Below are 230,686 nucleotides of genomic sequence, written 5' to 3' on the forward strand. Positions count from 1 at the left end.
TGCTATACGATCCTGCGTGAGTGAATAAAAGAAACACAGTTTTATTCTCTATCTTTTCTGGCTTCTTTGCCCAAAAATGCCTTCCCTTTAGTCGTCAGACGGTATTTCTGCTTACTGCTTTTGGGTTTTTCAGGAATCGTCATTTCAATGTAATCAAGTTCAAGAAGCCTTTTGATCTGTTTATTAAGCTCTTCTGATTCTGTTTTATGACCTAATCCAGATGCAAGTTCGGCTTTTCCAGCATCATTTTTCAGCAGAAGAATTATCACTTTAGTCGCAATCTGTGACTCTAGCCATGACTCTAGCCATGACTCAACTCTACCTGTAGTTAAGCCGTTTGTTCCAATTTTTATGGATTCCAGCAGATAGACAATAACTCTCACCCTCATACCCACTTCAATTATTTTAGGTTCAGGAAGACCAAGAGACTCTGCTTCTTTGAATATACGGGGGACTCCGCTGCCCCATTGCTCTACAAAGTCAAGTTCTCGGAAAACGCGGGCTATAATGCGGTTCCGCAATTTGGACACACCTTGGAGCATATCCTCCACAGTTAGGCCTGGAAGCAGGATCCCAGGATTCTCTATTTCGATACGGTCATCGAAAAAAGCGACCCTAATGGGAGCACCTTTCTGAGAGTAGTCAGCGTGGACAACAGCATTGATCACCGCCTCTCACAGTATCGTTAGAGGGATGCTCCAGATATCTTTACGTCTAAGTTCTGAAAAATCCGCTTCGCGCATGGCATGCTTTTTGAGGAACTCCATTGCCCTCTCAACTGCTACCGGCAGATGTTCATGGATCTCGATATGATCGAAAAGTAACATGCCACCAACTGTAGGAACTAGATGCCCCTGATGTCTGGCAACAAGACGCAGGGACTCGAGGTCTTTTTCTACAAGTTTCCGGTGACGTTCAAAACAGGACACTGCGGCTTCAGATATTCATTAGATTTTTGTGCGGCTTTGGTGCGGCTTTGATGCTGCTTATGCGGCTTTAGAGTGAGATTTTTGTTCCCTTAATAAATAGATGTAACTTTCTAAAAGTAGTCTCAGACTTCTTGCTTTTCGGCCCTGCTGATTATAGCAAATGTAGCTCTAAAACGATGTAGAGCATGAGATAAAATATTTTCATACAGATTATCAAAAAAAGAGAGTGTTTTAGGTATAAGTTAATTAGCTTTTTAAGAAGTCCATTACTTCCTTCTCGAATTTTCTATATCGAGAGACAGGAGGTTTGGACTTTTCATTTTTTTCAAATAAGGAATGTAACTTATTAATGGCAACAGAGTCTGATATATGTAAAGAGTTCTGTTCCAGATATCTTGAAGCCATATTAATCAATCCATTTAATTTTGTATTTATTATTTTTGAGTGTATAAATTATACTCGCTTCAAATAATGTTTTTAGTACTGCCCTGTCTATTTTCTTCTCACTACACTATAGTATAGTTATAATCCATATTAATTTATCTCATCCAATCACTCAGTGTTTAAATATTTAACTAACTGAATCCTTTCTACTTTGTCCTCTTGAATTTCGGACTGTAATTCTATGAAACCATTATTTTTGTGAAAACGCACGATGTAGTCAGCTCCTTTATTTGCTTCGAGCCAGACTATGTTTCCTCCCAGCATTTCCACACATTCGTAAACAATATTGACAGCTTCATCGAGCAGGTATTTCCCCTTAATATTATATTTAAACATATCATTTTTACCTAATTGGGCAATAAAATAAGAGGGAATTCCATCCTGATCCCTTAACAGATTCATATCCTTTTTTTGCTTTCGGGTTAATTTGTCCTGATCTACAGTCAATATTTTCAAAGCCAGCGCAAAAAATCCAAGAATATAGAAGTTTTCATTATCACTGTTCTTTCTATCAAGTATGAGATAAGACTTGCAAATTGACCTGACGGAAATTAACCCTTCAGGATCTAATTGAATGAACTGAATCAATTTCGGATACTTATAAACCCAGTATATTTCATTTTTAAACTCAAGGACTTTTCCCTCTAAATCCTCTTGTTGAAGATCATTTCCTATCTTGAAGTCATCAATCAATATCTTCTCAAGGTCAGAATAAGTATATTTTTCGTATCTGTAGAAGTACTTGACTGCCTGACTAAGAACGTTTTCGAAACCAAGGCAGATTTGTTTTCTCACCCAAAAACATCAGATCCTGAAAAATAATGACTTCAGACATACTGTACTAATTCTTATTATATTTTCCCTGCAAGTTTCTCAATGGTTGATAGTAATTCCACCAGATATGTCATTATTTTTGTATTTCCGGCACGTACTGATCCCCTTTCTCCCCACCTACCGTTTATTTACAGCGTTAAACAGAGAATAAAAACGTAGAACGAGAAAATTTTCAGAGGCAGAGTAATTAAATATCAAAATTACTATTTATTCTTTATGCGGTTTACAATCAAACTTGAAGAATCTGAGGAAGGAGGCTATACCGCTCAGTGCCTTGAAATTCCTGCAGCTATTAGCGAAGGAGATACTAAAGAAGAGGCACTTGAAAACATTAAGGAAGCTATCCAGCTTGTTCTGGAAGTAACAAGAGAGCAGGCTCAGGTACTGGGAGAAATCGCTACAGTGGAGGTTTCAGTTGGCTAAATTGCCTTCAGCTTCTGGAAAAAAAGTTATAAAAGCTCTAGGAAAACTGGGTTTTGTTATTGTAAGGCAGAGAGGAAGCCACGTAATTTTGCAAAGAGAATCAAATCTGGTCACTGTCCCACTTCACGATCCTATTAAAAAATCTACATTGAATGCAATCCTGAAACAGGCTGACGTTTCACTTGAGGAATTGCTTGAGCACCTTTAATTTTAGGTGACCTTTTTTGAACAACTTCGTTTTATGCAAGATTTAATTGACTTATATGGGAATCTTAGATTATCTTTAGACAAGCCAATGCAGAATATATTCTAAATAGACTGCTTAATTATTACTGTAAAAATATATTTCCGGCGCGTACCGCTCCCCTTTCTCCCCACCTACCTCTTATCAGTTTCTGATCCTGCATCAAATCAATTCGCGACTAAATCCTCAAAATCATAAAAATTCAAGCAGGACCCCGGAATGGAAAATTCTTGACAGGGCCGGGGACACCTGAGAGCCTGTCTTAAATAAATCTGGTCACATAATCAGGATAGTAACTTAACCATTAGAGTTAACATTCCTCATTATCCAGTTGTAGATGGTTTGAGTTTGAAGACGTCTCCAGGAGGTAGAAGATTTTGGAAGATTGGAAGATAGAAGTTTCAGTGCTCTGGCTATTTGCATCAATTGCCTTTTTGGCTCATCAGATACTGGTGCTTATGGAGCCGGGTATTATAGCACAGTTAATGGCGGGAGTAGCAGAAGGTCAGATAATAGGACCTGAACTGATACTGTTCTTTGCAATCTTAATACTGGTCCCATTGTTGATGGCTTTCCTGTCCCTGACCCTGAAAGATTCGATTGACCGCCGGGCAAACATCATTGTGGGTGCAATCTTTGCTGTCCTCTGGTCAGTTAGCATAGTTGATGCGGCACAGTCTGCATACTGGGGTGGGGCACTGATGACGCTTTCATCAGCCTAGCTTCGGCACTGATTGTCCGGTATGCATGGAAGTCCAGAGAGATAGCCTGAACCTTACTAGCCAGATCCGGATAGCCGTATACAGGCATGTAATTAAGCCCGGAACAGAAATTCTGAACTGACAATATAGCTAAAATTCGAAAACTGTAATTCTAAGACAACTTCTCAGATTCTTCTCCATGGCAAGTTCATCCTTTAAGCAAAAAGTATCATTGATTCCATAAAAGTGGTTGAAAAACCCAGCCTGACAGCTGACCGAAAAAAGCTACTGAAAGGAATTAATAGGAGTGCCCTTATACAAAGGTCTAACGAATTGGGGAGAAAAATAATGCCTATAAAAGAAGAGATAGACAGCCAGATTATGGACCTCTGGGATGAGATCTTTGATCTTGACGACAAAAGTAAGGAAGAATTAGAGGCTAAGTATGCAGAATGGCGGGAAGTAGAACCGCGACTGGGCGAAGGGGTAGATGAATTTGTAATGCATATAGAGTCAATGAAAGGGATCAGTGACGAAAGTATGCTTATCTACAAAGAGGTTAAAGAAATCAAAGTCAGGTACAAGCAGCAGAAGGATGAGATACAGGCAAAAATAGATGCGCTGAATAAAGAAAAAGAAAGGATATAAAGATATTATTGGTTGGCTTTTGAGGGGAAAGGCCGGGAGTTAAGAGAACTGACAATAGTTTTTCCAGGCATGTTTTTATCAAAAATAAAGAAGTTGCCTTCTCTGGCTCTGATTAAAAAGTAATTTTTTTCCTTTTAGCTCTTTAGCTGCCTGGGATAGGAATCAATTGGAAGAATATACAAGTTTACTTATAAAAGATTTATATTAGCAAACACTTGACTATGACTTCTTTTTCTTTCAGGGCTTTTAAGGTATTGCGTAAGGAATCACCTTTGTTTCGTAAGGACCCTCAATTGCTTAAAATATCGTCAGCTTCCTTTTTATCGAGAAAAGCTTCCAGTTCGGAGAGGGAGTTTATTGAAGTCTTGTGGTCCCACTCAGCTTCTCTCATATATTTTCTTCCGCTCACTGATAGGTAGGGGACAAGGGAGACTGAATTACTTTCTTCAGCTTCTTTTCTGCAGTACTGGTAGAAATCACATAGCTCGCAACGGTTATGGACATGCCAGGGGACACTCTCAAGGGGAGACTGGAGGATTTCAGGCAATCGATAATGTAAAAACTCTTCAATTATCTTCATATTAAAGTTCAAATTAAATAACTCATCCTTCCCATTAAGCCAGATCCCAGCCTGGTTTAAGTCAACCTGCATATCAATATTGCTTTTTTCCAGCACGTCCTTCATCATTAGGGCATACAGCGTGGCCTGTGTCCTGTGGCTTGAACTTAGTTCCTCGCTGGCTTTTACATCTATTACCTGTAAACAGATCTCTCCTCGTTCTTTTTCTACAACCCGGATCAGATCAGGTCTGCAGGCGGAAAACCGACATATTTCAGGTGATAAATGATATTTTTGATAGAACCGGGCCGAAACTAAAATAGTAGGCTGGTAAACCGCATCTCCTGTCTTTAGTTTGCTGAATATTTCCAGACTTGTTTCTATCGGATGCGACCTTTCGTGAAGAGCTCCTTCGCCTGCCGGAATTATGACATTGTTTATAGCATTGTTTTTTAGTTTATTGAGAATTACGGATTCTTCCCATTTGTTTCCTGCCTCTAAGAGGGCTTTTGTAACCGGACTCTGGTCCTGGTTTACAACCGGGATACCTGCTTTACTGTGCATTTGCAAAGGAGTGGCATGGAACCGAAGATAGCGTTCGCAGTTGTGATAAAAGAATCTGGCTATTAACGAAGGGCTTAAATTGTGCTTTATCATCCGATCACAGGGGAGCGATAATAATTACTTGTCAAATATACTTGAAGGCTAGAGTATGAATTATGGTTATAATTTATAATTTTTGGCATTATTTTTGGACTGAATCTAATCGAGGGCTATTAGACAAGCACTATACTATAAAAAATTTGAATGCTTCTAACTATTTTCAATCAGTCTATCTCATGAAAAATAAAACTAAAATCTTAAAAACCCGCCTGGGAAAAGTTTGGCTTTAAGTTTGGCTTTGTTTCTTCTCTTACGGTTGTGCGGGAAGATGGGATAGAGGGCAGCTAAATATAAAAATAGATTTTCAAAAGTAGGTGCGGAAATAAGTAGTAGAATTTACGGATGCGACAGGTAATGTCATGCAACAATCTCATCAAAACTTAATTCTCCTGCAGCCACGGGATGAAGGAGCAGTTTGAACTCATGGAACTTTTTCATAACTATATCGATTTTTCTTGAAATCTCTGGAGCATAATACGCTTCCCCGCAGTTTTCGCAGACATAGGCGGAAACGTCTTTAATGGCGATAATCTGCTCCCCAACTTTTGCAACGAACTCAGTTTTACCTTCAACGAGTTTGCCCTTACAGAAACTGCACCTATCAGGTTTCATTTTTGATCTCTTCTGAGTATGTGGTTTATCCATTAATTATTTTCTTGGCTGCCGATCATGTAAGGTTATTAAAGAGGAAATGTCTATAAAAATGGAGTTTCAATCTGTCCTCAGATTGGCAAAAATGCTCTATCAAAGTACCATTATTCTTCAAGAGTGACATCCTCTATATAGATGGAAGAATTTAGATTTCGGATGACTTCTTTGCTTTTTTCAATATTTAGTCTTGCAAGGGGTTTTATTATAAGATTTTTGTTAAGTGTAAAGACCTTTGTAGGTTTAATCCGACTTTGGTAGTTGAGTTGACCTTTATCAAGGTCTGCACTGGTTATTGGTACATAGCCTGCACAGTTTCTTGGGTTGCTGGTTATGGCACAGCAGATGACATCGTCATTACGCGTATTGTAATAACTGTTAGAAATTATGATAGCAGGCCTTCTTTTGCTTGTGGAAAGGTCAGAAAACGGGAAGGGAATGAGAATAATATCTCTCTGTTTAACATTCGTTCCAGGCTTCATCATATTCGTTGTCCCAGAATGATAATAAAGAATCTTCTGTAATGGTTCTCCTGCTTTCAAGTGCCTGAATTTTCAGCTTCAACTCCTGGATTTCTGAGAGCAGGTACTCAATGATATCTCCTCTGGAGTAACTTATTTTTGTGCTTACCTGCAGACCTTCAGATGTTTCAAAAACCAGATCTTTGTCCAGTCTGCTCTTGTAAACGTAGTTTTCAGGACTCACTTTTCGAACCTGTGACATTTTGTTCCCTCTCAATTATTTTCAAAAAGAGTTCAAGTAATTCTGGATCTTCAGATTCTACATGCAGGATTTTGTTTTTAACTTCATCATTATTCTGGTGGCTAAAAGTAATCAAGCTAGCGTGTGATTTTCCTTCTTTTTCGAACTCTCTTACAAAGGCGACGCTTATAGGGAATATGTTCTCACCTGTGTCGGCAATCCTGCGAAGGAAATTTTCTTTAAAAATGTCTCCTAAAGTTCTTCCCTCAAGCCTTACTTTCTCAATTGCAGCCATCAGGATAGACTATAAGCTCAATGTTATATAAGGGATGACTTCGAGAGCAAGCGACAATCTTATCCAAATTTAGAGAGATTTTTTGTCTATTGGCTCATAAAGAAATTATAACACATGTAACGTTTTCTTCTTAAGGAAAAGATAAAACAGTAAAATCTCATACCGGCACAAGTTCCCTTTACCGGCACAAGTTCCCTTAATACATCGTCTTTCATCATCGGATGAAGAGCCCTTTCCGAAACAACATCGACAGAGACTCCAAATAGGTCTTCAAGATAAAATCCAAGCCCTGTAAGGTGTAATAGTGTTGCTCTTTCTCCAAATCTTACTAAGACATCGATATCATTTCCCTCTTTTTCCTCCCCACGTGCGTATGAGCCGAAAATTCCTACGACTTCAGCTTTGAATTTTTCTTTAATTTTGTCCTTTCTTTCCTGGATAAGAAGCCGGATCTGATTAACATCGATGTGTGTTTCTTTATTTTCCATAGTGTCCGTCTCCTATGTTTTCAGATTTTTGTATTTTAACTCAGATATACATAACCATAAATTAGTCTGCTTGAGAGACCATTGAGACCGGAACGCACTGCACATCGTCAAGCGGTAATTCGACTGAGGCCACTTCATCAAGGATATGTTTTCCAATCCTGGGTTTGAGTCCTGTTCTTGTCACCAGATCTACTTTCACTTCCAGGAGGTCTCTCAGGTAGTATTTAAGCTCGATATATTTCAAGAGACCAGGCGCTTCGTCGAATTCCACAAGGATATCAAAGTCACTTTCACCTGTTTGTTCCCCACGGACGTATGAACCGAAAACTCCTGGATAGCTCACGCTGTACTTTTCTTTTATCTCCGGCAGGTGTTGTCTGAGTATTCTTATGTAATAGTCAGCATCCTTGAGTTGTTGGGAAGGCATTTTCCTTTCTTTCCTTTTTTGTTCTTTGTTACTCAATTACTACTGAATTATAATAGCTATTTTCTCTATAATAGTTATCCGATCCCAAAAATGAGTTTCAGATTACAAAATCTAAATATTTATTTAGTTGTCAATTTCTTATCTAAGTAAAAAGATCATAACAGTTTGGGTATCTATATCTAATCTTAAACCGAATTATAGCAACTGCAGATCACTTCTCTCCAGAATAGGCACTTAATATCTGCTGACATCCTTCCCAGACTCACAGCCAGTTTATCAAATATAACTGAAAGAGGCTCAAACCTTGGAACTGAAATTCAAACTCAGAGCGTATTTTAAAACAAGTGCAGATCCCACTCCCACAAAGGAGACCGTAGCTGCGCTTTTTGAAGAGGCAAACAGTACTCTTCTTACGAAAGGAGCTCCCGAAGGGCAGGGAGCGAAAATTACGGAATGGAAGCTCGGGGAAGACAGGATCGAGCTTACCCTGGAGTCAGGAAGGTATGTCAGGGTGCATGATGCCGTCCTGCGGCTGAAGAAAGTGCTTTCAGAGCAGCTGGGGAAAAAGTACAGGATCGGAATCAGGGGAATTGAAGTTGAGTCCTTTACCATCCAGGTGCCGGCTGAGCACGAGCTCAGGATGCTGAAGGTGCCTTACATAAAGGGTATGGAAAATATCGAAGGCGGAATCTTACTCGAGCTTGAAGTAGGGGAAGCTGAGATGAAGAACAGGGTCCCTGACCGCGTCCTTACCCTGCTTGAAGAAAAAATTGAGGCTGCCCGGTACGGGGCAAAGGCTGAGCACTGGAACCTGATCTGGCAGAGGGAGCCCATGAAGCACCCCTTTAACGAAGACCCGACCCAGGCGATGCTGAAAGAGGGCTGGCTCAAAAGAGGGGCAAGCCGCGGGCAGTGGATCCATGGGCCCCAGTCTACGAGAGTATTCCGGACTTTCGAAAAAATCGTCTTTGACGAACTCCTTGAGCCCCTCGGGTACAGGGAGATGATTTTCCCGAAACTGGTCACCTGGGAGGTCTGGATGAAATCCGGGCATGCCAAGGGTGTGTATCCCGAGATCTATTATGTATGCCCTCCGCAGACAAGGGACCCTGATTACTGGGAAGAGGTTGCAGATTATTATAAGGTCACACACGAGGTGCCGACAAAGCTCATAAAAGAAAAAATAGGAGAGCCCATAGGCGGCATGTGCTATGCCCAGTGCCCGCCTTTCTGGATGTACGTAACTGGTGAGACACTTCCGAATGACGAGATTCCCGTGAAGGTCTTTGACAGATCCGGAACCTCTCACAGATATGAAAGTGGTGGAATCCACGGGATTGAAAGGGTTGATGAGTTCCACAGGATTGAAATCGTCTGGATAGGGACAAAAGAACAGGTAGTAAAGTGTGCAGAAGAGCTTCACGAGCGTTATATGCACATATTCAACGACATCCTGGACATTGAATGGAGGAAAGCAAGGGTTACTCCCTGGTTCATGGCACAGGAAGGGCTGCTCGGGCTTGCCGAAGAGAACAGTGTCGGGACTACTGATTACGAAGCCTGTCTGCCTTACCGCGGGAAAAACGGCGAATGGCTCGAGTTCCAGAACGTAAGCATCAACGGGGACAAGTATCCGAAAGGCTTCAATGTAAAGCTTCAGTCCGGAGAAGAACTGTGGTCCGGGTGTTCTGGGGTAGGACTTGAGAGGTGGGCTGCAGTCTTCCTTGCGCAGAAGGGGCTTAATCCTGAGAACTGGCCGGAAGAGTTCAGGAAAAGAGCAGGTAAAATGCCGGAAGGAATTCGCTTCCTCTAACTTTTACCCTAACTATTACCCTAACTTTTACCCTAACTTTTTACTCTTACCTTTACCTTTAAATTTTTCAATGATGTTCAACCCATTTTTTCCTTTTTCTCTTTGCGAGACGTGAGAACAGGAGGACAGAACGTGTTTCTGACCGATTTCTTTATATATGGAAATGATGTGTATAGTGAGCCATTAACTAGTTAGTATCCGCTAATTTCTGAGAATATCTGGCCGATTTCCGGTCACATTTTTGACTATCAGGAGCCTGTGGCTGTCGGCAGATGGGATGGGGCCCCAGTCCGGAAATGCTAAGAGGCTCAGAGATTTTTGTATTGCATGGAGAAGGTTACAAAAGAGCGAATCCTGAGGCAGTTCAGAACTGTGCAGAACGCCTGAAAACCTTTCACGCTCATTGATTATGGAAAGGCTCATCCGAGCATCCGGAAGACAAAAACCTGAGACTGCCTGAGGGCATCAGGACAAAGCAAGATAAAACTACATATACGAGTTACTTCGGAGGAATTACTTGGCAAGAAAGAAAGTACAGAGAAAGCTTGACGGATGGAAATCCAAGGAATGGTACAATATTGAAGCCCCTGCTTACTTAAACAGGGTTATTGTCGGAAGCACAATGGCAGGAGACGCTGCACTGCTCGTAGGCCGCAATGTTGAAACCACAGTTGGGGAACTTACCAACGACATGACCAAGAACAACACAAAGGTCATCCTCAGGATCAACAACGTTGTCGGAGACATAGCTACTACTGACCTCATGGGTCATGAACTCACAACCGACTATGTTCGCTCAATCGTAAAAAGGCAGACTTCCAGGATCGATGCCAATATCGAAGTCCAGACTAAAGACGGCTTTGTTATCCGCGTAAAACCTACCTGCTTCACTATCAAGAGGGCACGTTCAAGCCAGATGCAGGCCATCAGGGAAATGATGGTTGAGATCGTCAAGAAGCGCGCATCCGAAACCGATTTTGAAACCTTCATGCAGGAAGCAATCCTTGGCAGACTCTCAGCAGCCATTTACAGGCAGGCCAAGTTCATTTACCCGCTCCGCAGAGTCGAGATCAGGAAAACCGAAGTCGAAGCAATGCCCACAGCTGCACCTGCACCTGCAGCAGCATAATTCTTTTTGACTAAATATTAGAAGCAGGAGAAAATCCGAAAGGATTTTCTTATCTCTCTTTTGAAATTTTGTTTAGAATTTTGTTATTTTTCAGGATTATCTCTTTTAGAATCTCATCTCACATAGTTTCATTATTTTACAGGTCAGAAGGAAGACAGAAAATGCCTTCTCTTTATGGTTATGCTATGACTCTTTATGGTTATGCTATGAGATACTTTGGAGAATGAATCTACTTCGTCCAAAACGTAATCTTTTGGCCTCAAAAACCATTTGCCCAAAAAGTAGAAAGAGTTTGAAGGGAGGAAGAAGTAGAAGAAATAGGAAGTAGAAGAATTTTGTCTATTTTCTTCTTTTTCTTCCCTTGATGCCTTCACTTACTCTCTTTCCTGCTGCCTGCAACAGATACTGCTTTTGAAACTCTGCCTGCTGCCGGTTTTTCCGTACCTCTTCCCGCACTTTTCGTCCCCGACCCTGTTGCAGGATCTGCAGAAACCTTTCTCTGTGCCCTCGATTCATTTCTGGGGCTCACTTTTTTCCAGTATTTTATACCTTCCGTGCAGCGCCGGTTTAAGCAGAAATCATCTTCCGGGATTTCGCTTCCTTCTCCATCTTCTTTTAGCCTGAATAGCTTCCAGCCGCAGATCTCACAGGTTTTATCGAGAAGGGTTAATTTTCCGGTCTTTGGGACCGAATGCGTATATCCGCAGCGTTTTGTGCAGCCCAGAAAGCGGTTGTCTTTGAAAGATATCAGGAACATTCTCCCGTCACATTCAGGGCACGGTCCCACGGTTTCAGGAGGATAACATTCCTTTTCAAGCTCACATTTAAAGCAGGGTCCTACACCTACAGCCCAGTTATACTTATTTCCTACCTTCAGGACAGCTGCTCCTTCTTTTTTACATTCTTTGCTCCTGAGTACGGTCAGAGCTCCGGTTTTCGGCAGGGGGAACGAGTTTCTGCAATCAGGGTAACCTGTGCAGCCCACAAAGCGCCCGGAATCCGTCTGCACGATTCTGAGCACGTGCCCGCATGCCTTGCAGGTCCCGATGTAGTTTTTCTTGTCTTCAAGGGCAGCTTCATCCTTGATCGTACCTGCAATGTTTGAGGTCAGCTCTTTTTTGTTTGCTTCAAGCTGGGCATACATCTCTTTTATCAGGACTGTACCTTCATCAAGGGCAGCTTCGAACTCTTTTTTCCCGTCTTCTACTTCCTGTATAAGGGCTTCAATCTTTGAGCGGATATCAGGCCTGACAAGGATCGGGACGGATAAAGAAAGCCCTTCCATCAGGGTAAAGCCTGTATCAAGGATAGAAATCGTTTTTCCTTTGTTCTCGAAATAACCCCGCTTTTTGTTTGTCTCGATATGGGTAGGAGCCGTTGCTTTTGTCCCTATCCCGTGCTTATCCATAAGGGTCAGGAGTTCGGCTTCTGTCAGCTTCTTCGGAGGACTGGTTTTGGACTTTGTATTGCTCAGCTTTTTTACGTCCACTTTCTCTTTTTCCTCTACAAACGGGAGGAGCTTATCTTTTTTATTTTCAAAAGGATAGACTTCGAGCCAGCCTGCATCTTTAAGCACGGTCCCTGAGGAGTCAAAAGGCTCTTCCTGAACCTGCAGGTGAAGGTGTGTTTTTTCGAAAACCGCTGCAGGCATCAGGTTTGCCAGGAAATGTCTTGCAATAAGGTCATAGACTTCTGCCGCTTGCGGGATATTTATTGCGGAGCTGATCTCTCCCCTGGCAGCCGCCCGGATAGGGTGAATAGGGGGATGGTCATGCGCGTCTTTTTCTCCATTCTTCGGCACTATCGGGGCGGAGAGAATGGACTCGGCAAAGGGCTTGTACTCTTTCTGCCTCGCAAAATCAAAAACAAGGGACTTAAAGTCGAAGTCGTCTGCATATTTGTTAGTCTCTGTCCTCGGATAGCTAGTAAACCCTGCAAGGTAGAGCTGTTCCGCGGTTTCGAGTGCAACCTCCGGACTGATTCCCAGGAACTTTGAAGCCCGCTTCAGGAACTCTGTAGTATTCAAAGGGTTCGGAGGGCTGGTTTTCGCTTCTTTTACCGTTTTCTTTACGACAAGCCCTTCCTTTGCCCCTTTTAGCCGCTTGAAAATTTCAGCTGCTTTTTCTTTGTCGTGGATGTTTCCTGCTCTGTGAGTGCCTTCGAATTCTCCACCTTTTGCGGCAAAAATTGCAGTAATCTTCCAGAAGTCCTTTGCCTCAAAAGCCCGGATTGCTTTTTCCCTTTCGTAAACAAACCCGCAGGTAGGAGTCTGGCAGGGTCCTATTGAAAGGACATCTTTCGTCCTTGCCTTTTCCCTGACCGAAAGCGTGACAAAGCGCGTAAACGCAGCCCCCATTTTCAGGTCAAGGATCTGCCTGGCTTCCGCAGCCATGGCAAGGTTATGGTCAGGGTCCACAGGACTTTCAAAAGCTTTTCTGACCTCTTTTGGGGAAAGGGCTGAAAAACGTGCCCTTGCGACAGGTACGTTTGTAACCTCTTCGGCAAGGGTTTTTGCTTCAAACCCTATGTTTTCCCCTTCCCTGTCATAGTCGCATGCAAGGATAATTTTGTCTGCCCGTTTTGCCAGGTTTTTTATCGCAGCTTCGTACTCTTTCCTGGTCACGAACTTCTCAGGGTCAACCCCAAGCAGTGTGCTCGGGTCAACTTCACTCCATTTGTTGTACTTTTCGGGAAAGTCGTAGCTCATAATGTGCCCGGACAGTCCCATGACGAGCCATTCTTCCCCTTTCCACTTAAACTCGTAAGCAGGCAGCCCTTCTACCGAAATTTTATCCACTTCCCCATCGCCAAGGATACTGGCTATCTGGGCGGCTGCTTTGTTTTTTTCTGCAAATGCGACAACTGTCATATAAAGTACCTTAATCTCTGTTATTGGGATATAGAATTTAATGAGGAAACGTTATGGAAAATGCTCAGAAATTTTAAGAAACACTGTATGAAATATTGTAAGAAATATTAAAGGTAGCATAGTCAGGAAGTATGTGGAAATATGTACTATTAAGTAATGAAACGTTTCCCGATTAAACTTTTGACTCAAACTGATCAACTTCGGTTATCTGTTCACGCTGTCTATAAAACCCCTGCCCTCTGTAAAAAACCCTTCGCTTTATAAACAACAGGTCTGGATTTCCTGCATATGTATGCCCTACTTAATAGGCTTACATTATTTATATATTTGTCTGTTTATACATTATTGGGGAACTTTTCCGAATGTAAAAAGCTATATATCAGTTTACTCTCTGTTCTAATCTACAAACTGGAATTTCCGAATTAATCGTTATAGTCATTTTAACAGGGAAGTTTATTCGATTAGAAAATTGATCCGGTTATATTAAACCTGATCCAATTATATTACTTCACTATCATTATTATTGGTACATTACCGGTAGTCCTTGTTTTCTTTACTGGTGTGTCCTTACTACTACGTCCTTATTCAGGACTGAAACATTTTAGGGCTGGAACACTCTAGGACCGGAATACTATCTCATCCACCTCACATACGGAGTAAAAAATGACGCTGATGGAAGACGCAAAGCGGGGAATCATTACCCCTGCAATTGAAGCCGTAGCAAAAGCTGAAGGAATAGACGCTGAAACTGTCCGTTCCTGCGTGGCAAAAGGGCTGATTGCCATTCCGAAGAATATCAGGCGAGAAACCCTCCCTGTAGGAATTGGCAAATATATGAGCACAAAAATAAATGCCAATGTAGGTACATCAAGGGACTGCATCGATATCGATGCCGAAGTTGAGAAAGCAAAAGCCGCAGAAGCCTTTGGAGCTCATGCAGTAATGGACCTCTCAACAGGCGGAAACCTGAACGAGATCCGCACCCGCATTCTTGAAGCCATAAACATCCCGGTAGGAACCGTCCCCATTTATCAGGCTGCAGCTTCCCAGAAAGTTGTGGTGGAAATGACTTCTGACGACATGTTCAATGCTGTCAGGAAACATGCCGAACAGGGTGTGGACTTTGTAACCGTGCATGCCGGAGTCAACTTAAACTCTCTTGAGCGTCTACGCCAGAGTGACCGGATTATGAATGTTGTCAGCCGCGGAGGCTCTTTTACCCTTGCCTGGATGCTGCACAACGGGGAAGATAACCCCTTCTATGCCGAATTCGATTATCTCCTTGAAATCGCAAAAGAGTACGACATGACCCTTAGCCTTGGAGACGGTATGCGTCCGGGCTGTATTGCCGATGCTTCCGACCGCCCGAAGTTCATGGAATTTATCACCCTCGGGGAGCTTGTAAAACGTTCAAGGGCTGCCGATGTCCAGACTTTTGTGGAAGGGCCGGGGCATGTCCCCTTAAACGAAATCGAACTCAGTGTCCGGGGCATGAAAGAGCTCTGCGACGGAGCCCCTCTCTACCTTCTGGGTCCTCTTGTTACCGATATCGCCCCTGGCTTTGACCACATAACCGGCGCAATCGGAGGAGCCGTAGCGGGAATGCACGGCACTGACTTCCTCTGTATGGTAACACCCTCCGAACACCTTGCTCTTCCGTCTCTCGAGGACATCAAAGAAGGTCTGCTTGTAACAAAACTTGCAGCCCACACTATTGATCTCATAAAAGAAGGTCCAAGAGAACGCGCCTGGAAGCAGGACACAGCTATGGCTTATGCCCGCAGGGACCTTGACTGGGAAAAGCAGTTCGAGCTTGCAATCGACGGCGACCGAGCCCGCAAAATACGGGATGCCAGGAAGACGGAAAGCGATGCCTGCTCTATGTGTGGGGAACTGTGCGCAGTTAAGATCGTAAAGGAAGCTTTCGGGGAAAAGAAAAAAGAAGTATAAAAGGCAGAAAAAACAATTTCTTCTATTTCCTTTTTCTTTCAATTCTCTGATTTTTTCTTCTTTCCTGTCTCTTCTTCCCTTTTTTGGAAAAACCGCTCTCCTGCGTCGAGCGGGACAATCATTTTGGGTGAAGATCCTATTCTGACCAATCAATTAGTCCTCTTGAGCGCAGCGAAAAGGACTGCGTACTGTTGCGATTACATCGCAACTCCCATGAAATCTCCGATTTCATGTGATCCCGAGGCGCAATTCGGGCGAGGCGCAATTCGGGCGTTTAAGCGAATATACTTCAACCATGTGGTGCGGGTGATACCTCAGTTTTGCTTCTCTGAGGCCGCCGACCCCGAGATCGCTCTCACGGTTAATGTATTCCACTTCGCCTGCAAGAGCTGCTGCCGTTTTCGCATTGATAGCCTTATAGATCCCTTCGCAGTCCGGCAGTCCCTTCTCGAAGTGGATAAGTGCTGTATCGGCATTAAGACGCTCAAAAAGGGAGATGGCACCGACTTCCGAATCAACCCGGAGCAAAAAGCCTTTCAGGGGAAGTTCAGTGAAGTGCTCAACTGCATAGAAAGCTGCTTCGACCTCGTGGGCAAGGACCGGATTTTTGTCGCACCCTTTCCAATCGTGCCATTTTCTCAGGAGTTCCATAACCTCTTCCAGGTTTCCGGGTATAATTGGTTCAACCGTATGCGTGCAATTCTTTCGGAACCTGTTGAGCTGGCTACGGATTTTTTGATATTTTTTTCCCGGAAGTTCAGCAAGGTCGGAAACTCTGTAAATATACTCGAAGTTATTTCTATCCGGCACCAGTAAGAGGCCTGGCTCAAGCTCCTGTATCCACTGTGCAGTATCAGGATCGATGAGTACAAGAGGGGTCTCGTCACTTACGTCCATTGCCAGCCGCAAAAGAGCACGCATAAGTTCAGGATCGTGGGGACCTATTGGAGGGTGAAACCGGGTAACTCCTTCAGTGGTACATGAAATAATTACGTTTCCATTCACGTATGCATATTGGTATGGTGTAAAATGGTTCCAGCAGACCATATTTGTGAATGTATTGCTGCTGTGGGATTGCGGGTAAAGTGCGTAATGTCGCTCGAAAAAATTCCTGTCAGCAAGCGTGACAGGTTTGAAATCTTCCTGGCAGAGCATCAGGGATCCCTTAAGGTTCGTAAATTGAACATTCTGAAAGTGCAATATACAGGTTTATTGTTTTTCATCTGCCCACCATTTCCTTAATTGATTCCTTCAATATATCTTTTTAGCGATTATTCCAGACAATTATCATCAGAGCTTTCATAAGTATAGCTAACTTCTATAAATTACATTAAAATACTATCTTCAATTTAATAGGCTTACGCATTTAATTTTTGGAATTATTTATATACAATCTCTCAAAGCCCTGCTGGAACTTCTAGAGTTATATTAACCAATCAACTAAAAAGGAAAAAGGAATAAAAATGTCGGAGACTGAGAAAAAATCTGGTTTGAATATCCGCATTGCAGGTGAAAAAGATATCCCTCTTATCCTTGAATTTGTCAAAGGGATTGCCGAGTTTGAAAACCTTACTCACCTTGTTACAGCCACGGAAGAAACCCTAAAGGAGTCAATGTTCGGCAAAAAGTCTTATGCTGAGGTTTTCTTTGCCGAACTTGACGGAGTGCCTGCAGGTTTTACGGTCTTTTTCCACAACTTCTCCACTTTTGTAGGAAAGCAAGGGCTCTATATCGAAGACATTTTTGTGAAACCCGAATTTCGGGGCAGAGGGATCGGAAAAGCGATGTTTCTGCACTGCGTTAAGCTCGCAAAAGAAAGGAACTGCGGGAGAATGGAGTGGGCAGTACTTGACTGGAACCCTGCAAGAGAATTCTACGAATACTTCGGAGGAAGCCCTGTAGATGGGTGGCACATATACAGGATGGGCGCGGATAAATTCCAGAGTGCGCTCGAAAAATAAATTCGGAAAAAATTCGGAGAAATTTACCTGGAGTTCTCCTCTTTAAAGTTTCAGGTCGTATCTTCTTGCTGGATGAAAGAGTGATGTTCAAGGCGTTCGATTCTTTTTTCAAGTATTTTTATCTGCTCATAAATTTCTTCTGATTCTTCCTTACCCTGAGCAGCCCCTATCCCTTTCTCTCCGGTTTTTTGGGCACGTTCCTGAGCCGCCTGCATATATTTGTCTGCTTTCATAACCGGAATTGTTTCGAACCTGCAGACACCAATAAAAGGAATGACTGAAGGTGTATACGTTTTCTCGTCTTCAGTTTCGTAAATTACAAACATGCGGTAGCCAGTAAGGTCAATCCATTCGTCAATTACTTTCATGCCTTTCGGGTATTCATAGTTCTTATAAAGGCCCTCAACCTTTGCTGAGTCTTTAGGTTCCCATGTTATTATATCCATCAATAGCATTTGCCTGATACCCCCAGTATTAAAAATAGATTCAAATTATGTTCAATCGAATCTGAGTCGGATTCAAAGTACATTTAGCAAAGTTAAGTGTTGTTTGTTGTTTCTCATCAAATGGGCATATAGTTTCAGGAAGAATTGTTTAGAAAAAAAAGTTCGGAAAAATGTCCTAGTTACTATTCTCTCTGGAGTTTATTTTGTTCTTAATCAATAAAAGAAGAAAAAGACCTTTTTCTTCTGCGTAATACTCTTTAGCATCTTTAATTAATAACTCTCGTTGCTTACTATTAATCTACTCATTGATATACTATTATCGGATACCATTTGTGGTTTCTAAAGGAACGACTTCTTTCTCTGGATCAGGTACAGGTACTAGAGGCAGGTAATCTGTAACATTGGTTTCATTGTAGGCTAGATCTGCAATGCCATCTTTATTCTTATCCGGTGCAGTTTCAGAAAAACCTGTTCCTCCCGGGTTTGCCCAGAAATTTCCTGCTATATAAGGTCCGCCAACAATATTCTTGCCTGCAGTTCTTTTTATATTCCAGTGGTTTTTACTATTTCCTATATCTGTGTTATAGACATTGTTAAAATAATTATTAAAGGCAGTATTGTTATCGCAGGCTCGACACATGGAAAGGCCTGAGTCAGAGTTTGAAGCAATTATATTTTCAAAAAGTTTATTACTGTCAGAGGAATCCAGATGAATCCCGCAGCCCGTTTTGTCAACTGTGTTTCCGGAGATTATGCTGTAGCTTGAATGTGACAACCAGACTCCATAATTAATATTTTCAGAAACATTATTACCCGAAATAATACTCATGTTTGAACTTACCGAATAAATGCCCATATTGTTTTCAATTGCCGTGTTGTTACTAAAGGTATTATTGCTTGAACTTATGAGATAAAAACCGTAACCTGTATTGGAATTTGCAAGATTGCTTGTCAGGTTATTATCCATGCTATTACTCTCGAGGACAATTCCATGAGCATTTGAATTTGCAGTGTTGTTAAAGAGTACATTGTTTTCCGAGCGAACAAGATGGATTCCATAATTTTCATTCAAGTTCATGCTGTTGTTCGAGATTGTATTGTTTTTTGAGCTGCTGAGAGATAATCCAAGATAGTTTTCAGAAAGATTATTGTTGGAAATGATACAGTTACTACATGCAGCCATATGGATTCCTGTCACATCCGGGTATTCGGCTCCTCCAATCTTAAAGCCGCTAATTGTCACATTATCTGCCCGTACATATAATAGACTCACACTTGAATTACTTGCTCCTATTATTGTATCCTCTGGATTGCCGGTTTCTGATCTTATTTCAAGATCATCCTTTGTTATTATAATATTCTCTGTATAGTTTCCTGAACCTATGACTATTTCGTCTCCTGAACTTGCATTATTTATTGCAGCCTGTATTGATTCACCTGGCTGAACAAAAATCTCAACTGCAATTCCGGTGCTTGAGTTTAAAGTAAAAATTAAAAAGGCTAAGGCTAAAGCAATAAACCTATTTATTTGAATTCCCCACATTCCTAATTATTATTGTATCTTTACTAAAGAGCGAGAATTTAAACATCAAATATTATAGAAATAACAAATTAGAATAATATCAAAATGGAAACATAAAAGTTTAAAGTAAATAGTAGTCAGCAGTTAATCTACTGAAACAAACTATAGCTCTCTTTTCCAATCTTTTTTCCAATCTTTTTTCCAATCTCTTTGCTTATTGCACTAAATAAACATAAAAATAAAGAGGAGATAAAATAAGGAAGAGATTGAAATAAATAAAAACCTAGTAGAAGATACCTTATTTTAAAAACTTTCTTCTGTCTGAAGAGTATAAGAAATATGAATGTTCTAACTATTCTTCATAACTTATTAAGCAATGCTAAGAGCGTGCCTTAAAATTCAAATTAATTCTACAATTGGATAATTGGAAATGCTCAATTTAAATAAGATCGTAAATTCTTCCGAAATCGGGTAAACACTGACTGATATTATATATTTTCGATGAACTTCACCTAATTCTTTACATGAGATGCATGAATTCTATCCCAATTGTGCGTTTAAGTTTAATTTTAAGACATGCTCTTACAAAAGGGAAATATAAAAGTTGATGTCAGCATTTGACTATACCGAAGACAAATGTATGAATTTATCCTGAAACTCAATTACTTTATAAATCTTCTACTTCAAATAATCAGTCAAATTCGTGATCATTTTTACATATTATTATGTATTTTTTTAAATGATATTAAGGGGTTTATTTTTCCATCATGGTTCCTTTCTCCTGTTTTTTATCATTTCGACAGCTTTCTCTATCTGCTGTATCCTAGTTTTTTCCTTTTTTGCCGACATGATCCACTGTACATACTCTTTCTTGTGAGTGTAGGAGAGCTTTTCAAATAATTCCATTGCTGTGCCATCGGCTGATAATCGTTCAAGAAGCTCCGCCGGGATTTCGATAGTTCTTTCCTCCAGATCTTCTTCTATTATTACATGAACTATATCCCCTGAATTCTTGCCAATTTTCTTGCAGATTTCTTTAGTCAGCCCGATAATATGGCAGTCATGCCCCATTTTTACAAGAGAACCCCTGTAAAGTAACCCGTCAAAAAAGGCTTTAACTTTTACCTGTCCCTTTTTCCCGAATTCTTTTTCGACAACATATGGAAATTCGATGTATCCCGCATCCAATCCTTCGTGTTTTATTATCCTTGCATCAAACTCATACTTGCTCATATCCCATTCGTCCAGTAATATGTCAGTCCGATTTTTTACAGTTCAAATTTTGTTAGTCCCATCCCAAATGTAGAATCAAATCCAATTTTAAGACAGGCTCTTAGATATTCTGAAGTTATACCGAGTCGTCTAAAGTACTCTTCTAATAGTTGTTGCTGGATTAGCTAATTATGATCCATACTTGATACAACAATGGAACTCTCGCTGATAGCTGAAATGATTTTACTCACGGAAAAAACAGAATTAACCTTTGCAGGTTAATTTACTCAGCGGAATCATTTGCCGCCAAATGCCCTGACGACATCGTTAGAGCAGGTGTATTCCCTGTCTGGAATACTCTTAAGATCTTCCATTATGGTATTATCAGCTCCGTGTTTCAAGGCTTGCTGAATAAGTTCCTTCTTTGTTAAAGGAAAGTGCAAATTTTTTAGTATATTCCGAACTTCAACATAACTGGCTTGCATTGGTTTTCTCCCCCTGTTTGGTTATATTATACTTAGGAATCATCGTCCTGATAACGGTTTACTCCTTGATATGCCTAAAAAACTCACATAACTCTATCCAATTTACTTATAATTAAAGATTTATAAAAATAATACGATAAGTATTTACCTATAGGAACTCAAGACTGCACAGTCCTTTTTTCAGTTCCAATGAAGAACATCCTATCATCGGATATAGGAGGCTCTGTAGAGCCTTCAAAAAAGAGCGGATCAGAAGAAAAGCAAAACACATAATGTCTCATTTTTTATATGTTACTAAACCGGATCGTGAACTCAGTACCTTTGTCCCTCTTAATCTCAATTTCACCGTCTAACTGATCGACAAGGATGTCCACAAGCTGCATACCAAGAGTATCTGAATTTTCTAAATCAATATTTTCTGGAATACCAACTCCGTTGTCGGAGACTATAAGAGTATATCCAGTATCTTTTCTTTTATGTTTTCTGTTATCGTCAATTAGCTCATCTGTAACCTTTTCACCGGTAAGTTTAATTTGGATCTCTCCAGCCTTTTGACCTGGAAATGCATGTTTTAAGGAGTTTGAAACAAGTTCGTTAACAATCATCCCTAATGGAACTGCAATATCCATATCAAAGAATGCATTTTTCTCCAAATTCATGAACAAGCAGATATTTTTACTTTTAATCATGTAAGTGTGAAACAGGTTTTTAACTAAATTTTGAAGGTATGCTGAAAAGTCCAGAGTATCTGCTTCTCCTTCCCTGTAAAGCTCTTCATGAATAAGGGACATTGAAATTACACGGCTCTGGCTTTCTCTGAAAGCTTCAAGTACCTCTTTGTCCCTGAACTTCTCTGACTGGAGATCCAGCAGGGAAAAGATAACCTGCAAGTTATTCTTTATTCTATGATGAATCTCTTTTCTTCTGATTCCCTTTCTTTTACTACGGCCTGTTCCGCCTTTTTCCTCTGCAACGCCTGCACTATCGCTGATGCAATTGCTTCCAGGTCTTCCTGCTGCTCGGAGCTATAGCCACTTAAACGGTTTGCTACTGCAATTATGCCAATCGTTTTTTCTCCTGAAATTAGAGGAACTCCAAGAAACGAAGTGAGCTGCGGATGTCCACCTGGAATACCGATGCTATCGGGATGTGACGGTGGATAATTGATAAAACAAGACCTGTAACATTTCCGCCTGAATCCTTTACAGGCATTAAGCTCCAGTCCCAATAGGTGACTCCACGTTCGGGTTGGTCGGGATAGACAAACGGCTTGTCCTTGTAGAATACACCTTCGCCAGTGTCCCGAACACTCCGGAAAATGGCCTCATTTTCTGCATGAGGATATAATGCGAAATGGTTCTTGCCAATCATTTCCTCTGGCTTCATCTTGCACGCTTCGGCATAGGCGGGATTGACCCACACGAAGTTGAACTGAGGATCGAAAAAGACCAGCATAAAATCAGTAGTTCTCACGACGCTTTCAAGTAAGCCTCTCTTACGGCTGAGTATCTCTTCAGCTAGCTTGCATTCGATGAGATCCGCAGCTTGTCGAGCTAAGATGTCGATCAATATTAGTTCATGTTCAGATGGTATGTGGATCCGATTAAAGTGAGTAGAGATGATACCTATAAGCTGACTCGATCGACTAATTAGAGGTGTGGATTGAACGTCTCTAACTCCTTCATTCAACAGCACATTGAGAGCATCGCTCCCAAGAAAAACAGGATTTCGAGTGATATCCTCAACAACTAAACGTTCCATTTTTTTCATTGCAGTTCCGCATACTGCTGCATCCTCTATATCCACAAACTCAAAAAATTTTAAAAAAGAAAGATCAAAACCTATTTGTGCCGCAATTTTCAGTTTTCCTGTTGAATGGAGAGTCTCAAGGAGACTGTAAAAAAGTAGCGAAAAAAGCAGCAAAAAAAGTAATGTAAGAAGAAGCCCAGAGGTGCTATATCTACTGTATCCCCCAATACAGCCTTCGAATATTATGCTCCCCCAAGCAAGTAATTCGAAGAAGGATCAGCGACCACCAGGTAATTCTTTTGGTGCTAGATGATACCCCAGTTCGGTTCCCCAACTCCAGCACATAGCAATAACATAAATTATATTAAATAAACTGTGCCAAAAATTGTTTTCAAGCAAAAATTAATTTGACGTAAAAAATTTCAACTAAAGTGCTCTTCATTTTCAAGTGATTTCAATACCTCAAGTTTCTCCTTCGCATCAGTCATGTCCGGGTAAATGTGCAGGATTTCGTCAAAAGCCTTTATCGCTTCCCCGAATCTTTCCAGCTTTCCGAGGATGACTCCTCTGTAATTCATGGACTGGACATCCTGAGGGTTTATTCTGAGCAGTTTTTCGAAGGCTTTCAGGGATTCTTCATATTCTCCAATTTTTGCAAGAGAGATGCCGAGGTATCTAAGGGACTGCTCGTGCCAGGGGTTAATGGCAAGTGCTTCTTTAAAGGCCCTGGATGCAGTTTCATAGAGTTTCTGTTTGAAGCAGACAACCCCCACGTTATAGATTGCTTTTATGTTATCAGGATCTTTTTCAAGCACTCCGTCAAAGGCACGCAGAGCTTCCCTGTACTGCTCGAGCATGCAGAAGACAACTCCTTTATAATTCATGACATCGAGATTTTCAGGAGCAATCTCAAGGATGCGGTCAAAGTATCCGAGGGACTCCTGAGCCCTGTTTAGCTTTATGAGGGTTGTGGCTGCATTATAAAGTGCTTCTTCATTTTTCGGGTTAAAGAGGGATGCTTTTTCAAAAGCTTTCAGTGCTTCTTTCAGGTTGTCAAGTTCCAGGTGGCAGAGACCCAGATAATTAAGGCTTTCAGGGTCTTCAGGAGATGTTTCGAGAAGCTGTTCAAAGGCCCTGGCAGCTTCTTCATATTCTTCCAGGTTGAAGAGCACAAGAGCCATGTTATAAAGTGCTTCTTCATGTGCAGGCTCGCGTTCAAGGACAAGGTCAAGTGCCTGCAGGGCTTTTTCATAATCCTGAAGCTCTATACTGGCAATCCCCAGCATATAGCAGACTTCTGTATAATCCGGAAAATCAGGGGCAAAAAGAAGCACTTTTTCGAGATCTTTTGCAGCGTCTTCAAAGTTGAGGATCCTGAAACTGGCTATTGCACGACTGTAAAGGATATCTGTATTTTCAGGGTTCTCGGCAAGGGCTGAACTGAAGGCATCCCTGGCTTCTTCATATCTGCAAAGTGAAAGAAGGGCAAGCCCTTTCTGCTCCTGGGCAACTTTAAGGGAAGGGTTGAGTTCCAGAGCCCTTTCAAAAGCTTCAACTGCTTCCTGATTCTGGTCAAGTCCTCTCATTACAAGGCCACTTAAATACCATACATCAGCAACCATCGGTTTTTTCTCAAGGACTTTTTCAAAAGTGTCACAGGCGTCTTCATACTTCTCGATTTTGAGCTGGGCAAGCCCTATCTTGGTCCAGGCATCTTCTAACTCAGGAGCATTTATCTTCGACTCCTCTCCCGACTCTTCTCCCTGGTTCGGGACAGCCTGTTTAAAGGCTTCAAGGGCTTCTTCATAATGCTCCTGTGAAAATAGCACAAGCCCTTTTCCATACCATGCTTTTTTAAAGTCTGGATAAGTTTCAAGTAGCTCTGAAAAAACTTCAAGGGCTTCTTCCTGCCTTCCAAGCTCCAGAAGTGCTATTCCTCTGTCGTAAAGAGTCTCTTTTGAAGCCGATCCTTCTCTTGCAAGCTTCTCAAGCGGAAGTAGAGCTTCTTCAGGTTTTCCGAGCTCTATAAGGATGGACGCAAACTTTTCAAGGAGTTCCCGAGAGATCAGGGAATTTTCTTCCTGAGTTTTTTCGATCTTATCTCCTTTGTCTTCTTCGGTTAAGTTTTCCGCAGAAAGTTCAAGAAGGGAATTTACCGCAGATACGGCTTCTTCCGATCTGCCAAGTTCGAAAAGGGCAAGAGCTCTTTTTTGCAGGATTTCGGGATTCTGTACTTCTGTTTCGAGGAATCTGTCAAAGGCTTTTACAGCCTCTGCATAGTTTCCTGTTTCGAAGCAGGAAAGTCCTGTATAATAGGGAATATCAGGCTTCTGGCATCCAAGTTCAAGAGCTTTTTCGAACCCCTGCAGGGCTTCCGTGAAGTTGCCAAGCCTGAAAAGTGCGAGACTTTTCAGATACTGCAAGTCTGCCTTTTTCGGGCAGTACTCCTGCGCTGCTTTAAAGGCTTCAACTGCTTCTTCATACCTGCCCAGTTCAAAGAGAGTGTACCCTCTCTGTTCAAGAGCATAAGTACAGTCAGGCTTGAGTTTAAGGACAAGGTCAAAGGCATCCAGAGCGTCCTGGATTTTTCCAAGGACTTTTAAAGCAACCCCTTTCCTGAAAAGAACAGTTTTCCTCGCCGGAGCCTGACTTAGAACCTTCTCAAAGATCCCAAGGGCTTCTTCATAATATCCCTGTTTGAAACAGGCAGTACTCAGGTGTGCAAGGGCTTCAGAATTTGTTGCATCTCTGGCAATAACTTCTCTAAAACCTGATGCCGCTTCTTCGTATTTTCCAAGTCTGAGAAGAGCTAGACTCTTTTTATAGATAAGATCAGTATAGACAGTTTCCGGGATTTTTTCCTGGTCAGGAGTTTTACTGAGAGCTATCTCAAAAGCTCGGAGAGCGTCCTCAAAGTTTCCAAGTTCAAAACTGGAAATGCCTAGTTGATAGCATATATCATATGTGTCCCGGAATGCGGGATCGATTTCAAGAGCCTTTTTGAAAGCGCCGGAAGCTTCTTCATGTTTCCCGAGTTTTGAACAGGACAGTCCTATATAGTACCAGCCCTCTGCAAACTGCGGGTCCTGTTCAGTAAGCCTTGAAAATTCTTCAAGTGCCTTCTCATAAGCTTCTTGGTAGATGAATACAAGCCCCTTCCAGTAAAGTACAGAATAGGGTTGTTGAGAACAGGATCTTTGAGAGTTCACGCCTGTTCCTTCATTCTCTTTTGCTTCATTTTCGCTTATTCTTTCATCCCCATTCCTTTCTTTTTCACTTATTTCTTCAAAAAGGGTAAGAGCCTCAGTGTACTGTCCAAGTTCAAAGTACTCAATTCCTAGCCTGAACTTTGCCTCTTCGAGCCTGGATTTTACCTCTTCCCTACCCGGGTCAAGTTCAAGCAGATGTGAGAGAGTTTCGGTTGCTTCCTTATTCTTTCTCAGTTCAAAGAGGCAAATCGCTCTGCTGTTAAGGGCTGAGAGGTTTTTCGGGTCTTTTTCCAGCACAGCTTCAAAGGCTTCGAGAGCTGGTTCATGCTGGCCGGCTTCTAAAAGACAGTTTGCCCTGTATTCAAAGGCTGCATGCAGTTCCGGATTAAGGTTGACAGCTGATTCAAAAGCCCTTGCTGCCTCTTCCTGCCTGTGCAGGCTGTAGAGGATCAGACCTTTGTAGTACCAGGCCGTGCCGGAGTCGGGTTTTTTCTTAAGTACGCTTTCAAAAGTTTCCAGAGCAGAGGTGCATTTTCCAAGCTTCATCTGGGCAAAACCCTTGAGGATTCCGGCATCTTCGTACTCGGCATCTTTTGTAATTACTTCATCAAAGGCTTTTACAGCGTCCTCAAAGTTTTCCAGCTTCAGGAGAGCAAGCCCTCTCCTGTACCAGGCTTCTCTTGATTCGGGTCTTTCAATCAATACTTTTTCGAATGCCTGCAGGGCAGTTTCATACTTCCCGAGTTCCATTGCAAGCTTCCCTCTCCTGCACTGGATTTCCGTATCACCCGGGTTCTTTGCAGCAAGTTTTTCAAAGGTTTCCAGAGCCTTTTCATATTCTCCAAGTTCCATTAATGCTACTCCCAGGCTGTAGGAAAGGTCAGGATAATCAGGACTTAGGGAAACGACTTTTTCAAGGTATTCGAGGGCATCTTCTTTTCTTCCAAGTTTGAGCAGGGATATGCCCAGGTTGTAGAGAGAATCAATATCTTCCGGGTTTACTTTAAGGACTTCGGCAAAGGCTTCTTCAGCTTTTTCGTATTCTTCCGAGGCAAAAAGCAAAAGTCCTCTGTTCTTCCAGGCATCTTCAAAGTCAGGTCTGAGTCTTATTGCCTCTTCGAAGGCTTCAAGGGCTTCTTCGTTTTTTCCAAGCTTTCCGAGTACTATTCCTTTCTTGTTCCAGCCCTTCTCAAGGTAGGGATTCAGCTGCAAGCCTTCCTCAAAAGCTTGAAGGGCTTCTTCGTAACGTTCAAGAGAATAGAGGGCAAAACCTTTGTTCATCCAGCAGATTTCGTCATCAGGCTTCAGATCTGCTGCTTTCTCAAAAGCATCAAGGGCAGGCTCAAGTTTCCCGATATCCAGGAGAATAAGTCCTTTCTGAAGCCAGAGGTTGTGGTTTTCAGGTTCCTTTTCCAGGCTTTTCGTAAGTGGTTCGAGCGCTTCTTCAAAACGTCCGAGCCCTGCAAGTACAGTACCCCTGAACTTCTGGGCTTCGGTAAAATCAGGGTTATGTTCAAGTAGCCTTTCAAGAGCCTCAAGGGCTTCTTCATACTTCCCTGTTCTGGCAAGCAGGCGCCCCTGCTGGAACCACGCATCCGTGTTTGTAGGGTCAAGTTCGGTGACACGGGCAAAGGATCGGGCAGCTTCGGCAAAGTTCTGCAGTTTCAAAAGAGCAAGTGCCCTGTTATACCAGATTTCTTTCATATCAGGATAAATTGTAAGCATGGAATCGAAAGCTTCAAGGGCTTCTTCATAGACCTCAAGTTTCATGAGTGCAAAGCACTTATAGTTCCAGGCTTCAAAATAGATAGGGTCGAGTCGGATTGCTTCTTCAAAAACTTCTATGGCTTCGTTAAGCCTGAGGAGCTGTGTAAGAGCAAAACCTTTCCCGAACCAGGCTTCTCTGCGCTCTGGATTAAGTTTCAATACTTTTGAAAAGGTTTTTTCCGCATCCTCATATCTTGAGAGTTCGCTTAAGAGAATACCTTTATGGTAGAGTGCAGCTTCATTTGCAGGATATTTTTTTAAGAAATCTTCGAGAGCTTCGAGAGCTTCTTCTTTTTTCCCCAGCTTTGCAAGAACAAGACATTTCTGTTCAAGTGCATTCGTATTCTTCGGGTTTTCCCGAATAAGAAAATCAAAGCATTCGAGAGCCTCTTCATATCTTTCAAGTTTTGCAAGGATAAGACCTTTTGCGTAGCAGGCTTCCGAATCTTTAGGGTTAATTTCAAGGGCACGTCCGAAGTTTTCCAGGGCTTCTTCATACCTTTCCGCCTTTCCGGCTACTGTCCCCATTGCACACCAGGCGGCTGTATATTCAGGCTTAAGTTCAAGAGCTTTTTCAAAACAAAGAATGGAAGCTTCAGTTCTATCTATTTCGGCAAATGCAAGTCCTCTCATATACCAGATTTCCGGGTTATCCGGGGAAATTTCAAGGGCACTTTCGTAGGCTTCAAGAGCCTCTTCAAATTTCTCCAGAGTTGCAAGACAGGTTCCTTTTCTATAAAGGGCATCGGAGTTCCCAGGCTCGAGCTGCAGGATTTCGTTAAATGAATTGAGGGCTTCCTGGGGTTTTTCAGTTTCAAGGAGAGAAAGTCCCCTGTTAAAAAGGGCTCCTTTATGACTTGGGTTTTTATCCAGAATTTTATTGAATGTGTTAACGGCTTTTTCGTACCTTTTGTGTTTAACCAGGTCAAGGCCTCTCTGAAAGGCTTCATCGTAAACGATAATAATTCCTCCGATTCCCTTTTTTGTAATAGATCCTGCAGACTCATTCGAGTGTTATATCAATGCTTTCCTTTTAGTATGTGATTAATGCTTCCTTTTAGTTCGTATACTTCTTTTTCAAGAAAATATCAATAAAATGCACCAGTGAGTATACATCGATAAATCTGTATTGATAGGCGTTACTCATAGTGTTACTTATATGTGCTACCGATAAGCGTTCTCGATAAGTGTTTACTGATAAATGTTTACTAATAAATGTTTGCTGATAAACTTGCATCACATTATATTTTCATACTTTACCTGTCTTTTTAAATCCGGCTTCCGTTGTTCGGGCGGGATATCATTGGATATCTGGAATTTGCTATCGTATTCGCTATCGTATTCGCTATCGTATTTGCTATCATTATAATTTTTATTTAGAACCTATTTTTCTAACATACTATATAAAGAATTTCCCATAAGTGTGATTGGGAGAAAACTTTCCAAATTCCTTTTTGTACATTGTTTACCAGACATTTAAACCGTGTCTTTAAAGACAGTTTAAATTATATAATTATATATAAAAAGATATTCTAAATCTAAATTACCTTTTAAAGACTCTCATCAAGAGCGTTTTTGATGTTTTTGCAGCTGTCTTTATTATAGCAGACAAGGAAAGCAGTTTCAGGTAGCTCGTTTTTCCGAAGAAACTCTTTTATCTGAGAAACTGCAATCCCGGCTGCCCTTTCGGAAGGAAAGCCGTATGCTCCCGTGCTTATGGCTGGAAAGGCAATTGTTTTTATACTGTGTTCTCTGACAAGCTCAAGGCTCTTTCTGTAGCAGGAAGCCAGAAGTTCATCTTCTCCCTCTTTGCCTCCCTTCCATACCGGACCGACTGTATGTATAATATATTTTGCAGGCAAAAGATATCCTGAAGTAATTCTTGCTTCTCCCGTCGGGCAACCATTAAGGCTTTTACATTCTTCCAGGAGTTCAGGACCTGCAGCCCTGTGGATTGCCCCGTCTACTCCTCCCCCTCCAAGAAGTGAATTATTTGCAGCATTGACAATTGCATCCACTTCCATTTTCACGATGTCTCCTTCGAATATTTTTATCCTACCAGGATCCAGTTTCATACTTATCTCCTGCAATCAGCTCTCTTATTTTTATGGATTTTTTCTTTTTATTTCTCTTTTACACCGCTTATCGGGGTTTTTCCTGATCTTCAGGATCTTTTCTGGTGAAGATTATTTTGCTCTCCTTTTTCCGCAGTTATGTTTATATCTGAACATACTAATTTTATGTGGTTTTTTAATCTATACTTAGGATAGTTTTTTTGTCACATCATAAGTTATTTCGCATACTTTATAACAGCATACAATTCCAAATGGTTAATACAGCAATTATTGCCGGTAATGCTATTACTTAATGAGCTAATTCCAAAACTAGAACTACGTCTCTATCTCCCGAATTTGAAATAATCGATCAATTTTCTGATCAGGAAAAGAGTTATGAAACTTTTAATTGATGTGTCACTAAAACTGGTTTTGGGACAAGTTCAATATATAGTTATTAACGATCCTACAAATGTTGCAAAACCTAGAAGCAAAGCTAGTATTGAGAAAAGTGGATCGAATTTGAAAAATCTGATGTTGTTGCGTTTAATAGTTCTGTGAAGTTCATTTGCATAGGTTATTAAGAAATGAATTTAAGCTTTTTGAAGTTCTTTTATTCTAACCTGGCAAACTAAAGGCATTCCTAAATTTTAATATTTTGGACTCGAGGAGTAATTAAGGGAAGGGCCCTATATCTCCCCAGGCAAGGAAAGTGGGCAAAGGAGGTCTTTCTCTGGAGGAGCTACAAAAAAGAAACCTTTTAATCTTTAGTCTCAAAATTCATTTCAGCGACTACAGGTTGTATGTTAAGATACATTGGAACAAATTCTCTATTTTTATATTTCTCTACAAGTTTGAATTCGTTTTTTTGATAGAAGCCGATTGAGTTCTGTTTTGAATCAACAAGAATGTATCTGCATCCTATACTTTCACAAATAGATAACGTTTTACCTATGGCTGCCAGCAATAGATATGTACCTATTCCTTTTCTTTCAAATCTGGAATCTACTGCCAGCCGTGCAATTTTAACCCCAGGGTATTTGCGGTACTCGTAATGTTCAAGTCCATCTATTACGGCTTTAGCTTCAATTGTATCTGCTATCAGAGTATAAAATCCGACCAACTCACTATTCCAAAAGCATAAACTGGTTCTGCTGATCAAGTTATTTTGATCGTTAAGAGCATCGTTTTTCAGAAAATCATTCAATTCCCTGCTTAAACAGCTAAAAGAAGAAAGATTATGAGTTTTATTAAGAGGTATTGTGTGAAGTTCAGAGTCTGGAATTATGGAGTTCAAGCTTAAAACCTGTTTTTCTCATGTATTTTCTTTGCGCGCTTGAACATTTCTACCATTTTCTTTGAAACTACGGGATTTTTTTCGTTCCTGAAGAATTCCTTTGCATCTTCTCCTTCAAGAACAAGACCAAGTTCAATAGGCTTTGCCATTGTCAATTCCTTCCTTTTGTATTATCGAATAATCTATGTTAGTCTTATTTATATATTCTTGTTGTAGACCCTTGTCCTGACTTCCTGCAGGATAAGTCTATCTTTAGACCTTCTCTTAATATTATTTTAATATTATAAAGAAAAACCCCACGCTATTAATTGTTTTTTAACTTTAAGGCGGGAAGTCCCCTTCCTCGGAGCGAAGCGACAGGTGGGGGATGAAAGCCGTCAACTTCCTCACGTTCTCTTGTTATTGATTCTGCTAACTTACTTGTATTATTAAGGCCATTATATAGTGCTGTATTGTCACCACAAGCTGAAGCGAGAACCAAGCAAGGCGGTTGGAAACAGGATATGGCAACTCCTGAAGGGATCGGGAGATAACGCCACTGAAAGGTGGAAGCTGTAAAGCATCTCAAGTATATCACGCTCATAGATTCCAATTCAAATTCCATCACCTGCGGAACGCGGGGAAGAGCCTGTATGACTTGTCGCCATTAGGCGGAGGGGTGACTCAGGAAGCTCCTCCCTCAAAACTCTGAGCTTCGCGAAGAGTTTAGGGAGGGGTAGTTCACGATTACTCTGATCCCCAGAATATAAATACCAATCACTTTCCCGTGTTGTAATCAATAACCTGTAATTGCTGCCAACGTGCATTTGCAATATTTGGGCTAAACGGTTCCATTCTTTTAACTGCGCATCTAAATTATCTAGTACTATTAAGGGGAGCTCACCAACCTTAATTCGCGAACGTATATACTCAACAATGGAATCAAGTTCTTTGGAGTCCATGCACCAAGAAAGAAGATAGACTGAATAGTTATTGCTTAGTTCATATGCAACACGCCAAGCAAGGGTTGTTTTTCCTTGTCCGCTAGATGACTTTATAATGATTATGGTGCTGTCATTTATTGTGCTTTTTATCTTATTTTCTAAATCTGGTCTAGGTACAGGGAGCCCTGCTACAATGTCAGCTGGATCGGCCTTTTTCCCTTCGTAGTACATCCCATCGTTTGAAGCAGATATCTTCCTAAAATCGATTGGCTTTATCCAATGCACGGCAGGATTCACCGCACCTCGGTTAATATCTTCCCTAACTTCAAGGATGTATTTGTCCAACTCACTTTTGTCGATGCTTTCTCTATTCTTCATTTTAGAGAAGCACAGGTAGAATAATGAACGTGCATACAATATTTCATTGCCGGTTGAAATGTCATATCGTTCAATCAGCATTGGCTCAATTGACGCTTTAATCGAGCCTCGATTCACTCGTTCAAATTTGAGGCACCTTATAAAATCTCCAAAGCGGTATCTTTCCCAGTTCCAATAAGGTGTACTTTCTTGAATCTGTTTGATGATATTTGTCCAATACTCTATGGCATTGTTATCCAATTTCTCATCATCTCTACGGTTAACAAGTTTTTTGAAATTACCATCAGCAATGTTAAAATCATATATCAAAACAAAAGCGCGAGAATTATTTGAAATGTCATGTAAATATACTTCAAGAAAATTTTTCAGAATGCTTTTTAAATAACTTGCATCCTGTCGGTTTTCAGAATATTTCACCTGAATATGTTCAATATGTTTAGTTTTTTCAAGAACATAAGTATCAATATCTTCTAAGCCCTCAAGACGAATCAATGCAGTTTCATCCCTTAGAAACTTAAGCAATGTGTAACAGGAATAAAGACATTGATAATCGAATCCAGTCAGCGCAACTGCCCCACCATCTCTTGAATTTTCAACTTTGGTAAGGTCGTAACTGTTTTTTGATGTCACTTTCCCTTTTTTCCTTTTACTTTTTGACATAAAACAAGCTCTCCTTTGCGCTTTAGGTAATTTCCATAATCATAACAATAATTAAAAAAGTATTGATTAACACTGCTTCAATCGTTTCTCTAAATATTAGGTAATGTACTTATTCTTCTATAAATTTGCTTTTAAGTTTCTATAGGTTACATGGTAAAACTTATAAATATCTAAAAGTTTCTGATTCCAGAAAAATTACAGAACACTTCTAGTATGCAAAACTGACATAACTTTACTAAAAACCGTAATACAAAAAATGTTACTTCTGTTTTATTGTCTGATTATTATAAATGGAAATTGCCTTTTTGGTCTTATTTTTCTACAATTGCCTATGTGTTTGTTTTCTCGATCATTACATGCCATATAGGAATATGCTTGTTTCCTTCGATAATTCCAAACTTTAGAGCAAAATTATCTCGAAAAATACATAGCAGTTTGAAAATAAGCCTTTTGATAGCTGTTTTACTGCTTTTAATTTTGCTTCAACTTACCCCTGCATGAATAACTCAGAAGCTCGTCTAAAGCCAATAGAGGCCTTTTCTTTTTCCTTCGGCTTATCTTTCGGCTTAGAGTCCGATTTCTCGCGAGTCCGCAGGAAAGCACCTGAGAAAAAGGCTTTTGCTTTATCATTGCCTTTCTGGAAAATCCTTTTACCTTCTTTTCCTACTACACTCACACGAGCCCAGAACCCTTTTGTTTCATGCTTTTCAGGACTCTGTTTTATGTCTCTGCTTGCAGACCAGAACTGAATATTGAAGGCCCAATATAGAGCTCCGGAACGAGGAGACATTGACTTTTCAAGATAATCAGATAGAAAGCCGGCAGGAGTTTGGCCACCTGCTTCTTTTGGAGGTTTACGCGCCCAGGTCCAGCCTTCTTTAGTTTGTAAAAGAGTTATGAAACTTTTATTGATGTGTCAATAAAACTGGTTTTGGGACAGACTCCTTATATATATCAGAATAGTTGATTTTGCATCCACCTGTTTCAATCCCTCTAAGGTCTGATTTTAGCAAGTGAGTTACAGATCAATGTTATATGGATTAAAAAGTTAGGGAGGGACATACCTTTAATATGAGATTAGTCGTATGGTCTCCTCATTTGGGATGTAGATATACCCACCTACTCTCAACTGTTCCAATGCTTTTTCAAAGAAGAGACCGGGAACTCGGGTATTTTGTCTTACAGTCTCAAGAGTTAGCGGAACACCTGCATCATTCCTGAGAGTCAGTTCTTTTAATAGTGTTTCTGCATGTGAATTCAGTCTATAGATTTGGTCTACATTCAGAGGCTCTATGTTCTGTCCTACCATTATCTCTGAAACCATAGAGTACCATGCCTGGAAACTTTGAGCAAGTTCAGCAGGGGTAACAATAGACTTGAAGGTAATTCTCGCAAAAGCCGCTACAAGCTGGGGAATAGCTCCTCCGATGTCCTGAAAAAAGGGAACCTCTTTCTGGTCAGTGATTCGGTCCAGCATATCATAAATCATAACCTCCACTCTTTTGTAATGCCTTGGAAGAAGCACAGGATTGAAAAGAAGAGTATCCAGCAGGTAATTTCTGATTAATGCCTCATTGTGCTCCACATTCTCTTTGATCTCACTGTACGGCTTAAACTCTGCATCAAAGGCTATGGGAATATGTACAGGGACATTATTTGCATTATAGTAAGCAACACTGACCTCCTGGCTCTCGGGCAGGTTAATACGTTCATTCTTTGTAGTAGTTTTATAAAAGTTGGGAGAGTCTATCTGCCTGAATTCGTTAGGAATTAGAGACATTATCCGGTTAAACTCTGCAAGCTTCTTGTTTTTTTGAGAGTTTGTGAAAACTATGGTATTGACTCCCCCTTTTAAGATCTCGGCTACCTGGGGAGAGGAAACTGTATGCACTCCTATACAGTCTGCTATCTCATGGATGTTATACCTATCTTTGATAGGGTAGGTTATCAAATGCAAGTATTCCTCCCTATCTATCAGTCCCTTAGTCCTTAGTCTGTTTGGATCTACCGTTTCCCAGCCTGTGATATATCTGATCTCAAAAGTCTGTAGCACTCCACCTATAACTTCATACTCTATGGAAGTCTCGGCAACAGTTACTCTTATGAGGGTCCTTTTTGGGGGGATTTCTCCTATCTTAACTACATAAATTATATTTAAAGGATTCCTCAAAAATGGGGAAGGGTCTAAATAGAAAATTCCTAGCTTCTGGTTCCTGAATCGGACATATCCCATATTCTCTTTTTCAAAAAGAAGTTTATATTCAGCACCAGAAAACTCATACCCACGTGTTCTTTCCTGCAATGGTAAGGACATAAGTCTCAGATTCCTTTTACTTTCAACTCTATAAAACCCTTATTTTACTTTAGCCAGAAGTGTTTGTGATATTTCAGATTCTCATTTCAATCCTCTTAGGTCTGATTTTATCTGGTTTCTTTATTTAGTATTCACTTCCAATATATTTATAACACCCAAATCCCATAGAATTTTTTTCTCTAATAGCCGAGAGATAGACTCATAGACCTGTATTGCTCTGATATGAAGAGACTTTATTTTGTAGAATCAGATTGTTGTTAAAAAAAGCTAAGTAATGCAGTTCTTTTTTTCTTTTTTGAAGTCTCCATTTCGTGGGGGAATTGACATAAGCCGTTAAGTACTTATCCGAAAAGTCATAAGGCATTAGAAAATTACAATGGTTACAGTACTTTTGAATTACTCAAATCACCTTACCTGCTTCCCGTTATTTTATTCCTTAACTTATCCCATACTTCAGAGCCCGGTGAATCGCTAGTTAGGTAAATAATAATATGATAGACTATCAGGACTACGGCAAGAATGACATAACCAATTGCTGTTTTTTCGAGATAAGATATGCTAGCAAAAATCGCAGCTAAAAATACTATAGTTACCAACCAACCCTCTAAGCTGATGGGACGATAACCCCATCCAAGAATTCTCTTGCCAAACCATGCTTCTTTAGTAATTCTTGTCATATTTCACATATCCTTATTGAGATTATTCTAAAAATATGAACTAACTGCTTATTAAATGGCTCTATGTATAACTGTACTGCTCTTGACTCTGATGTTTTTTTACATAACTTACCCGGAGTTTTATTCTGTACTTTAGAGTTTTTTCTGGTAGTGAGTTTCATATAATTTGTTTGTCTGGTTTATTCTTCTCGTCTTTTTTTTCCGTGATTATATTTATATCTGGATTTGCCGTTTTTGCATGGCTTTTATGTGTAGATAAGAAGGTTTTTTTCTTAAAGGTCATATTTTTTGATTTGCATGCTCCCAAACAATGATATAGCATAAAATCAAGATAATAGTAGTCAGTCCGAAAACGGGGATTTCGGTGACCTGCAGGCGCAATTGCCCGCTTAAAAAGCTCTAAAAGCTTTCACGTGCCTCAAGGGGTTATCGAGGTAGTCCTGCTAAAAATTTTGTCTTAGACATTAAAAACTCTGATAGGTCAAAAGTAGATTCATTAAAGTAAACCAGCGGCTGAAATAAACCGATCTAACTGATCTGGAAGATTTCTTCAATATGTTTTTTGACCCTGGCTATATAAAGCCAGGAGTAAATCTCTGAATTATTTCGAGGGGGAGACTAACCATGAGCGATATGACACTTAAGGAGAGACTTTTAAACGCATTGGAAGGAAAGCAAGTTGACAAAGTACCTGTTTGTTCCGTAACCCAGACCGGGATCGTGGAACTGATGGAGGAAGTGGGAGCTCCCTGGCCGGAGGCTCATTCTGATCCCGAACAGATGGCAAAGCTGGCAATAGCAAACTATGAGCTTAGCGGGCTTGAAGCTGTAAGAATTCCTTTTTGCTTGACCGTGCTTGCTGAAGCCATGGGCTGTGAAATCAATATGGGCACGATTAACAGGCAACCGTCTGTTATTGCTCATCCTTACACCAAGGATCTGGAGGGTATGGAAATGCCTGAAAATCTGCTTGACATGGGCAGGATCCAGGCTGTCCTTGATGCAATTAAAATCATAAGAGAAAGAGTAGGGCCGGATGTACCTATTATAGGAGGAATGGAGGGTCCTGTTACTCTTGCCTCGGACCTTTCGAGTGTAAAGTCTTTTATGAAATGGTCGCTGAAAAAACCCGAGCTTCTTGAACAGGTGCTGGACTTTGCAACCGAAGCCACGATAGCGTACGCAAACTCGATGGTTCTTGCTGGGGCAGATATTGTTTCTATTGCAGACCCCGTAGCATCTCCTGACCTTATGAGTCCTGATTCATTCAAAAATGTACTTCAATCCAGGCTGCAGAAGTTCTCCTCAAACGTGAACTCAGTTACAGTTCTGCATGTCTGCGGTAATGTAAACCCGATCCTTGACTACATGGCAGACTGCGGTTTCGAAGGCCTGAGCGTGGAAGAAAAAGTTGGCAGCATAAAAAAGGCTAAGGAAGTGCTTGGGGACAGGGCGAGGCTTGTAGGGAACATTTCGAGTCCATTCACACTGCTTCCAGGTCCGATTGATAAGATCAAAGAAGAATCCAAAAAAGCTATCGCAGAGGGAGTGGATGTACTTGCTCCTGGCTGTGGAATCGCGCCTATGACTCCGTTAACTCACATTAAAGCTATGGTCGAAGCAAGGGATGAGTACTACACTTGAACGCGAATATTGCGTTTGAATAAACGAATTAAAAACAACTTTACTAGTTTTTTAATTTAATTTTAATTCAATTTTTAATTTAATTCTTAATTTAATTTTTAGTTTGTTTTTGGTTTAACATTTTTGGTTTGACGTCTTTGTTTACTCCTGATTTTATATGTTCTAAATTATCCTTTAGCTTTCTGAATTTGATTTATATTATATTGTCTCATTATTTTGTCTCTAGGCTTTCTTAACAATAGCATACATATCTTCTGCTATTCTCAACTATTGCAGGCTGGTCACAGTCCAGTTAAGTGCAAAGTAGGAAAAAATTTTTTAGTCCAAAAAATAGTCAGTGGCATGGCCTTTTTAAAAGTTTCAGGCTGCAGGATAATTAACTGAAACATGAATTCCGGTTCGAAACAGAAAATCCAGGAGTTATCTATAAATTTATTTAACTCGTTTTTTAAAAAAAGAAAAAAAGGAAGAACAACCCCATTTAGAGGCCGTAGTTCCCTGGCCGGAAGACTTTGACTTCCTTCTTATACTTGTCCAGGCAGTCGCTCATGAACTTGTCTTTGTCATCGGTAAGACCTTCAAAAGCAGCTTTTGCGTCTGCAAGAGCCTTGGTTTCGAACCTGGAAAGTTCAAGTTTACCTTTTGCCCCTTCTTCAACGATTTTAATACTCTCCAATGCTGCGTTCTTTGCACGGAGATAAATGTCGTTTCCGTTCTTTGCGATCGCCTCTCCAACTCTATAGGCGTTCTGATACGCAAGTACATAGCCCTGGGCATCTCTGTACATGTCAGAAGCTGCGAATAGATCTCTCAGAACCTTTTCATTGCCTGAGTTAAGAGCCACATTCATCAGAGCACAGTCGTATGCAAGGGATTCGGACCAGCACTGAACGGTGGTACCACCGAATTCACCGTGGTATTCAACGGACTCGTTGGACCAGAGGTCACAGCACTGCATTGTCAGGTTACCCATCAGGTCAGAGTGTGCACACGTTGAGGTCTTACCTTCCTGAGCAATCGGCACACCTGCAACGGATTTGACAATAGTGTTTTCGTATCCGCAGTCTTTTCCAGGACCAGTTGCACCGGATTCATATGCAACAAGAGTTCTTGCTGCAGAGATTGCTCTTGCAATAATTGCAATGGTGTGGGCAAGGTTCTTGTCGAGCAGACCGCCTGCGATGAACATTGCAGTGTTTGCCTGGGCACAGTCTGTGTCACCGGCTGCAACTACATTGTTCTTCTTTGCAATATCTGCAATGTCGGACCAGATCATCTCCATGTCCATGCTGCCAAGCACACCGATGCCGAAAAGTACACCTGGCATATCGTTCCTGAGAATTGCGTAGTCAAATACTTCTTTCCCACCCATGCTCTCAACGGAAAGCATATCAGCACCATTCTGAGCGCACTGTTCAAAGGCCTCCATAAAGGTATTGTATTTATCGCCTCTGAGCTCGAGGTAGTCTCTGCTCTCACGGATATCACCGATTGTGTGGCGGAGGGCGCACTTTATGCCGTGTTCGTCATGGTAGTCTTCCATGATGGTCTTCTGGGCGTGTGCGACTTCTGCTCCCCAGGAGGGGTTGTTGGACATCTGCTGGACGTGTTCGGTTTCAAGAACAACTGAAGGAGCTCCGATCTGGACCATCCTTGCCATAATGTCGGTGGTGATCCTCTCGTATTCCTTTACGAGTTTTTCTTTGGATGCACCGGCTTCAGGTCTTGGAGCATAGTTGACTTCAGGAGTTGTGTAGCCGGCACCAATCTCGAGCCCGAGTCCTGCTTTGACCGGTTTTGTAGCCTTTCCGAAGACCATCTCATCTGCTGAAGAATAAGCCATTTTAGTGAATCTGTTTACTGCCATCTACTCCACCTCCTCAGTGTTTATGGAATTTCTCCCTAAGTTTTACGATGTTATCACCGTGTGCCTTGACAAAGTCAGCCATTTTCGGGGCATCTGATGCTTCTTCACCATATACTCCGAGTTCGTACTGAGAAACGAAGTCCTGGTTAACTGCTCCGCCTCCGCATGCAAAAGGAATCCTGTAGCCTTTCTCAAGAAGTTTGTCATTAATCTCCTTAAAGGCATACATGGTTGTAGTCATTAGAGCTGTACCCGTAAGCATGAGTGGGCTTTCTTTTTCTACGGCAGATATAACTTCATCGACAGGAACATCTCTTCCCAGGTCCACTACGTCATATCCGTTTGCCCTGAGCAGTGCGGCTACAATGTTCTTTCCGATGTCATGGACGTCCCCTTCTGCGACGTGGCAGACGATCTTTCCTTTGACTTCAGGCGCTTTCCCGGCTTTTTTCTTGAGGAATTCGATACCTTCCAGCATGGCATCAGCAGACATCATGACATTTGGGAGGAAAATTACTCCATCGTCGTAAAGCTTGGAAACAACACCCATCCCTACCATCAAAGAATCATTGATAAGAGAAATCGGGTCTTTTCCGGAGTCGATAGCTTTCTGCAGACCTTCTACAACGTCATCTTCTTCCCCCTCGAAGATGGCTTTTGCAACCGGGTATATTGTCGAGTCTTTTGGATAAAGCTCTTCTGCGGCCTCTTCCGGTGTCATTTCCTTTTCCATTTTAACGTTGTAACGAACCAGAATACCACTGGGATCTATGTCTATCAAATATCTAACCTCCATTTAAACACTTGAGGAGCAATCCCTGGTTTACAGGGGCAAAGCCGGGTTAAAATAAAAGCTCCTAGAAAGATCGTAAAAAGGTTTAAGATGTACTCTAATTCCCCATTTTTAGATAATAACACCTAACCGTGATCTAAATAGGCATTAATTCCCAAAGTCTTCCCAATTTCTTAAAGGGACTTGTAACTCCCCTTAATTTAGTTGTGATTCGATATATATAAAACTCACTGAGCTAGTTTAAGGTTCTAAGACTGAAAATAAGTAGTTCTAATTCCTCCAGGTATTCTGTTTTTCTGGCTCATGCGATTGGATTTTCTTTCTTAACAAAGTATAGATCTGTGTACTGTTAGTGTGAAACTCGTAGTACTCATATAAGATGAATATTAGAAGAGATAGTCTAGAAGTTAAAAGGTATTATTCAGGAGAAACCCATTATACTACACACTGCTCTGTACATTGTCCTCGTGTCATTTCTGTTCTTTTTTTTATATTCAGAATCCATTTGAATCCTTTTGAACTGAATACCTGATAATTACAATAGAAAAGTATTTATTCAAGTACTGCGTTTAGAAGTTTCCTGGTCATGAGAGATCAGGCGGCATGCGCTTTTGAATTTATTGCAAAAGTAATTTTACAATAAAACCTATATGCAACTGAGCTGCCGGATAAAAAGCTATATATATAAGAGATGTCTTGTATGTATCCCTCGTACAGTGAATGTGCGAGCCTCATCTGCTTCCGATTTTAGTAATTGGGGCTGCAGAGTCTTTGTAGATTCAAGCAAAATTCTTTTGTGTGAAGTCTGCTTTGAAATTCTGCGAGGTGGGATAAGCTTTATATATAAGAAACGTTTTGTATGTGTTCCTCACACAATCAAACGTGTGTACGGTCCATAAAAAAGCTTTATATCTAATAAATCTCTGTATGTGTTCTCCACACAATAAATGTTGTGAAAAGGACAATACAAAGCTTTATATACAAGAAATGCCTTGTATGAATCCCTCACACAAAGCAAATGTGTGGGTTGAAATTCAAAATCTCTGTTATCTTTTAATGGAGTCAGGAGTTGTTTCCTGACTGACGAGGATTTGTCGGTTCGGTTAATTCTGGGTGATAGATGTTTCAAACATTTTATCGCGAAATGAACTAACTGAATTGATAGTTGTTAGTGCAAGTTTCTGCGACCAAGACCTTTAATTTTGAAGTGTGCGATACATTAACAATTCTGGTTGATCCTGCCAGAGGTTACTGCTATCGGTGTTCGCCTAAGCCATGCGAGTCATATGTAGCAATACATGGCGTACTGCTCAGTAACACGTGGATAACCTGCCCTTGGGTCCGGCATAACCCCGGGAAACTGGGGATAATACCGGATAACGCACATATGCTGGAATGCTTTATGCGTAAAACGGATTCGTCTGCCCAAGGATGGGTCTGCGGCCTATCAGGTAGTAGTGGGTGTAATGTACCTACTAGCCGACAACGGGTACGGGTTGTGAGAGCAAGAGCCCGGAGATGGATTCTGAGACATGAATCCAGGCCCTACGGGGCGCAGCAGGCGCGAAAACTTTACAATGCGGGAAACCGTGATAAGGGGACACCGAGTGCCAGCATCATATGCTGGCTGTCCGGGTGTGTAAAATACACCTGTTAGCAAGGGCCGGGCAAGACCGGTGCCAGCCGCCGCGGTAACACCGGCGGCCCGAGTGGTGATCGTGATTATTGGGTCTAAAGGGTCCGTAGCCGGTTTGGTCAGTCCTCCGGGAAATCTGATAGCTCAACTATTAGGCTTTCGGGGGATACTGCCAGACTTGGAACCGGGAGAGGTAAGAGGTACTACAGGGGTAGGAGTGAAATCTTGTAATCCCTGTGGGACCACCTGTGGCGAAGGCGTCTTACCAGAACGGGTTCGACGGTGAGGGACGAAAGCTGGGGGCACGAACCGGATTAGATACCCGGGTAGTCCCAGCCGTAAACGATGCTCGCTAGGTGTCAGGCATGGCGCGACCGTGTCTGGTGCCGCAGGGAAGCCGTGAAGCGAGCCACCTGGGAAGTACGGCCGCAAGGCTGAAACTTAAAGGAATTGGCGGGGGAGCACAACAACGGGTGGAGCCTGCGGTTTAATTGGACTCAACGCCGGACAACTCACCGGGGACGACAGCAATATGTAGGCCAGGCTGAAGACCTTGCCTGAATCGCTGAGAGGAGGTGCATGGCCGTCGCCAGTTCGTACTGTGAAGCATCCTGTTAAGTCAGGCAACGAGCGAGACCCGTGCCCACTGTTACCAGCATGTCCTCCGGGATGATGGGTACTCTGTGGGGACCGCCGATGTTAAATCGGAGGAAGGTGCGGGCCACGGTAGGTCAGTATGCCCCGAATTTCCCGGGCTACACGCGGGCTACAATGGATGGGACAATGGGTCCCTACCCTGAAAAGGGCTGGTAATCTCACAAACCCATTCGTAGTTCGGATCGAGGGCTGTAACTCGCCCTCGTGAAGCTGGAATCCGTAGTAATCGCGTTTCAATATAGCGCGGTGAATACGTCCCTGCTCCTTGCACACACCGCCCGTCAAACCACCCGAGTGAGGTATGGGTGAGGGCACGGACTCTGTGCCGTGTTCGAACCTGTGCTTTGCAAGGGGGGTTAAGTCGTAACAAGGTAGCCGTAGGGGAATCTGCGGCTGGATCACCTCCTAAGCATAAAACACTGTCACCCGGATGCCGATAAACCTACAAATCCTCAAACCTGAGATCCATTTGGATCTCTTGTCTCTCTCGGGCTTGTAGATCAGCTGGAAGATCGCTGCCTTTGCAAGGCAGAGGCCCTGGGTTCGAGTCCCAGCAAGTCCATTTTTGTGCACCCGGAAAGTAAATTTTCGGGGAAGGATGGATAGCCTGCGCGGAACCGCAGGCAGATGAAGTCGTGTATAGGTGCTGTATACTGGACGCTTACTGGACCTGGTTAGGTAATTAGGAATTATGCTATCAGGTGGATGGCTCGGCTCAAGAGCTGATGAAGGACGTGCCAAGCTGCGATAAGCCCGGGGTAGGTGCATGGAGCCAATGAACCCGGGATCTCCGAATGGGACCTCTCCATAGTGATCAGTAATGATCGGGAACGCTCCGAATTGAAACATCTCAGTAGGAGCGGGAAAAGAAATCAAATGAGATGCCGTAAGTAACGGCGAGTGAAACCGGCACAGTTCAAACCGAATCCCGTCAGGGAAATGTGGTGTTGTAGGGCTGTTCGTAACGTCTCGCGGCTAAATCAAACTTGCCTGGAACGGCAGACCATAGAGTGTGACAGTCACGTAGGTGTAAACCAAAAGACCGGAACATGTCCCTGAGTACCGTGCGTCGGATATCGTGCGGGAATCCGGGGGGCACCAACCTCCAAAACTAAATACTCCTTGAGACCGATAGCGAAATAGTAGGGTGACCGAACGCTGAAAAGTACCCCGAGAAGGGAGGTGCAAAGTGCCTGAAACCTGATAGTGATGGAACGATACGGCATGAAAGGATCTTTGATACGAAGGAAGCACTCGCGAGAGTGTTGTACGAGTATCACTGCCAGTGTCGTATCTTACGTTTTGAAGAACGGGCCAGGGAGTGTATCTTGATGGCAATGGCTAACCTTGTAATTGGGCAGCCGAAGCGAAAGCAACATGTGCGCAACCCTCGGGTGAGGCACGACGTATACAAGTGCGTGGAGTCATCGGGGTACGACCCGAAGCCGGGTGATCTAGGCGTGGGCAGGTTGAAGCGTGGCGAAAGCTACGTGGAGGACCGCAAGCGGTGTTGATCTGCAAATCATTCGTGTGACCTGCGTCTCGTAGTGAAATGCTAATCTAACCCGGCATCCGCTGGTTCCTTCCGAAACATGTCGCAGCATGACCTGACTGGAGATCGTCGGTGGAGTAGAGCACTGATTGGCGGTTCCGGGGGGGAAACCCCTCGCCCGCTTGTCAAACTCCAAACCCACCGTCATCAAAGAAAGTCGGAGTCCGGACTGCTGGGGTAAGCTTGTAGTCCGTAAGGGAGACAACCCAGCCCGTGGTTAAGGTCCCCAAGTGTCGACTAAGTGTAAACGCTAAAGGGCGTCCCAAGCCCAAGACAGCTGGAAGGTTAGCTTAGAAGCAGCTACCCTTCAAAGAGTGCGTAACAGCTCACCAGTCGAGGTTTGGGGCCCCGAAAATTGACGGGGCTCAAGTCGACCACCGATACCACGGAGTACCGCAAGGTAATCTCGTAGGAAGGCGTTGTGTTCGGACTGAAGCAGGGCTGTGAAGTCCTGTGGACCGTTCACAAACGAAAATCCTGGTAATAGTAGCAGCAAAGCAGGGTGAGAATCCCTGCCGCCGAAGGGGCCAGGTTTCCTCGGCAATGATCGTCAGCCGAGGGTTAGTCGGTCCTAAGACGTACCGTAATTCGAGTACGCCAAAAGGGAAACAGGTTAATATTCCTGTACCATTTAGCACTGAGTCTGACGTCTCAGGGCAGGCCGAGCGGCGTCGTCGCGCCGTCTAAGCAGCGAACCCCGTGGAGAGCCGTAATGGCGAGAAGCGGGCGAATCTGTAATGGCTAAAGTCGGCTGCACCCAGGGACCCGTGAAAAGGCAGCTAAATGTCCGTACCGAGAACTGACACAGGTGCCCCTAGCTGAAAAGGCTAAGGCGTGTCGGAGTAATTCAGTTAAGGGAATTCGGCAAATTAGCTCCGTAACTTCGGGATAAGGAGTGCCTGCTGTGAAGACAGCAGGTCGCAGTGACCAGGGGGCTCTAACTGTCTAATACCAACATAGGAGATTGCAAATCCGTAAGGACTAGTACAATCTCTGAATCCTGCTCAGTGCAGGTACCTGAAACCCCGGTTCAACGGGAAGAAGGGCCTGTAAACAGCGGGGGTAACTATGACCCTCTTAAGGTAGCGTAGTACCTTGTCGCTTAATTGGCGACTTGCATGAATGGATCAATGAGAGCCCTACTGTCCCTAACTGGAGTCCGGTGAAGCTTACATTCTAGTGCACAGTCTAGAGACCTCTAGGGGGAAGTGAAGACCCCGTGGAGCTTTACTGCAGCCTGTCGTTGGGTTGTGGTTCTGGATGTACAGTGTAGGTAGGAGGCGTCGAAGCGGGTGCGCCAGCATCCGTGGAGCCGCAATTGGGACACTACCCTTCCGGGACTACGACCCTAACTCTGCGAAGAGGACCCCGATAGGTGGGCAGTTTGCCTGGGGCGGGACGCCCTTGAAAAGATATCAAGGGCGCGCAATGGTTGACTCAAGCGGGTCGGAAACTCGCTGAAGAGTGCAAGAGCATAAGTCAGCCTGACGTTATTCAGCACAGCAGTGGATGACGAGACGAAAGTCGGTTCTAGCGAACTTTTGAGCCTCCTTGGTGGGGGCCAAAAATGACAGAAAAGTTACCCCGGGGATAATTGAGTCGTTGCCGGCAAGAGTACATATCGACCCGGCAGCTTGCTACCTCGATGTCGGTTCTTTCCATCCTGGCCGTGCAGCAGCGGCCAAGGGTGAGGTTGTTCGCCTATTAAAGGAGATCGTGAGCTGGGTTTAGACCGTCGTGAGACAGGTCGGTTACTATCTACTAGAGGTGCCAGAGGTCTGCGGGTAAGCTGCTTTTAGTACGAGAGGAACCAAGCAGCGGCGCCACTGGTGTACCGGTTGTCCGACAGGGCATCGCCGGGCAGCTACGCGCTAAGGAATAAGAGCTGAATGCATCTAAGCTCGAAATCTGACCTAAAAAGAGACCTCTTTAAGGATTCCGGTAAAAGACCGGTTTGATAGAAACGGGATGTAAGCACCAAGGCAACGAGGTGTTCAGTCCGCGTTCACTAACTATTCGTTCCTTTCACCTAATTCAGGTCCAGGCGAAATCCGGTATGCAGCACCATACATGACTTCTTATTCCACAAAATATCCATTTTATAGGTTGAGTTTGGCGGCCATAGCGGCAGGGCAACTCCTGTACCCATCCCGAACACAGCAGATAAGCCTGCCCGCGTTCCTTACTGTACTGAAGTGTGCGAGCCTTCGGGAACTCTGGATCGCTGCCAAGCTCACCTTATAATACTTTAATACTTCTAATTTTAAAACTGATTTTTTGAATTGCTTTTTCTCAATGATTTCTGATTTGTTTTCAAGAATTCCTTAGTTTCTTATTCTATGATCATTAATAATATCCTTTCAGAAACTTCTCTTTATGAAATTCTATAGCTTCAGACTTTTAAACTCTGGCCTGTCTATAAATTGAGCCATGTGTCTTAAACTTCTTACATTTTTCTAGAATTTGGTAGTTTCTTTTGATTGAAACCATTTTTTTATTTTAATCAAAGGTATTTAGAAGATTTATAGCATTAATTAACGTTATACCGAGCTAGATGCTCTTAATAAGAAGATAATAATCCCTGTTATTGTAAGTATGAGAGTTTGAAAGCTAAATTTCCGAAAATCAAGGTTTATTTTTCAGAATATATGTTTCAAAATCATTTTATTATCTCAAATTATTATTTTACTATTCATTATAAACCTAATATTTCTTTTTTCGGACTTTGGCTAATTAAGGGGGATCACTTGCTCATGAAAGGAAAATTGATTCTGAATATTTGCATATTTTTATCTTATGTACTAATGGCGACAGTAGCCCAAGCAGATGATGCAGTTATTACCGCTAATATTAATGGGGGGGAAAATTATAGTTCGATTCAGGAAACTATCGACAATGCACATAACGGGAATACGAATTCCCAGGAAGAAGCCGCTGTTATTGAAGTAACCGAAATTGGGCAGATAAACACGTCTCTTCAGGAAGGTCCGGTTTTTTTGAGACTCGGAGCTGAGTGGTGCTCTTCTTGCCAGTCTCTGAAACCGATCATGAGTGAGCTGGCAGCGGAATATGGAGGAAAAGCAACTATCATGTCTGCGGACATAGACCAGAATCCCGAACTTAAAACCTATTTCGGAGTAAAATACATTCCTGATTCCTCAGTAATAGTAGGTATTGAAGAAGGAGAATATGTTTACATGCAGGAGAATGGGAGTGTTAGCAAGGACAGGTCTCAGGCTAGAATAGTCAGGTTAAAGAATAAGCAAGCATTTGAAAGACTTCTGAATCTTTCTCTTCTCAACGAAAAAGAGATAGATCAGGTTAAAGATTAGCCTTACTGAAAGGCTTATTTTCAAAATCACAATATATTTGAGGGTTCAGATCCTCAATAAAACCGGAATTTTGGAAAAAAACATGATGAACATCAAAATGTAAAAACAATCCAAAAGAAAAAGAAAGATGAAGAAAGTAAATAGTAAAGTGAGATAGTCTGCTATCTCACGTGTTTTTCGTTTTCGTCTCATAAAAGTATTTTTTGTACTGCAGTTAATTACTCCACCTTATTCTCCTCTCAGCTCAAGCCCTGCCTTAATTCCTTTTATAACTGCTTCAGTGATCTTTTTTCCAAACTCCGTACTCGAACCTGCATATGGAATTCCCTGATTTTTTTCACTTTCAGAGTCAGGTTCTGAGTCTATCTCATAGGCAACAACAACTGCATCCGTATTGGTGCCCAGAAAAGTATATCCTTTCTCAAGAAGCGCAAGCCCTTTAGCTTCGGTGGCTGTAATTATTGCGCCGAGGAGAGCTGTCTCTGATAGTCTTGCTTTTGAGACCAGAATTATATTTATGGTTCCTACCTTTGCCCTGAATTTCGAGCCATTGCTTACGCCAGCAGTTATAAAAGCTGTAAGATAGTCGTCTTCGATGACCTGGAGATATTCCATATTTACTGCTGTCAGGAGGCCGAAGGTATTGGCTACCTCAAGGCCCATTTTCAGAGCTTCTTCTTTTATGAACTCTCTTGGATCAGGTGGGTTGAAAGTTCTTGGCACCTGCCTGTTGAAAATGTACTTTACCCGTGCACGTCCCCCATTTAAACCCGTGCTCACGGCTTCGAAATTACCTTCAATGACAAGAGTACTGTCTTTTGCATAGTATCTCATATAATGATCACGTTTTTTCCAGATGATAATATGCCAGTGGTATCTATTGAGATTTGTGCTCATTGAAATAATACTTTTCAATTATAGTTTGAATGGAAGGTCTGGAAAACACAGTAGGCAATTCACAAGTTTAGCCGGGAAGAATGTCACATTTTCTCAATTGCTTTCAGACAGCTCTTTGCTTCTTTCAGGAGATAATTTCTGTATTTTGAGTTACATTTTAAGATGGCAATTCTCAGCAGACCATAAGCCATATAAAACGGAATAATTTCAGTTATTTTTCGAAATTCTTCCTCGTCTTTGCTGTAATGTCTTAGAAAGTGATGAATATAAGGCTCTGCCCTTTGATCAGACCCTTTCCGCGCAAAGTAGTGCTTTAACTCGGCGCAAAGTATCCCAAGGTCACATGCAAAATGTCCATGCCTGGATGCCAGTTCGAAATCAAGAAGAAACGGTCTTCCCTTGTGAAATATATAGTTTACAGGTGTAGAGTCATTGTGGACCATGCAGCCCTTTTCTCTGTCCAGAAAGGAGCTGTACCACCATTTTCCAAGGAGATGTTCATACTTTTCTTTTTCGTGAAGATTGATCTTGAGATGCTTCAAAACATAATGAAATTTTGAAAACTCATTTTCTTTGTCATAGTGTGCCTGCGTATTTTCATGAAGTTTTCTGAGCATATCTGCCAAATATTCTAATTTTTTCTTCGGTTCCTTCCTGTGGTCAAAGTACCAGAATAGGGGCTTTCCGGGCACGTATTCGCTGACAAGGACACAGTGAAAACCTTTATTTATTGCAATCGGCTCAGGGACATCAATTATTCTCCTGGCTTTTTTAAGATATTTATATTCTTTTTTCATCAAGTCGTAGCTATCGTATTTTTTGATCATTCCGGTGGGTATCCCGAAAAATTTAGCTATAACGCTAAATCCTTCCCCTTTAAACTCATACCTGCAGACCCTGTGCGATGCATGGCTGAGTTTGAAAACGCGAACTTCGCAATCTTTGTTCCGTAACCTATCCCCGAGCACCTCTATAAGCCAGTCCCCGAAAGTGTTTCCTGGCTTTATAGTCCTGATGTATTCAAAAGATGCCATGAAATGTCCCAACATTTATGGTTTACTATACCCTGAAATTATTTTGCATATAAAAAATAATTATATTGTTCATTTGATGATATAAACGCAGATGATTTAACTTTAAGGCGGGAAGTCTCCCCTTCCTCGGAGCGAAGCGACAGGTGGGGGATGAAAGCCGTCAACTTCACTATATTAAGTTTAACAGAACCTATATATCTTTTTAAAACGCATAATGTATAGTATGTTAAAAGCCTACAAATATCGAATCTACCCTAGCAAAAAACAAAAGGAAATGATACAAGTTCATTTTGGTGCATGTAGATTTGTCTATAACTGGGCTTTAGAACAAAAGATAAAAACTTATGAACAAACTGGGAAATCAATATCGAGGTTTGATTTACAGCACATTTTAGTCCATGAAGTAAAACCTTCTAACGAATGGTTAAAAGAAGCTAATTCACAGGCTCTACTTGCCTCTTTAGTAAATGTAGAATCAGCATTTACTAAATTCTTTAGAGAGAAATCCGGATTTCCTAAGTTCAAGTCTAAGAAAAATCCGGTTCAATCATATCAAATGGCTCAACATTATGCGGTAGATTTTGAGAAGCAGATAATTAAGCTTCCTAAAATAGGTGAAGTTAAAACCATACTTCATAGAAGGTTTGAAGGCAAACTTAAAACCGCAACAATTTCAAGATCAAGTACAGGAAAATATTATATCAGTATCCTTGTAGATAATGAAAAAGATATTCTGAAAAGCAGAACTTTTCAGAATCAACTACAATAGGTATTGATGCAGGCATCAAAGATTTTGCAGTTCTATCAAATGGAGAAAAGGTTGAAAATCCAAAATACCTTAAAAATTCTCTAAAAAGAATGAAAGTTCTCCAAAAAAGAGTATCGAGAAAAGTTAAAGGCTCTAAGAATAGGAATAAGGCTAGACAGCATCTTTCAAAAATCCATGAAACTATTAGCAATCAGAGAAATAATTTCCAGCATCAACTCTCTTTTAGACTGATTAGCGAGAACCAAGCTATTGCGCTGGAAACTCTGAATGTTAAAGGTATGGTAAAAAATCATTGTCTGGCTCAATCTATTTCAGATGCTTCGTTCAGTGGTTTTGTAACAAAATTAGAGTATAAAGCTGAATGGTTGGGAAAAACCATTTTACGAATAGGAAGATTTGAGCCATCTTCTAAATTATGCAATGTTTGTGGGCATCACAATTCTAATCTAACTCTTGATGTTAGAGAGTGGACGTGTCCTGATTGCAAAACAAAGCATGACAGAGACGTAAATGCTGCAATCAATATCAAAAAGTTCTCTCTTCAAGATCAAAATCTTATAGTTATCTGACACCTACGGAACGTAGGGGATGAGCTTGTGGACTTGCGAACGGTAGTTCGAGGGATGAAGCAAGAAGCCACTTCCTCGCTTTCATCAGAAAGCAGGGAGGGGTAGTTCACAATAAAGCTTCAAAACTTCAAAATTGCAACTTTACTACAACTTTAGGAGGCTGTAAAGGCTTTTCTCTTTAGATCTCCTAATTTTATTCTTGTCTATATTGAAATATGATGATTATGTATAGATATTTGGGTTATCTACGAAATCCCATTTTTCCTAAATCATAAGAGTTTTCTGGATATCTCATTATCAAAGTCCCTGTGTGTTTAAATGTCTGAAAATTCGGTATTGATTTCATGGAATAAATTAATCGATAAAATCAAAAAGAAGAGCAAATTTTCAGCAGATTTTCAGCAAAATTTCATTGCACTGGAAACTCAATCATGAAAATATCAACCATATAACGAAGGACATCGCTGAAGTCAAACACAGCTAAAAGTGAAACCGTCATAAGACAATCTGTGAAAAAGAATGAAGTAAAATAAAGGGGAGGTAAAATAATGGCCGGATATCTTAAAATCGCTGAGATTTTACACTAGATGACCTCACGTAAATATAGTAGCGGCAGGATCAGCTATTGAGAATACTAAACATGGGATTTACTTTTCGAGCTTCCGTAACATAGCTAATTTGACTGTTTTTTTACTTGATCAACAACTCACTGACATGACATGGATTTGATTTTAAAATATGCATTTTTTACTCTATCTGTGTTACTCCTCTCCTATCTCTTTTCTGAATTCTATATAATCTCTCTCAACCTCTTCGAGTTCGTATTCCATTTTATTACTCCGTTTTATGGTTATAGCAGTTGAAATTCTTTCCATGGGCTTACAAAATTAAAGAGAATTTTCACTTCATCAAAGGCTGAAACTATGCTATTGCCGAAAATTACCATGTAAAACTATTTTTAGAATCTTTTTCTCCAGTATTTTTCATATTCAAAATCATTATCCTGCTACTATATGGCTCACATTTCATGCTTGTATATTCTATCATATATACTTTTTGTGGGCAATCTATATAATAATAGTGTATTCTATATAACTATAAAGATATATGTGCTATTTTTCAACATTAGCAAAAACGCAAGGATGCTAGCCTGATTAATCATCTTTTAACAAACATTTGATTTGAACTCTTTTTTTATATTATATTACATAAATAGTAAATGGAGGTTGGGCAACTGGATTTGGGAAGGCAATAGATATCTGAATCTAGAAGATAAGCTTATCAAGAGAAGTTCGAGATATTGAGAGTTTATAAAATATGAGGTCGTGGAAGGTCAAGGACCTTTTTCGGACAGGGACCAAACTCATACCTGATGTCAGCGAGGAACTCCAGGACAAATAAACTAAAAGATGGGGGAGGAAATTGAATGCAAGCAAGTGCTACTGAAGTTCAAAATGCTTTAGGAAACTTGAATTATCCTATAAAGAAGAGACAACTTGTCGAGGAAGCTAAAAGGCAAAATGTCAGTAACGATGTAATGCAGATTCTTGAGAATATTCCAAATAGGGAATACGATAGTTCTTCCAATGTCATGCAAGAATTCGAAGGTTTTCAGAAGGCTGTACAGGTTTTTCATAACAGGCAGTATCCTGCAAGAAAGCAGGAACTTGTTGAGGAAGCTAAAAATCTGCACGTTCGCGATGTGATAGTAAGAGCTCTTGAGGCCTGTCCGGACAAGGAATACAGCAGTCCTGCCGATGTTTTCAACGAATGCAGAGCTAGGCTACAGGGTGAAAACTCAATTTAGAGCAAGTCAGTTCAAACGAGAAGAGAGAAAAGATATGACTGTTGGTTAATCCCTACTTTTTTCCATTTCCCAACATCCACTTTTTTACAATTCTAAGCACCCAAAAATCAGAGTAGCCTTTTTTTGAGTATCTCGGTTTTCAGAGCAACAGGACTTTTATGATAGGCTCTTCTTTGGACACAAGAATAAAACTTCAAAATCCGAGCAAAAGCAGAATGCTTATTGAGATTGCACCGGCAGCAAGACAGGCTTTCAGAGATATGTTGTTTCCGGCGCCAAAGGAGGCTCTCATAAATAAAGCTAGTGAATCTGACATCCGAAGCGATGTCATTCAAGCACTCTCGTACATTCCTAACAGACAATACCTGAATATCGGCGACGCCATCGGCGAAATAGATGTTGTTCAGAATATTGTACAGCCTTTCATATGTTTAGATTATCCTGTGACGAAAGAACAACTTATTGAGGCAGCCAGGGACTATAATTCTCCGGGTTATGTAATGGGTGGACTCACTAATTGTCCAGATAGAACTTATGACAGCTTCAGTGATGTAGTCAATTGTTGTGGCGGCATGTTTAATTGGTGAGGCTGTAAACATCTCAATTTAAGAAGGATTTGGTTTTTTCTTTCTTTTCAGGGATTTTTCGCGCCTTTAAAGTCAACTTCTTTTTTCATATATGTTCGGTACTGAACCTCTCTTATGCTCTTTTTTCTTCGTATATCAAGATTTAAAAATCACAGGGACCGGCCATTTCGGCATAATAAAAAATTGGAATAATATTTTGAGTCTGAAATGATTATTAAATATAAGTTATATTTTTCGATTACGGAAATTTTGATTATAGAAATATCTATGGGGGGTAAAATTGCTTAAAATAGGATATAAAATTGCACCTGAACAGTTTCCTCCTTCCGAGTTGCTGCAGCAGGTAATAGCTGCTGAACAGGCAGGTTTTGAGAGTATTGATGCAAGTGACCATTTTCATCCCTGGAGTGAAGAAGGACAGGCCTGCTTTGTCTGGAGCTGGCTCGGAGCTGCAGCTGCAAGGACAAATACTATTGAACTTGGAACAGGCCTGACCTGTCCTATCCTTCGCTATAATCCCGCTATCATTGCTCAGGCTGCTGCGACAGTATCTTCACTTGCCGGAGGAAGAACGTATCTCGGAGTTGGAACAGGGGAAGCCTTAAGTGAGTATTCAATAACCTTAAAATGGCCGACGTATGATAAGCGTCAGGCTCGCATGATAGAGGCAATAGAACTTATCCGTAAACTCTGGACAGGGGAAAAAATCAGTTTTGATGGGTCCTACTATCGAACAAAAAAAGCCAAATTATACACTCTACCAAAAAATGAGATACCGATTTATATTTCCTCTCTTGTGCCTGAAAGTGCATATGTTGCAGGCTATTATGGAGACGGTCTTTTAACTGTAGGAGGGAAAGAAAGCCTGGATAAGTGTAAACAGATTCTCTCCCAGTTTGAAAAAGGAGCCATGGATGCTGGAAGATATATAGAGAAGATGCCAAAGGCAATAGAAATCAATGTTGAATATGGAGTAGACATTGAAGAGGCTGTTGAGAACCGCAAGAAGTTCTGGGCTGGAGCTAAAGTTCATGCGCTTTACTTAAATAAGATTTACACTCCAGAAATGTCTGCTCAAAACGGAAAAGTTGTGAGTACCGAACATATACGGAAAAGTGGCTGCTTCTCCGAAAACCCTGACAAACAAATTGAGTTCGTAAAGAAATTTATCGATATCGGTTTCACCCATGTTTATGTCCATTCGGCAGCTTCGGACCAGATAGCTTTCATCAAAGCTTACGGAAGAGACGTTTTGCCAGCATTAAAAGAGAAGTGATTGGTATCCTGAAAAAAATATCAAAAATTAGACTCATATAGGATAAAAAGTAGTTACTCGCATTCCCTCTTATCGAAACCGTACTTGAAGTTTACGATATCTGAAACTGTCAATAATATCAAGTATGACTTCAGTATTGTTCCTGTTGCCTTCTGGTATTTAACGCGGAGGCAAAGTGGAAAGGCGCCCCTTCCTAGACAGACATCAGTCTGCCCTGGGGGGGGCACTTGGAATATTTACTTCGGATTAACCTACGAAAAGGAAATTTTCGAATTGCCATGGATCGGGATTGTGTTTCACGGCTGGATTTTCTTTGAAAAATATTTTGCGATTTTTAAGCGGTGTCCAGTCCGACGGTGTGGAAATTAACTTTCCAAGGTACGGTTTAGCAATATCCAGGACAAAATCATGAGGCAGGTCCTCAGGTGTTTTTATACCTTCTCTCGGGTTTTCAAGCATCCAGAGTATAGCAGCAACAATGCCTGCAGCTACCTGAACAGTAGTAGCATTCTGACCGGGAGCAAGGGATCTGGCCTCTTCAATGCTCAACGAACTCCCAGTCCACCAGGAATTATAAGAATGGCCCATCAAGAGTGCTCCCATCACATCCTCCCCAGATATAATTTCATTTGTCATAATCCTGAGTCTGGGTTGAAGCTCATAATTCCGGCCTCGCAATTCACAAAGAGAGGAAAGTGTATCATGACATGGCATATAAGCATAATGAACAGTAGGCCGATAGATCGCCTCATCATTTTCCCAAACAGTTAACAGTTTTGAAAGGCCATATGATTCGCCATGACGAATCGCCATACCTACAATTTCTTCATCCGGTATCCACGATCTGACCCAGGTATTAATGCCCATCCGGGGCAAGAAAATCGTATTTTTCAGTCCGTAAGGAGGTATATGCGCCAGGGGCGGCAATTTGCTCTCATGCGTTCCCCAGGCTATTTCAACCGGAGCCGTCCCTTCTTCCCTCAATCCTTCAATGCTCCATGTTCCTACAAATTCATTAACTTCCTTTGGCCGGTTGGTAATTTGAGTATCCCGCTCGCTACAATGGATCACTTTGATTCCCAATTTCTCAGCCAGGCGGGCAAAATCCCTGTTTTTTGCAAGAAGAGTAATTTCGTTTTCATCTTCGGGAGAGACTTTCTTATCCGCACAGGTGCGGGCGGCAATATCCAGCAAACCTTGCTTTACGAAGTGAGTTATCAGGCCAGGATTTGCTCCATGGTCAACAACAGCAGTCGGTGCATCTTTCCAGTCACGGGAAAGTTCAAGCAATCTCATTTGCCGTAAATAAAGCGATTTTTCCAGTAGACTTTGAGTCAAAAATTTCTCAGCAGGATCCCATACTTCAACTGAAGTGTTAACGTACAATACATTGTGATCATGGCACCACTTAATAATGTCATTGGCATCAATATTCCATGAAAGATCAATGATCAAGCCTTCATTTTCCATATATTGTGACAGAACCTGATCCAAATTTTTCGGGGTAATCTTTTCACAGACAAATCTCAGTCCCTGATTAGTATACTTTTTCAGGGCTTTTGATTTGTCTTCAAAATCAATTAAGGTAATGTTTTCTAGCGGAACATCGAGTTTGTCCAGTAAAAGGGGTAGGGTGCATTGTGAGACGGATCCATAGCCAATAATGAGGACTTTATTGGAAAACCTTTTTTTCATGGTTTCGTAAAACGTAAGGCACAGATATAACTTTTCTCATATTAACTTTTCTCAATAATGTGACCTGATTCCTCCAAACATGAGCGGATATCCATGATTGAAAAAGACAGTCATCCCGCATATTTTCTAAAAATCTGAACAATCTTCGTCCTAGATTAACAAAACAGATCGGGTGCAAATATGAAAAGTCAAGTTCTAAATTAAAAAATACATAATATCAGAGTGCGAGGAGTGCAATTCGAACGCAAGAACTCCTACGAGACTAGACTCTGAATCTGGCGCCTTTGACTTGGCTGGGCAATCCTCGCATTTTGGTTTGTTTAATGTTAAATAAAATTTAGTCATCTATATTAATCTCTGAAAGAAATATAATAGCCTCGGACTCGTAAGGTAAAAAATAGAAGGAAGTAATAATCATTCTTTATAATTAAGTTTCACCTTTGTTGCTTCCAGTACTTGACAAACTACAATAGTTCGAGTAAGGATTATTTTATTACAATCAGTAATACCTCTTCTGTAATTACAAAGCTACGAAAAGGCTCTGAATAAGGCTAGTTACCGCTTTATATAATTGTTCCACTGTGGCTGTCTTAAGGCTTTCTCCGCCAGTGTGTGGGTTCATTATAGTAGGTCCTATAGAGATGCAGTCCATCTCATCACCATATTTTTCTAAAACATAGCTGCATTCGAGACCAGCATGAATTACAGTTGCTTTGAACGCGTCACCATGAATTTCTTTGTACACATTTTTCGCTTTGTCAAGTAAGGCAGAATTATCATTTGGTTTCCACGATGGAAAAGGATTACCTGTTTCTACGGTGTATCTGTAGAGTCTCCCTATTGTCTTTTGTATTTGAATGAGGTTTTTCATAGAATCAAAATCAGAGCTGCGATTTGAAACATTTATTTCCACAATACCTTCTATTGAACTACCTTCTTTTGGCCTAATGGCAATATTAGCCAGATTGCATGAAGTCTCAACCAGGTTAGGTAATGTCGGAATCGTGCGGATAACGCCATATGGTATCTGCCGAAGCAAGCAAAGAAGCGTATCCGTTGATGCTTCATCAAGGGAATTCTGGATATAATCAGCTTTTTGGACATCACAAACAAATTCACTCTTCTCGAGTTGAGACTGCACCCTTAAAGCTTCACAATAGGCCTTAAAATCACTTCCAAATTCTGCCTCATTGTTACCTGAAAGAGTAATTATGGCACTTGCGCAGCTTGGAATTTTGTATAGATTAGGATCTTCGTCCCTTTCCATTGAAATGAGACGCAGATCATAGCTTTTAATACTTTTACCCAAAGAATCAAGGTTTGTGAGTCGGTTATTGAGTCGGATGAGAGCTTCAGTGAGAACTTTGATAGAATTAAGTCTTCCAGCGTTGATGTTAACTCCTGAATGTCCACCAAGTAGCCCTGAGATCGATAATTTCAGTGTAATAAAATCAGAAGGTATAGGCAATAAAGTAACATTTCCTTCATACTGAGTACGACACCCTCCAGCACTGCCGTAAATAATAATTTTTGCATTTTCTGCATCAAGATTTATGTACATTCTTCCTTCCAAGAGATTCTTGTTAAAACTCGCAGCCCCAATCATTTCGGTTTCTTCTTGGGCAGTAAATAAACACTCAATTGGGTAATCTTTGAGTTTCTTATCTTCTAAGAGGGCAAGTATGGTAGCTAAACCAATTCCATCATCTGCTCCCAATGTAGTGCCTTTTTCTGGATAAAAGACACTTTCCTTATCTCCGGCTTTTATCCACTTTACTCCCTCTTCATCAGTATAACCAAAGACATTTAAGGGGAAAATATTCTTATTAGGGGAACATACCATATCCATGTGAGCCTGCAAAGTGACATAAGGAGCACCAGAATACTTCCCTGAACCCTTTCTTCGAAGAACAATAACTCTTTCTCCAGGATATTTGGCATCTGGCTCGTAATAAGTGACTTCTACACCTTCCATTTCTTTAGCACACTGTATAATGTATTCCCGAACACTGTCCTCCTCGCCGGAGGGATGATATAGTTTTGTTAGTTCTATAAAATGATCATGAACGGCCTTTGGCTCAAAATAATCGTCCAATATTTTTGACATGAATTACCCGCTCCTGAAGATCTCTCGTAATTCCATAACAGTTTATGGTTCCATTATCAGCGCTAGGGAAAGTAGATTCAAGAGATGTTTCTTGCTAAATCCTAATAGGGCAATATACTTCGAATTATCTACATGATGAAGATAATGCGTAATAATGCGAACTAAGTAACCATTCACAACAGGATTATTAGGGAAGGAAGGCAAGTACTTACTTTTCTTATTATAATATCTGTGCAGCGTTGCCACTCCAAATTCTTTTCCATTTATCCCTTTAAGAAATGTACTTTATCAATATCAAATTCGATAATTTTTATGAAATCTTACTGCCTAATATATAATACTTCTCTGGCGAAAAGGAATGTCTGATTAAATAATATAGAAGGAGAAGATAATTCTACTTTAGTTTGAGGAAGTCAAAGTGAAGAATAATACAATTTTTCTCCTTAGTTTCTCTCAATAAACTTGTCAGTTAGAAATTAAATATTAATAAGCGTAACTAAAAAATTTGGCCATGTTAGGCTTTTTAGGTATACATTAACCCATTCCTGAACTAATCTATATTAAAAAATTAGATATTTAAACTACTCAAATTTAGTTTCTAATAAGTTCAAGGATCTGAGATAATTAAGTCTTGAAGATTAATTACAGGATGTAAAAAAAGAGCTACAAATTACTACTGATTACAGGAGAAAAGTTTGATGCGAGGAGTGCGATTCGAACGCACGAACTCCTACGAAACTGAACTCTGAATAAGTCATAATTCCTCCAGCTACTCCAGATAGGAACCCAACAGAATATTGTTGGAAAATGACAAGAGAAGAACTAATGTCAATAAAATCGTTCAAAAATATTAAAGTATTAAAAGAAGAATTGGAAGAATTTTGGGAAAGACATACCTTTTCATATAAAATGTCACACTATTTAAAGTGGTGACTTATGTGTGATTCCAATCCAGCAGCGCAGGTAGCGACCCTTTATTTGTTAGCTTTCGCGTCTTCTTCAATAAGCTTGCGGTAATTTTCTGTGATCTTTGCAAGGAATATGCGGTGAATTCCCGGCGTGTACCGGTACAGTCGCCATACGATATGTGCGCTGGCTGTCAGCGGTATAATAGCCTTGTTGCGCGCAACACCACGCAAGATATGTTTTGCGGCGGTGTCGGCCGACATTAAGTGCGATTTCGCTATTCTCTTTTGGACAATAGCACTGGAGGCGCCCACGACCTTGATCGTGTTAAATATATTGGTTTTAACATTTCCTGGGCACACCACGCTTACCTTGATGCCATAGCCTTCGGCTTCGGCACGCAGTGAGGTAGATAGTCCGACGACACCGTGCTTGGCGGTGGTATATGGTATACGCATAGAGGACGGTACTAATCCAGCAGCGGAAGAGATGTTGACGATATGACCACTCCCTTGTGCGATCATTTTTTTATAGGCAACATCGGTAACGTAAATCGCACCCCAGAGATTCACGTTGATTATGGATTTCCAGTTTTCTATGGGGATGTCTTTCATTTCACCGAAGATAGCGATACCGGCGCTGTTGATAACGAGGTTGAGTTGATCATGCTGCGCTATTATATTATCTATGGTCGCATTGATGGCAGCATAATCGGTGACATCGAGCAGCATGGCGAAACACTTACCACCTTCATCGATTAATGATTTCGCGGCAGTATCCACCTGTTCTTTGTTGCAATCAGTGAGAATAACCGTCCAGTTATCTCGAGCCAAGAGACGTGCTAATGCAAACCCAATACCTGAGGCTGCCCCTGTGATGAGTGCTACTTTTTCCATTGCTTCTCCTCCTCAATAAATTGTTTATGCTTTTGTCAAAACATCTCTATTTCTTAATCCAAGCAATCCAATACCTGTCAGTATAGCTGAAAGGCAAAGCAGCCAAAACAGCGGAAGCAGCGGCAGATTTGTAATACTAATGGTATAGTGAGCATAAGAAAAAGGAGAAATACCCATCAGCGACCAATCGATTATCTGCGCTTCCCAAGCAAACTCCAACATACTAAACAATAACCAAACCACCCATCCCAGCGCTGTTATTCGGGGCCATAAGCCATACAATAAAGCTGTTACGCCTAACAGTATCCATACAGGTGGAATTTTTGAAACGCTCATGCCAAAAATGTGCCAAAATTCATTGCTTAAATCGCCGGTTGCAAGCCCATAAACCAGTCCCCCGACAATGCCCATAACCAGCAGCAATGCAGCAGAACATAAAGATGCTACGATTAAATGGCTGCTCATCCATCGAATCCTACTAACTTTCTTATCCATCAGTATTTCTGCTCTGCCTTCGTTTTCTTCTTTTTTCAGATGCAATACAGCGGTCATGGCATAGACAGCCACAAAAAGAGATATCAGATAAAAGCTGATACTAATAAAGACATGGCCCAAACCCACCTCATCAGACCAACCTGTGCCACCCAGGTTCGACAGCCAATCACTCATTCCGCCGGTATTGGATAAACCGGGAGAAATGGCCGCAAACACAGCAATATACAATACTGTCCCCACTAACCAACCGATAAAACTTCTCTTATGCAGCCTCCAAGCTAACGCTAAAGGACTGGAAAAATGGAGAGTTGCTTCTGGGGGCCCGTTCCGGGCCAAAAGAACACCTGCCCCCAGGTCTCTGCGAGCAGAAAGCACATAAGCAATAACGATGGGTACAATCGCAAAAGCAACACAATATAACAGGTTCCAGCCATGATTGCCGGCAAATGGTTGGGTCAGCCGTTGCCATGCCATGGGTGTAATCCATCTTAATAAGGTATCGCCGCCTCCGAAGTTATTTAAAATCGCCATTGCGATTCCCAATCCCAAAGTTGCGACACCAATGCCTCGCGCAGTTCCGCTGTTTTCCCGGAGCTGAACACCTAAAGTGCCTATTCCAGCAAAAAAGAACCCAACGGCCGACATGGTCGCTCCAAACAGAAAGGAACCATCTGCAGCACCCCCAAGGGAAATGATACTCAAGGCTATCAGCACTCCTGCTGCCAAGTTTCCAACACAAGTCAAAATTAGCGCAGCAGTCAGGTTGGCATAACGGCCTACCACACAGGCACGAACCAACTCGCTGCGGCCCGTTTCTTCATCTGCGCGGGTGTGTCGGATTACGGTAAGTATGCTGCCGATCCCCAATGTCAATGCGATTTGTGAAACACCTCGCCATACAATAGCTCCTGGAAGATCAAAGGACATGACCGGGCCAAGAAGTGCAGAAATCAATGGATCTTTATCAAATTCAGTTAGAACACTCTGCAGTCCTTGGCTGGCCATTGCGATGAAAGTAGCTGCCGTTACCAAACTCAGAATCGCAGGAAGGAATATCCAGAGGGGCAGCAAGAACCTATCCCGGCGCAGAAATAGCCTGAAAAGTGTTCCGGTGCCTGCAAAATCACTGGTTTTCATCTCTAAACTCCTCCTCTTTCACGAATATCGTCACCATAATGGCGCATGAACAACTCCTCCAAGCTGGGAGGTTCAGCCGCCAAAGATTTGATCCCCAAAGGCAGCAATACCTCCATCACCTCGGTCATGGCATTGGAGTCTACAGAAAAACGGTACTTCAATCCATCTTGTAAAATATCATGAACTCCAGACAATTTTTCCAGCCCGATGGCAACGCTACCGGTCTCCACATTAACGGTGGTACGGGTAAGATGCCGAAGTTGGGATAAAGTTCCAGATTCTACAATCTGCCCTTGCCGGATAATGCTTACCTGGTCGCAAAGGGTCTCCACCTCAGACAGGATATGGCTTGACAGGAGCACGGTCTTGCCGGCTTTTTTTATTTCCGCCATGCACTCCTGAAAGATCACTTCCATCAGAGGGTCAAGTCCCGAGGTGGGCTCATCCAAAAGATATAGTTCCGCTTCACAGGAAAAGGCTGCCACCAAAGCTACTTTCTGCCGATTTCCTTTGGAATAGGTTCTGCTCTTTTTGGTTGGATCAAGCTGAAAGCGTTCCAGCAGTTGTTTTTTTCGAGAAACGTTAAGTCCTCCATGCAGCCGCCCAAGAAGGTCGATGATTTCACCTCCTGATAGATCTGGCCATAGAGTAACATCACCGGGGACATAAACAAGTCGGCGATGCAATTTCACTGCATCCTGCCAGGGATCTCCACCAAACAATGTAATTTCTCCCGACGTTTTTTGCAAAATTCCCAGCAGGATGCGAATAGTCGTAGACTTCCCAGCGCCGTTGGGACCAATAAACCCGTGTACTTCCCCTTGCTTCACTGTGAGATCAATTCCCTTTAATGCCTGGGTAGTGCCAAAGGACTTGGTCAGCTTCTGAATATGAATCACATTCATGTACATTCCTTTTGAATTTATATGTTTTATAATGATTTACTCTAATATCTCTATAACGTCTAACAATAAAAATTTTGCCAAATTTTATATATTTTATATTAACTCATTGTAAAACATTTAGTATTATTAAAATAAGGTGAAAATATGAACGGATTTAAACGTAGAACAGAGTTAAAAAAGGATAAAATACGCACCGCCGCTTTAGAGCTTTTTTGTACGTACGGTACAGATAAAACCAGTATAAATGAAATTGCTCAAAAGGCAGGGGTTGCGCCGGCCAGCATTTATAATTATTTTGGGAGCAAGGAGGGCCTGATGAAGGATACATTCATAAACCTCCTTGAAAGCGGTTGGAAAGCAAAAAAAGAACTATGGGAAACCGACCTTCCTTTTCCTGAATTAATGAAACGTGCCGTATCAATGAAGGATGATTTCATTGATCAAATCAATTTGGAGCTTCTTACCGATCCGGAGATAAAGAAGCTGATAGACGATTTTTATGAACGCAGATATCCTTATATCGTAAGCCAATTTATTGAGAAAGGGCGCAGGGAAGGGTATATACGCAGAGAGCTTTCTATTGAAGCGGCTATGCTTTATCTAAATATGTATCAAAATGCGGTTCAGCACCCTGAAATGCTGAAGAATAGAAACAAGAATTTGTTGAAAGAATTATATGATTTAATGCTATATGGGCTGGCGGGACAGCCTATCGCCGATAAGACGGAATAAGGCGGATTCTTTTCTGCTGCGTACTTCATTTCATTTACCATGCCTACTCATTCCATCTGCATAGCCGCCTTATCCGGCAGCCTTAGCCTTCAATACGCCTGTAATTAATTTAGAATCTATCATAAAAGTGTTCTGACCCACTTAAAATCACAATTAGCACTAGAAATTGTATGGAAGAGATGCTTGGTTTTACAGATCTATTGCAGCTTATCAACATGATACTATTGATTTTTTTTGCTTTCTCTCCTGTTCACTCAGCAGTAGTTTCAACCAGTACAGCCTCTTGTCATCTTCTTTTACCTGTACTTCAAGGAGTAGACTCCAACACCAGGGGCATATTACTTGTTTTCCTCCGAGTTACTAATTTCCCACTACAGAAGGAATTTACATTCAATTAAATAGAAGACTATGAAGTAAGAGTATTTTTAGGAAACTGGAGATTAAAAATGGCAGTAAGTGAAGAAACTAAACTGGCTAACCTGAACAGGTTAAAGGCTGCAATTGAAGAGTTTGAAAAAAACCCGAGTTTAGATTTAGTAGTTGAGCTGAAGGAGTTGGCAAAGAAACGATATCCTGTGACTGATGAGTGGATACTATGGCACTTTGAGAAAGGTTCCCCTAGCTTCCTGAGTGACAGCATACGAAAAGAACAGACACGGCTTACTATCCGTTTGTTGAACGATGTTATAAATGAGATACACTATAAGAAACTCAATAATTTTTCTTACAAATATTTGGTTAATCACATAAAATGGATGATTACTGAAAATAGCTTACGTGCTCCTAGATGTGGAGCACGTGGTTTAATGTGGGATGAAATTAAGGAGTAATGATAAAATAATTGATTTTGAAAGTTTCTACGTAACTATTCAACCCGGATAAAACAACATCAACAGTCACTTTTATAAAAATCAAATTAACTACCTCTATAAATTGACTTTTTTTGATCGTTGGCTATTGATTGCGTTTATATATTGTCCAGCAGTTAGTTATCAAATTCCTCTTATATTTGATCTCTTTTAAAATTTCCTGAGATATTCGGAGAGCTTGTCTAAGGATTCGTTCCAACCGGCTTTAGCCAAATCCCTATTTTCACCCGCGGGAATGCCTTCATGTCGCAGAGTGATCTTAGTTTTACCGTCGTTTTCTTCGAATATTACCGTCACAAGTAACTCTAAGGGCCAGTCTCCGCTCATTCCATAATGAGAAGCTGGTACAACGTTACCTTGAGCGTCTGAAAATGAATCGGTAGTGACAAGCTTCTCCTGCTCGACAATTTCCCGATAAACGCCTGTACTCCAGTAATCCTCACCTTCAGGTGATCGCATGCACCAAAGATACTTCCCTCCCACGCGGAAATCCATCTTGATAACAGGCGCAGTGAAATCTTTCGGTCCCCACCATTGCATTAAGTGCTCTGGCTTAGTCCATGCCTTCCAAACGAGCTCCCGCGGTGCATCAAAAAATCGTGTAATGACAAGCTCTTGATCCACAGTTTTCTGATTCAATTCTACCATTTATGCTTACCCCCTTTACGCCAGATAATTGTGAGTAGAATAATTCCTGATCTCAGCTTTTTGTTTTCATAAATTTCAGTTTAAATGTCCACTTCTTTTTTAAATGCAGGTCTTCTACTCCCCAAAATAAAAGGATTTTTATGTATATGACTTAGGCGGTTGAACTGAAAAATAAATTACGTTAAGCCTTCAACTGTCTAAAACCCATGTTTGACAGTAATACCTATTGATCTTAATTTGAACCTCAACCGCGTAAGTCTAATAGTATTACCTTTTTAGTTCTCAAACTCATATTAGTGCGAAAACAAAATTGGTTTTGGGATAGCTCAAAGTGAGAGTTTTATGGATAAAGGCAAAAAGTATGTCAGTAAATTCTGAATCAAAGTCCTCTTGCTATCGGTTAACTAGTAAAAGATAGGAGTATATCCCTACTCAAACTATGAAACTAAAGCAAAACAGCTTTCTACAAAAAAACTAATCTGCCGCTATGACCACATTTTATCAGATTATCTATCTAATTCTAATAGTTGATACCATAGTAATTCTGGTTGCAGGAATTGAATTTAGCTATAGGAAGCTTCGCCAAAAACAAATAACGAATATGAATAACCCAATTTCTTTTCCTCATTTCTTATCCTGAAATTTCTTTGCTTTTGTGCCCGTTCCAGAGTGAGAAGGTACAACAAACTCTCCACCATAGGACTTAGATCTGAGAACAGAACTCCACAGGAAAAATTTAAGATTGACGGCAAAATAGAAGGATAAATCATGAGCTTTGGAATTACAAAAAAAATTTTGATGCGAGAGGTGCGATTTGAACGCACGAATTCCTACGAAACTGGACTCTGAAAAACTTATAGATCGATTAGGCTCATCTAGACCTTTTGCTTAAAATTGAAAATCTGCAAAAATTGTTATACATTATTATAAAAACAGAAAATAGTATATTTTACCTTTTGCAGATTAGCTATCCAAAAGTGATTTTTGTTTCATTTTCGAAATTTCTTTGAAGAAAGTTATTAGATATACAAAATATAATATGCATTTTTTCCGATAAATCAAATAGACAAAATATTTATTATATTGTTTATATTAATAACTCTTTATATAAATATCAAATTGTAATATTTACTTCTGTAAATAAATTAAAACTGGTAAAGTTTGAAAGCTTAGACAAAGTAGAAATATTGTGACATATTTTGACTCTTCATCATGACCAGAGAAAAATATGAGATTGTTAGTATAGATCAGGAGCAACAGGACGGTGAAAAACTTTACCACATGCTATCCGATCGTAATATATGGTATTATCCTGACTAGCCCAAGAGATGGTTGAAAAATTCTCTCGGCTAACTTATCCGCTTGCCGGATTCTCTGATGGACGGAAGAAGGAATTGGCAAAGGATATGGTGTAGCGTTTAATCTGGAAAATCCAGCTCTATCCATATTATTGGATGAACGTTCACAATTAAGGACTTATAAAATAATCGGCTTTTGGAAGGGTAAAATATGAGTTTAAAAGGGGCAAAAGACCAAGAGCCCATACCATATCAGGTACTATTAGATGAAAACCGTGCTTTAAAAGATGAGATACAGAACCTTAGAGTGTGCCTGGAAGAAGCTGATGAACTCCGGCGAGCCATAAGTGAAAGGGAGCTTGAGAGTAAGAGGGCTGAGGAGACATTGGCTTTCGAAAGATCGCAGCTCCTGTCAATTTTCGATGGAATGGACGATGTGGTGTACGTGACCGATCCGTACACCTACGAGGTGCTGTATGCGAATAGAGCGATGAAGGAGAAGTTCGGCGGTGAACTCATGGAAGGGATTTGCTACCGGGAGTTCCAGCGGAGGGTTTCTCCCTGCGATTTCTGCACCAATCCGATTATTTTAAAGGAGAGGGATAAGCCCTACCACTGGGAGTATTACAACCCAACTGTGGACCGATATTTCATGATTATGGACCGGATCATCAAGTGGCCGGATGGTAGAGATGTGCGGTTAGAGATTGCGAAGGACATTACTGAACGCAAAAGAGCTGAAGAAGCCTTGCGGATTTCTGAAGAGAGATATCGTTCGCTGTTCAATTCAATCGACGAAGGCTTCAATATTATCGAGATGATCTTCGACGACAATGGAAAAGCAGTGGACCATCGGATCCTTGAGGCCAATCCGTCGCAAGAGAAGATGACAGGACTTAAGGATGTCGTAGGCAAGCGAGCTCGTGAGCTTCTCCCTAATTTCGAAGATTATTGGATCGAGAGCTTCGGCCAGGTAGCAATAACTGGCGAGCCAGTCCGGTTAGAAAACCGGATTGAAGAACTTGATCGCTGGTTTGACGTCTACGCTTCGCGTTTCGGGGGTGAAGGCAGCAGAAAAGTAGCTGTTGTTTTCAATGACATTACCCAGCGAAAATTGGCTGAAGAGGCACTGCACCAGAGTGAAAAGCGGTTGAACTTCGCACTCGAAACCATACACACCGGCGCGTGGGATCTCGACCTAGTGAATTATGATTTTTCCCATCGATCACTCGAGCACGACCGCATCTTCGGCTACGAGCAACTTCTCCCGAAGTGGACCTACGAAATGTTCCTCAACCACGTGTTGCCTGAGGACCGAGCGATGGTGGACAAAGAATTCCAGAAGGCTATAACCTCGGGTGGCGATTGGAGTTTCGAGTGTCGTATCAGGCGCGTGGATGGTGTAATCCGGTGGATCTGGGCAGCAGGACGGCACCAAGTAGATTATACCGGAAATGTTCGTTGGATGGCGGGGATAGTCCAAGACATTACAGAGCGCAAGCGGGCGGAGGAGACGCTGCGCGAGACTGAATTGAGTTGTAAGGTTGCCGAAGCTGTCGAGTCTGAACGGCAGCGGCTCTTTGATGTGCTGGAGACATTGCCGGTAATGATAGCTCTGCTAACACCTGACCATCGAATTGCCTTTGCCAACCGCAGTTTCCGTGAAAAGTTCGGTGAGTCAGAAGGTCTGCACTGTTATGAGTGTTGCTTTGGGAGCACCCAGCCCTGTGAGTTCTGTGAATCATATAAAGTGCTTGAAACCGGTCAACCTCACCATTGGGAAGTTACTACCCCAGAAGGAAGTGTGATTGATGTCTACAATTTCCCCTTTACTGATGTAGACGACTCTCCCATGATCCTCAAGATGGACATTGACATTACCGAGCGCAGGAAAGCAGAAGAAAAACTTCGGGATAGTGAGGAAAAGTACCGAAACATTGTAGAGACAGCAAATGAAGGCATACTCATAACCGACGATAAAGCCACAATCACGTATGTTAACCAGAAGCTAGTAGACATGCTAGGATATACCCTGGAAAATTTTATTGGTAAACCAATATGGGGTTTCATCAGTGAAGAATATAGACCTATTGTCAAACAAAATCTTAAAAAGAGGATGAAGGGTGCAAGTGGGAGTTATGAATTGAAATTGATACGTAAAGACGGCTCATCCCTCTGGACATTTCTAAATGCCAAACCTCTTCTTTCTAAGGACGGTAATTATTTGGGCGCTATGAGCATGCTAACTGATATTACTGAGCGCAAAAAAGCTGAAGAATCTCTGGCAAATATTGAGACTGCCCGTAAGAAGGAAATTCACCACAGAATAAAGAATAACCTTCAGGTAATTTCCTCCCTGCTGGACCTTCAGGCTGAGCAGTTCAAAAATCGGGTGAATATTAAGGATTCGGAGGTTCTTGAAGCCTTTAGGGAAAGCCAGGATAGAGTGATATCTATGGCTCTTATTCATGAAGAGCTTTACAAAGGTGGAGGGTTCGAAACACTAAACTTTTCTTCTTATATTCAGGAACTCGCAGAGAATCTTTTCGAGACATATAGCCTTGGAAGCTCCAATATTAGCTTAAAGCTGGATCTTAAAGAGAATATTTTATTTGACATGGATACTGCAGTCCCATTAGGAATAATTGTCAATGAACTTGTTTCCAACTCCCTCAAACATGCATTTATAGGCAGAGATAAAGGAGAGATTCTGATCAAACTCAGTCGAGAAGAAAATGAAGGATGTATAAAAAGTGTAACCGAAGATTGTAAGAGTACCAGCTTCATTCTCACTGTTTCAGATGATGGTGCAGGTATTCCAGAAAATCTTGATATTGAAGAGCTTGATAGTCTTGGGTTTCAACTTATAACTTCCCTTGTAGACCAATTAGGTGGGAAGTTTGAATTGAAAGGGAACACTGGCACAGAGTTCACTATGAGATTCACAGTGATAGAGAAAGATGATCTTACTCAAGTTGACTTAAAACCACAGGAAAATGAGTAAAAAGTTTAGTGCGAGAGATGCGATTCGAACATACGAACTCCTGCGAGACCAGGCTCTAATTCCATTAACATCTCCATAATACAAGTATAAAAAATGGATATAAGTATAAAAGATGGTATTTATAGTTTTAAGATGAGCTCAATGTTAAACCTTCTTCTTTCATAAAGCAAGTCAATGGATTCAAATGCTCATAATCTGAGTAGTTACCGTCAACTGTACAGAATACATAATCACCACTCTTCCTACCATAATTTATCTTCTCCCAAAGGCCAAAGGTACTGTTTTCAGCATCATTCAAAATTGCAGAGTATCTCACTCCGACAATAATCATCCTAGGCTACAGCACTCTGCCACCGAGTTCATTATGTGATCTAGAGTTAGCAATAACTTAATCCTGATTCTTTTTTAGATAATTAATTTGATAGTATATATAGTGGATCAATTCTTCAAACTTATTAATTTCAGATAGATAATTTTCATACGTATGGAGTTTAGTTTTTTGTTCCTGAGTAGTGGCATTTTTTCTATATTCTTCTATAAGGGGAGTTATTCTCGTTTTTGCAATGTCCAATTCGGTTTCAAATCCATTCCTGATTTGGATAGCAAAAGCATCTAACAGGTTTTTTTCCATATACAGATATGTCCTGCGAGATCCTGGCTTGTATATCCTTTTTATGCTCCAAAATTGTTCAATATTTTTAATCTTAAGGCTGATAGAAGCAAGACTATATCCGGTTCTCTGTGCTAATTCCTCCATACTTATTTCATTTGATTCAAAGTTAAGTATCGATAGGATTTGTGCAGTGATATCATCAACCCCATAGCCTTTAAAAATCTCATGACCGATGTCAATTATCTTTTCTTCAATATCCTTCATTTTTCTCACTCATGAATCGGAGTATTTCTTATCAAATATTAGGAGATAGATAATCAGGCTGATACCAGTTTTAATCCGCCAATACCAATGACAATTAATCCAATAAAGAAGATTCGTGTTATATTCATTGACTCATTGAAAAGGAGTATTCCCAATACTGTTGTCCCAATAATACCAATACCTGTCCAAACTGCATAAGCTGTTCCAACAGGCAATGTTCTCAAAGCTCTTTCCAATAAATACATGCTTAAAATCAAAGTAATGACCGTAAATACCACTGGATAGAATCTGGTTAATCCGTTACTGTATTTTAATCCGATTGCCCATCCGGTTTCAAATAATCCTGCAATTATTAAAATTATCCATTCCATGATTATTCCTTTCACAGCTTTTAATAATTATTAAAAGCTGTTGATGTTAAATTTGTATTTATACATTTTGGAAAAGAATTCGTTTAGCTCACAGTAAGAAATCAAAATAAACTTGAGCAAAAAGTCAAAACACGGTTATGCAATAAAAACTACACAAGCTCGTACCTTTTCCGGCTTCGTATATGCCAGTAGATCAGTTCGAGGGGTGGGACTCGAGCTCACGGGATCCTTCGATACCAGATCTTAATTCTACCGCCTTAGAAAAGCATCTTGCCACAACTTAAAAGAAACGTAAAAAACCAAAATAGTTATAGGATTAATTAAAAAAAGTTAAATGCAAGAGGTGCGATTCGAACGCACGAACTCCTACAAGACTGGACTCTGAATCCTATATGAAATACGATACTGGATTTAGACATATTTTTATATAATGCCGTTATATTACTTTTATGAAAAACCCTCCCGAGTTTACGGAAAAGAATAGAGAAATTATTGACGATTATATACGTTATGCTGTCTTAGCTGGGAAGAAAGAAAAGTCGATTCTTGGGGAACAGTGGAGATTAAAAGCATTTGTCGAGTTCATGAAAAATGAACCTCTTAATACAGTTGAAAAGAAAGATTTAGAGAATTTCATAATTCACCGCAAAAAGACATGCAGTAAGACAACTGTGCACAATAACTTTTTGACCCTAAGAACTTTCTTTCAATGGCTAAAGCCTGGCAATGATTTTTTTACGGGAATCAAAAGCAAGCAACCCAAAAATAACTTACCTGTAGATGAAGTCCTTTTATCTAGAGATGTCCTTACTCTACGGGATGCTGCAAACAATCAGAGGGATAGGGCTTTAGTTATGGTACTCTGGGACTCCGCAACAAGAAAAGGTGAACTATTGAACATAAATATAGGACATATCCAGCCTGATAAATACGGAGCTACAGTTATTGTTGACGGAAAGACGGGGAAAAGAAGAATAAGGCTTATCGATAGCGTCCCAGACCTGCAGCTTTATCTAAATATTCATCCCCTCAGGGACGATCCTAGCGCGCCTCTGTTCATTACAGATAGGAAATATAATGGAAATTACAGAAGGCTCAATGAACAAACAGTAAACAATATGCTAAATAGCCTCGCAGATAAGGCTGGAATAAAAAAGAATGTTTATCCTCATGCATTTCGACATGGTCGGTTAACAGATCTTGCTAAAAGAGGATTTAATGAGATGGAATTAAGAATATTTGCAGGTTGGACTAAGGAGAGCAACATGCCTGCAACATATTTACATCTTTCAGGTGCAGATATTGAAAAGAAATTGCTTGCTAAGAATGGAATTATTGAAGACGATAGTAAGGAAAGAGAGGAAGAACTTAAACCTGCAGAATGCCCTCGATGCAAAACCAAGAACCCTGTAGGTGCAAAGTATTGTTATATATGTTCAATGATCCTAGATCACAAACTTGCTGTAGATGTCCAAGACATAAAGACCGTAACTGTTGGACAGGCAGACAATACTATGATGTTAGAACTTTTAAACCTCGTGAAGAAATTCAACGAAACACAATAAATGCGTTCAATCTAGTGAGGATGTAAATTTGTTAATTTAAACATTTATAAAATAACAGTTCAAAAGGGTTTTCAAGCTGAGTGAGACGTTTAATGCATTCCAATGGCACTCAGCTAAGCGATTTTTCAATTTTTTCGATAATATGCTGATAACCATAGAAATTCAATAAATCATATAATACAACTTTAGAGTCATCAGAAATGTTCTCTAAAACCGAGGGTATTTTAATTTTATCCTTAGCCATTACCTCGCTTATGTTTCTTAGCTCGCTTAAAATTAATTCATCTATTATGTCTACGTCGTCTTCTGATTTCTTCTTAGAATATTCTTCAATAATCTTTTTTGAGTTTTGTGCAAATGTTATTTCTGTGGTGGAAGCAGTGCCATCAAATATGTCTTGATAATAAAAATGCTCGAATAGTAAATCTAGATATAATCTATTAAATGTCTTATTTTGATCTCTCATCAAAGAAAGTATTTCTTCCATTTCCAGACACATATTTTGATACTCATCGGGCGTTTTCAAGATTGCTTCTATTTCTATTTTTGATAATTCCGGAATATTTTCTCTGAACTTCATATAAAAACTCTTTATCCAAGGTATTGGTTCGAGAGGGAATAAGCTCGGGTTTTGAGATCTATTTCTTTTTATTGCTTGGATAGCGTTGTCTCCAGTGGGTTTACTTCTCTTTCTTTCTCTCGCCTCTTCGCTGTAGCAACCACATACTCGCCAAGCATATTCTTCAAGGATTTCGTCATTTTTCTGAGCTAACTCTTCCATTATTTCCCGGAACCTCTTTTTAGGCAGTTCAACATTAAGCTTGCCCTTAATATGTTTAGCATTACACTCATTTAGAAGTTCTTCGATGCGTTGTTCTTTTTTAAAACCCTTATCGTGGTTGAAGATTTCTCGAGCACGGGAATGTAACGTTTTAATATCAGTATTCATGCATGCATTAAAAAACGAGGTTGATAACCTCAATAGAACAAAGAAGTAAACATAACGCAAAGACTTTTTATCAATACCAAATTTGCGGAGGAGAATAGCTAAGGATTTTTCATATTCATTTAATTGTATATCATGGAGCTGAGAGCGAATACTTTCCAAATTTAGGACGCTTGTTATATCCCATAAGTTATACTTACGCCGACCTTTTTTAGTTTTCGTCGGTACGATACACTCATGGTCTTCTAACTCGTGTAAGTGTCGATTAATGTTTCCCTGATTTGCTTTTTCATCTTTTTTGTTTAATTTCTCTCTAATTTTTGACTCTTCAAGTGGTCCATTATTTTCAAGAATATATATTATGATTTTTTGTTTTACGCCGCTTTGCGATATTTCTCCTTTTTTTCTTGCCATATTGTATGATATGTATTGAGGGTATTTAAAATATATGTTATCACAATGGTCTTTGATTAGCAGAGATATTTTGTATGTAGCTATTGAATATTTAGTACATATATGTAATTTATTTCTAAAAAATCCTAGAAATAGCTTTTATAGAAAATCCGCGTACAATTAGACGTGATTAAAATGAATATATCACTTGGACAACGGAAAATTCAAAAAACGGGTTACAGTTTTCTTTGCCCTTTGCCCACAATATGGATAAGAAATGTCAATCTCAACCAGAGTAGCTCAGTGAACATTGAACTAATGGATGACAATTCGTTAAGAATTACACCCAGCTCGACAGGCCCTGCAAGATCTGAGAGAGCCGAGTGTACTACACCCAACAAAAAGTAAAGGTGCAGATAATGAATTCAATTACTACAAATTATTTATCATTTTCCTCTTATGCGAAACAAATCTATACAACAAAAAAGGAAGCCGTAGACTTTCTGGAAAACTCTTTAGACCCCTATGAACATGCTATAGGAGTTCTGATTAAAAAGTATGCGGGGGTGTCAAACTCTGAGTAAAACAACAACTTTTGATTTCAATACTATACGAAATTATGAGTTTTCCTTTGCTTTAATTTTAGAGGGAGGAGAAAGTTTATGAACTCTTTCTTTGAGGAAGATGATGATATACTTCCTCCAGAGCCTGACCTTTCTCAGTACATCGATGCTAGCATTTTTGAACAGCATTGTAAAGCCTGCAGACATAGAATAATAGAAAGACAACAGGCAAGAAAACACAAACCTCAGACATTCAAGAGGGGAAAATAAATGTCCCTTTCTTCAGGAAATACTGATCCAGAGGAGTTTAAAAAGTTCCATCAGTTATTAACAAAAGGCAAACATGATTATCAGCCTTTTTATTTTCCTTTGGTCAAAAAAGGAAAAGACCCATTACCTGGAATAAGCTGGAAGAATAACAGAAAAACGTTTTCTGAAGCTTACAGCCTAATGGAAAAGGGATTTAATATCGGTATTGCAAGCACGGATAAAGATAACCTCTGCATAGTTGATATAGACAATCTGGAGGCAGTAGGAGAAGCTAAAACAACCTTAACAGTAAAATCCAGAAAACAAATTGGAAGGCACTGTTTTTATTTTACTGATGACGAACCAGCACAGGGGGAAGGTGCAATATTTAAAAACAGTGCTAAACAGAACATAGCAACAGAGAAAGCAGGAGAAGTTCGTGCAAACTGGCAGTATGTTGTATGTTCGGGGTCATTCGTTCCTTGTTCAGAAGAGGAAATTAACAGGATTCCAGAGGAAGACCGCATACATGCTGGAAAGTACAGGCTCTGTTTAAAGTCTGATGTCTCGAATATAACTTATGAAGAGTTACCGGAAATATACAAGGCAACGCTAGAAGAAAGAAGAGCAACTGAAGTAGTTGCTAATATAAGGAAAATAGAACAAAGGCAGTCTAAAAGCTGGGAGCAGGGGCAAAAAAATAAAAGTGCTCTGTTTGGTCTGGATATACATGATGTTACCGGAAGGAGCAACCAACCTGGGAAACGTTTTGAAATGTTTGCTGAGTTGCATGGTTCTGAAACGGGTAAAAATGCCAGCATTTCCGGGGATGTTTTGCACTGTTGGCGGCATAATGTCAGCCATAATGCTATAACTTATCTGGCGGTAGCCTCTGGGGTTTCTACATGTTCTAGGGCTGGCTTTCCACATGGTGGGGGAAGTTCAGGAGTAGACATAGAAGACCCATATACTCAGTTTACTATCTGGAAATATGCTAAAGATCATGGATATATTCCAAAAAGCGATCCTATACCCTCTAAAGCATTAATTTACTGCGCACTGAATCAGAAGCTATGTACAAAGGAAGAAATAACCGATGGCTGGAAGCTCCCGGTATCTATCTATAACAAGGTTCTGGAAGACTGCAAGAAGGAGGGAATAGAGACTGGAAGACAGCCAACAAAAGAAAAGAAAGGAAAACAGAAAATCAGTGAAGTTAGACCCGAAAAAATAAGCGTTCCTTTTGACGTAGTTGCAGAGCATATATTGAAGAATAATCATATTTTTTCAATGAGGGACAATAGGCAAATATACCTTTACAAAGACGGAGTTTACAAAAGCGAAGGCACTGAAGCAGTTTTAGATACTAAAATCAGGAACGTACACAATGAATATTATGTAAAATATTGGAATGAAGCTAACCCTGGATTTCCTTTAACTCATGTTTCAAAAGCTACGGCAAAATATGTAAGTGAGGTGCTGGCCTATATAAGATCTTATACTCACATTACACGTGACAGTATCGAAGAAAACCAGGACAAATATATTAACCTGAAAAACGGGCTTTTCAATCTTGAAACGTGGGAACTTAAACCCCACACACCGGATATAAAATTGATTAGACAAATTCCGGTTTTCTATGACAAAGATGCAGAATGTCCTCAAATAAGCAAGTTTTTACATGATATAGTTTCAGAGCCGGATATAGATTTGTTGTGTGAGATTGCAGGCTATTGTTTAACTACGGATTGCTCTCATCAAAAGGCGTTCATGCTCTATGGTGTCGGCTCAAACGGTAAAAGCGTGTTTCTTGCACTGTTAGAGGCGCTTGTTGGCGGAGAAAATACCTCCGCGGAGAGTCTGCAAAAACTTGAGTTCGATAAGTACAGGACCGCAAAACTATATGGAAAGCTGGTTAATATTTGTGGAGATATTCCTGACAGCAAAATGCATAAATCGGAAGTCTTCAAGAAGTTGACCAGCGGACTAGATCTGATAGACGGAGAGAATAAATATCAGGACTCTTTTCAGTTTCGCAATACAGCTAAGCTCGTTTTCTCAGCAAATGTGCTGCCAGAAGGGAAGAAAGATAAGGCATATTACCGCAGATGGGTTTTAGTTCGGTTCCCTAATAATTTTGAAGGTGGGAAGGAGGATAAAACGCTAATTACGAGGCTAAAAGATCCTGAAGAACTTTCGGGTTTTCTTAATCTTGCCCTTCAAGGACTTAAAAGACTTAAAGAAAATGGGAAATTCTCAAACGATAAATCTGTAGAAGATACTCAAAGGGAATATGAGTTTAATAGTAATCCAATAGCTGCTTTTATGGACGAGTGTACGAAAGGTAGCCAAGAAGATATAGATGCTATAATCCTTTACAGCACTTACGTGCTATGGGCTGAAGTCAACGATAAAAGGGTAACGCCTTTTAATCAATTTGGGAAAGAACTTAAAAAGTTAGGTTATGAAAATTACAGAGACAACGAGCCGGGGAAAAACTGTAGGAAAAAAATTACCCATTGGTGCAATATAGAAATCATTAAAGAGGCACAGGACAGGCTTAATTGGAAAAAAGACATAGAAGCCTGTCCTAAATATTTATTGGCGACTGATGCTGAAAAAATGCAATTAGGACAGGATGGACAGGCTTTACCCCTTCCTCAAACTTGTCTGGTAAATAAACCCTACTGTCATTCTTGTGTTTATTACACTGAAGATGCGAACATAAAAGGTAAAAATGAGAAAAAAATAGAAAACTCACTAACAAATAACCTTTATGCTTGTCCTAAAATGCATTTTTTCGATAACAAGAGAGTTAGGACAGGCTCACAGGATATACACATAGACGAGCCTGTCCTGACGCAAAAAAAGCTAATTTCTGAGCAACAAAATGAAGAATACAGTATGAAAAACCTAGAATATATCACGTCTTTCAGAGCTGATTTAAAAAAATTGGTGAGTAGTAGTCATAATCATTCAGTTGATAATATACCGAGTTTATTGGATGAGTTCAATAGAAGATATCCGGGATATAAACAGGTGTTAGGAAATCAGACTTTACTAGATGAAGCCGAAAGGCTCAGTAAATGGGGGTGGGAGTAATTACTTTCCTCTTCCTTTATAGTACAATTTCTTCTCTATGTGTTAACGCCGTGAACCTTATCAACTTATAAATAAAATGTTATGTCATATAAGAACCACTTGTATATAAAGAGAAAATATGAAAACCGATAACAATAGCCCACTAGTTCCTCTAAATTTCTCCTCTAGGGATTCACTGTTAAATGCTAATTCTGAATTAATCGGACAGCTGCAGGATAGACTAAAAGCTAAACGTTTCAGGCCTCAGGAAGGAGATGGTACAAAACTTGCGTATATTAGGGTATACCTCCAAGCTCTTCAGGTCCAAAATACAATTCTAAAGGATACTGAACTAGACGAAATCAAAAACGAAATCGAAGAGCTCAAAGAAGCTTTGAAATGTCAATCTAAAAGTAAAGCATGAATTAAAAGAGCTCGCTTTAGGGGCTTAAAATATGAGATTGCAACAGATGAGAAGGGAAGTACAAGAGCTCAGGAAAGCCATAATACCACCAAATAGATCAAGCGAAAATTTATTGCCCACTCCTGAGTTCTTGCGATGCTCTAAAGAGCTTGAGATGGCACAGGCAAGATCTAGGCAGCGGTTAATAGATAATGGAATATCTGAATCCGAACTACTTGAACGCGAACGCAGGGGCTTAATCTGTGATGCTGAAGTCATGAAAGTACGTCATAATTTGTTAAGGGCTGCATGGAACGCAAAAAATTTGGATGATCCACAAATAAAAATTAATTATCTTTTCGATTGCCCGGTAGAGGTTGAGAATTACAAAAAAGCATTTGATAAAATGAATGCGTTATTAAACAAAGATAGAACTCCTGAAGTTGTTAACGCAGAGAAAGAATTATTTCAAATAATGCAAGACGCAGGTAGATGAGGTTTTATTATTGTCAGTCTACTCTGTAAAAACCATTTTTTAATAAATCTTTAGCATAGTTTTTGTATTTTCGGTTGTATACTGCTACGCAGTTGACGATTTCAGAATAAAATCTCTATACTTTTATGTCAGAAGAATTTAAGTATTGATGTCAATGCTAACCTAGCAAAGAGAAATATGATCGGTACAAATACATAAGAAGAATTTGATGCTGAAATTTAAAGACTGGTGAATAAATGACCCCTGAACTTGTTAAATGTCCTCGCTGCGGGTACAAGTACCGCACAGATGTAAAAAAAGTTATTGAAGACGGGGAAACTGTTGCAGTACGCCTCGGATTTTCTGATATTAAAAAGCTATTAAGCCGAAAAACTACCAAAAGCCTGAATTTAGACCTTATCTGCCCCAATTGTAAGAAAGAATTTGAATGGAAAGTGAAAACGTGACTGAGGAAGAGGTTGAGAGCACAGGTGATGAGGAAGATATTCCTTTTATTCCTACCGAGCCCAATTCTTTCTGGAAGAAGAATGCTGAAAAGATAGTAGGGGAATCTATTTCGGTTGTGGAAGATACGGCAAAACAGTTTGTTGTCGTCACAGGGCTACTTCAGGGGATCTATTTTCACGCAATCACATTTTCTGATATCAAAGGTACAGGGGGATACTCGACCTTAATATACATGGCTCCTCTTATTCTATGGTTTTTGAGCCTTATTTTTGCAGTGATGGTTCTTCTCAGGAATAGATACATGATTAACATAAATTCTACCAGTGACTCAAAGGAAAAATTCGAGGAAATGGTAAACACTAAGTACACGTATATCCAGATTTCAGGTGGGTTCTTGGTTCTCAGTTTTTTGGCACTAGCTATTGCTGTTTTGCATTACTTGGATATTGTCCCTATTGGGACATCGTGAGTTGATATCCTTTAATTTTGTATTTTAAGTTCCAAGCTTTATCTTTATTAAACAAACTTAGCCTTTTATAGATATTATCGGATTTATAGCAGCCTCTATTAATTTTTCAGATATGTTTTATTATACTTAATTTATAATATCTGCTTTAAATTTATTATGTTCAAATAGTGGTTGGTGGTTTTTTGGAGTATTCTCCTCTCTATTTTCAGATTACCCGATCCCTGAATTTCCTTCTTATCCTATCATGCCTCAATTCTGGAGGATGGGGATGTTGTAGCAAGCAGTGATTTCGAACTCAGACAAGATTTGAGACTTCATCAGGTGCTTAAAAGTATAGAAAGGGCAGTTACTGAAAGTCCAGAGGAATCAAAGAGACAGAACGAGAAAATATAATCATGGGAAGTAAGGGAGAGAAGAGCCAAACATTGAATTTGAGAAAATGTTCTACAACAGAGTGCTTTCTAAAGGACTCAGCGATTATTTCAACAAATCAATAAGGAAGTTCAAGGTAAAGCATATTGAGGAGTCGTCTTTTACCCTTGATTTAAAAAATTTCTAAATATTTTCCACCATTTTCTATTTTTCTCCTCCCTCATTTCCGCTGTTTTCCTCTCAGCCCTCAGCCCAATTTTTTCTTCCCTTTTTTCCTCCATTTTTCCTTCTAATCTTTCAATATCTTTTCTTGCCATCTCTATATATGGAGATCCTAACTTCTCAAATATTTCAAACGCAGTGGAAGAAGCTTGAATGGCAAGTTTATATTCTTCTCTCTTTTCGTATATTCTCCCTATCTGCCCTAATGTTGATGCAATTCCGCTTTTGTTCCCCAATTCTTCAAACATTACCAGTGCTTGGTTAAACTTTTTCATCGCTTCTTCATAGTTGCTCTGATTCTGATGAATCATTCCAATCGCGTGCAGAATTGCTGCAATTTCCCCTTTATCTCCCAACTCCTCTTGAATTTTCAGTGCTTGGTTAAACTTTTTCACTGCTTCTTCATAGTTGCGTTGATCCTGATCAATCATTCCAAGCACGTGTAATGTTTTCGCAGCTCCATTTTTATCCCCAAGATCTTCAAAATATTTCAGGGCTTCATTTAAATTTTTCGCTGCTTCTCCATAGTTTTCCTTCTCTTCATGAATAATTCCAAGTATGAAAAATATCTGTTCGATTTCACTTTTGTCTCCTAGTTCTTCTTTAATTTCCAGAGATTGGTTACATAATTTCACTGCATATTCATAGTTTCCCTGGAGATAATGAATTTTTCCAAGCGCGTACAGTATTTGTGAAATCTTACTTTTGTCCCCTAATTCTTTAAATATTTGTAGAGAATGTTTTAACTTTTCAAATGCTTCTTTATAGTTTCCACAATGCTGATCAATCAATCCAAGCTGGCACATTGCTACTGCAATTCCGTGTCTGTTCCCCACTTCTTCTGCAATTTCCAGAGACTCGTTATACTTTTTGATTGCTTTTGCATATTCATTCTGAAGATAGTAGATATTCGCAAGCTTGTAAAATGCTGACCCAATTAAGTATTTATTCCCCAGTTCCTCTGCACTTTTTAGAAATTGGCTATAGTTTTTAATCGCTCCTTCATAATCTCCCTGGTCCTGATGAATAGATCCAAGCTGGTCTGATGTTACTGCAATTCCACTTTTGTCCTCTAGTTCTTCAAACATTTTTAGGGCTTGGTTATAATTTTTTACTGATTCCTGCAAATCACCTAGAATGTAGTGAATATTTCCAAGTTGGTGTAATGTATCAGCGATTTCTTTTTTGTTTCCCAGCTCTTCAAATTTATCCAGACACTGGATATAAATTCTCCCTGCTTCTTCATAATTTCCATGTAGAAAATGAATATTTCCAAGCCTATCAAGCGTCGTTGCAATATCACTTATGTTTTTTAGTTCCTTTTTAATTTCTAAGGATTTACTATAACTGTCTATAGCCCCTTCATAGTTATTTTGTTTAAAATTCGCTTCACCGAGACGATCTAATAATTCCATGATTTCTATTTTGTTTTCAACTTCCGGATATATTTTTAGAGAATCTTCATACATACTTACTGCTTCTCTGTAGTTACCTTCTTTGTAGTGGATCCTTCCAAGCTGGTATAATATTTTTGAAATTCCTCTTCTGTCTCCTATTTCTTTTTTTAATTTCAGGGATTGTTTATACATTTTTGCTGCTTCTTCATATTTCCCCTGTGAATAATTTAAATTTCCAATTTGGAGCATTGTTATTGAAATTCCGTATTTATTTCTCATCATTTCTGAAATTTCGAGAGATTGGTAATAGTACTTTTCTGCTTCTTCATAATTTCCTTGATCCTGATAAATCATCCCAAATGAATGAAATACTTCTGAAATTCCACCCTTATCTCCAAGTTCCTCAAATATTTCCAGAGCTTGGTTATACTTTTTCATGGCTTCTTCGTAATTTCCCTGATGATAATGAACGCTTCCAAGCTGGTAAAGTGCTCCTACAATTATATCCTTGCTTCCTATATCTTTTTGAATTTCAAGAACTTGGTTATATATATTCATCGCTTCTTCATATTCTCCTCTATGCTCATGGACTATTCCGATATGATTCAATAATAGCGAAACTCCTCCTTTGTTTCCTGACTCTTCACATGTATTTTTTGCTTGGTTATATATTTTATATGCTGTTTTCACATCTCCGAGACGATCAAAAATCATAGCAAGGGAAACTTCAGCGACCATTTTTTCTTCATCAGAAACTGTTTTAATGGATTCATTCAAGAGACTCATTGATAGTTCAATGTAACCCCAACGGATTAGAGCATCTACAATTGTTAATACAATATGAGAGGCACATTCCCATTCCTCTGCTTGAAAATAGTAATCTCGCGCTCTCAGAATATCCCATATGTTTTTATTTTGATCTGCAAGATTTTCGTAATATTTGGCGGCTCTAAGAAGTAACTTCTTTTTATCCAATGTTTCTTCTTTCAGCTTATTCTGAGCGAAATCTCTAACAATTGTATGTTCAGTATAAACTTTTCGATTATACACTTCTTCCTTTGAAAATAAACCCCGTTGGATTAGTTTCTGCAGTAGTTCTCCAACAAAAGGACTTTCATCAATTTCATCTCCTATAATCCACGATAAAGCTTCAACAGTGACTGCTTCTTCATAAACTGAAGCGTAAAGAAAAAGTTTTTTAGTATCTGAATCCAGTTTCGAAAAAGATTTCTCCAGTAGAGTAAACTCAATTAATTCCTTTTTCAGAGATTGTAGGTCCAGTAGTAAGTCATCTACACCTTGAACAGAAGCAAGCCTTGCAAACTGTCCAACTGCCCAGGGGTTTCCACCTATTACATCATAGAGCTGCTTCTTTTTCTGGAGATCAAGAGTTGCAAGTTCATTATAATTATTCATCAGCCAGTTAGTCTGAGGGAAATGGAGTTCGGAAAGAGAAATATGTTCAATGCTTTCAGACAGCTTGCTTTCCATAGGATCGAAATCATAACGAGATGTTATGATGACTTTTGTATTGCTGATGGTGTTGTTCAGGAGGTACAGAATGAATGCTTTAAGTTCAGGGTTTTGAATTTCATTCCTGTCCTCGCTCAAGCAGTCTTCAAAACTGTCGAATATTATTAAGAAACGAAAATGGTTAAGTATACCTACTAGTACAGAGCTTTTAACCTCAAAAGATACCTGCTGATTGATAATCTGGCTAAGCTCATACCTTCCGTTCATTATAAGAAAGTCGTTTACCTTAGTAAGAATATCTTCGGGTCTGGTACTCGAAGTACATTTCATTCCAAAAGTTCCGTCAAAGTACTCACCCATCTTTTGCTCAAATCTGGTTGCAAAAGCAGTTTTCCCTATACCGCCAAAGCCATGAATAATTGCAGCTCTTTTTAAATCGGACTTAAAACATTTTTCAAGAATATGAAGCTCTTTTCTTCTGGCAACAAAACCCTTGTTCATCCTAGGTATATCTAACAATAACTTAGGTTTTATTGCAAATTCTGTGGGCTCTGGTTTAGAGTCTTTCACTTGTATACAATTATAATCTGATAGGTACAGCACCGGCGTTCCAAAATCAAAGCCATTACTCTTTTCCGAGATATTTATTTCAATCCGGGCTTCTTTTAAAGCAAGGTCTACAGTTTTTCCGCTTGCAATTGTCTTATAAAAAACAGATGCAAATTTTATTGCTATATCATCAAGTACTGAATATTGCATTGCCACGACAGCAGGAATTCCCTTTTTGGAAAGCATACTGGCTACATCATCAAAAGCTTCTTTATTTGAGCCTTTGGCCGATTCACAAGAACTAAGAACTACAAGCCTTATACCCATGTCTGAAAAGAGCTCAGCAAGAGTAATATTGTCTTCAAGCTTTGCTTTCCTGTCTTCGGTCTCGAGTATAAGATATCCTTTTCCATCAATGTTAGTCCCGTGTCCAGTGAAATGCACTATGTGATAGTTTCGCTCATTCAAGTAATTCTGGATGGTTTCAACAGTCGCGTCTTCTGTAAAATCCACTCTTATCTTATGGTCTCTTTGGAGCTTGTCCACAGCTTCTAGAATGATTTTCTGTTCTTTTTCAATGTTCAGGGGAGTAATCTTGGTATCATCTGGACTTGAGATTACTACAAGCATTCGGAGAATGGAATCCAGAGGCTTAGATTCTGTCTTCTTTATCCCAACCGGAAGCCTTGAGAGCAAAAACCTTCTCTTTGTGATTAAAAAGTCATCTTCGTCGTGGAGATATTCCCATGGTAATGCTGCAATATCAGGAACATCTTCACCGAATCTCATGGAAATCCTGAGCCCACAATTTTCATCCTGTGATTCTCTGGAACGTTTGTCGAAATAATCTCCCAGTTCTCCCGAAAATACAGTATTGTACAACATTTTTCCAAATTCTATATGAGTTATCTCCTCAGGCTGAGGTCTTGGAACTATAGCTTTCTTCTCAAGTTGATCCAGCATTTGAATAAGTTTAAGATCATGTCTGAGTTCAAAACTCTGAGTAACTTTAGTATCTCCGTTTTCCAAAATTGAAGCCCTATATAGATTATGTGAACCTTCAGGTTCTTTTGTAATCTGCAGATCAAGAGAATAATAGTCCAGAATAATCACCTTTTCAGAAAAAAACGTCTGAAATTATCAAATTTATAGTTATTGTTTCTTGCCCGAATTAAAATATAAAAGGAAATTGTTTTCTATGAAAAACAAGGTATAGATAAAAATTTTAAGCTGACAATCTGGTCACAGGGGAAAGAAGAAAAAAATGAAAACTGAATAACCCTCTGCCCTTCTTATCTCGGAAAATGCAATAGAGTGAAAATAAATCTCTTGAAGCAGCCCCGTAGCAACAACAAATTGTTTTGCCGTATCCTTTACAGCCGAAATAGATTCTCCAACAAGCTTTTCAGCGTTCCTCTCCCAGAAAGGATCGGGTTCGGCGGGAACAAAAGGAATTTCTTCCTCACCACCCTCGCCTTCAATTTTCCTTTCAGTCACACCTTTACTTCCCACTCGAATTATTTCTTACAATTGGGGAAGGCAATGTCTATATACTGACTTTTAGGAGCTCTTTGCCTGAAATCTTATTAATACTAGGAAAATCTAAGCGCACTACAACCGTTTCACCGTCTTCAACAATTTTTTTCTGTATCTGAGTAATATTTGTACCAACAAAAAGGGCATTTGATGAATTCAGAAATCATCTTTCAGCAGCCTCAAATACACATAAAATTCTTCTTTTCCTATTTTATCTCGTAACTTGGAAAGGTATCCTACAACAATTTCCTTCTTTGGTGAATTCAGTTGCTTGAAGATTGAATAAGAATTGAGATAATTCTTGAGAGCACTATAATATTCTTCCTTTTCTACATCTATTATTCCTATACTAAGCAGTGCAATTGCAATCCCACTTTTGTTCCCTAGCTCATTAAATTTTTCCAGAGACAGATTATACTTTCTTACTGCTTCGTCATAGTTTCCCTGACGATAATGAATCATTCCAAGCTGGTGCAGCGTACCTGCGATTTCTTTTTTTTGCCCTAACTCTTCTGCGATTTTTAGAGACTGGTTATACTTTTTCATCGCTTCTTTGTAGTTTCCCTGGTACTCATGAGTCATTCCTATCTGATGGAGTATTTGTGCAGTTTCGCTTTTGTCTCCTAACTCTTCATTAATTTTTAGGGCTAGGTTATATTTTTCCGCTGCTTCTTCATAGTTGCCTTGAAGAAAATGAATATTTCCAAGCCCGTGCAGTGTTTGTGTAGTTCCCCTTTTGTCCCCTAGCTCCTCTTTAATTTTTAGGGCCAGGTTATATTTTTCCACTGCTTCTTCGTAGTTGCCCTGATTCTGATAAATCACACCAAGCTCATGCAATGTATATGCAATTCCGCTTTTGTCTCCTAACTCTTCATTAATTTTTAGGGTTTGGTTATACATTTTAACTGCTTCTTCGTAGTTCCCCTGATCCTGATAAATCACACCAAGCTGGTGCAATGTACTTGCAATTCCGCTTTTGTCTCCCAGCTCCTCGTCAATTTTTAGGGCTTGATTATACATTTTAACTGCTTCTTCGTAGTTCCCCTGATCCTGATAAATCATACCAAGCTGGCGCAATGTACATGCAATTCCGCTTTTGTCTCCCAGCTCCTCGTCAATTTTCAGGGACTGTTTGTATAATTTAAATGCCTCTTCGTAGTTTCCCTGATCCTGATAAATCACGCCAAGCGCATGAAGAACTGCAGCAACCCCTTTGTTATTCTCCCTTTTCTTAAATTTATATTTGAGGTTATTATATAATTCCAATGCTGTACTTAAATCTCCAATGCGATGATAAATTGTCGCAAGGGTATACTCGACATTTAATTTTGTATCACCTGATGTCGTATCGATAGAATCGTTTAACAGGCTCATTGCAAGTACGATATATCCCCCGCGGATCAGATAATTTACTGTATTTTCTACAATTGCATTTGCACTTTCCCACTCTTCTGCCAGGAAGTAGTAATCTCGCGCCTTCAGGTAATCCCAGATGTTTCGAATTTGAAAAAACAGATTCTCATAGTATCTGGCAGCTCTGATGAGAAGTTCTTTTTTGTCCAGTCCATCTTCTTCGAGTTTCTTCCGTGCAAAATCTTTTACAATGGTGTGCTCAAAGTAAACATTCTTGCCGTTATCCAGTTCTTTTGAGATGAGACCCCATTGAAGGAGTTTCTTAAGAGGTTCTCCTACAGAAGAACTTTCATCTTTTTCATCTCCTATAATCCAGGATAATGCCTCGATTGGAATGGATTCTTCGTAGATTGAGGCGCACTGGAGCAGTTTTCTTGCTCTTTGATCCAGTTTGGAATATGACTTGTCCAGCAGGGTGAACTCGATAAGCTCTTTTTTTAGGAGTTGAAGGTCCAGCAGTAAATCGTCCACTCCCTGACTGGAGGCAAGCACTGCGAATTGGCCTATTGTCCAGGGATGCCCTCCTATGGCATCGTATATTTCCTTTTTCTTTCTTATTCCCAGATATGTCAGTTCCGTAAAATTATTCATTAGCCACATTGTCTGAGGAAAATAGAGTTCAGGAAGGGAAATATGTTCGATTCCTGAGGCTAGCCTGCCTTCAAGGGGATCAAAGTCATAGCGGGTTGTAATAATAAATTTTGAGTTTCTGGTTGTGTTGTTAAGGAGATACTGGATGAATGTTTTAAGTTCGTGGTTTTCAATATCGTTCCTGTCTTCATTCAGACAATCTTCAAAGTTGTCGAAGATAACAAGGAACCTTATCTGATTCAATATCGTAACCAGTAAAGCAGTTTTAACTTCAAGTGGGATTTGCTGGTTCGTGATCTGGTTCAGCTCAGGTCTTCCCTTCATCAGCAAAAAGCTGTTGAATTTATTCAGGACATCTTCGGGTCTTGTTGTAGAGGTGCATTTTATCCCTAAGGTACCCTCGAAGTAATAACCCATTTTCAACGCAAGTCGAGTTGCGAGTACGGTTTTTCCAATACCACCGAAGCCGTGGATGATTGCTGCCCGTTTTATTTCGGATTTGAAGCCTTTTTCAAGAAGCCTGAGTTCTTTTCTTCTGGCAACAAAGCCTTTTTCCATAACCTGCAAATCCAGCATCATATTCGGCTTGAAAACAAATTCAGAAGGATCCGGTTTTAAGTCCCCTACATGAACGCAATTGTGGTCTGATAAATATAGTACCGGAGTTGCAAAGTCAAATCCGTTGCTCTTATCCAAGTTCCTCATCGCGATCCTTGCTTCTCTTAAAGCAAGATCAACAGGTTTCCCACTTACAATTGTTTTGTAAAAATTGTACGCAAACTTTGTGGCGACATCATCAAGTACGGAATATTGCATAGCTACTACAGCTGGTATTCTATTTTTTGATAGCATACTGGCTAAGTCACCGAAAGCTTCTTTGTTCGAACCTTTAGCTGATTCACAGGAACTGAGCACAACAAGCCTTATGCCTATGTCTGAAAAAAGATCTGCAAGGGTTTTGTTGTCTATAAGCTTGGCTTTTCGGTCTTCGGTTTCAAATACAAGGTGTCCTTTGTCGTTTATACTTATTCCATGTCCTGTGAAATGTACTATGTGATAATCTTGCTCGTTGAGATAGCCTTGGATGTTTTCAAAAGTGGCGTCTTCTGTAAAATCGACCTTGATTTTCTGGTCTTTCTGAAGTTTGTCTAGGGCTTCAAGAATAATTTCCTGCTCTTTTTCGGTGTTTAAGGGTGAAATTCCGGGATCATCCGGGCTTGAAATTACTACCAGCATTCGGAGAATGGAATCCAGAGGCTTAGATTCGGTTTTCTTTACCCCTGCCGGAAGCCTTGAGAGCAAAATACTTCTTCTGGTAACTAAAAAGTCTTCTCCATCGTGTAAAAATTCCCATGGTAGAGCTGCAATTTCAGGAACATCATCATTTAATTGTATAGAAACCCTAAGTCCATAATTTTTCTCTTGTGCTTCATTAAAATGTTTATTGAAATAATTTCTCAGTTCTCCCGAAAATACAGTATTGTACAACATTTTTCCAAATTCTATATGAGTTATCTCTTGAGGCTGAGGTCTTGGAACTATAGCTTTCTTCTCAAGTTGATCCAGCATTTGAATAAGTTTAAGATCACGTTTGAGTTCAAAACTCTGAGTAACTTTAGTATCTCCATTTTCCAAAATTGAAGCCCTATATAGATTATGTGAACCTTCAGGTTCTTTTGTTATCTGCAGATCAAGAGAATAATAGTCCAGAACAATCACCTTTTTAGAAAAAAAGTCTGAAATTATCAAATTTATAGTTATTGTTTCTTGCCTGAATTAAAATATAAAAGGAAATTAATTTTTACGAAAAATTAGGGATGAAAATAAGACTCGAAGCCTATAGCCTGGTCTATATTGAAAAAAAAGAAAATGCGACAAAGTAAAGTTACATTCTAAGCGTAAAAAACGTAAAATTTATTAATCTATGCTTAATTCACTCTCTATATAAGTCCATAGATTCCAGAGATTAATCATTAATTCACTTCAATAAAGCCTTGTAGCTGATTAATGAGGGTAAACATAAGAAAGCCTCAACAATGAATAAGCCACAGATGCTACATTGGAGGTACTTAACCTATGTTAAATAGTATGTTTCTTGATAGAGAAGAGTACATTGAGTCTTTTAAATCTAATCTCAAAAATATAGACAAAAACAGCTGTAAGGTTTTATTTTATTATGGTATTTCTGGAGTGGGAAAGACTGCTCTAATGAAGAAATTATCAACAGTAATAGAGGAGTACAATTCTCTCCAGCATTCTATAGAAATTCTATGGGAAGAGATGAATTTAGCAACAACCCCTATGGAAATAGACACTTTCTTATTTGCTTTAAGAGACAAACTTAGTAGAAAATATAAAATTGGTTTTCCTTTTTTTGATATTGTTCATGCCATTTATTTTAAGAAAGCTTATCCTGATAAGCGGTTGAAGAATGAAAATTATTTTTTTTACGATGAAAATAGTATTATGGGCGGAATTAAGGCTATAAATCTCATAGAGACACTAGATACAATTTCACAAAGAAAATTCCAAAGAGAACTTACAAACTATTTTGCAAATTTCTCTCTCCAATTTAATCACTTACAGAATAAACATATAGAAGAATTGTCTAAGTTACCTTATAAAGAGGTTGATGAAATAAAAAAATCTTTGCCATTTTATTGGGCTTTAGATTTCTGTGAGCATCTTTTACGAAACTCAAAGCCTGCTGTTATTTTTTTAGATACATATGAAGCTCTCAGAATAAATTCCATAAAAAATCTAGATTTTTATATAAGTGAGGACTGGTTAAGAGAATTTATATCCAGTACCCCTTATACAATATGGGTCATTTGTGGGAGAGATGAGCTTAATTGGAAAGAGTTCGATGCTAGGTTTAAATGTATAATTGAAAAATATAAGCTTACTGGGCTTTCAGAAATATATTCTCGCAAATTGTTAAGTCACTATCAAATTGAAAGCAAAGAAATTCAAGACAAGATTTTAGACATTAGTGATGGTATTCCAGGTTATTTATCGATCTCTATTGATTCCTATGATGAGATTATAAGAACTGAAAATCGCTTACCCACAATACGTGATATATCTAAAGCATCTCCTTTAAATATAGAAAATATTTTGCAATATTTGACACCATCTGAAATTGAGCTTATTGAGATTCTTTCTATACCTAGATATTGGGATTATGATCTAGCTAAAAGTTTAACTGATGAGTTTAATATCAGTTATAGATTAGAGGATTTTCCTACGTTATGTAATTTTTCCTTTGTAATCGAAAAGACGAAAGATAAATGGTTTATTCAGCAAACAATTAGAGACAGCTTATTGGATTATATAGGGGTAAATGTCAAAAGAGAAGTAAATGCTTTTTTACTTAAATATTATAGCCGCAAACTAGAAAACCTCGACATCAAAAAAATTACCTTCGAACACGAAACTGCTCTAACAGAGTCTTTTTACTATGCAAAAGAGATTCTAGATGCTGAAAACTTATTAAACTGGTTTATCAAATATTCAGATACGTTTTACAGAGCTTCTTTCTGGCAATTGATTTCTCCAATGTATGAAGAAATATTATCAATTCTTGAAACTAATCTTGGTTCAGAGCATCCATACGTTGTAAATACTTTGGATATTTTCGGAGGCATTCTTCAGAGACAGGGAAGACTTAACGAAGCAGAAAAAATGTTCAGAAAATACCTAAAAACCATGGAAAGCATGGACGAAGAAAAATCTCAACCAATTGGTCTAAGAAGTCTGGAAAGTGAACTTTACGAAGACGGAATATTAGAAAAAACAGTAGAGATATTTAATGAAAACTTAAAAATCAATGAAAAAGTTCATGATTCAAAACCTCAGTTAGCTATTCTGAATAAGTTAGGAACAATTCTCAAAGATCAAGGCAAGTTGTTGGAAGCAGAAGAAACACTTCTAAAAAGCTTGAGTATAGCGGAAAAATATGACGACTCCAAATCCAAGTCAATTATTCTCAACAGTTTGGGAAGCATTCTTCAAAAACAGGGTAAATTGAGGGAAGCAGAAGAGATATTTAAACAAAGTCTACGTATTGCAGAAAAGCTCGATGATTTTAACTCCCAGTTAATTATATTTTTCAATTTGGGAAGTACTCTTGAGAAACAAGGTAGATTGAGGGAGGCAGAAACTACTTTTCAAGAGAGCTTGCATATAGCGAAAAAACTCGATGATTCAAAATTTCTGTCAATTATCCTGAACAGTTTGGGAAGCATTCTTCAGAGACAGGGTAGATTGAGGGAAGCAGAAACTACTTTTCAAGAGAGCTTGCATATAGCGAAAAAACTCGATGATTCAAAATTTCTGTCAATTATCCTGAACAGTTTGGGAAGCATTCTTCAAAAACAGGGTAAATTGAGGGAAGCAGAAGATATATTTAGAGAAAGTCTACGTATTGCAGAAAAGCTCGATGATTTTAACTCCCAGTTAATTATATTTTTCAATTTGGGAAGTACTCTTGAGAAACAAGGTAGATTGAGGGAAGCAGAAACTACTTTTCAAGAGAGCTTGCATATAGCGAAAAAACTCGATGATTCCAAATTTCAGTCAATTATCCTGAACAGTTTGGGAAGCATTCTTCAAAAACAGGGTAAATTGAGGGAAGCAGAAACTACTTTTCAAGAGAGCTTGCATATAGCGAAAAAACTCGATGATTCCAAATTTCAGTCAATTATCCTGAACAGTTTGGGAAGCATTCTTCAAAAACAGGGTAAATTGAGGGAAGCAGAAGAGATATTTAGAGAAAGTCTACGTATTGCAGAAAGGCTCGATGATTTTAACTCTCAATCTATTGCTCTTATCAGTTTGGGTAGCACTCTTGAGGAACAGGATAGATTGAGGGAATCTGAAGAGATATTTAGGGAAAGCTTGCGTATTGCGGAAAGACTCGATGATTCTAAATCCAAGTTAGTTGCTCTTAATAGTTTAGGAAGTATCTATCAGAAACAAAGAAGGTTTAAGGAAGCAGAAAAAATATTGAGGAAATCATTGAGTCTCGCACAGGAAATTGACGATATAACTTCTCAATATCTAGCATTGAACAATCTTGGAAGGATGTTTAAAGAGCAGGGAAAACTCAGAAAAGCCCTTCTATATTATCAGCGGGTACTTGAATCTCGTGAAGAATTGTTTGGATCCGAACATCCAGACGTCGCTACTACACTTGACGATATTGCTGATCTTTATGGAAGTATGGGAGAATACAAAAAAGCCCTCCAGTTTTATCAGCGCTCACTTAAAATTAATGAAAAGGCGCTAGGTCCACAACACCCAGATTTTGCAACTACATTAGATAATCTTGCTGGTCTTTACGGAAAAATTGGGGAATACGAAAAATCACTCAATTTTTATCAGCGGGCTCTTGAAATCCGTGAAAAGATATTTGGACCTGAACATCCAGAAGTTGCTACAACACTTGACAATTTTGCGGGTCTTTATGAACATATGAGAGAATATGAAAAAGCCCTCCTATTTTACCAGCGAGTTCTTGAAATCCGTGAAAAGATATTTGGGCCAGAACATTTAAAAGTGGCTACTACGCTAAACAATTTAGCTAGGATATATCACCAAATTAGAGTCAGATCTAAAAGAGATTCGAAATCTCTTTATGCTGATTGTGAAACTATACCTCCCATCAAGGAAATTATTCTAGAGAGATATAGAGATTATCCAATAAACAAAAATTTCTGTTTCGGAAAGGTAAACCTCTTTTGCGGAGAAAATGGAAGTGGTAAAACATCTTTACTTGAGGCAATTGAATTATTAGTTTGTGGAAATAATTTGAGAAATCCAGCAAAACCTGATAGATTAACTTCTATAAAAGTGCGTTATGATGGTAGATCTTATTTTGAATCTTTAGATTTAGATAACAATGAAATATTCAAACTAAGAGACTCTTATTGGTATAACAACCGTGATCAGGAAAATAATAATCTTTGTCTGAGTTTCAACAGGTACAATTTCTATAATACAGATACGTCATTTAGACTATTTTATGAAGAATCATCAGGGGGGCTCAGAGAAATATTTGAGACTGTAGCTTTAGGCAAAGATATAAACAAAATTGAAAAAAAAATTGATGCGTATAAATCTATAATTAAGGCAGAATTGGACAGACAAAAGAATACTCTTCTTGAGTTTTCGAATATAATAAACAGAGAAAAAGATAACATACAAAAATTAATTAATATAAATAGAGAGTATAATAATGATGTCAATTATTCTCTTCAAGACGATATTCTGGAACTTGAGTCAGAGTTTCAAGCTTTTTGTCAAGTTTATAACGAGTTTAAAAGTCAGAGTGTCGATCTCTACTCTATTGATGATCAATTCCAAAATATTAAATCACAATTTTATGACTTCAATAAAATCTATTTAGAACTAAGAGACAAAGACCATTATAGTAATTTTTTATCAACAATTAAAGAAAATGTATCCATCATCAAACAACATATAGAAAAGATAGAAAAAATTAAGGAAAATAATGAAAAGCTACTGCAAGGACACCTTACAATTGAAAATATCCAAAAGAATTACAGTAAAGAAACATATTTCCTCGATTTTTTAAATGAGAATAAAAAAGAGATATTTAAAATATTTAGTGTTATTCATTCGCCTGAAGAATTTGATGATATTGATTTCGATAGCGACTCAAATATAATTTTAAAACGCAAAGATTCTTCTGAATTCGCAAATTTGTCTACAATAAGTACTGGACAAAGATCTGCATTGGCACTATCTATATTTTTGTCGTTAAATAAAAAATTAACGAGGGGTCCTCCTTATCTAATTTTTGACGATCCGGTCTCCTTTATAGATGATATAAACACTTTATCTTTTATTGACTATTTGAGGGAGATCGCATTACAGACTGATAAGCAAATATTTTTTGCCACCGCAAACGAGAACTTAGCATTTTTATTTTCTCAAAAATTTAAATTTTTAGGTGACTCTTTCAAGGCTTACAAACTAACCCGAAAAAGAGATGTATTGGATTTGAGATCATATGACATTGATAAAGAATCTAAATTAAAAACGAGTGAAATCAGAAAGAAAACTTTAGAAGTTAATGATTTTTCGCCACTTGAACTGAACTCAAATATTATCTCTATTAAATGGAATAATTCTGATACACTGCCTTTCTAAATATTTTTCATTTTGGTGGGTACAATGGCAACTTTAGAATTTATAGATGATTTTTTAAAAAATAAGTTTGAGAATCCTCGTTTAAATATGCTAAACGCTGAGAACGAATCATATAGTATGCTACTTTTTCAACCAATTGGGGAAATATATACTACAAGTGTGATTCGTAGTGTAGGAAGTTCAGAGAAACGAAATTACTTCGTAAAAAATAATGATCCCCAGTCTTATGAAAAATTTAAAGGGTTTTTTAAATTAGCAATTGATAATAAAGCAGATCTTGCTGTCACTCCTGAGTACTCATGCCCTTGGAAAGCAGTTATCGAATTGATAAAGAATCGTAAATTTCCAGAATACGGGAAGTTATGGGTTATTGGGTGTGAATCGATTAAGCCTGAGTGCTTAGGAAATATCATTAAATATTATCGTAATGAGAAACATGGATATAATGACAAGATAACATGGATTTGTGAGGAAGATAAGCTAAAATCTAAGAAAAGTGGGCAGTTTTTAGACGCCATGTGCTATATATTTAAAGTGAAAAAATTAGACGGCATTGAAGAACATACTATTATTTTAGTGCAGTTCAAAACAGATCCTATGGGCTCTATACCTCATGAAATTGAACACATGTTAAAAGGGAATATAATATATGTGATTCGAAACCAGGAAAGTGGAATTAATTTATTTACATTGATTTGCTCTGATAGCTTGAATTTTAGAATTGAAGATATCATAAAAAATAAAAATATTAACTTTGAACAGTTAGCGTATGTTATAATTCATCTCCAATTAAACACAAGTCCAAGAAATAGTCAATTCTCTAAGTATAGAAAAGATTGCTATTTTAAAAAATCTTCCAATAAAAATATTATATGTTTAAATTGGGCAAGAGACACTAAGATTTGTGAAGAAACATTAAAATTTGGAGGTTCTGCTCTATATTTTAAACGATCAGAGAATCCCGCATCAAAATATAGAACTTTGGAAGAAAATGACTTAATAATGAATGATAACCATAAAAAAGGTCTTTACTATAATTTTTGCGAACCTTATCGTGGAGATATTTACTTCTTTAATTACAGTGAGCATGTATTTTTTTTAAGTAGTCCAACTGCTTCTCAATTCATGTTACAACCTCAACAACAAATCTCATTAGAACCACAGATGATTTCTGTTTATCATTGGAATAGAGATTTTTTAGATGATTCTAATGCAAATGATGGATTTAATGAGCAAGTAAAAAAATTAAGACAAAATAAGATTTACTCGAATTTAATAGACTCAACTCTCGATCCAATTAATAAGGAAAGGCTAATTGCATTATCCACTGGTCAAGCGAGATTTAATGACTGGTATGATTTAAGAAAATCCAAATTATTTTTTGCCAACGATAATGAATCAAATAACAGAATTTCTTGTTGGCATGATCCAGATTCTGATTCTGTTCGAAAAAAATATATATTGAATCTTTTTGGGGAGTTAAATAAGTATGTAAAGGATGAAAATAATTTTCCGGATGGTATCCAAAATCTTCAAAATAAATGTTTTGTGTCATACGAAATAGATCCAAAGAATAAAGAATCTTATAATTATAATTTGTACCCTAAAAAGAATTATAAAAATAAAATTCCTCCTGCAACAGTATCTTATCTCGGTACTGAGGATAAAAACACAGCTATGAATGTTTGGAAAGATATGTGTAAACTGTTTCGCGGAAGTCAGGCAGTTAAAAGGGTTGTAGTTTGGTATGTTGACGGAAGTCGTATAATACCTATAGTCAAAAAAGGCCCTCCAAAAATCAATGATAATACTAGTATTTCCTGCACTTCCTATAAGAAGGCGAGATAAATGGACACTAATAAGCTGATAAACATACTGAAAGATTATAATTATACAAAAATAGAAAAAATCAAGAGAGAAAAGGTAATTAGATGTGAAAAACATCATAATGAATTACCGTATGAGATCTATTATTATGACTATTCAGAGAAATGTTGGACTGAAAGCAATTTTAGTTTGGATGAATATTTAACTAAAGTTATAGCAAACAATTATTATTTAAATTCTGGTCCTTTACAATGGAACTATTATATTGTATTTTTGTATAGTGATATGCAAAAAATAATCGAAGCAATAAAACAAAATAAAAAAGTTAATAGTACGAAAAAGGCTGTTGAAATATTCGAAAGTACAAAAGAGGCTATTAAGAGAAATGACGATTTTGCTAAAAAAAATATTGTTTGTTTTAATGCTTTATCAGATTGGTTAGATAAAAAGTACAAAATTAACTTTGATAGCCCGATATCAGTGGATCGAAGTTTAAGCACATTGTGGATTAATGAGCTTAAAGTAAACAATCTAGATTTCGTTTATTCTAATGATATTGGTTTAAATGAAAGTTTTGATTCATTTATAAAAAATAACATATTTAAAGATTACTTTGATGAATCTCACGCCCTTTATCAACGTGCATTAGAAATTCGTGCCCGTATTTTAGGCGAAAATCATCCAGATTACATAAACACTTTGAGCAGTATAGCTGAGTTATACAAAGATATGGAAAAGTATGATGAAGCCTTGGTTGTGTATCAGAATATTTTAGAAATTCGTGCCCGTACTTTAGGCGAAAATCATCCAGATTACATAAACACTTTGAGCAGTATAGCTGAGTTATACAAAGATATGGAAAAGTATGACGAAGCCTTGGTTGTGTATCAGAATATTTTAGAAATTCGTGCCCGTTTCTTAGATGAGAATTATCCAGATAATATAAACACTTTAAACAGTATAGCTGAATTATATAAAAATATTGGAGAGTATAAGGATGCAATGGGATGCTATAAGCGTATATTAAATATGTACGAAAAAGCTTCCGGTATTACAGATGTTGACGTAGCAGTTACTACTAATAATTTAGCTAATTGTTATCAATATCTAGCAATGTATGATGAAGCTTTACCGCTTTATAAGAGAGTTATTGATATTTTAAATTCGTCTCCAAATTCCAAAGATCTTGCACTAGGAAGTGCTTTAAATAATCTTTCTGAACTTCACAAAAACCTAGGTCAGTTTCAAGAAGCTTTACATTTTTGTAAACAAGCTCTCAATGTTAGCGAGAATCTCTTAGGTCCAAATCATCCTAAAGTAGCTACAATCTTAAATAATCTTGCAGGTATTCATACAAAAATGGGAAGATATGAAGAAGCTATGCGTCTCTATTATCGTGCCTTAGAGATCCGTGAAAGATCATTTGGAGAGAAAAATCCGTATGTTGCCATAACTCTGAACAATCTTGCAGGACTTTACACGAGTATAGGAAGACATGAGGAAGCTTTGCTTTTTTATAACCGTTCTTTAGAGATCAATGAAAAATTGTTTGGAGAAGAGCACCCCTTTATTGCAACGGCACTAAACAATCTTGCAGGACTTTACCAAAATAAGGGAGAGTATGAAAAAGCTGAATCTCTTTACAACCGTGCTCTTGAAATCATAAGAAATTCTCTTGGAGAGGAACATCCCAATGTTGCTATTACTCTGAACAATCTTGCAGGACTTTACGTGAGCGTAGGAAGATTCGAGGAAGCTTTACTTTTTTATAATCATTCTTTAGAGATCAATAAAAAATTGTTTGGAGAAGAGCACCCCTTTATTGCAACGACACTAAACAATCTTGCAGGACTTTACCAAAATAAGGGAGAGTATGAAAAAGCTGAATCTCTTTACAATCGTGCTCTTGAAATCATAAGAAATTCTCTTGGAGAGGAACATCCCCATATTGCTGTTACTCTAAACAATCTTGCAGGACTCTACAAGAATTTAAAAAGGTATGACGAAGCACTACTTTACTATACTGAAGTCTTCAATATTAATAAACGCATCTTAAAACCAAAAGATCCAGAATTAGGATTAATACTTAACAATCTTGGTCTTTTGCTTTTAGATATGGATCTTTTCGAAGAAGCTAAGCAAATGTTCGAAAAAGCACTCGAGATCTACACCGAACCTACGAAGCAACAGATTATAGGTAAGAAAGCAGAATCAATAATACGGCTTATCACACTGAACTCAAAACAAGCGGAAAGAGAAACTAATCCCTTTAATCAGATGAAATATCTGAGAGAAGCATTTAACCTATGCAAAAAAAATAGGGATTTTTTTCTCAAATATGAACTAAAGCAAGAAAGAAAATTAGTTACAGAAATGGGTTTGAGCGCATACATCGACTTTTTAATGATAAATATAAGATTTGAAGTTAATTCCAATAAAAGAGCGAGAGAATATGAACAGGCTTTACAAACTGTCGAAAAACTAGGTGAAAATGAAAGTGATGAACAGATTTTAAAAGTTTATTCCTCTGCTGTTTGTTATCTCAGAGGAAGAAAACTTGTAAATGAGGCTCTCTCTTCTAAACAACCTGAACTGGAGCTTCTTAGACAAGCTGTGGAACAGTTCTGGAGTGCAAAGGAAGCTTATGAAAAAGCGAATGTGTGCTTCTGCACCTATCAGGGATTACTTAAAATACTTGAGGCAGTTGATAACTTTGAAGAAGTAGACATTTCTGAATTGAATAAATTGATTCAAGAAATTGTCGAAGTACTCCCTGATGATATTAGCCCCAGTATTAGGGTTTATTTTGAGAGTATTCAACAGTTATTTGAAGAGAAAAGTAAAATTTCACGTAAAGAACTCATGAAGCAACTTGATCAAAGAATTGATCAAATAGAATACAAAGCGCTAGAAAAACTCTTTGGGCATGTTCACGAGAAGATTAAGAATTATTTCGATGAGCCTTTTAATCCAAATTTGATATATGAAAATTGGAAACTGATAGTCATATTTGATGATTCAGAGAAAGTAAAAGGAAAACTGACTATCAAAGCAGGTAATAAAACTCTGCTAAACAGACCTTTGACCCCTGAAGAAATCAAAAATAATCTACTCGAAATTGACTATCTCACAATATGTTATTTCCCACAAGGACAGGACGAAATATCTTTCATAACACCCGGACAGAAGAAACCGATTATAAGGTCCATTGACTATTTTGAAAACGTCGGAAGAGACAATAGAATCAAAATACTGCAGTATGATTGTAGTACGTATATCTCTATTAACAATTATTTACGAGTCGCGGCTGTTCAATTGAAATATCATATTTACGAGGAAAACTCAGTAGTGAGGATCAAAGCTGATCATAATTACCTTAATAAGATAATGAAAACACTAGACGTTTTGAAGGATGAGGCAGATATTGTTGTTTTCCCTGAGTTTTCTATACCTTTTGATGCTCTCAGAAGAATGCATGAATTCGCAACCGAAAGTGGAATTATTATAATTGCGGGCAGTCATTATGTGAAAGAAGTACACATTAGAGAGTATGGTGAATTATTTAGTCGAGATTTTGACGAGAGGGATCTGAGGAAAAATATATTACCCGTTCTTATTCCCTTTTCAAAAATAGTGCACAATGAAAAGCTGCTTGATGCACGTGAAGGACGCAACCTCTATTTTGACGAGGGGATAAAAGCTGGAAATGTAAATCATATCCTCAAACTTCGAGATGGCATCAGTATTGGGATAATGATCGGCAACGAATACTTGAATAGTGATTTAAGGAATCGTCTGATTTCTGCCTGTGATATAATTCTCGTGCCTCAGACGAACCAAAATCTCGGAAGGTTCTATCAGATAGCAAAAGCTGACATAAATAACCCTTTATGCTTCGGCAATAAAACATACATAATGGCAAATGGAATCTTCACTTTTGAAGAAAACAATAAGATACATGGTGGCTTCACAGGGATTATTTCCACAGTTGATAAATACTTATATAGAAGGCATGAAGAAGGAATCTTAAGTCCTGTTGATGGAGTTATGGAACAATTCATACTACTAACATCTATAAATATGGATGTCAATCCTGTAAGAGGCAACTATATAGGGCAGGTTCCATTAAAAACTAAAATTATCCATGTCTTCGAAGAAGACGAAATTCTTAGAAATTCAGAATCTGAAGGAAGAAAATTTATTCAACTCCTTGATACAATAGGGTGTTGTGTAAGCAAAGAAGAACTAAAGGAATTACTCACTAGCGAAAAAAATAAAGCATTAATAAATACATTCTCGCCGCTTATGTATAAAAATATTCAGGATTTGAACAACCTTTATTTCGAAGAAATGAAGAATAAATGTCGTTACATTATGACGAGGTCAGTTAAATAAAGTTAAAAGATAAAATATTTTATGCGAGAGGGTATGATTAGAACTTATGGGTTCCTATAAAATCTTTGATATCCAAATACATTTTAGAGTACAACAATTAAAAAGCGACTTTACTTTTGCATAAAAGAATAGCTCTCTAACTTGGTCATTTTTTAATAGTAACTTTATAACTCTGGAAGATTTTGTTCATATTCTTGAATTTCCTTTGCAGCCTCCTGATTCATTGTCGTTCCACAATGTGAATAGAATTGAGGTATTACTGTTTATTTTTGCGGTGTGGACGCTCTTTGCTTGTAAGTTCAGAAACCTTGAATTCGATTTTTTTAATTCATTGAAAATCAAAATTTCACTTTCTAAAATCTATGAACTACGTTCAAATTAACTCCCATTTTACCTTAATGATACTACAAATCCCAGTTTTTATAAGGTTATTATCGCGATGATAATAACAAAACTATCAACGTTACTTATAGCCATCAAAAAGAAAAGAGTCAAATTAATACGTTTTTGTTTCCGTAGTTTCTGGGACAGAAAGGATTCTCATTTCATAAGAGTATTAGACAGCGATAGGCCATGTGAGAAAGTTCTCATCAAAGCAATCAATGAACTGAAACAAAACATGAATCTTGTTGAGAGAGTCTACTATCCTGCCTACAGCGCATTTTATACTGGAGTTCATCCCAAAACCGAATTTGTTCGAAATCAGCAGGTTTTCAGCACTATTTTCTGTGATCTAAAACTCAATTGATTATTCGGAGTATAGGGTTTAGATAAGCACTTTTGAGTTTTGGGATCAGCTCCTGAAGATACTTAGAAAAAGGTAAAAACTAAAGCTTTTTTTACATTGAGAATACTTGGAATTATCAGTAAAGCAAAGAAGTTTTTGATGGCAGACTTAGTGATGGAAGTAGCTAGATGAACGTAATTATTACTATGTTGTAAAGTACTGTTATGATGAAGTAGAATAGTTATGGGTTGTAATTACTACCCGTTCTTTATCTGATAAATCACTAGGATAAGACATCTTCTGGATCTTTATGACATTAGAGAAAAAGCAGGATATAAAGATTATTTAATTTTAAGACAGCTTTTTAGAGATGTATTTTGCCGCAACTCACAAGAAACTTAAAGAACTAGTAAAAAAGCATAGAATAATTAAAAAAAGGATAAATGCGAGAGGTGCGATTCGAACGCACGAACTCCTACAAGACCAGACTCTGAATCTGGCGCCTTTGACCTGGCTGGGCAACTCTCGCACGATGTGACTTATGTTCAGCAGCACATAGTAGTGCTCTTTGTTTTTATACTTTTTCCTTGAATGCCCTTTCAGAGGATGAAAAAAGCAATTTCGTCTCAAAAATATATTTATTTTTCTGGCGTTGTTTTCCAATAAATAAGGGAAATTGATGAAATCTTTATCTCATCAATTTCAGGATAAGGGCTTTCTGGGCGTGCAGGCGGTTTTCTGCCTCTTCGAAGATTACGGAATTCGGACCGTCCATGACTTCATCCGTAATCTCAAGGCCTCTTCTGGCTGGGAGGCAGTGCATTACTATTACATCCGGCTTTGCGACTCCGAGGAGTTCGGTGTTGACCTGGAAGGAACCAAAGTCTTTAAGGCGCTTTTCCTGTTCGGCTTCGTCGCCCATGGAGACCCAGACATCAGTATAGATAACATCTGCATCTTTTGCGGCAGCTTCGGGGTCATCCGTGATGGTAAACTTGCCTCCGAGGGCTTTTGCCTGTTCAAGGAATTCGGCTTTCGGTTCGTAGCCTTTCGGGCAGGCTATTGCACATTCCATTCCCATAATAGCAGAGCCGAGCAGGGCGGAATTGCAGACATTGTTTCCGTCACCTATCCAGGCAAATTTCAGGCCTTCGAACCTGTTTTTGCATTCCATGATGGTCATGAAATCGCCAAGGATCTGGCAGGGGTGTTCCCGGTCTGAAAGGGCATTGATCACGGGTATGGTTGAGTATTCGGCAAGCTTTTTCACTGTCTCGTGGCTCATGACCCTTGCCATGATTCCATGCAGGTAACCGGAAAGGGTCCTGGCTGTGTCTTCAATCGTTTCGCCTCTGCCGACCTGGATATCCCTGGAGTTCAGGTAAAGGGCATGCCCTCCGAAGTCTGTCATTGCGACTTCGAAAGATACCCTTGTCCTTGTAGAGGATTTCTCGAAAATCATTCCAAGACTTTTGTGCTTCAGGTACTCGGTAGGTTCTCCTGCCTTACGTTTTTTCTTCAGATCAGCGGCCGATTCAAGGAGTTCGTATATCTCCTCCCTGGACAGGTCAGTTATAGAAAGTACATCTCTCTTCATCGTCTCAAACCCCGTCTTCTTTCTGGCTGAATTTAAACTTCTGGCTCAATTTAAGCTTTATACTACTGCATAATACTTATTTACCCGTGTTTACACAGAATACTACTGCATAGCTATTAAATAATCAGCCTCTAAGTTCTTTCATATGATCTATTCTTTTCTGGATAAGACTGGTTGTGCCTATATCTCTCCGGAAGAAGAGTTTCCCCTGAATATTTTCAAGAGCGTTCTGTGAAATTTTTTCTGCAGCTTCTATTGTTTCTGCACATCCCACAACAGCAACGGCGCGAGAAGTGGTAGTGTAAATTTTTCCCTCTTTTTCATACACACTTGCATAGTAAACCGAAGCTTTCCCTATGTCTCCTACAACTACCTCGCTATCCTTTTCAGGATTATCCGGGTAGCCTGCCGGAACTGCATACTTGCAGACAGTTGCTTTCCTGCTGAACTTCACAGGCAGGTCTCTAAGGGTTCCTTTTACTACAGCAGACATGATATCTACAAAATCAGTCTCTATAAGCGGGATTACATTCATAGCTTCAGGGTCTCCGAACCTGGCATTGAACTCCACGACTTTCGGGCCTCCGGCTGTAAGGATAAACTGGCCGTAGAGAATACCCTTATACCCTGTTCCTGTTTCCTCATGCAGGGCTGTCACGGTATTCTGCATAATCTTTTTTGCCTTCTCGATGTCTTCGGGAAGCATGAAAGGAAGGATCTCTCCTGCATCTGTGTATGAGCCCATGCCGCCTGTATTTGGCCCGAGATCTCCTTCATAAGCTCTTTTATGGTCCTGCACTGCAGGGAAAAAAGCAAGGTTCTTTCCATCCACAAAGGCCTGGAGGGTGAATTCTTCTCCTATGAAGCGCTCCTCAATAACCACAGGGCCCTTTTCCAGAAGCTCGCTTGTGTATTCCCTGGCAGCTTTGAGGTCAGGGAGCTGGTCACCCATAACTTTTACACCTTTGCCGCCTGTAAGGCCTGAGGGCTTAACTGCAACGTCACCCAGCTTTTCAATAAAAGCATGTGCTGAAGCTTCATCTGTAAAAACTTCATAGGCAGGACAGCCTTCGATCCCGTATTTCTTCATGAAATTTCTTGCCCAAGCCTTGTCAAACTCAATAACAGCACAGGCTTTTTTAGGGCCTACAACAGGGATACCTGCATTCCAGAGGGCATCTGCAACTCCTGCTGCAAGCGGAGCTTCGGGTCCAACAAAAGCCATTTCAATGTTCCTGGCTTTTGCATATTCGACAACTTTTGCAACCTCTGTTTCCTTTTCAAGCAGGAAATCCTCACAGAGGGCGGCAATTCCCGGATTTTTCTTAGCCATTAATGCATAAAGGATGGGGTTATGCTTGCTTTTCTTAATTCCTTCGGCAATTGCGTGTTCCCTTCCGCCGCCGCCGATAAGCAAAATTCTCATTTTCATTCTCCTTGTTCAAAAAATTTGTTTTTTAACCTGAAACTTTTTCTTAATAATTGACGAGGAAATCTTATAAGAATGAAATAAAGAAAAGGTGATGGATTCTGAGGTCCGTAAAACCTTTCTTTCTATTTTAAAAGTATTTCTATCTTTAAGGTCAATATTTCTCAATCAACAACACAATAAAGGATTTCCTAATTCTCTATTTCTTCTGATAAATATCTTCTCATTGTTACTTCGAATTTATATAAAAATCCAGTTAGTCTTAACTCTTTTTTGAAGTTTCGCTTTTTATCTTCTCACAAAACTTAATTTTAACAATTTTCTTCAAATATTTTGTCACATAAGATTCGAATAGTCACACTTTAAATGCATTTAGCTATAAGTAAAAGTAAAAATTTCTTTATCCATAAATCTAATCTTGCTATGTGAAAAAACGAGTAAGGCTCTTTTAAGAGATGAAAATTATGAATCAAAATCCATATGAAATATTCCAGAACGAATGCCCGGAAGTTGCAGCACGTTTTGGTGACCTTATTGAAGCCCAAAAGGCTTTAAAAGGTCTGGACGCTAAATTGAAACAGTTAATCAATATCGCTATCCAGACTGCGAATCGAAATCCAAGAGGTGTGCAGATGCATGCAATGATGGCAAAGAACGAAGGAGCGACTCGTGAAGAAATTGTCGGCGCCGTAGTATTAAATCTCCACCACTCTGGCTTTGCGTCAGTTCTCGACTGTCTTCCTGCCGCGATTAAAGGATTCGAAGGTGAAATATAATAATTATTTTCATAATAACTATGAAAATAGAGATTCAGGAAAGTGCTTCTGCACTTCCTTTATTTTAACAATTACTTATTTTAACAGGTCGCTAGCGCTTACCAGAGGCACAAGTTCAACATCTGCTTCTTTTAGTTTTTCCTCTGCCCCTTCTTCTCTGTCCACCACTGTGATTACGTATTTGACAGTGGCTCCGGTTTCCCTGACCACTTCGATTGCATCTTTAACCGAACCCCCGCTGGTTGTCACGTCTTCGAGCATTACAAGCCTGTTTTCGGGTTTCAGATCTCCCACAAATCTGCTTTTTGTGCCGTAGTCCTTGACAGATTTCCTTACTATTAGAAGAGGGAGTTCAGTTTCCAGAGAAACCGCGGTTGCCAGAGGGACACCTCCGAGTTCTACACCTGCAACCGTGTCCACATCCATTTCTTTTATCCTGAGGGCTGCCTGCCTGGCAATTATTTTCAGGGTTCTGGGGTCGGTGCTGGCTTTCTTAATATCTATATAGTACTTGCTCTTCTTTCCCGAAGCAAGCGTGAAGTCCCCGTAGCGGACAGCTCCGCAGGCTTTCAGGGCTGCTATAAGTTCTTGTTTTTGCGTCTCAAACTCATTTCCCGTTTCTGTTTCTTGTTTGCTCATTTTCTCACCGATGTTTGCAGCCTTATTAGTGCTATAAATTTTTCTGTTTTTCTTTCTGTGAAGGAATTTATGGATTTTCCCTGGGAGTTCTCACCAGGGTTCTTTCTTTACACCTATAAAGTATCCTATTATGTTTGTCGTTAGATGGAGCAGAGGTGTCATTATAAGGACGGTGAGCATGATCCCGCGAGTAAAATTGCTTACGAACCACTCTGGGGCTGTAAGGTATGCAAATACCCAGGCTCCCACCACAAAATCAAGCTGGTCTACAAGAGGCAGTGACGCTCCCCTTTTCAGGCCCATCCTGCGCTTGAAAAAGCTCTTGAACATATCCCCGAACAGGGCGCCGGAGGCAAGGGCGAGCACAACTATCAGAGCGCTTGAGTAATCCGGACCAAAGGCGGGCATTTCGATCCCCAGAATCTCAAACCCCTTCGAACTTAACCAGATCTCAATACATCCTGCAAGAAACCCGCAAAAGATGCCTGAAAAGAGCCCTCTCCAGGTCTTCCCGTCTCCTATTATCCTTCTCCCGTCCTTTAAGGTCCTGCCTCCGTCAATTGGTTTTCCCCCTCCGAAGACAGCTGCGAAAGGATTGGACAGGTATGCAGGCATCATCAGCCAGAATGCTTTGATTATCAGCTCGATCGTGGTATCATCTCTCCAATTTTGTATTCATTTTTCCGGGGCAGAAATTAATTCCTTCCCACATCCTTATCCTTTTTATTTTTTCTCCATTTGTGCCAGCAAAAGATAGAACAATTAAGCTCTCGCTGCCCTCTTTGAGAATTCTTCAACTTTTTCAGGTACGTTTAAATAATGGGCTTAAGTAAATATTATCCCTATTTAATTGTATTTATTTTATTAAGTTATATCTTTTATTCACATTCTCAAGGTTTTTTATGAAAAAATTAAGCAACGTTCTCACAGTTCGCAGCACCATGTTTGCTACAGTCTCAGTGCTGGTGATACTTGCCGCCCTGATAGCTATGGGACTTTTAACCCCCTTTATAGTCAGAGTCAGTACAGGAGAGGAAATCCTGCTTGATGCTGCCTATTTTAATCTGCGTGCAGCTCTGCCTACCCTTGCCCTTGTTATATTGCTTACCCTGTGCCTTCTGATCGGAAGTGCAGGAAAAAAAGAAAGCCTTATAGTTCTCGGGCTCGGGACTGCAGGTTCCGTACTTTCGGTTGCTTTTTCCCCGTTTTCAAGTTTGCCTGTCAATATCTCATTTCCGCTTCTGGCAGCAGCCTTTTTTGCGGTTATTTACAGGCTGCTTTCTTCTAAGGAGAAGACCCTGAAAGGAACTCTCCGGAAGACAGGTTCTCATATTGTTCATCTCGGAGTAGTCCTGCTTCTTATTGGAATCATTTTCAGTACCAGTATGAAACTTGAGGATTCTGCAGTGGTTCCTCTTGGCGAAGCAGGTACTTTCAAGTCCATGGGTTACAGCATCCAGGTTACTGATATAACATCCGGGATTGAGGGAGAACCCTATGGAGGCTATTCGGGCTCTGCTTATGTGAGCACAATAAATTTTGATGTATATAAATGGGGCCAGCCTTTTGACAGCGGGCAGATCCGATATATAAGTGATTTCAAGTGGCAGCAGTCCTATACTGAGACATATATTCATAGAGGACTTCTGGAAGAACTTTTTGTCGCCCCAAAATCCGTAGATACAGAAGCCCAGACCGTGGAACTTTATGTCCGGAAGGTACCTTTCATGACTTCACTCTGGGGTGGGTTTTATTTGATGGTACTGGGTGTACTGGTTCTTTTCCTCTCGGATTACCTTGCAGGGAAAGAAAGTTCCAGGGAAGACAGTCTTTCTGGAACTCATTCTTCCGAAAGAGGTTCTCAGGTAAATGAATACAAAAATGAAAACAAAAATAAAAGTGAAAGTAAAAAGAAGCGCGCTAGCAAAAAAAACGTATGAGACGGTGTGCAGATGGTGATAGTATGAATACTGGAATGGGACTCATCTGGATAGCTGGAGCTTCAGGGTTGCTTGCCTTTCTGACCTCCCTTCTTTATTTTTTAAGGCAGGACAGAAAATTCATGGTCCTTTCCGAAAAGCTGGAACTTGCAGGAGGACTGGGAATAGTACTCGCGATAATCCTGCTTGTCTACCACCTGCTTGGAGTGGACACACAATTCAGTTATGTTTTTCAACACTCCAGCACAGATCTTGCCTTGAAATTCAGATTTTCGGCACTCTGGGCAGGTCAGGAAGGGTCATTTTTGATCTGGACAGGCTTTATCTTCTTAATGCTCACAGTCACGCGCTTCACAGGTGCAGGGAAAACGCTCAGGGAAACAGATCTCTTTGCCCTTATGAGGTCGGTTTCACTTTTTGTAGCCTCTATATTCCTGCTGCTTCTGGCACTGAAAAACCCTTTCTCAATGTATTATTTTACAGGGGCAGGAATGCCTGAAGTTACGAACTGGAATCTTTTTGCAGAGCCCTTCGTTGTTTCTTACGGACAGGGCATGAATCCTCTGCTCAGGAACTTCTGGATGGCTATCCATCCTCCTCTCCTGTTCCTTGGCTATGCAGCCTTTACCCTTCCTTTTGCTGCTGCAATTTCAGGACTTGTCCTCAAGGACAGCAGGTGGTCAGAACTTGCAACAGGCTGGATGCGTGTCTCCTGGCTCTTCCTTACTCTTGGAATCGGATTTGGAGCTTTCTGGGCATACGAAGTGCTTGGCTGGGGTGCCTGGTACTGGACCTGGGACCCTGTGGAGACATCTTCTTTGATTCCCTGGCTTACGGCAACAGCTTATCTGCATGCAAAATTCAGATTCCGCCATGAAGAATACGGTTTCATGCTTCCCATGCTTGCTCTTGTGTCTTTTATCCTGGTTGTTTTCTCTACCTTCGTTACAAGAAGCGGGCTGTGGGTATCTGTGCATTCCTGGCAGGACTTTACAACAGAAGGAATGGTTATTGCTCTCTTCCTGCTTATTCTTGCAGGTTCAAGCACGTTTCTTCTGGTCAGGAAATATTTTAGTGAGGATTAATTTCGCGAAATCAGTGAAAAATGAATTTTCTAAAGGCGACTTGATATAGAACAGGTTCAGTGGGTTATACATAAAAGATTAGCAAGAAAATTAGCAAAGAAAATTAGAAAGGAAATTAGCAAGAAAATTAGCTGGAAAAGTCGAGTCCTGAAATTTTTAGCTTTCTTCAGCTATTTACTAGTTTTATTTTTTTCCGAGTCTTTTTATTTTTTCTCAACTTTGCCCCAATTAGTCTCTTTCAGGAGAAAATCTCTTATGGATCGGGAAAGATGCTGCATATTTACCCGGTTTCTCAGGATAATTATCTGATCTGACTGGGATGAGAATATAAACATTTCTAAATTACTCTTGACGTTTTATTGTCCGGATTCTTTCCTTTAATTTTCTTGATCAGTACAATTATAATATCTTTGTTGTGATCCCTTCAGGTTTTTATCCGACTGAAAGGATTATTATGCCTCTTCTGACTGATTATTTTTTTAAACGTGCTAATGTCGAGTGTGGGTGAAAGTTTTTCAATTCCTTTTTAATATATACAACTTTAAATAGTATGAGTACATTATTAATTGTTGGAGATGAATAACCTTCTAATTATATACGTATATAGGTTTAATTACTGAACCTATACGTCTCTTCCCATCAATCTCATAAAACGGTTCTCTAGTAGTCGGTTATGAAAATTCACTTCGTTTGTTTTTAATAACCGGTTGTTGGACTTAAAACGCAAACAATCCGCTAGATTGCGAAAAAACGTTTTTTATTTAATTCAAAGTTTTAAAACGAGATAGGTTACCCTATAAATATATATATGGTGTAATACTTTGAAAGTTGTTGTTAGCTTTAACAGGTGATTGTGAAAGCTGCCTTTCAGGTTTGAGTAATAATTACCGTTGATATTCTTTAGCTGACAGATTAAATTATAAAAATTGGAATATGAAGGGGTTATCATGAAAGACTATGAAGTAAAAGTGCTGGACGAAAACGACCACATTTTTATTGAAACGTTACGGAATCTCGGAATGTCAAGAAACGTCGCCACAACTATGGCATATCTTATGAATGTCGACGAAGCTTCATCCCGTGAAATTGAAATTAGTACCGGATTGAGGCAGCCCGAAGTTAGTCTTGCAATGAGGCTCATGCGCAATCAGTCCTGGGTAAACGTACGTTCTGAAAAGAAACCCGGTAAAGGGCGCCCAATAAAGATCTATTCCCTCGCAGCCCCTGTTGATGAGATCATAAGCTATTATGAAGACAAAATCTACAAGGAATCTCAGGCAACGATCTCAGCAATTAAAAAACTGAAGGTTATGAGCAAAAAGGTGCCTCTTACTCCCAAGTAAAAGTCTTAAAAGGGTTAGTCCATAATGGCTGACAGTTCTTCCTGGAACTAACCATTATGGAAATCAAATCCTTCCGTGATTACTAATGGAGCGCAGAGGGTCACGAATACCCCGTCCTTCAGGTCGGGGATGAAGTGAACCCTCGCCTCTTCGTTTTTTCACTTTAATTATCTAAATCCTCACTTTTTTTGTAAAATAAGGTTTTTTTGGCACCATAACCAGAGGTGGTGCCAGCCACCTTTGGCTAGGATGTGATATAAGTTGGAATTACGCAGTTTTAGCCATGGCTATGGTCAGATTACTTACCACATCGTGTTGGTGCCTAAGTATCGATACAATATATTCTACAATAAGAGAATTAAAAAGGATTGCGAGTTGATTCTCAGTATAATTTGTGCTAAAAATGGCTACAAAATACATGCAATGGAAGTAGTAGATGATCATGTTCATTTGTTTCTTGAATTTCATCCAAGTAATTCTCTGTCAGAGGTAATTCAGTATTTGAAAGGAGGTAGTTCTTACAGCTTATTCAAGCTTCATCCTGATCTTAAAAAACGATATTGGGGTGGAAATCTATGGTCAAGTGGAAAGTTCTATCGATCCGTTGGAAACGTAACTGCTGATACAATTAAGCATTACATTAAAGAATCGCAAGGAAAACCGAGTGAAGAGTCTCGATTGCATAGGTTCATGAGATCCAAGCAAAGAAGACTTGATGATTTCTAATTACCAGAACAACCGGGCGGGCGGCCCGAAGCATACCCCATCCTTTAGGGTGGGGTGGCCGCCCGCAATTTGATTTACTCGTCCCTTCCATCTGTATAGTCTTTTTCTTTTGTTCTTTGATTTTCTTTGATTAGTTTCTCCTTCTCTCAGAGTCTCCTTCCTGATTTTTCAGATATTTCTCATAGTTTTCTTTCGACTCCTCAGATCCTTCTTTATATTCTCTTCAGCATCCTACTTTCCAATCGTTAAGAAATGGAGAAATAGTCTGCATTCAGGTTGTGTAAGTAAAAGATGAGAAAAGTTAAAAGGAAATCTAAGGGAAAAGCTGAGAAGTCTCTATATGAAAACTCTGCCTTAATAGAGTCCATATTACAGAACTAATATTTAGAAAAGCAATCTTTAAATCTATTCAAAAAGGGGGAAAAGAAGTTGTAATAAAGAAGGGACCCTGCCCTTAAGGGCAGGTCAGCCACCTGTCACAACTTTAAGAATGGTTAGTTTATCAGAACTTATCGCCCCGTCAAGGGGAACAGCATTCCCTCCGTTTAATACAAGTACTGTTTCCTGATTTATGTCCAGCGTATCAAGCAATTCTTCGTAGGTAACGGTTTCAGCTACTTCTACGGTCTGCTCGGAAATCTCTCCAGCTTGAATTGTTATGTGTATCTTTTTACTCAATCTAATGATCCACCGCCGCTTACCTGAATTTCGTTTACAATTTCCTTTATTAACTTCTGCTCCAGTTCATATTCTTTTCTGATTCCTTTTCTTTCTGCGTTTCTTTTCTGGAACTTTCCTGTCATGTTCAAATCTCCCTACGATCTTTCAGGTTTGCAACATAGTGGGTATAATCTCTTCAAAGAGACTCTTTTGTCTTTTCGAGATGTATATCCAATAATTATAATGATTTTCTGTTTTAATTAACTTTTTGGTTGACAATTGTTTGGTTAACGTTTTCTTTATTTTCCGACGCTATAGCATCAATATATTTTTATTTATAATGAAATCTCGTTGTTAACATTGTGGCTAGTGTCATTTGGAACATTGACATAATAACTTCAAAACTTACTATCCGAAATAGGCATTAAGAATATTGATTGGAAATTGATATTTTTATAAAAAATCAGCATTTATTCATATTAAGTTTTACTGCATATAACCTTTGATGATAGTTATGATTAAAAAGATAAATCGGAAAAAAATATGCAAGTTCGCGGAAAAAGTTAAATATTAAATAGAAAACAGCGGAAAAACGATTTAGTTCAATAGTAGGCAACTCAACGAATATGAGTGACTTGATTCAATGAATATATACATCAGCCGGGATTCGAACCCGGGTTCGAGCGTTGGCAACGCCCGGTGATGACCGCTACACTACTGATGTGCTCTGTATTTATTTATGGTGCCCAGACCCGGATTCGAACCGGGGACAACTGCCTCTTCAGGGCAGCGCTCTCCCACTGAGCTACCTGGGCAGGTAGATTTGGAGTGTAATGGCAGGTAGTTTTGGAGGGTAATAACTGACTTAAATTAACTACCAGATTATGTTTAAAGTGGGCCCGCTGAGATTCGAACTCAGGACCTCCGCCATGTCAAGGCGACGTCATAACCGTCTAGACCACGAGCCCTATATGTTTGTGTTTTATTCCTTATGACAAAAGAAGTGCTTGAAATAAGGACAACTAAAAAAGTTATACATCAGCCGGGATTCGAACCCGGGTTCGAGCGTTGGCAACGCCCGGTGATGACCGCTACACTACTGATGTGCTCTGTATTTATGGTGCCCAGACCCGGATTCGAACCGGGGACAACTGCCTCTTCAGGGCAGCGCTCTCCCACTGAGCTACCTGGGCAGGTAGACATAATACCACCAGATGACTCTTCAAGAATAAATCTTTAAAAGAAATGGCAGCATTTTCGTTTTTATTTTTCCAGAAAAAGCTCTGGAAAGATTTTAATTGATTTTTTGGCACATTTTTTAAGTTACTAAGTGGGCCCGCTGAGATTCGAACTCAGGACCTCCGCCATGTCAAGGCGACGTCATAACCGTCTAGACCACGAGCCCTCTACAATGTGTATTGCTTCCGTTTATCCCACGGAAGTGCAACACCATAGTACGCATCATCATTTATATAAGTTTTGGGTGGTTCGGGCTTTTTCTACTCGAATCAGTCCTCAGAAAATTAAAAATTTTACGGATGATTTAAAAAATTTTGATTCTGGCTTCGGTTTACCGGTTAATAATTGTAGATAATTGTAGTATGCCTACTCTGTGTCTGATCACTTCAAGTATCTCACGTGTTTCTTCTTACTTCCGTTTCTTTTCTCAGTATATTACTTTCTGTAGTTTGCGCAGGTTTATTATGCTATTAGCCCGGAGAACCTGTCTTCTAAAATAGAATGAATACAATATTTTCGCTGAGGGTAACATGAACGGAGCATCTGATAATATAGAAGAACACAGGACAATTCCGGAAATTCAGGCAAAAATAGATGCTGGAGATGCAGTGGTCCTTACGGCTGAGGAAATCGCTGCAAGGATTAGTGCAGGGGATGAAATAGGGCTTGAAGATATCGATGTCGTAACTACCGCAACTCGCGGGATTATGAGCGGAACTTATGCCGTTCTCTCTTTCAAAGTCTCCGAACCTGACTCTTTTATAAAGGCTTCCGAAGTCCTGTTGAACGGGGTGCCGGCAGTTGTTGGTCCCTGCCCCAATGAAAGACTTGGAGTTCTGGACCTTATTGTACTCGGGACGGCTCACAGCATATCAGATCACCACTATGGAGGCGGGCATCTTTTCAGAGACCTGGTGGAAGGAAAGAATATTAAGGTTGATGTAACCACAAGCGAGGGTGACCGCTTCTCAGTGGAGACCAATCTTTCCAAAATCCCATTTGCCAGGCTTCACGCAACCAGGCATGCCTTCAAAAATTATCGGGCCTTCGTAAACCCAGGAAAAGAACCTGTTGAAACGATTTTCCACGCTCTCCCATTTGAAGGAGAGTTCAAAGAGATGACCTTCTGTGGCTGTGGGGAGTTGAATCCCATTGAAAACGATCCCAAGCTCGAGACAATCGGAATCGGGACAAGGGTACTTATCAATGGAGCCGAAGGGTTTGTTACTGGCCAGGGCACCCGCAGCGCTCCGGATAATCCCAATCTGACAGGTTTTGCAGATCTTCACGATATGGTTCCCGAGTATATGGGTGGCTTTATAACTTCAGCAGGACCTGAAATCATCAATACCTGGGCAGTCCCTATCCCGGTTCTTAACAAGGGCATGCTTGAAAACATCTTCAAGCTGGACAGTCAGATCCCTCTCAAACTGGTGGACATTTCAGGCAGGATTCCTCTTTGCGAGATCACTTACGGGGATGTCTGGAATAACGCAGATCTGAATGTCAAGTACGAGCCAGAGAACTGCATTAACTGCGAGGTATGCTGCGTAGCTGAAGCCTGTCCTATGGGTGCCATAAGCAAAGGAGAAAACGGGGCTGAACACAAGCCTGAACTTTGCTTTAACTGCGGGCTCTGCATTTCAAGATGCAGAGGGGAAGCTTTTAGCGCAAACCTCGGAACTGTTAGCTGTGGGGTCGGAGGCTGCCTCAGAGATGTCAAAGTAACCCTGCGTCAGTCTGACCGTGCCAGGGCAGTAAAAGCCGCGCAGGAACTCAAAGAACAGATTCTGACAGGGAAATTCAGGCTCACGGAACAGGTGGAAAAAATAATCTGGAGAGAGTAAGACCTGAGAATAAACCAAAATTAGCGATTAAACGGCGATTAGGGGTAGGACGAAAAAAAGTTTATCGGGATTTCTCTTTCCTAACCTTTCTTTCAAATTTGCCTTTCTTTTTTGAAGAACCGTCAGCCAATATCGCGAAGACACTTATATTCTCTGTGAGTTGAAAAGCACTTTTCTGGGTAAGTGAAAGTGTTCTCTTAGTCCCGGGATATTCTTTCAATGTCTATTTCTCTCAGTTGAATTGGCGGATTTTGAGTCACTTTCCATCTGTTTGACGGTCGGCTCAGGCTCCACGCGGTGCAGGGAGGAAACAACTGCAGATTTCCTCCCGGACTCTGGGACAAATTAACCCATTATGAGTGAGCACTAAAACTTTTCTTTTCAAAATAACTTACTTTTTAATTCTCGTCTGTTTTCAGCGCTTTTTTGAAGCGTTTTGTAGCTTCTTCCGGACTCATGGGGATATTCGGAGCGTTTGTATTTCCAGGTTTCAGGATTACGTGGATCAGAGAAAGCTCCTTCATAGCTCTGAACTTCCTGAAGGCTTCTATCAAATTTTCCCTGGTATTTACTTTGGTCGTATTCTGGATTCCACAGGCGTTTGCAAAGATTTCAAGGTCAATGTACCTGAGGGCGCATGTTTCCTGGGAACCTGTAGATCCGTAGGCCCCGTTGTCAAGAGCAATAATTATCAGGTTTTTCGGAGCTTCTTTTGCAATCTCAAGAAGGGCGTTCGGGTTCATAAGAAGACTTCCGTCCCCGTCAAAAACAACAACTGTTTTCTCTGAGCGGAGAGCAATGCCCATACCTATGGAAGAGACAAGCCCCATTGAGCCGAACATATAGAAGTTAAGCTCTCTGTCCCTGCAGGAATAAAGTTCCTTACAGGGTACTCCGAGATTTGTTACGGTAATTTCGTCATCAAGTTCGGAAGCTACGGCGCAGATCGCATCATTTCTGAGCATGATTGGCTTGAGAACCTCTCCTGTAAGGGAAAACCTGCAAGTCCTTTCCATAACCTCCGGTTTTTCAGGCATACCTGCATCCTGCCAGGCACAGCAGTCCGAAGCTTCCCAGACTTTAGGGGAAATCAGAGCAACGTAGGGCCTCGAATTTTCAAAGGCATCGAGGATTACATTTTCAAGCTGGGGAAGCTTTTCAGCCTCATCAATTATTGTATATGCAAGCCCTGCCCCTTCTAGAATAGAAGGGAGATGAACTCCCAGGGGAACCTGAGCTTCAATCCCTTCTTTGTAAACGCCTCGCCAGCTTGCCAGGATAGGCAGGGGTATTTTACAGGTTACGTTCAGGGATTCAAGGGCATTGATCATGTTCCCGAGCCCTGTGCTCTGAATCAGCATCATGGGCTTTCCGCCAGCAAGATAGAATCCTGCGCAGATTCCCACTCCGTTTTCTTCCCTTGTCAACTTGATTTCAGGAAAATTTTTAGAGACTAGAGGAAGCAGATTTTTGATCCTATCACAGGGAAGGGTTGCTGCAAGGTCAATACCTGCGTTTTTCATGATTCTTATTACTTCTTCTTCCGGGTTTACCATGCATATACCTCAGTCCAAGCGTATACTTATCATGCACATATCGAGCTTGTTTCTCTTTCTCTTACAATTTCTTTGTGTACGGATTTACTAGAACTTAGGCCCTGATCAAGATAAGAGTTCAAATGTTCAATTCTTCGAGTGGAACATCAGGGTCGTTGACAGTAACCGCAGGTTCAACCTGGAAAAGCGTAAGGTCTTCTTTCAGCCTCTTAAAACCCCCTCCTGCAATGTTCAGAAGAATGATATCATCTTTTCCTACATTTCCTGCCTCCACGGCTTTTAACAGGGAAGCAGCCGCAACTGCTGAAGGCGGAAGGATATCTATTCCTTCAAGGGACTCGAAACGGGCCTTTGCTTTAAGGGCTTCCTCTCTGGTAATGGCATACATTATCCCGTTCGTATCGACAAGCGCATCATAGAGCCCACCAGTCACGGAGTAGGGTGGGGCCCTGTTAGTAAGCACGGTGGCATAAGTGTCTTCGATCTGCTTCTTTGCGTCTTTCATGTCGATCTCTGGAATGATCTCCCTTCTTCCTGCCTTCCATGCGTTATACATAGGAACAAAGGGAAGGTTCTGGGCAAGCTGGAGTTTTGGGAGCTTTGAGCCGAAACGGCCATCAGCCCTGAGCCGCAGTGAAGCTTCCCAGGCTGAAATTCCTCCTGTACCGCTTCCAACTGCCTGGAAATAGTGGTCAGGCATTCTTCCTATGGTCACGGCTGCATCCAGCATCACAGTGCCCATTCCTTCTCTTCTGGCAACATTTCTGGCTCCTCCTTCAGGGACCATGCCAGGGAGTTTTGCAATCTTGCCTGCAAGGTTGATAGCATCGGTATAATCGTTTCCCGGAGTCATACTAATAAGATGAATGGAATCAGTCGGTTCTTCAGGGAGCCAGAGTTTGGGAATGCCCGAATCGGGAACCACTATATAAGCATCCGTGCCTGTAAGAGCCGAAACATGGGCAAAAGCCCTTCCCGTGTTTCCTGCAGAGGCAAGGACAATGGCTTTTCCTCCGGATTCTTTGAGAAGCTGCATGGTAGGATAGGCTTCGAGTTCTTTGAAGCTGCAGGTTTTGATAAAAGCCCCTCTCTCGGGCCAGTATCCGCTGAACCCTATGTACAGGTTTGAAAGCCCTAGTTCCCTTGCCAGAGCTTCGCTTTTGTACGTAATGGGCCCTGCTTCGGTGGTGAGTTCTTCCTGAATCGGAAGCCAGGAATGAAACCTTCCTATTCCAGGCTGGGTTCGGAGCTCAAGCCTTTTTTCTAAATATTCTGCCCGCAAAAGTGAATCATCGTTTTCACAGGTTAGCCTGTATTCCTGGCCGTATTCTCTGCCGCATTTCAGACATTTTAGTATGAATCTTCCCATTGCTATCAAAGAAAACTGGGTTTCTTTTGCTAAATATATGTTCCTGAAAACTCAACTGAATATCCTTTATGTGATGTTATTTTTAGCAAATATCCTGATATGGATAATAGATTGCAGTGAATGGAAGCCCCGAGAAGGAAGTAAACGAAAAATAAGCCGACGAGACCGATTTACGGGAAATGAGAAAAGAATTGGTAGATAAAGTGATGAGATACAAAAGGTGCGGAAGAAAGTTCAGGTAAGTGTTTAAGAAAGTCACCTGGTGTCTGAACTGAAACCCGTTAAATGTAGAATATATCCTGAGTAGCTTTAGCGTGCTCAATAGTCTGCCTTTTACCGTTGGGGTAAACAAGGGTAAGTACATCTGGCTGCATTCCTAACTCTCTCGAGTCATGGAGGTAATTTTCGTCTCTTTGTCTGGAAATATCCTTTACATGAATTAAAGCATTGTTTATCCCTATTCTCTGGATCTCTATGTTCTCAAAATCAAAAAAGATCTCCTCTATTTTGGGCTCAAGATGCTTGCTCCCGAACATAAACATATAAACTTGGGCGAAGGGACTGAGCCGGTATTTTATCTGGACATCCGCATCCGTCTTATTAAATTCGATCACCATACTGTCTATATGAATATATTTCCCTTCCCTGAACTGCTCAGTATTGACTCCGGGCGAGACTCTTGCAGCCATTAATGCAGCCGAGATGATCAGGGCGATAGTAATTATAGCTTTTATTTTCATTGTCTAACGCTGTATTGGTCTTCTTTTCTAATATATTTATTTCCTACAGGGCTCTGCTCTTTATTAAGGGATTTCTCCTGCACCTATTAAGTTCTGCAATAATATTAAATAGCGTAAAGATAAAGCTATTCTATCCTTTAGACTATCTAAAAAACCAGAGTGAGGCTAAAAAGTGAGCAAAAACATTAATTTCGTCTGCCCCAAGTGCGGGAATAACTCCTTCGATACCGGCGAAATCCGCACAACCGGCGGTTTCATCAGTAAAGTCCTCGACATCCAGAACAAAAAGTTCACCCACGTCACCTGCAAGCGCTGCAAATATACCGAGTTCTACCAGGTTGACAGCAGCATGCTCGGAAACATTTTCGACCTGTTCACATAAAGCTGAGTCAAGGAAGATTTTTTTCGGAGAAAACTATCTCTTTCTTCTTTTCAAGTTTTTATTATTTCAATTATTTATTGACCTGGAGTGAGAAATGATGTTTCTAACGGAAATTTCCACGCTTGAGAAAGGGGAACCCTGTTTGAATAAATGGTCCTGAAAAGAGGGATTTGTTTTTTGGAGTTCTTGTTTCAGTTGCAATAGCTAAATCTCAAACTTTTTCAAACATTTCCCGCCTGAGATTTATTTCTTCCTTTAGCTTTTTATCTCTGGGGTCTTTTTTGCTCAGAATTTTCAGGATCTCAAGAGCTTGTTTGAAGTTCTCTTTTGCCTCTTCTTTTTGCCCCTTTTCAGAAAACAGGATTCCGAGATTATTGAGTGTCATTTCTTTATCTGATAGATATTCCGTATCTTCAGGATAGTTTTGAAGAAGCTTTTCATATATTTTCAGGGCTTTTTCATACTTTTCTTTTGCTTCTTCAAGCTGCCCCATTGCGAAAAGCAGTTCTCCGAGGTTGTTGAAGGTGTTTCCGGCATAAATTTGATAAAATTCGTTTTTCGGGTGGGAATCAAGAAGCTTCTGGCAGATTTCAAGTCCAGTCTCATAGCACTGTCTTGAGAGAACAAAGTTGCCCGTTCTCTGGTAAATATTGCCAAGATTTCCAATATTGTTTAGGTTCAGGCGGAGGGTGTCTGTGTAGAGTTCGTTTTCCGGGTCTTCTGAGAAGAGTCTCTCGCTAGTTTTTAAGGAAAAAGTGTAAGTTTCCATAGCTTCTTCAAGCCTGCCCAGGGACTGCAGGATCTGTCCTCTTGCTTTTAAGGTGTGGAATAGAATGGCTCCGTTTTTTGCTTCCTGTGCGGCTTTTTCAGCTTTCTGAAGAGACTCAAGGGATTCCTCAGGCTTTCCTTCCTGCATCAGGTCAACGGTTTTGTTAAAATGTTTTACTGCTTCTTCTCTCAGCTTCTCAGGTTTCTCGGGCATATTAAAAAAAAGGCTTTTATTGTCTTATACATTGTGTTATTGCTTGTGTTTTTTTACCTGTTTTCTCCCTTTTTTCCCAACTCCTTTATATATTACTAAAAGCTTAATTTATAGATGTCCAAAATTTCATGTCTTTCTTAATCTACTTTTTCTGGATATCTTGCTGTTTATCGACGTTAGAAAGGGGTATGTACAGGCAGGGGCAGTATGAACCGGGATACCGAGAAAGAAGAGAAGAATAAAAGTCCCGAAAGGATTTGTAGTCGAACTGCTGGAAAAAGCAAGTATGAGAGGCTTTTCATAATACTAGTTGGAATCTTGCTCGCAACTGTCTTTTTCTATACCTTTTACATAGGGCAGCTTCTCTGGGGTATAGTTATTGATATTCTTATCCTCAGGCTATACTTTCTCGTGCAACAGGAAAGGCGTTACTTCAGGGAGTGTAACCTGAATGAAAATGAAGCAGGAACTCCGCACGACCCCAGAACAAAGAAAAGGATAAGGCTGGCAAATATCCTGATCACCATATTTGTTCTCGGGCTTGTTGTCTACTCATATTTTACTTTGCAGTTTATATGGGGGGTTGTTGTAGGATTGATGATCCTGCTCTACCTTCACATGCTGCTGTTTTCTGACAAAAATCTGTGAGAAAACCTGTAAGAGCAGGCTTATAACATACCTGTAATTACCTCTCAAAGCCCTTCCAGCCTTTCTCTTGTCAGAGTAATAGCTTCTTTAATCTTTTCATTTTCAGACTGCTGGGAAAGTAGATTTTCCTGCATTTCCAGAGCTCTATCAAGGCTCTTTTTTGCGGTTTCGATTTCTTTTGGTCCCTGCTGTTTAAGGCAACCTCCTAACTGACTGAGCGCGACTGAGAGTTCTGCCTGGTATCCAAGATTGTCAGGTTTATCATTGTAAAGTTTCTGATAAATATCGACTGCTTCCCGGAGGATCTCACAGGCTTTATCAAGAGAGCCGGATTCTGTGAGAAGTGCACCGTAATTGTTCAGGTTTTCACCGGCATAAGACTGGAAAACGACATTTTCAGGATTCTTTGCGGTCAGCTCGGAATAGATTTGACGGGCTTGAGAATAGGATTCTACGGCTCTGTCCTTTTGACCTTTTTTTTTAAGGAGGTTTCCTGTATTGCTCAGGGTTGTACCCATGTAGTGCTGGTAGTCTGAGTTTTCCGGGTCGGTTTTCAGGAGTTCTGAACCTACTTCAAGGGCCTTTTCATATGTCTCAAGGGCCTGATCATACTCTTTTGCTGAGTAAAGGATACCTCCTCGAGTAAAAAGGATATAATAAAGAGCATCTGTTGATTTAGCCTGCTTTGCAGACTTTTCGGCTTTATCAAGGGTTTCGAGGGCTTTATTCAGTTTGCCTTTCTTGATTTGGCTTACTGCACTGTGAATCTGCTTTAGAAGGAGAAGATTTTTTACCTTGCTTCTGGACATGAGAGAAAAATCCCTTTTACTTTTTTAAATAGCTGTCGATGTCTATTCGCAAGCATCGGATAAAATCTGAATATAAAGATTCTGGTGATGATAATGTTAAGAGTAATAGTTAAGGATGATGTTCAGGTAAGGGTGATGTTTAACTATATATAGAGGATCTAGCATAGGTATGTAAAAAAATATCTTAAAATTCTCTGTGAATTAATTTGGCAATTAATTTTCTGATCCAGTTTTAGAATCGAATATTCAGCCAGCAAATTGTATATAATAAGAGGTTTCTATATACTGTATATACAGTGGCAGGTTAATTTTATATACCGTAAGTCTATATAATTAACCAAAGTATGGATGGGGTTACAGTAACTTCAGGAGCCTGTTATTGTAACAGCCGCTTTTGCCCGTTATTCTACCATCAAGTCTATTATTTTTTCAAAAAAGCGTCAAGTATTTAATCTCGATCAGATAACGTCTATCAAATAACGTTCGAATATGTGAGCTAACCATGGTATATAATAATAATCAGAACATAGACGGATCTTCGGAGAATATGGACATGCAAGCCCATGAAGTGGGAGAGGCTGTTCCAAAAGTAGACCCGTCTGCGGCCGACCAGACGAAGGATAAGTCAACTCAGGTCATGGCCGAGTCTGAGTTAAGTGAAGACATAGATGAAGATGTTGAAATCGGCTTCCAGTTTGAAGATACTTCAAACATAGAGGTTCCCAAGCTTCTTATTGACCAGGTACTGGGGCAGGAACATGCAGTGGAAGTCGTAAGAAAGGCAGCCAGCCAGAGACGTCATATTATGATGATAGGGACTCCAGGTACAGGAAAGTCCCTGCTTGCAAAGGCAATGGCAGAACTTCTTCCTAAAGAAGAGCTTAAGGATATCCTTGTATATCCCAACCTCGAAGACCTTAATAATCCCAAGATAAGAGAAGTTCCAGCCGGAAAGGGCAGAGAAATTGTCATGGCTCACAAGATGGAGGCAAGAAAGAAAGCCCAGGCACGGAACATGCTTATGATGCTCTTTGTTGTGGGTATTATCATCTATTCTTACTTCGTCTCCCAGCTGCTCTGGGGTATCATTGCAGGCATAATGATTCTCATGTTAACCCGCCAGTTCCTTCCCAAAGAGGAAATGATGATTCCGAAAATGGCGGTTTCAAATTATGATAAGGAGCACGCACCCTATATCGATGCAACCGGAGCTCATGCAGGAGCCCTACTCGGAGATGTCAGGCATGACCCCTTCCAGTCCGGAGGGCTTGAAACCCCTGCTCACGACAGGGTGGAAGCCGGAGACATCCACAAAGCCCACAAGGGTGTGCTTTTCATTGACGAAATCAATACTCTCAGGCTTGAGTCCCAGCAGAGTCTCCTGACTGCGCTTCAGGAAAAGGAATACCCGATTACCGGGCAGTCCGAAAGAAGCTCGGGAGCTCTTGTCAAGACCGAACCTGTACCCTGCGACTTTATCATGGTCTCTGCAGGGAACCTGGATGCAGTACAGAAAATGCACCCTGCGCTCAGGTCAAGGATAAAAGGTTACGGGTACGAAGTCTACATGCAGGATTCCATGGAAGACACTCCAGAAAACCGGAAGAAGCTTGTCCGTTTCGTTGCACAGGAAGTCGTCAGGGACGGTCACATCCCTCACTTTGACGAGGGTGCAGTAGAAGAAGTAATCAGGGAAGCCAGGAGGCGTGCAGGTAGGAAAGGCCACCTTACTCTCAAGCTCCGTGATCTTGGCGGGCTTGTGCGTGTTGCAGGCGATATTGCTCATTCTGAAGGGGCTCCGCTTACAACTGCCGAGCATGTGCTTTCAGCAAAAAGAATTGCAAGGTCCATAGAGCAGCAGCTTGCCGACAGCTACCTCGAACACCGCAAGGAATACGAGTCCTTCCTCAGGAGAGGTTCTGCTGTGGGAAGAGTCAACGGGCTTGCAGTTATGGGCGGAGATTCGGGAATCGTACTTCCTATCGTATCCGAAGTTACACCCTCACTCTCAGGTGCCGAAGGGCGAATTATTGCAACCGGCAAACTCAAGACCATTGCAAAAGAGGCAGTGCAGAACGTATCCGCAGTAATCAAGAACATGACAGGCACGGATATTTCCCGCCACGATATCCATATCCAGTTTGTCGGGACATATGAAGGTGTAGAAGGAGACAGTGCATCGGTTTCCATTGCTACAGCCGTTATTTCGGCAATCGAAAGGATCCCTGTGGATCAAACTGTAGCAATGACGGGTTCTCTTTCTGTCAGGGGCGATGTTCTGCCTGTTGGTGGGGTCACCTACAAGATCGAGGCTGCAGCCCAGGCAGGCATGAAGAAAGTCATCATACCTAAAGCCAATGAGGCAGATGTTCTTGTCGAAAAGGCATATCGGGAAAAGATTCAGATTGTTCCTGTTTCCTCGATTGCGGAAGTGCTGGAGCACAGCCTTGTGGGCCCCAGAAAAAACACGATTATAGAAAAACTCAAAAATATTACAAAACTAAGTTTCGATATTCCGGAAGTATCACCCGCTTCCGTACAGGCTATTAATCTCTTCGGGTGCAGGAACTGACCATGACAGGCATTATGCAGGACATAAAGTTTTATGACTGCAGGGTGATAGAAGGCAGTTCCACTTCTATCATCCTGGATAACGGAAAGATCGAAGAAATATCCAGAAACTTCACAAAGGGGGCCGGAGTAAGGGCCCTCTGCGGGGGTTCCTGGGGTTATACGGCTGTTGAAGGGAATATTGATCTAAAACGTGGGGTTGAAGCTGCCTCAAAACTTGCTTTTTCTATGAATGCTAGCACCCCTAAGGAAAAAGTAGATCTTGCAGCCGTTTCCTCTCCTGAAGTAAATAACCTTCCTGAAATCAAAATCGACCCGAGAGACATTGCAGTTGAAGAAAAAGTAAGTCTTTTAAAAAGTATTGAAGAACATGCGAAGCTCGCAGGCGTTCACAGTACAAAGGTAACATATCTCGAGTCTGAATTCAAAGTCCAGTACCGGAGTTCCGAAGGTCTGGAATGTGAATATGAACTTTTGAATGTCGGTTTTGCAGTTTCTGCTGTGGCTTCGGAGAACGGCGTCTACCAGGCAGGTAGAGAAAGTCGTTTCGGATACGGCTATGAGCTTTTTGAGAAAGAAAACGCTCTTGAGCTCGCCGGAAAAGCAGGAAAGACCGCACTTGAGCTCTTGAAAGCTAAAACCCCTAAAGGCGGAGAAATGCCTGTGGTGCTTGACCAGGAGCTTGCAGGCGTATTTGCTCATGAAGCCGTAGGGCACGCATCGGAAGCCGACCTTGTGCTTGAAGGGGATTCTATTCTTGAAAACAGGATAGGAGAACAGATCGCATCCCCGCTTGTTACTATCATTGATGATCCTACACTGCACGAGTTCGGATATTATCCTTTCGATGCCGAAGGTTCCGAATCAAAAAGGACCGAAATAATAAAGGACGGAATTTTTAATTCCTATCTGCACTCCCGGGAAACCGCAGCCAAACTCGGGGGAACTCCAGGAAACTGCAGGGCTCAGGGCTATTCCATGCCTGTTGTCAGGATGAGCAACACCTTCATTGACAATGGGGACTCCAGATTTGAGGAGATGCTTGAGGAAGTCAAAGACGGCATGTACCTTGTAGGGTCAAGAGGCGGACAGGTGAATACCGGAGAAGGTATATTCCAGTTCAATGCCGAAAAAGGATATCTTATAAAGAACGGGGAACTTACAGGGCTCGTTAGGGATGTCTCTCTTTCAGGGAAGACCCTTGAGATTCTGAACCGTGTAACCCTTGTTGGCAATGACCTTAAAATGACTGCCGGAAGATGCGGAAAAGCCGGGCAGCTCGTACCTGTATCCGATGGTTCTCCGCATATTGCTATCTCAAAAGCCCTTGTAGGAGGTGCCTGAAAGTGTATGAGCTTGCAAGAAAAGCCCTGAAACTGGCAGAACAGGCAGGTGCCGAAGAAGCTGAAATCTATTATGCTGCAAACCACTCTACAGGCGTCAATTTCAAAAAGGATGCTCTTGAGAATGCCAGGGATCGTTTTCTGGAAGGGCTGGGAATCCGCGCCATTGTAAACGGTGCAGTGGGTTTTGCCAGTACCAATTCCGCAGCAGAACTCGAGAACGCCGTAAAAATTGCAGTTGCAGAAGCCCGTGTCAGGGAAAGTGACCCGGACTGGGTATCCCTTCCTTCTAATGGCAAATACCCTCAGGTTTCAGGCATTTTTGATAAAAAGGTTGAGGCTCTTGAACTCGAAGAATGCATCGGCTATGCCGTAGAGCTCGTTGAAGGCACAAAAGAGGCTCTAGGTACGCTTCCTACCTCAGGAGGTTTTACCCGTTCAAAGAGTAAGCGGCTTATCCTTAACACAAACGGGATCGAAATCGAAGAAGAATCCACAGCAGTCTCCGGTTTTGTCGATGTGATCACCGTAAACGGAGACACCTCAACAGCCTACGACTTTGCTGTTTCACGATCTCTTGATATTGACTTTTTTGCTCTCGGGAAAAACGCTTCCGACCTTGCCCTGAAATCCAGGGGCGGAATAAAAATCGAGCCGCAAAAGACCGACGTTATCTTTCACCCGTTTGCCTTTTCTGATATCCTTGAAGATGCTCTCGCTCCTTCGATTGATGCGGACAACGTGCAAAAAGGAAGGTCGGGTCTGATAGGAAAGCTCGGGGAAGAAATTTCTGTCCCAGAACTGTGTATCTATGACGATGGGCTGGTTGAAGCAGGCATAGAGACTTCGGCTTCGGACGATGAAGGCGTTCCTTCAAAGAATACCACAGTTATTGAAAACGGTGTGCTTAAGACCTATCTTTATGACAGCTATACTGCAGGGAAAGCCGGTGTGAAAAGCACAGGAAACGGCTCAAGATCCTCCTATACAAGCCCTCCTTCAGTAGGGCTCAGGAACTTTGTTATCGATTACCCTCAGGAAGATGTTATTGCAAACACTACCTCAGGGGTTTTCGTAAACACAATTATCGGTGCCCATACCGCAAATTCGATTTCCGGAGATTTTTCCGTAGAAGCCAGAAATGCTTTCACAATTAAAGACGGAGCCCTGGATAAGCCCGTAAAATCTCTCATGATTTCAGGCAATGCCTTTGAACTCCTGAAGAGCATAACAGGTGCAGGCTTTGATGTCAGGAAAGTAGGAGGCATAATCACGCCTTCAATCCGGGTTTCCGGTATGAGTGTAATAGGATAAAATTGGATTATAACTAAAAATAGGATTATTAATACCTTAGCCACCTTAGCCAGGTTTTCTGGCTCAAAGGCTCAGATGCCAATAACCTAACCTCGGAGCAAACTCTGAGGTCTCAAATCTTTTTTTGAAAATCTGGAGCTCTTTAGCTTTATTCCGTTACTTCCCCTCTGACCACAAGTACAGGCGTCTTTGAGTGTCTCACCACATTTTCAGCTACGCTTCCGAGCAGGAACCTATCAAGTCCGGTTTTTCCGAGTGTTCCCATCACGATCATTTCAATCTCGTTCTGTTCTGCAAATTCTACAATTTTGTCTGCGGGGTGCCCTTCAAGCAGCACGGATTCCACTTCTACTCCGGCAGGTTTTGCGGCGTCTTCCACAAAACGAGTAGCTGATTCTCCTTCCCTCCTGAAGTGCTCCATGGCAGTCTTTTCCCAGCCAAAGTCCCTGGCGGAATGGGTTGTCGGGACTACTACATATACAGCATAAAGTTTAGCTCCGCTGAGCCTGGAAATCTCAATTGCTTTATCAACTGCTTTTTTGACAAGCTGTGAACCATCAGTTGCAACCATTATTTTTTTATAAGTGCCTTCTCTCATACCAAACCCCTCTATTTTATGCTTCATAATATGATAATTATTGTTTAAATTTCTTTTTCGCATAATCCCAAAAGATTGAAATCTTCTACTGCTATCAGAATAAAAAAGTAAACGATTTCTGGCATAGTGTAACATTTAGTATAACATCTTAAAATATGTTGGATTCAGTTGTTTTTTGTTCTGATCTTTTTGTTCCCAGGCAGGCAATGGGATTCCTTCTCTTATACGTTAACTTTTTGTTTAACTGGACATCTAAGGAAAGAAACTCTCAAAATCCATTACTTTTTCTCTCTTTCTGATACAAAAAGGCATTAGACTTTTTATGCGGCAAAATGTTTATATATTGCTTCATCATCTGTTGAGCTTGGTGAACGGGTAAAGCTCAAAATCAAATATTATTGATCACAACTGAATCCAACATATTTTAACCTCCTCCAAAAACCCCGTTCACTAATTTGCTCTTAATATTTTTGTTAAGTATATACAACTAAACTTTAGTTCCATTTTGTCTATTTCTCTTTCCTTCTGATCTGTCTTCTGTTATTTTCTTAAACACTTCTCTATAAAGAAGCTTTTCTCAAGAAGTGCTGATTTGATGCGGGTAGCACATACTGCCTAGAAAAACTATACTTGTTTTGGATCCCAGTACCACTCTATACTGGCTAAAAAGCCTGAGTATTGGAAATCTAATAGGAGTAGAACTTGAAAAAAGTTCCATGAGACTGAAAAATACCTTTTTATTCTTTTCTCTTCTTTCTGACAGGATTTCCTTATTTTTCTTTAGAACCTGCTGGTACTTCAAGAAACCATGTTGAGCAGTATTAGCAGGATTATAAGCCTTACAAGTATGCTTATTGCCGTAGAATACGCAACAATTTGGAATCCAATGCGAGTCCCGAAAATAGCTACTTTTCTTGGGAGCTGGCTGCGTATGGCAAAAATCGGGAGCATAAACATACTACCCAGCATGAGCACGATCATTGCCTGTAAATTTGTCAATTCTCCTGAATGAATCATCGGGCCCAGGAGAGAAATCCCAAGAATCGGACTTGCAACATAACTTGTCAGCGGGACAATTGTCTCTGGAGGTATTTTAAACAGTTCTGCAAGGGGAAGCACGCTGAATATTTCAAAAGCTCCCTGTTCTTGAAGAACGAAGATGATCGTGGTTGCTACAAGGTAAACTCCTGCAATCCTCAAAAAAAGCCTGAATTCCTTTCTGAACGCATGTTCAAATGCGGTCTTTAGAGATACTTTCTCTCTACTCCGGGTCTCAGGACCTTTGCAGGAGTTGCCATCAAGAAAAAGCTTGCTTGCAATTGCAATTACCAGTATTTTAATCACTGCTGTGACTACAAATACAAGAGAATAAAACCCTCCTACTATGAATCCGAGTGCAGGCAGGACAATAGGAATCTGATAGGTGAAAAGCTCACGAAAATAAGCAGGGGTTGCATTCATCATTGAACAGAGCAGGACTTCCCTGTCATCAAGGCAATTTTCTTTTTTTGCCTGAAGAAGCATACTATTTGCAGCATCAGCAGACCCTACTGCTACAACGAAAGATGAAGCACATGTTTCTGGCAGATTCGTATAGGCAAAAATAGGGCTTACAAGTTTTGAGAATTTCTGCATCAAGCCGAGTTCCACAAGCACGCTGGTGCCCACAAGTCCTACAAAAATCATTATAAGTACCGGAAGTGCAAAATCCAGTACATCAAGGAAAAGCTCTATCATTGAAAGGTATTTGAGCCGGGCAGGTAAATCAATCTTTCCCGAAAAATCCGGGTCTCCTGCCCTGGGAAAATTTCAAGTTTATATCTAACGTTTTAATATTCAGAGTTTAAATGCTTGAACCTTACATTGAGCATTTTTCGCTTAACATTTTTTTCATACTTGGTTACATCTTGTGTCTTTTTTATGTTTGGTCTTTCATCTGTATTACTCGGTTTCGAATCCTTTTACAACCAGCACAGCTTTTCTGGAATGTCTTACTACATTCTGAGCCACACTTCCAAGTAAAAATCTCTGAATTCCTGTCCTTCCAAGTGTTCCCATTACGATAAGGTCGATATCATTTTTTTCTGCAAAATCGACAATCTCGTGCGCAGGGCTTCCTTCAAGGAGAACGGATTCCACTTCGATATTCGCGGCTTTTCCAACGGTTTCTACATAAGCCGTTGCTTCCTTTCCTTCAATACTCAGGTGCTCTTTCATTGCTTTTTCCCATCCTATATCTCTGGGATGACCAACCGTATACCCTCCAGAGGCAACAACATATGCCGCATAGAGTTTTGCTCCGCTCAATCTTGCAACTTCAACAGCAGTATCAACCGCTTTCTTGACAGGTTCCGAACCATCGGTAGCAACCATTATCTTCCTGTAAACATTACTGTTCATACCTGACTCCCTTTTTTCTTTTTCAGTTCTTAATGTTAATAGCGCGATAATCCTTTATATACTATCATCCAGGAAGATTAAACTGGCTAAATAAAGTCTGTTCCTGTTAGAATTCTGGAAGATAACGCGGTTGTTTGAGAGTTCCAGCAGCCAGCAGATCCCTTACAAGTTCGAAGTTCTGGAGCCCTATCTTCCCGCAAAGGATTTTTAAAGTCTCCAGTTCAGAAGGTTGCTTTTGTAAAAAGTCGCTTATTTTTCGGAAGCCGCTCAGGTATGCATGGTCCTTTGTGTAACCTCCGGGTAAAGATGTATCATTAAGCCCTCTTTTGACTCTCGGAGCAAAGTTAAAAGCTTCTTCTGGAGGGAAATACCCTGCCAGTTCCTCCAAGATCTCTGAAAAAGGAGCTTCACTACATATCGCAGCAGCTACAATTCTTGCACTGTATTTTTTAAGATTTTCAGGCACCAGAACTCCGTTTCTGGCCTCATTATAGACTGCAAGTCCCTCTTCGGTTTCCATGTACCCGGGAAAACCTGCGCGGAAAAGCATTAGAGGCTGAAATTTTCCGTTTTCTGCCCGAAAGACATGTGTTCCTATTTAAGACGATCTGTGAAGTAAAAGTTCATGAAAGCGAAGGAGATAATTGATCTTTTTAACATAATTAGATTCATGTCTTACATAAATGTTAGCGTACTCCTAATGTACGGATGCTTCTAATAATATTCCTGAGAACTGATTTTTATCTATGTATACAGTAAAAATTGCAAAAATATCATGTTCATCATATCTTATTTAATTTCTTTTGAACTTATATCCAAAATATTAATATGTCAATAATCTTATCATACATGTGACTACCGAACAGGATTTCATAAAAACGAATTCGGAAAATATGGAGCTCTGAAAAGGAAATCCAAAACCTGGGAGACAAGCTGAGAATAAAAAGAGCAGACAGGGCTGGGGTGGTAATATAAGAATTACTGAAAGAAAGAGCGAAGCAGAAGAAAACTGGATAGAAGAATTTCTTTTAAACAGCCCCAGCCCGGTCCTGAGGATAGATAGAGAAGGAATAATTATCTATTCTAATGAAGCAGGACAACTCTTACTTGAAGCATGGAAAAGCAGGGTCGGAGAAAAGGTTCCCGTAAATATCCAGAAAGCTGCGCGAAAAGCAGCCTTCAGAAAAAAGTCAGAACATACGGAACTTGAGGCAAACGAAAAAACATATTCGGCAACTTTCATACCTTCTGCTGACGGTAAATATGCCGTCCTCCACGGATCGGACATAACTTTATCCAAGCAGGCTGAAAGGAAACTATCTTTAGTAGATAAACACCACAGAGTTCTTTCCCAGATTTCCGAACTGGCTCTCAAAACCCAGGACATCCGAAACCTGCTGAATGAATCCTTAACTTTGATTGCTTCTACGCTTGGCGTAGAGTATTGCAAAATTCTGAGACTTTTACCTGATGGAAACTTTTTGTTTGAGGCAGGGACCGGATGGGATCCGAAAGATACAGGTAAGATTATTAAAAGAGAGGCAGCTTCGGTTGCCGGATACACCGTTCTTTCAAAAAAACCTCTCCAGATAGAGGAGTTAAACAAAAAAAGTTCTATTGAAGGAATGGGACTTAAAGAATATAAGGAAATAACGAGAGGAATAAGCGTTCTTATAGGAAGTGTTGAAAAACCTTACGGGGTGCTTGTAGTTCACAGTACGAAGGAAGAGAAGTTTACAAAAGAAGACGCTTATTTTTTGTACGACGTCGCGTCCCTGATTTCACTAGCTTTTGAAAGAAACAAGGTAGAGAGTAACCTCCGGGAGAAGGTACTCTTTCTTGAAACCCTGATAGATACGATTCCTGCTCCTGTATTTTATAAAGACAAAGAAGGGATCTACCGCGGATGCAACGAACTCTTTGCGAAAATAATTATCGGGAGATCAAAGGAAAAGGTAACAGGATGTTCTGTAGATGAGCTTTCCGAAGAGATTCCGCAAGAGCTGGGAAATGTTTATAAAAGAACGGACCGACAGCTGCTCCAGAGAGGGGGAAGCCAGGTTTATGAATCCAAAGTCATGTGCTCAGACGGGATAATCAGGCAGTTCCTTTTTAATAAAGCCGTGTATAGGAACCTTAATGGGACTGTGGAAGGGCTTGTAGGGGTCATGCTTGATATTACCGGCCGCAAACGTACCGAAGAGAACTTATTAAAGAGTGAAGAAAGGTATCGGCTGGCTGCAGAACAGACCGGACAGCTAGTGTATGAATTTGACCTGCAAAATGGCCACGTTGAATGGGCAGGGGCGGTCACGGAGCTTACGGGATACAGCTACAATGAGATGCAGAATTTTAATTATTATGACTGGCTCGAACATATTCACCCCGATGAGCGCAGAAGGGTTCAACAGGCATTTAAGAAGTGCTGGAACACGGGAGAGAAATTTGACGAAGAATTCAGGTTCCGGAGGAAAGATGGAAGCTATTTTTGCGTGGAAAACAAAGGTATCTATCTTAGAGACGAAGATGGCTGTGTATGCAAAGCTCTTGGGGTAATGAAAGACATTACTGAAATCAAACTTTCCTCGGAAAAACTGAAGGAAAGTGAAGAGCTCTACCGGTCGTTTTTACAGAACTTTAAAGGAATAGCATTTAAGCTTGACAGGGATTTTACCCCTCTCTTTCTGGAAGGTGCTGTCGAGGAAATCACCGGGTACACAGAAGAAGACTTTACCTCAGGCAGGATAAATTTGCCTGATCTCGTTGATCCTGAAGACAGGAAAATGCTCGATATAAGCCGGAAAAAAATGAGTTTTTCCCCAAACTCCATGATAGAGTATGAGTACAGGCTCAGGCGGAAAGATGGAACTGTAAAGTGGGTTCATGAGTTAATCCACAAAACCTGTGATGCCTCGGGAGAAGCAGAATTTATCCAGGGCTATGCTTATGATATTACTCAGAAGAAAAAAGCCGAGGAAAACCTTGCAAAAGCCGAAGCTATCGGTTTGAGGGAAATTCATCACAGGATCAAGAATAATCTTCAGATAGTTTCGTCCCTGCTCAGCCTTCAGGCTGATAAGTTCAAGGATAAGGATGTCATTGAAGCATTCAGAGAAAGCGAAAACCGCGTTGTCTCCATGTCCATCATCCATGAAGAGCTTCATAAATCCGAGGATACTACAAGCATAGATTTTGCAGCCTACCTAAAAAAACTGACTTCCGAACTCCTTTATTCATACAGGGTCGGAAATGAGAAAGTCCATCTTTTCCTGGATGTAGGCCACACATTCCTGGAAATCGACATGGCAATTCCTCTCGGAATTATAATCAACGAACTCTTCTCAAATTCCCTGAAATATGCGTTTCCCAGAGGTGCCGATGGAGAGATCAGAATATCTCTCTTCAGACAGCCTGAATCCTCAGCTGGCAGTATTCCAGACAGTAATATTGACACAACAGGACCAGACATGCGTTCCGGGTTTACACTGATTTATTCGGATAACGGGGGACGCTTCCCCGAAAATATTGATTTTAAAAATCCCGATACCCTTGGTTTGCAGCTTGTAAATGCTCTGGTTGAGCAACTCGATGGGACAATTGAGCTTGAGAAAGGAAAAGAGACAAAATTTATTATGAGGTTCGAGGATAAGGGCCTTCGGGAAAATGTTAAGTAAGCTTCATTAAGAGGACCGAAGAACCAAGTTATAATGTTTTTGATTCCATTAATAACCTTATTCGCTATACCTGATCGTTTTTATCCCGTTAGACGTATGAGAGCGGTTTTTCCCGTAAAAAAGACGAAAGTGAAAAGAATAGGAAAATAAGGACTTTCACTTTCTTTTACTACTTTTTCCTGCTTCTCCAAACTTATACTTTTTACTTTCTTCCTTCCCTCTTTCTATTTCTTTTTTGAAGGGCCACCAGACGGCTGCAGTTCCTTGCAGCGCAAAAAGAACTGTAGAAATCACAATTTTTGGGTTACCGCAAATAAAAAAGAGATATCAATTCAAAGAAGATCTCTGTTCTGAATATTAAGCATGTGATCAGGGCATCAGATTGCGTGGTAAAGACTGCACAGGCAAGGGAGCACTCAGGAGAGGATATTGTATATCTCTTATAGACCTGTGCATATCAAACTAAGTACACACTTATTTCTATATCAAAATCAATTGAAACTGGCTACAAATTAAGTCCATTTTTAAGTTGAGAAAACATGAAAGAATTGAAGATAATTCATTCAGGTGAGGATAGGCGAATTGTGAATGCTCATAGGAATTGATGTAGGGGGCACCACCACGGACGCGGTGCTTATTCGGAACGGAGAGGTATACAGTACAGCCAAGGTTCCCACAGAGCCAGCGAATCTTCTTAAGTCTTTGCTCAGTGCCCTTGATGAGGTCAGCAGAGGGTTTCCACCGGAACAGTTCGAAAGGGTGGTGTTCAGTACAACCGTAATAACAAATCTTATTGCTGAGGGCAAAACAGAGCGTGTAGCTTTACTGCTCATTCCGGGTCCTGGCGTTAATCCTGCAAGCTATGTTTTTCCTGACAGTTTTTACCTTAAAGGAGCTATGGATTACAGGGGAAGGGAAATTCAGCCTCTTGATGAAGCTGAGATTCGGGAGGCTGTGAATCGAATAAGAGAGCAGGGCTTTTCCAGGGCTGCCGTGGTAAGCAAATTCGGACAAAGGAATCCTTCCCATGAACTCAGAACAGAAGAAATTCTCAGGGAGATGCACCCGGGCTGCAAGGTAGAACTCGGGCACAAAATTTCAGGAAAACTGAACTTTCCGAGAAGGGTTGCCACTTCTATGCTGGCCTCTGCAACAGGAGAACATTACCGGGAGTTTGTTTCGGAGATAAAAAAAGCTCTTGAGGAAAGAAAGATCAGGGCTCCTGTTTATATCCTTAAAGCCGATGGAGGAACTCTGCCAATTGAAAAGTCGGTAGAATTCCCTGTGGAAACTATTTTTTCGGGCCCGGCAGCAAGCACGATAGGAGCTCTTGCCCTTATCCCCGAAGGGCAGACATCTGTTGTGGTGGATATAGGCGGGACAACTACCGACCTGGCTCTTATCCTTTCCGGAAAACCGCTTATCGCCTCAAAAGGCGCAAAACTCGGAAACTTCCTGACCCATGTCCGGGCTTTTGCAGTCCGCTCGATAGCTGTGGGAGGAGACAGCATTGTAAAGGTCAGAGAAACAGAGAACGGACTCAGGATGATAACTATAGGGCCTGAAAGGGCAGGTCCGGCATACTGCATGGGAGGAGAAGAGCCAACCCCAACGGATGCTCTGAGAATGCTCGGGCTTATAGAGGTAGGGAACCCTGAACGTGCAAACGAAGCAATTACCGTTGTAGCTTCAAGCCTTAGAAAATCCGAAACTGAAACCGCTTCTCTTATAGTGGAAACAACTGCAGAAATGATTGCACAGGCAGTAAGAGAGATGTTTCTTGAATGGGAACAGGAGCCTGCTTACAGGATATGGGAAGTTCTGCAGAAGAAAAAAGAAAGGCCTGAAAATGTGGTCGGAATAGGCGGCGGGGCAAAGGGCCTGATTTCAGTAGTTGCGGAAAAACTGAATGCAAAACCGATCATTCCCGACCATTCGGAAGTGGGAAATGCCATAGGGGCAGCTGTTGCAAGGCCAACCCTTACTCTTAACCTGCGCATTGATACCGAGCAGAAGGTCTATTCGGTAGCTGAAGAAGGAGAGATTGCAAGCCTTAAATCTACGGATATCGGGAATTTCAACAGGATGCGTTCGGAAGAAGCTGAAGCCCTTGCAACAAAACTCCTCAGAGACCGCGCAAAAAGGTTTGGGATTTCCGAGTACGCGGACGAAGCCGAGATTGTCAGCAGTGAAGTCTTTAACATAGTGGAGGGCTGGTTTACGGCAGGGCGGCTTTTTGATGTAAGCATGCAGATTTCGGCAGGTCTGATTCCGGAATGGAACAGGGGGGAAAAGGCATGAAACTCGGGCTTGAAAAAATTAAGGACGCATTTAAAGGTGGAGCCGGAAAGTGTACCGGAGCAGATAACGAAAAGAGGGAAGAAGAAAGAGAGAAAAGAAATCAGAGAAATGAAAAAAATGAAAAAGAAAGTGACGGTATAGAGAATCCCGGAGATAATCCTGAAAACCCTGTTCAGAATCTCGCTGTAACGGATATTGAAAATAATCAGGATGAAAGTGATACCGAAAACAATCAGGAAACTGAGTTTGAGAGGATGAAAGGAGTTAAGATGAAAACAAAAACTTCAGGACAGGAACCGAAAAATGTGCCGGAAAACGAATCGGAAAAAAAACCTGTAATTCCGAAAACCCGGAGCGGAGCCAGAAGGACAGGTCTTATTTTCTTCCCTGCTTTTGACTGGGCAATTTCTCCAACCCATCCGGAAAGAGAGGAACGTCTCCTCTATACTCGAGACCAGATTTTTGAAGAAGGGCTGATGGATCTCCCGCAAATAGCCGAGTACAAGCCCAGACTTGCAGATTATAAGGACATTGCAAGGGTCCATTTCTGTGTACCTGATATAAAAGCCCAGGCAACAACCCCGCACCTGATTGCAGCCGGCAGCTGTCTTGTTCTTGCTGATGCTCTCATGCGAGGAGAGGTTAAAAACGCCTTTGCCCTTGTCCGCCCTCCGGGCCACCATGCGATGACAGTAGCCCACGGAAACCGCGGTTTTTGCAATATCAATAATGAAGCAATCCTTGTTGAGTATCTGAGAAAAAAGTACGGCATCCGCAGGATCGCAATCGTGGACACTGATGTCCATCACGGGGACGGGACACAGGAGATTTTTTACAACGACCCTGATGTGCTTTTTATTTCCTTCCACCAGGACGGAAGGACGCTATATCCGGGGTCAGGCTTCATGAACGAACTCGGAGGTCCAAAAGCCCTTGGAAGGACAATCAACATTCCTCTTCCTCCCGGGACTCCGGATGAGGGTATTCTCTACGTGCTCGATTCCCTGGTGATGCCGATCCTCGAGGACTTCAAGCCCGAACTTATTCTCAATTCTGCCGGACAGGACAACCATTATACCGATCCTCTTGCAAACATGCGTTTTTCCGCTCAGGGCTATGCAAAATTAAACGAGAAACTTGCCCCTGATATGGCAGTACTTGAAGGAGGTTATGCGATTCAAAGTGCTCTGCCTTATGTGAACACAGGGATAATCCTTGCAATGGCAGGGCTTGATTATTCCTGCGTCAGTGAACCGGATTTCAAACCCGGAATGTTTGTACAGGCTGCAAGGGACAGGCAGATCCTGGAGGGGGTTGTTGCAACTCAACTCGAAAACTGGAAAAACCGGGACAGGCTTGTAGAAGTAGAAGTAGCAAAACACGGAGACTTTTACCGCCGGAAAAAGCAGATCTTCTATGATACCGATATGATTCAGGAATTCCAGGAGGAAACAGTCCGCATGTGTCCTCACTGCCAGGGTTATATAACTATAGACTCACATGCCCATAGAAGCGTAAATGATATCAGGATATTTGGGATTTCGGTTCCTATTTATGCCTGTAACAGTTGCCAGGCTGAAGCAGCAGAAGAGTACAGGAAGAGGCTTAATTCTCCAGAATACGAGTATGTTTATCTTCAGGATAAGAAAGCTGATGAGTATAGGACCTATAATATGAGGACGAAAAAGGAAACCGTCTACTGAAAAGCTTTTTTGCGAGATCTGTGAAAAATTTTGAGATTTAACTCATTTATCGAGAGAAAATCGTTATCAAGACAAGTTAAAACCAGCTATTGAGAGTGCAGGAAACCATTCATCCCCATAAGCAGGATACCCCTTCCTCGGAGGACGCAGCCCTACAGGTGGGGGAGGAATGCGTCAACTCTAAACCTGCTACCATTTGAATTAATGTACTTGTCCTAGCCTTCAGTCGTTTACAATTTCGCTTTACGTTGACACTATCATGGATCTTATTTCCAAAAATATCTGTTATCACAAAGTATCCTGTAGATCGTTTTCCTTTTACAATACCAACTCCTTTCTCTGTTCTAATTAAGTCAAACTTCCGCAACCCGAACAATTTTCCTGTAGGGATTTTCTTTTCTGATCTTTTACCAGTTGTTTGTTGATAATCACCCTTTGAAACATGTTTTTTGAAATAGATTGTTGGATTTGTTGTTACTTTTTGATCAAAATCACAACAAATTGCCACTCCATCATTATAATGAGTTTTCGGAAGCTCTAAGATTTGTTCTCTTTTGTATTTAGTTTCGTATCCGAAAGTTTCTTTAAAATTCCATTCGGATTTCTTAATCTGAGATTTGATAATTCCAACATCGGTTGCATGTTTTGTTTTTGATACATTTCCAAAAAGTTTAATTTTCCCTTCGTGTAATTTCTGATGACAGGTACTACAAAGCGTTATCAAATTTTCGGGAGTGTCTGTACCGTTCTGTGATCTAAAAATAATATGATGACAATGTAACTTTGGGTCTTTTGACTTGCTTTTGCAATGTTGACAAGTGTGATTGTCTCTGCTGAGAACATAAGCTTTCAAATTGTAGAACCCTTTTTGATCTCCATTTTGATATCCTATTCCTGAAACATCTGGATTAGTTATCTTATGGGTATCAAAAGAAGCAAGTTCTACTTTCCATTCTGTTACAGGCAGAATCGATTCGACAAACTTCTTTTCTCTGAAATGAGATTCAAGTTTACTTCGAATAGAAGGCGGTATTCGTCCTTCTCTTTGCGAATTTCTTCTATTATCAAATCTTGCAGGTCTATATCTGGTATTTCTGCTTCTTCGAGTTCTCCTGTACATAGCCCTTTGTTGCATTTTACCAGATACATCTTGTCTGATCTCAGTTTCAGACTGGTACAGTATTTTTCCGTTTCCAACTGCAGCACAACCTATTTTTTTAGAGCCAGAATCCATTCCTGCAACAACAGGTTGAGTATAACCCTTACTGTTATAATTTAACTTAATAGTAAATGGAATTCTACTGACCATTTTTGCTTTACCTGCTTTAAGCAAAATTCTTGCTTTTGCTGGATTTGTTGGCATCAACGGTTTTTGATTTTTGTTAAGTACAAACACAAATATTTGTAATTCCTCCTATTGCTAGGGTTTTGCGTATCAGATTTTGTGGAGTCAAAATCTGAATCCGGCTTCCTCTCGATCGGATGTTAGAAGGTTTAATGATACAAGCACTGTCCCTACCCTTCAGAACTTTTAACTTGCATCCTTAGAGCTTCAAACTGAGGCGACATTTGAAGGTAACTATAGATTCTTCCACATCGTTTACCAATTTTCTTTACTCCTATTGGTGATCTGGTCAACCAGGGCTATCTTTCAAGCCCATTCCTCGACTCCGAAGGAGGCAGGGAGGGGTAGTTGACTGGAGGACTATGGTTTCCTGTCTTTCATCTGGTAGAATCTGATGAGTTCTGAAACTGATATTTCTCCATCATTTTTGGAGTTTACATGATTTACATGTATTTATTATTTCTCAGATCTCATATTGTCAATGTACAGTTTTTCCTTTGAATTAATTTAATCTTTGATTTTTCTTCAATGTTCCGCATGTTATATATTTAAATTTGTTAAAGACTATTTTGATTTTTAGCGGTATAAATCCTAAATATATTAATTTTTCTCTTTGAAATTAAAGTTGCTCTGTTCACAGTGAATATTATCCTCTAGCTTAAAGCCCTGTGTCTTCTGGCCGGATAAATTTACAGTAACTAAAATCATGACGTATGAACTCATATTATAAACATAACCGTATCAAAAGTCATACAAATTGATTCAAATAAATAGCTTTATTTTTGCTTAATCTTTTAATATTTGTTTATTTAAAAATGTTCATTTATACCAATATCTTTATATTGTACTTACAGTTAATTCCTAATTAATTATAGGAAGTATTATCGAAAATTTCTTCTATTTTTAGGGAGGAATTGGAATAAACAGACTAAGTATTTTACTATTTGCCACTCTCATAATAACACTAAGTTCCTGCGTTGGAGCAGCGGCTGAACATTCAGTCGCATCCGGAGATTCGATACAGGCTGCGGTGTATAATGCATCTCCGGGAGATACAATAATCGTAGGACCCGGAACCTATACAGAAAATCTCAATATAAATAAAAGTCTAATAATAAGGTCTTCGGGGAGTTCTGCAGACACGATAATTGTTGCGAACAACACAAACGCGCATGTAATCACTATACAGGACCAGAACAGCGTAACAATGAAAGGGTTCAACATTACAGGAGCAGGAACCAACTACTCAGGAATCTATGTGCTCAGAAGTCCTAACTGTGTCATTGAAGACAACATATTGCACAATGACGGCCTTGGAGTATACCTTAAAACTTCTAATAATAACATTATCCGCAATAACACAGCCAGCAAGAATCTTCTTATAGGCACGGGTACAGGATTCAACATTGAACAGTCCAATTACACTACTGTTTCGAACAATACGGTTTCAAACCATGGTTATGGGATTTATGTTCGTGGTTCCCAGGGTGAAATACTCTCAGGAAATACTATAAGTCAGAATGCTATCGACAGTATAGTCGTGGAGAACTCGATCAGTAACATCCTTGAAAACAATACCGTAAAATCAAATGCAAGATATGGAGTCTATTTGTCAGGTTCGGGTAATAACAGCCTGAGGTACAATCTGGTGTCCAACGGTACTAACGGAATTTACTTGGTGGGTTCCCCTGAAAACACAATCTCGGGTAACACAGTAGATTTCGGCAGTTCACATGATATTATGCTGGACAATTCAAGCGATAACAGCGTGACCAACAATACAATTTCAAGCAGTGAATACGGAATAGCTGTAAGGTATTCCAATAATAATATCCTGACCGGCAATAATGCATATAATAATACTCAGGGCCTATACATAACGCTAACATCCAGCAATAATACACTTTCAGGCAATACGGCAAATTCAAACAGCGGTACTGGTATCAGCCTTTATAGAGTCAGCGATAATATTCTGGAAAGTAATGAAGCAAATTCAAACGCAAATCAGGGCATTCTTCTGGATAATTCAAGCAATAATGAAGTGTTCAACAACAGTATATCTCAAAACTCCAGAGGTATTTACTTAAGTTCATCATCCAGTGGGAACGAAGTTTCAGGCAATATAGTGAATTCGAATACTGGTCGTGGTATTGAACTTTATTTTGCCGGCAGTAACAATCTTACCAGTAATGTTGTAAGTTCGAATAGTAATTACGGAATTTACCTGACAAATTCCAGTAATAGTTTCCTGATCAGTAATACAGCTTCGAGCAACTCTAAAGGCATCTATGTTGTGAATTCAAGCGAGTGTATGATCTCTAACAATACTGTCTCTAATAATAGAGTAGATCTTAATAACTCAAACGGGATAATGCTCTCGAACTCCAGTAACAATACTCTTTACATGAATAAGGCTGTCAACAATCCCTATGGAATTTCTCTGGATTCTTCTCAAAACAATAATATTTCAAGTAACAATGTGACTTTAAGCACTAAACACGGTCTATTTTTGTGTGCTCGGAGCACTAATAATCTTATTTTTAATAACTATCTGAATAACACATTTAATACAAATAATAATAACACCCAAGGTATCTGGAATATAACAATAACTCCGGGTAGGAGCATTGTGAATGGACCAAATACCGGAGGGAATTATTGGGCAAACCCTCTCGGGACAGGCTTCTCCCAGACTGCAACCGATGCAGATGGGGATGGCATTGCTGATTCAGTATATAATGGAGATAACTTAGTAGACTACCACCCGCTTGTAGCTGTCAATCTCGCGCTTCCTGTTGCAAATTTCAGCAGCAATGTAACAAGTGGTCTTGCTCCTCTGTCAGTTCAGTTTACTGACAGTTCTCAGAATGCAACTGGCTGGAAATGGGACTTCGACAACAACGGTGTAGTAGATTCAATTATCCAGAATCCTGTCAATGTGTATACAGTTCCAGGAAATTATACTGTTAATCTTACAGTAAACAACGAAAACGGTACTAATTCAAAGTTCGGTAACATAACCGTTTCAGCTGGTTCTGTACTTCCTGTTGCAAACTTCACCACTAACATTACAAGTGGAAATACTCCTCTTACAGTCCTGTTTACAGATACTTCTCAAAATGCAACCGGATGGAACTGGAACTTTGGGGACGGAGCTACTTCAACAGAGCAGAACCCGACCCATACTTACTTTGCTACAGGAACCTATACTGTTAACCTGACAGTAAGTAACGGAAACAGTTTTGCCTCCAAAATTGCTACGATAACTGTATTGGAGAGCAACTCTGATGACGACAATGACGACTCAAGTGGAGGAAGTAGCCACAGCAGTGGCGGCGGTGGCGGTGGCGGTTCTCCTGAGCCTGCAAGGAATGTTGAAGTAAAGGAGCTTTCTCAGGTCGTCATTACAAACGGCAAAGCTGCTCAGTTTGATTTCACAAAGAACGCAACATGTGTCGTGTATGTGGGCTTTGATGCCAAGAAGACTGTTGGAAAGACCACAACCATTGTTGAGCAGTTAAAAAATAAATCTACACTTGTCTCCAACCTTTCTGAAGGAGAGGTCTACAGGTACTTCAATGTCTGGGTAGGAAACAGCGGGTTTGCAAGCTCAGAAAACATAGAAAATCCGAACATATGTTTCAAGGTTGAAAAGTCCTGGATCAAGGATAAAAACATAGACAAGGATTCAATCACTCTCAACAGGTACAGCAATAAAACCTGGGAACAACTGCCAGTCAGCCTTTCAGGGGAAGATGACAAGTATCTGTATTTCAAATCCAGCGTCCCGGGTTATTCATTCTTTGCAATAACAGGGAAGTCAAATGCTTCTTCGGAAGAAACTGTAACTGAAATACAGCCCGAAGGCAAACCTGACAATTCTGAGGAAAATATAGAAGATACAGGATCAGAAGTTGACCATGAGTCTGACGGGGACGAAGAAAGCACAGGCATGCCAGGCTTTGATATGGTTTACGGAATAGCCGGTCTGCTTGCAGTGTTCCTGTACAAACGGAAGTAAAAGAGCTAAAAACCAGGAAATTAATATGGAAAACATGGATGAGGGTATCAGATCTTCATCCTGTCTTTCTTTTTTATTTCACTTTTTCATGCATTCTAAATTTCTCTTCTTGTCTTCCATTTAATTTACCCATTTTTGTCTTACTTTCATTCTTTTGTCTTTTCTCTAGACTGTTTCTGTCACTCTCTTGTTTTTTCCCTCGACTGTTTCTTATTTACTTTTTAATTTATATTCCTGACTTGCTTGACTCTAAAATTGCCTTTTCAAATTATAGAGTAGAAAAAAAATCCTTAACCTGAAAGTAAAGAAATCTTAATAGGATCAGGTTTTATTGAGTGAAACACCTGCATCTGATACACAGCAGATAATGCTAATTTTGAAGAATCAACTGTAGCTTGTTATTGTGAAAGCTAATCTGAAACCTCGAAAAAGAGAGTATACGGAACTTATTTTAATAGACTGGAATTGGTTTTCTTTTCTTTATGTACTTTTATAGCTATTATTCTGATATTATTTTCTAATAGATTTATATTATTTCATGTTTATTTCAGCTTGGGGAAGATAAATCTTAATATAAATAATATCGGACGTGGGGGATTCAAATACACAGAGTAATTGCTCTATTTTTAGCCTTACTGGTTTTGACATTAGGCTCGGGTATAGGAACTGCAACTGAAATTGTTGTCCAGTCAGGACAGTCAATTCAGGATGCAGTGAATAGTTCGGTTTCAGGCGATGAGATTATCGTAAGCCCGGGAAACTATACTGAAAATCTCAGAATAACAACAAGTGATCTGATTGTCAGGTCAGCTTCCGGGAACCCTGAAGATACAATCGTGACTGCGAACAATCCGGCTGAGGATGCGATTTATGTCGAAGCAAATAACGTAACGATTAGAGATCTCAGCATTAATGGTGCAGGAAATGACCGCGCAGGAATTTATTTGATAAGGTCCAGCAACTGTACTATCGAAAATAATGAGCTTTTAAATGACGCTCTCGGAATCTACCTTAAAAACTCGGCTTATAACCTGATTCTCAACAATAAAGCAGCAGAAGGTAAGAGAGCAGTTAATGTTGACAGATCAAACTATAACACAGTATCAGGTAATACTGTTTCAAATCAGAGGTATGGAATATATCTTCTTGTCTCTGAGGGGAATCTGGTTTCAAATAACATGGTAAGTATGAGTGCTGATCACGGTATTGTTCTGGAAAGCTGCAGTAATACCAGCCTTGAAAACAACACTGCAAGCTCAAACGAGGACAATGGAATTCACCTTGTTGGGTCAAGTGGCAATAACCTGACAGGCAATACCGTAGATTCAAACCTGGTCTATGGTATATATCTGACGGATTCCAGTAGGAACAATCTGACAAATAATACGGCATTGAACAGCAGTAGAGGCATTTTCCTCTTCAGATCAGGCGAAAGTGTGCTCTCAGGGAACACGGTTTCAAACAGCGGAGACGGTATCCTGATCGCATCCACAGAAAACAGCAATATCTCAGAGAATACAGTCCTGGATAACAGCGTCTCTGGAATATCTTTGCAGAATTCTAGTACCTGTGTCATAAGCGACAATATACTCTCTAATAGCACACTTGGAATAAATCTGGCTTTCTCCGGCAACAGTACTGTGATTAATAACAGTGTTCTGGGTGGGGGAAGAGGGCTTAACCTGCAGGACTCAAACTACAATACGCTCTTTAACAATACAGCTTTGAACAACAGGTACGGCGCTTACCTGCTGCGCTCAGGCTGGAACGTACTCTCAAATAACACGGTAAACGAAAGTGATGATCATGGTATTGTTCTTGAGAACTCAAGCAACTATAATGACATTACCAGTAACATAGCAAGCTCTAACCGTGCTTATGGTATATACCTTGCAGGTTCAAATAACAATAACTTAAGCAGTAACGAAGCATCCGGCAACAGTAGAGGAGTTTACCTTATTACTTCGAACGGTAACACTCTTTTGAAAAATACTGTCCTGAATAATGGCGAGTACGCAATTCTGCTATCGTATTCCTCAGGTAACAATATCTCGGAAAACGAGGCTTCTAATAGCAACAGGGGCATTCACCTGAGCACCTCTAGCGATAATACGCTTTCAGGCAATACTATTGTCTCAAATAGCATTTCCGGCGTATACATGGCTTCAACAAGCAATAACAACATCTTCTTTAATAACTATCTGAATAACAATGTTAATGCAGATGTCAAACAGGGAAGCGCCGGAAATATCTTGAACACAACTAAAACCGCAGGTACAAGCATAACGGGTGGCCCGTATATAGGAGGAAATTATTGGGCAAAACCTGATGGCACAGGTTTCTCCCAGACTGCAGCCGATGCAGACGGAGATTTCATTGCCGATGGAGTGTTCAACGTTTCAAATAGTGGCTACACGGACTATTTCCCGCTTGTAGTTGCTTCTGAAACACAACAACCCGTAATTCCAGCAAATATAACGGACAGTCAAACTGAAACTTTAACAAACGAGTCGGAAATGCCTGCAAACGAATCGGAGCTGGATATTATTGCAACAGAATCAATTACTAACGAAACAGAAACAACTACTCACGAAAACGAAAGTGAGTATGAGTACGAAAGTGAGTATGAGTACGAAAGTGAGTATGAGTACTAAAATGAGGAATGAGGAATGATATAAAGAAGCTTGGTTTCAAAAGGACTGTACTAAGTAACTCAATTAATAATAAGAAAGGCTGGATGAAGGTATGGCTCCTTCATCTTAATTTTTTCTTTTTTCTTACTTTCTCCCCTTATTCTTTTTCATGAGATCTTAATCTGCTGACCAATTCTCAATTTTCTGATTTATAATCTATTCCTGAGGTCTTGGTATTAGAATGGATTTTCCGCACGGTTAATAGATGCTTATTCATACTATTAAAATAAAAAAATCTAAACAGACAAATAAAATTAATAAATAAGTTCAAAAAATCTGTACTCGAATTAACAAATCCAGATATTAATATATTTATGTATCCGTTTTCTGTTAATAATTATTTTATATTTATATTGATCGATTATTGACTTAAACTAGTTTAAGTTAAACCAGTATATTTATATCGTTGCAGGATTTTTCATCTAACTTGCTAGAATATCTGTTAGAATATCTATTAGAATATCTATTAGAATATGTGGTTAGAATATATGGTTGAATTTCTAGTTGGAACACTTCCATAAATGTCTTTAAAGGAGAAGTTATAATAAACAAACTGATTATTTTACTTGCAGCTTTTCTTATTTTTACATCAATCCAGGGTATCGGAACTGCGGCCGAGATCTTTGTCCAGCCAGGAGATTCGATACAGGAAACAGTAAGCAGTGCGCGTTCAGGTGATGAAATTATTGTAAAGCCAGGGACCTATTCAGAGCATATTATTATAACAAGGAATAATCTGGTAGTAAGGTCAGAATCCGACAACCCTGAAGATACAGTAATTGAAGCTTATGATCCGAATGCTGACATACTCACGATACAGGCAGATAACCTAACATTTAAAGGGTTCACGATTACCGGAGCCGGAACCAATTGTTCAGGTATCTCCCTGTATGAATGCAATAACTGCCTTATCGACAATAACAAGCTTTTCAACGACTCCATGGGAATATACATTGCATACTCCGAGAAAAACAGGATTTTAAACAATAAAATTGTCAAAGGCAGCAGGGGAATCAGCATTGAACAGTCCAATCACAACTCAATTGTAAGCAATAAAGTTTCTAAATGCAGGTATGGAATCTATCTTCTGAATTCTAAAGAAAACAGGGTCTCTAAAAACACAGTTCTGGAAAACAGAGAGTACGGTCTTCTGCTTTCGGCCTCGAACGGCAACACTCTTTCCGGAAATATCGTTTCTGACAACAGCAGAGGCATTCACATTGGAAACTCTGACGGCAACACGCTCTCTAATAACGCGATCTCTTTAAATGAAGTCAACGGACTTTTTGTCTGTCCGAGAAGTGATAAAAATCTTGTTTTCAATAACTACTTCAATAATACCCTCAATGTAGAGGCCAATAACGGAACCTCAAATGCTTATAACAATCCAAAGACCGAAGGCAAAAATATTGCAGGCGGACCATATATCGGAGGGAATTACTGGGCAGCACCTAACGGGACAGGTTTTTCGGAAAATGCAACTGATGCAGATGGAGATGGAATTGCTGATGAAAGATACAGGTTTGAAACCAGTTACTATATTGATTACCTGCCTCTTGTAGCTTACAAACCTCCGGAACCGGTCCTTCCTGTAGCAAACCTGAGCACCAGTGTCCCGGAGGGTTATGCCCTTTTCTCTGTGCAGTTTACTGATCTTTCGAAAAACTCAACATCAAGGAGTTGGGACTTTGAAAATGACGGAACCATTGACTCATCAGAGGAGATTCATGTTTATACATACTCGGTTTCCGGAATCTATACTGTTAATCTGACCATAGCAAACGAAAACGGCACGGATTCAAAACTTGTTACGATAAATGTTGAGGAAGAGAACGTAACCGAGGTACTCCCGGGATCAGAGCCTGGCACTCCCGAAGGAGATTTTAGCAGCCCGGGGAACACTGACACTACAGAGTCACAGGCTGAACAGGGCTCAGGACTGAAAGAGATCAGCAGTATACCTGGCTTTGAAATGATTTATGGAATCTTTGGTTTGCTTGCGATATTTCTGTATAAAGGAACCAGTAAATAATAGCAGAAAATAGGTAATAATAAGGAAAAAAGATAGCAGCAAGTAAAAAACTAAAAACTTCAAATTAAATTCTTCATAAGGAGAAAAACCTGATACGAAGAACAAACGCCATAAATTGAATATTCATTTGGAGGAATTCTCATTAAGCTATGGGAAGCCTTTGAAAGACATGCAGAGGAATACGATGCATGGTATGACAAATACAACCCTGCATATAAATCCGAGCTTCTTGCCCTGAAAACCTTTTTTCCGGACAATCCTGGAAAGCTTAAAGCTCTTGAGGTTGGGGCTGGAACAGGCAGGTTTGCACTTCCTCTCAGGGTCGGGTATGGACTTGAACCTGCAAGGGCAATGGCAGAGATTGCAGAAAAACGAGGCGTTCAAATGGTGTTAGGGGTTGCCGAGTTCCTTCCCTTTAAAAGACAGAGTTTTGATCTTGTTTTGATCGTAGCTGCACTTTCCCTTTTTAAAGACCCGGTACAGGCACTGTATGAGGCCTCAGGTACCCTGAAGCCTGGTGGGCAAATCGTTATAGGGATACTTGACAGGGACAGCTTGCATGGATATTTTTATGAGTCAGGGAAAAAGGAAGGTAGGTTTTCCTCAGGGGCTAAATTCCTCTCAACTTCCGAGGTGTTAGGCTGGCTTACAGATCTCGGATTTGAAGAAATTAAAGTCTGCCAGACACTTTATATGCAGCCTGAAAAAATAGAAAATATAGAACTTCCACAAAAGGGGTTCGGGATAGGAAGCTTTGCTGTGATCTCAGCCAGAAAACCAGGCTTTTCACTTTCTGTTAGTCCAGTACTAAATGATTGATATTTTCATAATGTAATATTAAGTCAATAATAAAAGAGTTTTATCTAAATAATAATATATCAAATGTTTTCTAAATATTCATTTCAATTGTACATATATAAATGATATATATTAAAAAAATTGTAAATTCATGCGTTTTCAGCTAAGTAAGGAATAATGGTAAACTGCTTTATTTCGGCAACATTTCTCAAAAACGCATATTGATCTAAAGTTGGAACAGGAAATCGATTTTATCATTGATGCTTAAAACCTGGAACTAATTTTTGCTCTAAAGTGGATAGCACATAGATAAGAAAATTCCTTAATTTGAGAGGTTCCATGACAAGCATACTGGTAGTAGAAGATAATCCTCTTAATATGGAACTTGTGACATGTCTTCTGGAATTAAATGGAATTGAAGTCACACAGGCTGTGGATGGGTTAGAAGCACTCGATAAGATCAAGAACTCTCTCTTTGACCTCGTACTACTGGATATTCAGTTGCCTGGAATGGGAGGGCTGGATGTCTTAAAACATATTAAGGAGGATCCAGCTTCGCAGTACATAGGGGTTGTGGCTTTAACTGCACAGGTGCTGGTAGGTGATAAACAGCGTTTCATTGATGCAGGTTTCATCGGTTATATTTCCAAACCTATCGACGTGTTTCAGTTCATGGATGAGCTAAATACTTTTTTGGGTCATGGGGGGAAGGCGTAATCCATGAAGATACACGAGAAGACACTGGTAATTCTTGTAATAACCTTCCTTTTTCTATCTATATTTCTGGCAGTGGCTACCAAGCAGATAATGGGAGATAGCTTTGAACAACTGGAAAAGGAAGAAGTGTCCAGGAATATGGGAAGGGCAAAAGCAGCAATGGATGCCAGGTTAGAGACGTTGAAGGTATCTGTTGATGATTACGCTGTATGGGATGACACATATCTTTTTGTCCAGGGGCAGTTTGACGACTACGTTGAAAGTAGCTTTGGCCCTGAGGTAGTAACCACTTTTGATGCGAATTTAGTATTATTTTATGACTCAACAAACGAGCTCTACTTTGCTGCGGCAGTAGAGAAGGGTACTACTAAGCACGAAAACATCTCGACCATGGTGCTTGATTGCATCGCTTCAAATGAACTTCTTTTCTCTCATCCTGCACCTGACAGCCAGGTAGCTGGAATTATCAATTCTCCTGAAGGACCATTATTGATTTCTTCCCATCCTATTATAAAGAGTTCCGGAGAGGGGCCCATAGCAGGCACCCTCATATTTGCAAAGGTTATAGATGATGAATTTATAAAAGAGCTTGCAGAAACCACAAGTCTATCCCTTAATGCAGAAGCTTTGGATCAAGAGAATGCAGTATCATCTACCGGTGTAAAATCATCTTCCACTGCAGAAGCAGCTACTCCAGAAGACGATAATAGCTTTGATATAAGTTATGTGAGTGAATCTTCGGTTGTAGGAACATCTGTACTGAATGATATAAATGGAAAACCTGTATTGTCCCTGGACGTTGAGATGCCGAGGGATGTCTATCAACACGGTCAGTCTGCAATAGAATACTTGCTTGGGTCAATTCTGATCGTGGGACTGGCATTTACATTTGTCCTTTCGTTTTCACTTGAAAAGTCGGTGTTATCGCGCATATCCTTACTGAGCACCAACCTTACAGAGATTACTAAAAAAGGATCACTTTCCTCCCGCATAAGCATGGAAGGTAAAGACGAAGTTTCCGATCTTGCAGGGAACATAAACAGCATGCTCAAAGCCCTTGAAGATAAAGAGGAAGTCCTTAAAAACCTCGACATAATTGAATCCAGTCTTGAATCTATGAATGCAGGCATAATGATAGATTGTAAGAATTCCAGGGTCATAATGAATAATAAATTTATTGAAATGTGGAAAATAAGCGCAGATCTGATTTCACAGAACAGTGCTGCAAAAGTGATTGAGCATATAATTTCACAGGCAGGTGATGGCAGTGGAGGCACAGTGAAGATTAAGAAACTGCAACGCGTTTCGGATAGAGACCAGGTAACACTGTACCTCAAAAATAATGAAGCTGTTTATGACTGGGACGCAGGACCATTACTCCAGAACGGAAAGATGATAGGCACCGTATATTGCACAACTGATATTACGAGTGTAAAACTCCGAGAGCTTGAAGAGGAAAACAAAAAGAGGCTGGAGACTGTACTTGCAAGCATCATTAGCGGTGTTGTTCTTATAGATGCTGAAACATCCACCATAGTTGATGCAAACCCCATTGCTGAGGAGATGATTGGTCTCCCCAAAGAGAAAATCATTGGTAAGCTCTGCCATCATTTCATCTGTCCTGCAGATAAAGGGAAATGCCCAATCCGTGATTTAGGAGCGAAAGTTGACCGGTCTGAACGTGTGTTGATCAATAAGGATGGAAACAGGATTCCCATCCTTAAATCCGTGGTGCCTATAACAATTTCAGATAAAATATACTTTGTAGAGAGTTTTGTAGATCTTACCAGAATAAAGCAGGCAGAGGAGAGCCTTATCCAGTCTAAGATTACAGCAGAGACTGCAAATCGTGCCAAGAGCGAATTCCTTGCAACTATGAGTCATGAACTGCGGACTCCACTGAATTCCGTCATAGGCTTTGCTGATCTGATGATAGCAGGCAATGCTGGAGAGATTTCTGAAAAACAGAAGAGGTTCCTGGGTAATATATCCATAAGTGGGAAACATTTGCTTGCTCTCATAAACAATATACTCGATATATCCAAGATTGAAGCGGGTAAGATGGAATTGAGTTTTGAGACCTTTGCCGTTACAGAAACGTTTAATGAGGTAAAACAGTTAATCTCTCCTCTTGTTGAGAAAAAAGGACTTAAAATTGAGTTCTGCATAGACGAAAAACTTGTAAACATATGTGCTGATAAAGTAAGGTTCAAACAGATTCTTTTTAATCTTGCAAGTAATGCCATTAAGTTTACTCCTGCGGATGGTAAGATAACTATCTCCTCAAAAATGTATGGAAAAATGGCACAGTTTACTGTAAGAGATACCGGTATAGGGATAGCTGAAAAGGACCAGCACAAACTATTCAAACCTTTCACACAGCTCGATTCTGCTGCAAACCGCCAGTATGAAGGCACAGGGCTTGGACTTTCTCTTGTTAAAAGTTTTGTAGAATTGCATAAGGGAAAGATATGGTTTGAAAGTGAAGCTGGGAAAGGTACAGCTTTTACTTTTGAGATACCTTTAGTAACCGACTTTAATAAAGAGGACACTGCAGAAGCGGTAAATAAGGATTCGGAAACGATAAAAAAGGATGCAGAAGTGATATCCGAGAATGCTGAGAATGTCCCTGCACAAAATATCCCAATCCCGCAGATTATCGAACCAGCGAATAGCAAAAGTGATGAGCCACTGATACTTGTGGTAGAAGACGATGATGCTTCAAGGGAGCTTCTTGAGGTCACCCTGACGCAGGAAGGTTATCGTGTGGCATCTGTTCCCAGTGGAAAAGAAGCCCTTGAACTTGCTAATGAGATGAAACCACTTGCAATTACTCTGGATATTATGATGCCAGGAATGAACGGCTGGGACGTCCTGAAATATTTGAAACTGGAAAAGCAAACCCATGACATTCCGGTAATAATCATTTCCATGCTGGATGAAAAAGATCTGGGTATCGTATGGGGAGCTGTGGAACACTTCATCAAACCTATTCAAAAGGATAAATTACTCTCTACACTGGAGAAGATCAAAGAAAAGGAAGCAAAATCGTCTTTCAGTGTGCTGATGGTTGATGATGAAAAAAGTGCAGTGGAACTTGTAACTTCAATGCTAAACGAAAAGGAGTTCAATGTATTGAAGGCTTATGGAGGACAGGAGGCCATAGATATTGCATTCAAAGAATTACCTAATTTGATTATTCTTGACCTCATGATGCCTGACATAAGTGGTTATGATGTAATAAAAGCGCTTAAGAGCAGACCTGATACTATCGATATTCCAATAATTATCTGTACTGCAAAGGACCTGGACCCATATGAAATTAAAGAACTGGATAAGAATGTGTCCAGCATCATGCATAAAGGTATGTTCACGAAGGATGACCTGCTCAAATGCATTAAGCAGCTTCAAAAAGCGAATCCTAAAGAGGTGCGAGACACACCCGGAATCTGAATCAGAAAACTGCAATAGGTAAAAATAAACTTGTTACAGTCTTTGGATAAAATGCCTGACCAGGTTGCATGCAGGATTTAGAGCGCATATTATGAGTAATCGGTTAAGTATAGACACAGATTATTATTTCAAGCATTCTATTTCCTTTTGGCACTTTTTGATGAAATGTTATGTATCCTTTTAGCCTGTATTTCGCTCAGCTTTTTTTTCCCTAGCTCAATAAGTTTCATCAGTTTTATGTACTCATTTTCTGTGATAACACTGCCTGGAGGCAAAGTTTTCACAGCACTCCCGTCAGAATACAGTAAAACCCCGTTCCAGGTTGCAAAATGAGAACCTGACAGGTACTCGCAGGGCAGTTCCCATCTGGATTTTACGTTTTCAAAACCTTCAAAAAGGTAAAAAGTAGCTTCATTTTTTAAGACCCTGGTAAATTTCAGGAGTACGTCAGCCATACTATCATCCAGGTTATTATTAGAGAAAAAAAACTAAAAGAAAGGAAATAAACATAGAAAAAATTAATTACCTGTTTTTTAGGCTTTTTATAAGCCGGTCAAAAGGATTTAAAGCCCGAGTTCAGTTACTTTCTGCCCTTTAGCGCTGGTAACGGTCACGGAGATGTCTTTGAATTTAGGGACTCCTGTACCGCCTGTTTCATCCGAGACGAGAATATTGGACCACGGGCTGTTGGGCATATAAGCAATGCCTTTGTGAGAGGTTTCGTATTCGGATTCCTCAGCTTTCACCACAATCGTTCCGAAAGAGTTTTTCAGGATAACAGTGTCGCCTTTTTTTACGTTCAACTGCTTGAGATCGGCAGGATCCAGTTTTATGATGGCAGAACGATCCCTGTACTCTTCCCCGAATCGATTTTCAATCACCGCTTTGTCCTGAAAGATATCACTGTAGGTTATGATCCTGACCTTTATTTCAGGGGCTTTAAGAAAAGATCCGAAATCCATCAGAGAGCCTCCATTATCTTTTTGAGAACAGCCTCATCCGAGAGCCGGTTCGTCTCAACAACAGGTTTAAAGTCCACCTTTACTCCGTCCATACGGGTTGCACTTCCTCCTGATTCCACTCCATTGATTGCAGTATTGATATAGACCTTTGCATTTCTGGAAGTCAGGGTTTCGCAGGGGTTTAGCGAGATAACGGGAATTTCAAGCAGGTTCTTTGCAACAGACCTTGGAAGGCTTGAAAACGGGTCGGAGCCGATTATAAGGGCTGCATCCACGGTTTTTGCTTTAAGAGATTCAACGATCGAATACTCGGGCCCGTGCTTAACATTACCGTCTTCAAACTTTACACTGTTCACATAACCTGTTTCTTCAAAGAGGTTTTCATTAAAGCCCCGCGTGTTGGAGTATCCTACCATGGGTATCAGGTGGAAATTTGCTTTTTCGTTCAGGGCATCCATGAGCCTGAAAAGAGGTTCGAGGTTCTCCAGGGAGTAAATCAGGCCAAGCCCTACTAAAATCACTCCGAACTTTGCCCCTTTAAGGATATTTGCCAGCTCAAGAATTCTTTTTGGGGGGAAGTTGTAGGAGGTCTTCGGAAGCTTTCCTGAAAGTGCTGCAATAAGGGCATCAATGAACTCGGCATCTCCTCCCGGTGGGATCTGGAAGAAATAGTTCCCGCAGATCTTTGCAGTATGGGACTTCCGGACATCTATTGCGATTGCAGTCCTCTCTTCTTCCCAGCCCCGCTGCTTTTCCGTACCCCTGGGGAAATAGGAATGTTTCGAAAGGTGACGGGGGTGAGAGTCCGAAGGGTTCGTCCCCCAGAAAATAGTAACATCAGCTTTATTCCTCACATCATCAAGAGTACAGGTCTTGAACCTGTTTTGAAGGAGGGCTTCAACCACACTCCCCAGGCGGAATGAAGACGGATCGTCAAGAGTTGCACTGGTTTTTTTTGCAAGCTCGATTGCAAGTTTCTGCGCTTCATTGGTAGAAGTCCCAAGCCCGAAAATCAGGGGATTTTTTGCATCCTTAAGGATAGCTGCAGCCTCATTGATTGCGGTTTCTTCATTTACTGGCCTGTTGTCGACAAGAAAAGCTGCGCTTTCCTTGCCTTCTTTCATGTGGGCTACCCCTACCCTGCAGGCGGTATAGACCTTGTTCACTATGTTTTTTTCAGACTCGACTTCAATATCGTCGCAGAGCATTCCGCAGCCTGTACATACATAATAATTTTTTTCCATCCTCTTGCCTCACACAAATTCGATTGCCTCTACAGGGCAGGTCACTATACAGCCGTTACAGAGGATCTTGTTCTTCCCGAATCTGCGGCACTCCCCCAGGTTCTGGGCTTTGACAATTCCATCTTCGACAACTAGGACCAGCTTATTTGCATTCCTGGGGGCATTTCCCGAGCCTACTCCATAGGGATCGTTTGCTACATTAGGTGGGCAGGCAACGACGCAGTTTCCGCAGCCAAAACAGAGGTCTTCATGCACTATAAGTCCGGTTTCGGTTGCTCCTTCCGACGGCTTGAAGAGGCCGCTGATTTTTTCGTAACTTTCTTTGTATTTAGGTTCCTCTTTCAGGGGCGGGCAGTCCTCAGGTGTCAGCTCGCGGGCCATAAGGGCAACTGCAAACGCCATACAGGAGGTTTTTCCACATTTTTTGCAGTTAGTTTTTGGAAGCATCTGATAGATTTCCATTGCATTTGTCATTCAGGTCACCCTTGAGTCAAATTTATGATAAAGTTAGTTAAAGAGAGGGCAGTTAATGCCTATCAGGCAAGTAGTATTTGTACAGATCAGATAGGGTTAACCGGAGATTTCTTATTAAGAATGTCCGATTTGAAGGGAACGCCATCTAAGAATATTAGATGTCTAAGCGCACTGAAGCGCAATGTAGATAGATTTAGTTAAAGATGAATGTGATCTACCTTAAACTATTGCTTTTTAATTCTCAACGTTAATTCAATTTTCAGCATTAATAGTCTCCAGAAACCCGGAATTGCACTCAGATTAGGTTTTTGCCTTCTTCAGGCTGAAAGGTAATATCTTGAAGTGGGCAAAAAGATTAAAATGGCTGGAAGAGGGCAAAAATATTTATACACACTCCTCTTCCGCCTTCACTGATTGTTTGAAAATTGCTTTCAGAGCAGGTCTGATAGAACAGATTAGATCAGGAAGGTTTAAAGAAAAGTTCGCAGTGGCAGTTTCCGTCTTTTTCTATCTCGTCTTTATGATAGATACAGGGACACACTATTTTTTTATCTTCATTCTCATCCCCTGTTACTATCCTGCATGGACAATAGCGCCTCCCGAACTTTTCTACCCTTGAAGCAAGCCCGTCAAGAACATAGTCTAGTGCCTCTTTATCCGGGTTGAGCCTGTAACCTGCTTTGTTTGCGTATTTTTCCGTCCAATCATACATCTTATCTTTTAACTCATCATGTCCACTCATCTAGAGCTCCCTCCTGTTTTTTGTAAGAGCGATACTGATTGTTCGTGAGAAAATATACATGGGACTAATATTAAAGAGCCTTCGGATACTTTTATTTTTTATGCAACTGCTGTTATTTATTAGAATTTTTTCGTTTCCTCAAAAGTTGCCTTAAATCCGCTGCTCATAAGGGAATGCCCACATTCATAGTAATTTTCTATAAATATCAATCCTAACTGACTGGTCGATTACGAATTAAGTTCTCAAACTATAAATTAATTGGTGAGCACCAAGATAGGCATTCAGTAATACTCCACATTCCGGTTAAGACCGCAGAAAAGTTATAATCTTATAAAAACAACCCATTTACTGTAGTGTTGAGAAGAGTATTGGACAGGAGACTTTATTGGGAACTTAACACGGCTTTTAAGAGGAATCAGAAAGTTAATATAGATATAACTGTAATAGTTATAATATAAATAGATTTTATAATATATAAAATATGTGTTAAATATGCCCCCTAATTTATCCATAAGCTCCCTAATTATCCAGTAACAGACAGGAATTGCTATAAGGATAGGGGAGTTTCCATATAATAGACCATAGTTCTGCCGGAACACCTTTGTTTCTGCCTCTGGATAAAGATAAGAAAGATAGCTCCGAAAACCTTAGAAAAGTACTAAAAAACCTGCTGCTTCTTAATTCTCTGTTATAGGGCAACCGGTCAGAAGTTCAGAAAACTTTTACAAAATAAAGGTTTTGATTTTGTATAAAACGGCTACATTTTTATCCTGTTTGAGAGAAAATTTATATTGAGATTTATAAAACACAAAACCTGCAGCTGTTCAGAAGTCTGGAGAAAAGCCTTTTGAGGCCGTCCAAACAATTCTCCGGACCAGAGCTGTGCACTATCTTACTTCTTCTGCACGGGCATGAATTATACGCAGAAGATTACAAAATCATAAGCTATGAAATCATAATTTTGAAAATTTAGCCTGTAAATTGTATAATAAAAAGATCTCAAAGTACATCAGAACTCAAACTCTAAGAAGATTCATAGATATAAAGGAGTCAACAAGCATGCGAATCGGAGTCTACATTTGCCATTGCGGACTGAATATTGCGGGAGTAATTGATGTTTCAGCCCTTGAAGATATGACAAATGAACTGGAAGATGTGGTGCTTGCCCGGGAAGTACAGTTTCTATGTTCCGATTCCGGACAGGAAGGCATCATAAAGGACATAAAGGATAACAAAATCGACAGGGTTGTGGTAGCCGCCTGCTCTCCCAGGCTGCACGAAAAGACCTTCAGGCACGTTATGGAAAAAGCCGGACTTAACCCTTACCTTATGGAAATGGTAAACATAAGGGAGCAGTGCTCCTGGGTGCATGCCGATGATCCCCAGATGGCGACCCAGAAGGCCTTTGACCTTATAAGGATGGGAGTTGCAAAATCCCGTTTCCTCAGGGAATTGAGTGCAACAAGCTCAAAAGCGAGCAGAAATGTCCTTATCATAGGCGGAGGAGTTGCAGGAATCGAAGCTGCCTTAAACCTTGCAGAAGCTGGATTTCCCGTGACAATGGTCGAGAGGGAATCTACTATCGGAGGCAAAATGGCCCTGATGAATGAAGTATTCCCGACAAACGACTGCTCTATCTGCGTGCTTGCTCCCAAAATGACCGAGGTCCAGAACCACCCGAACATTACCCTTTATACATACTCCGAGGTTACCGATATCTCCGGATCGGTCGGAAAATTCCATGTTAAAGTCAAACGCAAACCAAGATTCGTGCTTGAAGACAAATGCAAGGGCTGCGTTGACCTCTGCTCCGGGGTCTGCCCCGTTGAAATCGAAAACCCCATGAACTACGGGATTGGGAAGAGCCGGGCTATCTATATGCCAATCCCCCAGTCCGTTCCGCAGGTTGTGCTTATAGACCCTGACCACTGTGTGGGCTGCGGGCTCTGCCAGCAGGCCTGTCCTGCCGACGCTGTGGACTACGAACAGAAGCCGGAGGAAATCGAATTCGAAGCCGGAGCCGTAATAGTTTCTACAGGCTACCAGCTCTTTGACGCCTCAAGGAAAAAAGAATACGGATTTGGGAAATATCCCGATGTTATAACGAATATGCAGCTTGAACGGATGCTGAACTCTGCAGGACCGACAGGAGGGAGAGTCCTTGTGCCTTCCACCGGCAAGCCCCCAAAAAGCGTTGCATTTATCCAGTGTGTAGGGTCAAGGGACAAAACCGTAGGCAACGAATACTGTTCAAGAGTCTGCTGCATGGCAGCCCTTAAAAATTCCCAGATGATAAAGGAACGCTACCCTGATACTGACATTACGATCCACTATATCGATATCCGGGCTGCAGGCGAGATGTACGAAGAATATTACGCAAGGACGCAGGAAATGGGCGTTGACTTCATCCGCGGAAAGGTTGCCGAAGTCTATGCCGGAGAAGACGGGAGACCGGTTGTCCGTTACGAAAATACCCTGGAATCCAGCGTTGAAGAAGAAGCCCATGACCTTGTTGTGCTCTCCACTGGATACGAACCCAGTAAAGCCGCAGAAAGAATAGGCAGGATGCTTAACCTTGCCCGGCGCCCGGATCGTTTCTTTGCAAGCGCCCACCCTAAAATGCGTCCTGTGGATGCCCCGGTAAGCGGCGTCTTCCTTGCAGGCTGCGCCTCGGGTCCCAAAGAAATTCAGGTCTCCATAGCTCAGGGAAGTGCCTGTGCCTCCAAAGTTATGCAGCTTCTCGGTACCGGAGAACTTGAAGCCGATCCTATGGGTGCCCATGTTGACACGGATAAATGTATAGGCTGCAGGACATGTGTGGAAGTCTGCAAGTTCGGAAAGATCAGCATTGAGGACAAAAAGGCTGTTGTGGATGAAGTTTCCTGTTACGGCTGCGGGGACTGCAGTGCCGCGTGCCCTGTGGGGGCAATTCAGATGCGGAACTTTGAAAACGAGCAGATCCTTGCCCAGGTAAGAGAGGCAACCGCACATAAGTCCCAGAGCCCTTTTATTGTGGCTTTCCTGTGCAACTGGTGCAGTTATGCCTGCGCAGACCTGACAGGGATGTCCAGAATCCATTATCCTACGAATATCAGGGTCATCCGTACCATGTGTTCTGCAAGGGTAAACCCGGAATTCGTGCTTGAAGCCTTGAAAGGTGGGGCTGACGGAGTGCTTGTTGCAGGCTGCAGGATGGACGAATGCCATTACATACATGGAAACTTTGATGCGAAAAAGCGTATGGATGTCTTAAAGGAAATCATAAAGGAAATAGGGCTTGATCCTAAAAGGCTCAGAACCCTCTGGATCTCAGCTGCCGAAGGAGAACGCTTCTCGAACACTATTACCGAGTTTGTAAAGGAACTTGAAGAAATAGGGCCAATAGGGAGCGAATTCAAGCAGGAATGTGCCGGAACCGGAGTTGAGGAGGTGGCACAGTGAGCGAGAAAGAACCTGAAGAGTGCCCGGAGCAGGAAACTCAGGTATGCGGCGGGTGCTGCTGCGGAGCCGGAGAAACCGAAGAGCCCGAAAAAGGAAAAAATGAAATTGAGGATATCGAATCCGAAGAGTTTGAGGAGCAGGCAGAGGCAGAGCCAGAAGAAGACGAAAATCAGGAAAAGATCACGGTTACGACCAGTATGGATCTGCAGGGAAGCCATTTCCTCTATACGCAGGCAACCGAGAAATCCCTCAAAACCCTTGATTACGATTATAAGCGCTGCAACGGCTGCGGGATCTGTGTGGAGATCTGCCCCACAAGAGCTCTGGAACTGGGACCCTTGCATGAGATTGCAACCGGGCTTGATGCTCCTCCTGTGATGATGGACCTTGATAAATGTACCTTCTGCAGGATGTGCTCAAACCTCTGCCCTGTACATGCTATTTCCTTTGAAGCCATTGGAGAGATCCCTGATGAAAAGCAGTACCCAAAATACGATGCATATGTAAATATCAACGAGAAGTGCCTTCCCTGTGCCCTCTGTGAAGGAGCATGCCCGCAGGACGCAATAGAAGTCGAATTCACCTTCCCTAAAAAAGAGGAGATTGCTCCATTTAAGGAGGGTGTGGAGGGCGAAATTGAAATCGACACTGACAAATGCAATTTCTGCGGGATCTGTGCCAGGTTCTGTGACGCTGTTATCCTGCTTGAACGAGAACCAACTCCTGACAACCCTGTGCCCTTCGAGCAGATCCTTGTTGATACGGATAAATGTGACTATTGTGTACTCTGCCAGGACATTTGCCCGGAAGAGGCAATAAAGGTTAAAGGGGAACGTCCCTGTGAAGCGCCGAAAATAGGAGGAAAAGTAAAGGTCGATGACCTGAAATGTACGCAATGCGCCCGCTGCCAGGCTGTCTGCCCCTATGAAGCTGTTGACCTGCAAAAACCAATGGAAGGAAAACTGAGCCTTATTGAGCTTAACCTGAAAGAATGCGACCCTCAGGGCTGCCGCGGCTGCTTCAATGTCTGCCCCTCTGAACTCTGGTACGTACCTACGGATCCCGAAGACCCTCGAAAGATTGCTTTTGCCGAAGATTTCTGCATGTACTGTGGAGCCTGCGTGAAGGCCTGCCACCTTGCAGCCATAAAAGTGGAAAGAACCGATGTCCACCACACTGAAATCCCTGACACCCCCTGGGCTTCCCAGTGGAGGGATGCAATCGAGTCCCTGAAGACTGGAGTAAGGAAAGGAGTTGACAGAGCAGTTTTCAGAGAGACAGAAACCCTAAAAGCTCAAAAATTCACGGGTATAGAGCCTCCATGTACCGATGAAGAAGCACTTGCAGCCGTACAGGCAAAAATTGATTCCCTCATGCCTGCTCTTAAGAGCGCAAAGGTCAGGAAACTCTGGGAAACCGACTCCCCGGAAAATGCTGCTGCTGCCGTGAAAAAGAAAATTGAAAGCTGAAAATCTGGCTAAACCTGGAACGTAATCAGGTTTGAAACTACCTTAACGGGTAAAAAAGCATCTTTTTTACCCCGGAAACCATTTTTTTGATCTTAGAGTTCTAAAGTGCCTCTTCCAGCTTGCCTGCAGCCTGTCCTCTCCTTTTATAACCCAAAAATTAGTCCTCTTGAGCGCAGCGAAAAGGACCTCGTGCTCCCGAAGCGAAACTCGGGTGCCGAAGCGTAATTCAGGTGGCGTGATAAGGTCATTCTATAAATCTTTTAAGTTTTAGCTCAGGATCTGCGCTTTTCTTTTACAACCATAACAGGTACTTTTGAGTTCCGAACCATGTTTCCAGCTACGCTGCCTAAAAACAATCTGTCAAGACCGGTTTTTCCAAGAGTACCCATGACAACGATGTCCATTCCTTCCTCTTCGGCATACCGGATAAGCTCATCAGCAGGGTGCCCTTCAAGCAGGACAGGTTCTACTCTAACCCCTTCCATTTCTCCGATTCCTGTTACGTAGTTTACAGCCTGGTTCCCTTCTTTTTTCAAGGCTTCGCGCATTCTTTCCCAGTCCAGATCTACTGCCATTGAAGAAAAATAGTCTGTAGATACTACATAGACTGCATAAACAGTCCCTCCGCTCAGGCGGGCAAGTTCTATCGCGTTGTTAGCAGCCATCCTGGAACAGACCGAGCCGTCGGTTGCGATCATTATTTTCTTAAAGTTGACAGTTTTCACACAGAATCCCCAACTACTCTATGCACCTGCAAGAAATATAATTTAATCGGGGTTTAGAAAGTGAATGAATAAGAAGATTCGGCTTTTAAGCCTTCTCAGTACGGAAAAACTATTTTTGCTAGGATTACATGGTATAAACTATGGAGATAAGCAACGAAAACTACAGGCAGCTGGAAGGCAGGGCAAAAGAACTGGGAGCAAAAAGTGTCAGGCTTCTCCCTGCAGAGGATATTGTTGTTGAAGACCGGACCGTGTTAAAGTGCATATTTGGCTGTAACGGCTACGGAAGCCGGGTCTGTCCTCCTTTTATCCCGACAGTGGACGAATTCAAAAAAATGCTTGCTGACTATGAATGGGCCCTTCTCGTGGAATGGAACTCAGATAACGTTTTTTCCCAGGAGGTCAGCGAAAACTTCGTGAAATTCAGCACTTCTCCTCCTGGAGATGAAGCTGTAAAACAGCAGTTCCAGAATAATCTGAAAACAATAATGAAAGACCGAAAAGAAACTATTCAGCCCGGAGTTCTGGAACTTGAAAAACTCGCCTGGACTCTCGGGTATAATACTGCTCTTGCCACCTTTCCTGGTATGTGCACATGGTGTGCAACAAAAGACTATTCCGGCGTAAACTGCGCTGGCGCAAACGGACCATGCCACCACCCAACCCTGCGCAGGCCATGCCTTATGGGGCTCGGGGTAAGGATGGACAAAACACTGGAAAAAATCGGCAGCCAGCTTCAGAAGTTTCCGATGGATGATACGGCTCCGGTGCCGTATACATTGATATTGCTGGACTGAAAAAACTCGGTTTTCTCTTTTTAATTTATTTTTTACTACTGAAATAAGGGGAATAGATTCTGTTAGCTTTTGGGAGATTTAGTCCCAACGATCGAATATCGAACACAGCCGGGCCGGCTTCAGATATGCGCGATACGGGAAGGGAAAACGTCGAAGAAGAACTGAACCTACACCGAGAAAAAAATTGCTTACTCGATGGCAAGACGTTGAAGTGGCAGGCTAAAACCGAAGATACTGTACTTTCCATATTCACTTTTGACCCATACCTCCCCTCCGTGGAGTTCAACCAGTTTCTTGACAAGGGATAAACCCAGGCCTGTGCCTTCATGCTTCTCTTCCTCGGACCCGAGGACCTGGGAAAAAGGTTTGAACAGTTTCGGCAGGTCTTCTTCTTTTATTCCTGTGCCCTGGTCTTCAACCTCAAACTGCATAAATTTTTCAGCTGTTCTGACTCTTATGGTAATGTTTCCCCCGTCATTTGAGAATTTGCTTGCATTTCCTATGAGATTGTACAGGATCTGTTTTAACTTACCAATGTCTGCTTCAATTGTGCCGACATCAGGTTCGATATCGGTAATTATAGTTATTCCCTTGTGGTTTGCAACCGGCCTCATAACTTCGACTATTTCCCTGACTATCAGGGAGACCGAAACCTGTTGGCACTGGATTTCCATCTTTCCGGATTCTGCTTTTGACAGGTCAAGTATGTCATTGATAAGGCCAAGAAGATGCCTACCACTCACGGATATGTTTTTTGCATACCTCATCTGCTTTTCATTTAAGGGGCCTGCGAAGTTATTAATCAACAGATCGGAAAATCCGATGACTGCGTTTAAAGGTGTTCGAATTTCATGGCTCATGCTCGCCAGAAATTTGCTTTTAGCAGTACTTGAAGCCTCAGCAGCTTCCTTTGCTTCAAGGAGGCTCTGTTCCATTCTTTTCCTTTCTGTAAGGTCTATTTCCATTGAAAAGATCTCAAGCCGATCCTCCGGAATCTGGACTCCCGAATAACTGGAGAATACGGGAATTTTTTCCTTTTTCTTAGTTAAAAAAGTATTTTCCGATGCACAGACATAAGTTCTATCTTTTTCCATGGAACTGATTATTTTTAAGAAATCATTTTCAGTCTCATTGGGGACTATGAGTTCAGTCAGTTTTTTTCCAATGGCTTCATTTTTGGGATAGCCATACATTTTTTCACTTGCTGTATTCCAGTAAATTACAGTACAATCGGGATCAAAGCCCTGGACTGCGACATCCGGCACATTGTCAATAAAATTCTGAAATTTCAGTTCACATAGAAAAAGTTTTTTTTCCTGATCTTCGACAGTTCTCAAAAGACCTACCTGCCTGCTAAGAATCATATGAAATATATTGGCAGTCAGAAGGACCAGAATAAATGTAAGTGCCTTAATAAAAGTTACATCACCGGGAGTAAGTCCATTTACAAGGACACTTTCAAGCCAATTTGCAATATACAACCAGGCACGATAAAAGACCAGAAGAAAAAGCAAAATTGTTGTCACAGCCACAGAATATGGTTTTGAGAACCATTCCTTCAGTCGGAGTGGATCCATGTCTTCTTGATCGCTTTTCATTGCCATAACTTCCAGTAATGCAGCCTCAGAAAAATAATAAATCTCTGCCATGCCGATATAACTATTTTAGATCTGCCGCAGATATGATATATAGTAAGAATGTTATATATATATTTATACCATTACCGATATCTCTTTTAGAGGATTGGCCACACATCAATTATGTAAAAAATTAGAGGAGAAGATATAATCCCCAATATGGAATCGATATCAACACATCTGAATATTTTTCTTTTCCTTATACTGGTAAACTCCCTTCTGTCAAGATTTGCAGTGGTAACCTCTCCAATCTCTCCTGCACCAGGTGTATCCAGTATGTATTTTGCAGTCGCTTTCATGATCGTTTTTGCCCTATGGTACGGAATATGGGGAGTTTTATCTGCCTATCTTGGCTGCATGATAGGAGCAGGAGTCCTTGCCGATATGCCCTTTTCATTGAACGTTATATGGTCAACTGCCGATCTCTGGCAGGCTCTCATACCTCTGACAGCTTTTGCATACTTCAAAGCTAATATAAGGCTGAGGACGAAAAGAGATTGGGGGATATTCCTTTTGTTCGGCTGTTTCCTTAACAATCTTATTGGGGCCCTATGGGGTGCCTTAACCATAGTCGTTGTCGGCATGGTCCCAGGGACAGAGTTTTTTGTTACATTTCAAAACTGGTTTACCGGCAACATTATTACTACCCTGGTGATCGTACCCTTCTGCCTCAGGTACATTACTCCATATATCCAGCAGACAAAATCTTACGTCCAGAATTACTGGATCTGATTATTACAAAGAAGCGGTGATTTAAAATTTAAATCGAAAATGAAATGAGGTAAGAAGCCACTTCATCTTCGACCCAGAGAGCAAGGTATTCGTAACCTTCTTGCACTCCCACGGTAATAAATAAGTTTTAACTTTAAGGCGGGAAGTCCCCCCTTCCTCGGAGCGAAGCGACAGGTGGGGGATGAAAGCCGTCAACTTCACTATATTAAGTTTAACAAAACCTATATATCTCTTTAAAACGTATAATGTATAGTATGTTAAAAGCCTACAAATACCGAATCTACCCTAACAAAAAACAAAAGGAAATGATACAAGTTCATTTTGGCGCATGTAGATTTGTCTATAACTGGGCTTTAGAACAAAAGATAAAAACTTATGAACAAACTAAGAAATCAATATCGAGGTTTGATTTACAGCACATTTTAGTCCATGAAGTAAAACCTTCTAACGAATGGTTAAAAGAAGCTAATTCACAGGCTCTACTTGCCTCTTTAGTAAATGTAGAATCAGCATTTACTAAATTCTTTAGAGAGAAATCCGGATTTCCTAAGTTCAAGTCTAAGAAAAATCCGGTTCAATCATATCAAATGCCTCAACATTATGCGGTAGATTTTGAGAAGCAGATAATTAAGCTTCCTAAAATAGGTGAAGTTAAAACCATACTTCATAGAAGGTTTGAAGGCAAACTTAAAACCGCAACAATTTCAAGATCAAGTACAGGAAAATATTATATCAGTATCCTTGTAGATAATGAAAAAGATATTCCTGAAAAGCAGAACTTTTCAGAATCAACTACAATAGGTATTGATGCAGGCATCAAAGATTTTGCAGTTCTATCAAATGGAGAAAAGGTTGAAAATCCAAAATACCTTAAAAATTCTCTAAAAAGAATGAAAGTTCTCCAAAAAAGAGTATCGAGAAAAGTTAAAGGCTCTAAGAATAGGAATAAGGCTAGACAGCATCTTTCAAAAATCCATGAAACTATTAGCAATCAGAGAAATAATTTCCAGCATCAACTCTCTTTTAGACTGATTAGCGAGAACCAAGCTATTGCGCTGGAAACTCTGAATGTTAAAGGTATGGTAAAAAATCATTGTCTGGCTCAATCTATTTCAGATGCTTCGTTGAGTGGTTTTGTAACAAAATTAGAGTATAAAGCTGAATGGTTGGGAAAAACCATTTTACGAATAGGAAGATTTGAGCCATCTTCTAAATTATGCAATGTTTGTGGGCATCACAATTCTAATCTAACTCTTGATGTTAGAGAGTGGACGTGTCCTGATTGCAAAACAAAGCATGACAGAGACGTAAATGCTGCAATCAATATCAAAAAGTTCTCTCTTCAAGATCAAAATCTTATAGTTATCTGACACCTACGGAACGTAGGGGATGAGCTTGTGGACTTGCGAACGGTAGTTCGAGGGATGAAGCAAGAAGCCACTTCCTCGCTTTCATCAGAAAGCAGGGAGGGGTAGTTCACAGTGTGTTTGTACAAAACAGGATGCTCCAGCAAACAGCGTAAATTAAAATGCTTGCTCTGAGATGTCATGTCTGAAAAATCAGTTTAGAAGTAATCAGTTTAGAAGTAGATAGTAGGGTCTGAGTCCCTATTCTCAGGTCCCTACCTGCGATCCAACCCATAGATTAAGAGGAAACCCTATTACCCTTAATCTAGATATATATAATGACAGGGTTATATATATCATAATTGATATGAAATATTGTTTCTAATTTGAAATTTCAATATAATTGGAAAATTATATAATGTTGAATATTTTATCGGCATTAAAATAAGTTACCTTAAATTATTTTTTGTTTGAAAACAAATTTTTGTTACTAGGCTTCTCTTCACATAATTTTTTCTGCTGCCCTTTTACTGTACCTTTCTTAATGTTTTCAAACCAGTCTAAGCCTATTTATTATCTATATATCTTCCAATTTAGACTTAGATATTAAAAGTATGTTGCTCTAATTGTCTAATTACAAATTTTGGGAGTTTGTATAATTTAGGAGTTTGTCGGAACAGGTCGTCATGTTTTGTCTATTACTCTTTTGACAGGGTTCTTAGGTATGTAGAAGTGTAGTTTTATATTTGTAAAAAGTTCTACAGATAACTATTTATTCAAACATACTTGTATATGCACTAAATTATATTAGTGCAATAGAATAAAATTGAATTTTTTCAAAAATACGTTCAACATTAGATAAAACAGATTTGCGGCTTTAGATAAAGTAAAGACGTTGAGATAAGAGTTTTTTTTCGCTCTATACCTTTATCGGAGAGAAACATGAGTAACCTTAGAGTTTCTGGTGTTGATGCTGTTGGTGACATACCCTGGGGGACACATTTCTGTCAATTTTGCCAGACAAAAGAAGACCTGATGGACATAATTATTCCATATTTTAGAGCAGGTCTGGATAATAATGAACTCTGTGTATGGATAATATCACAGACCTTTGAAGTAGAAGAAGCAAAAGAAACATTGAGAAGTGCTATTCCCGATTTCAATGTTTATCTGGAAAAGGGGCAAATAGAACTTATTCCGTATGCTGACTGGTTCTTAAAAAAGGGTAGTTTCGATTCTCAGGAAGTTCTGGACAGCTGGACTGAGAAACTCAACCAGGCTCTGATCAGTGGCTATGATGGATTGAGAGCGACGGAGAGTGTCTGCTGGCTGGAAAAGGAAAGCTGGAGTGATTTCATTGATTATGAGGAAAGACTGGATTCTTTCCTCAACAAAAACAGGATAATACTTCTGTGTACTTACTGTCACGATATGTGTAACGTAACAGAGACTGTTGATGTGGTTTCCAACCATGAAATGTTTTTGATCAGAAGAAAAGGAAAGTGGGAGTACATAGAAGGTTTCACGCGAAAGAATACTACAGATCTGAAACCCGTACAAGATACACTACAGGAAAGAGAACTACGTCATAAGGTTGCCAGGGCTGTAGAAGTTGAAAGGAAGCGACTTTTTGACGTGCTGGATGCGCTTCCGGCAATGATAGCTCTGCTAACACCTGACCATCACGTCGTCTTTACAAACCGCAGTTTCCGTGAAAAGTTCGGCGAGCCAGGTGGTCAGCACTGTTATGAATTTTGTTTTGGGAACACCAAATCATGTGAGTTCTGCGAAGCATATAAAGTGCTTGAAACCGGTCAGCCCCACCACTGGGAGGTTGTCACCCCTGACGGAAACGTAATTGATGTCTACGATATCCCGTTCACCGATATTGACAATTCGCCCATGATTCTCGAGATGAATATTGACGTTACAGAGCGCAAAAGAGCAGAAGAAGCCCTTAAAAAGGCATATGATACTTTGGAAGAGAAAATCAAAGAACGTACGGCAGAGCTTGAAAAATCTTACAATTCGTTAAAGGAAAGTCAAGAAAGTCTTGCTGAAGCTCAAAGAATAGCTCACATTGGGAACTGGGAGTGGGATGTTGCAACTGATGAAGCACAGTGGTCTGATGAAATGTATCGTATTTTCGGACTTAATCCTCAAGAACCGGCTCCGTGTCTTAACGAATTTTTAAATTATATACACCCTGAAGATCGAGACATTATAGATAAAATCATTAAGAAAAGGTCAGAAGGCATTTCTGAGGGCATCGATTATCGGATTATCCGTGCTAATGGCGAAGAACGTGTGGTTTACACACAAACCGAGGTTATTTTTGATGAGAAAAGCATTCCTGTCCGGGTAAAGGGAATAGTTCAGGACATTACTGAACGTAAAAAATCAGAAGAGAAAATTCAGAGCTTAGCGAATATTGTGGAATCGTCAAATGATGCCATTATAACCAAGTCCTTTGACGGTATAATTACAAGCTGGAACAAAGGGGCAGAGCAGGTTTATGGTTATTCTGCTGAGGAAATTCTGGGAAAAAACATAGCGATAATTGAGCCGGATAATCGTAAAGGAGAAATAGAACAGTTAGGTGAAAAAGTTAAACAGGGAGAAATAGTCCATAACTATGAGACCCTACGGTTGAGAAAGGATGGCACAATAATAAACGTCTCATTAACTCTTTCTCCGGTTTTTGATTCGCATGGAAAGTTGGTGTCTATCTCAGCTATTGCCAGAGATACAACCGAAAGTAAAAGAGCAGAAGAAAAATTGCGTGAAAGCGAGGAAAAATACCGCAACATCGTCGAAACCTCAAACGAAGGCATATACTTTGTGAACGATGAAGGTAAAGTTACTTTCGCCAATAAGATGATGGAAACGTCCGGGTATAGTCTGGACGAAATTATAGGCAGACCCGTATGGAATTTTGTTCCCGAGGAAAGCCTGCCTGTTGCCAAAAAAGAGTTTGAGAAAAGGCGGAAGGGGATCAGTGGAAGTTACGAATTGAAGTTAATACGTAAGGACGGCTCAGATATATGGGTACACATCACCACTAAACCATTTTTTAATAAGAAGGGCAAGTTTAAAGGCTATCTCGCCATGATGACTGATATCACCGAGAGCAAAAAGGCAGAAGAAAAACTACGTGAAAGTGAGGAAAAATACCGCAATATTGTAGAAATAGCAAATGAAGGTATACTGGTAATCGATTCTGAACTCAGGATTACTTACTATAATAAAAAACTGATGGAGATGCTCGGGTACAATTCGGAAGAAGGTATTGGCCTTCCGATATGGGATTTCATCCGCAAAGAAAGTAAGGCTTCCGCCAGACAACGTATGGAAAATAGATGACAGGGTGTCAATGAAAGCTACGAGCTGGAATTAATACGTAAGGATGGCTCATCCTTATGGGTACTTATAAACGCTAAATCTCTGTTTGATAAGGATGGCAAGTTTATGGGCTCAATAAGCATGCTCACCGACATTACCGAGCGAAAAGCAGCTGAAAATATTCTGGCGAATATTGAGACCGCCCGTAAAAAAGAAATTCACCACAGGATCAAGAATAACTTGCAGGTGATTTCCTCACTTCTTGACCTTCAGGCTGAACAGTTCAAAGGCAGAAAGGATATTATGGATTCAGAAGTCTTGGAAGCCTTTAGAGAAAGCCAGGACAGAGTTATATCTATGGCTCTTATTCATGAAGAACTGTATAAAGGTGGAGAGCTCGATACCCTGAACTTTTCGCCTTATATTGAGAAACTCGTTGAGAACCTTTTCCAAACATACAGGCTTGGAAATTTAGATATCAATTTAGATACAGACCTTGAAGAAGGCATCTTCTTTAATATGGACACTGCAGTTCCGTTAGGGATGGTTGTTAACGAGCTTGTTTCTAATTCTCTCAAGTATGCATTTCAAAACAGAAAAAAAGGAGAAATCCGGGTCAAACTCTTCAGCGAAGAGACCAGAAGTGAACCAAACAATATAGAAGAACTTGCGGGAAAATGTACAAGGTATACTTTAGTAGTCTCAGACAATGGAGTCGGCATTCCAGAAAATATTGATTTTGAAAACCCGGACACACTCGGTCTGCAACTTGTCACTACCCTTGTCGATCAGTTAGACGGTGAAATTGAGCTTAGAAGGGATCAAGGAACAGAATTCACTATCTGGTTTGGAAGTATAGAAGAATTGCCCGAGAAGTGAGCCAGCAATTTTTATCAATCCTAAATTTGTGTGATGAAGAGTGATCCAGCAAAATATATAAATTAAAATCTACGCTTTCTTTGAAATTTTTTATTTGAAAATATTATTTGCTCAAAAACAATTTTTGATATAATTAATTTAAAATAACTTATGTCATTATTATATTACGGAGTTGGGAAGTAAGAGATAGAGGAGTAAACTGGAACCTACTACAATAAACTGGACCTACTACAAAAGCCGCGTAAAAGAATCACCTGGAAGTCACTGGTTCTTTCTTCGAATTGATTTGCTTGGGGGAGCATAATATTCGAAGAGGCTGTATCGAAGGATACGGTACGGATTCAGTGTCTCTGGGGTTCTTCTTAACCAATTCTTTTTGATATCATTTACTCTTTTGATGTCATTTACTCTTTTGATGCCGTTTACTCTATTCTTGACAACGTAGAAAGTTTTTACAGGATAACCGATCTCCTAAAATGAAGTTTTAGTATATTGAATCATAAACAACTGACTCGAGATCCTGAATCTTAAATTTTAATTCTTACAACCGTGTTCCATGCTTAACCTTTCTTGTCACGCCCGGCGAAGGAGAACTCCTTTCATCGAAAAAGAGGAAAACATTAAGAAAAGAGAGAAAAGATCAAAAGTCATTAAACAGTCAAGATTTTTTAGTTACCTTTTAGCCACTTTTTCCTCTTTCAGCACCTTTTTTGCAATAACAAAGACTACAAATGCAATAATAACGAAGCTAATCAGTTCTCCAAGAAAAGCACCCCAGTACTATTTGTCCTATTTCAAGTGTTGCCGTCCTCTAGGCTCCGCCTGGGACAAAAGGTGTTATGATAGGCATGATGATGTTGTCTACAAAAGATTTTATGAAAGCTGTAGATGTGATACCCATAATCAAAGCAATTGCCAGGGGAATTACTTTGTACTCATAAAGGAACTCTTTAAATTCGCCAATAAGTCTCACTGTACTTCTCCTCAAACATTTCAACACATAAGAGTAAAAAAATAAAATTAATAGTTATTATTTTTTAGGATATATTCTCTGTATGTTTTCTTCAGATATTCAGAGCCGATTGTTGAACTGGAATTTACGTGAAAGCTTATGATTCGGACTTAAGTCTTTAGAATTAAGCAATAATGCCTTAAAAACAAAAAAGAAAAAATTAGCCTGAAGTTTACCATACAGATAAGCTTAAAACGCCTATTTCATGACCGGAAACAGAATATAAAAATCGATGCAGAAATTGAATACTCACGATAATAATCAAAAATTGAAAAGTTAAGCCCATACAAACTTTCGCCCTAAAAAAGCCAGAGATTGGGAATTGATTATGCAACCTGAAATTCCTGTATCTATATCTTTTCAGGGTTTCGGGAGAACATATGGCTGGTAAAAGCTCAGCTACTGGAGAGATAATTCAGACATGACAACTTCAGACATGACAACAATACCTACTGGAAGCTGTATCCGAAGATGACAAGTAATAGGAGCCAAAAATAACAATTAACGGAGGGATTGATTCAGATGAAAACCAGAGTTCTTGTGGCTTGTGCTTCCAAATATGGCTCAACACAGGAAGTGGCCGAGTCAATTGCGGAAAAATTGAGTGAAAACGGCCTTGCGGTAGACCTTGAGCCCATGAAAAAAGTAAAGTCACTCGAAGAATATTCCGCAGTTGTGCTGGGCTCTCCACTCTATCTTATGCACTGGCACAAAGATGCGCACGTTTTCCTTTCGCGGCACCATGAGGCCCTCACAAAGCTCCCAGTTGCGGTTTTTGCACTCGGCCCATTGAGTGATGAAGAGGAGGAGTGGAAGGAAGTGCGTGCTCAGCTTGATAAAGAGCTTGCAAAGTTTCCCTGGCTTAGACCTGTTGATATAGAAGTATTTGGAGGCAAGTTCGACCCGCATAACCTACATTTTACTGACAACTTACTTGTCAAACTGCCAGCAAGCCCCTTACACAATGTGCCAGCAAGCGATGTTCGGGACTGGAAGGCAATTCGTGCATGGGCTAGTAGCCTGGCTACGCAGTTTTAGCCTGCTATGCCGCAGTAACAGGGATTCAAAGGAAAAAAGAAGGCTAAAGTACCCGGCTGAAATAAAGGCAAAAGAGTCAAAATTAGAACTCAAGTTCCAGCCCCACCGGACAGTGGTCAGAACCCATAATATCAGAATAAATGAGGGCAGATTTTACAGTAGAATTGTGGCTCTGCAACATGATATCCGTTTCTCTATTTTTCTCTCCTCTCAGTTAGATTTTCTTTATTCCTTTTCACACTAATTTTATAGTCTCAATTTTTTCTTTACAACTTCATTTAATATTTTATACTAAAGCTTGAACAAATAATTTTCAGTTTTATTATCTTATTTAGTTCCATGAATATAAAAATATGAAAACTAAAAATGAAACTGTAAGTTATTCGTTACTGAAGACTTTAAAAAACTTAACTCCAACAGCTTTAATGTTTATATTTTTTACGAAATTGACTCACTATTTAAAAAGTATTATTTTACAATAGATTAGCAAAAAACAAAATCCAAAAGCTACGTTTCTTAATTATTGTAAATCTTTGTTTAGATAGGTGTAAGTGAATACAAAAAGATAATACCTCAATAATGCAAAAAATAAAAAATTTCATATACAAACCTTTCAATACAAAATTTTATGGTTAGAGACGAACTTATGAGAGAAGAATTAAACTTACTAAGAGATGAATTAAAGGCTTTAAAAGACTGTCAAACTCGATACATAGGGATTGCTGTAGCTTCAGTAGGAGCTATTTTTTCATATCTATTTGGGAATTTTGGAGATGTAACTCCATTTGATCCATTTATACAAACAAATATTGGAGTTAATTCTGTATATTTGATTCCACTGGTTATAATTCTTCCAATATCTTGTATATTTTTCAACAAAGCAGTAACAGTAACCAGAATTGTTGGGTACTACCAGTTATTAGAAGATTTTAATTTAGGAATAAACGAAGGAAAATATATAGGGTGGGAAAACTCACTTAAAAGATATAGAGAGTACGGTCGAGATAGGGAGAAACTTATTAAGCAGCATATAGGCAGGATAAAACTGTGGGAAGAGTTAGCGCTAGTAAATAAGATCGAATACTTTTTTAGAATATTTGGTTTCAATATGGAGCCGTTACATGAACTCACATTTACTGACAATACTAAATATACTATTAATAATACTAATTATAGTAAAGCTCTCTCAGATTTCGGCAAACCACAAACATATTGGGAATTGGTTTATGGCACTTTTTTTGCAATGTGCGCTCTTTGTTTTATTTTAGCGACTGGACCTGTCATCATATTTGGCATAAGATATTTAATAGAGAACATATCTCAACAAACAATTGAGTACAGTTTTTTACTAGACTTGACAATGGAGTCAGTTCAAAAAAATAGATTTAGCTTTCTATTAATATGGATATTCTTAGCAGTTTCAATTTGTCTATTCAGATACAATTTGAAAACTCTCTATCAATTGGAGAGAGGATTCCATAGTTACTATGCAAATTACATCTTCTGGAAAGCAATACTTATAGATCAGATTAGCGAGCATGATGTTGATAAACTTAAAAATTCTTCAGTATCAGAAGAGAAAATAAATGTTAGTAAGGGTTATATTTATGATCTTAATAATCCTTCAAAGTCACTAAAAAAGAAAAATGTTAGTTTGAAGCTAATACTAAAGAGTATTCCAAAATCTCAAAAACGAATGATTATTTTTTTTATTATATATATTGGAGTCATGACAATTATTGTAGGTGTTTAATTATTATAATTTTTAGATTTATTAAAGAATTAGCAACGATTAAAACCTATCAAAATTGTTCTTTATTAAAGACAAAATTAAAAATATCTAAAAGTATTGATATTTATTAACGAATACGTAGATTTAATCCCTAATCCTCTAATATAAGCAAATATAATATGATAAAATAATCTTTCGTTATTTAGACATTTCGAGGGTGAAAATGCTCGACCTGAACGAGTTTCAGACGAGGAAATTAAAAATAGATGTTTTGCTTAAGGAGCAGGGATGGGGCGTTGGTGACAGGTCGAAGTTTGTTCTCGAAGTTGAAACGTAAGAATTGAATCTTGAACTCTGACCCTAAAACCTTATTAGGCTTATCAAACCATTCTTGTCACGCTCGACGCAGGAGAGCGGTCTTTCCTATAAAATGATAAAAAAGAAGAGAATCGCCAAATAACAACCCAATTGAATTCCGCTTTTATCACTCCTTTTTGCGTTCTCAAGCTTCCTTTTTCTCCTTTTTACTTATTGTGCTTCCTTCCACTTTTTTCTTCTTTATGGGAAGGGCCGCCAGACAAGCTGGCGGAGGTTTTCGATCCCAAGTGAATTAAAAAGTCCTTTTTCGGGGGTAGAAGGATATTTCCTGACCTGTAGAAATTTATCTAATGCTGAGCTATTTTCATCGCCTCAACGCAGGAGAGGTCTTTTCCAAAAGACAAAAACCAGCCCCGGATTTCCTGGAAGATTTGAAGGGATGTTGGAGAAAGTTTATGACTCTTCATTATCATCTTCAGCCAGTTTCCCCAATATTTTTTCTGATTTTGCAGTAAACTCCTCTGCCTCTTCGTTCCGGTTAAGGTCTGAGAGAGCTTTTGCATACTCCCTGGAGATTCCAGCCAATTCTGCCAGATAGCCGGAGTCTCCCGACTCTTCCTCATCTCCTTCTCCAAGAAAAACATGTGCTAGGTCCAGGGATTCTTTTGTGCTGTCTTCAAGTTCTTCTTTATCTACTTGATAGAATCTAACCTGAAAAAAATCAGGCTCGAAACCCTTAATCCTGATTCTAACCCATACAACCTTATTCGCTATACAGAACCGTTTTTTTAAAAATTCGGTCACAGATACGACCGGTGAGAGTTTGGAGAGTTAAAAGTTGAAAATTAAACCACTGAAGACACAAAATATAGGAAACATGGGAATGGATGTTCCTTGATTTTCGCCCCGAATTACTTGCTTTTTTCAATTTTTAATTAGATTTTTCAGGAACTGCTAATTAAAAGTAATTAATAATAACTTATAAGTTCTTATAACTCTAATAATCTAACAGAGCATTATGAGTGAAGCTACCACAATTCCGGTCACAAAAGACGTAAGAGACAGGCTGAAGAAATATGGCATGAAAGGGGAAACCTACAACGAAATTCTCAAGCGCCTGATGGACGAAGTTGATTATGAGACATTCATGGAGCGCCAGTACAAAAAACTTGAAGAAAAAGAGAAGTTTGTGAGTCTGGATGAAGTCTGATGGGTTTCAAGATAAGGCTGCATCCTGACGCAGTGAATTCCTGCTTGATTTGAATATAGAGACGAAAGAGAGGCTTAAATCAGAAATAAAAAGCCTTGAAACAGACCCTTTCAAGAGTCGATCCCATGCCGGCATAAAAAAGCTGAAAGGAACGAAAAAAAGAGAAGATCTCTATCGTTTACGAGTCGGTGATTATAGAGTTATTTACGCAGTAGAAGACAATACAATTTTTGTTCTTGAAATAATTCCGTGAGAAAAGGGATATGGCTGGCTTTGAGTGAGTTTTTCCATGCCATCAGCATTATAAATGTACAACATTTAACTGTAAGCGGCTTGACTTTGTTGCTGAAAATCGTATCTCAACTACATATTTATTTTTTGACCTGGAAACTTGTAACTAAGAAAGTATTTACCCCACTCTGAACAGCGAAGAGCCGTCTTCCTTATTTATATCGCCGGCATATTCGCGGTATATTACGTATTTGCCGTTTGCTTTCTTTACGCATCTGACTCCGAGCCCACTCTTTTTAATCATGGATTTTCTTTTCTCGGCATTGGATTTATCAAGCCCGAAGTAGCTTAACTCGTCGAGTATATACATTTTGCCGTTAAATTCTCTGAAAGTTTTGTGCATCCTATCAGACCGCATGATTTCCAGTCATTTAAATTTATCACTTCAATAAGTAATTTTAGTTGGATACCTATAATTTCTATCGGTTACTCTGATATATTAGCTATCATTTTCCAAACAAAGCACAACATTTAAAACCCAATATCCGAAACTAACGCTCAGAACAAATTAAAAAATAAGTGATCCCATGAGACTCCCACCCGAAAAAAAGTCAAAAATAGACGCCCTCTGGGACAGGTTATGGAGCGGTGGGCTGTCCAATCCTTTTCAATTCATTGAACAGATGTCGTACTTCACTTCATGAAAAGCCTGAGGTCATAATTGAAAAGATAAAAAAGATAGAAAAGCTTGAGGGGTAGATCCTGGAAAAATAATAAAAATTTGAAAAACAAAGTCAAATAAAGTCAAACTTAAAATTCAAGCTCCAGTCCCACCGGGCAGTGGTCAGAACCTGTAATCTCAGGATAAATAAGGGCGGAATTTACATATTCCCTGAGATTTTCACTGACAAAGAAATAGTCAAGCCGCCAGCCAACATTTCTTTCGCGAGCCTGAGTCCTCATTGACCACCATGAATAATTTCCACTTTCGTTATTGAACATGCGGAAAGTATCAAGGTATCCGGCTGCAAGGAACTTATCCATCCATTCCCGCTCTTCGGGAAGAAAACCGGATATCGTTTCGTTTTGCTTTGGGCGAGCAAGGTCGATTTCTTTATGGGCAGTGTTAACATCCCCGCAGATAACAAGTTTTTTGCCTTCGGCGTTGAGGGCGTTTGCGTAATCTAAAAAGGCATCATAAAATGCCATTTTGTAGTCCAGGCGTTCCTGGGAGGCTTTGCCGTTAGGGAAGTAGATGTTCATAAGGACGAAGTCTTCGTAATCGGTTCTTAAGAAGCGGCCTTCCCTGTCAAATATCTCGCTACCCATGCCCTTTTCAATATTCAGGGGTTTTTTCTTTGAAAATGTTCCGACCCCGCTGTAACCGTTCTGCTCTGCGGAAACAAAATAATTGTAGTAGCCTGGAATATTCTTGACTTCACGAGGGAGCTTATCCTGAGAGGCTTTTGTCTCCTGAATGCATACAACATCAAATCTATGCTCGAGTAAAAGGTCCAGGAAGCCTTTTTTGACGGCAGCCCTGAGACCGTTTACGTTCCAGGAAATAAGGTTGTATTTTTCCGGCATTTTTTACTCCTTTTATTATTTTTCCACCTTTACCTCTCTTTTTATTCTTTTTCACCTTTACCTCTTTTTATTCTTCTCTACTTATTCTTACGCTTTCCGGATGTTTCAGTTCAAATCGATATAAAGTTATTCAGGATGGAACATAAGGCATAGAGCCATAAAAAAATCACTGAATAGAAGCGATGTAGCCGTAAAAGCCCTGATTTATAATGAGGTTACCAGGGTCCAAGTAGATATAGGCTTTTTAAAGCTTCTTAAAAGTTCCTGCATAAACATAGTGAAAAAATAAAATAATACTTCTGACAATTATTATAAGCATATATTTAAATATATTCTGAAAAGCAGCTTCAAAACCTAGAATCACAAGCCAGAAAAATAAGGAAGTCATATGGATTTAATTAGAATTATCTGTGGAATGCTTGCAGTTGCACTTATTCTGGGCATTCTTACCTGCGGGAGTCATGACGAACCGACAGCAGTTGCAGAAGAGCTCGAAAACAATACCGTAAGCGATTCTCCCTCGGGAGTAACCGGAGAAGCTAAGGCTGCAGGAGAAAACATAACCGAAGAACAGGCTGTCATGAAACCTGCACCTCCAGACTCTCTCACTCTTGCAAAAGGAGAGAGTGAGATGGCAAACGAGAGAAGAAACATCGAAAATAAAGTTAGGGCCACAGTCAGACTTCTTGAAGCACAGGGAGAAAAGCTTTTTCCTTCTTTCAGGGAAGCTGAATCCCCCTGGAACGATCATAACTTTTGTATTTTTGTCTGGACAATAAACGGGACTCAGGTAGTCTGCCCTCAGGACACAGGCAGTGAAGGAGAAGAAATGAAAGGGCTTCTTGATGCAGACGGAAAGCCCATAGGAGAACTCTTCATAGAAACAGTCCAGAGTGAAGCTGGAGAGGGCTGGGTAGATTACAACTGGAAGGAACCAGGAAATTCCGAACCATCCCGCAGGCTTACTTTCGTTAAGAAAGCTACCTTTGAAGGACGGGCTTACATCGTAGGATCAAGTTTCTATCTGGACGACCATATAATATGCAGGAACCTTAGCGACTGCAAATACCTTGAAGAGCCTGGAAATATCCATGTTGCAGAGCTACTAAACCCCGGAAACATTGATAAAAACATTGACCTGAATTACAGCGTTGCCCACGCAGTTATCGAACCCGGAGAAAATAATGCTCCCCACCTGATGAGAAACCCCGAAGTCCATTATATCCTTGAAGGAGAAGGCATTCTCTATATTGACGGAATCCCTGTTGAACTGCACCGGGACCAAGTTATATACATCCCTGCAGGCGCCGTTCAAACTACATACAACACAGGAAATATCACCCTCAAGTTCCTTGCCATAAACCAGCCCGGATGGTCAGAGAAAAATACTAAAGTTTTCGAATAAAAGGCGAAAAGTGAACGAACAAAAGCCCTTGGAACTAAACCTTAACTCTGGCTAAATTAAGCACTAGAAGGCTCGGGCCAGCTTGATATATAAAAACTGAATATATAATCATGTATGAAGGTTATCCAGAGCCTGAACATATTATCCTTCTGGCTTTGGTTCTTTTTACCGCATATATTCGGTACTTAACTGATTTTTTTTGATCAGGACAGGGCTATACTGGATTCTCTTCTGGCTTCTTTAACTTTAAGGCGGGAAGTCTCCCCTTCCTCGGAGCGAAGCGACAGGTGGGGGATGAAAGCCGTCAACTTCACTATATTAAGTTTAACAGAACCTATATATCTTTTTAAAACGCATAATGTATAGTATGTTAAAAGCCTACAAATATCGAATCTACCCTAGCAAAAAACAAAAGGAAATGATACAAGTTCATTTTGGTGCATGTAGATTTGTCTATAACTGGGCTTTAGAACAAAAGATAAAAACTTATGAACAAACTGGGAAATCAATATCGAGGTTTGATTTACAGCACATTTTAGTCCATGAAGTAAAACCTTCTAATGAATGGTTAAAAGAAGCTAATTCACAGGCTCTACTTGCCTCTTTAGTAAATGTAGAATCAGCATTTACTAAATTCTTTAGAGAGAAATCCGGATTTCCTAAGTTCAAGTCTAAGAAAAATCCGGTTCAATCATATCAAATGCCTCAACATTATGCGGTAGATTTTGAGAAGCAGATAATTAAGCTTCCTAAAATAGGTGAAGTTAAAACCATACTTCATAGAAGGTTTGAAGGCAAACTTAAAACCGCAACAATTTCAAGATCAAGTACAGGAAAATATTATATCAGTATCCTTGTAGATAATGAAAAAGATATTCCTGAAAAGCAGAACTTTTCAGAATCAACTACAATAGGTATTGATGCAGGCATCAAAGATTTTGCAGTTCTATCAAATGGAGAAAAGGTTGAAAATCCAAAATACCTTAAAAATTCTCTAAAAAGAATGAAAGCTCTCCAAAAAAGAGTATCGAGAAAAGTTAAAGGCTCTAAGAATAGGAATAAGGCTAGACAGCATCTTTCAAAAATCCATGAAACTATTAGCAATCAGAGAAATAATTTCCAGCATCAACTCTCTTTCAGACTGATTAGCGAGAACCAAGCTATTGCGCTGGAAACTCTGAATGTTAAAGGTATGGTAAAAAATCATTGTCTGGCTCAGTCTATTTCCGATGCTTCGTTGAGTAGTTTTGTAACAAAATTAGAGTATAAAGCTGAATGGTTGGGAAAAACCATTTTACGAATAGGAAGATTTGAGCCATCTTCTAAATTATGCAATGTTTGTGGGTATCACAATTCCAATCTAACTCTTGATATTAGAGAGTGGACGTGTCCTGATTGCAAAACAAAGCATGACAGAGACATAAATGCTGCAATCAATATCAAAAAGTTCTCTCTTCAAGATCAAAATCTTATAGTTATCTGACACCTATGGAACGCAGGGGATGAGCTTGTGGACTTGCGAACGGTAGTTCGAGGGATGAAGCAAGAAGACACTTCCTCGCTTTCATCAGAAAGCAGGGAGGGGTAGTTCACGTCTTGAAGGAAGACATATTGAGGGGGAAAGGCTATGATTCAGTTTCTTTTACCTATTATGGTGATTGTAAGGACATTAACAGTGCTGCTTAAAGATCCCAGGTTTCGTTCTCTCCTGTTTCTTGTTCTTTTTACCCTTGCCATGGGTACTTTTTTCTACCATTCTGTTGAGGGCTGGAGCTTGCTTGATTCTCTTTATTTTTCGGTTATCACACTGACAACTGTGGGGTATGGGGACTTCACACCTCAAACTGTTTACGGAAAAATTTTTACTATGATCTATATTTTCTTTGGGCTGGGAATTCTTATTGGTTTTATTACACCAATTGGAGAGTTTTTAGTAGATCGAAGACTGGAACGCCTGGAGAAACAAGTGCAGAAAAAAGAAAAATCTGAAGACGAATTTGATTTCTCTGGAGTAATTGGAAAGCTTGGAAAAAGATAAGATTTATTCTCAAAAATTGGAACTTGTGGATATCATCGCCAAATAAACATAATGGGAGTTCAGGACGATTATTTTTTTCTCATTTTCATGCTGTCCGGTGTTTCGTCTTTTATTCAGTATTTCTTTTCAACAGTCTGTTTTTCGGGTTAAGAAGCCTGAAGGTAGTACGGTTTCCCATGGTATACTAATTCTATATCGGTAAGTTCAATTATAGTTTAATAATTCGATTCAATAAGAACTTCTTCAATAGATGAACATTTTTACTGAAAACTAATATATATATTTAAAAGAGTATAATTCTTACTCATATAAAAAATTAGACATGAGGTGTTTTTATAGCAAAAAATGCTGCAACTGAAAAAGCCCCAAAGGCAGGAGCTGCATGTGGAAATGCAAAGGCTCCGGCACCGGAAAAATCTGCAAAAAAGGACGTAAAAACTAATAGCAAACCGTCCAAAGGTGCAAAGAAGTAAGCACAACCAATCACTACCTGAAAGCCAACCCTCTCAGCAATAGCTTATCAATGTTCAAGACTTCTTAAAACTGGATAATACAGTAAAAATTAACATAAGAGCTCTAAAGTAACTGAAAAACGGAATACAAATTAAAGCGACTAAGTATTAAAAACGAAATAAATTAAAAAACGGTCAACTAATTTAAAAACGGTTAAGTAATTTAAAAACGGTCAACTAATTTAAAAACGGTTAAGTAATTTAAAAACGATAGGCTATTGTTTTTAAATCAAATCTCGGGATCCGGGCTGCCAGAAGTAAGCAGTCAAGCAGTCCGGAAAACCCAAAAAAAGAATTATAAACGAATTTTTTATCTGTCTTGTCTTTTAGTAAGATTCTTCTTCTTTCCTCTGCCAGGGCAAAACTACAAAATATATTTAAACCTATGATGTACCATTCGGCTCTTGTCGGTTCTCAAACCAACTCCTTCGGCTGCTTGTGCTCAGGCAAAACCGGGAGAGACATGGTATTGATCAGAATAGGGCTTTCAATCTCTTTTGCTCTTTCAATAACAAGTTCCTTTCCTTTCTGTGTGAGGGCAAAAAGAGGGATCGCAGCTGCTACCTGCACAAGAGGCTTTGCAAGTTCTCGGATATGTTTTGAGGCACAGCTGATTACAATATCCGAGTTATCCAAAAGCCCCTGAGCTTCTTCCCGACTGACGCCCGTAACATGTACCGCAATAACGAACAGGTCAAGCCCGAGTTCGGATTCGATTTTCCTTACTCTTTTTACGGTTTTTGCATCTGCAACCGTAACTGCGATCTTTTTATAGCCGAGTTCAGCAGCTTTTTTTACCCCGCCTGCCGGGTCAATAGCTGCGGTTGAGGGGTCGAGTACGGTTCCTCCGCGTTCTTCAATTCCTTTGATTACTGCATCGATTGGCTCGGTTTCAACGAGACCGGACATCCTGCCTCCGATTCCCTGGACCAGTGAGGGATTGCCTGATATTACGGTACCTGCGCCGTCGCAGGCGGTCACGGTTGTTTCAAGGAATCCGCTATTAAGGCCGCTCATCATTATTTCTGAGGCGCCGAAAGCAACGACGGTTGTTTCAAATTCCAGCTTGCGGTTTTCAGTAAACATTCCCAGCTCGCTGATCCGGGACTCCATGTTTTTCCTGATTTCCTCATGAGTCATCTTCTCTACTCCTCGCAGTTTGACAAATAGAGGGCACCATTCTACTTCAGGAGTTCCGACTTCTATTACTTTTCCATCTTTTACAACTACTCTCGCTTTTCCCATTAATTCCATAATGTGAGGCATTCGAAATACACCTTCCAGAACCGAAAAATTGTATTATTTAATAATGTGATTCTTGCCTTAACTATTCCTGTTCCTTAATCTCAGTTTCATCAAGAAAGTAATATTGAGCAGAGGTAGAAACGAAAATAAAGAGCGAAAGGAGAAAAAAGAGAAAAGCGTAAAAGAAGGGCGCAGGACTTAAAGCCCTGCTCTTTCAACTATTGTATCTGCCACCTGTTTTGCATCCTTAAACGGAAAGTCCGCTGGAGTGAGCAATTTGCCTGCTTCTCCTGCAGTAACGGCAAGGTCACCTGATCTGCATGTGGTATCCGCACCCGCTGGGAAAGCAGAGAGCAATTCTTCGGGTGTGTTTATGGGAAACTTTGCACCTTTAAGACCTGCAACGATCTGTCCGTGAATATCGTCTCTTACAGTCATTTCCATTCCTCAGATTTTGCTTTTTCCTCAGATTTATCTTTTGATTTATCTTTTTCCCGTGTTTCTGATTTATTCTGTTTCTGACCTTCTGGTTCTTTGCAGTCTGATTTCTCCGGAGAATTCATTCTACAATCTCTTATTGGTGGGTTATTGATATATACTTGATCGGCACGGGAATGTAGTTAATGCATTCCACTGTATTACTATAGCCCTTAATTGTCCACTGTATTACTACAGCCCTTAGTTGTCGAATATTTACCAGATAGCATGAAAATAATGTAAAATTAAAATGAAATGATGCAAAAATGAAGATCGAGAATACACGAATTCAAATGGTTAACTCCGGGTTTTCCTGTCTTTTCTGGAGACTATTCTCTGCAGAGTCCTGTTTTGAAGAATTTTGAAGTGGAGAGCTTTGAAGTGAAGAGTAAATTTCGTTGAGACCCTGCAGTATCCTGAACCCTTTCTCGGTAATCATATAATCTCCTCTCTCGTGCTGTTGCAGGATCAAGCCACTGTCCATGAGCTTCTGGAGATGGAAAAGCAGATTTCCTCCTCTAAGGCCCGTAAGTTCGGAAAAAGCAGAGAAACTTTTCATTTCGAACGCTACTGCCCTCAGGATTTCCAGACGCTGGGGATTTGAGACCGGCTCAAGAATCTCGCTCATGACTACAGCGGTTTTGAGAGCTGAAATATCCGGTTTCTGTTCCTGGTTATCAGCATAAATCCTCATAGAGCGCATAAGATTGACCTGTTTTACAAGAAGGCTCGAAACTTCAGAAAAACATTTTTCACATTTGCTGTAAGGAGCTATACACCGCAATTCCTCCAGTTTTTTTCTGTTGTCCGAGATTGATGTTTCATCTACTCTATTTTTCGTTATGAGCTCTGCATTCTGCTGCAGGAGAGCTGTAAATGCAGAGGTACATTTTTGCTTCTCAGGACATTTCTTTATCATGTTCCGTTCAAGCCCGGTATCAATATCTTCGAAAAGGTGGCTGAGAATAGCATTTGAATACTCCTTCCTTGAGCTTTCAAGAGCAGCTTCAAAACGCAGCCTTCTGGTAAATTCCATTAATTTTTTAATATCGCTATGCATTTCGGAAAGCTTTTCTTTGATAGCTTTTACTTCTACCATTTCCTGTTCTTCGGACAGCACCGAACTCTCAGGATGGTTCTCTTTTTTACTGCTATTTTTCATGATTCCATATCTTCCTGCTTTATTGTTAAAGTTTTTGTTATAACCTTTAAAGTTATTCTGCTGTAAAAATTCTCTAAGAACAAAGCAACAATTCAGTGTCTTCTGGCAATGATAAAGAGTTTATATTGTTATTTGAGACGTTCAAATTAACAAAAAAGTAGTCTATGAAAGAGAGCTTGCGAAAGAGAATTCATGAAAAAAGAGTCCGTAAAAAATAGATCCACAAAACTGATTTACGAAAAAAAAGGAAAGGTTTTCTGAATTCAGATTACAAATTTTAAGACTAAGGCAGGATTTCTTTTTACTTTCAGTCCACTCAGCTATGCTATTTCTATCAAATCTATTGGAGATATATGTATGGGTATTCACGATCATAAAATATACAAGAGCCTGCCAGCAGCTGAAGAACGAATCCGGACAGCGGAATATTCTGAAACGAATAGAATAGCCATTCTCGATTTCGAGAACTATCTTTTCGCAAACGGTATAGGAGCGTTGCGGATCCTTTCTTGTATCTCAACCCTTCACCGCTTCGCTGGATCCGCAAAGAAGGATTTTGCCCAGATGAACCGGTTAGATGTCCAGGGGATCGTAGCGGAGATTGAGCGGTCAGGGAAGGCAGACTCCACGAAACTGCAATACAAAGCGATTCTGAAACAGTTTTTCCGATGGCTGCAAGGAGAAAATCATGCAGCTGCTTGGATCAAAACAGGCATGAAATTGAAATCGAAGAAGTTGCCAGAGAACCTGCTCACAGAGGATGAAGTTGGGCGGATGATCAAGGCTGCAAAAAACCCACGGGACAAAGCTCTGATCTCACTATTATACGACTCCGGAGCTAGGATAGGAGAACTCGGAGACCTCAAAATCAGGAATGTCATCTTCGATCAACATGGTGCAACTCTTGAGATCAAAGGTAAGACTGGGCCGAGGCGGCCGAGAATAATGTTTTCGATGTCATATATCTCGACCTGGATTGACAACCACCCCAACAGGCAGAACAGGGACGATTTTCTTTTTGTGAACATCACAGGGAAAAACACCGGGAAGCAGATGGGACATGATGGAATCCTGAAGGTAGTCACGAAAACGGCTGAAAGAGCAGGCATTGACAAGAGGGTATACAATCATCTCTTCCGGCATTCTCGTGCAACCGAGCTGGCAAATCATCTCACAGAAGCTCAGATGGACTCTTACCTCGGGTGGGTTCCTGGATCGAACATGCCTTCTGTCTATGTCCACTTATCCGGAAGAGATACAGACGAAGCAATCCTCCGTATGTATGGGAAATCAACAAAAGAAGAAATGCTTCCTGAACTCATGAGCAAGGCCTGCCCCAGATGCGAAAAAGAAAACGGCCCCACCTCCAAATTCTGCACCAGATGCGGACTGCCTCTTGACATGAAAACAATGCAGGAGATACAGGCATACGAAGAGGATTTCAGGCATGCGTATGAGATTATGAGAAAAATGAAAGAAGAAGGGATTTAAGGCACTGCCACATAGCTCAGGAAGTCTACATAAATATTATTTGTGGATGTTTTATTTTTAAAAACTTCGAAAAGTATGCGGTGTCCAGCTTCAGAAGAAGATATTTCAAAGTTTAATGTGTATATTTTGAAACTACTTGTCGCCGTTGTGGTTAGAGTCGGATTGTATGAACCATCACGATCATAGACATCAAGAATTAGGTCATCAGTGACCTGGTTAGAGTCTTTAATCCGTGCGAACATTGTGTAGTTTCCGGTTGGTAGCATAATCTTAGACTGTCGAACTTCAAAACTGACACTGCTTCCGATTCCGGACAATCTTTTCGTTTTCCCTCCGGATGCAAGAGCGTCTGAATACTCGGCCCCTCCACCATCGTCTCTCGGATCCTCAGCCTCCCAAAAATGCCCCCTGACATCTCCAAGAAACTGCATCGACAGACTTGCTTTCTGCACAGTCCCGACGGTCCTTACGAAAGATGCGTCTGTGATTTTGGCCCAGCTCGCTAGATCCAACCTGCCAAAACCGATTATGACCTGTTTGCCTTTGAGATAATCAAGGTAGCGATAGATATCGGTTATGTGGTTCGTGTCCCAGGTGCATTCAAAAGTCGCAGTTGGCAACTGCCTTATCGCTTTCGATTTCAACTTCCCATCAGAGGCACCGACATATTCTGTTGTGTTGCAGCCAGAAACGTATGATACCTGCTGTACAGTATCGATGAAAAGTTCAAGTTCGTCGTTAGGATAGTAGATCCAATTTGGGTAGATCACTGGTACACTCTCCTTACACTAGCGGAAAGATGAAATATGTGTCATCAGAGTCAGCAGAATACACGGTGTAGACCTTGGCCGGGGACAATGTCCCTGTTGCTGTGACGCGGACCTCAACAACAATATGTTCTCCTGAATTGATTTCAGCATACACAGGAACCCATCCAAATATTTGCCCGTATTTGATGCCTGGGGTGTCAGAATCTTGAGAAAGCGGTCCATTTACATTTCCTCCATCAAGCAGGGCGACAACTCCAGACAGGCTTGTCAATGCTCCTGAAGAATTGATTTTTTTGATATCAACATCGACATCAGAAACATATGCATAACCATCTGACGGTTTTTCGATTCCAACCCGCACGTTGCAGAAAACATTGCCGTCGATAAGTTCTCCGTTCCATGTGTCGGGGAGTATGAAAGACGGTGCCAACGTGACAGGACGACCTGATACGGTATCGTTAGCCGCTGCAAGCACGTTTTCCGATCCGATTGTCGTTTCAGAGTTCATCAGGATTCTATTCCAGTTCGTCCCGCCGAAACTATACGGCACATTTGTGTATTGTTGTGCTCTGACCTTGTACTTCAGTCTCATATCCATGGTAGGACCTCATGAGTATGTGTATTTTCCAGAAACCCCTCTTGCTGTAGCCTCACCTATCTGTTTCTGCAGGTTCCGCATGCTTGATTCGTTTCTGACAACCACGTTCATGTTGATTTCCACATCTCTCGGTTCCTGCTTGAGAGCCGCAACAAACTCGTCCTTGATCCCCGTGATCAGACTTGTGAGGTTAAAACCTATGTTTGTCGGACTTTGTATCGCTGTGATCCGAGTGGATGTGACCTCCGTGTCAGCAGCAGGGATGGTGGATGTCTGAGAAACCTTGGCTGCGGGAATTCCCATAGACCCATAGACTCCCGAAAGGCCTGCAGCTTTGGCAGCATCCACACCCATGATCTGAGCGTATGATCTTCTTCCGCCCGGGATGATCTCTGCACCTTTTGCAGCTCCGGTCATCTCGTCAACAGCGGCCCGGTGATCCGCTACGACTTGATCCATTTCTTTTTTGACTTCTTCCCTGGCATCCTTAGCAGAGTCCTTGACAGGTTTGAACATGTCCATTGAGACTACTTCAGCATCAATGCCTGCTTTCTGCAGAAGAGGGACAAGGGAGTTGTATCTAGTGATGATCTCATCGAGTGCCCAGACGAGTTTGTCATGGATCCAGGAGTAGACGGCAGAGATTGACTCAAGGGCAAGCCTGAACGACAAGACAAATTTGCCTCCAATATCGTGCGAATCTATGTACTCAAAAACGTAGGCAGCCCCCCTCCTGAGCAGGACAAATGCTCCGTACAGGTCCTGTAGAAGGAGTTTCAACCCATCAAGATCTCCAGTGATCTCAGTTCCTAGGGCATTCTTAACGTCCTTCAATATCCCAAAAACTGCTTTATTGATGCGCTTTTCCGCATCTGTCCAGGGTTGCAGGATCTCCTTCCCTTTATCCATCCAACCCAGGAAAGTTTCAACCCCTTGTCCTGCCTTTTCGAAGTCGATGTTCTGAACAGTATCAAGAACTCCCCCGAGGCCTGTCTTCATGCGATCAAAAAGACTTCCTTCCCGGAACTGTTTCGTAGCTTCATCAAAACCCATGAAGGCAAGTTGCCCTTTATACAGACTGTCCCAAATATTTGACCAAATACCTTTCGCAGATTTTGAAAGGGCTTCCATGCCTCCCATATATTTCTCATCAAAGATACCGGTAATCGCTGTAGTAATTGCCTGCCTGTTGTTTCGGTCAATGACTTTGATAGCCTGTTGCATCTGAGAGTCAGTATAGGTCAGAGCTGTCAGCCCGATCTGCTCCTGTGTTGCACCAAGCATCTCGTAATTGTTTTTCGTAATTTCGATAGCCTTTATCCCGAACTCTTTAAGCCGCTCAAATTCCCCCGTTTGTGCATCCGCGAGAGCTTCGACAGCTGCGTCAAGGGGTTTTGTCAGGGCAGAAGCAGCATTGCCCAGGGAGCGTATAACGGTCTCAAACTCAATCCCGTAAGCCTTCAGCTTCGTCATTGAATCTATCAAGCCTGGGAGCTCAAAGGGCGTTCGTTGTGCGAAGTCGAGAAGCCATTCCATCTTCTGCCCCGCAGTCTCCAGATCACCGTACAGGTTAGTAAGGGTGATCATGTAGGCTTCCATATCGGCTGAACTCTTGACAGTAGCACGAGCCATCAAGGCAATTGCTGCAGTGATTGTAACAGCTACAAGTTGCCAGGCCTTCGCGACAAGAGCTGCTCCCTTCTCCATGGCCTTCGATGACTTGTCCATTTTCTTATCTACGTCACCGATTGACTTCTCGACCTTCTCAAAGCCCGCGATGGCCTTGTCAACTTTTGCCTCGAGTTCGTATATCAGTTTTTCAATTGTTTCATCTGTCATGATGGCCCCCAGAAAGATAGTTTTTTTAAGGAAGTTATTCTATATTCATCTAAATTATATTGGAGAGATGATATGGCGTTCTGTAGAACATGTGGTTCTGAAATTCGCGATGAAGCTGAAATTTGTCCTAAATGTGGTGTGAGGCAACCCATCAAGCGTGCCTCTGGAAAAAGCAAGGTTGTTGCCGGGGTTCTCGCTATATTCCTTGGAGGATTTGGAATCCACAAATTCTATATGGGGAAAGCCGGACAGGGGATTTTGTATCTGTTGTTCTGCTGGACTTTCATTCCCGCACTTCTCGGCCTGCTCGAAGGCCTGATGTATCTGCTCGAATCAGACGAGTCCTTTGAAAGACGTGTGAGCTGATCACCACCTCCTCGAAACGTACCATTCTGCCTGACGGTCTACGAGACAGTTTTTTGCTTCTTGCTCCGGATCAGAAGCTTCGTAGAAAATCCATTTTTTTCCGGGCCCTGCGATCACTCCTTCCGAGATGCTAAGGGCCTGATTACTTGCTACATACAGGCCCGTGCCCAGGACCAGGAAGTTATCAGCTCCGGTGCTCGAATCTGAAGGGGACAGTTCCGAGCAGGTCAAACTATAGACAGTCATCTGAGGGGGTTTTCCAGCTTCAAGGATTACCCAATCAAGGATTGTCGGATACCCATTCAAACAAAAACATACTTCGACCCGGTCTGGCCTTAAAGTCCTCAAGAAAACCCCTATAAGTGAATAGCCCACTGAGAAATTATCGATTAAGGTGTACTCTGCTCCGGACCAGTAGGATACTGAAATCGTGCCCTGATCCTTGTCTATTGCTACCGAGTACAGGCCATTCTTGACCGTGAGGACCTCTCCGACCAGGTGAGCTGCTGAGTGGATCCGGAGGGACCCATCAAAGACCTGGACCTCTCCAACTCCGTCCATACTCCCTGCAGGCATGAAGTTTGCAAAAGATCCGGATGTCTGGGTCAGAGTCCCGTACTCAGAAGATACTTCCCGGGTGGATCCAGAAGTTGCATAGCTACTACCTGCAGGTAGAGTGGTCCAGCTCTGACAGTCTTCCAGGGTAATTCCGAAATCATTCTGAATGACTACAGGAAGAGTTTCAACCCTGCCCCAGTACTCAGAGAGAGGGAGGAAAAGACCGTCTACAGTGAATTCCCGGAAGGCCTTCGTACGTTCCCTGGGATCCACATTGCAGGATTCCACCGAGACGAAACCGTACTTCCCCTGCACATTGTGGACATAGTTCCAGACTGACTTCCTGCGGGCCAGAGCTGCAAGGTCCTCAGCGTACTGGTCAGCTGTCTTTGTTCCGGAAAACTCTTTGAAGAGAGATCCGGACATTTCCAGAGTAACAGGATCTGGCTCAAACTCAGCAATGGTATGAAGGTTTGTTCCAAGGGGGGAGATTATTTCAGTAGACCTCTTGACTGCAGCTGCATTAAAGACTGCCACACATGGCAGGTCGATATCTCCAATTTTCACGTTTTTCCCTCGATGTATCTTGCATATGCGACAAATTTCCTGTACATGACATCCTCTTCCGGCATCTTGTCAAGGAGGTCCTGGGATATCCCCCAGGACTCACAGGTCAGGACATCGTCGAGTTCCTGCGAAATTGGAAACGATTCGCCTCTACTGGCTGCACGGATCGCTCTCCTAGCCTCTGAGAATGTCCACACCGCACCTCTCAGGAATTCTTCGAGGGACAGCTCGTCTCGTTCGTTTCCTCCGGTGTCTCTCTCCGGGAGGGAGAACCTGTACCGGAGGTACCAAAAAAATCCGCAGCTGTCCCTCCAAGAGTTGAGATGCATCTCTTCAGGAGAGCCTGGAATTCGTCCTCGCTTGCTTCCTCCTCGTAGGCGAGCATTTTCTGCAGGTTCCAGGATGTTGCCAGCATTATTGTCTGATATTCTCCAAGGCCATCCTGCATCCTTAGGAACTCGGACATTAAATCCTGATCATTTTCAAACATCAGTTTTAGGATAGAGTCCATTTTCTCTTCCTGTTCATCTTCCTTTTTTGTTGCAGTTCTCTTCTTTTTCTCAGCGATAAATTTCTGAAATCCAGGAAGGCCAAGTTTCATCATCATCCAGTCTTCGGTGATTCTGGAAACACGTTTTACTGAACCATGAGATGGTTTCTCACGCAGAGGGATTTCACTCACGTTCATGCTACCACCAGCCTTGCAGCCTCAGCATCGTTCTGCAGGTTCATTCCTATCAGTTCGGCAGGAGCAGCCTTCACGCCTGGGGCATTTGTCCATGCAATGGAACTTATAGTATACGTTTTCCCATCAAGGGTGAACGCCAGTGTGTGGTCATTGTCTCCGGTGAGGACCTCATCTGACAGATACATGGACGTGAGTGTGCAGCCCAGGTCGACGGAGATCTCCCTGCCTGTATAGTTCCAGGATGAGATCTTTGAGGCCCATGATGCGGAGCCATCCCGAACAGCTTCGATATTGTTCTTGACACCGAATTTTAGTGAGTCTACGATTCCGCCGATTGCACTCATGGCTGCAGTATCATACAGGATGCTTGTGACATCGCCCAGCTGCATAGGAGCTTCTGAAACCGCGCTCGCGTGGGAGCTGGTTCCAATGTAGTCAGACCCCCAGTCGGTCCTTTCCATCCCCATGAATTCAAGTGTCAGTTCTCCTACACTTTTGCGATCCTTGAAGTTGACCTCGTGGTTTGTGAGGATACAGCCCTTGACGACACAGAATTCTGTCCCAATCATAGCTCCGATACTGACCGGATGGGGGGTAGTTCCGGGAGTGTACGTACTGGTCGTTGATCCCATGACCACATAAGGAATCAGGTCCATGCCGGTGACCTTCAGAGTCACCTTAACTGTGTGTTCTTTTTCTACTGTTTTTCTTGTGACACCACAACTGAGTGGATCTGAATCTGTCGGTCCCTTCATGATTTTGTAGGTGTCAAACTCGGCTCCTCCGTCGATTTCAAAGTCAATCAGTTCCCCTGGGAAAGCTTTCATTGTTGGGTTGTTAGGGGTAGTCCCAAGGGTTGCTTCGTCAACATATTCTATCCATTTCACTTTACGCTGGTCTATTTGGTCCGCCATGGTTTCACCTCATGAGTGGTAGATTTTCACAGAAAGAACAAGATCGGTAATGCCCTCCACAGATGTCCCTAAGCTCCGCATGGAGGAAATGTCTCCTTCCAGGTCGAAGATCCGGACATTTTCTGGCAAAGGATCTATCCAGGTTTCAATTGCAGAAACGGTCTGACCTGCAAGAGCTTCTGCCAGGATCACGCCTGGAATGCCATGAGTAGTCCCGGCCAAGACATGAACTGTCAGGGTTGCCTGATAGTACAGTACCCCTTCAACAACATCGACATAATGCGGGATGTCGTCTAGGGAAATGTTGAGAGTGATAGAAGGGTAAGATGTCAGTTTCTGGTTTGACCAGATCTTCGATGCAGTGACTGTCGTTTCTCCGATTGTCACCTGAGCAGGAATAGCTTTGAAAACTTCTTTCTTTTGTGGGTCGGAAATTATTCGGGACAAAAGTGAGGGTCCTCCTCTGGAGTCTGAGAATGTGGGTGCTCCACAGGGGAGGGTTTGAGGAGGCAGTATTTAAAGGAAAGTCGAATCGACTCCAACCCCTGAAGAAACACCAGCTGCTGGAGATATCCAGGAAGCAAATGAAACTGAAGAACCCGGGGAGAGCAAAAATACGACTCCCCTTCTTAGTCTTGGAATCGTACTCGGTGCTCTCGGGATGGTAGGGATTATTCTAAAAAGTATGAAGAAGGAGTAATCACTTCGCTGCCTTTGCGAAGATCTTCTTCAACCCTTTTCTATTTTCTTCCAAGGCACTCCGCATGAAGGACCTTTCCGGAATGTTGCCCTCTGGATACCCCCACTCATGCACAAGAGCTATGTAAGCTCTTTTCTCTTTTCCATCAAAGACACCAACTTCAGCCCTCATTCCATACACTTTGTGGTCGATTTGCTGAAGCAGGTAGCCCTTATCAAAGAGTACTCGAGAAGATCCTTTCCTCCGGATCGTTGCTTCCTTGAGAGGAGGTGCTAACTGATCGAGAGAGATCTTCTCAGAGATCTTTGCTTCAAGAAAAAGGCTTGCCTGTTGGATACCCCGTTCACCTTTCCCTTTCAAGGTAGCTTTCCGGATCTCCAGCCTGGAAAGCACTTTTTCAGAATTTGACGAGAATTTTATCATGACATCCACAGTTCCCAGAGCCACCGAACCAGAAAGCCTATGATGAGGCATGCACCAAGAATATACGCTCTCCATTTCTCCAGGCTCGAAACTCTACATTCAAGATCTTCTAAGATTTTGTTTTGTGTTTTTGTCGTGGCCTCAACAGACTGAAACTTTACATCAATCAGTTTTTCCAGGCCATCGAACCGAGAATCAAGATACTCCTTCAAACTGACATCAGGAGGAATCGGAGGGAACATGGTATCGCTGCTCAAGCGGACAGCTCCTCCCGAAGTGCCTTCACGTCAGGAGAATTCGCAAGGTTCTTAATATCTACAAGGAGATCTTTAGCTTCCGTTGTGTCAATTTCACCGTCATTTTCAATGTATTTGTCAATCTTTGATGCGATCGCATAGATCATGCCCATGATGTTCAGGACCGTTTTTGCCTTTACCCTGAGGTTTGACAGCTGACGAGCATATTCAAGCAGTTCTGGAGCAGCTTTCCTGAGCTTTACTACGAGAACGCCAAGAAGAGGGAGGAGAACGGCGTTCATAATATATGATGCGGTTTCGGCATTAAGATCCATGGTTTTTTCACCAGTTGGAAGTTTTCAGCCGAGCATATAAAGGAAAGTTCAGCTTCTAACCAGTCCAGTTCCCCGGTCTTTGATGGCCTGAGGTTCAAACCGTGAGCTTGCCGAGAGCAATTTCATATGCTCTTCCTGGCAGGCTTTGCAACAATAAGGAAGCTCAAATCTTTCGTATCTCAAAAAAAAGTCTAAAAAGAACTGTCGTTTCTGTTTTTTAGTAATCCAGAATAACTCATTACAGTTAGGATTTGTGCAGCTGACTTGGACAAGATCTTCAGTCATCTAAGACTCCATTAAGAAATGCGTTTTGTGTGACTTCAGAAATTGAAAAACTAACCGTGAAAATTCCTGAGATGTTTGATTGTTCCGGGGGAGAACACTTTGTGCTTGCTGTCTCTATAAGGAGGGAGAATCGCTTCTGTTGACAGCGTGAACGTTCGGGGCAGTCCGTGGTGCAGATATCTCCTAGTTTGTTGTAGCCGAGATAGCACAGCCGCTTCATTTTCAATCCTTGTTTTAGTGGACGCCACTATAGAACGCCACACTTGTCATATCAAAGTTAGAACTTTTTTTATATATATCTATTCCTGTTTTTTTACAATCGTTTAAGCAGATACGTTTTTCTAGCTTCCCCGGAATACTTCGCAATCAAGGAAGCTTCATACATCAGTTGTTCAATAACCCAATCGGTCAAGCTGTTATTATATTCAGTTACACGAATAATGTCGCCAACAGTTACACTGTCAGATGTAGCAAATTTTCGTACACCCTGCTCCACGAGAGCTGCATCAAGAATAGAGAGTTCCTGCTGTGTCAGGTCTGAGATGTGACCCGAAATTGTGACAGGTTCAGCTTCAGAAGCGGGAGTAATCTCTCCTGACGACTGGTCAACTGTTTCCTCAGTAATTATGATTTTTTGAATTGTTCGTGGGTAATCGAATATTTCAAACAGTCAGATCACCTGTAGAAAGTCTTGTTTGGAGGATCCGTGAAAGTCAATTCGGAGGGATGGGCAGTTCCTGGCAGCCTCAGAGATGAGATCAGAGACTCTGCATCCTTCCTGTAGGTTTCCAGACTCTTTCCATTCGAGAACTTGATCTTTGCACCGTTCTCAGTGATCTCCTCGATTGCTCCGTCAATCAATCCTCTATCAGATGATGCAAGACGATCTATGACAAGATAGAGAACCGCCTTATCTGCCAGGCGTGCAGCTGCACTTGAGAATGAGCTTCGATGGGTTTTCAGTTTCAGGATATCGGTTTCATCCTCAATCATCCCTGAAATGATGGAATCAGTGTAGCCTGCATCGAGAGTGGTTTGCAGTTCAGCTTCAATGGATTCTTTTGTGACAGCCATGTTTCAACATCTGCCATGTTTGTGATACTTTTTATGATGCCTATCATTCCGTCTGTTGTCATATTTTTTATGATGTTTATCCCAATCTTTCTGGTCTTTATCTTCAGGTTCAGTGGGGGTTACCACTGGTTCTTCAGGTTCAATTTCAGGTTCTTCAGGTTCAATTTCAGGTTCTTCAGGTTCAATTTCAGGTTCTTCAGGTTCAATCACTTCAGGCTCTTCAGGCTTGTCTTCAACTGGAGTTTCTTCCTGGTATTCACCTAGATCCAGATTGCCGTCAATAGTGAAGGATTCTCCATATGCAACGAACTTAAAAGGAGTCTGAAGATTTACATTTCCACTGTTGAGGACGTTTTTATATCCCTGATCTCTGTTTACGTCCCCAAGTCCCTCCTGCTTTAATTTTGAATCCCTGAGCGAAATTAGTTTCTGGAGATATGCGTTTTCATCGGCTCCCTGTTTTGGGGTTGTGCCTGCATTCTTTATGATTCTTTCTGCCCCGTCAACTCCATGCCTGACACACATATCATAGATGAAAGCTTTAGTAAGTGCATTTTTTGCACCTATAGAATCTGCAATTTTCATTGCAGGATTATAGTAGAGCTCATCCAGTTTGTCCATCTGAGCTGTCTTGAAAAGAGGGTCATTACAGTTCTGTACATCTTTTATAAATCCTGATAATCCTTCAGTGCTTGGATTTCCGTCTCCACCTGCTGCATTGTGCCTTCCTGCATCTATCGTATCCAGAGCTGGAATATATTTTGCCAGGGTATTATCCGGATTTAACTCCATGTAATGATGGATTAGTATATTTCCATCATAAGTCCCGGTACAAAAACCTATACATCCGAACGTGATACCGCGACCGTCTCCTATGTTTTCGGCGTAATTAAACTGTAACTCAGTGTCGCTATTTTCCAGAGTTGTTGTCATCTGAATTATAGCGCCTTTTTCACTTGCGGCTGCTGGTGTTGCTAAGAGCATTACTAAGAAAAGGAATACTGACAGTGTTTTTAACATCGTTTTTAGCTCCGTTTTCATTGTGTTTGTGCCATTAAAGTGTCGCCAGCCAGTCGAATGATATGTCAGCGCCTGCTGTGCTGTCGATTGATATCGTGAACATCGTGCTGGTTTTTGCCGAGACGTGGTATTGCTTCCCGGCAGTCGATGTAGTTGGTGACAGTATGACATTTGCTGGTTCTCTTGGCATACCATGTGTCACGTTTACGCTTGTCTGACCGGCTGTGATTTTTGCTGACCCGAATCGCTTGCTGTAGTCTACAGGTACTCTGCTGTACACGTCAATTACTTCAGAGAATGTTGCAACACGTAGCTTCTTTGAAACCACGTACTGAACCATCAATTCGAAATCCTCTACGGTCGGTGAGCCAGCCATCGACGGTGTATGCGTGTAATAAATGAGCCAACCGCCGCGTTTTATCACTTCATCAACGGCTGTCTGCCACGCCGCAACGGAGGCGGGTGCGTATCTGAAGAGGTACGGATATGGTAATTCCGGAATTGGGTTTATCCGCTGGATAGTAGATGGGAAATACATATGATTCCTGAGAGCATCGAACCCTTCTGTGCTCATCTGACCCGTATAGCATAAAAGTAGGAATCTAGCCCCGTCAGTGAATCCGTTTGAGACAAGGAAGTCCTGTCCTGCAAACGCCTGATCTTCGCACGAGGCCGCTGAGTTATAGGACAGAGCGCGGTGGTTCCATGTGTGATTTATGATCTCATGACCACAGTCGTGTGCATCTCTCAGGTCAGCTAAAGACATGAAGTTTGAAGGGATTGACATCCCAGGATTGAAGCCCCACACACCTGACAGGCCGTACTTTCTGAGCACTGCCCCGTAGGTGTCCCATGCTTCTTTCCAGCAGTCATCGAACGAGAAGCTAATAATGGGCATCGAATTATGTGTGTACCACACCCTGTCAACGTATGCGTTCCCGTTCGTGGACAGAAACTGCAATCCGAGCCTATTTACTCTTGCTTCATTGAAAGCGCCTGAAGTGTCATACCAGGCAGACGGCTGACCTGGATGGAACGTAAGATGCATCCATCTACCGGCGATTGCGTTATTGGTCAGCCGCATTTCATCTCCAGTCCTATTAGTGATTGAGTCAGTCATGAAAGTTGCTTTCAGGGTGGTACTGCCGGTTGGTACTTCATCGAACTTTACAAGTACGTGAAGTATACACCGTCTGAAATCCACTGCTTCAGGGAATTGAAACTCTGATCTGGCGCTATTGTACGCCATTTTGAGAGACTTTCCATTTGTAAGATATGTCCCCTCAACAGTCGAGTATGATGCATTTGAGCCGAGCTGCCAGCCAGTATCACAGTTTGATAGCAGTAACTGCTCAGAATTCTGATTCATCGGAGAATATGCTGGTACCACATTGAGTATGTTCGGGAACTTGCGGTTTACAATTGTGTTTCCATAACACCGACCAACCTGTTTTACATACGCCCCGTTTATTGTGGCGGGTGCATTGTCAGCTGCCACGGACACGTTTGTCATATACGTGTCAATACGGGAGTTCGATACATTTGTTAACAGTATAACGGTCCTGTATCCTGGAGACTGGTTTGTTGCGTTACCGTCGAGTCTCCCGCCTGTTATTGATATACCGGTTGCATCTGTTGCAGCAAACATTACTGCACCATCAGCAACAACATCTAACGTTATACTTCCGTCAAGTTCGATGTTAGTATTTGATGGAACTGTGATTGGATCAAATGATGATTTTACAAATGACCCCATCAATTTTACCGTGCGAGTGCCCGTGGCTGGCAATGCTTCTATCGCAGCGATAATTTCTTCCTGGTCATCTACTCCATCACAAACATAATCTGCCTGAATCTTCGACTTCGCAGAACAATCTGCTCCAGCTATAACAATAGTAGCAGAGCGAGTTATTTTATGAGATGCTGATAGATTTGAATTGCGAACTGTTGAAAACACATCATCCATTTGTGCAGCCGGGATTGGTCCAGCGTGAGTTCCTGTCATCGTATAGCCTCCAGTGTATAGCCATCAGAAGAGACGTAGAAATAATCATCAGAAGAAACGTAGAATACTTTTTGAAAATCGTAAATTTGTAAGACCTTTGTAATTGAACCTGGTAGTGAACTATCCAAGAAGTCTGGGATTAGATCAGCGTTTGAATCCTGCGTGAGATTTGCATACAAAAAGTTCCTTCCGTAGATTATTCCGTTTCCCGGATACAGAACAAGCTGAGTAATCGTCCCTGACGCATCTACTATACACTGAAAATTTTTAGGGCGTTTCGTGAAAATGAAAACATCTACTTCCGAACCTGCCGGATCGAAGCAGGCAATCCAGGGGTAGATTAGATTATGAAGCCCTGTGTTGATGTCTGTATCATCCGTGAACGAGTGAATCCCTTCAGTGAGAGCTCTTCCCTCGGTGAGTGTATATTCATTGTATCTGGGGAGAACACCTGTGGTTCCAGAGGACATGACGAGGACTTTTCCAGATACATGAATGGTTACTGTATCCCCCACAACCCTCAACCGTTTCAGCGCAGGATGTCGCACGGCATCACCTGACAATATTTAGAACTACTTTCAATGTGGCAGGGTTCACCGTGTCGCCGTTGAACCCTTCAATTTTCACGAAAGGCAGTCCGCCCTCAACAATCATCTTTCCTGAAGTTGCTCCTGTTCCCAGAGTCATTGTTCTGATTACATCGCCGTTGTCGTTTTCGTCTGCATAGCCGAGGACATTGATTGTTACTGAAGAACTGTTTCCGGTGTAAGAGCCTGTCAGCCAGAAGTATTCTGCACCGTCTACGTTGACGAAACCGTTTTCAGGTTTTGTTACGGTTCCAGATGCTTCTATTTCAGTACCGTTGTCACCGAAAGGATACTTCCTGTTTCTTGTATCACTGTCACCCATTTTCCCACCTCAAAAAAAAGAAAAAGAGAATTCCGATTATGAGGTCGGGACGCAAGCTATGCAGTAGCGCCAGTTACCATAGCCGATGTTGAAACGAGCATCAACGCCCATCTTGATCACGCCGGAATTGAACCAGTCATCAGAGACAGAGCCAGTTCCACCCAGGGTGATGAAACGTGGAGCTCTCCTTGTCTGGTAGATCAGGGGTTTTGTGGGTCTGTTACAACAGGCAAAATACCAGCTGTCAACGTCGGTGATGAATGGATTGACGATTACTGTGTACTTGCCCCTGTGAACGTTGATTGTAGGTGCGCTGTCAGTTCCGGATGCGACGTACCTGGCGATCTCCGTAGCTCCGATGAGTTCCAGAGAGGTTTTTTCGAGCTCTGGAGGTACGATAAGAGTGTCACCCACAATTCCCATAGGCTTGCCCTTGTCATCCTTGTAGCGGAGCATTGTTGCTCTGACGGTCGCCAGGTTGTCAGATGTCAGTTCCAGGGTAAGGTCATTTGACTGAGTTCCGGATGCACCTTCAGAGTGGTCAGTGTCGAAGAAGTACTGCCCATCGTAGCACTCAGCAGAAACCCCGCCAACCAGGACTTCCATTGCTCTTTCGCCTGGGAACCTGCGAGCCTCGTTTGCAAGATCCCTGATTGCCAGCATGATCTGTCCGGTCTGGTCGTCCTCAATTGCTTCCTCTGTGATGGCAATAGAAGCTTCATATTTCTTGTTGAGGATTTCGAAACCGTATTCCTTGATGAGTTTCGGCAGACGCTCGTCAATCCACTCTCTCATTTTGGGAGTAGCTCCGAGCATGGCATAGACTTCCTTGCTCTTGGTAGATGGCACTTCTGTGCAGAGACTCTTCCAAGTTTCGTCAATCTGTCCTTCCCGGAATTCCTTGTTGAAGGTCGTCCTTGCAGCGTTGACGATGTGGTACGGGAAATCAGATGGTGTATTGACGCCCATTAGCAGTACCCTCCTATATCGATGAAGATTTTTCCGGTGTTTTCAAACTTGGCTGCTTTCCCTACCTGAGTTGCATCAGTTGAGGTCTTTGTGACGGTCTGATTGTCAAGAGCGTACACGGCAGCACCTACGTCAGTGATTGCAGCACTGCCCAGGATGAACTCGTGAATGCCTTTCCTGGCACATCTGATGACTTTGTCCCCAGCTGAACCTCCTGTATTGTCAACTGCTTCTAGGCTGACTCCACAGAAGATCAGGTTGGCAGCTTTGGTCATTGAAGTTGCGTAGCCGCTGGCGAGCTGCACCATGACACCCTTCGGGATCTTGGTATCTGCAGCAACAGGGGAAGCAACGATCTCTCCAGGTCTGGAGAGAGTTTCGATGTCAGAAGTTGTAGCGGTCATTCTTCAAGTCCTCCATACTTCTCAAGGTCTTCAGGAGTGATCCCAGCAGCAGTGTAGACGTCCTTCCCGGCTTCGTAGGTACTCTTGACCTTTCCACCGCCACCGCTGCCGCCTCCGCCTCCACCGCCCGTTCCGATGTGGGAAGCGACAGTTGCTTTCATTGCAGCTGCGGTTGCTCGGATGATTCCAGCAGACGGTTTTTCGCTCAGGAACTCATCAAGCTCCTTTTCCTTGCCCTTCATGAAGCTGGAGAGTTCCTTGACTGCCTCATTGTACTCACTGGCTTCCTTCTGTCTTTTGTCGTGGCTTTCGAGAGCTATCTTGACAGCTTTCTCGACAGTAGACTCTATGGTCTTGTCCTTCGCGATGAGGTCCTCTCTGAGCTTTGCATTCTCGCTTTTGAGAGTCTCTATTGTGGATTTGAGTTCGTCAATTGTGGGTTCGTTTTCTGGCGTTTTTTCGCCTCCTGTTTTGTATTGTGGATACTTTGATGCAAGAGTCGCAGCCATCATGGAGCCGGTAGAGGGTCTGACCCCTACGCCCATCTCAGGAGTGGCAGCTGGTTTGTATGGATAGCTCACCAGAGTAGCCCCTGTGCCGTATCCTTTCTTGATCTTTCTTCCTTCCATTTCGAGGGGAACGCATTCCTGCGAAACCCCTTCGTAGAAATCTGAATTGATAAGGTCGAGAGTTTTCTGTGGCAGGTCGTTGAATGTAGCCCAGACCAGCTTTGTTTCGGGATCATACTCCAGGTCGGAGATTCGTGCTTTGTTGAGCAGATGGTTGTTGTTCTCATGGTTGATCGAGACCAGCCCACCCTCCCACGTCCTGAAGTCCTTGCTCAGGAACTCCTCGGTCAGAATAGCCTCATCACCAAACATGTCGTAGGCGGATTGTCCAGCAACGGCTATTGCCATGCGGATACCTCCACCGTCAGTTTGTTTGGAAGTGTATTTTAGAGGGGTTGTGATGAAAGGGGATGCTGTCAGCCGATCGCACCTCCAAAAATAATTGTCATGAGGGAGAGTTTCAGGAGGTGGTATTTAAAGGAAAGTCCAAAGTGTTGAATAACATTAATGACGTACAATATGGTATGTGCCCTCGCACTGACACGAAAGACAAGATCAGAAAGGATGTGCAGGAGTATCATTCACTTGGGTATGACGATTCTAAAATTGCTGGATAAAAAAATAAAACGTAACGGTGGTTTCGTGGCAACGTTAACATTAATCGAACATAGCAATTGAGAAAACACCGAGGAGCATATGACTACTTTAGAACTCCGTCCAGGCACTTTCCAACAGTCTACATTCACAAAAGTCGGCTACGATCAACACTACGACTCGATTTTCTTGAATTCTGGAGCTTACAAAGTCACAATTCCTCTGAAACTGAATTCCGGGACTGCAATAACGAAAGATCCGGATGTCGAGCCTGCAACAATAACGCTGGCATCTGCCGTAACTGAAACTGTTTTCCCCTCGATGACTCCTATTTTTGGGCAGGCAAAAACGACCATCCAAGACATCCTTCTTGAAAACATTACATTCGATGGGAACGCAGCAGCACAAACTGTTACGTGGGGCAAGGGATTTCATAATCTCGTAGGTATCCTCCGCGGGAAAAATATCGTAATTCGGGGGTGCACAGCGGGCAACTCTCAGGGAGACATAGCCAGGCTTATTGACTGTGAGGATATAGAATTTTACGAAAACACTGTGTTGGGGGGCGGACATGACGGTCTATACGTCGAACGCAGTACGGGAGTTGAAGCATGGAAAAATAAAATTTACGCCCGTGTCAATAGCGGTCTACGTTCCAAAGGAAGCAAAGGAGTATACTTCCACGACAACGATATCCAGCGTTCGCCTGCTTACAATCCATCAACGGGCCCCTTGATCCAAGTCGAAAACTCCCGAGCAAATGAAACGACGTCAGATGTCGTCATTGAAAATAATTATCTTGCATATGCTAGAGGTCCTGGGATTTGGGCAGCAGGACACTCCACAATCGCTCTAGATGCTGCAAAGGATCTCGTCATCAAGGGCAATACAATAGTGGACTGTGGTCAAATGCCTGTATCCATCGAGGCTGTTGCAAAAGTCTGCGGAATATCGGTTGACGGTTGGGACCAAGTCAGAATAGAAAACAACCTGATTGACGGAAATTTTGGTGGTGGGATACACTTTTCCCCGTATCTAACTACCTCAGCCGGGACAGGATACCGGGCAACTGTCAAGGGGAACACCATTTGCAACACAAAAAAGAATCTGAAAGGGTCAGGTGGTGCGGCAATCGCAAACGCAGGAAAGTACATCCTCGAAATTGACGGCAACAGGTACTATGGCAATATCTCTGATGGACTGACAGGGACCAATCCCCTATTTGATCCCTGTGAGCCGGAAATACCTGATACCGTAGGGGACGGGGAGCCTGTCGGAAGATCTGCGTTTGTTTTTTTGTCCTGCCCGGCTGATCAGATTCAGGCTGTCCGAAATGCAGTACCTGAAAAAAGAATTTTTGTGAGGGAATAACATGATTGAAAACCGTCTACGTGAAGCCTCTTCAGAGGCTGTATATCCGGACCCTACCTTTCTTGACGTGGGAGGGATGAATAACGCAAGATACAGGGATGTAATAGTGTTTGACCTGAGCGAATATACCGGGGCGGGTATTCAGAAAGCAGTTCTGTCTCTCTACTGGTATTATCCTGAAGGAAGTACCAGACCTCAAGATACTGTAATTGAGGTTTATAGACCTGCTTCTGCCTGGAACTCAAACTATGTAAGCTGGACTAAGAGAGACAAAGGGGTTGCGTGGAATAACGCAGGAGGAGACTGGTATGACAAAAACGGTGTCTTGCAGGGCAGTACCCCCTATGCTACACTTACCCTTAAAGGCAGCACTCTTCCTGACAACAGGTATTACGAGCTCGATGTAACTGATCTCGTGAAAGAGTATATTGGTGGCAAATATGAAAATACAGGATTCCTTATCAAGGCCAGGACTGAAAACGATAATTATATTGCATTCTACAGTTCCAAAGCCGGGGATGAAAGTCAGAAACCAAGGATCGACGTGACCGTGCAGACCGGACAACCAGCCACCGAACCTGATGTATACCTGATTATCCCATGCTACTCTGAGGAGGATGCTGAAGCAGCCAAGGCAAGAATATTAGAGATCGTGCCCGAAGTTGAGATATATACGAAGTTGAGTTAATTATCTTTTTTCCTTTTTGTGTTAATATTTGCAGGCCTGCAGTTGACCTGCAGGTAGTTTTTGTTTATATACTTCCCTAAGCTCTTCCTAATCTCTTTGGACAAAATGACATCCATAGACGTTTTCACAAAAAGGACGACACAAGGACATTGAGAAGAGAAATGAGTCAACGATGTGAACAAGAAGTGGCTCTTTATCCAAAGCGGTTGGAGAAAATAGGGAGGTAGTGAAGAAGTTTAAGGAGAGTGAAATTACTACTTTTTTAAACGTGCTCAAACTGAGTCCCGTGATCCCCAGGATAAGGCTTTTTGTGATCGTTGTCGCCTCTCCAGATCTCATCAGGAATGCCTTCAGGGAAAGCATCGCATTCATGAATTCCCCGACCTTTCCATAGAAAATGCTTGCAATATGAGCAGACAGGACTATAGATGATTTCTGCGTCAGAGGAGTCATCTAAAACGAATTCTTCTTCAGCCGTGATTACCACTCCATTCGTTTATAGTCAAGTCCGAGATCCCTTGAGACACGCTCCCATACCATATGATTATGGAGCATGTTCCACTCTTCATTCGATAGTTCTCCAGAGATAACTCGAGGAGTCAACTCTGCATATACTTCATCATCGTACTTGCTATATAAAGGTTTTATTTTTTTATCAAAGTACTTCTTATTCCACCCGGATTCTCCTGGTTTCATCGAGTAAATGTACTTTTTTCCACAGGCGCGGGCTTCAACCACTCTATAAGTCGATGCAAGTTGAATGTCTGGCAGGGAGAAAGATGTGCCACGTGGATGGTTGTGAGTGAAGCTATTACCCTTAATCTTTTCAAGTTCTTCAGCATTGAACGATACTGAACTTTTCTTTCCCTTTTTTGAGAAGATGATATCTCCTTTATTATCAAGAACTATGGCAGTTTCAAAGTCATTATCCTTAATAACCTTCTCATGCTCCCTAAATATCTCCTCAAAATCGGTCTTCTTCTTTTCTTGAGTTTTCTTTTCCTGTTTCTTCTCTTCCTTCTTCTTTTCAGTCTTGGTTTCGGTCTTGTTGGTCTCTGTCTTCTTCTTTGTATCTGAGGGATCATTGAAAGCCCACTTTCCCTTTTCTTCATCGTAGTACAGCCCAGCTTTCTCCTTCTGCTTCTCATACTCTTCCTGAGGAGTATCCAGATCAGGATCATTAAAAAAGACAATAGCTCGATGTCGGCAATTCGGTTCATGAAGCAGGGACAGTCCCATGTCTGATTCAGGAGTGCCATAGGTGAAATGCTCTCCCACGAGTGCGGAATGATCAGGTCTGCTGCGTTCGTCTACCGGACCAACGAACCTCCACATGTTCTGTCCTTCTTCCTGATATGCAGCTGCTCTTCCCTCTTCGTATGCTCCGTGTGTAGAGGTCCTGGCGAGCATCTCCGCATAGGAGTCTACCGTGGTTGTATACGCTCTTGTGATCTCTCTTTCCACTTTTCTGAGGGATCTGTCCTTCGTTACCTCAATTACCGTTCTGGTCTGGCCTGTCCGGTCAATGGTGACAGTTTCTGAGCCTCCCCAGATATCCTCTGCATACTTCAAGATCTCATCTTTAAGATCCTGTTGTGGACCGCCCTTCCTGATGATCTCCCGGGCTTTGTCCTTCAGCTGTTCTCCGGCTGCCTCATTGAACTCTGCAATGTATCCGAAATACTCAACTGACAGCTTTTCTATGGTCTGCTTCTGGACCTCAGTAAGTTCTGCAGAAGAGCTCTTGAAGAAACTCTTCTTCTGTTCTCCTGCCTGCAGGCCTGCGACAAATCCTGCCGAGATTTCGATAGTCAGAGCTGCTACTTGCGCTGCATTGATGCTCTTGACCTGCCTGTCAATGTTCTTGTCCAGGACCTCGAGATCAATTGCCAAGAAGATCCCCTGCCGCTTTCCTGGCTGCTTCGTATGCATCTCTCAGCTTCTTTGAGAGAGTGTCTCCATCTGATCCGGAGGGATCTGTCTCGGCTGTGCTCCTACCTGCAGAGGTACTCCTGCCCATATTGAAGGCAGGTATTGTTTGAGTAGGTGCAGCTGCAGTCTGACCATAATTGTCCAGCCCTAGCATACCATATCCTCTTTCGTCTGCGAGTGCCTGGACATCCTCTTTTGAAGCTCCTACCCTCGAGAGAGTCTCAAGTTCCTGAGCTTTCTTCAGACCTGCTTCTGCCTGCTCGAGTGCGTCCTTGACGTCTGGGGTGATGAGGAGGAATTCTGCCTGCAGGTCCTTGAAAGAATATGTATCCGAATCTGGTTCTTCATCTTCTTCTGATTCGACTTCCACTATCCAGGTCATGCCCTCGAATCTTTCCCGGATCAGCTGATCAGCCACAGCTTGGTAATCTCTTCTGGCGCCGGCATTAACTGAGTTGAAGAACTGCAGGATAGTTCTGGAGGTTGCCAGCTCTGAACCGTTGGCACTGATAAGAGCTAGGGGAAAACCGAAGGCCTGACCTATTTCGTTGTTGAGCAGATTATTAAGAATGTCAATTAGTTTGTACGAGACGTCTCGCCCAGACTCGACAACTTTGATTTCCATGTCCGGACCAGAGGCATACGCGCTGCCGTCCCTAAGTGCATTTATAATGTCCCTAATAGCTCGTTTGATTGCTGCTTTCCAGGCGTTGTAATCTGCTGCCAGAGCGTTGTACATCTCCGGATCGTTCTCTTTTTCCGCCTCAGATGGCTTTTGAGGCACGCTTGGCACCAGTCTCTTAGTTCCATCGTTGTCAGTGACCTCCAAGAGCTTCCCGGAAACCACATGAATGAACGGGCTGAGCACTCTGAAAATAAGATTAGGACTGTTGACCAAGAGCAGCCTCTTAAGCCAAATGGCCAGGATCACACTGTCTATAGGTGCAGGATCTCCGGGATTCACCCTATGCATGGCAATGATACGGTCTGCACTGTCCACTCTCAAGTTCTGCTTGTTCTGGATCTTGTGTTTCTGTGCAACCCGGTTGAAGATCTCTAAGGCCTTTTCATCTTCGAACTCTTTCTGAATGTACGGAAGGCCTTCTGGAATGAACCAGCAGTCCACAGTAACGGTAGGAGAGTCTTTGGTCCAGCTGTCTGGAACATCAATGTGCTGATGATAAGCTACTATATTACTATCCCAGGGATCCTCATATGTCTGGATGCTGCTTGGCTCCAGTCTGACCAGTTTTGCCAGCCTCTCGGACCCTGGCACATAGTCTCTGCGACGGTAGCTGTGACCTGTCCGGATCAGAAGGTCAGGAGCGTCTTCCCTGAAGGCCTCCATCAAAGCGATTTCGTCAAGGTAGCTGGAGATATCCTTGATTGCCTGAGCAAAACGCTTGTTATCGGCAGTCATGATATCATAGTCCTGCAGCAGGACGTTTTTCAGGAAAGGAACGATTGTGCCCTTGATCAGAGGGTCCACGTCATAGCTGTCCTTGCGGAGGGCAGGATCTGCTACTGGAATCTTATTCTTTGTGTTCTTGAGCCAGTCAAGCATTCGAGAGTAATTTTCATATTCGTTGGACCCTACCTTGCCGAGGGTAGCGCCAACAGATGGGAGTTGAGATTTTTTAGAAGGAATTGCAGATTTGAAGAATGAGAAAAGTTTCATGTTGCGACTTTTGGAGGTCGCATATAAAAAGGAAAGTCGAAATTACTTCTTCGGAGGAACACCCGTTCCACCTTGAGGAGGATTGTCCAGGTCAAGATTCCCATACGGTTGATACCCTTGTCCTGGATAATGAGGAGGAATATTTTCCCAATACCTGCAGTACGTCTTCTTCCCTTCTTGATGCTTTGCAGGATGTACCTTCCACTTGCTACAATACCCGTCACTGTTCATTCTTCTGCATGTGCTGCATCTTCTCCAGAAGAGAAGCCAGTATTTGATTTGTCTGAGAATCATACTCTAAATCCTCCACCTGCTACTCCTACTCCGTCCCAGGCCATAGCAGCCTGCCTTTTTGGAGCTTTGACCAGCTGCAGGTATCCACCTGAGAAACAGTCTACCTGGTCATCGTGAACACCTTCCTGAGGGAATAACTCTAACTCAACAATGAAGGCTGTATTCCAGTGACCTTTCACGATATGGACCAGTCCGTTTTTGCTGGCAGAACTTACGGACCCGGCTCGAACGACCTTTGAACCTAATTGCTTTGTTTCCGGGATCCCGACAAAATCCCGTCCTTTGAAGACAGTCTTTGCAAAAGTGAGTGTTACGTCCTTTCCTGAGGATCCTGGCTCCTGACCCAGACGCTGCTTGATGTGTAGAGGGTCAAGTGCTATAGTTGCCTCTATTGCTTTGTCTCGATCTCCAGAGTTCTTCCTGCAGCGGAATACATCTATGACATAATATTCTCCGTTTTTCTCACCCATCAATAGCCCTACGGTCCAGTCGGGATCCGGATTTGCCTTGCTCGGTTCAGTGGAGGCCATATCCCAATAACGGACCAACTGGCAACCTTGGGGAGCTGCATCCACGAAGTCATACCATTCCCTCTTGAACATCTCACCCTTTGCTTGAATGTCCCAGTTTCCATCCCTGAGTTGAGCTTGAGTGACCGGATCCAGTTCGTCAAGGGACTCGAGGTACTCCTCCTGATCGAGATATGGGTTATCTTGGAGCTTTGCAGGAACAAAGAATCTGCCTCTTTTAGAAAGATCTTCAGGAGGATTAATAATAGTGCCCTGTTCGTCTTTGTAAGTGATGAATCGATTCTTCACCCATTCGTGACCTGCGCCTCCTGGATTGCTGGCACTCCTGCACCTTATAGGGACGTCTGAACCTTCTAACCTGCGAAGTCTGGAAAAGAGATACCTGTACTGAGTTTCTGTAAACTGTGTAAGTTCATCAAACCCTACATATTGATACTCAGAACCCTGGTATCTGAACTTATCTTTTTCAGCTTCAAGGTATCCGAATGTAAGTGTAGCTCCAGAAGGAAACCCCCACGTCTTTGTTTTCTCTTTCCATTCAGCATCTGTCCCTCTAAGCCATTCGTCTGCACGGTCCATCAGAGCGCCTGGAAGGGAAAGGTCCGTGAATGTTTTTCTAAAAAGAATAGCTGCATAATCAGGTTCTGTTACATACTGCAGACCTGCCATAAGAAGAGCGTCAGACTTCCCTCCTCCTGCAGCTCCCCCATACATTCCTTCTTTCCGGAGATCCACAAGGAACTCTGCCTGCTTGATCGTAGGGTCATGAGGGATGTAAGGGTTGTCCAGGACTGTGGCTGCAAACTCAGCTTTCGTCTGCCTCTTCGAAGATCGCATCGTACACCTTCATCCGATCTCTCAGCTTTGCAGGTTCTGCACCTGGAGCATTCACAAAGAAGTTGTTCTGAGTGTTCTTGGTAGGAGATAGCTTCCCCAGACGAGAGTCTAGGGAGTCCAGGGAATCTTTCAATGCTAATGAAGCTTTCACCCTGTTGTGCTCATGCTCTCCATTCTCAGCTATATTAAGGAGTACCTCGATGCCTCTCATGCGGTACTCGATCGTAGAGATCTCGGCCTCTACAACCCGGGCCTTAAGTTTATCCTGCTTCTCAATGACCTGGGCAGCTTCCCTGTCCTTGGCCTCAAAATATCGAAACACCGTTGATTTGGTGATCTTTTGTTCCGACTCAACTGAGAGGATCTCGGAAATCTCATCCAGGGTTTTCCCCTGATCCTTGAGTTCCTTGGTTCTCGTTTCAAGGTTAAATTTTATTATATTGTTGAGTCGCATGTTGTTTCACCTTATTTCGAAATGTTTCGAAAAGTGAGAATATAAAGGAATGTTCAGTCCTTTGGGAGATGTCCTTCTGCATTGCATACGATAATGAATGTTGCAATTTGCTCTCTTGATTTGCTCAAAAAAGTTGCTGGTCGTCTTTTAAGTTTTAATCTGTTAGCTCGCTTTACGCAGTTAGACTGATTTTTTTGAGCTGTCATACTATAATCTCCTCTACTCTTCCCCTGTTGCATGCACGAAAGGAGGCATCATCTCTGTATAATGGACAGCCTAAACAGTTGACAAAATTACTTGCCTCTGCCCGAAGCCTATCACATCTAACATTTTTCGATTCTTTTCGGATAATCGAAAGAACTCCTTTCATGGATTCTTCATAAGAGAAGTCGTTCTGACCCCTATACAGGTCCACAAGCTTCTCAAGGTCCCGAACACCAGAGTTGTAATATTCCCGACAAACAGCAATCCTCATGAAATGACCCTGTGTGCCTGTCAACTGCATCTTAAGAGCGCTTTCAATACACGGTCTTACCTTGGTCCTGTAATTAGCATGTTCAGTTGTCACAGCTTTAGAAACAGGTTTCTTGGTCTTTACTTCAGGTTTAGGCAGAGGATACTTGCTGATATCCAAAACTTCAAGCTCAATATTCGAAAATGAGGTTACGAACTCACCATTAACCTGGATTTTTGACTCTGTTTTATGGATCTGATGAGTAGCAAGAGGAAGCTTGACAAGGTTACCATACCCATCCTTACCTATTTTCTCTTGCTTCGGGAAGACTTCACAGTCAATCCCGACTTCTTTTCTAATATCCGTTCCAAACTGTTTTGCAATCTTGCCGTCTACAAGTTCTACGAATATCCAGATATGATAAGAGTGAGGACTGCCGGACTTCTCCAAGAGATAAGGTACGTCAATGGTTTTCAGGAAATTACACAGTTTAGTGCAGTTTGTTTCTGCAAGTTCATTCCTTCGTTTTACGTCTTCCTCGGTTTCAACTGTGTTTTTAGGAGCATGAGAATCAATATCAAAACAGATCCACTTCACCTTGTTATCAGGATTGAACTGGTATGCTCCTATTGTCATTTTTCCTTCTAAGTGCTGCTTTATCAGGAAATCATTTACAGGGATTTTGGTTTTGAGGTAACCCCCTTTTGGATTCTGTTGAGCAAAGACATCAGTGCGGTTAAGGACGAGAGATAACAGATCTTCGGAACTTCTTAAACAAACTCCTTTTTTTGTGCAAAATCTCCCTATATTATTAATAAATAGGGAGATTTTCGAGTTTTCGGGAAGTTTGTTTAAGAAGTTGTCTATAGGGAGATTTTGTTGATTTTCGGGAATCTGTTTAGACAGTTTATGCTTAATTGCTTCTTTAATCATTTCTTCAAAGTTTTTGCACTTGATAATCTCAGGGGTTGTAATCAAGCCTCTCTCACATGAAACTTTTATTTTCTTTTTTTGGCGTTCTTTGTAAGGCTCGATTACAACCCTCCTTTTGTATCCCCAAGTAGTAACGGCATTGCATTCTTCAACCGTACAACCAAGTGCAAAGACCAAGCTAGGAACTGCACCATTAGGATCTTTGACCCTACTCCATGCCTGCCATGTGTCACAGTGCACAGACTCATGCAGCATCCGTTTAGACTCTTCAGTATTCGAAGTAATTACATCAAAAGCATTAGATGGTTTATTGGCGACACCGACAGCGATCATTACCCTGGCTTTCGCGGATACGCCCATCATCTCAGGAGCTTTATAGTAGGTGACATCGTGTTCATGTCCTGCTTCTTTTAGGGCAGCTTCTAATTTGATTGCTTCTTTGGTATTTAGGGCAATTATAATGCAATCGTCGTTGCCGTACATTTCTAAAATGTTTATTGTTTTCGAAACAATTTCGTCTCGTTTATTATACCTTGATTCTCGCCCAATAGCGTAATATTTCTTCGAATCTGCAAGAATTAACATCTTTGAATTTGTGTTCATAGGGTCTCCCCCTATACCGAATGAAATGTTTTTTGGCGGGTCTCCGCCCATAAACATTTTTCCATAGTTATAACTGCAAACGGTAGCCGATGTCAGGAAAATCCGCTTGTCTTCCTTTTGCATGCTCATCACGAATGACGCTATAGACTGCGTATATGCCTCGTTGACAGCTGCAATACTCACCCTGATGATTCCTTGGTCCCGAATTGCACTTATAGAAATTGTTTTGCTCTGTATGATCAAAAGCATTGAAAATAATTCTAAGATGTTACGCATTTCAAGACCGAAGTCTTCACGATGCTTTGTCAATTCTATAAGTTCGCTGTACGCTCCGACGGTGACTTTGTACTCGTTTTCTCCTTCCCTGATGCCAGGGGAAGGATTAGGGAGCGAAATGTTGAGGTGATGCTTCCAGTAATTCTCGTCCTGTGCTCCCCCTAGCACCTCATGAACAGAGTTTTCTATCTGTGGGACCGTGAGCAGTTTTCCAAACTCGTTCAACACCCTACGCAGATACTTGTAGTCGCTCGGCACTCGGTGATACTTCTTCACGTCTATTAGTTTTCCAATGCCGTCTTCGTACACGTCTATTTTTACATAGTCTCCGAACTGGATTTCGTGTACCTCGTCAAGGATTACATTTTTAGAGAATGACAGCTCGTTGAGTATTTTTTCAGCCATTGTGTTTGGTGCAGATCCTGCTGCCATCATGAGAGCTGCGAGTTTTTTGTATGTGATGACAGTTCCGTGGGCATCTGGCCTCCGAAGTACTGCCGTAACTTCGCAAGAATCAAAGTTTTGGCATTCTTCACATGATCCTGCAAGAGGGAGGATAGGAAGTTTTTTTAGGTCAGGATAATCTTTGCACAGTTCCTGGTTGTATAAACACTCATGATTTGCTGGAATATGGATAATGTGTGCAGACCCTAAATCGGAATATTTTTTAGAATCTGCGACCACCGTCTTATCTGCAATCCAGTTTGTTGGAACCATACAAAGGAACTTTTCATCTCTGTTCATTGACTCGGCTATTAACGCGGTTGTTGCCCCCGCCCTCGTCGTTTTGTGGATGAGGTATTTTCCGGACTTGAAAGCCTCATAGATCTTGTAGGCTATCTCTATCCTCTTGTCTTGATTGTCCCGTGGATTTGGGGCTAGAGTAACCTGCGCCATATCAAGCCTCTGGGAGCGGGAATCTCATCTGATAATACATTTCTTGCCAGCTACACCCCTCATCGTCAGAGTCATGCTTGGCATCTGCTTTCCCACTCTCCAGTTCATCGGGAACTCGGCTGTATATAAGGGAGAGTTCATCATAGAACCCTCCTCGCAATAGTCCTCCAGGAAACCGTCATCGCTCCGGAAAAGTCCTTCAGGAGAAGGCGTGCTTCTGTAAGATAAAAAAAGCAAAGATTGCCCTTGTCGTGAACAACAAGAGCATAGAACCCGTCTTCTTCCTTCAGTACCTTGTCCTGGTCAGCTCTAAACCAGAACCGTCCTGACCGTTCACCTCTGCCCCTGTCAGATCTATGACAGGTTCTCTGGCAGGACTTAATCTCAAGGGGTCTTTCATGATACACGGCATCAAGGTTCTTTCCTACATACTGCAGTTCTGGAAGGAGAGTCTGTACAATCTCCTCGACCATCTTGCCGTTGTGGTTTGCGAGAGCGGCAGACTCAGAGGTCACTTCTAAGCACCTCTTTCTCGCCTCTTGAACTCTCCACAGTAGTCATGCGTCTCGAGTCCTTTGCAGGTTGCAGCTGATGGGTCATAGAGCAGGCACTTCTTATGGTAAGGACACTTCATACAGATCTCTCCTTATGCTCACTGATTACGACTCTACACGCCGCGATACTGCACTCAGGACAGATGTACTTGGCAACACCGATATGGACACCGAAGAGACCGTGAGCGAACCCAAAAACTTCTTTGGAGAGGTTGAAGATCCGCTTCACTCATATCCCTCCGGCAAATCAAAAGTAGACCAGATCACGGCGCCCTTCGGAGGGGTATACCGTATAGGCTTCTCAAACTTTATAGGATCCGCAAGTTTCCAATAATAATGATTTAATCCTACATCGTAAGCAAAATGTTCATGTCTACGGACTTCAATTTCATCTGGGTTTACAGGTTCACACCCTCTAATTTCAACAGTTCCGACTATCCAACCTCGTGTATATGTTCTCCATAAACAGAGTTCAGCAATTCTTTTTTGCTCAGTTGTTAGCCTGCTATAATCTTCCATCCTCTGAACTGTACACATAAACCAGTTCTGTTCAGCTATAGTTGGATTATGAGAACTTCCGTAAATTGCAACTCTCCCTCGAATATTAGTTGGTCTGCTTCTCACTTCGAGAGTTTTCAATCCTTCTACAATAAGAGAAGCCCAAGGCTGTCTAACTGCTAAAACTTTCATCAGACCGCCTCCACCATCTTCAAAGACTTTGAAGGCTTCAACTTCTCCAGGTCTGACAGATCAATCCTGAGCTTCCAGATCGACAGCTGATGCTTGCACTTTGAGCACTGGTGGTAGACCCACTGAGGCTGACCAAACCCTTTCAGATCCAGCCCGCCGTCATGATCATAGCTCTGGATCTCCCCTGTTTCCAGGGGTTCTCCGCAGGCCCTGCACTCGGTGCGATCTCCCTGCAGTACTCTCTTCCGGATCTCCCTCATGGTATGATTTGCGAGACCTGCATAGGCAATCGTGCAGGGTTCGTAGATCTTCCTTTGTTCTTCATCTTCCAGCTGCACTTTCTTCCAGCATTTCGGACCATATCCTCGTTTCACGGATGCAGAGTCTTTTAAAGGTCTGTTGCAGCGGTTGCACGTGTTCACATAAGTCCCCCCGTACAAATTGCACTTTCTCCTCCAAGGTACAGCCCAAGACAGCCACACCACATTGAACGCTGGTCTTGATACAGAATTCCTTGAGAAACGTGAGTCAAGAAGAAGGCCATCTGGTCTTCAGAAATCATGCACTCACCCCTGTATCGTCTTCTTCAGCCTGGAACTTCGAAATTGTGACTTTGGAAACCTCTCCCTTCTCAACAAGCTTGAGGAACAGGTTAACAGCTGCCTTCCGGTTTGATGCCTGTCTGTTTCCAAGGATCTTAGCGATCTCTTGATTCCAGTATTTCTGGTCAAGCCTTGCGGTGTTCTCTACTTGCTGCCAGGTGGTTTCCACAATCGAGCCTGCGTAGTTCAGGATGAGTTTCCCGTCTTCTTCCCTGTAGCGAAGATGAGGATGATTAGGGATGTCGATCCAGTAGACCTTTGTGCTTTTCTTTTTTACAGGTTCCTTCGTTTTCGCTTCTTCAGACAAAGGCTCGATCTCATCTGGTTTCGGGCCTACAAAAGGCCTGCAACGTTCTTCAGCAGGCCCCTTCTTCAACCCGCGAAACACTACCTCAGATCTGGAAAGGGGTTCAGGCTCTTTCTGCACTGGTTTCAGAGCCTCAGCAATCCTCTCTAGAGCTGCCTGCAGGGCGGAGTCAGCTGTCAAGGTAACATGAAGGTGGATAGAAAAATTCAAATCAGGAAGGGTGATACCTTCTTGGTGAGTGGAGTTCTGCCCCGGGGTGGAAGCTGAGGACGGAATTTCACTCATCCTTAACACCTCTCAGGATTTCATCGAAGTGTTTCCTGCATTCTTCAAGTGTCTGGCCCTTGACATCTATGTTAATATATTCGTGTTTGTCAAGCGTAGTAATAGTGCGCTGATAGTCTATTCTCGGGAGTTCGGTGGCATTTTCAGTCACTGTATCACCTTCACGCCGCCATCTGTTATTTCGACAGTAAACAACTTCGTACCCTGTCCGTAATCTCTTGACCTGTAAGTTTTGACAACTACAACGGTCTTACCAGGGGATTTGCTAACAAAACAGGTTTTAAGCAACTCCTTATAAAAAAATTCAACTTTGTCTCCAAAACTACGCCTTTCAGTATTTGGGTCCTTATTCATATCACTCTCTGGCTGATTGATAACAATGACAAGAGAATTGTTTCGGTTGGCGTAACTTTTCAAAGTGTTAGAAATGAGCATCATTTTTTGAAGTGTCAGTCCCTGCTCTCTTTGATTTCCAGCACAATAAACAGACAGACACGGGAGTCCAAGGGAATCGATTATCAAAAGGTCGACTTTAGGTATTTTTTTTATGAACTCGTGAAATGCTTCGAGGTCCTTAACACTTTCAAAATTTTTGTTATTGTTTGATGGAGTATACGGGTAGTACGTGACTCCAGCGTGCAACATTTCAGCTTTTTTCTTCTTAGAAATGTTTTTTTCAGGGTCTAGGTAGTATACTGACTTCCCGGCTTTCCTTGCTTCGAGTGCGGCCTGGATAGCTATACTTGTTTTACAGGTCCCTGTTTTTCCGAATATCTGTATAAGGTCGTCGTCTACGAGATCACATAGTATATCGAGCAGCCCGACCTCTCCTTTCTTTGGATCCGGTGCAGTTTCCAGCTTGTCCTCTGGCTGACTGTACAGCTCCTGACTTTTTGAATTCGCCTTCTGAAAATCAGATTTTTGTTTTTCTCGCGATTCTCTTTCTTGGCGTTCCAGCTCGTACTGCTCAGCCATCGCAAGTTTTTTTTCGTTCTCTTCCCTGGCAAGTCTGGATTTCTCTTCCTGCTCTTTTTTCTTCTGCTCGATAACCAAAGCTTCCATGCGTTTTTCTTCGTCTGTGAGCTCTCTTTTTTTTGGGGTTTCTTTTGGGGTTGAATCCACAACTGGGGGTACGTGTTCAGGAGCTTTAAGGGCATCAGCCTCCTGGGTGAACTCAAATCCTCCTGCTTTCAGGTTATCAATGGGGTCTTTTGCAGGTTCTTCTTTTTTCCCTTCACTCGCGGAATAGTCAGCTTGTTCATCAAGCAGTGCTAGAAGCGCTGGTTTATATTTTTCATCCAGAGCGTCAATAATGCTTATGACATCTGCCGGGACGCCAATGTCTTTTTTCGGGTTGTATGATTTCCCCTTGCTCCGGGCTTCGTAGATGATACTCTTCTCAAGAATTATGACTTTGACATCCCATTCGGAGTTGATCCTCATTACTGCGGTTTGCTCATCTATTTTGATCAAGGAAGGAATATTGAGGTCAAGAAGGGCTTTCATTCGGAGTTGGATAGTGTTCATGCTTGTGCCTCCGCCGCTCTCTTTTTCCTTTCAGCTCGGAACTTTGCCTCCTCTTGAACACGCTTGGTGTTTGCAGATATCTCCTCGACAAGCTCTTCCCCCATAGAAAATGCATCGAGAGTTGCCTGTGGGTCTCTGATCTCCAGCTCAAGGTTCCTTCCAGGAATCAAAGGAACGATGTACGAAAGATCTCTCTCGGTCTCAGCCTCAAAGGAAAGGACACATTGAACTCCGCGGTAATACCCTCTGAATGTCGCTTTGAACTTGGGAGGCTTTCCGACGGTATCATTCAGGCTTTTCTTTTCCAGCTCAATTGACATTGCCCAGCCTCCTCTTCTCCATCTTCTCTATCCTTACACAGTCCACACAAAGAGGTCTGATCTCATCCTCCAGAGCAACTACTCCGCACCCACACCTGGCACAGGTAGCTTTTTTGTAGGTCATTTCTTACCACCAACCTTGATCTGCACCGAAGCCTCAACCACTGAGACCTTCCTGCATTCCAGGATTTCAGGATGCAAGATAGCAAAGCCCTGAAGTTTCTTATCATCCCATGAAGCTCTCTCGTATGCTTTCCGGAAGGCAGCACTGCCATAAGAACACTTGAAAGATTCTCCATGCTTCAGGATTTCAGCCATAATCTTCTTCTCAACCTCTTCGATCTCGGGAGCATACTCTGCTTCCTTCTCAGCCCTTTCCTTCTGAAGAACGGTTATGAGGTGGTCAATTTCCTTGCACTCGACAATCAGAGCATACTTCAGGACGTCGAGCTTGTAGAACAGGCTTTCAAGGTTAGCAGGGTCTTCAATGTCAACGAAGATCGGGTCAGCAGGTGCTTTGACTGCTGGGTATTCTCCTATCTCGGCAGCTGCGAGAGCGTCTACCCTTCTTGTGTCAAACTCGCTCATGCTTTCACCCTCTCATCATAGACACATTCAACAAGTCCACCAGGGCGACATATTGAAAAAGAAGTAATACCTGCTTTGATACAGTGATATGTCAGCCTGCTTGGCAGCAGCAATGGCATGTAGCCTACGACCAACAGGTCCACATCCTTCTTTCCCTTGACTTTTTCCTGGATGCAGGACCATACCTTTTCTATCTCAATGTCGTTGTAGAACCTGTGCGGCTGCTTGTCCATCTTGTCGGCATAGACGTGGCCTACGTCTGCCGGAAGCTCCTTCAGATCTATTCTGATGTCTGTCACAATATTCACCTTTGAAAGTTTTAGATGTCGGGGGGTGACATCCGATGCTTCAGCCCGGAATCATTTCAATCCACACACCCGCGAAGGGTGCGACGCGAGTTGACCCCGGCAGGAACCGGGGCACGACTTCTACGAGTTTTTTGACTTTTGTAGGTTGGCTTAATTTATTTGGTCTGTTCGAGTTTTTTTTCTCATCCAGATTTTTTGATTTGTGTTAGTTCGTCCGGGTTGTCCCGGAAGCCGTCAGCAGGAATCGAACCTACTCTCCAGCCGTGAGAAGACCTTATGATGGCAAGGAGGAGAGCTCCGAAGAGCTCAATTCGAAAATGCTTCAGAAATCGCTTTACCAAGCTTTTCCATAACGGTTTTGTGTATATGGTTTCCAACTTCGTTTTTGGCTCCAACGCCCAGAGCATACCCTAAAACAACAGAATCAGAAGAATTCCGGAGATGTTTGTTATCCTCTTTAATCACAGGAATGGTCTTTTGGACTGCATCGAAAGCTGCTTTCGGTATCTTGAAAGTGCCTTCTATCATGTTTTCCTCATCACGCCATGCTTTGCATACTTCACAGTTACATAGTCCATCTGTAGATTCTTCAGAATCCACTTTTTTTCCAACTGGAATTTCCAGTACTATAGTTCCATGCTCTTCATTTTCTGACATTTCTTACACCTTCTTATTGAGAGCCGTCGCCAAGGTTTGAACTTGGAGTGGGGGTTATTTTTGGGGAGATCTGACACAGGAAAAAAAGAGTTCAAGCCCAATCGACGGCATTCAGCTTCAATAGTAATCTTTGTTTAGTAACTCTCTTTCCTGATCATTTATTAGGATAAAAAACAATTATGAAGTAACACCTTTGGGAGCATTTGCCGGGAGTTCACAACTTCGGGGGGAGTACTTTTCTACTAGCTTCCGGCAATCTCTAACTATCTGAGCCCTCAATGGATCGGTTTTTTCAAGCATCTGAAAAATTTCTTCAGGCATGGCTGCCAGACGTTCGATTGACGGATCAAGCATTCTGAGCAACCCCCTTCAACGTTGCAATGTAGTCTCTGTAGTCCTGTTCCTGCATCTCTGGAGTCTTCTTCATCCAGCCTCTGCCTGGCAGGTTTGCGACTATCGAGCCGTCGGCTTCTTCGCGGTAGTCTATTCCTTCCTCAAGGAGTTCTGCCAGGATTCCGAGCTTGTATTGCCAGAAATCAGGGAGAAGACCTGAGCGGTAAGTTCTGCGCTTTCCGTAGCTGGTGTTTCCGGAGGTTGATGATTCAAAGCCGGCACGCTTGGGAGACCAGGTCATGCAGCTACCTCCTGCCTGACAGGTTTCTCGATTGTATAAGTTTCATCACATCTTGGGCAGTATCGGTAGAAACCTGTAGCATCTGCCATGATACGAAGTTCCTTTCCGCACGTTTGACAGTTCACTGCGCTTCCTCCTTCGGGCATTCTGACAGGTTCCCAGGAATCCTGCCGTTGAACTGACAGACTCTTCTATCTCTTCCTTCGAATCGCGTGCTAACCAGGGATGGACAGGCTTTTTGAGTGCAGGCTTGAACTGAGGGTTTGAAGGTCATGCTTCGACCCCACACGTTTCCATTTTCATCACCCTAATCCCACGAGAGATTGCAGCTCGGTATACTTCGCTCATTTTTACATAAGGGCCGGTTCTGAGAATTTCTAGAATTTCATTGTCATCTGATTGAGGGACTTCTATAGTTCTCCTCACTGTTTCCTTGGGTATAATTAGTCACCTCTCTATCTAATAATTATATGCTAATATCTAATTTGTATGGGCAATATATAAACTTTCCTGCGAATTGCGTATAATTATATGAAAAACGATGAAAAAACGAGTATAATTATTTCCATCGTTTATATGAAACAAAACAGCATACCAATAATTATTGGTGCATGCATGGCGGAAATAAAGTATAAAAAAGAGAAAGTCACTGCAACGGTCAGTCCTCACGTTCGCAAACGGATTGATGAGTATGTGGCATCAGAAGAATTCAGCAGTGTTTCTGATTTCGTGAATACTGCATTAGCTTATTTTTTAGGAAAACTCGATTACCAGAAGGAGCTTGAAGCTGCGGCAAAAGAGCCTACACAAGTGACCGATGAACGAGATCAGCTACTCATAGATGTCATAAAAAAACTAGTGGAGAACCCTGAGCTATTGAGTAGTATAAAAGAGCAGACAAAATCTGGGGCAAGTAAAAAACATGAATCTCTCCCCTATCCTGCTAAAAGAGAATCGTTCAGCCAACAAGACTATCAAAAAGAAAGAGAAGAATGCCGCCGAAACTTCTGCCCAAACCCCAGAGAACTTACTCCAGAAGAGGCCAGAAAAGCAGCAGAAGCCAAAGCATATTATAGAGCTCTCCGTGGGGAGAAAGAAGAACCTGAAGAGGTAGGGTCAGATCAAAAAACAGAACCGGACGGTAAAAAACCCAGAGTACTTTTTGAAGGGGAACCGAAAGATTATCCACAAGAGTGGATTTTGGAATGATCTGAAGGGGGTGAAAAAAAACGTCCAAAGAAAAAACCGATAATAAAAAAGAAACTCCTTCTAAATCCCCGTCTAACTGGGATGGTGTACCAAGGGGAGAACGTGTAACTAGCGGCGATAAAAAAGGAAAGAAAAATTAAATTCCGAGGAATGCCGCAATTGCATAGAAACCCATCAATAGGATACTCACCTGAAGAGCTCTGACTGCATTCCATAGCTGTGTGGCTTTCTTGTCACAAATATCAAGACGCTCTTTTTCATCGTCCGCCATTGTGCCTATAGTTCCCTGGATCTGACGTTCTGGATTTTCATTTGATAAATGTTTAATTAAGTCATGGATTGACATCTCGTGGTTTTTTCTAGGTTTGATAGCCTTCGTGCAGATCCAGACAGTAATGAAAAAAGCTAATATGCAGCACAGGAAAAGAACTTTTGCCATTATATACGAAGAGTCAAACACTCCACAGGAATTTGAGATTGAACCCCCTGCAAGCAGACTTATCAAAAACCCTGAAATCGTGATTATAGCAATTGCTTTGTTGTCAATGTTTGAATGTTTGTTTGAAGCAATAGTAAGATTATTTATAGAGACATCGAGCAACGCATCTTCAAAATCTTTCATGGGGTATTATTTAATGCTCTTATATATAAAGAAATTACTGATCTATTCAATACGAACGTTTCGTTTACAATAAAACAACTTTTACTTATTCTTTATATATAATAAAATTAAATTTTAACTTTAGTCACACCCTTCGCGGGTATGTGGATTGAAATATATATTATAAAATTAGATTTTTACATGGCGTATTTTTCGCCATCTCTCCCCATAAAAGCAAAGAGGTGAAGCCCTCTGAGGTTGTGAAATTATGTATATAAAAACGAAATGCCCTTATTGTGAGAATGCAGTTTACCACAATGTCCATATCCGGAACGTCGAGACTCAAGATCTAACCATTAAAACCATTGAAGTTACAGACTCTATTACCGAGGAGGGCATGGTACGACATGTACTGCATACTATTCAGAAATATCTCAGTGACGGGATGGAAGTCCGGGAACTGTGCAAAATACTGACAAAGTGTTATGGGATCGCGTCAGATTACTGTTGTGATCTCGTACAGAGAATAAAAATAGAACTGGACATGTATAGTCCAGACAAGAGACATCTGTATTTTGTCCAACCATAATCAAAGCGGACCGAGAAATATATATTTTGTAAACCTATTTTAATTGTTGTATAATTAATCCTGCCTTAGTTTTTGAATTTAGATTACGAATCCTGAAGTATCTTCCACCATGCCCAGTCCACTTCCGGTCTTCTGTAACGTTACTACACTATCTCCGGTATCGACCTGAAAATCGACGACTTCTACAAGGTTTTCGATATATCTGAAGTTGAAGTTATTTGTAAAACTGAAAGATTCCTTGCAGTAGCTCTTCGTGACCATGAACACTTTACCTTCTTCAGTGGTAACGACCCACCTTTTGTCCCCTTTTTCGGATGGGTACTCATATACTTTTACCTTCTTAAAACGGTGTATCTTCCTGGATTCAGCATCATAGAACTCCATGGAGTTGTATATATTGTATTCTACTCCTCCAATCTCTAAATTCGGTATGTAATAGGTAAGAATTGATCCGTTCCTGAAAACTATTCTCGACCATTTCCAGGGTATGAAAGGTCCTACAACAATTACTTTCTGAGCATAGCATTTTCCTGAGAAATCTTTTTCAAACAATGCACCCCTGAAATCGAAATACAGGTTGGCAAGCCTGTACCCGAATAAGCCCCTGAACTGCTCGGATATCTCTGAGTTATAATTGCTATCTGAGGGCTCTTTTATATCCAGACAGCAGATTTTTTCGCCGCTGTTTGAAACATCAAGTACATACTTAGGGAAGGAACCATGGAACTCTGCCTTCATGTCTTTACTTGAGCAGGTAACCCTTTCATTTTTCACTTCAATAACTCCTAGATCATCAGTGATACCCCTCCGTATCTCATCATACGCCCAGGAAACGCAATATCCCTCCGTTTTATCGTCTATTATCCTGCTGTTCTCTACATATTTGCCATTGACTTCTATATCCCCAGCGCTCCTGCCGAATGTAAGAAAAAACTGCCGCCTTGACCCGTCATCGGCTGTAAATTTCATAAACCAGTATTCCTTTCCAAAAATAGGTAGCTCTTCAAAAGAAAACAGCAGGTCGTCAATACTTCTTTTAATTTCTTTTTTTACCAGCAGCCTTTCTATTTTGTCCTTACTTTCCTTTATCTTCTTTATTGACTCGATAAATGCCTTCTTTTCAATTTCAGGCAGGTTTCTGATATAATCATTTCTTTCTTTTATGAAGCGTAAAAGTCTGTCTTTTTCGGTGATAATTATCTCTTCAAGAGTTGTGGATCTAAGCTCTCTGTCACCTGATATGGCAGTCATTTCATTCTCCTTTAATACTCATGCAAAGTTTTTCAAGAATATAACATTCATAAGTTCTAAAAAATATAATCCTATCGTAGAAAATAAAAAATGTAATTCATCCTGGCAAAATAAGATCAAAAAGATGACTGAAAAGAGAAAATAAGGAATAAAAGTAAAAACAAGATGGAAAAATGACAAAAGGAAATTGCAAATAAAAGAAGTAATAACGGCTTTGACGCCGTTTTAATCTGTTTTTATTTTAGTTCTCTCGGCTGCTTGTTCTCAGGAAGCACAGGCAGGGCCATGGTATTAATCAGAATAGGGCTTTTGATGTCTTTTGCCCTTTCGATAACAAGTTCTTTTCCTTTCTGAGTAAGAGCAAAAAGCGGTACAGCAGTCCCTACCTGAGCGAGAGGCTTTACAAGGTCCCTGATGGGCTTTGAAGCGCAGCTGGTTGCTATATCTGAGTTTTCCAGAAGTGCCTGGGCTTCTTCCCTGTCTAAACCTGTAACATGGACTCCAATTACTATTAAATCGAGTCCGAGTTCGGTTTCAAGCTTCCTTAACTCCTTTGCTGTCTCGGAGAATGCTGCAGTTACTGCAATCTTTTTGTAACCAAGTTCTGCTGCCTTTTTTACTCCGGCAACAGGGTCCATTTTTGCAGTTGAAGGATCAAGCACGATTCCGCCGCGTTCTGTGATCCCATTGATAATGCCTTCGATTGGCTCAGTTTCAACCAGGCCGGACATCCTGCCGCCCATGCCCTGAACAAGGGTGGGGTTATTGGAAATTACAGTTCCTGCGCCTTCACAGGCGGTTACGGTCGTGTCAAGCAAGCCTCTGCTCAGGCCTGTCATCATAACTTCGGATGCTCCGAACCCTACAAAGTCATCGAGTTCAAGTCTGCGTTTGTCAGTAAACATCCCGAAATCGCTTATCCTGAACTCCATATTCTTTTTGACTTCTTCCGGGGTGATTTTCTGGATTCCGCGGATTTTGGCAAAAAGGGGGCACCATTCAACTTCAGGCTCTCCGACTTCGATAACCTTTCCATCTTTTATGACTACTCTTGTTTTTCCAAGTAATTCCATTATATGAGGCATAGTTTCACCTTTACAAGCTGAGCAAAAATGCAATAGTTAAGAAATTCAAGTTAGGAAAAAATTGCAGGTAAGATTTAGGGGTGATTACTTAATAGGTTATTGGTTTTTGCTGCTCTAACCACTTGTTAGAGAATAGTGCCAGTAATGAGCCTATTCTTTAAGATCCGTTTTTAAGGTTTAATATAATCAAAATGGACTCTATGTTTTTTATAAAACTCCGGTAATCTGCAGGTCAGCAAAATATGCCGTATTAATTTGTTTTTTGCCATATTCTTATCAATTTCTGTTATGTTTAAGAATCGATTTAATACTCCTGTTAAACTTATGAAAGTGACCCTTACTTTTTTCGTCCTGCTCTTTTGAAACTTCGGCTTTATGTTTTTAATAGCCATCCGTTTTCTTTGTTTCTTGCAGATCCCTTAATCTTTCTATTATAATTTCCTCTTGCCTTCTGTCACCAAATTCTCTGGAAATCACGAGTACTTGCTCAAAATACCTGCCTGCTGTTTCAGGCTTATTTAGATTAATATAAGAGCGACCTAACTCTTCCAGAATATTTCTCTCTTCTTCTCTGTCAGCCGTCTTTCTTGAGATCTCAAGTGCCTGCTCATAGGACTCAATCCCTTCTTTTATCTGTCCTAGAGCATTATATGTCCATCCCAGTTTTTTGAAAGCAATTATTTCTCCCCCAGTGTTTCCAGTTTCCTGGAACGCTGTCAGAGCATACTTATAATGCTCAACGGCTTTCTCCATTTTCCCCAGGCTGCTGTATCTTGTTCCTAAACTTACAGAAACCGATCCTGCTGCATTTCTATCTCCTTCATCTTCGAATATATAAAGTGCCTCTATATAACATTCAATTGATTCGCTTACTTTTCCCTGATAAAAGTACATGTTTCCTAAATTTCCGCAGGTGGCTGCTTCTCTTTTTTTCTCACCGATCTCTCTGAAGATTTCAAGTGCCTGCTCGTGGTATGTAATTGCTTTTCTTACTTCTTCCAAAAAGCCGTATATCAAACCCAATCTTTCAAGAGTTTGTCCTTCTTTGCTCTTTTCACCTGTCTCTCTCAAGACTTCAAGTTCCTGTTCGCTATATTCTGCTACTTTTTTTATTTCTCCCAGGCGGTTATGTGCCATAACCAGATTCCCGAGAGTATCTTCTTCCCCGCGCTTATCATCGATTTCTCTGGAAATTTTAAGGGCCTGCTCATAGTATCCGGTTGCTTTTCTTACTTCTCCCGACTGATAACATAAATTCCCCAGATTTCCAAGGTGATTTCTCTCTCCCTTCAAATTACCGATTTCTCTGGCAATTTTAAGTGCATATTCATGGAACTCAAGTGCTCTTTCTGTTTCTCCCAATAAACCGTATGCTAATCCTAAGTTCCCTGTAATGGTTCCTTCACTTTCTCTATTCCCTGTTTTGCGGGAGAATTCCAGTGCCTGCTCATAGTATTCAATCGCTTTTCCTGTTTCTCCTAGATGGCTATAAGCCAGACCCAATTTTCCGAGATTATTTCCTTCTTCCTTTCTATTTCCACTTACCCTGGAATTTTTTAGATCCCACTCACAAATCTTAATTGTTTTTTTGCTTTCTTCTATGTCGTTATCTGTTAACTCGAAGTTTATGGACTTACTTTTTTCTTCTCTCATACTTGCCCCCTTCTGTAGAAATTATAATTTCTATTCGTGACGTTCACGCGTCGTTCTATCTTCCCTTTTTCCCTGTGGTTCCCCTGACCACAGTTTTTAAAATCGTCTAAAATACACTGTCTTTTTTCAATAATGTTTTAAGACAAGATAATTTTTTCTTTTCAAGGATATAGACTAGAAATCGGAAATTTCAATATAGACTCTTGATTTTCCATTTCTTTTCAGAGTCTAAGGAAATTTATACAAAAATCGCTCATAAAGCTGTTATAAGGATCCTTTATGCTCTAAAAATTTATATTTCCGGTTCTGATACTGTGACGAAAGAATTTGAGTTTAGTTTAACTACAAAAAAAGAGATAAAGAAATGTCAGGGAATATATTTTCCCTGGTATCCACCTGTGATTTATTAAGGCAATGGTCTTCTGGTTTTGGTGCAGGAAACAGTTTAAGGTCTGATTTTTTTAGAAATAATGTTGCTATTTTCACAGATTCTGTTTTTGATATTGAAGCTGTTAAAAAATGAATTTTATTATTTAGAACTCTACTAACCGGTTATTTTCGACCCACACAAAACAGCGAGAAACCATTTTTTTTCTTCCGGCTTTTTGAAACTTCGGTTTTCTGTTTGTAATAGCCATCCGTTTTCTTTGTTTCTTGCAGATTCCTTAATTTCTCTATTATAATTTCCTCTTGCCTTTTGTTACCTAATTCTCTGGAAATCGTGAGTGCCTGCTCATAATTTTCAATTGCTTTTTCTTTCTCTCCAAAAAAGCTATATGTCAAACCTAATCTTTCAAGAGTTTGTCCTTCTTTGCTCTTTTCACCTATCTCTCTCAAAATTTCAAGTTCCTGCTCACTATATTCTGCTACTTTTTTTATTTCTCCCAGGCGATTATGTGCTATAACCAGGTTTTTAAGAACATCCCCTTCTCCTCGCTTATCACCTATTTCTCTGGAAATTTTGAGGCTTCGTTCATAATATTCAATCGCTTTCCCTACTTCTCCCATCTGATAGTATAAGTTACCCAAATTTCCAAAACTATTTCTTTCTCCCCCCATGTTACCTGTTTCTCTGGCAACTTTAAGTGCATATTCATAAAATTCGATTGCTTTTCCTGTTTCTCCCAAAGAACTGTATATCATTCCTAAATTCCCTATAACCGTTCCTTCACTTTCTCTATTTTCTGTTTCACGGGAGAGTTCCAGTGCCTGCTCATAGTACTCAATCGCTTTTCCTATCTCTCCAAGGCGGGTATAGGCTAATCCCATGTTTTCTAAAGCTATTTCTTCCCCTTGCTTATCGCCTATTTCTTTAAAAATCTCTACCGTCTGTTGATAATACTCAATACCTTTTCTTATTTCTCCAAGATGGCTATAAGCCAAACCCAATTTTCCGAGATTATTTCCCTCTTCTTTCCTGTTTCCACTTATCCTGGAATTTTTAAGGTCCAGTTCACAAATTTCAATTACTTTTTTATTTTCTTTTACATCATTGTGTGTTAACCCAAAATTTATTGATCTGTTTTTTTCTTCTGGCATACTTGCTCCCCCCTACAGGAATTATGTTTTTCTATGCGTGTCGTCCACGCGTGGTTCAATTATCTCTCCTTTTTTCCTGTAGTCTCCCTGATTGTTATTTTTAAGAATTATTTAAAAACATTAATTATTTTTTATAATTGTTTTTAAACAAGATAAGTTTTTTCGTTTCAAAGATAAAGACCATATAGCCTGAAATATCGATATGAACTTTTAATTCTCATCTCTTTTCAGAATCTAAAGTAATTTAGACAAAAACCGCTCTCTGAGCATTAAATGACTTCCGATGTTCTTAGAATCAATACTTTCAGTCTTGCTACTGTGCTAAAATAAGCCCGAGTTAGTCAAACTGTATGTAAATAGAGTTAAAGAAAAGTAAGGGAATAAATTACATAAAAAGTCAGGGCATAAATTCCTTGGTTATTAGCTTGTAGTTTTGTAAATCACTTTCTCTGTTGTTAGGTTTGAGGTACAAAATTCGTTGACTACTGCAGTCAGAGTTGAAAATTCACTGTTTTTTTTGCTTTTCATTTATGACCGTTTTCTCAAACTTCATTTTACTCCGTCAGAGTATCCCTTTTTTCTTTACAAACAATTTTTCCCCATAAAATTGAAAAAAAGAAGATATTAATCACCAGATCCTTTAAATTCATTCAATTCCTGCTCTAAAAGCTAATTATTCTATGATTTTCAACCGCTTTTCTTTTAACAGGGTATATTTCTTCATAAGTCAATTACTTTTTTGGTTTATCAGGATTATAGCGTATTAATCAGCAAGTTTCTCGAATCCTTTTTCTATTTGCTCATCAGTTAAGACATCTGGGATAGACTTAACAGCTGGATGCTGTACAAATCTCCATTATTGAAATATTATTAACATTTTATAAAACAGATAGTATTTTATAATAGGACTGTGTAGACTAGAGTGCCAAATCAGAAATCCAATAGCAGGTAAATTACTTCTTTTGAAAAAACCCATTTTAGAAGAAGAATTGTCCTGGTTAAGGACCGTGATCAATTAAAACAAGGAGGTATTGACCAGAGGAGTAATGTCTCATGGTCAGTAGCAGATTTTGATTGTAGAAGCCAAAACTTCTAATGTCCGGCCACTTCCAATGCCTGATCCCTATAAGGTGATTGGAGAGTGGAGGCTCTGTGTGTAACGTGTTCGCCTCACATAAATCGCAGAGAACCATATTGGATAGGTTCAAAAATATTACCAAGACGTAATATAGATTTCTGAATAACCGTATAGAGCCGACCAGATTAGGTCATCTGATCTTATCTAATTAGATACGTCGGAAAAAAGGTATTACGAGTAAGTAATATAGAATTTCAAGAAAAAAACAGGGAAAAGTATAGAATCACCCTCTAAATCTTGATTCTACTTAGATCCCTATAAAAGATCCAACCCAAGGTGATACATGATGCTAAAGAGACATCCGGGAACCCTATTCCTGATAATATACCTTCTCTTAACAGTCGTATCTACTTTGGGAAAAAATACACAACTACTCTGAAGATTTTGAGTTTACTCAAAATCTGAAAAAACCCAACCCAAAGGTGATACGATGCTAAAAAGACAGCTAGGAACCCTATTCCTTGCAATATGCCTTATTTTAACAACCGTACCTACTGTATTAGGCGATGAGAACACACAGGTAGAGAACACACAGGTAGAGAACACACAGGTAGAGAACACACAGATCATAACTGTTGCCGGAGACGGAAGCGGAGACTACAACTCTGATGGAATAGACGACCACGTCCAGATTAACCAGGCACTTGAAGAAGCAGCAAAGAACCCTGGAACAACTGTCCAGCTCAAAGGCCCGTTCACATATGATATAGGCGACTCTCTTCTGATCGGAAGTGACACAACTCTCGCCGGAGACTCAGATGTAACAATTAAGCTTGCCAAAGGACTACCTCTCTGGGGCAGCCGTGAGAGCAGTATTGCAGAAAAGAAAGCTATGCTTATGATCAGAGGCAGTTCTGCAAGCAATGTTAAAATAGAAAACTTAACTGTTGATGGTAGTCAGAGCGACTATTATCCGAATATCAGGCTCGGAACTTCAAGTTATAACATGGCAACTTTAATAAATGTTGATGGATTAACGATCCAGAACGTTACATTCCAGAACGGATGTAATGATGCCATGCTTATTTCAAAATCCAGCAACGTAATGATAGACACTGTAACTGTAAACAAACCTGGTCATGACGGTGTATATGCCTATCATGTAAACGGCATTACAGTTAAGAATTCTACATTTATTAACAGAACCAATTCATCCGTCAGGTTCGATTCCGTTACAGATGGAGTGGTTATAGACAATGAAGCTACCACATCCGGCGGCGGGTATGCAGCTCTGGAATTACAGGGAACTCTTAAAAACATAGAGGCTTCTGGAAACTACTTCCATGACCTTCCTGTTCCTGCAGTAATACGCTTAAACACACAAGAAACCAATGTAAACGTCAACGATAACAGAATTGAAAACTGCGGATAAAGAACTTTATTAACAGGAAAAGCTCTCAGTTAATTGACTGAGAGCCAATCCAATTTATTTTCTGCGTATATATTAAGATTAGAACTTATTAGATTAGAACCAAAAGTCGCCTTCTTGCCAGTCAACTTTTGAGTTTCTACTATTTTTATACTAAGGAATGATCTTTCGTCCTTAAAAATTGATCAATAGCAGTTCCTTCCATACTCCTGTTTTGTTCCAAACTTACTACATAGTCTCCTTGCTTTTATCACTGTACTTTAAACCACGGAAGTGCTCTTAGTTTCTTTAGTTTCTTTAGGATCTCTTATTTTCAGACCTTCAGGAAAAGCCGCTCTCCTGCATCGAGCATAGAGTTACTCGGGGCCTTAAAAAGCAGTATTTATAACTGGCTTGTTGGGCTTATGAGAAAAATGAGCTTTAAAGTTTTGTTAGATATTTTTGGGTATTTCTATGGCATTATTTTAACGAAATAAAAACAGGTCAAAACAGGATGGAAGCAAAGAATCATGCGGACTATTTACTGATCAACTATCTAAGTTTAGTTAACGTTCTACCGAGGTTTCTAATATATTTAATAATAATTATAGAATTGGTTGCAAAGATTTACGCTTAATTTTTTGGAAGAATCAAAAATTTACTGTCTTAGAAGATATTGAAGGGATTCTCTCTTTTTCAGGTATGATTCTTCTTTTTTAAACGTAATTCTTTGCGAGAATAAGTATAGATGACAGGGGGACATGGTATATGAAAAATTATATGCTGGCTATGCTACTTGGCGTCTTGTTCACAATGCTAATAGGAACTGGCCTTGCACAGAATGTGGAAACAGATGACGCGGAGGCTTTTCGACAGGCTTTAGAACAGGACGGGTTTATCGTACAGGAAGGTGAATTGGGTTACTTTGATTTAATCAGGTTATTAGAGGAAGGAGTATTGCCTTCTGCATATGGAAACAATCCAACCACAAAATATGTGGCATATTTTGTTCCAGCGGCATCTGGCCATGAAATAGATGAACGGATTTCTAGATTAACAAGTACGCTCGGGATGAGCGGGAATACAACTCCGTTCTGGAACCTTGGTCCTGATGAAGCTGTTGTTTTCGTGGGAAGAACACCACCGGAATGCAGATATTTCAGCTACGATAATTTCATAATGCACAGGACAATTGGGAACGAGAGGAGATGGATCTTTGCTAACATAGCAGATACAGTGAACAACATGGTTATCAAAACCGAAGGTACTCCAGATGGGTCGTCCGGGGATCCTTTCAATCAAACCACGGTGATAATCATTACTGCTGACAGAGGCATTGATCAACGCATCAGGGATGCTGCTCAATCTGCAGGGTATTCGGACGATATAATTAATACCCAGGTGCTTCCCTCAGTCATGCTGAACATGGGCCTGGATAATGATTCCGATACATTTGCCTCATTTGTCCGTCCGGCCTTATTCAATGACACGCAGGCTGGCGACGATTACATCAATAATACACCTGCAACTGTTTTCCGGATTACTCCAAACAACACTACTGAGCTTGACCCGTATGATTACCCGGAATTGAGGGTCCGCGGAACCGGGCAAACAGAGTTTGATCTTACGGATGATCTCGAAGAGCTAAGGACTGCGATTCTCAACAAATATAATGAGTCGAATGCCACAGAGCTTCCGACCAGTCAGGCAGTTCCGATAGGGAGTGATGCTATTCAGAGAGGAATCAACGGCGTAGGTCCTACCAACGATGCAGCCTATCTATGGACAGCAAACCAGACTATTTCTTCGCCAACACCTCCTTTCTATAACACTTCGGAGTACTATCCTTTCCTGCAAGACTCGGCAATTACTCTGGGCAACGATACTGATGAATTCATAATTGTCTATGGGGTTAACCATGTAGCTACAGGAAAGGCTACGTACTCGAACTTCGCAATATACGGAGCGGATGTATGGAATGGT

191 protein-coding genes, 9 tRNA genes, 3 rRNA genes and 7 pseudogenes (1 of these 210 only partly in view) are annotated in these 230,686 nt (G+C 41.0%); 77 read left to right on the forward strand and 133 right to left on the reverse strand.

Going from position 1 to position 230,686, the window contains the following annotated elements:
• Nucleotides 1–41: 41 nt before the first annotated feature.
• The 3 genes from MSHOH_RS06940 to MSHOH_RS06950 form a co-directional block, all read right to left on the reverse strand.
• On the reverse strand, nt 42–668 hold the full coding sequence (locus tag MSHOH_RS06940; protein WP_048138422.1) for an ATP-binding protein: 627 nt from the start codon (nt 666–668) through the stop codon (nt 42–44).
• Nucleotides 669–674: 6 nt separating this feature from the next.
• Nucleotides 675–929, reverse strand: a complete 255-nt coding sequence (locus tag MSHOH_RS06945; protein WP_048138424.1) for a hypothetical protein — start codon at nt 927–929, stop codon at nt 675–677.
• Nucleotides 930–1,481: 552 nt separating this feature from the next.
• Nucleotides 1,482–2,168: a hypothetical protein gene (locus MSHOH_RS06950; protein ID WP_048138426.1), complete on the reverse strand. Its 687-nt coding sequence runs from the start codon at nt 2,166–2,168 to the stop codon at nt 1,482–1,484.
• A 255-nt stretch (nt 2,169–2,423) separates the two neighbouring features.
• Between MSHOH_RS06950 and MSHOH_RS06955 the strand changes: the two genes are divergently transcribed.
• The 4 genes from MSHOH_RS06955 to MSHOH_RS06970 all read left to right on the forward strand — a co-directional run bounded on the left by MSHOH_RS06955 (nt 2,424) and on the right by MSHOH_RS06970 (nt 4,223).
• Complete coding sequence (locus tag MSHOH_RS06955; RefSeq protein ID WP_048138429.1) at nt 2,424–2,630, forward strand: type II toxin-antitoxin system HicB family antitoxin; 207 nt, start codon at nt 2,424–2,426, stop codon at nt 2,628–2,630.
• On the forward strand, nt 2,623–2,838 hold the full coding sequence (locus MSHOH_RS06960) for a type II toxin-antitoxin system HicA family toxin (RefSeq protein WP_048138431.1): 216 nt from the start codon (nt 2,623–2,625) through the stop codon (nt 2,836–2,838). Before MSHOH_RS06955 ends, MSHOH_RS06960 begins: the two co-directional genes overlap by 8 nt.
• A 413-nt stretch (nt 2,839–3,251) precedes the next feature.
• Entirely contained in the window at nt 3,252–3,596 is a 345-nt protein-coding gene (locus tag MSHOH_RS06965; protein ID WP_239451258.1) for a DUF6326 family protein, read from the forward strand.
• 327 nt (nt 3,597–3,923) lie between these two features.
• Nucleotides 3,924–4,223 carry a hypothetical protein gene (locus MSHOH_RS06970; protein WP_048138432.1) on the forward strand — a complete coding sequence of 100 codons (300 nt, stop codon included), beginning with the start codon at nt 3,924–3,926 and terminating at the stop codon, nt 4,221–4,223.
• A 289-nt stretch (nt 4,224–4,512) separates the two neighbouring features.
• On the opposite strand, the gene MSHOH_RS06975 is transcribed toward MSHOH_RS06970, so the two are convergent.
• From MSHOH_RS06975 to MSHOH_RS07005, 7 genes are all read right to left on the reverse strand, one after another.
• Entirely contained in the window at nt 4,513–5,346 is an 834-nt protein-coding gene (locus MSHOH_RS06975) for a hypothetical protein (RefSeq protein WP_048138434.1), read from the reverse strand.
• A 456-nt stretch (nt 5,347–5,802) separates the two neighbouring features.
• Nucleotides 5,803–6,057 carry a type II toxin-antitoxin system MqsA family antitoxin gene (locus MSHOH_RS06980; protein ID WP_048138436.1) on the reverse strand — a complete coding sequence of 85 codons (255 nt, stop codon included), beginning with the start codon at nt 6,055–6,057 and terminating at the stop codon, nt 5,803–5,805.
• Between the two features lie 143 nt (nt 6,058–6,200).
• Entirely contained in the window at nt 6,201–6,575 is a 375-nt protein-coding gene (locus MSHOH_RS06985; protein WP_048143258.1) for a type II toxin-antitoxin system PemK/MazF family toxin, read from the reverse strand.
• Nucleotides 6,553–6,816, reverse strand: a complete 264-nt coding sequence (locus MSHOH_RS06990) for a hypothetical protein (RefSeq protein WP_158024073.1) — start codon at nt 6,814–6,816, stop codon at nt 6,553–6,555. The genes MSHOH_RS06985 and MSHOH_RS06990 overlap by 23 nt, the downstream gene beginning before the upstream one ends.
• A complete protein-coding gene (locus MSHOH_RS06995) occupies nt 6,788–7,090 on the reverse strand; it encodes a hypothetical protein (RefSeq protein WP_048138439.1) in 303 nt (100 codons plus the stop codon). Before MSHOH_RS06995 ends, MSHOH_RS06990 begins: the two co-directional genes overlap by 29 nt.
• A gap of 86 nt (nt 7,091–7,176) precedes the next feature.
• Nucleotides 7,177–7,578: a nucleotidyltransferase family protein gene (locus MSHOH_RS07000; protein ID WP_082089265.1), complete on the reverse strand. Its 402-nt coding sequence runs from the start codon at nt 7,576–7,578 to the stop codon at nt 7,177–7,179.
• Between the two features lie 61 nt (nt 7,579–7,639).
• Nucleotides 7,640–8,005 carry a nucleotidyltransferase family protein gene (locus tag MSHOH_RS07005; protein ID WP_048143260.1) on the reverse strand — a complete coding sequence of 122 codons (366 nt, stop codon included), beginning with the start codon at nt 8,003–8,005 and terminating at the stop codon, nt 7,640–7,642.
• A 304-nt stretch (nt 8,006–8,309) separates the two neighbouring features.
• On the opposite strand from MSHOH_RS07005, the gene MSHOH_RS07010 reads away from it, so the two are divergent.
• The gene (locus MSHOH_RS07010) at nt 8,310–9,818 is read left to right on the forward strand and encodes a serine--tRNA ligase (RefSeq protein WP_048138441.1); all 1,509 of its coding nucleotides are present in this window, start codon (nt 8,310–8,312) and stop codon (nt 9,816–9,818) included.
• 517 nt (nt 9,819–10,335) lie between these two features.
• A complete protein-coding gene (locus MSHOH_RS07020; RefSeq protein WP_048138445.1) occupies nt 10,336–10,947 on the forward strand; it encodes a 30S ribosomal protein S3ae in 612 nt (203 codons plus the stop codon).
• A gap of 370 nt (nt 10,948–11,317) precedes the next feature.
• On the opposite strand, the gene MSHOH_RS07030 is transcribed toward MSHOH_RS07020, so the two are convergent.
• A complete protein-coding gene (locus tag MSHOH_RS07030) occupies nt 11,318–13,816 on the reverse strand; it encodes a DNA topoisomerase I (protein ID WP_048138449.1) in 2,499 nt (832 codons plus the stop codon).
• A gap of 663 nt (nt 13,817–14,479) precedes the next feature.
• Between MSHOH_RS07030 and thiC the strand changes: the two genes are divergently transcribed.
• A complete protein-coding gene (thiC, locus tag MSHOH_RS07035; RefSeq protein WP_048138450.1) occupies nt 14,480–15,766 on the forward strand; it encodes a phosphomethylpyrimidine synthase in 1,287 nt (428 codons plus the stop codon).
• Nucleotides 15,767–15,994: 228 nt separating this feature from the next.
• On the opposite strand, the gene MSHOH_RS07040 is transcribed toward thiC, so the two are convergent.
• A complete protein-coding gene (locus MSHOH_RS07040) occupies nt 15,995–16,921 on the reverse strand; it encodes a DUF2156 domain-containing protein (protein ID WP_048138453.1) in 927 nt (308 codons plus the stop codon).
• A 308-nt stretch (nt 16,922–17,229) separates the two neighbouring features.
• Between MSHOH_RS07040 and MSHOH_RS07045 the strand changes: the two genes are divergently transcribed.
• Entirely contained in the window at nt 17,230–17,727 is a 498-nt protein-coding gene (locus MSHOH_RS07045; RefSeq protein ID WP_048138455.1) for a GNAT family N-acetyltransferase, read from the forward strand.
• A gap of 50 nt (nt 17,728–17,777) precedes the next feature.
• On the opposite strand, the gene MSHOH_RS07050 is transcribed toward MSHOH_RS07045, so the two are convergent.
• The 15 genes and pseudogenes from MSHOH_RS07050 to MSHOH_RS07115 form a co-directional block, all read right to left on the reverse strand.
• Nucleotides 17,778–18,182, reverse strand: a complete 405-nt coding sequence (locus MSHOH_RS07050; RefSeq protein WP_048138457.1) for a DUF3303 domain-containing protein — start codon at nt 18,180–18,182, stop codon at nt 17,778–17,780.
• Nucleotides 18,183–18,489: 307 nt separating this feature from the next.
• Entirely contained in the window at nt 18,490–19,716 is a 1,227-nt protein-coding gene (locus MSHOH_RS07055; RefSeq protein WP_052730751.1) for a right-handed parallel beta-helix repeat-containing protein, read from the reverse strand.
• Nucleotides 19,717–20,460: 744 nt separating this feature from the next.
• Entirely contained in the window at nt 20,461–20,928 is a 468-nt protein-coding gene (locus MSHOH_RS07060; protein WP_048138459.1) for a YdeI/OmpD-associated family protein, read from the reverse strand.
• A 275-nt stretch (nt 20,929–21,203) separates the two neighbouring features.
• Nucleotides 21,204–21,392: a DUF2795 domain-containing protein gene (locus MSHOH_RS07065; protein ID WP_048138461.1), complete on the reverse strand. Its 189-nt coding sequence runs from the start codon at nt 21,390–21,392 to the stop codon at nt 21,204–21,206.
• A 284-nt stretch (nt 21,393–21,676) separates the two neighbouring features.
• Nucleotides 21,677–22,359, reverse strand: a pseudogene (locus MSHOH_RS07070) (sensor histidine kinase); the annotation flags it as partial.
• A gap of 60 nt (nt 22,360–22,419) precedes the next feature.
• Nucleotides 22,420–22,524, reverse strand: a pseudogene (locus MSHOH_RS25970) (hypothetical protein); the annotation flags it as partial.
• Nucleotides 22,476–23,315 carry a PAS domain-containing protein gene (locus MSHOH_RS24600; protein ID WP_048138467.1) on the reverse strand — a complete coding sequence of 280 codons (840 nt, stop codon included), beginning with the start codon at nt 23,313–23,315 and terminating at the stop codon, nt 22,476–22,478. The pseudogene MSHOH_RS25970 and the gene MSHOH_RS24600, both read right to left, overlap by 49 nt.
• Before the next feature lie 248 nt (nt 23,316–23,563).
• Complete coding sequence (locus MSHOH_RS07080) at nt 23,564–29,107, reverse strand: tetratricopeptide repeat protein (RefSeq protein ID WP_338037937.1); 5,544 nt, start codon at nt 29,105–29,107, stop codon at nt 23,564–23,566.
• A 560-nt stretch (nt 29,108–29,667) separates the two neighbouring features.
• Nucleotides 29,668–30,192 carry an O-acetyl-ADP-ribose deacetylase gene (locus MSHOH_RS07085; protein ID WP_048138470.1) on the reverse strand — a complete coding sequence of 175 codons (525 nt, stop codon included), beginning with the start codon at nt 30,190–30,192 and terminating at the stop codon, nt 29,668–29,670.
• Between the two features lie 739 nt (nt 30,193–30,931).
• A complete protein-coding gene (locus MSHOH_RS07090; RefSeq protein WP_048138474.1) occupies nt 30,932–31,468 on the reverse strand; it encodes a GNAT family N-acetyltransferase in 537 nt (178 codons plus the stop codon).
• 2 nt (nt 31,469–31,470) lie between these two features.
• Complete coding sequence (locus MSHOH_RS24605; protein WP_204245329.1) at nt 31,471–31,617, reverse strand: hypothetical protein; 147 nt, start codon at nt 31,615–31,617, stop codon at nt 31,471–31,473.
• Between the two features lie 444 nt (nt 31,618–32,061).
• Nucleotides 32,062–33,429 carry a dsDNA nuclease domain-containing protein gene (locus MSHOH_RS07100; protein ID WP_048138480.1) on the reverse strand — a complete coding sequence of 456 codons (1,368 nt, stop codon included), beginning with the start codon at nt 33,427–33,429 and terminating at the stop codon, nt 32,062–32,064.
• Between the two features lie 487 nt (nt 33,430–33,916).
• Complete coding sequence (locus MSHOH_RS07105) at nt 33,917–34,219, reverse strand: hypothetical protein (protein ID WP_048138482.1); 303 nt, start codon at nt 34,217–34,219, stop codon at nt 33,917–33,919.
• Nucleotides 34,220–34,495: 276 nt separating this feature from the next.
• Entirely contained in the window at nt 34,496–35,662 is a 1,167-nt protein-coding gene (locus MSHOH_RS07110) for a hypothetical protein (RefSeq protein WP_162197613.1), read from the reverse strand.
• A 491-nt stretch (nt 35,663–36,153) separates the two neighbouring features.
• Complete coding sequence (locus MSHOH_RS07115) at nt 36,154–36,420, reverse strand: hypothetical protein (RefSeq protein ID WP_048138485.1); 267 nt, start codon at nt 36,418–36,420, stop codon at nt 36,154–36,156.
• Nucleotides 36,421–37,044: 624 nt separating this feature from the next.
• Here MSHOH_RS07115 and mtaA point away from each other — a divergent pair.
• Nucleotides 37,045–38,064, forward strand: a complete 1,020-nt coding sequence (gene mtaA, locus MSHOH_RS07120; RefSeq protein WP_048138487.1) for a methylcobamide:CoM methyltransferase MtaA — start codon at nt 37,045–37,047, stop codon at nt 38,062–38,064.
• A 481-nt stretch (nt 38,065–38,545) separates the two neighbouring features.
• On the opposite strand, the gene mtaB is transcribed toward mtaA, so the two are convergent.
• Both mtaB and mtaC read right to left on the reverse strand, forming a co-directional pair.
• Complete coding sequence (mtaB, locus tag MSHOH_RS07125; protein ID WP_048138490.1) at nt 38,546–39,931, reverse strand: methanol--corrinoid protein co-methyltransferase MtaB; 1,386 nt, start codon at nt 39,929–39,931, stop codon at nt 38,546–38,548.
• A gap of 13 nt (nt 39,932–39,944) precedes the next feature.
• On the reverse strand, nt 39,945–40,727 hold the full coding sequence (mtaC, locus tag MSHOH_RS07130) for a methanol--corrinoid protein MtaC (protein WP_204245399.1): 783 nt from the start codon (nt 40,725–40,727) through the stop codon (nt 39,945–39,947).
• A 1,222-nt stretch (nt 40,728–41,949) separates the two neighbouring features.
• Between mtaC and MSHOH_RS07135 the strand changes: the two genes are divergently transcribed.
• The 5 genes from MSHOH_RS07135 to MSHOH_RS07155 all read left to right on the forward strand — a co-directional run bounded on the left by MSHOH_RS07135 (nt 41,950) and on the right by MSHOH_RS07155 (nt 47,901).
• Nucleotides 41,950–43,424, forward strand: a 16S ribosomal RNA gene (locus MSHOH_RS07135).
• A gap of 82 nt (nt 43,425–43,506) precedes the next feature.
• Nucleotides 43,507–43,579 (forward strand) — tRNA-Ala (locus MSHOH_RS07140).
• A gap of 118 nt (nt 43,580–43,697) precedes the next feature.
• Nucleotides 43,698–46,601 (forward strand): 23S ribosomal RNA (locus MSHOH_RS07145).
• Between the two features lie 79 nt (nt 46,602–46,680).
• A 5S ribosomal RNA gene (rrf, locus tag MSHOH_RS07150) occupies nt 46,681–46,802 on the forward strand.
• Together the 16S, 23S and 5S rRNA genes with 1 tRNA gene alongside form the textbook arrangement of a ribosomal RNA operon.
• A gap of 520 nt (nt 46,803–47,322) precedes the next feature.
• Nucleotides 47,323–47,901 carry a thioredoxin family protein gene (locus MSHOH_RS07155; protein ID WP_052730752.1) on the forward strand — a complete coding sequence of 193 codons (579 nt, stop codon included), beginning with the start codon at nt 47,323–47,325 and terminating at the stop codon, nt 47,899–47,901.
• 228 nt (nt 47,902–48,129) lie between these two features.
• Here the strand turns inward: MSHOH_RS07155 and cbiZ are convergent, their stop codons facing one another.
• Both cbiZ and MSHOH_RS07165 read right to left on the reverse strand, forming a co-directional pair.
• Nucleotides 48,130–48,735 (reverse strand): adenosylcobinamide amidohydrolase, encoded by a 606-nt coding sequence (gene cbiZ / locus MSHOH_RS07160; RefSeq protein WP_048138494.1) that lies wholly within the window; start codon nt 48,733–48,735, stop codon nt 48,130–48,132.
• A gap of 146 nt (nt 48,736–48,881) precedes the next feature.
• A complete protein-coding gene (locus MSHOH_RS07165; protein ID WP_048138496.1) occupies nt 48,882–49,832 on the reverse strand; it encodes a phosphotransferase in 951 nt (316 codons plus the stop codon).
• A gap of 223 nt (nt 49,833–50,055) precedes the next feature.
• On the opposite strand from MSHOH_RS07165, the pseudogene tnpB (MSHOH_RS07170) reads away from it, so the two are divergent.
• The 4 genes and pseudogenes from tnpB (MSHOH_RS07170) to MSHOH_RS07185 all read left to right on the forward strand — a co-directional run bounded on the left by tnpB (MSHOH_RS07170) (nt 50,056) and on the right by MSHOH_RS07185 (nt 54,840).
• Nucleotides 50,056–51,170: pseudogene (gene tnpB, locus MSHOH_RS07170) on the forward strand (IS200/IS605 family element RNA-guided endonuclease TnpB).
• A gap of 1,426 nt (nt 51,171–52,596) precedes the next feature.
• Nucleotides 52,597–52,977: a DUF2795 domain-containing protein gene (locus tag MSHOH_RS07175; protein ID WP_048138498.1), complete on the forward strand. Its 381-nt coding sequence runs from the start codon at nt 52,597–52,599 to the stop codon at nt 52,975–52,977.
• A 158-nt stretch (nt 52,978–53,135) separates the two neighbouring features.
• Nucleotides 53,136–53,564, forward strand: a complete 429-nt coding sequence (locus tag MSHOH_RS07180) for a DUF2795 domain-containing protein (protein WP_052730753.1) — start codon at nt 53,136–53,138, stop codon at nt 53,562–53,564.
• Nucleotides 53,565–53,844: 280 nt separating this feature from the next.
• Nucleotides 53,845–54,840: a TIGR03557 family F420-dependent LLM class oxidoreductase gene (locus tag MSHOH_RS07185; RefSeq protein WP_048138500.1), complete on the forward strand. Its 996-nt coding sequence runs from the start codon at nt 53,845–53,847 to the stop codon at nt 54,838–54,840.
• A gap of 246 nt (nt 54,841–55,086) precedes the next feature.
• Here MSHOH_RS07185 and MSHOH_RS07190 read toward each other — a convergent pair whose 3' ends face one another.
• The 3 genes from MSHOH_RS07190 to MSHOH_RS07200 all read right to left on the reverse strand — a co-directional run bounded on the left by MSHOH_RS07190 (nt 55,087) and on the right by MSHOH_RS07200 (nt 58,642).
• Nucleotides 55,087–56,535, reverse strand: coding sequence for a saccharopine dehydrogenase C-terminal domain-containing protein (locus MSHOH_RS07190; RefSeq protein WP_048138502.1), 1,449 nt, complete (start codon nt 56,533–56,535; stop codon nt 55,087–55,089).
• Between the two features lie 223 nt (nt 56,536–56,758).
• A tRNA-Leu gene (locus tag MSHOH_RS07195) sits at nt 56,759–56,843 on the reverse strand.
• Between the two features lie 212 nt (nt 56,844–57,055).
• The gene (locus MSHOH_RS07200; RefSeq protein ID WP_048138506.1) at nt 57,056–58,642 is read right to left on the reverse strand and encodes a M20/M25/M40 family metallo-hydrolase; all 1,587 of its coding nucleotides are present in this window, start codon (nt 58,640–58,642) and stop codon (nt 57,056–57,058) included.
• Between the two features lie 753 nt (nt 58,643–59,395).
• On the opposite strand from MSHOH_RS07200, the pseudogene MSHOH_RS22665 reads away from it, so the two are divergent.
• Nucleotides 59,396–59,575, forward strand: a pseudogene (locus MSHOH_RS22665) (IS630-like element ISMma17 family transposase); the annotation flags it as partial.
• 41 nt (nt 59,576–59,616) lie between these two features.
• On the opposite strand, the gene MSHOH_RS07205 reads toward MSHOH_RS22665, so the two are convergent.
• The 3 genes from MSHOH_RS07205 to MSHOH_RS07215 are packed head-to-tail and all read right to left on the reverse strand — an operon-like array spanning nt 59,617 to nt 62,987.
• Nucleotides 59,617–60,444, reverse strand: a complete 828-nt coding sequence (locus MSHOH_RS07205; protein WP_048138507.1) for an SDR family NAD(P)-dependent oxidoreductase — start codon at nt 60,442–60,444, stop codon at nt 59,617–59,619.
• A gap of 24 nt (nt 60,445–60,468) precedes the next feature.
• Nucleotides 60,469–62,076 (reverse strand): ABC transporter permease, encoded by a 1,608-nt coding sequence (locus MSHOH_RS07210; RefSeq protein WP_048138509.1) that lies wholly within the window; start codon nt 62,074–62,076, stop codon nt 60,469–60,471.
• 2 nt (nt 62,077–62,078) lie between these two features.
• Entirely contained in the window at nt 62,079–62,987 is a 909-nt protein-coding gene (locus tag MSHOH_RS07215) for an ABC transporter ATP-binding protein (protein WP_204245400.1), read from the reverse strand.
• A gap of 138 nt (nt 62,988–63,125) precedes the next feature.
• Between MSHOH_RS07215 and MSHOH_RS07220 the strand changes: the two genes are divergently transcribed.
• Both MSHOH_RS07220 and MSHOH_RS07225 read left to right on the forward strand, forming a co-directional pair.
• On the forward strand, nt 63,126–63,713 hold the full coding sequence (locus MSHOH_RS07220; protein WP_048138511.1) for a TetR/AcrR family transcriptional regulator: 588 nt from the start codon (nt 63,126–63,128) through the stop codon (nt 63,711–63,713).
• A 446-nt stretch (nt 63,714–64,159) separates the two neighbouring features.
• Nucleotides 64,160–64,543 carry a hypothetical protein gene (locus tag MSHOH_RS07225; protein ID WP_048138513.1) on the forward strand — a complete coding sequence of 128 codons (384 nt, stop codon included), beginning with the start codon at nt 64,160–64,162 and terminating at the stop codon, nt 64,541–64,543.
• Nucleotides 64,544–64,732: 189 nt separating this feature from the next.
• Here MSHOH_RS07225 and MSHOH_RS07230 read toward each other — a convergent pair whose 3' ends face one another.
• On the reverse strand, nt 64,733–65,230 hold the full coding sequence (locus tag MSHOH_RS07230) for an SRPBCC family protein (RefSeq protein WP_048138514.1): 498 nt from the start codon (nt 65,228–65,230) through the stop codon (nt 64,733–64,735).
• Nucleotides 65,231–66,739: 1,509 nt separating this feature from the next.
• Here MSHOH_RS07230 and MSHOH_RS07235 point away from each other — a divergent pair.
• The gene (locus MSHOH_RS07235; RefSeq protein WP_052730754.1) at nt 66,740–69,532 is read left to right on the forward strand and encodes a PAS domain S-box protein; all 2,793 of its coding nucleotides are present in this window, start codon (nt 66,740–66,742) and stop codon (nt 69,530–69,532) included.
• 127 nt (nt 69,533–69,659) lie between these two features.
• On the opposite strand, the gene MSHOH_RS22670 is transcribed toward MSHOH_RS07235, so the two are convergent.
• The 3 genes from MSHOH_RS22670 to sugE are packed head-to-tail and all read right to left on the reverse strand — an operon-like array spanning nt 69,660 to nt 70,780.
• A complete protein-coding gene (locus MSHOH_RS22670) occupies nt 69,660–69,863 on the reverse strand; it encodes an ACT domain-containing protein (protein WP_082089267.1) in 204 nt (67 codons plus the stop codon).
• A 57-nt stretch (nt 69,864–69,920) separates the two neighbouring features.
• Entirely contained in the window at nt 69,921–70,409 is a 489-nt protein-coding gene (locus MSHOH_RS07240; RefSeq protein ID WP_048138515.1) for a GbsR/MarR family transcriptional regulator, read from the reverse strand.
• A gap of 53 nt (nt 70,410–70,462) precedes the next feature.
• On the reverse strand, nt 70,463–70,780 hold the full coding sequence (sugE, locus tag MSHOH_RS07245; RefSeq protein ID WP_048138516.1) for a quaternary ammonium compound efflux SMR transporter SugE: 318 nt from the start codon (nt 70,778–70,780) through the stop codon (nt 70,463–70,465).
• Between the two features lie 449 nt (nt 70,781–71,229).
• Between sugE and MSHOH_RS07250 the strand changes: the two genes are divergently transcribed.
• Nucleotides 71,230–72,345, forward strand: a complete 1,116-nt coding sequence (locus MSHOH_RS07250) for a site-specific integrase (RefSeq protein WP_048138519.1) — start codon at nt 71,230–71,232, stop codon at nt 72,343–72,345.
• Between the two features lie 109 nt (nt 72,346–72,454).
• Here the strand turns inward: MSHOH_RS07250 and MSHOH_RS07255 are convergent, their stop codons facing one another.
• On the reverse strand, nt 72,455–73,705 hold the full coding sequence (locus tag MSHOH_RS07255) for a hypothetical protein (RefSeq protein ID WP_048138521.1): 1,251 nt from the start codon (nt 73,703–73,705) through the stop codon (nt 72,455–72,457).
• 641 nt (nt 73,706–74,346) lie between these two features.
• Between MSHOH_RS07255 and MSHOH_RS23550 the strand changes: the two genes are divergently transcribed.
• The 6 genes from MSHOH_RS23550 to MSHOH_RS07280 all read left to right on the forward strand — a co-directional run bounded on the left by MSHOH_RS23550 (nt 74,347) and on the right by MSHOH_RS07280 (nt 79,392).
• Nucleotides 74,347–74,517 (forward strand): hypothetical protein, encoded by a 171-nt coding sequence (locus MSHOH_RS23550; RefSeq protein WP_158024075.1) that lies wholly within the window; start codon nt 74,347–74,349, stop codon nt 74,515–74,517.
• Nucleotides 74,518–77,598, forward strand: coding sequence for a phage/plasmid primase, P4 family (locus MSHOH_RS07260; RefSeq protein ID WP_048138523.1), 3,081 nt, complete (start codon nt 74,518–74,520; stop codon nt 77,596–77,598).
• A gap of 118 nt (nt 77,599–77,716) precedes the next feature.
• Complete coding sequence (locus tag MSHOH_RS07265; RefSeq protein ID WP_048138526.1) at nt 77,717–78,001, forward strand: hypothetical protein; 285 nt, start codon at nt 77,717–77,719, stop codon at nt 77,999–78,001.
• A gap of 31 nt (nt 78,002–78,032) precedes the next feature.
• Nucleotides 78,033–78,476 carry a hypothetical protein gene (locus tag MSHOH_RS07270; protein WP_048138528.1) on the forward strand — a complete coding sequence of 148 codons (444 nt, stop codon included), beginning with the start codon at nt 78,033–78,035 and terminating at the stop codon, nt 78,474–78,476.
• 236 nt (nt 78,477–78,712) lie between these two features.
• Nucleotides 78,713–78,922 carry a hypothetical protein gene (locus MSHOH_RS07275; protein ID WP_048138530.1) on the forward strand — a complete coding sequence of 70 codons (210 nt, stop codon included), beginning with the start codon at nt 78,713–78,715 and terminating at the stop codon, nt 78,920–78,922.
• Nucleotides 78,904–79,392: a hypothetical protein gene (locus MSHOH_RS07280; RefSeq protein ID WP_048138533.1), complete on the forward strand. Its 489-nt coding sequence runs from the start codon at nt 78,904–78,906 to the stop codon at nt 79,390–79,392. Before MSHOH_RS07275 ends, MSHOH_RS07280 begins: the two co-directional genes overlap by 19 nt.
• A 533-nt stretch (nt 79,393–79,925) precedes the next feature.
• Here the strand turns inward: MSHOH_RS07280 and MSHOH_RS07285 are convergent.
• From MSHOH_RS07285 to MSHOH_RS07295, 3 genes are all read right to left on the reverse strand, one after another.
• Entirely contained in the window at nt 79,926–84,518 is a 4,593-nt protein-coding gene (locus MSHOH_RS07285; RefSeq protein ID WP_048138534.1) for a tetratricopeptide repeat protein, read from the reverse strand.
• 129 nt (nt 84,519–84,647) lie between these two features.
• A complete protein-coding gene (locus tag MSHOH_RS07290) occupies nt 84,648–84,902 on the reverse strand; it encodes a hypothetical protein (RefSeq protein WP_158024076.1) in 255 nt (84 codons plus the stop codon).
• Between the two features lie 195 nt (nt 84,903–85,097).
• Entirely contained in the window at nt 85,098–88,664 is a 3,567-nt protein-coding gene (locus MSHOH_RS07295) for a tetratricopeptide repeat protein (RefSeq protein ID WP_162197614.1), read from the reverse strand.
• A 357-nt stretch (nt 88,665–89,021) separates the two neighbouring features.
• On the opposite strand from MSHOH_RS07295, the gene MSHOH_RS07300 reads away from it, so the two are divergent.
• The 3 genes from MSHOH_RS07300 to MSHOH_RS22025 are packed head-to-tail and all read left to right on the forward strand — an operon-like array spanning nt 89,022 to nt 100,343.
• On the forward strand, nt 89,022–94,121 hold the full coding sequence (locus MSHOH_RS07300; RefSeq protein WP_048138544.1) for a tetratricopeptide repeat protein: 5,100 nt from the start codon (nt 89,022–89,024) through the stop codon (nt 94,119–94,121).
• 24 nt (nt 94,122–94,145) lie between these two features.
• Entirely contained in the window at nt 94,146–95,969 is a 1,824-nt protein-coding gene (locus tag MSHOH_RS07305) for a hypothetical protein (protein ID WP_048138546.1), read from the forward strand.
• The gene (locus tag MSHOH_RS22025; RefSeq protein WP_052730755.1) at nt 95,970–100,343 is read left to right on the forward strand and encodes a tetratricopeptide repeat protein; all 4,374 of its coding nucleotides are present in this window, start codon (nt 95,970–95,972) and stop codon (nt 100,341–100,343) included.
• Between the two features lie 1,171 nt (nt 100,344–101,514).
• On the opposite strand, the gene MSHOH_RS07320 is transcribed toward MSHOH_RS22025, so the two are convergent.
• The 3 genes from MSHOH_RS07320 to purD form a co-directional block, all read right to left on the reverse strand.
• A tRNA-Leu gene (locus MSHOH_RS07320) sits at nt 101,515–101,599 on the reverse strand.
• A gap of 159 nt (nt 101,600–101,758) precedes the next feature.
• Nucleotides 101,759–102,667, reverse strand: coding sequence for an ornithine carbamoyltransferase (argF, locus tag MSHOH_RS07325; RefSeq protein WP_048138549.1), 909 nt, complete (start codon nt 102,665–102,667; stop codon nt 101,759–101,761).
• A gap of 124 nt (nt 102,668–102,791) precedes the next feature.
• Nucleotides 102,792–104,093: a phosphoribosylamine--glycine ligase gene (gene purD, locus MSHOH_RS07330; RefSeq protein WP_048138551.1), complete on the reverse strand. Its 1,302-nt coding sequence runs from the start codon at nt 104,091–104,093 to the stop codon at nt 102,792–102,794.
• Between the two features lie 467 nt (nt 104,094–104,560).
• Between purD and MSHOH_RS07335 the strand changes: the two genes are divergently transcribed.
• Nucleotides 104,561–104,872: a carboxymuconolactone decarboxylase family protein gene (locus MSHOH_RS07335; RefSeq protein WP_048138552.1), complete on the forward strand. Its 312-nt coding sequence runs from the start codon at nt 104,561–104,563 to the stop codon at nt 104,870–104,872.
• Nucleotides 104,873–104,947: 75 nt separating this feature from the next.
• Here the strand turns inward: MSHOH_RS07335 and pyrE are convergent, their stop codons facing one another.
• Both pyrE and MSHOH_RS07345 read right to left on the reverse strand, forming a co-directional pair.
• The gene (gene pyrE, locus MSHOH_RS07340) at nt 104,948–105,511 is read right to left on the reverse strand and encodes an orotate phosphoribosyltransferase (RefSeq protein WP_048138554.1); all 564 of its coding nucleotides are present in this window, start codon (nt 105,509–105,511) and stop codon (nt 104,948–104,950) included.
• Nucleotides 105,512–105,601: 90 nt separating this feature from the next.
• Nucleotides 105,602–106,150: a CDP-2,3-bis-(O-geranylgeranyl)-sn-glycerol synthase gene (locus MSHOH_RS07345; protein WP_275425577.1), complete on the reverse strand. Its 549-nt coding sequence runs from the start codon at nt 106,148–106,150 to the stop codon at nt 105,602–105,604.
• Between the two features lie 263 nt (nt 106,151–106,413).
• On the opposite strand from MSHOH_RS07345, the gene MSHOH_RS07350 reads away from it, so the two are divergent.
• The 4 genes from MSHOH_RS07350 to tnpA all read left to right on the forward strand — a co-directional run bounded on the left by MSHOH_RS07350 (nt 106,414) and on the right by tnpA (nt 110,605).
• Nucleotides 106,414–107,451 carry a cytochrome c-type biogenesis CcmF C-terminal domain-containing protein gene (locus tag MSHOH_RS07350; RefSeq protein ID WP_048138558.1) on the forward strand — a complete coding sequence of 346 codons (1,038 nt, stop codon included), beginning with the start codon at nt 106,414–106,416 and terminating at the stop codon, nt 107,449–107,451.
• A 23-nt stretch (nt 107,452–107,474) separates the two neighbouring features.
• Entirely contained in the window at nt 107,475–108,536 is a 1,062-nt protein-coding gene (ccsA, locus tag MSHOH_RS07355) for a cytochrome c biogenesis protein CcsA (RefSeq protein ID WP_048138560.1), read from the forward strand.
• 947 nt (nt 108,537–109,483) lie between these two features.
• Nucleotides 109,484–109,879, forward strand: a complete 396-nt coding sequence (locus tag MSHOH_RS07360) for a hypothetical protein (RefSeq protein ID WP_015410893.1) — start codon at nt 109,484–109,486, stop codon at nt 109,877–109,879.
• Between the two features lie 261 nt (nt 109,880–110,140).
• Nucleotides 110,141–110,605, forward strand: coding sequence for an IS200/IS605 family transposase (gene tnpA / locus MSHOH_RS07365; protein WP_048137183.1), 465 nt, complete (start codon nt 110,141–110,143; stop codon nt 110,603–110,605).
• 465 nt (nt 110,606–111,070) lie between these two features.
• Here the strand turns inward: tnpA and MSHOH_RS07370 are convergent, their stop codons facing one another.
• The 8 genes from MSHOH_RS07370 to MSHOH_RS07400 all read right to left on the reverse strand — a co-directional run bounded on the left by MSHOH_RS07370 (nt 111,071) and on the right by MSHOH_RS07400 (nt 112,670).
• Nucleotides 111,071–111,283: a MoaD/ThiS family protein gene (locus tag MSHOH_RS07370; protein ID WP_048138562.1), complete on the reverse strand. Its 213-nt coding sequence runs from the start codon at nt 111,281–111,283 to the stop codon at nt 111,071–111,073.
• On the reverse strand, nt 111,280–111,408 hold the full coding sequence (locus MSHOH_RS25560; protein ID WP_269850519.1) for a hypothetical protein: 129 nt from the start codon (nt 111,406–111,408) through the stop codon (nt 111,280–111,282). Before MSHOH_RS25560 ends, MSHOH_RS07370 begins: the two co-directional genes overlap by 4 nt.
• A gap of 509 nt (nt 111,409–111,917) precedes the next feature.
• Nucleotides 111,918–111,989 (reverse strand) — tRNA-Gly (locus MSHOH_RS07375).
• Nucleotides 111,990–112,005: 16 nt separating this feature from the next.
• Nucleotides 112,006–112,080 (reverse strand) — tRNA-Phe (locus MSHOH_RS07380).
• A gap of 79 nt (nt 112,081–112,159) precedes the next feature.
• Nucleotides 112,160–112,233, reverse strand: a tRNA-Val gene (locus MSHOH_RS07385).
• Between the two features lie 66 nt (nt 112,234–112,299).
• Nucleotides 112,300–112,371, reverse strand: a tRNA-Gly gene (locus MSHOH_RS07390).
• Nucleotides 112,372–112,383: 12 nt separating this feature from the next.
• A tRNA-Phe gene (locus MSHOH_RS07395) sits at nt 112,384–112,458 on the reverse strand.
• Nucleotides 112,459–112,596: 138 nt separating this feature from the next.
• Nucleotides 112,597–112,670, reverse strand: a tRNA-Val gene (locus MSHOH_RS07400).
• Between the two features lie 364 nt (nt 112,671–113,034).
• Here MSHOH_RS07400 and MSHOH_RS07405 point away from each other — a divergent pair.
• On the forward strand, nt 113,035–114,351 hold the full coding sequence (locus MSHOH_RS07405) for a methanogenesis marker 16 metalloprotein (protein WP_048138563.1): 1,317 nt from the start codon (nt 113,035–113,037) through the stop codon (nt 114,349–114,351).
• A gap of 398 nt (nt 114,352–114,749) precedes the next feature.
• Here the strand turns inward: MSHOH_RS07405 and comE are convergent, their stop codons facing one another.
• From comE to MSHOH_RS07425, 3 genes are all read right to left on the reverse strand, one after another.
• Nucleotides 114,750–115,907 (reverse strand): sulfopyruvate decarboxylase subunit beta, encoded by a 1,158-nt coding sequence (gene comE / locus MSHOH_RS07410; RefSeq protein ID WP_048138566.1) that lies wholly within the window; start codon nt 115,905–115,907, stop codon nt 114,750–114,752.
• 118 nt (nt 115,908–116,025) lie between these two features.
• Nucleotides 116,026–117,276 (reverse strand): cysteate synthase, encoded by a 1,251-nt coding sequence (locus MSHOH_RS07415; RefSeq protein ID WP_048138568.1) that lies wholly within the window; start codon nt 117,274–117,276, stop codon nt 116,026–116,028.
• A 281-nt stretch (nt 117,277–117,557) separates the two neighbouring features.
• A complete protein-coding gene (locus tag MSHOH_RS07425) occupies nt 117,558–118,016 on the reverse strand; it encodes a hypothetical protein (protein WP_048138575.1) in 459 nt (152 codons plus the stop codon).
• Between the two features lie 172 nt (nt 118,017–118,188).
• On the opposite strand from MSHOH_RS07425, the gene MSHOH_RS07430 reads away from it, so the two are divergent.
• Nucleotides 118,189–118,398 (forward strand): zinc ribbon domain-containing protein, encoded by a 210-nt coding sequence (locus MSHOH_RS07430; RefSeq protein WP_048138576.1) that lies wholly within the window; start codon nt 118,189–118,191, stop codon nt 118,396–118,398.
• 211 nt (nt 118,399–118,609) lie between these two features.
• Here the strand turns inward: MSHOH_RS07430 and MSHOH_RS07435 are convergent, their stop codons facing one another.
• Nucleotides 118,610–119,380: a tetratricopeptide repeat protein gene (locus MSHOH_RS07435; protein WP_048138578.1), complete on the reverse strand. Its 771-nt coding sequence runs from the start codon at nt 119,378–119,380 to the stop codon at nt 118,610–118,612.
• Nucleotides 119,381–119,587: 207 nt separating this feature from the next.
• Between MSHOH_RS07435 and MSHOH_RS07440 the strand changes: the two genes are divergently transcribed.
• Nucleotides 119,588–120,028 (forward strand): hypothetical protein, encoded by a 441-nt coding sequence (locus tag MSHOH_RS07440; protein WP_048138579.1) that lies wholly within the window; start codon nt 119,588–119,590, stop codon nt 120,026–120,028.
• Nucleotides 120,029–120,072: 44 nt separating this feature from the next.
• Here MSHOH_RS07440 and MSHOH_RS07445 read toward each other — a convergent pair whose 3' ends face one another.
• The gene (locus tag MSHOH_RS07445; RefSeq protein WP_048138581.1) at nt 120,073–120,837 is read right to left on the reverse strand and encodes a tetratricopeptide repeat protein; all 765 of its coding nucleotides are present in this window, start codon (nt 120,835–120,837) and stop codon (nt 120,073–120,075) included.
• 502 nt (nt 120,838–121,339) lie between these two features.
• Between MSHOH_RS07445 and lonB the strand changes: the two genes are divergently transcribed.
• The 3 genes from lonB to MSHOH_RS07460 are packed head-to-tail and all read left to right on the forward strand — an operon-like array spanning nt 121,340 to nt 126,065.
• Nucleotides 121,340–123,409, forward strand: a complete 2,070-nt coding sequence (gene lonB / locus MSHOH_RS07450) for an ATP-dependent protease LonB (protein ID WP_048138584.1) — start codon at nt 121,340–121,342, stop codon at nt 123,407–123,409.
• A gap of 2 nt (nt 123,410–123,411) precedes the next feature.
• Nucleotides 123,412–124,752: a TldD/PmbA family protein gene (locus MSHOH_RS07455; RefSeq protein WP_204245401.1), complete on the forward strand. Its 1,341-nt coding sequence runs from the start codon at nt 123,412–123,414 to the stop codon at nt 124,750–124,752.
• A gap of 2 nt (nt 124,753–124,754) precedes the next feature.
• A complete protein-coding gene (locus MSHOH_RS07460) occupies nt 124,755–126,065 on the forward strand; it encodes a TldD/PmbA family protein (RefSeq protein ID WP_048138588.1) in 1,311 nt (436 codons plus the stop codon).
• A 148-nt stretch (nt 126,066–126,213) separates the two neighbouring features.
• On the opposite strand, the gene MSHOH_RS07465 is transcribed toward MSHOH_RS07460, so the two are convergent.
• From MSHOH_RS07465 to MSHOH_RS07480, 4 genes are all read right to left on the reverse strand, one after another.
• Nucleotides 126,214–126,663, reverse strand: a complete 450-nt coding sequence (locus tag MSHOH_RS07465) for a universal stress protein (RefSeq protein ID WP_048138590.1) — start codon at nt 126,661–126,663, stop codon at nt 126,214–126,216.
• Between the two features lie 798 nt (nt 126,664–127,461).
• On the reverse strand, nt 127,462–128,400 hold the full coding sequence (locus MSHOH_RS07470) for a nucleoside recognition domain-containing protein (RefSeq protein ID WP_048138594.1): 939 nt from the start codon (nt 128,398–128,400) through the stop codon (nt 127,462–127,464).
• Nucleotides 128,401–128,604: 204 nt separating this feature from the next.
• A complete protein-coding gene (locus tag MSHOH_RS07475) occupies nt 128,605–129,063 on the reverse strand; it encodes a universal stress protein (RefSeq protein WP_048138596.1) in 459 nt (152 codons plus the stop codon).
• 106 nt (nt 129,064–129,169) lie between these two features.
• Nucleotides 129,170–129,661: a tyrosine/phenylalanine carboxypeptidase domain-containing protein gene (locus tag MSHOH_RS07480; protein WP_269850527.1), complete on the reverse strand. Its 492-nt coding sequence runs from the start codon at nt 129,659–129,661 to the stop codon at nt 129,170–129,172.
• 475 nt (nt 129,662–130,136) lie between these two features.
• Between MSHOH_RS07480 and MSHOH_RS07485 the strand changes: the two genes are divergently transcribed.
• From MSHOH_RS07485 to MSHOH_RS07495, 3 genes are all read left to right on the forward strand, one after another.
• Nucleotides 130,137–132,737: a PAS domain S-box protein gene (locus tag MSHOH_RS07485; RefSeq protein WP_239451363.1), complete on the forward strand. Its 2,601-nt coding sequence runs from the start codon at nt 130,137–130,139 to the stop codon at nt 132,735–132,737.
• Nucleotides 132,738–133,325: 588 nt separating this feature from the next.
• Nucleotides 133,326–135,038 carry a hydantoinase/oxoprolinase family protein gene (locus tag MSHOH_RS07490; RefSeq protein WP_048138602.1) on the forward strand — a complete coding sequence of 571 codons (1,713 nt, stop codon included), beginning with the start codon at nt 133,326–133,328 and terminating at the stop codon, nt 135,036–135,038.
• Nucleotides 135,014–136,741: a histone deacetylase family protein gene (locus MSHOH_RS07495; protein ID WP_239451259.1), complete on the forward strand. Its 1,728-nt coding sequence runs from the start codon at nt 135,014–135,016 to the stop codon at nt 136,739–136,741. The genes MSHOH_RS07490 and MSHOH_RS07495 overlap by 25 nt, the downstream gene beginning before the upstream one ends.
• Before the next feature lie 109 nt (nt 136,742–136,850).
• Here MSHOH_RS07495 and iscB read toward each other — a convergent pair whose 3' ends face one another.
• On the reverse strand, nt 136,851–138,137 hold the full coding sequence (gene iscB / locus MSHOH_RS07500; protein WP_275425558.1) for an RNA-guided endonuclease IscB: 1,287 nt from the start codon (nt 138,135–138,137) through the stop codon (nt 136,851–136,853).
• Nucleotides 138,138–139,116: 979 nt separating this feature from the next.
• On the opposite strand from iscB, the gene MSHOH_RS07505 reads away from it, so the two are divergent.
• The 6 genes from MSHOH_RS07505 to MSHOH_RS07530 all read left to right on the forward strand — a co-directional run bounded on the left by MSHOH_RS07505 (nt 139,117) and on the right by MSHOH_RS07530 (nt 151,800).
• On the forward strand, nt 139,117–142,107 hold the full coding sequence (locus MSHOH_RS07505) for a NosD domain-containing protein (protein ID WP_239451261.1): 2,991 nt from the start codon (nt 139,117–139,119) through the stop codon (nt 142,105–142,107).
• A gap of 641 nt (nt 142,108–142,748) precedes the next feature.
• Complete coding sequence (locus tag MSHOH_RS07510; protein WP_239451262.1) at nt 142,749–144,761, forward strand: right-handed parallel beta-helix repeat-containing protein; 2,013 nt, start codon at nt 142,749–142,751, stop codon at nt 144,759–144,761.
• 682 nt (nt 144,762–145,443) lie between these two features.
• Nucleotides 145,444–146,832 (forward strand): NosD domain-containing protein, encoded by a 1,389-nt coding sequence (locus MSHOH_RS07515; RefSeq protein ID WP_048138608.1) that lies wholly within the window; start codon nt 145,444–145,446, stop codon nt 146,830–146,832.
• Nucleotides 146,833–147,066: 234 nt separating this feature from the next.
• Entirely contained in the window at nt 147,067–147,651 is a 585-nt protein-coding gene (locus tag MSHOH_RS07520) for a class I SAM-dependent methyltransferase (RefSeq protein WP_239451365.1), read from the forward strand.
• A 318-nt stretch (nt 147,652–147,969) separates the two neighbouring features.
• Nucleotides 147,970–148,347, forward strand: coding sequence for a response regulator (locus tag MSHOH_RS07525; protein WP_048138613.1), 378 nt, complete (start codon nt 147,970–147,972; stop codon nt 148,345–148,347).
• Between the two features lie 3 nt (nt 148,348–148,350).
• Complete coding sequence (locus MSHOH_RS07530) at nt 148,351–151,800, forward strand: response regulator (protein ID WP_052730756.1); 3,450 nt, start codon at nt 148,351–148,353, stop codon at nt 151,798–151,800.
• Nucleotides 151,801–151,937: 137 nt separating this feature from the next.
• Here MSHOH_RS07530 and MSHOH_RS07535 read toward each other — a convergent pair whose 3' ends face one another.
• The 5 genes from MSHOH_RS07535 to MSHOH_RS07555 form a co-directional block, all read right to left on the reverse strand.
• A complete protein-coding gene (locus tag MSHOH_RS07535) occupies nt 151,938–152,255 on the reverse strand; it encodes a hypothetical protein (RefSeq protein ID WP_048138615.1) in 318 nt (105 codons plus the stop codon).
• A gap of 108 nt (nt 152,256–152,363) precedes the next feature.
• A complete protein-coding gene (locus MSHOH_RS07540) occupies nt 152,364–152,762 on the reverse strand; it encodes a molybdopterin dinucleotide binding domain-containing protein (protein ID WP_048138618.1) in 399 nt (132 codons plus the stop codon).
• On the reverse strand, nt 152,762–154,006 hold the full coding sequence (locus MSHOH_RS07545) for a formylmethanofuran dehydrogenase subunit B (RefSeq protein WP_048138620.1): 1,245 nt from the start codon (nt 154,004–154,006) through the stop codon (nt 152,762–152,764). The genes MSHOH_RS07540 and MSHOH_RS07545 overlap by 1 nt, the downstream gene beginning before the upstream one ends.
• 9 nt (nt 154,007–154,015) lie before the next feature.
• Nucleotides 154,016–154,480: a (Fe-S)-binding protein gene (locus MSHOH_RS07550; protein ID WP_048138622.1), complete on the reverse strand. Its 465-nt coding sequence runs from the start codon at nt 154,478–154,480 to the stop codon at nt 154,016–154,018.
• Nucleotides 154,481–154,940: 460 nt separating this feature from the next.
• A complete protein-coding gene (locus MSHOH_RS07555; protein WP_048138624.1) occupies nt 154,941–155,222 on the reverse strand; it encodes a ferredoxin-thioredoxin reductase catalytic domain-containing protein in 282 nt (93 codons plus the stop codon).
• Between the two features lie 1,059 nt (nt 155,223–156,281).
• Between MSHOH_RS07555 and hdrA2 the strand changes: the two genes are divergently transcribed.
• Entirely contained in the window at nt 156,282–158,663 is a 2,382-nt protein-coding gene (gene hdrA2 / locus MSHOH_RS07560; RefSeq protein WP_048138626.1) for a CoB-CoM heterodisulfide reductase HdrA2, read from the forward strand.
• Nucleotides 158,660–160,132, forward strand: a complete 1,473-nt coding sequence (locus MSHOH_RS07565) for a 4Fe-4S binding protein (RefSeq protein WP_048138628.1) — start codon at nt 158,660–158,662, stop codon at nt 160,130–160,132. Before hdrA2 ends, MSHOH_RS07565 begins: the two co-directional genes overlap by 4 nt.
• A gap of 272 nt (nt 160,133–160,404) precedes the next feature.
• Here MSHOH_RS07565 and MSHOH_RS07570 read toward each other — a convergent pair whose 3' ends face one another.
• Nucleotides 160,405–160,857 carry a universal stress protein gene (locus MSHOH_RS07570; RefSeq protein ID WP_239451263.1) on the reverse strand — a complete coding sequence of 151 codons (453 nt, stop codon included), beginning with the start codon at nt 160,855–160,857 and terminating at the stop codon, nt 160,405–160,407.
• 140 nt (nt 160,858–160,997) lie between these two features.
• Between MSHOH_RS07570 and MSHOH_RS07575 the strand changes: the two genes are divergently transcribed.
• Entirely contained in the window at nt 160,998–161,654 is a 657-nt protein-coding gene (locus MSHOH_RS07575; RefSeq protein ID WP_048138630.1) for a DUF2284 domain-containing protein, read from the forward strand.
• Nucleotides 161,655–161,842: 188 nt separating this feature from the next.
• Here MSHOH_RS07575 and MSHOH_RS22030 read toward each other — a convergent pair whose 3' ends face one another.
• The gene (locus MSHOH_RS22030; RefSeq protein ID WP_052730757.1) at nt 161,843–163,303 is read right to left on the reverse strand and encodes a PAS domain-containing sensor histidine kinase; all 1,461 of its coding nucleotides are present in this window, start codon (nt 163,301–163,303) and stop codon (nt 161,843–161,845) included.
• Between the two features lie 86 nt (nt 163,304–163,389).
• A complete protein-coding gene (locus MSHOH_RS25055; RefSeq protein ID WP_239451414.1) occupies nt 163,390–163,590 on the reverse strand; it encodes a hypothetical protein in 201 nt (66 codons plus the stop codon).
• On the opposite strand from MSHOH_RS25055, the gene MSHOH_RS07585 reads away from it, so the two are divergent.
• The 4 genes and pseudogenes from MSHOH_RS07585 to MSHOH_RS22035 form a co-directional block, all read left to right on the forward strand.
• Nucleotides 163,526–164,023, forward strand: a complete 498-nt coding sequence (locus tag MSHOH_RS07585; RefSeq protein WP_239451366.1) for an MASE1 domain-containing protein — start codon at nt 163,526–163,528, stop codon at nt 164,021–164,023. The genes MSHOH_RS25055 and MSHOH_RS07585 overlap by 65 nt on opposite strands.
• Before the next feature lie 254 nt (nt 164,024–164,277).
• The gene (gene tnpB, locus MSHOH_RS07590) at nt 164,278–165,393 is read left to right on the forward strand and encodes an IS200/IS605 family element RNA-guided endonuclease TnpB (protein ID WP_048143271.1); all 1,116 of its coding nucleotides are present in this window, start codon (nt 164,278–164,280) and stop codon (nt 165,391–165,393) included.
• 918 nt (nt 165,394–166,311) lie between these two features.
• Nucleotides 166,312–166,830: pseudogene (locus MSHOH_RS25975) on the forward strand (MEDS domain-containing protein); the annotation flags it as partial.
• 78 nt (nt 166,831–166,908) lie between these two features.
• Nucleotides 166,909–169,590: pseudogene (locus MSHOH_RS22035) on the forward strand (PAS domain S-box protein); the annotation flags it as partial.
• Between the two features lie 811 nt (nt 169,591–170,401).
• On the opposite strand, the gene MSHOH_RS25065 reads toward MSHOH_RS22035, so the two are convergent.
• Nucleotides 170,402–170,563 (reverse strand): MscL family protein, encoded by a 162-nt coding sequence (locus tag MSHOH_RS25065; protein ID WP_239451264.1) that lies wholly within the window; start codon nt 170,561–170,563, stop codon nt 170,402–170,404.
• A gap of 561 nt (nt 170,564–171,124) precedes the next feature.
• Between MSHOH_RS25065 and MSHOH_RS07605 the strand changes: the two genes are divergently transcribed.
• On the forward strand, nt 171,125–171,640 hold the full coding sequence (locus MSHOH_RS07605; protein ID WP_048138633.1) for a flavodoxin domain-containing protein: 516 nt from the start codon (nt 171,125–171,127) through the stop codon (nt 171,638–171,640).
• Between the two features lie 628 nt (nt 171,641–172,268).
• Nucleotides 172,269–173,393 carry a hypothetical protein gene (locus MSHOH_RS07610; protein ID WP_162197615.1) on the forward strand — a complete coding sequence of 375 codons (1,125 nt, stop codon included), beginning with the start codon at nt 172,269–172,271 and terminating at the stop codon, nt 173,391–173,393.
• A gap of 750 nt (nt 173,394–174,143) precedes the next feature.
• Here MSHOH_RS07610 and MSHOH_RS07615 read toward each other — a convergent pair.
• The gene (locus MSHOH_RS07615) at nt 174,144–174,494 is read right to left on the reverse strand and encodes a hypothetical protein (protein ID WP_048138636.1); all 351 of its coding nucleotides are present in this window, start codon (nt 174,492–174,494) and stop codon (nt 174,144–174,146) included.
• 214 nt (nt 174,495–174,708) lie between these two features.
• Here MSHOH_RS07615 and MSHOH_RS07620 point away from each other — a divergent pair, with 214 nt between their 5' ends.
• Nucleotides 174,709–174,900, forward strand: coding sequence for a DUF7557 family protein (locus MSHOH_RS07620; RefSeq protein ID WP_048138638.1), 192 nt, complete (start codon nt 174,709–174,711; stop codon nt 174,898–174,900).
• A 49-nt stretch (nt 174,901–174,949) separates the two neighbouring features.
• Nucleotides 174,950–175,153 carry a type II toxin-antitoxin system RelE family toxin gene (locus MSHOH_RS07625; RefSeq protein WP_239451265.1) on the forward strand — a complete coding sequence of 68 codons (204 nt, stop codon included), beginning with the start codon at nt 174,950–174,952 and terminating at the stop codon, nt 175,151–175,153.
• Between the two features lie 156 nt (nt 175,154–175,309).
• On the opposite strand, the gene MSHOH_RS07630 is transcribed toward MSHOH_RS07625, so the two are convergent.
• Together MSHOH_RS07630 and MSHOH_RS07635 are read right to left on the reverse strand one after the other, a co-directional pair.
• On the reverse strand, nt 175,310–175,534 hold the full coding sequence (locus MSHOH_RS07630; RefSeq protein WP_048138640.1) for a hypothetical protein: 225 nt from the start codon (nt 175,532–175,534) through the stop codon (nt 175,310–175,312).
• A 407-nt stretch (nt 175,535–175,941) separates the two neighbouring features.
• On the reverse strand, nt 175,942–176,718 hold the full coding sequence (locus MSHOH_RS07635; RefSeq protein WP_048138641.1) for an exodeoxyribonuclease III: 777 nt from the start codon (nt 176,716–176,718) through the stop codon (nt 175,942–175,944).
• 388 nt (nt 176,719–177,106) lie between these two features.
• Here MSHOH_RS07635 and MSHOH_RS07640 point away from each other — a divergent pair, with 388 nt between their 5' ends.
• The 3 genes from MSHOH_RS07640 (at nt 177,107) to MSHOH_RS07650 (ending at nt 180,161) form a co-directional block, all read left to right on the forward strand.
• Nucleotides 177,107–178,123 (forward strand): cache domain-containing protein, encoded by a 1,017-nt coding sequence (locus tag MSHOH_RS07640; RefSeq protein WP_048138643.1) that lies wholly within the window; start codon nt 177,107–177,109, stop codon nt 178,121–178,123.
• A gap of 367 nt (nt 178,124–178,490) precedes the next feature.
• Nucleotides 178,491–179,606 carry an IS200/IS605 family element RNA-guided endonuclease TnpB gene (tnpB, locus tag MSHOH_RS07645; RefSeq protein ID WP_048138645.1) on the forward strand — a complete coding sequence of 372 codons (1,116 nt, stop codon included), beginning with the start codon at nt 178,491–178,493 and terminating at the stop codon, nt 179,604–179,606.
• A 144-nt stretch (nt 179,607–179,750) separates the two neighbouring features.
• Nucleotides 179,751–180,161 (forward strand): potassium channel family protein, encoded by a 411-nt coding sequence (locus MSHOH_RS07650; protein ID WP_239451266.1) that lies wholly within the window; start codon nt 179,751–179,753, stop codon nt 180,159–180,161.
• A 926-nt stretch (nt 180,162–181,087) separates the two neighbouring features.
• Here MSHOH_RS07650 and MSHOH_RS07655 read toward each other — a convergent pair.
• The 4 genes from MSHOH_RS07655 to MSHOH_RS07665 form a co-directional block, all read right to left on the reverse strand.
• On the reverse strand, nt 181,088–181,939 hold the full coding sequence (locus MSHOH_RS07655; protein WP_048138647.1) for a methanogenesis marker 8 protein: 852 nt from the start codon (nt 181,937–181,939) through the stop codon (nt 181,088–181,090).
• 177 nt (nt 181,940–182,116) lie between these two features.
• Entirely contained in the window at nt 182,117–182,356 is a 240-nt protein-coding gene (locus tag MSHOH_RS07660) for an MTH865 family protein (RefSeq protein WP_048138649.1), read from the reverse strand.
• Nucleotides 182,353–182,481, reverse strand: a complete 129-nt coding sequence (locus MSHOH_RS25570) for a hypothetical protein (protein ID WP_275425559.1) — start codon at nt 182,479–182,481, stop codon at nt 182,353–182,355. Before MSHOH_RS25570 ends, MSHOH_RS07660 begins: the two co-directional genes overlap by 4 nt.
• Nucleotides 182,482–182,684: 203 nt before the next feature.
• Nucleotides 182,685–183,557 (reverse strand): winged helix-turn-helix domain-containing protein, encoded by an 873-nt coding sequence (locus MSHOH_RS07665; protein ID WP_048138651.1) that lies wholly within the window; start codon nt 183,555–183,557, stop codon nt 182,685–182,687.
• A gap of 357 nt (nt 183,558–183,914) precedes the next feature.
• Here MSHOH_RS07665 and MSHOH_RS22040 point away from each other — a divergent pair, with 357 nt between their 5' ends.
• On the forward strand, nt 183,915–185,048 hold the full coding sequence (locus MSHOH_RS22040; protein WP_052730760.1) for a tyrosine-type recombinase/integrase: 1,134 nt from the start codon (nt 183,915–183,917) through the stop codon (nt 185,046–185,048).
• Here MSHOH_RS22040 and MSHOH_RS07675 read toward each other — a convergent pair.
• Genes MSHOH_RS07675 through MSHOH_RS22045 form a run of 3 tightly spaced genes read right to left on the reverse strand, consistent with a single transcriptional unit; the run spans nt 185,045 to nt 188,255 of the window.
• Nucleotides 185,045–185,818: a hypothetical protein gene (locus MSHOH_RS07675; RefSeq protein ID WP_048138653.1), complete on the reverse strand. Its 774-nt coding sequence runs from the start codon at nt 185,816–185,818 to the stop codon at nt 185,045–185,047. The genes MSHOH_RS22040 and MSHOH_RS07675 overlap by 4 nt on opposite strands.
• Nucleotides 185,819–185,831: 13 nt before the next feature.
• Nucleotides 185,832–186,416, reverse strand: a complete 585-nt coding sequence (locus MSHOH_RS07680) for a hypothetical protein (RefSeq protein ID WP_048138654.1) — start codon at nt 186,414–186,416, stop codon at nt 185,832–185,834.
• A gap of 9 nt (nt 186,417–186,425) precedes the next feature.
• On the reverse strand, nt 186,426–188,255 hold the full coding sequence (locus MSHOH_RS22045; RefSeq protein ID WP_052730761.1) for a hypothetical protein: 1,830 nt from the start codon (nt 188,253–188,255) through the stop codon (nt 186,426–186,428).
• A gap of 72 nt (nt 188,256–188,327) precedes the next feature.
• Here MSHOH_RS22045 and MSHOH_RS07690 point away from each other — a divergent pair, with 72 nt between their 5' ends.
• Complete coding sequence (locus tag MSHOH_RS07690; protein ID WP_048138656.1) at nt 188,328–188,621, forward strand: zinc-ribbon domain and TM2 domain-containing protein; 294 nt, start codon at nt 188,328–188,330, stop codon at nt 188,619–188,621.
• Here the strand turns inward: MSHOH_RS07690 and MSHOH_RS07695 are convergent, their stop codons facing one another.
• The 18 genes from MSHOH_RS07695 to MSHOH_RS07785 form a co-directional block, all read right to left on the reverse strand.
• The gene (locus MSHOH_RS07695) at nt 188,622–189,746 is read right to left on the reverse strand and encodes a hypothetical protein (RefSeq protein WP_048138657.1); all 1,125 of its coding nucleotides are present in this window, start codon (nt 189,744–189,746) and stop codon (nt 188,622–188,624) included.
• The gene (locus MSHOH_RS07700; RefSeq protein WP_048138659.1) at nt 189,743–189,943 is read right to left on the reverse strand and encodes a hypothetical protein; all 201 of its coding nucleotides are present in this window, start codon (nt 189,941–189,943) and stop codon (nt 189,743–189,745) included. The genes MSHOH_RS07695 and MSHOH_RS07700 overlap by 4 nt, the downstream gene beginning before the upstream one ends.
• Before the next feature lie 8 nt (nt 189,944–189,951).
• The gene (locus MSHOH_RS07705; RefSeq protein ID WP_048138661.1) at nt 189,952–190,434 is read right to left on the reverse strand and encodes a hypothetical protein; all 483 of its coding nucleotides are present in this window, start codon (nt 190,432–190,434) and stop codon (nt 189,952–189,954) included.
• Complete coding sequence (locus MSHOH_RS07710) at nt 190,431–191,348, reverse strand: hypothetical protein (RefSeq protein WP_048138663.1); 918 nt, start codon at nt 191,346–191,348, stop codon at nt 190,431–190,433. The genes MSHOH_RS07705 and MSHOH_RS07710 overlap by 4 nt, the downstream gene beginning before the upstream one ends.
• Nucleotides 191,349–191,357: 9 nt before the next feature.
• Nucleotides 191,358–191,795, reverse strand: coding sequence for a hypothetical protein (locus MSHOH_RS07715; RefSeq protein WP_048138665.1), 438 nt, complete (start codon nt 191,793–191,795; stop codon nt 191,358–191,360).
• Between the two features lie 253 nt (nt 191,796–192,048).
• A complete protein-coding gene (locus MSHOH_RS07725) occupies nt 192,049–192,471 on the reverse strand; it encodes a phage virion morphogenesis protein (RefSeq protein WP_048138668.1) in 423 nt (140 codons plus the stop codon).
• Nucleotides 192,468–192,728 carry a hypothetical protein gene (locus MSHOH_RS07730; RefSeq protein ID WP_048138670.1) on the reverse strand — a complete coding sequence of 87 codons (261 nt, stop codon included), beginning with the start codon at nt 192,726–192,728 and terminating at the stop codon, nt 192,468–192,470. Before MSHOH_RS07730 ends, MSHOH_RS07725 begins: the two co-directional genes overlap by 4 nt.
• Nucleotides 192,725–193,042 (reverse strand): hypothetical protein, encoded by a 318-nt coding sequence (locus MSHOH_RS07735; RefSeq protein ID WP_048138672.1) that lies wholly within the window; start codon nt 193,040–193,042, stop codon nt 192,725–192,727. Before MSHOH_RS07735 ends, MSHOH_RS07730 begins: the two co-directional genes overlap by 4 nt.
• Nucleotides 193,043–193,090: 48 nt before the next feature.
• The gene (locus MSHOH_RS25575; protein WP_275425560.1) at nt 193,091–193,225 is read right to left on the reverse strand and encodes a hypothetical protein; all 135 of its coding nucleotides are present in this window, start codon (nt 193,223–193,225) and stop codon (nt 193,091–193,093) included.
• A 94-nt stretch (nt 193,226–193,319) separates the two neighbouring features.
• Nucleotides 193,320–193,547, reverse strand: coding sequence for a hypothetical protein (locus tag MSHOH_RS23560; protein WP_158024078.1), 228 nt, complete (start codon nt 193,545–193,547; stop codon nt 193,320–193,322).
• Between the two features lie 455 nt (nt 193,548–194,002).
• The gene (locus MSHOH_RS07750; RefSeq protein ID WP_048138677.1) at nt 194,003–194,401 is read right to left on the reverse strand and encodes a hypothetical protein; all 399 of its coding nucleotides are present in this window, start codon (nt 194,399–194,401) and stop codon (nt 194,003–194,005) included.
• A gap of 3 nt (nt 194,402–194,404) precedes the next feature.
• The gene (locus MSHOH_RS07755) at nt 194,405–195,421 is read right to left on the reverse strand and encodes a chitosanase (protein ID WP_204245402.1); all 1,017 of its coding nucleotides are present in this window, start codon (nt 195,419–195,421) and stop codon (nt 194,405–194,407) included.
• A 34-nt stretch (nt 195,422–195,455) separates the two neighbouring features.
• Nucleotides 195,456–197,426, reverse strand: a complete 1,971-nt coding sequence (locus MSHOH_RS07760; RefSeq protein WP_048138678.1) for a polysaccharide deacetylase family protein — start codon at nt 197,424–197,426, stop codon at nt 195,456–195,458.
• Nucleotides 197,423–197,974, reverse strand: coding sequence for a hypothetical protein (locus MSHOH_RS07765; protein ID WP_158024079.1), 552 nt, complete (start codon nt 197,972–197,974; stop codon nt 197,423–197,425). The genes MSHOH_RS07760 and MSHOH_RS07765 overlap by 4 nt, the downstream gene beginning before the upstream one ends.
• 4 nt (nt 197,975–197,978) lie before the next feature.
• A complete protein-coding gene (locus MSHOH_RS07770) occupies nt 197,979–198,335 on the reverse strand; it encodes a hypothetical protein (protein ID WP_048138680.1) in 357 nt (118 codons plus the stop codon).
• A gap of 36 nt (nt 198,336–198,371) precedes the next feature.
• Nucleotides 198,372–199,304 (reverse strand): Mu-like prophage major head subunit gpT family protein, encoded by a 933-nt coding sequence (locus MSHOH_RS07775; RefSeq protein ID WP_048138682.1) that lies wholly within the window; start codon nt 199,302–199,304, stop codon nt 198,372–198,374.
• A complete protein-coding gene (locus MSHOH_RS22050) occupies nt 199,304–199,708 on the reverse strand; it encodes a hypothetical protein (RefSeq protein WP_052730762.1) in 405 nt (134 codons plus the stop codon). Before MSHOH_RS22050 ends, MSHOH_RS07775 begins: the two co-directional genes overlap by 1 nt.
• Complete coding sequence (locus MSHOH_RS07785) at nt 199,705–200,589, reverse strand: hypothetical protein (RefSeq protein WP_158024080.1); 885 nt, start codon at nt 200,587–200,589, stop codon at nt 199,705–199,707. The genes MSHOH_RS22050 and MSHOH_RS07785 overlap by 4 nt, the downstream gene beginning before the upstream one ends.
• A gap of 384 nt (nt 200,590–200,973) precedes the next feature.
• Here MSHOH_RS07785 and MSHOH_RS07795 point away from each other — a divergent pair, with 384 nt between their 5' ends.
• The gene (locus MSHOH_RS07795; protein ID WP_048138688.1) at nt 200,974–202,242 is read left to right on the forward strand and encodes a right-handed parallel beta-helix repeat-containing protein; all 1,269 of its coding nucleotides are present in this window, start codon (nt 200,974–200,976) and stop codon (nt 202,240–202,242) included.
• A 7-nt stretch (nt 202,243–202,249) separates the two neighbouring features.
• A pseudogene (locus MSHOH_RS07800) lies at nt 202,250–202,930 on the forward strand (disaggregatase related repeat-containing protein); the annotation flags it as partial.
• A 262-nt stretch (nt 202,931–203,192) separates the two neighbouring features.
• On the opposite strand, the gene MSHOH_RS07805 reads toward MSHOH_RS07800, so the two are convergent.
• Genes MSHOH_RS07805 through MSHOH_RS07815 form a run of 3 tightly spaced genes read right to left on the reverse strand, consistent with a single transcriptional unit; the run spans nt 203,193 to nt 206,540 of the window.
• Nucleotides 203,193–203,417 (reverse strand): hypothetical protein, encoded by a 225-nt coding sequence (locus MSHOH_RS07805; protein WP_048138692.1) that lies wholly within the window; start codon nt 203,415–203,417, stop codon nt 203,193–203,195.
• Nucleotides 203,411–204,823, reverse strand: coding sequence for a phage minor head protein (locus MSHOH_RS07810; protein WP_048138694.1), 1,413 nt, complete (start codon nt 204,821–204,823; stop codon nt 203,411–203,413). Before MSHOH_RS07810 ends, MSHOH_RS07805 begins: the two co-directional genes overlap by 7 nt.
• The gene (locus tag MSHOH_RS07815) at nt 204,813–206,540 is read right to left on the reverse strand and encodes a hypothetical protein (protein WP_048138696.1); all 1,728 of its coding nucleotides are present in this window, start codon (nt 206,538–206,540) and stop codon (nt 204,813–204,815) included. Before MSHOH_RS07815 ends, MSHOH_RS07810 begins: the two co-directional genes overlap by 11 nt.
• On the opposite strand from MSHOH_RS07815, the gene MSHOH_RS23565 reads away from it, so the two are divergent.
• The gene (locus tag MSHOH_RS23565) at nt 206,525–206,818 is read left to right on the forward strand and encodes a hypothetical protein (protein ID WP_158024081.1); all 294 of its coding nucleotides are present in this window, start codon (nt 206,525–206,527) and stop codon (nt 206,816–206,818) included. The two genes, MSHOH_RS07815 and MSHOH_RS23565, sit on opposite strands and share 16 nt — an antisense overlap.
• Before the next feature lie 12 nt (nt 206,819–206,830).
• Here the strand turns inward: MSHOH_RS23565 and terL are convergent, their stop codons facing one another.
• The 4 genes from terL to MSHOH_RS07840 form a co-directional block, all read right to left on the reverse strand.
• Nucleotides 206,831–208,201, reverse strand: a complete 1,371-nt coding sequence (gene terL / locus MSHOH_RS07825) for a phage terminase large subunit (RefSeq protein WP_052730763.1) — start codon at nt 208,199–208,201, stop codon at nt 206,831–206,833.
• Entirely contained in the window at nt 208,170–208,655 is a 486-nt protein-coding gene (locus MSHOH_RS07830) for a hypothetical protein (RefSeq protein WP_048138700.1), read from the reverse strand. The genes terL and MSHOH_RS07830 overlap by 32 nt, the downstream gene beginning before the upstream one ends.
• Before the next feature lie 202 nt (nt 208,656–208,857).
• Complete coding sequence (locus tag MSHOH_RS07835; RefSeq protein WP_048138701.1) at nt 208,858–211,818, reverse strand: TOTE conflict system archaeo-eukaryotic primase domain-containing protein; 2,961 nt, start codon at nt 211,816–211,818, stop codon at nt 208,858–208,860.
• Nucleotides 211,819–211,958: 140 nt separating this feature from the next.
• Nucleotides 211,959–212,333: a hypothetical protein gene (locus MSHOH_RS07840; RefSeq protein WP_048138703.1), complete on the reverse strand. Its 375-nt coding sequence runs from the start codon at nt 212,331–212,333 to the stop codon at nt 211,959–211,961.
• A 76-nt stretch (nt 212,334–212,409) separates the two neighbouring features.
• Between MSHOH_RS07840 and MSHOH_RS24270 the strand changes: the two genes are divergently transcribed.
• On the forward strand, nt 212,410–212,706 hold the full coding sequence (locus tag MSHOH_RS24270) for a hypothetical protein (protein WP_162197584.1): 297 nt from the start codon (nt 212,410–212,412) through the stop codon (nt 212,704–212,706).
• Here MSHOH_RS24270 and MSHOH_RS25980 read toward each other — a convergent pair.
• From MSHOH_RS25980 to MSHOH_RS23590, 16 genes are all read right to left on the reverse strand, one after another.
• Entirely contained in the window at nt 212,598–213,062 is a 465-nt protein-coding gene (locus tag MSHOH_RS25980) for an ASCH domain-containing protein (protein WP_048138705.1), read from the reverse strand. The two genes, MSHOH_RS24270 and MSHOH_RS25980, sit on opposite strands and share 109 nt — an antisense overlap.
• On the reverse strand, nt 213,062–213,484 hold the full coding sequence (locus MSHOH_RS07850; RefSeq protein WP_048138706.1) for a DUF6011 domain-containing protein: 423 nt from the start codon (nt 213,482–213,484) through the stop codon (nt 213,062–213,064). Before MSHOH_RS07850 ends, MSHOH_RS25980 begins: the two co-directional genes overlap by 1 nt.
• Nucleotides 213,481–213,624: a hypothetical protein gene (locus tag MSHOH_RS23570; RefSeq protein ID WP_158024082.1), complete on the reverse strand. Its 144-nt coding sequence runs from the start codon at nt 213,622–213,624 to the stop codon at nt 213,481–213,483. Before MSHOH_RS23570 ends, MSHOH_RS07850 begins: the two co-directional genes overlap by 4 nt.
• Nucleotides 213,621–214,256 (reverse strand): hypothetical protein, encoded by a 636-nt coding sequence (locus MSHOH_RS07855; RefSeq protein ID WP_048138708.1) that lies wholly within the window; start codon nt 214,254–214,256, stop codon nt 213,621–213,623. Before MSHOH_RS07855 ends, MSHOH_RS23570 begins: the two co-directional genes overlap by 4 nt.
• The gene (locus MSHOH_RS23575) at nt 214,249–214,407 is read right to left on the reverse strand and encodes a hypothetical protein (protein ID WP_158024083.1); all 159 of its coding nucleotides are present in this window, start codon (nt 214,405–214,407) and stop codon (nt 214,249–214,251) included. Before MSHOH_RS23575 ends, MSHOH_RS07855 begins: the two co-directional genes overlap by 8 nt.
• A complete protein-coding gene (locus tag MSHOH_RS07860) occupies nt 214,404–215,783 on the reverse strand; it encodes a P-loop NTPase family protein (RefSeq protein ID WP_048138710.1) in 1,380 nt (459 codons plus the stop codon). The genes MSHOH_RS23575 and MSHOH_RS07860 overlap by 4 nt, the downstream gene beginning before the upstream one ends.
• Nucleotides 215,780–216,103, reverse strand: coding sequence for a hypothetical protein (locus MSHOH_RS07865; RefSeq protein ID WP_048138712.1), 324 nt, complete (start codon nt 216,101–216,103; stop codon nt 215,780–215,782). Before MSHOH_RS07865 ends, MSHOH_RS07860 begins: the two co-directional genes overlap by 4 nt.
• Nucleotides 216,093–216,227 carry a hypothetical protein gene (locus MSHOH_RS25580; protein ID WP_275425561.1) on the reverse strand — a complete coding sequence of 45 codons (135 nt, stop codon included), beginning with the start codon at nt 216,225–216,227 and terminating at the stop codon, nt 216,093–216,095. Before MSHOH_RS25580 ends, MSHOH_RS07865 begins: the two co-directional genes overlap by 11 nt.
• Nucleotides 216,224–216,691, reverse strand: coding sequence for a hypothetical protein (locus tag MSHOH_RS07870; RefSeq protein WP_048138714.1), 468 nt, complete (start codon nt 216,689–216,691; stop codon nt 216,224–216,226). The genes MSHOH_RS25580 and MSHOH_RS07870 overlap by 4 nt, the downstream gene beginning before the upstream one ends.
• Nucleotides 216,688–216,990 (reverse strand): hypothetical protein, encoded by a 303-nt coding sequence (locus MSHOH_RS07875; RefSeq protein ID WP_048138716.1) that lies wholly within the window; start codon nt 216,988–216,990, stop codon nt 216,688–216,690. Before MSHOH_RS07875 ends, MSHOH_RS07870 begins: the two co-directional genes overlap by 4 nt.
• Nucleotides 216,991–217,181: 191 nt before the next feature.
• Nucleotides 217,182–217,340: a hypothetical protein gene (locus MSHOH_RS23580; protein ID WP_158024084.1), complete on the reverse strand. Its 159-nt coding sequence runs from the start codon at nt 217,338–217,340 to the stop codon at nt 217,182–217,184.
• Complete coding sequence (locus MSHOH_RS07880) at nt 217,306–217,656, reverse strand: hypothetical protein (protein ID WP_048138718.1); 351 nt, start codon at nt 217,654–217,656, stop codon at nt 217,306–217,308. Before MSHOH_RS07880 ends, MSHOH_RS23580 begins: the two co-directional genes overlap by 35 nt.
• A 177-nt stretch (nt 217,657–217,833) precedes the next feature.
• Entirely contained in the window at nt 217,834–218,010 is a 177-nt protein-coding gene (locus MSHOH_RS23585; protein WP_158024085.1) for a hypothetical protein, read from the reverse strand.
• Nucleotides 218,003–218,290 carry a hypothetical protein gene (locus tag MSHOH_RS07885; RefSeq protein ID WP_048138720.1) on the reverse strand — a complete coding sequence of 96 codons (288 nt, stop codon included), beginning with the start codon at nt 218,288–218,290 and terminating at the stop codon, nt 218,003–218,005. Before MSHOH_RS07885 ends, MSHOH_RS23585 begins: the two co-directional genes overlap by 8 nt.
• The gene (locus tag MSHOH_RS25585) at nt 218,287–218,415 is read right to left on the reverse strand and encodes a hypothetical protein (RefSeq protein ID WP_275425562.1); all 129 of its coding nucleotides are present in this window, start codon (nt 218,413–218,415) and stop codon (nt 218,287–218,289) included. Before MSHOH_RS25585 ends, MSHOH_RS07885 begins: the two co-directional genes overlap by 4 nt.
• Nucleotides 218,412–218,564, reverse strand: a complete 153-nt coding sequence (locus MSHOH_RS23590; protein ID WP_158024086.1) for a hypothetical protein — start codon at nt 218,562–218,564, stop codon at nt 218,412–218,414. The genes MSHOH_RS25585 and MSHOH_RS23590 overlap by 4 nt, the downstream gene beginning before the upstream one ends.
• Nucleotides 218,565–218,821: 257 nt before the next feature.
• Between MSHOH_RS23590 and MSHOH_RS07890 the strand changes: the two genes are divergently transcribed.
• Complete coding sequence (locus tag MSHOH_RS07890; RefSeq protein WP_048138721.1) at nt 218,822–219,499, forward strand: ribbon-helix-helix domain-containing protein; 678 nt, start codon at nt 218,822–218,824, stop codon at nt 219,497–219,499.
• Nucleotides 219,500–219,635: 136 nt separating this feature from the next.
• Here MSHOH_RS07890 and MSHOH_RS07895 read toward each other — a convergent pair whose 3' ends face one another.
• The gene (locus MSHOH_RS07895) at nt 219,636–220,121 is read right to left on the reverse strand and encodes a hypothetical protein (protein WP_048138724.1); all 486 of its coding nucleotides are present in this window, start codon (nt 220,119–220,121) and stop codon (nt 219,636–219,638) included.
• A gap of 247 nt (nt 220,122–220,368) precedes the next feature.
• Here MSHOH_RS07895 and MSHOH_RS07900 point away from each other — a divergent pair, with 247 nt between their 5' ends.
• The gene (locus MSHOH_RS07900; protein WP_048138726.1) at nt 220,369–220,689 is read left to right on the forward strand and encodes a hypothetical protein; all 321 of its coding nucleotides are present in this window, start codon (nt 220,369–220,371) and stop codon (nt 220,687–220,689) included.
• Nucleotides 220,690–220,767: 78 nt separating this feature from the next.
• Here MSHOH_RS07900 and MSHOH_RS07905 read toward each other — a convergent pair whose 3' ends face one another.
• The 3 genes from MSHOH_RS07905 to MSHOH_RS07920 all read right to left on the reverse strand — a co-directional run bounded on the left by MSHOH_RS07905 (nt 220,768) and on the right by MSHOH_RS07920 (nt 224,678).
• The gene (locus MSHOH_RS07905) at nt 220,768–221,940 is read right to left on the reverse strand and encodes an ATP synthase subunit B family protein (protein ID WP_239451267.1); all 1,173 of its coding nucleotides are present in this window, start codon (nt 221,938–221,940) and stop codon (nt 220,768–220,770) included.
• A gap of 236 nt (nt 221,941–222,176) precedes the next feature.
• Complete coding sequence (locus MSHOH_RS07910; protein WP_048138728.1) at nt 222,177–223,025, reverse strand: methanogenesis marker 8 protein; 849 nt, start codon at nt 223,023–223,025, stop codon at nt 222,177–222,179.
• Between the two features lie 381 nt (nt 223,026–223,406).
• The gene (locus MSHOH_RS07920; protein WP_048138732.1) at nt 223,407–224,678 is read right to left on the reverse strand and encodes a tetratricopeptide repeat protein; all 1,272 of its coding nucleotides are present in this window, start codon (nt 224,676–224,678) and stop codon (nt 223,407–223,409) included.
• A 364-nt stretch (nt 224,679–225,042) separates the two neighbouring features.
• On the opposite strand from MSHOH_RS07920, the gene MSHOH_RS23595 reads away from it, so the two are divergent.
• Nucleotides 225,043–225,201: a hypothetical protein gene (locus MSHOH_RS23595; RefSeq protein WP_158024087.1), complete on the forward strand. Its 159-nt coding sequence runs from the start codon at nt 225,043–225,045 to the stop codon at nt 225,199–225,201.
• Nucleotides 225,202–225,230: 29 nt separating this feature from the next.
• Here MSHOH_RS23595 and MSHOH_RS07925 read toward each other — a convergent pair whose 3' ends face one another.
• Nucleotides 225,231–226,217, reverse strand: a complete 987-nt coding sequence (locus MSHOH_RS07925) for a tetratricopeptide repeat protein (RefSeq protein ID WP_048138734.1) — start codon at nt 226,215–226,217, stop codon at nt 225,231–225,233.
• Between the two features lie 1,568 nt (nt 226,218–227,785).
• On the opposite strand from MSHOH_RS07925, the gene MSHOH_RS07930 reads away from it, so the two are divergent.
• Both MSHOH_RS07930 and MSHOH_RS07935 read left to right on the forward strand, forming a co-directional pair.
• A complete protein-coding gene (locus MSHOH_RS07930; RefSeq protein ID WP_048138736.1) occupies nt 227,786–228,727 on the forward strand; it encodes a right-handed parallel beta-helix repeat-containing protein in 942 nt (313 codons plus the stop codon).
• A 744-nt stretch (nt 228,728–229,471) separates the two neighbouring features.
• Nucleotides 229,472–230,686 carry the 5' portion of a hypothetical protein gene (locus tag MSHOH_RS07935; RefSeq protein ID WP_048138737.1) on the forward strand. 300 nt of this gene lie beyond the right edge of the window, so 1,215 of the gene's 1,515 nt are visible here — the first part of the coding sequence; its start codon is at nt 229,472–229,474; its stop codon lies beyond the right edge, outside the window.

Origin of the sequence: Methanosarcina horonobensis HB-1 = JCM 15518 (assembly GCF_000970285.1) — an archaeon.
Lineage (GTDB): Archaea > Halobacteriota > Methanosarcinia > Methanosarcinales > Methanosarcinaceae > Methanosarcina > Methanosarcina horonobensis.

Excerpts from the sequence above, each read along its gene's own strand:
- MSHOH_RS06980 (WP_048138436.1), bottom strand. The coding sequence starts at position 6,057 with ATGAAACCTGATAGGTGCAGTTTCTGTAAGGGCAAACTCGTTGAAGGT.
- sugE (WP_048138516.1), bottom strand. The coding sequence starts at position 70,780 with ATGGAATGGATAATTTTAATAATTGCAGGATTATTTGAAACCGGATGG.
- MSHOH_RS06970 (WP_048138432.1), top strand. The coding sequence starts at position 3,924 with ATGCCTATAAAAGAAGAGATAGACAGCCAGATTATGGACCTCTGGGAT.
- MSHOH_RS07065 (WP_048138461.1), bottom strand. The coding sequence starts at position 21,392 with ATGCAAGCCAGTTATGTTGAAGTTCGGAATATACTAAAAAATTTGCAC.
- MSHOH_RS07710 (WP_048138663.1), bottom strand. The coding sequence starts at position 191,348 with ATGGCGGACCAAATAGACCAGCGTAAAGTGAAATGGATAGAATATGTT.
- MSHOH_RS07655 (WP_048138647.1), bottom strand. The coding sequence starts at position 181,939 with ATGCCTCACATTATGGAATTAATGGGAAAAGCGAGAGTAGTTGTAAAA.
- MSHOH_RS07265 (WP_048138526.1), top strand. The coding sequence starts at position 77,717 with ATGAAAACCGATAACAATAGCCCACTAGTTCCTCTAAATTTCTCCTCT.
- MSHOH_RS07705 (WP_048138661.1), bottom strand. The coding sequence starts at position 190,434 with ATGAACGTGAGTGAAATCCCTCTGCGTGAGAAACCATCTCATGGTTCA.
- MSHOH_RS07475 (WP_048138596.1), bottom strand. The coding sequence starts at position 129,063 with ATGAACAGTAATGTTTACAGGAAGATAATGGTTGCTACCGATGGTTCG.
- MSHOH_RS07050 (WP_048138457.1), bottom strand. The coding sequence starts at position 18,182 with ATGCTATTGATGGATATAATAACATGGGAACCTAAAGACTCAGCAAAG.
- MSHOH_RS07865 (WP_048138712.1), bottom strand. The coding sequence starts at position 216,103 with ATGTCAATTGAGCTGGAAAAGAAAAGCCTGAATGATACCGTCGGAAAG.
- MSHOH_RS23565 (WP_158024081.1), top strand. The coding sequence starts at position 206,525 with ATGAGAAAAGTTTCATGTTGCGACTTTTGGAGGTCGCATATAAAAAGG.
- MSHOH_RS07490 (WP_048138602.1), top strand. The coding sequence starts at position 133,326 with ATGCTCATAGGAATTGATGTAGGGGGCACCACCACGGACGCGGTGCTT.
- MSHOH_RS07630 (WP_048138640.1), bottom strand. The coding sequence starts at position 175,534 with ATGCACAAAACTTTCAGAGAATTTAACGGCAAAATGTATATACTCGAC.
- MSHOH_RS07750 (WP_048138677.1), bottom strand. The coding sequence starts at position 194,401 with ATGGCTGTCACAAAAGAATCCATTGAAGCTGAACTGCAAACCACTCTC.
- MSHOH_RS07060 (WP_048138459.1), bottom strand. The coding sequence starts at position 20,928 with ATGAGCAAGTATGAGTTTGATGCAAGGATAATAAAACACGAAGGATTG.
- MSHOH_RS07545 (WP_048138620.1), bottom strand. The coding sequence starts at position 154,006 with ATGGAAAAAAATTATTATGTATGTACAGGCTGCGGAATGCTCTGCGAC.
- MSHOH_RS07260 (WP_048138523.1), top strand. The coding sequence starts at position 74,518 with ATGTCCCTTTCTTCAGGAAATACTGATCCAGAGGAGTTTAAAAAGTTC.
- MSHOH_RS07255 (WP_048138521.1), bottom strand. The coding sequence starts at position 73,705 with ATGGCAAGAAAAAAAGGAGAAATATCGCAAAGCGGCGTAAAACAAAAA.
- MSHOH_RS07165 (WP_048138496.1), bottom strand. The coding sequence starts at position 49,832 with ATGGCATCTTTTGAATACATCAGGACTATAAAGCCAGGAAACACTTTC.
- MSHOH_RS23560 (WP_158024078.1), bottom strand. The coding sequence starts at position 193,547 with ATGAAGCGGCTGTGCTATCTCGGCTACAACAAACTAGGAGATATCTGC.
- MSHOH_RS23570 (WP_158024082.1), bottom strand. The coding sequence starts at position 213,624 with ATGATTTCTGAAGACCAGATGGCCTTCTTCTTGACTCACGTTTCTCAA.
- MSHOH_RS07540 (WP_048138618.1), bottom strand. The coding sequence starts at position 152,762 with ATGGATTTCGGATCTTTTCTTAAAGCCCCTGAAATAAAGGTCAGGATC.
- MSHOH_RS07735 (WP_048138672.1), bottom strand. The coding sequence starts at position 193,042 with ATGGATCTTAATGCCGAAACCGCATCATATATTATGAACGCCGTTCTC.
- MSHOH_RS07640 (WP_048138643.1), top strand. The coding sequence starts at position 177,107 with ATGGATTTAATTAGAATTATCTGTGGAATGCTTGCAGTTGCACTTATT.
- MSHOH_RS07225 (WP_048138513.1), top strand. The coding sequence starts at position 64,160 with ATGGCAGTAAGTGAAGAAACTAAACTGGCTAACCTGAACAGGTTAAAG.
- MSHOH_RS07115 (WP_048138485.1), bottom strand. The coding sequence starts at position 36,420 with ATGACAAGAATTACTAAAGAAGCATGGTTTGGCAAGAGAATTCTTGGA.
- MSHOH_RS07895 (WP_048138724.1), bottom strand. The coding sequence starts at position 220,121 with ATGAAAGATTTTGAAGATGCGTTGCTCGATGTCTCTATAAATAATCTT.
- MSHOH_RS07555 (WP_048138624.1), bottom strand. The coding sequence starts at position 155,222 with ATGAGTGGACATGATGAGTTAAAAGATAAGATGTATGATTGGACGGAA.
- MSHOH_RS07030 (WP_048138449.1), bottom strand. The coding sequence starts at position 13,816 with ATGACAGTTGTCGCATTTGCAGAAAAAAACAAAGCAGCCGCCCAGATA.
- MSHOH_RS07530 (WP_052730756.1), top strand. The coding sequence starts at position 148,351 with ATGAAGATACACGAGAAGACACTGGTAATTCTTGTAATAACCTTCCTT.
- MSHOH_RS07280 (WP_048138533.1), top strand. The coding sequence starts at position 78,904 with ATGGAAAGTGAAAACGTGACTGAGGAAGAGGTTGAGAGCACAGGTGAT.
- MSHOH_RS07495 (WP_239451259.1), top strand. The coding sequence starts at position 135,014 with ATGGAACAGGGGGGAAAAGGCATGAAACTCGGGCTTGAAAAAATTAAG.
- MSHOH_RS07350 (WP_048138558.1), top strand. The coding sequence starts at position 106,414 with ATGAAAAAATTAAGCAACGTTCTCACAGTTCGCAGCACCATGTTTGCT.
- MSHOH_RS07220 (WP_048138511.1), top strand. The coding sequence starts at position 63,126 with ATGAACGGATTTAAACGTAGAACAGAGTTAAAAAAGGATAAAATACGC.
- MSHOH_RS07725 (WP_048138668.1), bottom strand. The coding sequence starts at position 192,471 with ATGATAAAATTCTCGTCAAATTCTGAAAAAGTGCTTTCCAGGCTGGAG.
- MSHOH_RS07870 (WP_048138714.1), bottom strand. The coding sequence starts at position 216,691 with ATGAGCGAGTTTGACACAAGAAGGGTAGACGCTCTCGCAGCTGCCGAG.
- MSHOH_RS07815 (WP_048138696.1), bottom strand. The coding sequence starts at position 206,540 with ATGAAACTTTTCTCATTCTTCAAATCTGCAATTCCTTCTAAAAAATCT.
- MSHOH_RS07835 (WP_048138701.1), bottom strand. The coding sequence starts at position 211,818 with ATGGCGCAGGTTACTCTAGCCCCAAATCCACGGGACAATCAAGACAAG.
- MSHOH_RS07665 (WP_048138651.1), bottom strand. The coding sequence starts at position 183,557 with ATGAAAAATAGCAGTAAAAAAGAGAACCATCCTGAGAGTTCGGTGCTG.
- MSHOH_RS07175 (WP_048138498.1), top strand. The coding sequence starts at position 52,597 with ATGCAAGCAAGTGCTACTGAAGTTCAAAATGCTTTAGGAAACTTGAAT.
- MSHOH_RS07205 (WP_048138507.1), bottom strand. The coding sequence starts at position 60,444 with ATGGAAAAAGTAGCACTCATCACAGGGGCAGCCTCAGGTATTGGGTTT.
- MSHOH_RS22050 (WP_052730762.1), bottom strand. The coding sequence starts at position 199,708 with ATGACCGCTACAACTTCTGACATCGAAACTCTCTCCAGACCTGGAGAG.
- cbiZ (WP_048138494.1), bottom strand. The coding sequence starts at position 48,735 with ATGAGATACTATGCAAAAGACAGTACTCTTGTCATTGAAGGTAATTTC.
- MSHOH_RS23595 (WP_158024087.1), top strand. The coding sequence starts at position 225,043 with ATGTCAGGGAATATATTTTCCCTGGTATCCACCTGTGATTTATTAAGG.
- MSHOH_RS25570 (WP_275425559.1), bottom strand. The coding sequence starts at position 182,481 with ATGAATTCTCCGGAGAAATCAGACTGCAAAGAACCAGAAGGTCAGAAA.
- MSHOH_RS07760 (WP_048138678.1), bottom strand. The coding sequence starts at position 197,426 with ATGACAGGAACTCACGCTGGACCAATCCCGGCTGCACAAATGGATGAT.
- MSHOH_RS07770 (WP_048138680.1), bottom strand. The coding sequence starts at position 198,335 with ATGGGTGACAGTGATACAAGAAACAGGAAGTATCCTTTCGGTGACAAC.
- MSHOH_RS07445 (WP_048138581.1), bottom strand. The coding sequence starts at position 120,837 with ATGTCCAGAAGCAAGGTAAAAAATCTTCTCCTTCTAAAGCAGATTCAC.
- hdrA2 (WP_048138626.1), top strand. The coding sequence starts at position 156,282 with ATGCGAATCGGAGTCTACATTTGCCATTGCGGACTGAATATTGCGGGA.
- MSHOH_RS07425 (WP_048138575.1), bottom strand. The coding sequence starts at position 118,016 with ATGAAAATAAAAGCTATAATTACTATCGCCCTGATCATCTCGGCTGCA.
- MSHOH_RS07405 (WP_048138563.1), top strand. The coding sequence starts at position 113,035 with ATGAACGGAGCATCTGATAATATAGAAGAACACAGGACAATTCCGGAA.
- MSHOH_RS07880 (WP_048138718.1), bottom strand. The coding sequence starts at position 217,656 with ATGTCAGAAAATGAAGAGCATGGAACTATAGTACTGGAAATTCCAGTT.
- MSHOH_RS07885 (WP_048138720.1), bottom strand. The coding sequence starts at position 218,290 with ATGACCTGGTCTCCCAAGCGTGCCGGCTTTGAATCATCAACCTCCGGA.
- MSHOH_RS23585 (WP_158024085.1), bottom strand. The coding sequence starts at position 218,010 with ATGCTTGATCCGTCAATCGAACGTCTGGCAGCCATGCCTGAAGAAATT.
- MSHOH_RS07300 (WP_048138544.1), top strand. The coding sequence starts at position 89,022 with ATGTTAAATAGTATGTTTCTTGATAGAGAAGAGTACATTGAGTCTTTT.
- mtaA (WP_048138487.1), top strand. The coding sequence starts at position 37,045 with ATGAGCGATATGACACTTAAGGAGAGACTTTTAAACGCATTGGAAGGA.
- MSHOH_RS07755 (WP_204245402.1), bottom strand. The coding sequence starts at position 195,421 with ATGTTAAAAACACTGTCAGTATTCCTTTTCTTAGTAATGCTCTTAGCA.
- MSHOH_RS07180 (WP_052730753.1), top strand. The coding sequence starts at position 53,136 with ATGATAGGCTCTTCTTTGGACACAAGAATAAAACTTCAAAATCCGAGC.
- MSHOH_RS07110 (WP_162197613.1), bottom strand. The coding sequence starts at position 35,662 with ATGGGATATGTCCGATTCAGGAACCAGAAGCTAGGAATTTTCTATTTA.
- MSHOH_RS07900 (WP_048138726.1), top strand. The coding sequence starts at position 220,369 with ATGTATATAAAAACGAAATGCCCTTATTGTGAGAATGCAGTTTACCAC.
- MSHOH_RS07085 (WP_048138470.1), bottom strand. The coding sequence starts at position 30,192 with ATGAAACTGGATCCTGGTAGGATAAAAATATTCGAAGGAGACATCGTG.
- MSHOH_RS07550 (WP_048138622.1), bottom strand. The coding sequence starts at position 154,480 with ATGACAAATGCAATGGAAATCTATCAGATGCTTCCAAAAACTAACTGC.
- MSHOH_RS07650 (WP_239451266.1), top strand. The coding sequence starts at position 179,751 with ATGATTCAGTTTCTTTTACCTATTATGGTGATTGTAAGGACATTAACA.
- thiC (WP_048138450.1), top strand. The coding sequence starts at position 14,480 with ATGACGCTGATGGAAGACGCAAAGCGGGGAATCATTACCCCTGCAATT.
- MSHOH_RS07045 (WP_048138455.1), top strand. The coding sequence starts at position 17,230 with ATGTCGGAGACTGAGAAAAAATCTGGTTTGAATATCCGCATTGCAGGT.
- MSHOH_RS07200 (WP_048138506.1), bottom strand. The coding sequence starts at position 58,642 with ATGTCAAAAATATTGGACGATTATTTTGAGCCAAAGGCCGTTCATGAT.
- MSHOH_RS07785 (WP_158024080.1), bottom strand. The coding sequence starts at position 200,589 with ATGTTTGGTGATGAGGCTATTCTGACCGAGGAGTTCCTGAGCAAGGAC.
- MSHOH_RS07690 (WP_048138656.1), top strand. The coding sequence starts at position 188,328 with ATGGCGTTCTGTAGAACATGTGGTTCTGAAATTCGCGATGAAGCTGAA.
- MSHOH_RS07275 (WP_048138530.1), top strand. The coding sequence starts at position 78,713 with ATGACCCCTGAACTTGTTAAATGTCCTCGCTGCGGGTACAAGTACCGC.
- MSHOH_RS07240 (WP_048138515.1), bottom strand. The coding sequence starts at position 70,409 with ATGAAGGATATTGAAGAAAAGATAATTGACATCGGTCATGAGATTTTT.
- MSHOH_RS22030 (WP_052730757.1), bottom strand. The coding sequence starts at position 163,303 with ATGGCAGAGATTTATTATTTTTCTGAGGCTGCATTACTGGAAGTTATG.
- MSHOH_RS25055 (WP_239451414.1), bottom strand. The coding sequence starts at position 163,590 with ATGAAAGCGACTGCAAAATACATACTGGATACACCTGGTGCAGGAGAG.
- MSHOH_RS23590 (WP_158024086.1), bottom strand. The coding sequence starts at position 218,564 with ATGACCTTCAAACCCTCAGTTCAAGCCTGCACTCAAAAAGCCTGTCCA.
- MSHOH_RS23550 (WP_158024075.1), top strand. The coding sequence starts at position 74,347 with ATGAACTCTTTCTTTGAGGAAGATGATGATATACTTCCTCCAGAGCCT.
- tnpB (WP_048138645.1), top strand. The coding sequence starts at position 178,491 with ATGTTAAAAGCCTACAAATATCGAATCTACCCTAGCAAAAAACAAAAG.
- MSHOH_RS07680 (WP_048138654.1), bottom strand. The coding sequence starts at position 186,416 with ATGGATATGAGACTGAAGTACAAGGTCAGAGCACAACAATACACAAAT.
- MSHOH_RS07100 (WP_048138480.1), bottom strand. The coding sequence starts at position 33,429 with ATGTCAAAAAGTAAAAGGAAAAAAGGGAAAGTGACATCAAAAAACAGT.
- MSHOH_RS07525 (WP_048138613.1), top strand. The coding sequence starts at position 147,970 with ATGACAAGCATACTGGTAGTAGAAGATAATCCTCTTAATATGGAACTT.
- MSHOH_RS07250 (WP_048138519.1), top strand. The coding sequence starts at position 71,230 with ATGAAAAACCCTCCCGAGTTTACGGAAAAGAATAGAGAAATTATTGAC.
- MSHOH_RS22040 (WP_052730760.1), top strand. The coding sequence starts at position 183,915 with ATGGGTATTCACGATCATAAAATATACAAGAGCCTGCCAGCAGCTGAA.
- MSHOH_RS07920 (WP_048138732.1), bottom strand. The coding sequence starts at position 224,678 with ATGAGAGAAGAAAAAAGTAAGTCCATAAACTTCGAGTTAACAGATAAC.
- pyrE (WP_048138554.1), bottom strand. The coding sequence starts at position 105,511 with ATGAGCAAACAAGAAACAGAAACGGGAAATGAGTTTGAGACGCAAAAA.
- terL (WP_052730763.1), bottom strand. The coding sequence starts at position 208,201 with ATGCGATCTTCGAAGAGGCAGACGAAAGCTGAGTTTGCAGCCACAGTC.
- MSHOH_RS07270 (WP_048138528.1), top strand. The coding sequence starts at position 78,033 with ATGAGATTGCAACAGATGAGAAGGGAAGTACAAGAGCTCAGGAAAGCC.
- MSHOH_RS07605 (WP_048138633.1), top strand. The coding sequence starts at position 171,125 with ATGAAAACCAGAGTTCTTGTGGCTTGTGCTTCCAAATATGGCTCAACA.
- MSHOH_RS07860 (WP_048138710.1), bottom strand. The coding sequence starts at position 215,783 with ATGAACACTATCCAACTCCGAATGAAAGCCCTTCTTGACCTCAATATT.
- MSHOH_RS07455 (WP_204245401.1), top strand. The coding sequence starts at position 123,412 with ATGACAGGCATTATGCAGGACATAAAGTTTTATGACTGCAGGGTGATA.
- comE (WP_048138566.1), bottom strand. The coding sequence starts at position 115,907 with ATGGTAAACCCGGAAGAAGAAGTAATAAGAATCATGAAAAACGCAGGT.
- MSHOH_RS06975 (WP_048138434.1), bottom strand. The coding sequence starts at position 5,346 with ATGCACAGTAAAGCAGGTATCCCGGTTGTAAACCAGGACCAGAGTCCG.
- MSHOH_RS06955 (WP_048138429.1), top strand. The coding sequence starts at position 2,424 with ATGCGGTTTACAATCAAACTTGAAGAATCTGAGGAAGGAGGCTATACC.
- MSHOH_RS24605 (WP_204245329.1), bottom strand. The coding sequence starts at position 31,617 with ATGGCAAAGCCTATTGAACTTGGTCTTGTTCTTGAAGGAGAAGATGCA.
- MSHOH_RS07855 (WP_048138708.1), bottom strand. The coding sequence starts at position 214,256 with ATGAGTGAAATTCCGTCCTCAGCTTCCACCCCGGGGCAGAACTCCACT.
- MSHOH_RS07440 (WP_048138579.1), top strand. The coding sequence starts at position 119,588 with ATGAACCGGGATACCGAGAAAGAAGAGAAGAATAAAAGTCCCGAAAGG.
- MSHOH_RS07660 (WP_048138649.1), bottom strand. The coding sequence starts at position 182,356 with ATGACTGTAAGAGACGATATTCACGGACAGATCGTTGCAGGTCTTAAA.
- MSHOH_RS07215 (WP_204245400.1), bottom strand. The coding sequence starts at position 62,987 with ATGTACATGAATGTGATTCATATTCAGAAGCTGACCAAGTCCTTTGGC.
- MSHOH_RS07235 (WP_052730754.1), top strand. The coding sequence starts at position 66,740 with ATGAGTTTAAAAGGGGCAAAAGACCAAGAGCCCATACCATATCAGGTA.
- MSHOH_RS07905 (WP_239451267.1), bottom strand. The coding sequence starts at position 221,940 with ATGACTGCCATATCAGGTGACAGAGAGCTTAGATCCACAACTCTTGAA.
- MSHOH_RS07575 (WP_048138630.1), top strand. The coding sequence starts at position 160,998 with ATGGAGATAAGCAACGAAAACTACAGGCAGCTGGAAGGCAGGGCAAAA.
- purD (WP_048138551.1), bottom strand. The coding sequence starts at position 104,093 with ATGAGAATTTTGCTTATCGGCGGCGGCGGAAGGGAACACGCAATTGCC.
- MSHOH_RS07930 (WP_048138736.1), top strand. The coding sequence starts at position 227,786 with ATGCTAAAAAGACAGCTAGGAACCCTATTCCTTGCAATATGCCTTATT.
- mtaC (WP_204245399.1), bottom strand. The coding sequence starts at position 40,727 with ATGGAGGTTAGATATTTGATAGACATAGATCCCAGTGGTATTCTGGTT.
- MSHOH_RS07775 (WP_048138682.1), bottom strand. The coding sequence starts at position 199,304 with ATGGGCGTCAATACACCATCTGATTTCCCGTACCACATCGTCAACGCT.
- MSHOH_RS07910 (WP_048138728.1), bottom strand. The coding sequence starts at position 223,025 with ATGCCTCATATAATGGAATTACTTGGAAAAACAAGAGTAGTCATAAAA.
- MSHOH_RS07105 (WP_048138482.1), bottom strand. The coding sequence starts at position 34,219 with ATGTCTCCTCGTTCCGGAGCTCTATATTGGGCCTTCAATATTCAGTTC.
- MSHOH_RS24270 (WP_162197584.1), top strand. The coding sequence starts at position 212,410 with ATGGGTCATAGAGCAGGCACTTCTTATGGTAAGGACACTTCATACAGA.
- MSHOH_RS06985 (WP_048143258.1), bottom strand. The coding sequence starts at position 6,575 with ATGAAGCCTGGAACGAATGTTAAACAGAGAGATATTATTCTCATTCCC.
- MSHOH_RS07415 (WP_048138568.1), bottom strand. The coding sequence starts at position 117,276 with ATGGGAAGATTCATACTAAAATGTCTGAAATGCGGCAGAGAATACGGC.
- MSHOH_RS07435 (WP_048138578.1), bottom strand. The coding sequence starts at position 119,380 with ATGCCCGAGAAACCTGAGAAGCTGAGAGAAGAAGCAGTAAAACATTTT.
- MSHOH_RS07040 (WP_048138453.1), bottom strand. The coding sequence starts at position 16,921 with ATGCTCTGCCAGGAAGATTTCAAACCTGTCACGCTTGCTGACAGGAAT.
- ccsA (WP_048138560.1), top strand. The coding sequence starts at position 107,475 with ATGAATACTGGAATGGGACTCATCTGGATAGCTGGAGCTTCAGGGTTG.
- MSHOH_RS07190 (WP_048138502.1), bottom strand. The coding sequence starts at position 56,535 with ATGAAAAAAAGGTTTTCCAATAAAGTCCTCATTATTGGCTATGGATCC.
- MSHOH_RS07360 (WP_015410893.1), top strand. The coding sequence starts at position 109,484 with ATGAAAGACTATGAAGTAAAAGTGCTGGACGAAAACGACCACATTTTT.
- MSHOH_RS22045 (WP_052730761.1), bottom strand. The coding sequence starts at position 188,255 with ATGACAGATGAAACAATTGAAAAACTGATATACGAACTCGAGGCAAAA.
- MSHOH_RS07890 (WP_048138721.1), top strand. The coding sequence starts at position 218,822 with ATGAAAAACGATGAAAAAACGAGTATAATTATTTCCATCGTTTATATG.
- lonB (WP_048138584.1), top strand. The coding sequence starts at position 121,340 with ATGGTATATAATAATAATCAGAACATAGACGGATCTTCGGAGAATATG.
- MSHOH_RS07620 (WP_048138638.1), top strand. The coding sequence starts at position 174,709 with ATGAGTGAAGCTACCACAATTCCGGTCACAAAAGACGTAAGAGACAGG.
- MSHOH_RS07795 (WP_048138688.1), top strand. The coding sequence starts at position 200,974 with ATGACTACTTTAGAACTCCGTCCAGGCACTTTCCAACAGTCTACATTC.
- argF (WP_048138549.1), bottom strand. The coding sequence starts at position 102,667 with ATGAAGAGAGATGTACTTTCTATAACTGACCTGTCCAGGGAGGAGATA.
- MSHOH_RS25580 (WP_275425561.1), bottom strand. The coding sequence starts at position 216,227 with ATGACCTACAAAAAAGCTACCTGTGCCAGGTGTGGGTGCGGAGTAGTT.
- mtaB (WP_048138490.1), bottom strand. The coding sequence starts at position 39,931 with ATGGCAGTAAACAGATTCACTAAAATGGCTTATTCTTCAGCAGATGAG.
- MSHOH_RS07305 (WP_048138546.1), top strand. The coding sequence starts at position 94,146 with ATGGCAACTTTAGAATTTATAGATGATTTTTTAAAAAATAAGTTTGAG.
- MSHOH_RS25980 (WP_048138705.1), bottom strand. The coding sequence starts at position 213,062 with ATGAAAGTTTTAGCAGTTAGACAGCCTTGGGCTTCTCTTATTGTAGAA.
- MSHOH_RS07830 (WP_048138700.1), bottom strand. The coding sequence starts at position 208,655 with ATGCGACTCAACAATATAATAAAATTTAACCTTGAAACGAGAACCAAG.
- tnpB (WP_048143271.1), top strand. The coding sequence starts at position 164,278 with ATGTTAAAAGCCTACAAATACCGAATCTACCCTAACAAAAAACAAAAG.
- MSHOH_RS25560 (WP_269850519.1), bottom strand. The coding sequence starts at position 111,408 with ATGACAGGAAAGTTCCAGAAAAGAAACGCAGAAAGAAAAGGAATCAGA.
- MSHOH_RS07000 (WP_082089265.1), bottom strand. The coding sequence starts at position 7,578 with ATGGAAAATAAAGAAACACACATCGATGTTAATCAGATCCGGCTTCTT.
- MSHOH_RS07230 (WP_048138514.1), bottom strand. The coding sequence starts at position 65,230 with ATGGTAGAATTGAATCAGAAAACTGTGGATCAAGAGCTTGTCATTACA.
- MSHOH_RS06995 (WP_048138439.1), bottom strand. The coding sequence starts at position 7,090 with ATGGCTGCAATTGAGAAAGTAAGGCTTGAGGGAAGAACTTTAGGAGAC.
- MSHOH_RS07925 (WP_048138734.1), bottom strand. The coding sequence starts at position 226,217 with ATGCCAGAAGAAAAAAACAGATCAATAAATTTTGGGTTAACACACAAT.
- MSHOH_RS07005 (WP_048143260.1), bottom strand. The coding sequence starts at position 8,005 with ATGCCTTCCCAACAACTCAAGGATGCTGACTATTACATAAGAATACTC.
- MSHOH_RS07055 (WP_052730751.1), bottom strand. The coding sequence starts at position 19,716 with ATGTGGGGAATTCAAATAAATAGGTTTATTGCTTTAGCCTTAGCCTTT.
- MSHOH_RS07535 (WP_048138615.1), bottom strand. The coding sequence starts at position 152,255 with ATGGCTGACGTACTCCTGAAATTTACCAGGGTCTTAAAAAATGAAGCT.
- MSHOH_RS07210 (WP_048138509.1), bottom strand. The coding sequence starts at position 62,076 with ATGAAAACCAGTGATTTTGCAGGCACCGGAACACTTTTCAGGCTATTT.
- MSHOH_RS22025 (WP_052730755.1), top strand. The coding sequence starts at position 95,970 with ATGGACACTAATAAGCTGATAAACATACTGAAAGATTATAATTATACA.
- MSHOH_RS07470 (WP_048138594.1), bottom strand. The coding sequence starts at position 128,400 with ATGATAGAGCTTTTCCTTGATGTACTGGATTTTGCACTTCCGGTACTT.
- MSHOH_RS07635 (WP_048138641.1), bottom strand. The coding sequence starts at position 176,718 with ATGCCGGAAAAATACAACCTTATTTCCTGGAACGTAAACGGTCTCAGG.
- MSHOH_RS06990 (WP_158024073.1), bottom strand. The coding sequence starts at position 6,816 with ATGTCACAGGTTCGAAAAGTGAGTCCTGAAAACTACGTTTACAAGAGC.
- MSHOH_RS07465 (WP_048138590.1), bottom strand. The coding sequence starts at position 126,663 with ATGAGAGAAGGCACTTATAAAAAAATAATGGTTGCAACTGATGGTTCA.
- MSHOH_RS07610 (WP_162197615.1), top strand. The coding sequence starts at position 172,269 with ATGGTTAGAGACGAACTTATGAGAGAAGAATTAAACTTACTAAGAGAT.
- MSHOH_RS07155 (WP_052730752.1), top strand. The coding sequence starts at position 47,323 with ATGAAAGGAAAATTGATTCTGAATATTTGCATATTTTTATCTTATGTA.
- MSHOH_RS07335 (WP_048138552.1), top strand. The coding sequence starts at position 104,561 with ATGAATCAAAATCCATATGAAATATTCCAGAACGAATGCCCGGAAGTT.
- MSHOH_RS22670 (WP_082089267.1), bottom strand. The coding sequence starts at position 69,863 with ATGATTATTGTCGGAGTGAGATACTCTGCAATTTTGAATGATGCTGAA.